The 230,686-nt window shown below is 45.2% G+C and carries 230 protein-coding genes, 3 pseudogenes and 3 riboswitches (1 of these 236 cut by a window edge); of the genes and pseudogenes, 158 read left to right on the top strand and 75 right to left on the bottom strand.

The genetic code is table 11. The features are described from left to right. Positions 1-271: pseudogene (locus KXD37_RS18425) on the bottom strand (IS3 family transposase); the annotation flags it as partial. Positions 272-558: 287 nt separating this feature from the next. Between KXD37_RS18425 and KXD37_RS18430 the strand changes: the two are divergent. Next, entirely contained in the window at positions 559-1,170 is a 612-nt protein-coding gene (locus tag KXD37_RS18430; protein ID WP_101859953.1) for a trimeric intracellular cation channel family protein, read from the top strand. Positions 1,171-1,270: 100 nt separating this feature from the next. On the opposite strand, the gene KXD37_RS18435 is transcribed toward KXD37_RS18430, so the two are convergent. Next, on the bottom strand, positions 1,271-1,705 hold the full coding sequence (locus KXD37_RS18435) for a hypothetical protein (protein ID WP_024122837.1): 435 nt from the start codon (positions 1,703-1,705) through the stop codon (positions 1,271-1,273). 581 nt (positions 1,706-2,286) lie between these two features. On the opposite strand from KXD37_RS18435, the gene helD reads away from it, so the two are divergent. From helD to KXD37_RS18455, 4 genes are all read left to right on the top strand, one after another. Continuing rightward, positions 2,287-4,611 carry an RNA polymerase recycling motor HelD gene (gene helD, locus KXD37_RS18440; RefSeq protein WP_106019554.1) on the top strand — a complete coding sequence of 775 codons (2,325 nt, stop codon included), beginning with the start codon at positions 2,287-2,289 and terminating at the stop codon, positions 4,609-4,611. 173 nt (positions 4,612-4,784) lie between these two features. Beyond that, complete coding sequence (locus tag KXD37_RS18445; protein ID WP_101859955.1) at positions 4,785-6,599, top strand: assimilatory sulfite reductase (NADPH) flavoprotein subunit; 1,815 nt, start codon at positions 4,785-4,787, stop codon at positions 6,597-6,599. A gap of 25 nt (positions 6,600-6,624) precedes the next feature. Then, complete coding sequence (gene cysI, locus KXD37_RS18450) at positions 6,625-8,343, top strand: assimilatory sulfite reductase (NADPH) hemoprotein subunit (RefSeq protein WP_254517877.1); 1,719 nt, start codon at positions 6,625-6,627, stop codon at positions 8,341-8,343. Between the two features lie 251 nt (positions 8,344-8,594). Continuing rightward, a complete protein-coding gene (locus tag KXD37_RS18455) occupies positions 8,595-10,607 on the top strand; it encodes a Na+/H+ antiporter (protein ID WP_024122834.1) in 2,013 nt (670 codons plus the stop codon). Positions 10,608-10,653: 46 nt separating this feature from the next. On the opposite strand, the gene yvgO is transcribed toward KXD37_RS18455, so the two are convergent. Further along, entirely contained in the window at positions 10,654-11,139 is a 486-nt protein-coding gene (yvgO, locus tag KXD37_RS18460) for a stress response protein YvgO (RefSeq protein WP_024122833.1), read from the bottom strand. Between the two features lie 244 nt (positions 11,140-11,383). On the opposite strand from yvgO, the gene pgoN reads away from it, so the two are divergent. Then, the gene (gene pgoN / locus KXD37_RS18465) at positions 11,384-12,214 is read left to right on the top strand and encodes a glyoxal/methylglyoxal reductase (protein ID WP_044159103.1); all 831 of its coding nucleotides are present in this window, start codon (positions 11,384-11,386) and stop codon (positions 12,212-12,214) included. A gap of 33 nt (positions 12,215-12,247) precedes the next feature. On the opposite strand, the gene modB is transcribed toward pgoN, so the two are convergent. Further along, entirely contained in the window at positions 12,248-12,940 is a 693-nt protein-coding gene (gene modB, locus KXD37_RS18470) for a molybdate ABC transporter permease subunit (protein WP_255001990.1), read from the bottom strand. Then, complete coding sequence (gene modA, locus KXD37_RS18475; protein ID WP_255001988.1) at positions 12,912-13,694, bottom strand: molybdate ABC transporter substrate-binding protein; 783 nt, start codon at positions 13,692-13,694, stop codon at positions 12,912-12,914. Before modA ends, modB begins: the two co-directional genes overlap by 29 nt. Before the next feature lie 110 nt (positions 13,695-13,804). Between modA and KXD37_RS18480 the strand changes: the two genes are divergently transcribed. Next, complete coding sequence (locus KXD37_RS18480) at positions 13,805-14,731, top strand: substrate-binding domain-containing protein (protein WP_255002630.1); 927 nt, start codon at positions 13,805-13,807, stop codon at positions 14,729-14,731. Between the two features lie 26 nt (positions 14,732-14,757). Here KXD37_RS18480 and KXD37_RS18485 read toward each other — a convergent pair whose 3' ends face one another. Together KXD37_RS18485 and KXD37_RS18490 are read right to left on the bottom strand one after the other, a co-directional pair. Then, positions 14,758-16,614, bottom strand: a complete 1,857-nt coding sequence (locus tag KXD37_RS18485) for an LTA synthase family protein (RefSeq protein ID WP_151174505.1) — start codon at positions 16,612-16,614, stop codon at positions 14,758-14,760. A gap of 103 nt (positions 16,615-16,717) precedes the next feature. After that, on the bottom strand, positions 16,718-17,200 hold the full coding sequence (locus KXD37_RS18490) for a metal-dependent hydrolase (RefSeq protein WP_024122827.1): 483 nt from the start codon (positions 17,198-17,200) through the stop codon (positions 16,718-16,720). 166 nt (positions 17,201-17,366) lie between these two features. On the opposite strand from KXD37_RS18490, the gene sspJ reads away from it, so the two are divergent. The 3 genes from sspJ to KXD37_RS18505 all read left to right on the top strand — a co-directional run bounded on the left by sspJ (position 17,367) and on the right by KXD37_RS18505 (position 19,573). Next, a complete protein-coding gene (sspJ, locus tag KXD37_RS18495) occupies positions 17,367-17,507 on the top strand; it encodes a small acid-soluble spore protein SspJ (RefSeq protein ID WP_010331863.1) in 141 nt (46 codons plus the stop codon). Positions 17,508-17,623: 116 nt separating this feature from the next. After that, positions 17,624-17,803, top strand: a riboswitch (Lysine riboswitch). A gap of 104 nt (positions 17,804-17,907) precedes the next feature. Next, positions 17,908-19,317, top strand: coding sequence for an amino acid permease (locus KXD37_RS18500; protein WP_024122826.1), 1,410 nt, complete (start codon positions 17,908-17,910; stop codon positions 19,315-19,317). A gap of 118 nt (positions 19,318-19,435) precedes the next feature. Next, positions 19,436-19,573 (top strand): hypothetical protein, encoded by a 138-nt coding sequence (locus KXD37_RS18505; protein WP_263463680.1) that lies wholly within the window; start codon positions 19,436-19,438, stop codon positions 19,571-19,573. A 106-nt stretch (positions 19,574-19,679) separates the two neighbouring features. Here the strand turns inward: KXD37_RS18505 and KXD37_RS18510 are convergent, their stop codons facing one another. Then, positions 19,680-20,627: an iron-hydroxamate ABC transporter substrate-binding protein gene (locus KXD37_RS18510; RefSeq protein ID WP_024122824.1), complete on the bottom strand. Its 948-nt coding sequence runs from the start codon at positions 20,625-20,627 to the stop codon at positions 19,680-19,682. Positions 20,628-20,840: 213 nt separating this feature from the next. Between KXD37_RS18510 and KXD37_RS18515 the strand changes: the two genes are divergently transcribed. The 6 genes from KXD37_RS18515 (at position 20,841) to KXD37_RS18540 (ending at position 26,966) form a co-directional block, all read left to right on the top strand. Beyond that, entirely contained in the window at positions 20,841-21,881 is a 1,041-nt protein-coding gene (locus KXD37_RS18515) for a FecCD family ABC transporter permease (RefSeq protein WP_395939722.1), read from the top strand. Next, entirely contained in the window at positions 21,881-22,885 is a 1,005-nt protein-coding gene (locus KXD37_RS18520; RefSeq protein WP_106019549.1) for a FecCD family ABC transporter permease, read from the top strand. The genes KXD37_RS18515 and KXD37_RS18520 overlap by 1 nt, the downstream gene beginning before the upstream one ends. A gap of 14 nt (positions 22,886-22,899) precedes the next feature. Further along, positions 22,900-23,709: an ABC transporter ATP-binding protein gene (locus tag KXD37_RS18525; RefSeq protein ID WP_024122821.1), complete on the top strand. Its 810-nt coding sequence runs from the start codon at positions 22,900-22,902 to the stop codon at positions 23,707-23,709. A gap of 171 nt (positions 23,710-23,880) precedes the next feature. After that, positions 23,881-25,074 (top strand): efflux RND transporter periplasmic adaptor subunit, encoded by a 1,194-nt coding sequence (locus KXD37_RS18530; protein ID WP_024122820.1) that lies wholly within the window; start codon positions 23,881-23,883, stop codon positions 25,072-25,074. Next, a complete protein-coding gene (locus tag KXD37_RS18535; RefSeq protein WP_024122819.1) occupies positions 25,058-25,744 on the top strand; it encodes an ABC transporter ATP-binding protein in 687 nt (228 codons plus the stop codon). The genes KXD37_RS18530 and KXD37_RS18535 overlap by 17 nt, the downstream gene beginning before the upstream one ends. Beyond that, the gene (locus KXD37_RS18540; protein WP_263463681.1) at positions 25,737-26,966 is read left to right on the top strand and encodes an ABC transporter permease; all 1,230 of its coding nucleotides are present in this window, start codon (positions 25,737-25,739) and stop codon (positions 26,964-26,966) included. The genes KXD37_RS18535 and KXD37_RS18540 overlap by 8 nt, the downstream gene beginning before the upstream one ends. 33 nt (positions 26,967-26,999) lie before the next feature. Here the strand turns inward: KXD37_RS18540 and KXD37_RS18545 are convergent, their stop codons facing one another. From KXD37_RS18545 to KXD37_RS18555, 3 genes are all read right to left on the bottom strand, one after another. After that, positions 27,000-27,401: a YrvL family regulatory protein gene (locus KXD37_RS18545; protein WP_024122817.1), complete on the bottom strand. Its 402-nt coding sequence runs from the start codon at positions 27,399-27,401 to the stop codon at positions 27,000-27,002. A 64-nt stretch (positions 27,402-27,465) separates the two neighbouring features. Then, positions 27,466-28,623 carry an oxalate decarboxylase gene (gene oxdC / locus KXD37_RS18550; RefSeq protein ID WP_010331853.1) on the bottom strand — a complete coding sequence of 386 codons (1,158 nt, stop codon included), beginning with the start codon at positions 28,621-28,623 and terminating at the stop codon, positions 27,466-27,468. A 119-nt stretch (positions 28,624-28,742) separates the two neighbouring features. Then, positions 28,743-28,898, bottom strand: coding sequence for a YvrJ family protein (locus KXD37_RS18555; RefSeq protein WP_010331852.1), 156 nt, complete (start codon positions 28,896-28,898; stop codon positions 28,743-28,745). A 205-nt stretch (positions 28,899-29,103) separates the two neighbouring features. Here KXD37_RS18555 and sigO point away from each other — a divergent pair, with 205 nt between their 5' ends. The 5 genes from sigO to KXD37_RS18580 all read left to right on the top strand — a co-directional run bounded on the left by sigO (position 29,104) and on the right by KXD37_RS18580 (position 33,433). Beyond that, the gene (sigO, locus tag KXD37_RS18560; protein WP_105954123.1) at positions 29,104-29,634 is read left to right on the top strand and encodes an RNA polymerase sigma factor SigO; all 531 of its coding nucleotides are present in this window, start codon (positions 29,104-29,106) and stop codon (positions 29,632-29,634) included. Positions 29,635-29,637: 3 nt separating this feature from the next. Further along, positions 29,638-29,874, top strand: a complete 237-nt coding sequence (gene rsoA / locus KXD37_RS18565; protein ID WP_024122813.1) for a sigma-O factor regulator RsoA — start codon at positions 29,638-29,640, stop codon at positions 29,872-29,874. 152 nt (positions 29,875-30,026) lie between these two features. After that, positions 30,027-30,746 carry a two-component system response regulator YvrH gene (yvrH, locus tag KXD37_RS18570; protein ID WP_106019546.1) on the top strand — a complete coding sequence of 240 codons (720 nt, stop codon included), beginning with the start codon at positions 30,027-30,029 and terminating at the stop codon, positions 30,744-30,746. Beyond that, entirely contained in the window at positions 30,743-32,485 is a 1,743-nt protein-coding gene (locus KXD37_RS18575; protein ID WP_106019545.1) for a sensor histidine kinase, read from the top strand. The genes yvrH and KXD37_RS18575 overlap by 4 nt, the downstream gene beginning before the upstream one ends. A 69-nt stretch (positions 32,486-32,554) precedes the next feature. After that, entirely contained in the window at positions 32,555-33,433 is an 879-nt protein-coding gene (locus tag KXD37_RS18580) for an SMP-30/gluconolactonase/LRE family protein (protein ID WP_106019544.1), read from the top strand. A 35-nt stretch (positions 33,434-33,468) separates the two neighbouring features. On the opposite strand, the gene KXD37_RS18585 is transcribed toward KXD37_RS18580, so the two are convergent. Further along, positions 33,469-34,260: an SDR family NAD(P)-dependent oxidoreductase gene (locus KXD37_RS18585; protein WP_024122809.1), complete on the bottom strand. Its 792-nt coding sequence runs from the start codon at positions 34,258-34,260 to the stop codon at positions 33,469-33,471. 154 nt (positions 34,261-34,414) lie between these two features. Then, a riboswitch (cobalamin riboswitch) is annotated at positions 34,415-34,554 on the top strand. Between the two features lie 101 nt (positions 34,555-34,655). On the opposite strand from KXD37_RS18585, the gene KXD37_RS18590 reads away from it, so the two are divergent. From KXD37_RS18590 to liaR, 11 genes are all read left to right on the top strand, one after another. Further along, positions 34,656-35,609 (top strand): ABC transporter substrate-binding protein, encoded by a 954-nt coding sequence (locus KXD37_RS18590; protein WP_024122808.1) that lies wholly within the window; start codon positions 34,656-34,658, stop codon positions 35,607-35,609. Further along, complete coding sequence (locus KXD37_RS18595) at positions 35,572-36,633, top strand: FecCD family ABC transporter permease (protein ID WP_106019542.1); 1,062 nt, start codon at positions 35,572-35,574, stop codon at positions 36,631-36,633. Before KXD37_RS18590 ends, KXD37_RS18595 begins: the two co-directional genes overlap by 38 nt. Beyond that, on the top strand, positions 36,630-37,970 hold the full coding sequence (locus KXD37_RS18600; protein WP_106019541.1) for an ATP-binding cassette domain-containing protein: 1,341 nt from the start codon (positions 36,630-36,632) through the stop codon (positions 37,968-37,970). The genes KXD37_RS18595 and KXD37_RS18600 overlap by 4 nt, the downstream gene beginning before the upstream one ends. A 22-nt stretch (positions 37,971-37,992) precedes the next feature. Next, a complete protein-coding gene (locus KXD37_RS18605; RefSeq protein WP_106019540.1) occupies positions 37,993-38,574 on the top strand; it encodes a cob(I)yrinic acid a,c-diamide adenosyltransferase in 582 nt (193 codons plus the stop codon). Positions 38,575-38,750: 176 nt separating this feature from the next. After that, positions 38,751-40,019 (top strand): MFS transporter, encoded by a 1,269-nt coding sequence (locus KXD37_RS18610; RefSeq protein ID WP_106019539.1) that lies wholly within the window; start codon positions 38,751-38,753, stop codon positions 40,017-40,019. A 161-nt stretch (positions 40,020-40,180) separates the two neighbouring features. Continuing rightward, entirely contained in the window at positions 40,181-40,561 is a 381-nt protein-coding gene (liaI, locus tag KXD37_RS18615; protein WP_024122803.1) for a cell envelope stress-induced membrane anchor protein LiaI, read from the top strand. 26 nt (positions 40,562-40,587) lie between these two features. Next, on the top strand, positions 40,588-41,268 hold the full coding sequence (gene liaH, locus KXD37_RS18620; protein WP_127696487.1) for a stress responsive protein LiaH: 681 nt from the start codon (positions 40,588-40,590) through the stop codon (positions 41,266-41,268). Positions 41,269-41,367: 99 nt separating this feature from the next. Beyond that, the gene (locus tag KXD37_RS18625) at positions 41,368-42,240 is read left to right on the top strand and encodes a DUF4097 domain-containing protein (protein ID WP_106021997.1); all 873 of its coding nucleotides are present in this window, start codon (positions 41,368-41,370) and stop codon (positions 42,238-42,240) included. A 34-nt stretch (positions 42,241-42,274) separates the two neighbouring features. Further along, complete coding sequence (liaF, locus tag KXD37_RS18630) at positions 42,275-43,003, top strand: cell wall-active antibiotics response protein LiaF (RefSeq protein WP_024122800.1); 729 nt, start codon at positions 42,275-42,277, stop codon at positions 43,001-43,003. Beyond that, positions 43,000-44,082, top strand: a complete 1,083-nt coding sequence (gene liaS, locus KXD37_RS18635; RefSeq protein WP_024122799.1) for a two-component system sensor histidine kinase LiaS — start codon at positions 43,000-43,002, stop codon at positions 44,080-44,082. The genes liaF and liaS overlap by 4 nt, the downstream gene beginning before the upstream one ends. After that, positions 44,060-44,695, top strand: coding sequence for a two-component system response regulator LiaR (gene liaR / locus KXD37_RS18640; protein ID WP_024122798.1), 636 nt, complete (start codon positions 44,060-44,062; stop codon positions 44,693-44,695). Before liaS ends, liaR begins: the two co-directional genes overlap by 23 nt. Before the next feature lie 7 nt (positions 44,696-44,702). Here liaR and KXD37_RS18645 read toward each other — a convergent pair whose 3' ends face one another. From KXD37_RS18645 to KXD37_RS18655, 3 genes are read right to left on the bottom strand one after another with little or no spacing between them, the layout of a single operon-like run. After that, positions 44,703-45,818, bottom strand: a complete 1,116-nt coding sequence (locus KXD37_RS18645) for a Ger(x)C family spore germination protein (RefSeq protein ID WP_024122797.1) — start codon at positions 45,816-45,818, stop codon at positions 44,703-44,705. Next, positions 45,815-46,912 carry a spore germination protein gene (locus KXD37_RS18650; protein WP_101859971.1) on the bottom strand — a complete coding sequence of 366 codons (1,098 nt, stop codon included), beginning with the start codon at positions 46,910-46,912 and terminating at the stop codon, positions 45,815-45,817. The genes KXD37_RS18645 and KXD37_RS18650 overlap by 4 nt, the downstream gene beginning before the upstream one ends. After that, positions 46,881-48,329, bottom strand: a complete 1,449-nt coding sequence (locus KXD37_RS18655; protein ID WP_101859972.1) for a spore germination protein — start codon at positions 48,327-48,329, stop codon at positions 46,881-46,883. The genes KXD37_RS18650 and KXD37_RS18655 overlap by 32 nt, the downstream gene beginning before the upstream one ends. 117 nt (positions 48,330-48,446) lie before the next feature. Between KXD37_RS18655 and KXD37_RS18660 the strand changes: the two genes are divergently transcribed. Then, a complete protein-coding gene (locus tag KXD37_RS18660; protein ID WP_010331829.1) occupies positions 48,447-48,632 on the top strand; it encodes a YvzF family protein in 186 nt (61 codons plus the stop codon). A gap of 66 nt (positions 48,633-48,698) precedes the next feature. Next, the gene (gene fumC, locus KXD37_RS18665; RefSeq protein WP_010331827.1) at positions 48,699-50,087 is read left to right on the top strand and encodes a class II fumarate hydratase; all 1,389 of its coding nucleotides are present in this window, start codon (positions 48,699-48,701) and stop codon (positions 50,085-50,087) included. Positions 50,088-50,124: 37 nt separating this feature from the next. Here fumC and KXD37_RS18670 read toward each other — a convergent pair whose 3' ends face one another. Further along, complete coding sequence (locus KXD37_RS18670; RefSeq protein WP_103671341.1) at positions 50,125-51,000, bottom strand: TetR/AcrR family transcriptional regulator; 876 nt, start codon at positions 50,998-51,000, stop codon at positions 50,125-50,127. Between the two features lie 168 nt (positions 51,001-51,168). Here KXD37_RS18670 and spxO point away from each other — a divergent pair, with 168 nt between their 5' ends. Then, positions 51,169-51,333: an anti-adapter protein SpxO gene (gene spxO / locus KXD37_RS18675; protein WP_003221681.1), complete on the top strand. Its 165-nt coding sequence runs from the start codon at positions 51,169-51,171 to the stop codon at positions 51,331-51,333. A gap of 27 nt (positions 51,334-51,360) precedes the next feature. Here spxO and cssS read toward each other — a convergent pair whose 3' ends face one another. Both cssS and cssR read right to left on the bottom strand, forming a co-directional pair. Next, positions 51,361-52,716 carry a secretion stress-responsive two-component system sensor histidine kinase CssS gene (gene cssS, locus KXD37_RS18680; RefSeq protein WP_105953859.1) on the bottom strand — a complete coding sequence of 452 codons (1,356 nt, stop codon included), beginning with the start codon at positions 52,714-52,716 and terminating at the stop codon, positions 51,361-51,363. After that, on the bottom strand, positions 52,713-53,390 hold the full coding sequence (gene cssR, locus KXD37_RS18685) for a secretion stress-responsive two-component system response regulator CssR (protein WP_024122792.1): 678 nt from the start codon (positions 53,388-53,390) through the stop codon (positions 52,713-52,715). The genes cssS and cssR overlap by 4 nt, the downstream gene beginning before the upstream one ends. A 275-nt stretch (positions 53,391-53,665) precedes the next feature. Here cssR and KXD37_RS18690 point away from each other — a divergent pair, with 275 nt between their 5' ends. Beyond that, positions 53,666-55,027, top strand: coding sequence for a S1C family serine protease (locus KXD37_RS18690; protein ID WP_263463682.1), 1,362 nt, complete (start codon positions 53,666-53,668; stop codon positions 55,025-55,027). Between the two features lie 40 nt (positions 55,028-55,067). Here KXD37_RS18690 and mrgA read toward each other — a convergent pair whose 3' ends face one another. Next, positions 55,068-55,529 carry a Dps family protein gene (mrgA, locus tag KXD37_RS18695; RefSeq protein WP_024122790.1) on the bottom strand — a complete coding sequence of 154 codons (462 nt, stop codon included), beginning with the start codon at positions 55,527-55,529 and terminating at the stop codon, positions 55,068-55,070. A gap of 77 nt (positions 55,530-55,606) precedes the next feature. Next, positions 55,607-56,461: an oxidoreductase gene (locus tag KXD37_RS18700; RefSeq protein ID WP_024122789.1), complete on the bottom strand. Its 855-nt coding sequence runs from the start codon at positions 56,459-56,461 to the stop codon at positions 55,607-55,609. Positions 56,462-56,596: 135 nt separating this feature from the next. On the opposite strand from KXD37_RS18700, the gene KXD37_RS18705 reads away from it, so the two are divergent. The 4 genes and pseudogenes from KXD37_RS18705 to KXD37_RS18720 all read left to right on the top strand — a co-directional run bounded on the left by KXD37_RS18705 (position 56,597) and on the right by KXD37_RS18720 (position 60,285). Then, a complete protein-coding gene (locus tag KXD37_RS18705; RefSeq protein ID WP_263463683.1) occupies positions 56,597-58,381 on the top strand; it encodes a M3 family oligoendopeptidase in 1,785 nt (594 codons plus the stop codon). A 108-nt stretch (positions 58,382-58,489) separates the two neighbouring features. After that, positions 58,490-58,927 carry a YusW family protein gene (locus tag KXD37_RS18710; protein ID WP_095714038.1) on the top strand — a complete coding sequence of 146 codons (438 nt, stop codon included), beginning with the start codon at positions 58,490-58,492 and terminating at the stop codon, positions 58,925-58,927. Between the two features lie 215 nt (positions 58,928-59,142). Then, positions 59,143-59,970, top strand: coding sequence for an ABC transporter ATP-binding protein (locus KXD37_RS18715; protein ID WP_081638363.1), 828 nt, complete (start codon positions 59,143-59,145; stop codon positions 59,968-59,970). Between the two features lie 27 nt (positions 59,971-59,997). After that, positions 59,998-60,285 (top strand): annotated as a pseudogene (locus tag KXD37_RS18720) (YusU family protein). A gap of 45 nt (positions 60,286-60,330) precedes the next feature. Here the strand turns inward: KXD37_RS18720 and KXD37_RS18725 are convergent. Beyond that, positions 60,331-61,197: a LysR family transcriptional regulator gene (locus tag KXD37_RS18725; RefSeq protein WP_106019531.1), complete on the bottom strand. Its 867-nt coding sequence runs from the start codon at positions 61,195-61,197 to the stop codon at positions 60,331-60,333. Positions 61,198-61,339: 142 nt separating this feature from the next. On the opposite strand from KXD37_RS18725, the gene KXD37_RS18730 reads away from it, so the two are divergent. Together KXD37_RS18730 and KXD37_RS18735 are read left to right on the top strand one after the other, a co-directional pair. After that, positions 61,340-62,080: an SDR family NAD(P)-dependent oxidoreductase gene (locus tag KXD37_RS18730; RefSeq protein WP_188323287.1), complete on the top strand. Its 741-nt coding sequence runs from the start codon at positions 61,340-61,342 to the stop codon at positions 62,078-62,080. Between the two features lie 20 nt (positions 62,081-62,100). Then, on the top strand, positions 62,101-62,484 hold the full coding sequence (locus tag KXD37_RS18735) for a tautomerase family protein (protein WP_188323286.1): 384 nt from the start codon (positions 62,101-62,103) through the stop codon (positions 62,482-62,484). A gap of 34 nt (positions 62,485-62,518) precedes the next feature. Here KXD37_RS18735 and mdtP read toward each other — a convergent pair whose 3' ends face one another. The 4 genes from mdtP to KXD37_RS18755 all read right to left on the bottom strand — a co-directional run bounded on the left by mdtP (position 62,519) and on the right by KXD37_RS18755 (position 65,368). Further along, on the bottom strand, positions 62,519-64,132 hold the full coding sequence (gene mdtP / locus KXD37_RS18740) for a multidrug efflux MFS transporter MdtP (protein ID WP_188323285.1): 1,614 nt from the start codon (positions 64,130-64,132) through the stop codon (positions 62,519-62,521). 25 nt (positions 64,133-64,157) lie between these two features. Next, positions 64,158-64,604: a MarR family transcriptional regulator gene (locus KXD37_RS18745; protein WP_024122780.1), complete on the bottom strand. Its 447-nt coding sequence runs from the start codon at positions 64,602-64,604 to the stop codon at positions 64,158-64,160. A 173-nt stretch (positions 64,605-64,777) separates the two neighbouring features. Further along, a complete protein-coding gene (locus KXD37_RS18750) occupies positions 64,778-65,110 on the bottom strand; it encodes a spore coat protein (RefSeq protein ID WP_151174500.1) in 333 nt (110 codons plus the stop codon). Between the two features lie 12 nt (positions 65,111-65,122). Next, positions 65,123-65,368 carry a hypothetical protein gene (locus KXD37_RS18755; protein ID WP_010331808.1) on the bottom strand — a complete coding sequence of 82 codons (246 nt, stop codon included), beginning with the start codon at positions 65,366-65,368 and terminating at the stop codon, positions 65,123-65,125. A 98-nt stretch (positions 65,369-65,466) separates the two neighbouring features. Here KXD37_RS18755 and KXD37_RS18760 point away from each other — a divergent pair, with 98 nt between their 5' ends. Further along, the gene (locus KXD37_RS18760; protein ID WP_188323283.1) at positions 65,467-66,375 is read left to right on the top strand and encodes a proline dehydrogenase family protein; all 909 of its coding nucleotides are present in this window, start codon (positions 65,467-65,469) and stop codon (positions 66,373-66,375) included. Between the two features lie 27 nt (positions 66,376-66,402). Here the strand turns inward: KXD37_RS18760 and KXD37_RS18765 are convergent, their stop codons facing one another. Next, positions 66,403-66,546, bottom strand: a complete 144-nt coding sequence (locus KXD37_RS18765) for a YuzL family protein (protein WP_010331806.1) — start codon at positions 66,544-66,546, stop codon at positions 66,403-66,405. A 175-nt stretch (positions 66,547-66,721) separates the two neighbouring features. Here KXD37_RS18765 and KXD37_RS18770 point away from each other — a divergent pair, with 175 nt between their 5' ends. From KXD37_RS18770 to sufB, 19 genes are all read left to right on the top strand, one after another. Beyond that, positions 66,722-69,091, top strand: a complete 2,370-nt coding sequence (locus KXD37_RS18770) for a 3-hydroxyacyl-CoA dehydrogenase/enoyl-CoA hydratase family protein (protein ID WP_263463684.1) — start codon at positions 66,722-66,724, stop codon at positions 69,089-69,091. 10 nt (positions 69,092-69,101) lie between these two features. Beyond that, on the top strand, positions 69,102-70,277 hold the full coding sequence (locus KXD37_RS18775) for an acetyl-CoA C-acetyltransferase (protein ID WP_127696494.1): 1,176 nt from the start codon (positions 69,102-69,104) through the stop codon (positions 70,275-70,277). Positions 70,278-70,291: 14 nt separating this feature from the next. After that, on the top strand, positions 70,292-72,076 hold the full coding sequence (fadE, locus tag KXD37_RS18780; RefSeq protein WP_127696495.1) for an acyl-CoA dehydrogenase FadE: 1,785 nt from the start codon (positions 70,292-70,294) through the stop codon (positions 72,074-72,076). A 111-nt stretch (positions 72,077-72,187) separates the two neighbouring features. Continuing rightward, positions 72,188-72,544, top strand: a complete 357-nt coding sequence (locus KXD37_RS18785; RefSeq protein ID WP_024122775.1) for an arsenate reductase family protein — start codon at positions 72,188-72,190, stop codon at positions 72,542-72,544. Positions 72,545-72,610: 66 nt separating this feature from the next. Beyond that, positions 72,611-72,994: a glycine cleavage system protein GcvH gene (gene gcvH / locus KXD37_RS18790; RefSeq protein WP_010331800.1), complete on the top strand. Its 384-nt coding sequence runs from the start codon at positions 72,611-72,613 to the stop codon at positions 72,992-72,994. A gap of 55 nt (positions 72,995-73,049) precedes the next feature. Continuing rightward, positions 73,050-73,286 carry a YusG family protein gene (locus KXD37_RS18795; protein WP_010331799.1) on the top strand — a complete coding sequence of 79 codons (237 nt, stop codon included), beginning with the start codon at positions 73,050-73,052 and terminating at the stop codon, positions 73,284-73,286. Positions 73,287-73,363: 77 nt separating this feature from the next. Then, positions 73,364-73,717, top strand: a complete 354-nt coding sequence (locus tag KXD37_RS18800) for a toprim domain-containing protein (protein ID WP_167492250.1) — start codon at positions 73,364-73,366, stop codon at positions 73,715-73,717. An 11-nt stretch (positions 73,718-73,728) separates the two neighbouring features. Next, on the top strand, positions 73,729-74,049 hold the full coding sequence (locus tag KXD37_RS18805; RefSeq protein WP_024122773.1) for a thioredoxin family protein: 321 nt from the start codon (positions 73,729-73,731) through the stop codon (positions 74,047-74,049). A gap of 107 nt (positions 74,050-74,156) precedes the next feature. Further along, complete coding sequence (locus KXD37_RS18810) at positions 74,157-74,501, top strand: SCP2 sterol-binding domain-containing protein (protein WP_024122772.1); 345 nt, start codon at positions 74,157-74,159, stop codon at positions 74,499-74,501. A 114-nt stretch (positions 74,502-74,615) separates the two neighbouring features. Beyond that, positions 74,616-74,722: riboswitch (SAM riboswitch) on the top strand. Between the two features lie 105 nt (positions 74,723-74,827). Next, entirely contained in the window at positions 74,828-75,853 is a 1,026-nt protein-coding gene (gene metN / locus KXD37_RS18815) for a methionine ABC transporter ATP-binding protein MetN (RefSeq protein ID WP_263463685.1), read from the top strand. After that, positions 75,846-76,514 carry a methionine ABC transporter permease MetP gene (metP, locus tag KXD37_RS18820; protein WP_010331792.1) on the top strand — a complete coding sequence of 223 codons (669 nt, stop codon included), beginning with the start codon at positions 75,846-75,848 and terminating at the stop codon, positions 76,512-76,514. The genes metN and metP overlap by 8 nt, the downstream gene beginning before the upstream one ends. Positions 76,515-76,527: 13 nt before the next feature. Then, complete coding sequence (gene metQ, locus KXD37_RS18825; RefSeq protein ID WP_024122769.1) at positions 76,528-77,349, top strand: methionine ABC transporter substrate-binding lipoprotein MetQ; 822 nt, start codon at positions 76,528-76,530, stop codon at positions 77,347-77,349. An 82-nt stretch (positions 77,350-77,431) separates the two neighbouring features. Further along, positions 77,432-77,809, top strand: a complete 378-nt coding sequence (locus tag KXD37_RS18830; protein ID WP_038954281.1) for a carboxymuconolactone decarboxylase family protein — start codon at positions 77,432-77,434, stop codon at positions 77,807-77,809. 192 nt (positions 77,810-78,001) lie between these two features. Further along, entirely contained in the window at positions 78,002-78,154 is a 153-nt protein-coding gene (locus tag KXD37_RS18835; RefSeq protein ID WP_010331789.1) for a hypothetical protein, read from the top strand. Positions 78,155-78,331: 177 nt separating this feature from the next. Then, positions 78,332-79,117: a Fe-S cluster assembly ATPase SufC gene (sufC, locus tag KXD37_RS18840; protein ID WP_010331788.1), complete on the top strand. Its 786-nt coding sequence runs from the start codon at positions 78,332-78,334 to the stop codon at positions 79,115-79,117. A gap of 17 nt (positions 79,118-79,134) precedes the next feature. Next, positions 79,135-80,448: a Fe-S cluster assembly protein SufD gene (gene sufD / locus KXD37_RS18845; protein WP_095714026.1), complete on the top strand. Its 1,314-nt coding sequence runs from the start codon at positions 79,135-79,137 to the stop codon at positions 80,446-80,448. Then, entirely contained in the window at positions 80,448-81,668 is a 1,221-nt protein-coding gene (gene sufS, locus KXD37_RS18850) for a cysteine desulfurase SufS (protein WP_263463686.1), read from the top strand. Before sufD ends, sufS begins: the two co-directional genes overlap by 1 nt. Then, positions 81,658-82,101 (top strand): Fe-S cluster assembly sulfur transfer protein SufU, encoded by a 444-nt coding sequence (gene sufU, locus KXD37_RS18855; RefSeq protein WP_003222809.1) that lies wholly within the window; start codon positions 81,658-81,660, stop codon positions 82,099-82,101. Before sufS ends, sufU begins: the two co-directional genes overlap by 11 nt. A 20-nt stretch (positions 82,102-82,121) precedes the next feature. Continuing rightward, entirely contained in the window at positions 82,122-83,519 is a 1,398-nt protein-coding gene (sufB, locus tag KXD37_RS18860; protein ID WP_024713611.1) for a Fe-S cluster assembly protein SufB, read from the top strand. Between the two features lie 43 nt (positions 83,520-83,562). Here the strand turns inward: sufB and KXD37_RS18865 are convergent, their stop codons facing one another. The 3 genes from KXD37_RS18865 to KXD37_RS18875 all read right to left on the bottom strand — a co-directional run bounded on the left by KXD37_RS18865 (position 83,563) and on the right by KXD37_RS18875 (position 84,510). Next, complete coding sequence (locus tag KXD37_RS18865; RefSeq protein WP_188323279.1) at positions 83,563-83,913, bottom strand: hypothetical protein; 351 nt, start codon at positions 83,911-83,913, stop codon at positions 83,563-83,565. A 169-nt stretch (positions 83,914-84,082) separates the two neighbouring features. Continuing rightward, positions 84,083-84,361, bottom strand: coding sequence for a hypothetical protein (locus KXD37_RS18870; protein WP_069486954.1), 279 nt, complete (start codon positions 84,359-84,361; stop codon positions 84,083-84,085). Beyond that, positions 84,361-84,510 (bottom strand): hypothetical protein, encoded by a 150-nt coding sequence (locus KXD37_RS18875; protein ID WP_003240873.1) that lies wholly within the window; start codon positions 84,508-84,510, stop codon positions 84,361-84,363. Before KXD37_RS18875 ends, KXD37_RS18870 begins: the two co-directional genes overlap by 1 nt. Positions 84,511-84,668: 158 nt before the next feature. Between KXD37_RS18875 and KXD37_RS18880 the strand changes: the two genes are divergently transcribed. The 7 genes from KXD37_RS18880 (at position 84,669) to KXD37_RS18910 (ending at position 91,525) form a co-directional block, all read left to right on the top strand. Beyond that, a complete protein-coding gene (locus KXD37_RS18880) occupies positions 84,669-85,787 on the top strand; it encodes an NAD(P)/FAD-dependent oxidoreductase (protein WP_106019521.1) in 1,119 nt (372 codons plus the stop codon). Between the two features lie 102 nt (positions 85,788-85,889). Then, positions 85,890-86,264 (top strand): nucleotide excision repair endonuclease, encoded by a 375-nt coding sequence (locus KXD37_RS18885; RefSeq protein WP_024122762.1) that lies wholly within the window; start codon positions 85,890-85,892, stop codon positions 86,262-86,264. A gap of 215 nt (positions 86,265-86,479) precedes the next feature. After that, the gene (frlB, locus tag KXD37_RS18890) at positions 86,480-87,466 is read left to right on the top strand and encodes a fructosamine deglycase FrlB (protein WP_263463687.1); all 987 of its coding nucleotides are present in this window, start codon (positions 86,480-86,482) and stop codon (positions 87,464-87,466) included. 80 nt (positions 87,467-87,546) lie between these two features. Then, positions 87,547-88,815 (top strand): ABC transporter substrate-binding protein, encoded by a 1,269-nt coding sequence (locus tag KXD37_RS18895; protein ID WP_024122760.1) that lies wholly within the window; start codon positions 87,547-87,549, stop codon positions 88,813-88,815. Positions 88,816-88,872: 57 nt separating this feature from the next. Beyond that, complete coding sequence (locus KXD37_RS18900; RefSeq protein ID WP_263463688.1) at positions 88,873-89,751, top strand: carbohydrate ABC transporter permease; 879 nt, start codon at positions 88,873-88,875, stop codon at positions 89,749-89,751. Between the two features lie 3 nt (positions 89,752-89,754). Beyond that, complete coding sequence (locus tag KXD37_RS18905) at positions 89,755-90,657, top strand: carbohydrate ABC transporter permease (protein ID WP_151174497.1); 903 nt, start codon at positions 89,755-89,757, stop codon at positions 90,655-90,657. Positions 90,658-90,670: 13 nt separating this feature from the next. Then, on the top strand, positions 90,671-91,525 hold the full coding sequence (locus KXD37_RS18910) for a fructoselysine 6-kinase (protein WP_263463689.1): 855 nt from the start codon (positions 90,671-90,673) through the stop codon (positions 91,523-91,525). Positions 91,526-91,549: 24 nt separating this feature from the next. On the opposite strand, the gene frlR is transcribed toward KXD37_RS18910, so the two are convergent. Next, positions 91,550-92,278: a transcriptional regulator FrlR gene (gene frlR, locus KXD37_RS18915; RefSeq protein ID WP_263463690.1), complete on the bottom strand. Its 729-nt coding sequence runs from the start codon at positions 92,276-92,278 to the stop codon at positions 91,550-91,552. Positions 92,279-92,461: 183 nt separating this feature from the next. Between frlR and KXD37_RS18920 the strand changes: the two genes are divergently transcribed. Further along, positions 92,462-93,565, top strand: a complete 1,104-nt coding sequence (locus KXD37_RS18920; protein WP_263463691.1) for an ABC transporter ATP-binding protein — start codon at positions 92,462-92,464, stop codon at positions 93,563-93,565. 33 nt (positions 93,566-93,598) lie between these two features. On the opposite strand, the gene KXD37_RS18925 is transcribed toward KXD37_RS18920, so the two are convergent. Further along, positions 93,599-94,465: an endonuclease I family protein gene (locus KXD37_RS18925; protein ID WP_024122754.1), complete on the bottom strand. Its 867-nt coding sequence runs from the start codon at positions 94,463-94,465 to the stop codon at positions 93,599-93,601. 456 nt (positions 94,466-94,921) lie between these two features. Between KXD37_RS18925 and allC the strand changes: the two genes are divergently transcribed. The 7 genes from allC to pucE all read left to right on the top strand — a co-directional run bounded on the left by allC (position 94,922) and on the right by pucE (position 102,869). Next, a complete protein-coding gene (gene allC / locus KXD37_RS18930; RefSeq protein ID WP_254517864.1) occupies positions 94,922-96,160 on the top strand; it encodes an allantoate deiminase in 1,239 nt (412 codons plus the stop codon). 16 nt (positions 96,161-96,176) lie between these two features. Further along, a complete protein-coding gene (locus tag KXD37_RS18935; RefSeq protein ID WP_127696506.1) occupies positions 96,177-97,427 on the top strand; it encodes a pyridoxal-phosphate-dependent aminotransferase family protein in 1,251 nt (416 codons plus the stop codon). Positions 97,428-97,644: 217 nt separating this feature from the next. Further along, on the top strand, positions 97,645-98,646 hold the full coding sequence (locus KXD37_RS18940) for an XdhC family protein (RefSeq protein ID WP_254517863.1): 1,002 nt from the start codon (positions 97,645-97,647) through the stop codon (positions 98,644-98,646). Next, complete coding sequence (gene pucB, locus KXD37_RS18945) at positions 98,643-99,308, top strand: xanthine dehydrogenase accessory protein PucB (protein ID WP_263463692.1); 666 nt, start codon at positions 98,643-98,645, stop codon at positions 99,306-99,308. Before KXD37_RS18940 ends, pucB begins: the two co-directional genes overlap by 4 nt. Continuing rightward, positions 99,247-100,080 carry a xanthine dehydrogenase subunit C gene (gene pucC / locus KXD37_RS18950; protein WP_151174492.1) on the top strand — a complete coding sequence of 278 codons (834 nt, stop codon included), beginning with the start codon at positions 99,247-99,249 and terminating at the stop codon, positions 100,078-100,080. Before pucB ends, pucC begins: the two co-directional genes overlap by 62 nt. Further along, complete coding sequence (pucD, locus tag KXD37_RS18955) at positions 100,081-102,318, top strand: xanthine dehydrogenase subunit D (protein ID WP_127696510.1); 2,238 nt, start codon at positions 100,081-100,083, stop codon at positions 102,316-102,318. Then, positions 102,309-102,869, top strand: a complete 561-nt coding sequence (pucE, locus tag KXD37_RS18960; RefSeq protein WP_127696511.1) for a xanthine dehydrogenase subunit E — start codon at positions 102,309-102,311, stop codon at positions 102,867-102,869. Before pucD ends, pucE begins: the two co-directional genes overlap by 10 nt. A 578-nt stretch (positions 102,870-103,447) precedes the next feature. On the opposite strand, the gene KXD37_RS18965 is transcribed toward pucE, so the two are convergent. The 6 genes from KXD37_RS18965 to pucR all read right to left on the bottom strand — a co-directional run bounded on the left by KXD37_RS18965 (position 103,448) and on the right by pucR (position 110,048). Further along, entirely contained in the window at positions 103,448-103,525 is a 78-nt protein-coding gene (locus KXD37_RS18965) for a YjcZ family sporulation protein (RefSeq protein ID WP_072175780.1), read from the bottom strand. Positions 103,526-103,806: 281 nt separating this feature from the next. Beyond that, entirely contained in the window at positions 103,807-104,160 is a 354-nt protein-coding gene (gene uraH, locus KXD37_RS18970; protein WP_127696512.1) for a hydroxyisourate hydrolase, read from the bottom strand. Next, positions 104,160-105,644, bottom strand: coding sequence for a factor-independent urate hydroxylase (gene pucL / locus KXD37_RS18975; RefSeq protein ID WP_127696513.1), 1,485 nt, complete (start codon positions 105,642-105,644; stop codon positions 104,160-104,162). The genes uraH and pucL overlap by 1 nt, the downstream gene beginning before the upstream one ends. A gap of 13 nt (positions 105,645-105,657) precedes the next feature. After that, positions 105,658-106,950, bottom strand: coding sequence for a nucleobase:cation symporter-2 family protein (locus KXD37_RS18980; protein ID WP_263463693.1), 1,293 nt, complete (start codon positions 106,948-106,950; stop codon positions 105,658-105,660). 6 nt (positions 106,951-106,956) lie between these two features. After that, positions 106,957-108,252, bottom strand: a complete 1,296-nt coding sequence (locus KXD37_RS18985; protein WP_404506194.1) for a nucleobase:cation symporter-2 family protein — start codon at positions 108,250-108,252, stop codon at positions 106,957-106,959. Positions 108,253-108,452: 200 nt separating this feature from the next. After that, complete coding sequence (gene pucR / locus KXD37_RS18990) at positions 108,453-110,048, bottom strand: purine catabolism transcriptional regulator PucR (protein ID WP_059292619.1); 1,596 nt, start codon at positions 110,046-110,048, stop codon at positions 108,453-108,455. Between the two features lie 180 nt (positions 110,049-110,228). Here pucR and KXD37_RS18995 point away from each other — a divergent pair, with 180 nt between their 5' ends. The 7 genes from KXD37_RS18995 (at position 110,229) to yunB (ending at position 116,361) form a co-directional block, all read left to right on the top strand. Next, positions 110,229-111,572, top strand: coding sequence for an allantoinase (locus tag KXD37_RS18995; RefSeq protein WP_127696516.1), 1,344 nt, complete (start codon positions 110,229-110,231; stop codon positions 111,570-111,572). A gap of 98 nt (positions 111,573-111,670) precedes the next feature. Next, complete coding sequence (locus KXD37_RS19000) at positions 111,671-112,018, top strand: hypothetical protein (protein WP_106022028.1); 348 nt, start codon at positions 111,671-111,673, stop codon at positions 112,016-112,018. A gap of 37 nt (positions 112,019-112,055) precedes the next feature. Then, positions 112,056-112,904: a DUF72 domain-containing protein gene (locus tag KXD37_RS19005; RefSeq protein WP_106019932.1), complete on the top strand. Its 849-nt coding sequence runs from the start codon at positions 112,056-112,058 to the stop codon at positions 112,902-112,904. 17 nt (positions 112,905-112,921) lie between these two features. Beyond that, positions 112,922-113,743: a sulfite exporter TauE/SafE family protein gene (locus KXD37_RS19010; protein WP_101860000.1), complete on the top strand. Its 822-nt coding sequence runs from the start codon at positions 112,922-112,924 to the stop codon at positions 113,741-113,743. A 20-nt stretch (positions 113,744-113,763) separates the two neighbouring features. After that, the gene (locus KXD37_RS19015) at positions 113,764-115,152 is read left to right on the top strand and encodes a bifunctional metallophosphatase/5'-nucleotidase (protein WP_106022005.1); all 1,389 of its coding nucleotides are present in this window, start codon (positions 113,764-113,766) and stop codon (positions 115,150-115,152) included. A gap of 64 nt (positions 115,153-115,216) precedes the next feature. After that, entirely contained in the window at positions 115,217-115,522 is a 306-nt protein-coding gene (locus KXD37_RS19020) for a YunC family protein (RefSeq protein ID WP_010331750.1), read from the top strand. A 71-nt stretch (positions 115,523-115,593) separates the two neighbouring features. Beyond that, positions 115,594-116,361, top strand: coding sequence for a sporulation protein YunB (gene yunB / locus KXD37_RS19025; RefSeq protein WP_106019503.1), 768 nt, complete (start codon positions 115,594-115,596; stop codon positions 116,359-116,361). A gap of 27 nt (positions 116,362-116,388) precedes the next feature. Here yunB and lytH read toward each other — a convergent pair whose 3' ends face one another. Beyond that, the gene (lytH, locus tag KXD37_RS19030) at positions 116,389-117,369 is read right to left on the bottom strand and encodes an L-Ala--D-Glu endopeptidase (protein ID WP_106019502.1); all 981 of its coding nucleotides are present in this window, start codon (positions 117,367-117,369) and stop codon (positions 116,389-116,391) included. A gap of 237 nt (positions 117,370-117,606) precedes the next feature. Here lytH and lipA point away from each other — a divergent pair, with 237 nt between their 5' ends. Beyond that, the gene (gene lipA, locus KXD37_RS19035; protein ID WP_010331747.1) at positions 117,607-118,503 is read left to right on the top strand and encodes a lipoyl synthase; all 897 of its coding nucleotides are present in this window, start codon (positions 117,607-117,609) and stop codon (positions 118,501-118,503) included. A 15-nt stretch (positions 118,504-118,518) separates the two neighbouring features. On the opposite strand, the gene KXD37_RS19040 is transcribed toward lipA, so the two are convergent. Then, the gene (locus KXD37_RS19040) at positions 118,519-119,148 is read right to left on the bottom strand and encodes a YhcN/YlaJ family sporulation lipoprotein (RefSeq protein ID WP_101864115.1); all 630 of its coding nucleotides are present in this window, start codon (positions 119,146-119,148) and stop codon (positions 118,519-118,521) included. Positions 119,149-119,260: 112 nt separating this feature from the next. Here KXD37_RS19040 and KXD37_RS19045 point away from each other — a divergent pair, with 112 nt between their 5' ends. Genes KXD37_RS19045 through nucF form a run of 3 tightly spaced genes read left to right on the top strand, consistent with a single transcriptional unit; the run spans position 119,261 to position 120,795 of the window. Then, a complete protein-coding gene (locus KXD37_RS19045; RefSeq protein WP_003228682.1) occupies positions 119,261-119,536 on the top strand; it encodes a YutD family protein in 276 nt (91 codons plus the stop codon). Positions 119,537-119,560: 24 nt separating this feature from the next. After that, the gene (locus KXD37_RS19050) at positions 119,561-119,995 is read left to right on the top strand and encodes a DUF86 domain-containing protein (protein ID WP_105953817.1); all 435 of its coding nucleotides are present in this window, start codon (positions 119,561-119,563) and stop codon (positions 119,993-119,995) included. 29 nt (positions 119,996-120,024) lie between these two features. Beyond that, positions 120,025-120,795, top strand: coding sequence for a 5' nucleotidase NucF (gene nucF, locus KXD37_RS19055; RefSeq protein WP_044158995.1), 771 nt, complete (start codon positions 120,025-120,027; stop codon positions 120,793-120,795). 26 nt (positions 120,796-120,821) lie between these two features. Here nucF and KXD37_RS19060 read toward each other — a convergent pair whose 3' ends face one another. Then, on the bottom strand, positions 120,822-121,322 hold the full coding sequence (locus tag KXD37_RS19060; RefSeq protein WP_024122730.1) for a phosphatidylglycerophosphatase A: 501 nt from the start codon (positions 121,320-121,322) through the stop codon (positions 120,822-120,824). Between the two features lie 153 nt (positions 121,323-121,475). Between KXD37_RS19060 and yutH the strand changes: the two genes are divergently transcribed. The 5 genes from yutH (at position 121,476) to KXD37_RS19085 (ending at position 128,064) form a co-directional block, all read left to right on the top strand. Beyond that, positions 121,476-122,489: a spore coat putative kinase YutH gene (gene yutH, locus KXD37_RS19065; RefSeq protein ID WP_106019931.1), complete on the top strand. Its 1,014-nt coding sequence runs from the start codon at positions 121,476-121,478 to the stop codon at positions 122,487-122,489. A gap of 204 nt (positions 122,490-122,693) precedes the next feature. Further along, the gene (locus KXD37_RS19070; protein WP_106019499.1) at positions 122,694-123,995 is read left to right on the top strand and encodes a homoserine dehydrogenase; all 1,302 of its coding nucleotides are present in this window, start codon (positions 122,694-122,696) and stop codon (positions 123,993-123,995) included. After that, a complete protein-coding gene (gene thrC / locus KXD37_RS19075) occupies positions 123,995-125,053 on the top strand; it encodes a threonine synthase (RefSeq protein WP_024122727.1) in 1,059 nt (352 codons plus the stop codon). Before KXD37_RS19070 ends, thrC begins: the two co-directional genes overlap by 1 nt. Next, on the top strand, positions 125,050-125,979 hold the full coding sequence (thrB, locus tag KXD37_RS19080; protein ID WP_101860004.1) for a homoserine kinase: 930 nt from the start codon (positions 125,050-125,052) through the stop codon (positions 125,977-125,979). Before thrC ends, thrB begins: the two co-directional genes overlap by 4 nt. Before the next feature lie 108 nt (positions 125,980-126,087). Beyond that, on the top strand, positions 126,088-128,064 hold the full coding sequence (locus tag KXD37_RS19085) for a S9 family peptidase (RefSeq protein ID WP_263463694.1): 1,977 nt from the start codon (positions 126,088-126,090) through the stop codon (positions 128,062-128,064). 39 nt (positions 128,065-128,103) lie between these two features. Here the strand turns inward: KXD37_RS19085 and KXD37_RS19090 are convergent, their stop codons facing one another. Continuing rightward, positions 128,104-128,439, bottom strand: coding sequence for a NifU family protein (locus KXD37_RS19090; protein ID WP_174754433.1), 336 nt, complete (start codon positions 128,437-128,439; stop codon positions 128,104-128,106). A 101-nt stretch (positions 128,440-128,540) separates the two neighbouring features. Here KXD37_RS19090 and KXD37_RS19095 point away from each other — a divergent pair, with 101 nt between their 5' ends. Further along, a complete protein-coding gene (locus tag KXD37_RS19095; protein WP_024122724.1) occupies positions 128,541-128,867 on the top strand; it encodes a YuzD family protein in 327 nt (108 codons plus the stop codon). Between the two features lie 20 nt (positions 128,868-128,887). On the opposite strand, the gene KXD37_RS19100 is transcribed toward KXD37_RS19095, so the two are convergent. Continuing rightward, the gene (locus tag KXD37_RS19100; RefSeq protein ID WP_024122723.1) at positions 128,888-129,955 is read right to left on the bottom strand and encodes an NAD(P)/FAD-dependent oxidoreductase; all 1,068 of its coding nucleotides are present in this window, start codon (positions 129,953-129,955) and stop codon (positions 128,888-128,890) included. A gap of 263 nt (positions 129,956-130,218) precedes the next feature. Here KXD37_RS19100 and KXD37_RS19105 point away from each other — a divergent pair, with 263 nt between their 5' ends. The 4 genes from KXD37_RS19105 (at position 130,219) to KXD37_RS19120 (ending at position 133,224) form a co-directional block, all read left to right on the top strand. Beyond that, positions 130,219-130,455, top strand: a complete 237-nt coding sequence (locus KXD37_RS19105) for a YuzB family protein (RefSeq protein WP_010331736.1) — start codon at positions 130,219-130,221, stop codon at positions 130,453-130,455. A 136-nt stretch (positions 130,456-130,591) separates the two neighbouring features. Next, positions 130,592-131,806 (top strand): NupC/NupG family nucleoside CNT transporter, encoded by a 1,215-nt coding sequence (locus KXD37_RS19110; protein WP_024122722.1) that lies wholly within the window; start codon positions 130,592-130,594, stop codon positions 131,804-131,806. 122 nt (positions 131,807-131,928) lie between these two features. Then, positions 131,929-132,783 carry a diaminopimelate epimerase gene (gene dapF / locus KXD37_RS19115; RefSeq protein WP_095713996.1) on the top strand — a complete coding sequence of 285 codons (855 nt, stop codon included), beginning with the start codon at positions 131,929-131,931 and terminating at the stop codon, positions 132,781-132,783. Positions 132,784-132,861: 78 nt separating this feature from the next. Continuing rightward, positions 132,862-133,224, top strand: coding sequence for a HesB/IscA family protein (locus KXD37_RS19120; protein WP_010331733.1), 363 nt, complete (start codon positions 132,862-132,864; stop codon positions 133,222-133,224). Positions 133,225-133,277: 53 nt separating this feature from the next. On the opposite strand, the gene guaC is transcribed toward KXD37_RS19120, so the two are convergent. Further along, positions 133,278-134,258, bottom strand: a complete 981-nt coding sequence (gene guaC, locus KXD37_RS19125; RefSeq protein WP_106019496.1) for a GMP reductase — start codon at positions 134,256-134,258, stop codon at positions 133,278-133,280. Positions 134,259-134,537: 279 nt separating this feature from the next. Between guaC and KXD37_RS19130 the strand changes: the two genes are divergently transcribed. Continuing rightward, a complete protein-coding gene (locus tag KXD37_RS19130; RefSeq protein ID WP_024122719.1) occupies positions 134,538-134,678 on the top strand; it encodes a hypothetical protein in 141 nt (46 codons plus the stop codon). Between the two features lie 40 nt (positions 134,679-134,718). Here the strand turns inward: KXD37_RS19130 and yumC are convergent, their stop codons facing one another. After that, on the bottom strand, positions 134,719-135,717 hold the full coding sequence (yumC, locus tag KXD37_RS19135; RefSeq protein ID WP_024122718.1) for a ferredoxin--NADP reductase 2: 999 nt from the start codon (positions 135,715-135,717) through the stop codon (positions 134,719-134,721). Between the two features lie 330 nt (positions 135,718-136,047). Between yumC and KXD37_RS19140 the strand changes: the two genes are divergently transcribed. The 4 genes from KXD37_RS19140 to KXD37_RS19155 all read left to right on the top strand — a co-directional run bounded on the left by KXD37_RS19140 (position 136,048) and on the right by KXD37_RS19155 (position 138,720). Then, positions 136,048-137,268: an NAD(P)/FAD-dependent oxidoreductase gene (locus KXD37_RS19140; protein WP_049809958.1), complete on the top strand. Its 1,221-nt coding sequence runs from the start codon at positions 136,048-136,050 to the stop codon at positions 137,266-137,268. A 174-nt stretch (positions 137,269-137,442) separates the two neighbouring features. After that, positions 137,443-137,586 (top strand): YuiA family protein, encoded by a 144-nt coding sequence (locus KXD37_RS19145; RefSeq protein WP_024122716.1) that lies wholly within the window; start codon positions 137,443-137,445, stop codon positions 137,584-137,586. A gap of 50 nt (positions 137,587-137,636) precedes the next feature. Next, positions 137,637-137,957, top strand: coding sequence for a YuiB family protein (locus KXD37_RS19150; protein ID WP_024122715.1), 321 nt, complete (start codon positions 137,637-137,639; stop codon positions 137,955-137,957). 103 nt (positions 137,958-138,060) lie between these two features. Further along, on the top strand, positions 138,061-138,720 hold the full coding sequence (locus KXD37_RS19155; RefSeq protein ID WP_095713993.1) for a 3D domain-containing protein: 660 nt from the start codon (positions 138,061-138,063) through the stop codon (positions 138,718-138,720). Positions 138,721-138,752: 32 nt separating this feature from the next. Here the strand turns inward: KXD37_RS19155 and KXD37_RS19160 are convergent, their stop codons facing one another. After that, positions 138,753-139,229 carry a divergent PAP2 family protein gene (locus KXD37_RS19160; protein WP_044158979.1) on the bottom strand — a complete coding sequence of 159 codons (477 nt, stop codon included), beginning with the start codon at positions 139,227-139,229 and terminating at the stop codon, positions 138,753-138,755. Positions 139,230-139,384: 155 nt separating this feature from the next. On the opposite strand from KXD37_RS19160, the gene KXD37_RS19165 reads away from it, so the two are divergent. Both KXD37_RS19165 and KXD37_RS19170 read left to right on the top strand, forming a co-directional pair. Further along, positions 139,385-140,887 carry a leucyl aminopeptidase gene (locus KXD37_RS19165; protein ID WP_095713992.1) on the top strand — a complete coding sequence of 501 codons (1,503 nt, stop codon included), beginning with the start codon at positions 139,385-139,387 and terminating at the stop codon, positions 140,885-140,887. A 144-nt stretch (positions 140,888-141,031) separates the two neighbouring features. Beyond that, positions 141,032-142,360 (top strand): Na+/H+ antiporter family protein, encoded by a 1,329-nt coding sequence (locus KXD37_RS19170; protein ID WP_127696521.1) that lies wholly within the window; start codon positions 141,032-141,034, stop codon positions 142,358-142,360. Positions 142,361-142,431: 71 nt separating this feature from the next. Here the strand turns inward: KXD37_RS19170 and KXD37_RS19175 are convergent, their stop codons facing one another. Beyond that, on the bottom strand, positions 142,432-143,034 hold the full coding sequence (locus KXD37_RS19175) for a biotin transporter BioY (protein ID WP_024122710.1): 603 nt from the start codon (positions 143,032-143,034) through the stop codon (positions 142,432-142,434). 100 nt (positions 143,035-143,134) lie between these two features. Here KXD37_RS19175 and KXD37_RS19180 point away from each other — a divergent pair, with 100 nt between their 5' ends. The 8 genes from KXD37_RS19180 to KXD37_RS19215 all read left to right on the top strand — a co-directional run bounded on the left by KXD37_RS19180 (position 143,135) and on the right by KXD37_RS19215 (position 156,998). Continuing rightward, entirely contained in the window at positions 143,135-143,731 is a 597-nt protein-coding gene (locus KXD37_RS19180) for a sulfite oxidase-like oxidoreductase (protein WP_263463695.1), read from the top strand. A gap of 212 nt (positions 143,732-143,943) precedes the next feature. After that, complete coding sequence (gene besA, locus KXD37_RS19185; protein ID WP_263463696.1) at positions 143,944-144,813, top strand: ferri-bacillibactin esterase BesA; 870 nt, start codon at positions 143,944-143,946, stop codon at positions 144,811-144,813. 187 nt (positions 144,814-145,000) lie between these two features. After that, positions 145,001-145,786 (top strand): 2,3-dihydro-2,3-dihydroxybenzoate dehydrogenase, encoded by a 786-nt coding sequence (locus KXD37_RS19190; protein WP_095714062.1) that lies wholly within the window; start codon positions 145,001-145,003, stop codon positions 145,784-145,786. Positions 145,787-145,811: 25 nt separating this feature from the next. Further along, entirely contained in the window at positions 145,812-147,008 is a 1,197-nt protein-coding gene (gene dhbC / locus KXD37_RS19195; RefSeq protein ID WP_106019491.1) for an isochorismate synthase DhbC, read from the top strand. 28 nt (positions 147,009-147,036) lie between these two features. Beyond that, positions 147,037-148,656, top strand: a complete 1,620-nt coding sequence (locus KXD37_RS19200; protein ID WP_106019490.1) for a (2,3-dihydroxybenzoyl)adenylate synthase — start codon at positions 147,037-147,039, stop codon at positions 148,654-148,656. A gap of 25 nt (positions 148,657-148,681) precedes the next feature. Further along, the gene (locus KXD37_RS19205; protein WP_106019489.1) at positions 148,682-149,617 is read left to right on the top strand and encodes an isochorismatase; all 936 of its coding nucleotides are present in this window, start codon (positions 148,682-148,684) and stop codon (positions 149,615-149,617) included. A gap of 18 nt (positions 149,618-149,635) precedes the next feature. Continuing rightward, positions 149,636-156,775: an amino acid adenylation domain-containing protein gene (locus KXD37_RS19210; protein WP_263463697.1), complete on the top strand. Its 7,140-nt coding sequence runs from the start codon at positions 149,636-149,638 to the stop codon at positions 156,773-156,775. Positions 156,776-156,788: 13 nt separating this feature from the next. Further along, a complete protein-coding gene (locus tag KXD37_RS19215) occupies positions 156,789-156,998 on the top strand; it encodes an MbtH family protein (RefSeq protein WP_044158967.1) in 210 nt (69 codons plus the stop codon). Positions 156,999-157,050: 52 nt separating this feature from the next. On the opposite strand, the gene KXD37_RS19220 is transcribed toward KXD37_RS19215, so the two are convergent. From KXD37_RS19220 to KXD37_RS19230, 3 genes are all read right to left on the bottom strand, one after another. Beyond that, positions 157,051-157,728 carry a YukJ family protein gene (locus KXD37_RS19220; RefSeq protein WP_106019487.1) on the bottom strand — a complete coding sequence of 226 codons (678 nt, stop codon included), beginning with the start codon at positions 157,726-157,728 and terminating at the stop codon, positions 157,051-157,053. Positions 157,729-157,841: 113 nt separating this feature from the next. Beyond that, positions 157,842-158,978 (bottom strand): alanine dehydrogenase, encoded by a 1,137-nt coding sequence (ald, locus tag KXD37_RS19225; RefSeq protein ID WP_106019486.1) that lies wholly within the window; start codon positions 158,976-158,978, stop codon positions 157,842-157,844. Positions 158,979-159,079: 101 nt separating this feature from the next. Beyond that, positions 159,080-160,303, bottom strand: coding sequence for a PucR family transcriptional regulator (locus KXD37_RS19230; protein ID WP_106019485.1), 1,224 nt, complete (start codon positions 160,301-160,303; stop codon positions 159,080-159,082). A 506-nt stretch (positions 160,304-160,809) separates the two neighbouring features. Between KXD37_RS19230 and KXD37_RS19235 the strand changes: the two genes are divergently transcribed. From KXD37_RS19235 to KXD37_RS19310, 16 genes are all read left to right on the top strand, one after another. Then, entirely contained in the window at positions 160,810-161,103 is a 294-nt protein-coding gene (locus KXD37_RS19235) for a WXG100 family type VII secretion target (protein WP_003220661.1), read from the top strand. Between the two features lie 69 nt (positions 161,104-161,172). Further along, positions 161,173-161,412, top strand: coding sequence for an ESX secretion system protein YukD (gene yukD, locus KXD37_RS19240; RefSeq protein ID WP_010331710.1), 240 nt, complete (start codon positions 161,173-161,175; stop codon positions 161,410-161,412). Between the two features lie 14 nt (positions 161,413-161,426). Beyond that, entirely contained in the window at positions 161,427-162,782 is a 1,356-nt protein-coding gene (essB, locus tag KXD37_RS19245; protein WP_101860017.1) for a type VII secretion protein EssB, read from the top strand. 60 nt (positions 162,783-162,842) lie between these two features. Then, positions 162,843-167,330 carry a type VII secretion protein EssC gene (gene essC / locus KXD37_RS19250; protein ID WP_106019484.1) on the top strand — a complete coding sequence of 1,496 codons (4,488 nt, stop codon included), beginning with the start codon at positions 162,843-162,845 and terminating at the stop codon, positions 167,328-167,330. Next, positions 167,327-170,524: a type VII secretion protein EsaA gene (gene esaA / locus KXD37_RS19255; protein ID WP_106022006.1), complete on the top strand. Its 3,198-nt coding sequence runs from the start codon at positions 167,327-167,329 to the stop codon at positions 170,522-170,524. The genes essC and esaA overlap by 4 nt, the downstream gene beginning before the upstream one ends. Positions 170,525-170,555: 31 nt before the next feature. Next, positions 170,556-171,008, top strand: a complete 453-nt coding sequence (gene essA, locus KXD37_RS19260; RefSeq protein WP_082687825.1) for a type VII secretion protein EssA — start codon at positions 170,556-170,558, stop codon at positions 171,006-171,008. Between the two features lie 63 nt (positions 171,009-171,071). Beyond that, on the top strand, positions 171,072-171,803 hold the full coding sequence (locus KXD37_RS19265; protein ID WP_106019482.1) for a (S)-benzoin forming benzil reductase: 732 nt from the start codon (positions 171,072-171,074) through the stop codon (positions 171,801-171,803). A 197-nt stretch (positions 171,804-172,000) separates the two neighbouring features. Then, entirely contained in the window at positions 172,001-172,531 is a 531-nt protein-coding gene (locus KXD37_RS19270) for an HD domain-containing protein (RefSeq protein ID WP_024122693.1), read from the top strand. A gap of 185 nt (positions 172,532-172,716) precedes the next feature. After that, entirely contained in the window at positions 172,717-172,953 is a 237-nt protein-coding gene (locus KXD37_RS19275; protein WP_024122692.1) for a YuzF family protein, read from the top strand. Between the two features lie 436 nt (positions 172,954-173,389). Further along, the gene (locus tag KXD37_RS19280; protein WP_059292639.1) at positions 173,390-174,499 is read left to right on the top strand and encodes an AI-2E family transporter; all 1,110 of its coding nucleotides are present in this window, start codon (positions 173,390-173,392) and stop codon (positions 174,497-174,499) included. Between the two features lie 59 nt (positions 174,500-174,558). After that, a complete protein-coding gene (locus KXD37_RS19285) occupies positions 174,559-174,780 on the top strand; it encodes a spore germination protein (RefSeq protein WP_044158952.1) in 222 nt (73 codons plus the stop codon). Between the two features lie 73 nt (positions 174,781-174,853). Beyond that, positions 174,854-175,102 (top strand): YueH family protein, encoded by a 249-nt coding sequence (locus KXD37_RS19290; RefSeq protein WP_024122689.1) that lies wholly within the window; start codon positions 174,854-174,856, stop codon positions 175,100-175,102. 70 nt (positions 175,103-175,172) lie between these two features. Further along, positions 175,173-175,571 carry a YueI family protein gene (locus KXD37_RS19295; protein WP_106019481.1) on the top strand — a complete coding sequence of 133 codons (399 nt, stop codon included), beginning with the start codon at positions 175,173-175,175 and terminating at the stop codon, positions 175,569-175,571. A gap of 96 nt (positions 175,572-175,667) precedes the next feature. After that, the gene (locus tag KXD37_RS19300; protein WP_106019480.1) at positions 175,668-176,219 is read left to right on the top strand and encodes a cysteine hydrolase family protein; all 552 of its coding nucleotides are present in this window, start codon (positions 175,668-175,670) and stop codon (positions 176,217-176,219) included. Between the two features lie 15 nt (positions 176,220-176,234). Further along, positions 176,235-177,704 (top strand): nicotinate phosphoribosyltransferase, encoded by a 1,470-nt coding sequence (locus KXD37_RS19305; protein ID WP_024122686.1) that lies wholly within the window; start codon positions 176,235-176,237, stop codon positions 177,702-177,704. A 135-nt stretch (positions 177,705-177,839) separates the two neighbouring features. Next, positions 177,840-179,069: an EAL and HDOD domain-containing protein gene (locus tag KXD37_RS19310; protein ID WP_127696527.1), complete on the top strand. Its 1,230-nt coding sequence runs from the start codon at positions 177,840-177,842 to the stop codon at positions 179,067-179,069. On the opposite strand, the gene KXD37_RS19315 is transcribed toward KXD37_RS19310, so the two are convergent. Beyond that, the gene (locus KXD37_RS19315; protein WP_106019478.1) at positions 179,045-179,413 is read right to left on the bottom strand and encodes a hypothetical protein; all 369 of its coding nucleotides are present in this window, start codon (positions 179,411-179,413) and stop codon (positions 179,045-179,047) included. The genes KXD37_RS19310 and KXD37_RS19315 overlap by 25 nt on opposite strands. 460 nt (positions 179,414-179,873) lie before the next feature. Here KXD37_RS19315 and degQ point away from each other — a divergent pair, with 460 nt between their 5' ends. The 6 genes from degQ (at position 179,874) to KXD37_RS19345 (ending at position 184,731) form a co-directional block, all read left to right on the top strand. Continuing rightward, positions 179,874-180,014 (top strand): degradation enzyme regulation protein DegQ, encoded by a 141-nt coding sequence (gene degQ, locus KXD37_RS19320; RefSeq protein WP_024122683.1) that lies wholly within the window; start codon positions 179,874-179,876, stop codon positions 180,012-180,014. A gap of 184 nt (positions 180,015-180,198) precedes the next feature. Further along, complete coding sequence (locus KXD37_RS19325) at positions 180,199-181,068, top strand: polyprenyl synthetase family protein (protein WP_101864136.1); 870 nt, start codon at positions 180,199-180,201, stop codon at positions 181,066-181,068. Further along, positions 181,065-181,286: a competence pheromone ComX gene (gene comX, locus KXD37_RS19330; RefSeq protein WP_059292642.1), complete on the top strand. Its 222-nt coding sequence runs from the start codon at positions 181,065-181,067 to the stop codon at positions 181,284-181,286. The genes KXD37_RS19325 and comX overlap by 4 nt, the downstream gene beginning before the upstream one ends. Positions 181,287-181,301: 15 nt before the next feature. Continuing rightward, a complete protein-coding gene (locus KXD37_RS19335) occupies positions 181,302-183,608 on the top strand; it encodes a histidine kinase (RefSeq protein ID WP_254517859.1) in 2,307 nt (768 codons plus the stop codon). Between the two features lie 80 nt (positions 183,609-183,688). After that, the gene (comA, locus tag KXD37_RS19340) at positions 183,689-184,333 is read left to right on the top strand and encodes a two-component system response regulator ComA (RefSeq protein WP_024122680.1); all 645 of its coding nucleotides are present in this window, start codon (positions 183,689-183,691) and stop codon (positions 184,331-184,333) included. Positions 184,334-184,350: 17 nt separating this feature from the next. Further along, the gene (locus KXD37_RS19345) at positions 184,351-184,731 is read left to right on the top strand and encodes a hotdog fold thioesterase (protein ID WP_044158943.1); all 381 of its coding nucleotides are present in this window, start codon (positions 184,351-184,353) and stop codon (positions 184,729-184,731) included. A gap of 38 nt (positions 184,732-184,769) precedes the next feature. Here KXD37_RS19345 and mnhG read toward each other — a convergent pair whose 3' ends face one another. From mnhG to KXD37_RS19380, 7 genes are read right to left on the bottom strand one after another with little or no spacing between them, the layout of a single operon-like run. After that, entirely contained in the window at positions 184,770-185,144 is a 375-nt protein-coding gene (gene mnhG / locus KXD37_RS19350) for a monovalent cation/H(+) antiporter subunit G (RefSeq protein WP_024122678.1), read from the bottom strand. After that, positions 185,128-185,412, bottom strand: a complete 285-nt coding sequence (locus tag KXD37_RS19355; RefSeq protein ID WP_106019477.1) for a Na(+)/H(+) antiporter subunit F1 — start codon at positions 185,410-185,412, stop codon at positions 185,128-185,130. Before KXD37_RS19355 ends, mnhG begins: the two co-directional genes overlap by 17 nt. Beyond that, positions 185,412-185,888 (bottom strand): Na+/H+ antiporter subunit E, encoded by a 477-nt coding sequence (locus tag KXD37_RS19360; protein WP_044158941.1) that lies wholly within the window; start codon positions 185,886-185,888, stop codon positions 185,412-185,414. Before KXD37_RS19360 ends, KXD37_RS19355 begins: the two co-directional genes overlap by 1 nt. A gap of 5 nt (positions 185,889-185,893) precedes the next feature. Beyond that, positions 185,894-187,375, bottom strand: coding sequence for a Na+/H+ antiporter subunit D (locus KXD37_RS19365; RefSeq protein ID WP_106019476.1), 1,482 nt, complete (start codon positions 187,373-187,375; stop codon positions 185,894-185,896). After that, positions 187,368-187,709 carry a Na(+)/H(+) antiporter subunit C gene (locus KXD37_RS19370; RefSeq protein ID WP_044158938.1) on the bottom strand — a complete coding sequence of 114 codons (342 nt, stop codon included), beginning with the start codon at positions 187,707-187,709 and terminating at the stop codon, positions 187,368-187,370. Before KXD37_RS19370 ends, KXD37_RS19365 begins: the two co-directional genes overlap by 8 nt. Further along, a complete protein-coding gene (locus KXD37_RS19375) occupies positions 187,709-188,140 on the bottom strand; it encodes a Na(+)/H(+) antiporter subunit B (RefSeq protein ID WP_024122673.1) in 432 nt (143 codons plus the stop codon). Before KXD37_RS19375 ends, KXD37_RS19370 begins: the two co-directional genes overlap by 1 nt. Continuing rightward, the gene (locus KXD37_RS19380; RefSeq protein ID WP_106019475.1) at positions 188,133-190,538 is read right to left on the bottom strand and encodes a Na+/H+ antiporter subunit A; all 2,406 of its coding nucleotides are present in this window, start codon (positions 190,536-190,538) and stop codon (positions 188,133-188,135) included. Before KXD37_RS19380 ends, KXD37_RS19375 begins: the two co-directional genes overlap by 8 nt. Positions 190,539-190,772: 234 nt before the next feature. Between KXD37_RS19380 and KXD37_RS19385 the strand changes: the two genes are divergently transcribed. Further along, positions 190,773-190,988, top strand: coding sequence for a hypothetical protein (locus KXD37_RS19385; protein WP_099043587.1), 216 nt, complete (start codon positions 190,773-190,775; stop codon positions 190,986-190,988). Between the two features lie 37 nt (positions 190,989-191,025). Here KXD37_RS19385 and maeN read toward each other — a convergent pair whose 3' ends face one another. From maeN to malK, 7 genes are all read right to left on the bottom strand, one after another. Further along, the gene (gene maeN / locus KXD37_RS19390) at positions 191,026-192,372 is read right to left on the bottom strand and encodes a sodium/malate symporter MaeN (protein ID WP_024122670.1); all 1,347 of its coding nucleotides are present in this window, start codon (positions 192,370-192,372) and stop codon (positions 191,026-191,028) included. Between the two features lie 153 nt (positions 192,373-192,525). Continuing rightward, on the bottom strand, positions 192,526-193,485 hold the full coding sequence (gene nupQ, locus KXD37_RS19395; protein ID WP_024122669.1) for a guanosine ABC transporter permease NupQ: 960 nt from the start codon (positions 193,483-193,485) through the stop codon (positions 192,526-192,528). After that, positions 193,486-194,532: an ABC transporter permease gene (locus KXD37_RS19400; protein WP_106019474.1), complete on the bottom strand. Its 1,047-nt coding sequence runs from the start codon at positions 194,530-194,532 to the stop codon at positions 193,486-193,488. Then, positions 194,525-196,057, bottom strand: a complete 1,533-nt coding sequence (locus KXD37_RS19405) for an ABC transporter ATP-binding protein (RefSeq protein WP_106019473.1) — start codon at positions 196,055-196,057, stop codon at positions 194,525-194,527. Before KXD37_RS19405 ends, KXD37_RS19400 begins: the two co-directional genes overlap by 8 nt. 132 nt (positions 196,058-196,189) lie before the next feature. Continuing rightward, positions 196,190-197,269, bottom strand: coding sequence for a guanosine ABC transporter substrate-binding protein NupN (gene nupN, locus KXD37_RS19410; RefSeq protein WP_188323255.1), 1,080 nt, complete (start codon positions 197,267-197,269; stop codon positions 196,190-196,192). Between the two features lie 471 nt (positions 197,270-197,740). After that, positions 197,741-198,448, bottom strand: a complete 708-nt coding sequence (gene maeM, locus KXD37_RS19415; protein WP_024122665.1) for a two-component system response regulator MaeM — start codon at positions 198,446-198,448, stop codon at positions 197,741-197,743. Next, complete coding sequence (gene malK, locus KXD37_RS19420; RefSeq protein ID WP_106019472.1) at positions 198,441-200,042, bottom strand: malate sensor histidine kinase MalK; 1,602 nt, start codon at positions 200,040-200,042, stop codon at positions 198,441-198,443. Before malK ends, maeM begins: the two co-directional genes overlap by 8 nt. Positions 200,043-200,219: 177 nt before the next feature. Between malK and KXD37_RS19425 the strand changes: the two genes are divergently transcribed. Continuing rightward, positions 200,220-200,777, top strand: coding sequence for a YufK family protein (locus KXD37_RS19425; protein ID WP_095713969.1), 558 nt, complete (start codon positions 200,220-200,222; stop codon positions 200,775-200,777). 17 nt (positions 200,778-200,794) lie between these two features. Here the strand turns inward: KXD37_RS19425 and KXD37_RS19430 are convergent, their stop codons facing one another. From KXD37_RS19430 to KXD37_RS19440, 3 genes are all read right to left on the bottom strand, one after another. Next, a complete protein-coding gene (locus tag KXD37_RS19430) occupies positions 200,795-201,208 on the bottom strand; it encodes a thiol-disulfide oxidoreductase DCC family protein (RefSeq protein WP_024122662.1) in 414 nt (137 codons plus the stop codon). Positions 201,209-201,228: 20 nt separating this feature from the next. Further along, positions 201,229-203,103, bottom strand: a complete 1,875-nt coding sequence (locus KXD37_RS19435; RefSeq protein ID WP_024122661.1) for a transglycosylase domain-containing protein — start codon at positions 203,101-203,103, stop codon at positions 201,229-201,231. 92 nt (positions 203,104-203,195) lie between these two features. Then, positions 203,196-204,404, bottom strand: a complete 1,209-nt coding sequence (locus KXD37_RS19440; RefSeq protein ID WP_373370492.1) for a multidrug efflux MFS transporter — start codon at positions 204,402-204,404, stop codon at positions 203,196-203,198. Here KXD37_RS19440 and KXD37_RS19445 point away from each other — a divergent pair. Continuing rightward, on the top strand, positions 204,307-204,510 hold the full coding sequence (locus KXD37_RS19445) for a hypothetical protein (RefSeq protein ID WP_044160312.1): 204 nt from the start codon (positions 204,307-204,309) through the stop codon (positions 204,508-204,510). The genes KXD37_RS19440 and KXD37_RS19445 overlap by 98 nt on opposite strands. Before the next feature lie 77 nt (positions 204,511-204,587). Beyond that, the gene (kapD, locus tag KXD37_RS19450; protein WP_024122659.1) at positions 204,588-205,205 is read left to right on the top strand and encodes a 3'-5' exonuclease KapD; all 618 of its coding nucleotides are present in this window, start codon (positions 204,588-204,590) and stop codon (positions 205,203-205,205) included. A gap of 26 nt (positions 205,206-205,231) precedes the next feature. Here kapD and KXD37_RS19455 read toward each other — a convergent pair whose 3' ends face one another. The 3 genes from KXD37_RS19455 to KXD37_RS19465 all read right to left on the bottom strand — a co-directional run bounded on the left by KXD37_RS19455 (position 205,232) and on the right by KXD37_RS19465 (position 208,239). Then, a complete protein-coding gene (locus tag KXD37_RS19455; protein ID WP_106019470.1) occupies positions 205,232-205,618 on the bottom strand; it encodes a kinase-associated lipoprotein B in 387 nt (128 codons plus the stop codon). 45 nt (positions 205,619-205,663) lie between these two features. Then, positions 205,664-206,950, bottom strand: a complete 1,287-nt coding sequence (locus tag KXD37_RS19460) for a sensor histidine kinase (RefSeq protein WP_024122657.1) — start codon at positions 206,948-206,950, stop codon at positions 205,664-205,666. A 125-nt stretch (positions 206,951-207,075) separates the two neighbouring features. Further along, positions 207,076-208,239, bottom strand: coding sequence for a MalY/PatB family protein (locus KXD37_RS19465; protein ID WP_106022015.1), 1,164 nt, complete (start codon positions 208,237-208,239; stop codon positions 207,076-207,078). A gap of 87 nt (positions 208,240-208,326) precedes the next feature. Here KXD37_RS19465 and KXD37_RS19470 point away from each other — a divergent pair, with 87 nt between their 5' ends. Further along, the gene (locus KXD37_RS19470) at positions 208,327-208,587 is read left to right on the top strand and encodes a YugE family protein (RefSeq protein ID WP_024122655.1); all 261 of its coding nucleotides are present in this window, start codon (positions 208,327-208,329) and stop codon (positions 208,585-208,587) included. Between the two features lie 26 nt (positions 208,588-208,613). Here the strand turns inward: KXD37_RS19470 and KXD37_RS19475 are convergent, their stop codons facing one another. Then, on the bottom strand, positions 208,614-209,438 hold the full coding sequence (locus KXD37_RS19475) for an alpha/beta fold hydrolase (protein WP_106022016.1): 825 nt from the start codon (positions 209,436-209,438) through the stop codon (positions 208,614-208,616). Between the two features lie 149 nt (positions 209,439-209,587). On the opposite strand from KXD37_RS19475, the gene KXD37_RS19480 reads away from it, so the two are divergent. From KXD37_RS19480 to yugI, 3 genes are all read left to right on the top strand, one after another. Then, entirely contained in the window at positions 209,588-210,088 is a 501-nt protein-coding gene (locus KXD37_RS19480; RefSeq protein WP_106019468.1) for an Lrp/AsnC family transcriptional regulator, read from the top strand. Further along, positions 210,089-211,249: an aminotransferase gene (locus tag KXD37_RS19485; protein WP_024122652.1), complete on the top strand. Its 1,161-nt coding sequence runs from the start codon at positions 210,089-210,091 to the stop codon at positions 211,247-211,249. A 202-nt stretch (positions 211,250-211,451) separates the two neighbouring features. Continuing rightward, on the top strand, positions 211,452-211,844 hold the full coding sequence (yugI, locus tag KXD37_RS19490; RefSeq protein WP_019259312.1) for a S1 domain-containing post-transcriptional regulator GSP13: 393 nt from the start codon (positions 211,452-211,454) through the stop codon (positions 211,842-211,844). Between the two features lie 46 nt (positions 211,845-211,890). Here yugI and KXD37_RS19495 read toward each other — a convergent pair whose 3' ends face one another. After that, positions 211,891-212,127: a DUF378 domain-containing protein gene (locus KXD37_RS19495; RefSeq protein WP_003220771.1), complete on the bottom strand. Its 237-nt coding sequence runs from the start codon at positions 212,125-212,127 to the stop codon at positions 211,891-211,893. Between the two features lie 241 nt (positions 212,128-212,368). Here KXD37_RS19495 and KXD37_RS19500 point away from each other — a divergent pair, with 241 nt between their 5' ends. The 5 genes from KXD37_RS19500 (at position 212,369) to KXD37_RS19520 (ending at position 217,166) form a co-directional block, all read left to right on the top strand. Next, complete coding sequence (locus tag KXD37_RS19500; protein WP_024122651.1) at positions 212,369-213,532, top strand: iron-containing alcohol dehydrogenase; 1,164 nt, start codon at positions 212,369-212,371, stop codon at positions 213,530-213,532. A 102-nt stretch (positions 213,533-213,634) separates the two neighbouring features. Further along, a complete protein-coding gene (locus tag KXD37_RS19505) occupies positions 213,635-214,807 on the top strand; it encodes an iron-containing alcohol dehydrogenase (protein WP_024122650.1) in 1,173 nt (390 codons plus the stop codon). 111 nt (positions 214,808-214,918) lie between these two features. Then, positions 214,919-216,271 carry a glucose-6-phosphate isomerase gene (locus KXD37_RS19510; protein WP_101864150.1) on the top strand — a complete coding sequence of 451 codons (1,353 nt, stop codon included), beginning with the start codon at positions 214,919-214,921 and terminating at the stop codon, positions 216,269-216,271. A 58-nt stretch (positions 216,272-216,329) separates the two neighbouring features. Further along, complete coding sequence (locus tag KXD37_RS19515; protein ID WP_106019929.1) at positions 216,330-216,701, top strand: hypothetical protein; 372 nt, start codon at positions 216,330-216,332, stop codon at positions 216,699-216,701. 60 nt (positions 216,702-216,761) lie between these two features. Next, positions 216,762-217,166 carry a YugN-like family protein gene (locus KXD37_RS19520; RefSeq protein WP_106019467.1) on the top strand — a complete coding sequence of 135 codons (405 nt, stop codon included), beginning with the start codon at positions 216,762-216,764 and terminating at the stop codon, positions 217,164-217,166. Here the strand turns inward: KXD37_RS19520 and KXD37_RS19525 are convergent. Together KXD37_RS19525 and KXD37_RS19530 are read right to left on the bottom strand one after the other, a co-directional pair. Then, positions 217,163-218,149, bottom strand: coding sequence for a potassium channel family protein (locus tag KXD37_RS19525; protein ID WP_024122646.1), 987 nt, complete (start codon positions 218,147-218,149; stop codon positions 217,163-217,165). The genes KXD37_RS19520 and KXD37_RS19525 overlap by 4 nt on opposite strands. Beyond that, positions 218,146-218,400, bottom strand: coding sequence for a protein mistic (locus KXD37_RS19530; protein ID WP_024122645.1), 255 nt, complete (start codon positions 218,398-218,400; stop codon positions 218,146-218,148). The genes KXD37_RS19525 and KXD37_RS19530 overlap by 4 nt, the downstream gene beginning before the upstream one ends. A 132-nt stretch (positions 218,401-218,532) precedes the next feature. Here KXD37_RS19530 and KXD37_RS19535 point away from each other — a divergent pair, with 132 nt between their 5' ends. The 7 genes from KXD37_RS19535 to KXD37_RS19565 all read left to right on the top strand — a co-directional run bounded on the left by KXD37_RS19535 (position 218,533) and on the right by KXD37_RS19565 (position 224,541). Beyond that, positions 218,533-218,796: a hypothetical protein gene (locus KXD37_RS19535; protein ID WP_106019928.1), complete on the top strand. Its 264-nt coding sequence runs from the start codon at positions 218,533-218,535 to the stop codon at positions 218,794-218,796. A 44-nt stretch (positions 218,797-218,840) separates the two neighbouring features. Continuing rightward, a complete protein-coding gene (locus tag KXD37_RS19540) occupies positions 218,841-219,518 on the top strand; it encodes a zinc metallopeptidase (RefSeq protein WP_024122643.1) in 678 nt (225 codons plus the stop codon). A gap of 43 nt (positions 219,519-219,561) precedes the next feature. Further along, complete coding sequence (locus KXD37_RS19545) at positions 219,562-220,851, top strand: hemolysin family protein (protein ID WP_024122642.1); 1,290 nt, start codon at positions 219,562-219,564, stop codon at positions 220,849-220,851. A gap of 185 nt (positions 220,852-221,036) precedes the next feature. Continuing rightward, a complete protein-coding gene (locus tag KXD37_RS19550; protein ID WP_106019466.1) occupies positions 221,037-222,701 on the top strand; it encodes a glycoside hydrolase family 13 protein in 1,665 nt (554 codons plus the stop codon). A gap of 116 nt (positions 222,702-222,817) precedes the next feature. Continuing rightward, a complete protein-coding gene (locus tag KXD37_RS19555; protein ID WP_103672547.1) occupies positions 222,818-223,216 on the top strand; it encodes a secondary thiamine-phosphate synthase enzyme YjbQ in 399 nt (132 codons plus the stop codon). 14 nt (positions 223,217-223,230) lie between these two features. Continuing rightward, complete coding sequence (locus tag KXD37_RS19560) at positions 223,231-224,262, top strand: nitronate monooxygenase (protein ID WP_106019464.1); 1,032 nt, start codon at positions 223,231-223,233, stop codon at positions 224,260-224,262. Positions 224,263-224,286: 24 nt separating this feature from the next. After that, positions 224,287-224,541: a hypothetical protein gene (locus KXD37_RS19565; protein ID WP_024122638.1), complete on the top strand. Its 255-nt coding sequence runs from the start codon at positions 224,287-224,289 to the stop codon at positions 224,539-224,541. Between the two features lie 12 nt (positions 224,542-224,553). On the opposite strand, the gene KXD37_RS19570 is transcribed toward KXD37_RS19565, so the two are convergent. Next, the gene (locus tag KXD37_RS19570) at positions 224,554-225,291 is read right to left on the bottom strand and encodes a protein-glutamine gamma-glutamyltransferase (RefSeq protein WP_106019463.1); all 738 of its coding nucleotides are present in this window, start codon (positions 225,289-225,291) and stop codon (positions 224,554-224,556) included. Between the two features lie 154 nt (positions 225,292-225,445). Here KXD37_RS19570 and KXD37_RS19575 point away from each other — a divergent pair, with 154 nt between their 5' ends. The 3 genes and pseudogenes from KXD37_RS19575 to KXD37_RS24160 form a co-directional block, all read left to right on the top strand. Further along, positions 225,446-227,434: a methyl-accepting chemotaxis protein gene (locus tag KXD37_RS19575; protein WP_106019462.1), complete on the top strand. Its 1,989-nt coding sequence runs from the start codon at positions 225,446-225,448 to the stop codon at positions 227,432-227,434. A 174-nt stretch (positions 227,435-227,608) separates the two neighbouring features. After that, on the top strand, positions 227,609-229,597 hold the full coding sequence (locus KXD37_RS19580) for a methyl-accepting chemotaxis protein (RefSeq protein ID WP_127696541.1): 1,989 nt from the start codon (positions 227,609-227,611) through the stop codon (positions 229,595-229,597). Positions 229,598-229,867: 270 nt separating this feature from the next. Further along, positions 229,868-230,686 (top strand): annotated as a pseudogene (locus tag KXD37_RS24160) (cache domain-containing protein) (its annotated part continues 78 nt past the right edge of the window); the annotation flags it as partial.

Here is a 230,686-nt window from a genome sequence, read left to right on the forward strand (position 1 = left end):
CTTCATTTTGTTGTCTCAGATAACGGTTCTCTGCCTGCAGTTTCTCTAATTCGGAAGAATACTCCGGACCTTTTCCGTAAGTGTATTGCTTACCAACAGGCTGTTCAAATCGATGTGTATCCCCAGCCTTATGCCATCTAGCCCATGTCTGAACCTGCGTCTTATTCTTGATATTCAATTCCTGCATGATCTCTTTCATAGGCACGCCTGCCAATCTCATTTCTACAGCCTTCTGTTTGACTTCAATTGGATAACTCATTCTTGTTCCCATACAAAAAACACCTCCAAGTCTTATTTCGGATAACAACTATCCGTTTTCAAACTTGAAGGTGTTTTTTATTTGTCTCATCTTATGGGGTCAGTCCCGAATGCAGGGCGCTTTTTTTACGGTACAAATGATAGGCACTGCCAGCGGCAGACTCATGCTGATCGGCGTTTACTGTTTTCCCTCTAAATTTATCTTTTTTTATCATAAAAATGTTATTGATTTTAACCTGAAGCGGTTATAAAATCTAGAGGTCGTCAGAAAATTTAACAAATATAAAGGGAGTCATCAGAATGGCTTGGGAGCTGCTCAGTGTGATCGGCATCATTGCGTTTGCGGTCAGCGGCGCAATTGTTGCAATGGAAGAAGAATATGATATTTTAGGTGTTTATATATTAGGGATTGTCACAGCTTTTGGAGGAGGAGCGATCCGCAATTTGCTCATCGGTGTTCCGGTGTCAGCATTGTGGGAGCAGGGTGCGTACTTTCAAATCGCTCTGATATCCATCACGATCGTTTTCTTGTTTCCGAAGCTGCTGCTGAAGCATTGGAACAAATGGGGAAATTTATCGGATGCGATCGGTCTTGCAGCTTTCGCTATTCAAGGCGCCCTGTACGCCGTCAAAATGGGGCATCCGCTTAGTGCCGTTATCGTGGCTGCGGTGCTGACGGGAAGCGGCGGAGGAATCATCCGAGACCTGCTTGCCGGGCGCAAGCCGCTCGTGCTGAAAACGGAAATCTATGCGGTATGGGCGGCGCTCGGCGGTTTAATCGTCGGCTTGGGCTGGACCGGAAACTCGATCGGTTTATACGCGCTGTTTTTTGTGCTTGTCGTATGCCGCGTTTGTTCTTATATGTTTAATTGGAAGCTGCCAAACCGTTATTTTCGCTTAGATAGCCAGTAAATAAAAGAAACCTCATCCATGTCGGAGAGGTTTTTTTATTGCAGCCAGCTGGATCAAAGTCTTTTCAAATGCTGACCGCGCAGAGCAAAGTTGTTTGAAATTAATAAGTAGCCCAAAATGTATAGCTGATGGTCTTTTTAGTTCCTGTGTTAGTGAATTTGAATCTGTAATTTGTTTTGTAGCTTTTAGAAGCTTGTTTGTAACTTAAATTTGTAGAGCCTTTTTTCTTTGCATAAAAAGTTTTCACATTTTTCCAGCCTTTATTTGTCTTTTGTTGCAGAGTTGCTGTAATTTTCCCGCTGCCTGATCCGTTTGCCGTAATGTTGGCCCAAGTTCCTTGTCCTGGATAATAAATATGAAAAGTTGGCGAGTAAGTATAGTTTTTAAATGAGCCCGAATGGTAATGAGTACTCCATATTTGACCTTTTTTAACCCAATCTTTAGCTTCTGCTTTGTTGTTTACTAGGTCAATAGCCGTAAAACTTGTTACGGCTACGACGAAAGCCAGCAACATCATATATAGCTTTTTCTTCACTGAGTATTTCCTCCTAGCTTATTCTGGTTCTTTCTTCATGTTCATATCATAAACCGTGAGAAATAATGTAACATCGTCCTAATCTCCCAAATTAGAAACTTCATTTTGTTGAAATATGTCGAAATTGGATAAAAAATGACTATTTTACTGCGTCTATAGGTATGATAGCAAGGATGGAAGGCTATTGATTTTAGTTGCTATATGGATGATAATACAGCCAGTTTAGTCACTCTTCACGTGAGATGAACTGATAAACACGGCAACGCTCTGTGTGTTTTTAAAATGAAAAAGATATATTTTCATATGGAAGATTGAATGTTATAAGGAATCGATACTGATGAAAGAGAAGATTCGCAACCTTAAAAAGCACGTACAACAGTGAAATCTTAAAATAAAAAAACCGATTTCCAGTTGAAATCGGTTTTTTTATGCATATAAATAACCCAAACCTTGAACGATATTGGGTGAATGTGCTATTATAAATTGTGTTTTCCTGTTTTTATCATATATTAAATATATATCCAATTCTATTTTACATTATTTCTTCTTCGTTTGTCAACTATTTTCTGGAGGTGCCGTTCATGAATCAGCATGATAAGGAATGGAAAGAAGAGCAGTCAAGAATAGATGATGTACTGCAGGAGCTCGAGAATAAAGAGCGGCTTCTCGAAACGTCCGCGGGCGGATTAAAGCATGATATTATCGGATTACGAAAAAACTTCTGGGAGGATGTCACGGTTAACTTTGATGACGTCCATGAAGCGGTTGAAACGATGGCAAGCATTAAGCAGCAGGCAGAGCTGCTGTCTGATCGGGAACGGAATCACCGGCATATGGATCAGCAGCTCAAACGAATTCATCAATTAAAAGCATCGCCTTATTTCGGCCGGATTGATTTTATTGAAAACGGCGAGAAACAGGCGGAGCAGATCTATATCGGTTTAGCATCCTGTATGGATGAGCAGGAGGAACACTTTCTGATTTATGATTGGAGAGCACCGATATCAAGCCTTTACTATAATTATTCCCCAGGAAAAGCTGAATACGAGGTTCCCGGCGAAACGATAGAAGGGGAAATGGTGCTGAAGCGCCAGTTTATTATTAAAAACGGCGCTCTCAAAGCGATGTTTAATACTGATATGACGATCGGCGATGAAATGCTGCAAGAGGTATTAAGCCATCACTCTGATACACAAATGAAAAACATCGTGTCTACGATTCAGAGAGAACAAAATCAGATTATCCGAAATGAAAAAAGCAAATTTCTGATTGTGCAGGGTGCGGCAGGCAGCGGAAAAACGTCAGCAGCGCTCCAGCGTGTCGCTTATTTGTTATACAGGCACCGCGGTGTAATTGATGCCGGACAAATCGTTTTATTTTCCCCAAACTTTTTGTTTAACAGCTATGTCTCCTCTGTTTTGCCTGAATTAGGCGAAGAAAATATGGAACAGGCGACGTTTCAGGAATATATCGAGCATCGGCTTGGCCGCAAGTTTCAATGTGAAAGCCCCTTTGATCAGCTGGAATATTGCCTGACCAAAACAAAAGATGACAGTTTTCAATCAAGGCTTGCCGGAATCACGTGGAAGGCAGGCTTATCTTTTCAGCAATTTATTGATGAATACGCCAGCAGGCTGTCTTCTGAAGGAATGATCTTTAAAAATATCGTTTTCCGCGGACAAAAACTGATCACAAAGGAACAAGTCCAAGCGTATTTTTACTCGCTTGATCAAAGCCTGTCCATTCCGAACCGGATGGAACAAACGGCAAATTGGCTGCTGAGTGAGCTTAACAAGCTGGAGAAAAAGGAACGGCGAAAGGATTGGGTCGTTCAGGAAGCCGAGCTTCTCGACAAAGAGGAATATTTGGAAGTGTACAAAAAGCTGCAGGCAAAGAAACGGTTTAGTGAGAGTACATTTAACGATCATCAGAGAGAACAGCAGCTGCTTGCCGCCATGATTGTAAAAAAGGCCTTCAGAGCAATTAAACAGGCGGTCAGGCAGCTGGCGTTTCTTGATGTCAAACAGCTGTATCTGCAATTGTTTTCTGACTGGGGAAGCAAAGCTCAAACAGAGGATACTGCGGCAATAGGGGAGCTGACAAGATCGGCATTTGGAGAAAATAAACTGCTCTATGAGGACGCGTCTCCATTTCTATATTTGCAGGATTTGCTAGAAGGCAGAAAGAAAAACACGCAGATCAAACATCTATTTATCGATGAAGCTCAAGATTATTCTCCATTCCAGATGGCGTATATAAGGAGTATTTTTCCGTCTGCCAGCATGACGGTGCTCGGTGATATCAATCAGTCTATTTACGCCCATGCGATAAACGGTGCAGCACGTATGGATGCCGGCTTTGAAAAAGAGCAGGCTGAGTGTGTCCGTTTAAAAAGAACGTACAGATCAACGAGACAAATTGTGGAATTGACAAAAGCGCTGCTGCAGGACGGAGCGGACATTGAGCCTTTTAACAGAGATGGGGAAATGCCCTGCGTGTTAAAAAGCGAGGGTCGCGAGGATCTTTGTCAAAAGCTTATGCGAGAAATTGGGCGACTTAGAAAGAAAGGGCATGAAACCATTGCTGTTATTTGCAAAACGGCGCAGCAGTCAAGACAGGCACACGCTCAAATAAGCGAATATACCGATATTCGGCTGATTCATAAAGAAAACCAAACGTTTCAAAAGGGAGTCTGTGTTATTCCGGTTTATTTAGCGAAGGGAATTGAGTTTGACGCAGTACTTGTCTATGATGCCTCAGAAGAACAATATAGAACAGAGCACGACCGGAGGCTGCTGTACACTGCCTGCACCCGGGCCATGCACGGGCTGACCGTTTCTTCTATCGGTGAACCAAGTCCGTTTGTGAGTGCTGTGCCCCCTCATTTATATAAGAGTGCTGATTGAAAGAGAAGGGTGCCTTCTCTTTTTTCTTCATTTAAATGAGACAAAGGAGTTTTATCATTAATAATCTTAATCGTTATCATCATGTAAATATATTTTACTTGCGGTGTGTCTTCCGGTAAAGTTCAATTAGATACTATTTCGATCAGTTTATACAATTTTGTGAGGTGGATACGTTGCAACTTCAGGTAATGAACAGTCCGTTTAATCAGGAGCAGGCAGAGCTCCTTAACCGCCTTCTGCCAACCTTGACAGAATCTCAGAAAATCTGGCTGAGCGGCTATTTATCAGCGCAATCTGTTTCCGTCCTGGAAACATCGGGGGCGCCGGCTGCTGTGTCTGCGGGTGTAACGGCACCGGCCATTTCAAAAGAAGTCACCGTCCTTTACGGTTCACAGACGGGAAACGCACAAGGGCTTGCAGAGAACGCCGGCAAGCAGCTTGAGGAGCGAGGCTTTCAAGTCACCGTTTCATCCATGAGCGACTTTAAGCCGAACCAGCTCAAGAAAATTAACAATCTTCTGATTGTCGTCAGTACGCATGGCGAAGGTGAGCCGCCTGATAACGCGCTGTCGTTTCACGAATTTTTGCACGGAAGACGGGCGCCTAAGCTTGATGATCTTCGCTTTTCTGTTTTGGCGCTTGGTGACAGTTCATACGAATTCTTCTGTCAGACAGGAAAAGAATTTGATCAGCGCTTAGAAGAGCTTGGCGGGAAACGAATTTCTCCGCGCGTTGACTGTGATTTGGATTATGATGAGCCGGCTGCTGAATGGCTGGAAAGCGTATTTGAGGGCTTAAGTGAAGCCGAGGGCGGAAGCGCCGCGCCTGCGCCGGCCGCAGCACCTCAAACTGGTGAATCTGCGTATTCAAGAACAAATCCTTTCCGGGCGGAAGTGTTAGAAAATTTAAATTTAAACGGCCGCGGATCAAATAAAGAAACACGCCATGTAGAGTTGTCTCTTGAAGGATCAGGCCTTACGTATGAACCTGGTGACAGCCTCGGCGTCTATCCGGAAAATGATCCGGTACTTGTCGATTTGCTGCTTCAGGAAATGAATTGGGACCCCGAAGAAATTGTGACGCTGAATAAGCAAGGCGATGTCCGCCCGCTGAAAGAAGCGCTGATTTCTCATTATGAAATTACTGTTCTCACAAAGCCGCTTCTTGAACAGGCTGCTCATTTGACGGGAAGCGAGGAGCTTAGAGAGCTTTTAGCACCGGGAAATGAGGGTAAAGTGAAAGCGTATATTGAAGGGCGCGATTTGCTTGATCTGATCCGGGATTATGGGCCGTTTAGTGTAACGGCGCAGGAGTTTGTATCCATTCTTCGAAAAATGCCGGCCCGCCTCTATTCAATTGCGAGCAGCTTATCCGCAAACCCGGATGAAGTGCATTTAACGATTGGTGCAGTTCGGTACGACGCGCATGGCCGCGAACGAAAAGGCGTCTGCTCAATTTTATGTGCGGAGCGTCTGCAGCCGGGAGACACACTGCCGGTTTATGTCCAGCATAATCAGAACTTCAAGCTTCCGAAGGATCCTGAAACACCGATTATCATGGTCGGCCCTGGGACAGGCGTTGCGCCGTTCCGTTCCTTTATGCAGGAGCGCGAGGAGACGGGAGCTGAAGGAAAAGCATGGATGTTCTTCGGTGATCAGCATTTTGTCACAGATTTCCTATATCAGACAGAGTGGCAGAATTGGCTGAAAGACGGCGTGCTGACAAAAATGGACGTAGCGTTCTCACGCGATACGGAAGAAAAAGTGTATGTGCAGCACCGCATGCTTGAACAGAGCGCAGAACTGTTTGAATGGCTTCAAGAAGGAGCGGCTGTTTACATTTGCGGAGATGAAAAGCACATGGCACACGATGTCCATAACACACTCTTAGAAATTATAGAAAAAGAAGGCAATATGACCCGTGAAGAAGCGGAAGTTTATCTTGCCGATATGCAGCAGCAAAAACGTTATCAGCGTGATGTATACTGATTTGACCTGAAAGGAGTTTTTCAACATGGTGACCAAAATCTTAAAAGCACCGGACGGCTCTCCAAGTGACGTCGAGCGCATTAAAGAAGAAAGCGATTATTTGCGCGGCACACTAAAAGAAGTGATGCTGGATCGGATCAGTGCGGGAATTCCGGATGATGACAACCGCCTGATGAAACACCACGGCAGTTATTTGCAGGATGACCGCGATCTCCGCAATGAACGCCAAAAACAAAAGCTTGAACCGGCTTATCAGTTCATGCTGCGCGTCCGTATGCCGGGCGGCGTATCGACGCCTGAGCAATGGCTCGTGATGGATGATCTTTCGCAGAAATACGGTAATGGCACCCTAAAGCTGACGACGCGTGAAACGTTCCAAATGCACGGGATTTTAAAATGGAACATGAAAAAAACCATTCAGACGATCCATTCGGCTCTTCTGGATACAATCGCGGCTTGCGGGGACGTAAACCGGAATGTGATGTGCGCATCGAATCCTTACCAGTCTGAAATCCATTCTGAAGTATACGAATGGTCCAAAAAATTAAGTGATGATCTCCTGCCTCGAACAAGAGCGTATCATGAAATTTGGCTTGATGAGGAAAGAGTGGCCGGCACGCCTGACGCAGAAGAAGTCGAGCCGATGTACGGGCCGCTTTACCTGCCGCGGAAATTCAAAATCGGTATTGCGGTTCCGCCGTCAAATGACATTGACGTCTTTTCGCAGGATCTCGGATTCATTGCGATTGTGGAAGATGGCAAGCTCATCGGTTTTAACGTGGCAATCGGCGGCGGTATGGGAATGACGCACGGCGACAAAGCGACATATCCGCAGTTAGCCAAGGTAATTGGATTCTGCCGCCCTGAACAAATGTATGACGTTGCTGAAAAAACAATTACGATTCAGCGTGACTACGGAAACCGTTCCGTCCGTAAAAATGCCCGTTTCAAATACACAGTTGACCGCCTCGGTTTGGAAACAGTGAAAGAGGAATTGGAAAACCGTCTCGGCTGGAGCCTGGAAGAAGCGAAGCCGTACCATTTTGATCATAACGGCGACCGCTACGGATGGGTGGAAGGCATTGAGGGTAAATGGCATTTTACGCTGTTTGTCGAAGGCGGCCGTGTGACGGATTACGAGGATTATAAGCTGATGACAGGCTTGCGTGAAATTGCTAAAGTTCATACAGGCGATTTCCGTCTGACAGCCAATCAGAACTTGATTATCGGTAATGTTCCAAGCGAGAAAAAGGATGAAATCAACGCATTAATCGATCAATACGGGTTAACTGACGGAAAGCATTATACAGCGCTGCGCCGCAGCTCTATGGCGTGTGTTGCTCTTCCGACCTGCGGATTGGCGATGGCTGAAGCAGAACGTTATTTGCCGTCCCTTTTAGATAAAGTGGATGAGATTATTGACGAAAACGGTCTTCGTGATGAGGAAATTACCATTCGCATGACAGGCTGCCCGAACGGCTGCGCCCGCCATGCGCTCGGAGAGATCGGATTTATCGGAAAGGCGCCTGGCAAATATAATATGTATCTAGGCGCTGCGTTTGCCGGCAGCCGCTTAAGCAAAATGTACCGCGAAAATATCGGAGAAGAAGACATTTTGAACGAGCTGCGCGTCCTGCTTTCCCGCTATGCGAAAGAACGCGAGGAAGGTGAGCACTTCGGTGATTTCGTCATTCGCGCCGGTATCATTAAAGCGACAACTGACGGGATGAATTTTCATAATTGAGATGAGAGACAGGGGGATTGCCCTGTCTCTTTTTGATTTTGCTTTGCGGCAAAAAAGTTCACCATGAGCATATCATGAGAAAAAATACCCTAAAAAGGGTACTATAAAAGAAGACTAGTGTGGAGGAGACTCCTGCGGAATCCAGTATTGGATGTAAGGCCATCCTTTATCTTTTGCAAGCCTCAGCCTCTTCGGACAAAAATTTATCAACTCATCATGCAGATACGCAGCAGATTAAGGAGGTTATGCATTTGGACATATTTTTAGTCGTCCTTGTTTTACTGGCTATTATTGCGATTTCTAACATTGTCAATCGGTTTATCCCGTTTATTCCAGTGCCTCTGATTCAGGTGGCGCTTGGGATTATTGCCGCCTCATTTCCACAGGGGCTTCATTTTGAATTAAACACGGAATTGTTTTTCGTCTTGTTTATTGCGCCTCTTCTATTTAATGATGGAAAGAGGACGCCTCGGGCTGAGCTTTGGAATTTAAGAGCTCCCATTTTATTGCTTGCACTTGGCCTTGTATTTGCGACTGTGATTGTAGGAGGATACACGATCCACTGGATGATTCCTGATATTCCGCTGGCAGCGGCCTTTGGGCTGGCAGCCATTCTTTCACCGACTGATGTTGTCGCTGTCAGCGCATTATCAGGAAGGGTGAAGATGCCGAAAGGAATTCTGCGCCTGCTTGAAGGGGAAGGGCTGATGAATGATGCATCAGGTCTGGTCGCCTTTAAATTTGCGATTGCCGCAGCGGTTACCGGGGCATTTTCACTGGCGCAAGCAGCTGTCAGCTTTGTGTTTATTTCTGTTGGCGGCCTTTTGTGCGGGGTTGTCATTTCGTTCTTGATTATCCGCTTTCGTCTATTCCTGCGCCGCCTTGGCATGCAGGATGTCACGATGCACATGCTGATTCAAATTCTGACGCCTTTTGTGATTTATTTGGCAGCGGAGGAAATCGGTGTTTCCGGCATTTTAGCCGTTGTGGCGGGCGGTATTACGCATGCGGTTGAACAGGACCGTCTCGAATCGACGATGGTGAAGCTGCAAATCGTCTCATCGAGTACGTGGAACATTATTTTATTTATTTTGAACGGTCTTGTCTTTGTCATCCTTGGCACACAGATTCCGGATGTCATTTCGGTGATTTTTAACGATACAGCGATCAGTAACATGAAAGTGATCGGCTATATTCTGGTCATTACATTTACGTTAATGCTCCTCAGGTTTCTGTGGGTGCTGTTCTTCTGGAACGGCAAGTGGTTCTTTAATAAAGATCAAACCATTTATAAGCCGGGACTTCGTTCTACATTGTTAATTTCCATTTCAGGTGTGCGGGGAGCGGTTACGCTTGCAGGTTCATTCTCCATCCCATATTTCCTGGAGGATGGCACACCGTTTCCGGAAAGAAATCTGATTCTCTTTTTAGCCGCAGGCGTCATTTTATGCACGCTTGTTATTGCCACCTTCGTGCTTCCGCTTCTGACTGAAAAAGAAGAAGAGGACGAAGAAAAAAATAAGAAGCTGCTGACGGCGAGACGCAAACTGATTAAAACGGCTCTCAAAACGATTAAAGAAGACATGAATGATACAAACAAAACGGCGTCTCTTGCGGTCATTGCCGAATACAATGAGAAAATGAAAAACCTTCGTTTTCAGCAATATACAACGTCAACCCGCATAAAAAAGTATGAACGGAAAGTCCGCGCTCAAGGGATTAAAGCCGAGCAAGAAGAACTGATGAAACTGCTGGAGCGGGGAGACATCCCGGAAGAAACGGCAAATGCTCTGCAAGAACGGTTTAATGAATTGGAAATTTTGTATGCCAACCCGTTTAAAGTCGGTTTATCAAAAACAAGGCTGAAACGTCTGATGTATTGGATTTTCTTCGGAGAACATAAAAAGCCGGAGATGTCGATTTTAAACGAAGAGGGATTAATGAGAGCAACTAGGGTTAAAACGGCTAAAGCTGCAATAGGACATTTGGAAAAGCATATACCGGAAGAACATAAGGAAGTATTTTTATCTGTCATCTCGTTTTATAAACAATTAATTTTCAGATTGGAGCACAGCCATCACGAACATAAATCGAACGCCCATTTTGAAAATCAGAAGCTGGAAGTGAAGCTGAAGGCTGTGCAGGCGATCAGAAATGAGATTCAGACGCTCTTTGAGGAGCGGGAAATTTCCCGGGACATCTCTCATGAGCTTCGCCAATATATTAATGATGTGGAAGCCGCAATGCTAGAAGGCGGCGAATAATTCCAAGAAAAAAAGCTGGCATCGGACGCCAGCTTTTTTCTATAGGTTAGGGGCGATGGAATTCGACAGTGTTGTCGTTTCGGTCGAACCAGCCTCTGAAGGCCCAGTTGATCCAGCCGCCGTCTCCTTTGTTTGTGAAGCTTCCGTCTTCAAATACCCAAATGCCGTACGTAATGCCGTCATAAACGGCCGAGCCGTAAAACTGCACACCATTTAAGTGATCTTCATACTCCTGGCTTAAGTTAAAAACCATGACGTTATATTTTTGGCCGGATGCGTAGAAGGAAGATTCCATGAGATTTTTCACAAAACCGTCCCGGTTCTGGGCTGATTTAATGGCATCTGAGATTTGGTTGGCAATCCCAAGCAAATCAAGGTTGACGTTTAAACCGACTTCTGCGGCAGCTGTTCCGGCTGTTGTTTTCTGTGAGATCTTCGGTGCGGGATTTTCCTCAGCAGAGGCAAGGGACAAAGGGGCAATTGTCAAAGCGGCGCCAAGTGCAAGAGTCATTGGGATACGAATACGTTTCAATTTGTTTCCTCCTCTATGTTTTTGTGGGCTACAGTATTCGCTTACCCTGCTCACTGTCTAAATAATCTTATAATTGATAAAATAGGAAAAAAATAGTGCAAATGCGTATTGTTTACTATGAAATAAAAAACGTCCGTATGAAAAAAGAAGCAAAAAGAGGCTCTTAAGCGTATTATTGGTATCTGCTGAGAGGAATGTGAGATAATATAGACGCTTACATTTCGATGAAAGGGTGGATGTTCAAGTGGCAACAAGTTTAAAAGATACTGTAAAGCTACATAACGGAGTTGAAATGCCTTGGTTCGGTCTTGGTGTTTTTAAAGTAGAAAACGGAAGTGAAGCGACTGAATCGGTTAAAGCTGCGATTAAAAATGGCTACCGCAGCATTGATACAGCGGCTGTCTATAAAAATGAAGAAGGTGTAGGCATCGGCATTAAAGAATCCGGTGTTGCAAGAGAAGAGCTCTTCATTACATCAAAAGTATGGAATGAAGATCAGGGCTACGACACAACGCTTGCTGCCTTTGAAAAAAGCCTGGAAAGACTTCAGCTTGATTATTTAGACTTATATTTAATCCACTGGCCTGGCAAGGATAAGTATAAAGATACATGGCGCGCGCTTGAAAAGCTGTACAAAGACGGCAAAATCCGCGCGATCGGCGTCAGCAACTTTCAAGTTCATCATTTAGAAGAGCTTTTGAAAGATGCTGAAATCAAACCAATGGTGAACCAAGTTGAATTTCACCCTCGTTTGACGCAAAAAGAATTAAGAGACTACTGCAAAAAACAAGGCATCCAGCTGGAAGCATGGTCTCCGCTTATGCAGGGCCAGCTGCTTGATAACGAAGTGCTGACACAGATCGCTGAAAAATATAATAAATCTGTAGCACAAGTGATTTTGCGCTGGGATCTTCAGCATGAAGTTGTAACGATTCCAAAATCGATTAAAGAACACCGTATTATCGAAAACGCTGATATTTTTGATTTCGAATTGTCTCAAGAAGACATGGACAAGATTGATGCGTTAAATCAAGATGAACGTGTCGGTCCAAACCCCGATGAGCTTCTGTTTTAATCAAAAACTCCCCGTCTAAGTACGGGGAGTTTTTTAATGTGTTTTTTTCAGTTGAATCAAAAACAGCATCAGAAAAGAAATGACGATGATACAGACGACCCACGCCCATGCAAGTGCGTTGTTGCCGGAATCCAAAGCGACATAAATGGCTGTCGGCAGCGTTTGGGTAACACCCGGGATATTCCCGGCAAACATTAAGGTGGCGCCGAATTCACCGAGCGCCCGCGCCAGACTGAGAATGCTTCCGGTCAGCAACGATGGATACGCCAGCGGAATGGAGATATGGATAAACACCTTCCATCTGCTTGCGCCGTCTACCATTGCCGCTCCCTCTATATCGGGGTCAATATCGGAAAATCCGGTTTTGGCCGATTGATACATAAGCGGAAAAGCCACGATAGCAGAAGCAATCACAGCAGCCCACCAGGTGAAGATCACGGGCTGATGAAAGATCCATTCGATCGCTTGTCCGATGAAGCTGTGCTTTCCAAACATGACGATCAAAATAAAACCGACAACGGTGGGCGGAAGAACGAGAGGAAGCATAAAAATCGTTTCGAGTGCGGTTTTTCCGAAAAATGATGCTTGTGACATCCATGCCCCTGCCAAAGTTCCGAGAATGATCACCGCGATTCCGGCGACCGCCGCCACTTGAAAAGAAAGCATAACCGGCGTGAAAAATTCTGAAGTGCTGATGTTATTCAGCAGTAAAACCATATTTCTCAAACACTTTCATCGCTTCGTCAGTTTGCAGGTAATCGTAAAATTGCTTCGCTTCCTTATGGTGTTTCGTATCTTTTACAATTCCTAACGGGTAAACGATCGGGCTGTGTGTATCAGCTTTTGTCTCATCGACGATTTTGACTTTCTTAGAGATCAGCGCGTCTGTTTTATAAACGACACCTGCGTCTACATTGCCTGTTTCTACATATGAAAGAACCTGGCGAACGTCTTTTCCGTACACGATCTTATCTTTTACTTTGTCCCATAGAGACAGGTTTGTCAGTGATTCTTTTCCATAAGCTCCTGCCGGTACAGATTCTGGAGTCCCGAGAGCAATTTTTTCTGAATCAGTCAGATTGTCAAAGCCTGTGACTGGTGAATCTCCATCCTTAGGCACAACGAGCACAATTTCATTTCCGACTAAATGAGTGCTGTCTTTTTTAGCGATATCCCCATCATCTACAAGCTTTTGGAATTTGTCCTCAGCGGCTGAGAAGAACAGATCGGCCCCGGCTCCTTGAGAAATTTGCTTTTGCAAGGCACCTGATGAGCCAAAGTTATCTTGGATCGTAATATTGTGATGGGTTTTCTCGTAGTTCTTTTGAATTTCCTCGAGTGCATCCTGGGCACTGGCAGCTGCTGAGACAGTTAAGGTCACTTTTTTCTCTTTGTCACTTGATGATTGGCTGGCAGAGCAGCCTGCTGCAAGCAGAAAAACAGTTAATGCTGCGGTCAGAATGGAATACTTCTTAAACATGATTGCACCCCTTATAATTAGTTATATCTAATTATAACTGATTATGTTTGGGTTATGTGGGTTTTTTTACATTCTCCGAAAAGGTATAATGAAATAGGAGAGTGATGATGATGAATGAAACCTCTTCCTATACGATAGAAGAAGTTGCTGGTCTGCTGAAGGTATCAAAGCTGACCGTTTATGATTTGATTAAAAAAGGCATGATCCCTGCTTACCGTGTCGGAAGGCAGATGCGTGTCGATGAAGCAGATTTAAAGCAATATAAGGCGAACATGAGAATGTCTCAGCCTGTGTCTTCACCCGAAGAGCCGAGAAAGGCACAGGAGCCGATGCCGGAGGGAAGGCGGAATGTCGTCATCAGCGGACAGGATATATCGATGGATCTGCTCAGCAAGCATTTGGAAAATGCCATTCAAGAGACGCCGCTCCGCCAATACAAAGGCAGCTTAAACAGCCTCATTGACATGTACCAAGGCAAATGCGACATTGTCAGCCTGCATCTGTACGATGCGGAAACCGCTCAATATAATACGCCTTATGTGAAACGCATTCTGTCAGGCGAACCGTTTTGTCAGATGAATGTTGTCCTTCGCAAAGCCGGCTTATACGTTCAAAAAGGAAATCCGAAAAACATACAAAGCTGGGATGACCTGAAACGAACCGACATCCGCATCATCAACAGAGAAAAAGGATCGGGCGCAAGAGTGCTGCTTGACGAACAGCTTGGTCTGCTTGGTGTGACACCTTCAGACGTCAAGGGCTACAGTGACATTGTGACTGATCATTATGCTGTTGCCTCCCAAGTCTCGAGCGGACAGGCAGACGCGGGAATCGGGGCGCAGCACGCGGCACATATGGGAAGCGTTGATTTTATCCCGCTCATCGAGGAACAATACGACATTGTCATTTTGAAAAAACACCAGCAGCTGCTTGAAGCTGTAAAGAGCATCTTGAAATCGGAAGAATATAAGGCCAACCTGTCTCATCTTAATGGCTATCAAACGAAGCTGACAGGTAAAGTGATATACGAAACATGAAAAAAATCCCTCGTAGAGGGATTTTTTTATTGACCATAAAAACGCAGAAGGTCTCCATTTAACATTTTATCAGAGAGAGACAGCTCTTCATTTGCTTTTTCTTTATAGGGAGCGCACGCATCTTGATTTTCTAACACTTCTCCTGTTTTTTGGCTATAGCATGTATTTTTCGTATATACATAGTCGTTCGTGATAAAGCTGCCGTTTCTCAGCACGGCAAATGGCGTTCGGTTGTTTGACAGCAAATCATTGCCAAACTGAATATCACCTTTTGTATCAATTCCGAGCAGGTGCATCAGAGTCGGCCTGACGTCAACCTGTCCTCCGGCATCGGAGATTGTTTCCGGGTTTTGATCAGTGATTCCAGGAATATGAATGATAAACGGCACCCGCTGAAGCTGGACGGTGTCATATGGCGTAATTTCACTTTTTCCTAAAAACTCAGCCAGGGCTTTATTATGGGCTTCTGATATGCCGTAATGATCTCCCATAAAGACAATCATCGAGTTTTCGTATAAGCCTTCATCCTTGAGCTTTTTGATAAAATGCTTCAGTGCTTCATCCTCATAGCGAACCGTCGTCACATAGCGGTTTAACAGGTCGCTGCTTGAATCATATTCATCAATCAGCTGATCCTTTTCATCAATTTCAAACGGAAAATGGTTCGTCAATGTGATGAAATTGCTGTAGAACGGCTTCGGCAGGCTTTTCAGTTTCGCAGCTGACTGTTCCAGAAATTCCTTATCCTTTAATCCCCAGCTTGTTGAGGTTTCAGGAGTCACATGGAACTCATCGACATCAAAAAAGCGGTCAATCCCAAACGTTTCATACATCACATCTCTGTTCCAAAATGTTTTATGATTGGCGTGAAAGACGGCTGAATAATAATCATTCTGCTTGAGTGATTTGTACATCGTATGAAATTGATGGTCACTTTTCGTAAAAAAGACGGCGCCGCTTAGGGAAGGGTATAGAGAGTTAGCGACGATAAATTCCGAATCAGACGTTTTGCCTTGCTCTGTTTGCTGATAAAAATGATCAAAGGCATAGCTCTTTTTCATCAGGTCATTCATAAACGGGGTAATTTCTTTTCCGTTTACCTTTTCATTCAGAACAAAGCTTTGAGTCGATTCAAGCGTCACAAAAATCACATTCCGTCCCTTTGCCAGTCCGAACTTGCTTGGATCAGGCTTGCTGTAGTCAGCCTCAGTGTAGTTTTTGATTGTAGAGAGGCTGTCTTCATCGGCAAATGCCTTCGCACTCATATTGACAGTCTGAGAAATGGTATCGTAGATGTGGAACTGAAACAGGCCAATACTTTTGACGAGCACTTCCCGGTCGAAGGAATGTGCCAATAGCTTCGGCTGTTCAATTTCTGCAAGCCCCAGCGTACATATAAGAATCCCGCAGGAAGCGGCATAGTACCGCTTGACCGTACGGGGGTTCGCTTTCGACTCGGGACTCTTCTCTTTTCTGGAGAGCAGCAGAAGAAAAGCCAAATCCGCAAACAGAGCGATGAACAAAGGATTGAACAGTTCTTTTACACTGCTGCCCATATCGCTCATGTTGCTGGCCTGAAACAAAACCGGGATGGTAATAAAATCGATATAAAAGCCGTAAAAAATCGTGTTGGAGATCAAAATGGCAGTCAGAACCAAATTGGCAATCAGCAAAAAGATGCGCTGCTTGCTGCCTTTTAAAAGCAGTCCAATCCCAAATAGAGGGAGTATGAAGCTAAGCGGATTGATCAGCAGAATCAGCTCCTGCAATAGAGAGTCGATCTGCAAATCAAAACCCAGTTTATAGATCACATAAGTTTTGATCCACATGAATAAGATGGATAAACTTAAAAAACGCTGATTGTGAAAAAAGGTTCCTTTCATCAATTTATAACTCCTCACGTTTTCTTGAACATCTGCCATGAAGATGCTTCTTATGTAAAACCTACTAAAAACAGTCTTCTTAGACAAGCTTCAGCACTCGTGTTTAAAACATACGCCCATGGAACAGCATATAAAAATAATAGCATGATGCTATTGTCAGACCGGCCAACACAAGCTGTTCGGAAAAACTGCCTGTCTTCATATACAACGGCAGCCGTATGCGAATGGTTGAAGGGAATAACAATTTGATGCCATTCACTGTCCAGGCATCCAGAACCAAGTGGCTTGCCATTCCGATCATCAGCCCTGCTGATATGTTTTTATCTGGAATATATGTGGCTGTGATAAAAAACATGATGAGCAGAAACAGCAGGCTGTGTGTAAAGGTGCGGTGGCCAAATACGGAACTGACAATTTTCGATAAGATAGGAAATCTTCTTCCGATTTTACTTTGCGTGTGGCAGATGTCGGGAATTAATGCGCCAACCGCGCCGGACGCCGCCATGAGTACTGGGTCAAATCCATAATAATAAGCCGCTGCGGTACAAGAAGCGATGCCTCCCATGATGTGTGTTTTTCCTGTCATTTCCCCGCTTCTCCTTTATCTTTTGCAAAAATCTCTGAATTACAAATATATCAAGAGAATGTATGTTTGAGCAACAGAACTTTGGCCGATAAAAAAATGAGCCGCATAATTTCCTGAGAAAAAGGCATCTTAAAGATGTACCTATTTTCTAAAAGAGGTGATACGAATGGCTTTCTTTAATAAAGATAAAGGTAAACGTTCTGAAAAAGAAAAAAACGTAATCCAAGGAGCTCTTGAGGATGCCGGTTCAGCTCTTAAAGATGATCCGCTTCAAGAAGCTGTGCAAAAAAAGAAAAATAATCGCTAACCGCATGCGGATAGGGCTTGGCTCTATCCGCATTTTCCATCTGTTCCCTTTGACAGATCATTCTTTCTTTGATAACCTTCTGGGAGTAACTGAATAAATAAATCCTCACTCTTTCTCAGTGAGGTAGAGGTTGCGCGGATGATGAGTCACACATGCCAGGCTGACAGGAGCTGTTAAACATGTGTAAAAGGCATCAGCGCCGAAGTGTGGAGAAAGCCGATCCTTCTCTATGCTGGGACTGTATCTGAATAAGTGCAGGACTGCCGCGTGCTTTTTCGCGGAGGGCTATCCGGAGATCAAGGGTGTGTGTTTCTTTAAGCATGGACTTTTGTTCAGGCTTTTTTTGTGTTTACATGATCTCGGGTTCTGGTCCGTACAAAGAATCATTGGAGGTACTGGAATGGAACAGACAAAAAAATGGGGTTTTTGGTTATTAACGGCGTTTGTCGTTGGAAATATGGTTGGATCGGGGATTTTCTCCCTGCCAAGTTCGCTTGCTTCGATTGCAAGTCCGCTTGGCGCTACGTCCGCCTGGCTTTTGACAGGTGCGGGCGTGTTGATGATTGCGCTTGTCTTCGGGCACTTGTCTATTCGCAAGCCTGAGCTGACAGCGGGGCCGCAAAGTTATGCGAGAGCGCTGTTTTCTGATCCAAAAAAAGGGAACGCTGCCGGATTCACAATGGTGTGGGGCTACTGGGTGGCCAGCTGGATCAGTAACGTGGCGATTATCACAAGTCTAGCCGGTTACTTGACTTCGTTTTTCCCAATTTTAGTTGATAAACGTGTACTGTTTGCTGTCGGCAGCCAAGAGGTAACACTCGGCCAATTGCTGACGTTTGCTGTATGTACGATTTTGCTCTGGGGAACGCACACGATTCTTGTTGCAAGCATTAACGGTGCTAGTAAATTAAACTTTATCACAACGTTTTCAAAAGTATTAGGTTTTGTTTTCTTTATCATTGCCGGATTGTTTGTGTTTCAAACGACATTATTCGATCATTTTTATTTTCCGATTCAAGGTGAGAACGGCACAAGCATTGGCATCGGCGGACAGGTTCACAACGCCGCCATTTCTACTCTATGGGCGTTTGTCGGAATTGAATCAGCAGTGATCTTGTCTGGACGCGCGCGTACTCAGCGTGATGTGAAACGTGCGACCATCACAGGTTTGTTGATCGCGTTAAGCATTTACATTATTGTCACATTGATCACAATGGGGGTTCTGCCGCACGATAAGCTTGTCGGATCTGAAAAACCGTTCGTTGATGTGCTGTATGCGATTGTCGGAAACGCAGGAAGCGTGATTATGGCGCTACTGGCGATTCTTTGCTTATTCGGAACGATGCTCGGCTGGATTTTGCTTGGCTCTGAGGTTCCGTACCAAGCTGCTAAAGCAGGAGATTTTCCGGCGGTCTTTGCGAAAACAAATAAAAAAGGAAGCCCGGTTATTTCTTTGATCATTACAAATGTGATGTCACAGGTCTTCATATTCTCTGTTATTTCCCGGACAATAAGTGACGCATTTACGTTTTTAACGACAGCGGCAACCCTTGCGTATTTAATTCCGTATTTAGTGTCTGCGATTTACAGCCTGAAGCTTGTTATAAAAGGCGAAACGTATGATCAGCTGAAAGGTTCCCGGGTAAAAGACGGATTGATCGCGATTTTAGCGTGTGTATACTCATTGTTTGTTATCGTAACAGGCACAGCGGATTTAACGACATTTATTCTCGGTATCGGTTTGTTCTTTGTCGGTCTGGCAATTTATCCGTTTGTGATAAAGAAATTCTCTAAAGAAAAACAAGCATAAAAAAAGACACCTGACAATGCAGTCAGGTGTCTTTTTTATAAAAACGTTATTTCTCCTGTTATAAGTCCCATACACAAAATAGCGGACAGGAACGCTGTCAGTGATAGGACATTCGAATATGCAAAAAACGCTTTTTCCGTTTCTTCAGAAAATGAAACAAAGCCAGCACTTAAATAAAAACGAGAAGCACATGAGAAAAAGGCTTTCCGATATAAAGACCGTTGAAAAAACTTACGGCGATGATGATGCAGCTTAATATGAATTGAGAAAGAAAATATGCGATGTGGTTCAATATGAGTTGCTCCGTCCTGTCGGATTCTTTGCAATATAGAAAAGAGCCGCAGATCAGTGCGGCTCTTTGTTTATTTTGTTAAGCTTTTCGTGATAAACTTCAGCTGTCCTTCTAGTGAAATCGGGTCTGAGAAATAGAAGCCGATCGGGTCAATTTTATAGACATGATCATTTTTGACAGCATCGAGGTTTTTCCAGATGGAACTGTCAAATACGCCGCCATCGTCTCCGCCTGATTGCCATGGACCCGCGAAAATGTAATCTCCGGCGAAGTCAGGGAGCTTTTCTAAAGAAATGCTGGTATACCCTGGGCCTTGGTCAATCGCTTTTTCCTTTGTCAGCTTTGTGGCCTGTAAACCAAGATCTTTGTAGACGATGCTTCCGCCTCTTCCGAAATCTTTACCGAATACATAAATGTCTTTGCCGTTTGTTTGCATAATAGAAACTGTTTTGTCACCAATGACTTTTTGAATTTTTGTTTTGGCTGCCGCGACTTTTTTGTCCCACTCGGCAAGCCACTTCTCCGCTTTATCTTCCGTTCCTGTCATTTTTGCGAATTCTTTAAACTGTTCGATGTTATCGAGTTTATCGTATTTCACCGCAACAGTCGGCGCGATTTTTTCGAGCTTTTTAATATCGGCGCCTTGTGTAGTCCAAACGATGATCAGGTCAGGCTTTAAATCAATCACTTTTTCAACAGAAGTGCCGTCTCCGATATTTGTGACACCGTCGGTTTTACCTTTGTAGTAAGGGTTTTTAAATACATTTTCAGGTGCACCGACGACGTTGATGCCCAGTGTTTTGAAGTCTCCGTAGTAGCCGTCAGCCATGACAACCACCCGTTTAGGATGTTTGGGAATTTTTACATTTCCGTTTTCAGCCTTGTATGTAACGGTTTCTTCGTCTTTTGAATCAGAGGAAGAGCCTTTGCTTTCTGAGTGATTTCCGCAGGCTGCCAGCGCTGCAATCAATAAAAGAGCAAAAAAAGCGGCACCAAGCTTCTTGTATGTATGGGTCATATCTCATACCTTCTTTCCAAATAAATAGATGATAAAGAGAATCATTATCACCTGTGATTATACCATCACAAGTGCCAGTTGACACGATATTTTTGCATTCATATTCTCATTTTTATCAAAACGCTCTATTAAATCAGCGGAAAAAAATGATATACTGAAACAGCAATTGATAATCATTATCATTATCGAAAGGAAGTACGGCTGTTGAGTCACATGAAAAATAAACAGATGATATCAGATGAAGAAATTCAATGGACATCCCGGTCGTTTGGTGCGGTCATTGTGCTTGTTGCGGGGGTATGTTTATTATGCTTCGGCGCGATGCTGTCCATTTCTCTCGGTGCTGCGGATATCCATTTACGGACTGTGTGGGACGCCATCTTTCATTTCCAGCCAAATGAAACCTCACACCAAATTATACACGATCTTCGGCTGCCAAGAACGGCTGCTGCCGCGCTTGTCGGCGCATTGTTAGCCGTGTCTGGGGCGATCATGCAGGGCATGACGAGAAACCCATTGGCGGAGCCTTCTATTATGGGGATAACATCGGGCTCTGCTTTTGCTATTTCGATTGCGTTTGCTTTTTTTCCAGGACTTTCTGCCTTCGGGCTTGTGCTGTGGTCCTTTGCGGGCGCCGGACTGGGGGCATCGACGGTATTGGGCATCGGCATGTTTTCCAGGGGCGGTCTCACGCCTGTAAAGCTTGCTCTTGCCGGAACGGCCGTCAGTTATTTCTTTACGGGCATTTCAACCGCAATTGCGCTCCGTTTTGATGTAGCACAGGATGTCAGCTTTTGGTACGCAGGCGGGGTAGCGGGTGTGAAATGGTCAGGCGTTCAGCTGCTGGTTATTGCAGGAGCTGTCGGTTTGACGTTTGCGTTTATCATTGCCCGGTCTGTGACGGTGTTAAGCCTCGGTGACGATCTGGCGAAGGGGCTTGGGCAGTATACATCAGCGGTGAAACTGGTTGGCATGCTTGTCGTTGTGGTGTTGACGGGAGCTGCTGTTTCCATTGCCGGCACCATCGCGTTTATCGGACTGATCATTCCTCATATCACAAGGTTTTTGGTAGGGATTGATTATCGGTGGATTATTCCTTGCTCGGCGGTGCTTGGCGCTGTTTTGCTTGTTTTTGCTGACATTGCGGCCAGACTCGTGAACGCGCCGTTTGAAACGCCTGTCGGCGCGCTGACCTCTCTCATCGGTGTTCCCTTTTTCTTTTATTTGGCACGTCGTGAAAGGAGAGGGCTGTAATGAAAACGAAAAAACCTCTTGTTGTGATAGCAGTAACTTTTCTGCTGATCATGTTTGTCTTTTTTATCAGTCTGAATCTGGGTGTCATTAAAATTGCCCCATTGCAAACGCTCAAGGTCTTTTTCGGCCAAGGAACGGCGCGGGATGAGCTTGTCTTATTTGAGTTCAGGCTGCCGCGAATAATTTTGTCGCTGCTTGTTGGGGCGGGTATTGCTGTTGCCGGAGCCATTTTGCAAAGCGTGTCTCAAAATGATTTGGCTGAACCGGGTATTCTCGGGATTAACGCCGGGGGTTCGCTTGCTGTTGTGCTCTTTATTTACTTTTTTCAAGGGTCAGCATCAGATCTCGGCTTTTTAGGGACGTTTATGCTGCCGTTCAGCGCTCTGGCAGGCGCGTTCCTCGCCGCGTTTCTCATTTATCTTCTGGCTTGGAAAAAAGGTGTGACTCCGATTCGGCTGATCCTAGTCGGAATCGGTGTAAATGCCGGATTTAATGCCCTTTTGCTTATTTTTCAGCTCAAAATGGACCCGCATGACTTTATGCAGGCTGCAGTTTGGATATCAGGCTCGATATGGGGGGCCAATTGGAACATGATCTGGGCGGTACTCCCCTGGATTGTGATTTTGCTTCCTTTTACTTTATATAAAGCACGCTATCTGAACATTTTACAGCTGGGAGACCAATTAGCGACCGGACTTGGCACTGCTGTTGAAAAGGAAAGACGGATTCTCCTTCTGGCAGCGGTCGCTCTTGCCGCATCCTGTGTGGCAGCTGCAGGAGGCATCGCGTTCCTCGGATTAATCGCACCGCATGTGGCAAGGAGGCTTACCGGTCCCCGCCACCAGACGCTTATACCGGTTTCCGCCTTTATCGGCGCGTTTCTGTTTCTTCTGGCTGATACGCTGGCGAGAAATGTATTGGCACCGTCAGAAATTCCGGTCGGACTTGTCATCTCCGTTTTAGGTGCGCCTTACTTTATTTATTTATTGATGAAATCGAATTGAGGAGGGGACCGAACTTGAATTCATTATCAACGGAACAGCTTGGGATCGGTTATGGCGACAGGCTGATTGTAGAAGATTTAAATATATCCATTCCTAAAGGAAAAATAACAACCTTAATTGGGCCGAATGGCTGCGGAAAGTCAACGATATTAAAAACGATGTCCAGAATTATGCGCTCACATCAAGGTGCCGTTTACTTAAACGGCAATGCGATTCATAAAATGTCTACTAAGGACATTGCGAAGGATATGGCCATTCTGCCGCAGACGCCTGAGGCTCCGAGCGGTTTAACGGTGTACGAATTGGTGTCGTACGGCAGATTTCCGCATCAATCAGGCTTCGGCAGATTAAATGATGAAGACCGCCGCATCATCAAATGGGCACTCGAAGAAACCGGCATGGCGGAATACCATGAGCGTCCGATTGAGGCATTGTCAGGCGGACAGCGTCAGCGCGTGTGGATTGCGATGGCGCTTGCACAAGGGACAGAGCTGCTTTTGCTTGACGAGCCTACAACATATCTCGATCTCGCACATCAGCTCGAAATCCTGCAGCTGCTTGACAGACTGAACAAGGAGCAAGGACGGACGATTTTAATGGTGATTCATGATCTGAATCACGCGGCCCGTTTTTCCCATTATATGATTGCACTCAAAAAAGGCACAGTCATCAAGGAAGGGACCGCACTGGAGGTCATGACGCCGGATATTTTGAAACGGGTATTCCAGATTGATGCCGAAATCGTCACTGATCCTCGTACAAATAAACCAGTATGCTTAACTTATGACCTGATTAAAACTGAAAAACAGCTTGTTTCTGTGTAAGAAAAATCCCGGCATGACGCCGGGATTTTTTATTTTTAACTGTAAAAATATAATTTTTCTTGCTAATTCCAGATTTTGAAGAAAAAGATTGAAAGTCTATTTGAATTAATAGATAATATTGGTTAGAATGTTTCGAAAATATTACGAAGATTACAGAAAGAGGAGATCATTGTGTCCAAGAAGAAAAAATGGCTTATTGCCGGTTCGATATGTGCCGGTGTGCTCGTACTGGCGGGGATCGGCGCCGGCGGTTTTTACTTTTTTACTCACATGAACCAAGTTGCCGTATCATCGGAGCCTTATGCTGAATCGGTCGCAGTGTATATGGGCGGTGAATCTGAATCTGCCCAATCGTTTTCGGGAAAAGTTGAGCCAGAGAAACAGCAAAAAGTATACATAGATTCAGAGAAAGGAAGCATTAAAAAAACGTACGTCAAAGAAGGCGATAAGGTTAAAAAAGGCGATAAGCTTTTCGAGTACGAGGGCGAGGATCATTCTGACGAAATTGAGCAAAGCAATTTACAAACCGAAATGACAAACCTTCAAATCAGCCGCTTGCAAAAATCAATAGCAGAAACTGAGAAGAAGCTAAAGACAGCCGGAAAAGACGAGAAAGCACAGCTTCAAGACGAGCTTGACCAGGCCAATTTTGATTTAAAGACAAGCCAGCTTGAACTGAAGCAGCACCAAAAAGAACTGGCTGCACTTACGAAAAACAAAGGTTCAAATGTGATCACAAGCAAGCATGACGGTATCGTTCAAAGCGTCAATCAGGATATTGCGGACGGCGCAACGGGTGATCAGGCAGCAGGCCCGTATATCCAAATCGTTTCAACGGGCAAATACCTTGTGAAAAGCCAAATCAACGAGCTGTTAATGGACACGATTAAAAAAGGCAGCAAAGTCAGAGTTACGCTGAAAACAGGCGGTGAAGGCGAGTGGAAAGGCAAGATTACTTCAATCGGCAAGCTTCCTGCTGGAACAGGCGAGGGGGAAGAGTCAGAAAGTTATGCTGAAGAGGAAATGAATCCCCAATCCTCTAACTATCCTTTCACTGTTTTATTGGACAGCCATAAGGGCCTTGAAGTCGGCTATCATGTCAATATTGAAGTCATGAGTGACGAAGCAGATGCGAATACCATTAAGCTGCCGTCCGACATGATTATCCAGGATGATGGCGAACCATACGTTTGGAAGACGGATGAGGAGCAGAAAGCGGTTAAACAGCCTGTTGAAATCGGGGAGACAGACGAAAGTGACATGGTCGAAATCAAAAGCGGCCTGACACCGGAAGATTATGTGATCTATCCTGATCCCGCGGTCAAGGAAGGAAAGCAGGTTACAGTCAATGCTGACACTGAATAATATTTCTAAATCGTACAAGCTGGGCAAAGAAGAGGTGCCGATCTTAAAGCATATTAATCTCACCGTCAAAGCTGGTGAATTTCTGGCCATTATGGGGCCGTCCGGTTCAGGGAAGTCTACGTTAATGAATATTATAGGCTGTTTGGACAGGCCGACCTCCGGAACCTATATGCTGGACCAAATGGATGTATTAAAAGGGAAAGACGGTGCTTTGGCTGACATTCGCAACGAATCGATCGGGTTTGTGTTTCAAACCTTTCATTTGCTGCCGCGCCTTACCGCACTGCAAAATGTCGAGCTGCCGATGATTTACAATAAGGTAAAGAAAAAAGAAAGAAGGCAAAGAGCCTATGAAGCTCTTGAAAAGGTTGGTTTGAAAGATAGGATCTCTTACAAGCCGCCAAAGCTGTCCGGCGGACAAAAGCAGCGGGTGGCGATTGCCAGAGCCCTTGTCAATCAGCCTCGGTTTATTCTGGCAGATGAACCGACCGGGGCGCTTGATACAAAATCAAGTGAACAAATTTTGTCGCTGTTTTCACAATTGCATCAGGAAGGCACAACGATCATTATGATTACCCATGACCCGGACGTCGCCAGAAAAGCCGACAGAACCGTGTTTATCAGAGACGGAGAATTAGTGTTAGACGAGAGAGGGATTAGCCATGCTTGAACATATTCGGATCTCCTTTCAATCTATTTTTTCACATAAGCTGAGGTCGATTCTTACGATGCTTGGTGTCATTATCGGTATAGCGGCGATCATTGCGATCGTCTCTATGCTGAAAGGCCAAAGCGAGCAATTAAAGCAAAGCATGATCGGCATGGGAAATAACGCGATTAATGTTGTGTACCAGCCAACAGGCGGGGAGGAGGAAGGCGGTTATCAGGAGGTTTCTTACACGTCCGCACCCCCTGTATCTGAAGAGACCATTAAGGCAATAAAATCAGACCCGGTTGTAAAAGGATTATCTTTATATTACTTGTCCGAAGGCGCCACCGTTTTTCACTTAACGAACGTTTCTTATCCTCAAGTGTACGGAGTGGATGCTGATTATTTCAATATGTTCCCGATCAGCATCACTGAGGGGAGAAAGCTGGCGGAAAAAGAATTAAACAGCACACACCAAGTGGTTATGATCAATGAGGCCGCAAGAGATGAGCTGTTTCCTGACGGTGACGCTCTGCACAAAAACATTGAGATGAATGGTGTGCCGTTCCGGGTTGCCGGTGTTTTTAATGAAAAGAAACAGGAAGAAAGCATGTTTGATGGCGAATATGCGAATCCGGTTTTATATGTGCCGAAAAAAGTGTGGCCGCTTATTGAAGGATTTGACGCGCCGACACAGATTGCGGTGCAGGCAGACTCTTCTGAGCATATCCAAGAAGCCGGTGTAATGGCCGCGGACCTTCTAAATCAAGGACTGTCAGATGCTGATTTGGAAAAAGCGGAGTACAGCGTGATGGATCTTCAGGAGGTCGCTCAGGAAGTGGAGTCATTTAACCAGTCATTTGCTCTGCTGCTTGGCGGAATTGCCAGCATCTCACTTTTGGTCGGAGGCATCGGTGTCATGAACATTATGCTTGTTTCAGTGACGGAGCGAACGCGGGAAATCGGAATTAAGAAGGCGCTCGGTGCCAAGCGGCGCGTGATTTTATTTCAATTTTTAACAGAGGCCGTCGTGCTGACAAGTATTGGCGGAATTCTCGGTGTGCTGGCGGGCTTTGGCATCGCTAAACTTATCACGGTGATCTTTCCGATGCCTTTTATCATCTCCGTTCCGGCAGTTATCGGAGCACTCATTTTCTCAATGGCAGTCGGCATTATTTTCGGCTTGCTGCCGTCCATTAAGGCATCGAAGCTTCAGCCTGTTGACGCACTTCGATATGAATAAAAAGAACGCATCCAATCGGATGGCGTTCTTTTTTTAGCTGGGCAGTGCTGAATTGCATTTATCCAAAATAAGAAAAACGGCTGCGAGGATCATTTCTTCTGTGGTTGACAGCCAAATGTTATGAATCATTTGATCTGCCGTATAAGCGGTCATCCATAAAAACAGCAGCTGGACGGTGCCGGCCATAAGGATAAAAGCTCGTTTTCCAGTCTTAAAAAACGTAAAACTATGTATCATCAGCCGTTCAAAAGGTTCAAAGCATAGTCCGAGCACAAGAAATAACACAGCAAAAAGCAGGACATGAGCAGCTGATCGGTAGCTCGTTCCCGCCAAAGAAAAGACACAGAGAATGATTGTAAAATAGCAAAATAACACAGCCGCCGCTGCCAGCACATACTGTACGGCCTGCCGTAATAAATACTTTTGATGTATCACTGGTTCAGCTCCTTATCAGCGCTTGCAGAGAGAGAACGAGCGCTCTCTGCAAGCTGCCAGTTTTTTATTTACTGCTTTTTTTTTTCACAACCGGATGCTTTTCTTTTGAAAGGACATCCGTAAACTCTTTGCCTAAGTCAAGGTGTTCTTGGACGAAGGTTTCAGGAAGCATTGCGAGCCATTGATTTAAAGACACATCGGCATAATGGTCATCTTTAAAGATTTCTAAAAAGACGAGCGGTTCATCGCCGAGGTTTTCTACGTAGTGGCCCATCGCAAATGGAACATAACCGACATCACCGGCTTGATAGTTAAAGGTTCTCGCATGGCCGTCAGCAGCAAAAACAGTCATTCTCGCTTTACCGGAGATGTAATATTGCCATTCATGCGTATTCGGATGCCAGTGAAGCTCTCTCATGGCGCCTGGTTCCACGGTTACAAGCGCAGATGCAATGGTTTTAGACACTGTAAAGTTTGTCGAATCCGCAATGTACACCTTTCCTCCTTCTGATGCAATCGGCTCCTGTTCAAGAAGGCGGTACGTAAACGGATAAGGCACTTCGCCGTACGGCCCTTCCACAATGTCATCTTTTAAACAGCCGGGCACAGGTTTTTCAAATATATATTTTTCTTTGCCTGGCAAATTGGCGATTTCTTCTTCTGTTACGCCAAAATTAGCGGCAATCACTTCTTTAGGGGTGTGGGCAAGCCAGTCTGTCAGCTGGAACGTGCTGTTTTCAGAGAATGACCCGTCGTCAAACACGAGCAGGAACTCTGCCCCTTCTTCAAGCGCTTGAATCGAGTGCGGCAGGCCTGACGGGAAGTACCATAAATCTCCTTCGCCTACATCATCAATAAAGCTGCGGCCCTTTTCATCCACAATCGTGACGCGTGCTTTCCCGTAGATCATATAAGCCCACTCTGCTTCCTTATGCCAATGAAGCTCTCGAATGGCGCCTGGCTTCAGCCGCATATTAACAGAAGCCAGGTTTTCTGAAATCGGCAGCTCACGTACGGTAACTTCACGGGCGTACCCGCCTTTTTCCAAACGGTTATGAGTATCTGAGAAAGAAAACTTCATATTTTCAACGGTGCCATGATCGGTTTCCGGCGGTACGAGCATATCGGGATTCTGCCGGTCCCTTTCAATATTACGCGGGATTTTCACTGTCGCTCCCTTATCTCCTCTGATTGGCTGTGGAATGTCGTTTTGTTTTTTCATTTTCCTGTCTCCTCCTTAAAAATAAATGTGACGCAGAAAGAGAATGTGAAAGGCCTTTCGTTTTCCCTTCTGTCTTGTTAAGTGAAAAAAAACGATGAAAAGTCAACTTCGATACAAAATTAATGTTTCGCTTTCTGATCTTTCACCTCTGTCATCAATTCAATGAGCTGATCGAACTTTTTCTCGAAACGGGTCAGCAGGTACATCGCAATCAGTGCCGGGAACCCCAGATTGCTGATCTGCTTGACGACCTCCTCTATAAAAACCTGATCCATGAAAAACACCTCCTTCCTTTTTGTGCAGTCATGTAAGTAAGTGAAGGGAACCCAAGAAATCGTAAACCATGACTGAAAGGTTTGCTTCAGCAAGCGCTAGTCTGAAAGTAGTAGTTTACTTTTTTTTGCTTTCCTTCATTTAATTTAGTAGGGAGGCGGTTTGATGGACTATCAGGGTCTGTTGCGATCGAAATGTAAGGAGATTATGAAGCATCCCATCGTGAAGCATTTTTTGAGCAATCCTCAGCATTACCGTTTGTTCAAAAATGTAATGGAAAACCCGAATGAAAAGGATGCAAAATCGTTGGACGAGCAATTCAAGCAATTTTATAAAGAGATTCGCATCGTCAAGTATATGAATTCAATGATTCGGATTTTTTCCATCGATTTTGATAAGCGGGTTCGCAAAAATCAAAAACGGTATCCGCTGACGGTTGATCATCCGGAAGCAGGAGAACGACTTCCTTCCGAAACGGGAAGTGACGCGTTTGAGGAATTTTTAGACCTGCAGGATGATTTGAGCCAGCATGTCCAGGATTATCAGCTTTATCAAGCGATCCAGAAGCTGACTGACAAACAAAAAAGCGTGCTGACAAAAGTCTATCTTCACGGTGCCACGATGCAGGAAATCGCTGATTCATTAGGTGAGTCACGGCAAAATATCTCTAATATTCATAAAAAGGGGTTAGAAAATATCAGAAAGCAGCTAGAGGCGCAAAAAAAGGGGGAAAAGTAAACTGTGAGCGGCCAGTTTGAACATAATAGGAATAAAGATGAAATGTACGACATTGAGCATCTGATTGCATGCTTTTCACCGATGATCAGAAAAAAACTCAGCAATACGTCCTATCAAGAAAGAGAAGATTTGGAGCAGGAGCTGAAAATCAAAATGTTTGAAAAGGCTGATATGCTTCTGTGTCAGGATGTTCCGGGATTTTGGGAGTTTATTCTTTATATGGTAGACGAGAACTCATAACGATACCTCATTCTAAGAAAAACGGGAACATTTTGCAGGTTCCCGTTTCCTGCTGTTCACCCCCGTCAAGAGCCCTCCTATTCAAAAATGCACCAAAAAGAAACGATATAATGATAAGATGAAAAAAAACAGTGACAGAAAGGAACATAAAAGTGGAAAATGCGTCAATTTTAATCGTAGACGATGAGAAAGCGATTGTGGATATGATCAAACGCGTTCTCGAAAAAGAAGGTTATCGACATATACTGGATGCGGCAAGTGCAGAGGAAGCCATTCCGGTCGTCAAGACAAATAAGGTTGATTTAATCGTATTGGATGTCATGATGGGCGGAATGAGCGGTTTTGAGGCGTGCACATTAATCAGGGAGTATTCAGACGCCCCGATTTTTTTCCTGACGGCGAGATCATCGGACGCTGACAAATTATCGGGTTTTGCGGTCGGAGCTGATGATTATATTACAAAACCATTTAATCCGCTGGAATTAGCCGCGCGGATCAGAGCGCATTTAAAGCGTACGTATCAGTCGAATGCAGCTGAATCAAACAAAACCTATACATATGATTACTTTACATTTTCTCCGCAAAATGCCGAGCTGATTGTGGGCGGGGAAACTGTAGCCTGTTCGGCTCAGCTTTTGCAGCTGCTTCAGTATTTTTGCGAACATCCCAATGTGGTGCTTTCTAAAGATCAAATTTATGAAAAAGTATGGGGCTATCCTTCGTACGGAGATAACAATACCGTCATGGTTCATATCCGTAAGCTCCGGGAAAAAATTGAGCGTGACCCGAGCAATCCGGAATATATCGTAACCGTTCGCGGTCTCGGATACCGTTTTATCCCGAGTCCAGAAGGAAACGGAAAGCGCCCATGAGGTTAAGGTGGAAGTTTCTGTTTCACTTTTTCGGGCAGATGCTGATTGTTATCCTTCTTCTTTCGATCATGCTTGTGGCTTCCTTTTTCTATTTAGACGCGCGATTCAGCGATGCGGAATCCAATTCAGGGCTGACAAAGGCAACGACTGACACGCTTGAGGCGTATCTCGATGTAAACGAAGACGGGTCATGGGAAGTGGACGATTTTCTGAAGAAATCTGTTGATAAACAGCACGGCTGGATGCAAATCATTGATTCTAATGGAAAAACGGATTATTCCTACAGCGTGCCGAAAGACGTGCCCGGCACCTACACCAAGAAGGAGCTTTTGTCTATTTATAAAAGCAAGAAGCTTGATAACTATAAGCTGAATTATTGGGCAATCAATATTGAAGACAAGTCGTACCTCCTCTTGTTCGGCTGGAAATCAAAGAGCGAACAGCTGCTGACTTCCATTGAAAGCCGTGAACCCTCCATCGACTCTTTGTCACAATATAAGTCCAGTACAATTGACTATATTAAGCGTGAAAAAGGAGCCGTGTATCTGTTAGACAGAAACGGGAACATACTCGACAGCATTAACAGCAAGAAAAGCGAAAGAAAAACGATGAACCAGCTGGAGCTTCTCAAATACAGCTCTAAACCATGGAACTATAAACGGGAGATTTCTGTTAAATTCCTCGATCAAAACAGGTGGATGGTCGCTTCGGTGCCAAACCCTGTCTATATTACTGACCAGGAGTTTAATAAATCGTTTCTGAGGGTTGTCCTGAAAGCGATGTTTCTGATTATGGGCGTTCTGATTCTTTATATATTCTGGATGACTGCCTGGTATATGTTCAGATTCGGTTTGCCGATTTTTCATACAATCAAATGGCTTGTCAATCTATCAAAAGGGAAGCTTGAAGAACCGAAAAACCGTAAAGGGCGCCCTGTCAGTAAAAACAAAAAGGGAAAAATCAAACAGCCGTACCGCTTCTTCGGTGAGATATTTGAATCTATGGATCAGCTGACTGAAACGCTGAGACGGGATAAGACAAACAGAGAAAAAATCCAGGCGACACGGGAAGAATGGATCGCCGGTTTGTCTCATGATTTAAAAACACCCCTCAGCAGCATTTACGGCTACAGCATGATGCTTGAATCGAAGCAATACGACTGGTCTCCTGATGAAGTGAAAGAAATGGGACAGGTTGTCAGAGAGAAATCGGAATACATGTCAAAGCTGATCGAGGACTTAAATTTAACGTATCGTCTGAAAAATGACGCTCTGCCGATGGAGAGAAAGCTCACGAACCTCATTCCGTTTTTTAAAAATGTCATTGAGGACTTCAAGAAAAATCCGTTTTCTGAAGGATATGATATTTCATTTGTATCAAGAGAAGAGCATATTGAATTTGCGCTGGATGAAGCCTGGTTCAGACGCATTCTGGAAAATCTGCTCGGAAATGCTGTGAAGCACAACGATAAAGGAACAGCGATCCAGGTGGTTCTTGAACAGACAAAAAATCATATTTCATTGAAGGTCAAAGACAATGGAAAAGGAATGGACGAGGAAACGATTACCCATTTATTTAACCGTTATTACAGAGGAACCAATACGAAAGATCCGGCTGCCGGGACGGGGCTTGGACTGGCGATTGCCAAAGAGCTGGTGCATTTGCATAACGGAACGATTCACGTCAACAGCAGGATCAATATTGGCTCCGTCATTACCATCCTTTTCAAAAAAGAATAAGGCGTGTGGTTTGGACACCTCTTTGCCGGGAATAACAATATATAGACTGAAGCTAAAGAGGTGTTACACATGGATGCAATATTAGAAGCAGACACTAGGGCAGTAATCGGTGAAGGTCCATTATGGGATGAAGAAAACGGCCGTCTATACTGGGTTGATATTTTAGGAAGCGAGCTCCATATTTTCGATCCTAAAGAAAAAATCAATCGTTCGGTCAAATTTACATCCTTTGTGACGGCGCTTGCGAAATATTCAAAGGATGAGCTGATCATGACGATGAAAGACGGTTTTTACCTGTATCATCTTCTTGATGATAGTCTTGAAAAAATCAAACAGCCGAAGGATATGCATGAGAGCCTTCGGTTTAACGACGCCAAATGTGATCCGTACGGAAGGCTTTGGGCAGGAACGACGAGCATGGAAGGCGAACAAAAACAAGCCTCGCTTTACCGTTTGGACACAGATGGCAGCCTTGTCAAAATGAAAGATCAAGTTTCAACCTCGAACGGTTTGGATTGGGATCGCGAACGCAGCCTGATGTACTACATTGACACGCCGACGCAGGAGATTGTGTGCTATCAATACGATCCCGAAAGCGGAAACGTCTCAAACCCAGAAACCGTCTACCGTTTTGAAAAATCGGATGGACTGCCGGATGGCATGACAATTGATCAAAACGGCATGCTGTGGGTGGCGCTGTTTGGCGGGAGCCGTGTGGTTCACATTGATCCTTTTCAGAAAAAAGAAATTGGTTCAATAAGTGTTCCGGCCAAATATGTCACGTGCTGTGCGTTCGGCGGCCAGGACATGAAAACCCTTTACATCACAACAGCTACTGAACAAATGACTGAAACAGAAAGATATGAACAGCCTCATGCGGGCGGATTGTTTTCAGCCAAACTTGAAACGGGCGGATACCAGCCGGTTCCATTCGCTGGGGAGTTATAAAAAAAACGCATCCGAAAACGGATGCGTTTTTGTATTTAAAGTGAACGGATAATGCCGCCTTCCACACGCTGTGCCGTGCCGTTAATGGCAGATGCGGCATCAGATGCGAGGAATACAATTGTGCTCGCGACTTCTTCGGCTGTTGCGTATCTTTGAATGAGTGAAGTCGGCTCATTCACTTTGAAATAGTCTTTCACAAATGTATCTGTATCCTGGCCGGCTGCCTTTGCGGCGCCCTCCATATAGGAAGCAACGCCTTCTGTCCAAGTAGGTCCCGGGAGCACTGAATTAACCGTAACCTTTGTGCCCTTCGTCATTTCAGCCATTCCTCTGGACAGGCTGATCAGCGCTGTTTTGGTCATTGAATAAGGAATCATAGTCGGAAGCGGTTTGACGCCTGCTTCACTTGCGATATTCAAGATGCGGCCGCTGTTTTTGGCAAGCATCTTTGGAAGGAAGTGACGGCTTGTCCGAACAGCGCTCATCACGTTTACTTCAAAATATTGATTCCATTCTTCATCCGTTACCTCGGCGAAATCCTTCACTTCAAAGAAACCGAGATTGTTGACAAGAACATCTATATCACCGATCTGCTTCACTTTTTCAAGAAAAGCTGCTGCTTCATCCGGTTTTGATAAGTCGGCGGCTGCTCCATGCACCGTTCCATATGAAGAAAGCTCTTCAACCGTGCGATCGACTGTCTCTTGTTTTCGGCCATTGACTATAACGGCTGCACCTTCTTGCAAAAAGCTTTTCGCTGCGGCTTTCCCGATGCCGGAAGTTGAGCCTGTGATTAAGACAAGCTTGTCTTTTAGCTGTAAGTCCATAAGAATCATTCCTTTTTTATTGATCATGCTACTTAGTATACAAGATGAAATTTAGTGTTTACGAGAATTTTGCTTCCATACATGCAGCGGCGGAAAAGTCATTCATACTGCATATACAAGCCTGTCAGCCATATAGTATAATAACTCCGAAAAAGGATACGAATGTCAAACAGGTGCCGGTACGTGAAAATAGCCGGCTTAATAGGGAAACCGGTAAAAGCCGGTGCGGTCCCGCCACTGTAATTGGCCTTTGCGCCAAAAGCCAGGATACCTGCCTGTTTGATAAACACGAAGTCTGCGAGGACAGATGATGTGTAAACAATAGGCTTTTTTGTTGTTTACAGCGTCTTTACCATCGTAGAGATGCTTTTTTAGTTCATTTAGGAGGAAAGGGTATGAAAAAATTAGCCGGAATATGGACGGCGCTACTGCTGACCGCCATTATGATTTCAGGCTGCGGCAATGCGGCAGGTGAGAAGGATTCCAATGCGAAGCAAAAGACAGCTGCGTCTGAAGCGTTCCCTGTCACAATTGATGATGCGTCAAACCAGGATGTTACCATCAAAAAGGAGCCGAAAAAAATTGTTTCGTTAATGCCGAGCAACACGGAAATTACATATGCTCTCGGACTCGGTGACAAAGTGGTCGGCGTCACCACAAACGATACATATCCAAAGGAAGTCAAACAGGTTGAGAAGGTTGGGGATATGAATGTAAACGTCGAGAAAGTCATTTCTCTTAAACCTGATCTCGTTCTCGCTCATGAATCTTCCATGTCAGCTTCAGCAGATGCTATCAAGCAGCTGAAGGACGCTGGCATTGCTGTGCTGACTGTCAATGATGCACAATCATTCGCAGAGGTATACAAATCAATCGAAATGATCGGTGAAGCTGCCGGAGCTGAGAAAAAAGCGGGCCAACTGGTCAACAGCATGAAATCAGACCTGCAGGAGATTAAAGAAAAAGCGAAATCCATTTCAAAAGACGAGGAAAAAAGCGTCTTTATTGAGGTTTCGCCTGATCCTGACATTTACACAACCGGAAAAGACACGTTTATGAATGAAATGCTGAATGTCATCCATGCTAAAAACGCTGCAGCGGATCAAAAAGGCTGGGTGCAAATGACAGACGAGGCCATCGTAAAGCTGAATCCAGACGCCATTGTCACAACGGACGGTGTAAAAGCGGATGCGGTGGAAAAACGCGATGGCTGGAGCGGAATCAATGCTGTGAAACATCATCGCGTTTATGATGTTGATCCTGATCTCGTCACACGTTCAGGTCCGCGTCTGATCGAAGGGGTCGAAGAACTTGCGGAAAGCATCTACCCGGATACGTTTAAAGAATAATCGTTTTGCTGCTTATAGCATCAGTTTCTTATTTTTAGCTGCCAGTATCATATTGGGCATTTCCTGCGGCAGTCTGCAAATTCCGATATCCGCCATCTTTCATATCTTTTGGCATGAAGGTTTTGGCGGCTCTGCCGGCACCTATGATCCAATGTATACAAATATTATGATGAATATCAGACTGCCGAGAGTCGTGCTGGCCGCCCTTGTGGGGGCGGCTCTTTCTATCGCAGGGGCTGCTTTTCAGGGGCTTTTGAAAAATCCGCTCGCTGATCCGTATACGCTCGGTGTTTCGTCCGGTGCTTCCGTCGGGGCGGTTTCAACCTTATTTTTTGGACTGCAATTCCCCGTCATCGGAGGCTTTACACTGCCGGTTGTAAGTGTAGCAGCAGCGCTTGTCACGATTGTGGCTGTTCTTTCGTTCAGCCGCCTCGTTCACGCTTCGATGTCTGTCTCTACGCTTATTCTGACCGGTGTCATCATCAATTCATTTTTGGGCGCATTTATTTCTCTCATCATTGCTCTGACAGGTGATAATTTGCTGCCGATTGTGCATTGGCTGCTTGGCAGCGTCTCGATGAGAGGCTGGAGCTACGTTGCCCTGTTTCTCCCGTTTTTTCTTTTAGGAACCGTGATCCTGATCATAAACGGAAGAGAACTCAACGTGATGACCTATGGAGAGGAGAAAGCAAGGCTTCTCGGGGTCAGCGTCCAGCACAGAAAAATGCTGATTTTAATTGCGGGGTCACTGCTGACAGGCAGCGCTGTGGCTGTATCCGGCACCATTGGCTTTGTCGGGCTTGTGATTCCGCATATCACAAGATTGCTGTGGGGAACGGATCACCGGCATTTATTGCCGCTTTCTGCCTTGCTTGGCGCGGGATTTCTCGTTTTGGCCGATCTGCTTTCGAGAACAATGATTGAACCGGTTGAACTGCCGATCGGCATTATTACAGCCTTAGCGGGAGCTCCTGTTTTCGCTCTGATTTTAATTCGGCAGCATCGCGGGGGGAGAAGCTTATGATCAAGGCAGAGGGGCTGTCGGGAGGTTACGGAGACAGCCGGCTGATTAAAAATATCAGTTTAACAGTGAAGAAGGGAGAATTTCTTGGCATTCTCGGACCGAACGGGAGCGGAAAAACAACACTGCTTCACTTGCTGACAGGAACACTTCCGGCAATAGAAGGCTCCGTTTGTCTGGCTGGCAAACCACTCACTGAATATAAACCGAAGAAACTGGCGCAAATGATGGCAGTTCTGCCGCAAAAAACAGAGCAAGCCTTTAGCTTCACTGTCAAAGAAACCGTATCCTTCGGCAGATATCCATTTCAAAAAGGGCTGTTCAGCCAGCAGACTGAAGAGGATGAAGCCATTATTCGGAATGCGATGGAACAAACAGGGGTACTCGCTTTCGCTGAGAAATCGATTCGTGATCTAAGCGGGGGCGAACAGCAGCGGGTTTATTTGGCTCAAGCACTGGCGCAGCAGCCGCGCATTTTATTTTTAGACGAACCGACTAATTTTCTGGATTTGGCCTATCAAAAAGAACTGCTCGATCTTATCAAGCGCCTGACGAGAGAAAATGGGCTGACTGCTGTCAGTGTTTTTCACGATCTGAACACCGCTAGCCTGTACTGTGATGAAATCGTCTTTATAAAAAACGGAACAGCCGGACCTAAGCAAAAACCGGAAACCGCCATCACAGAAGAGCACATTCAGGCGTTGTATAACACGAAAGTCAGCACTTTCATCCATCATCAATTGCCTAAACCGCTTATTGCAATTCAGCCTGAAAACAGCGACCTAAAGCAGCAGGCGATTCCGTTTGAAACTTTGCTGCAAGTGCGGCGCGACGAGATCCTCTTGCAAACGGAAATCCCGCTCCGCACGCTGGCTTCTGCTCCTGTCGGTTCAGGCTTTTCTTGGAACCGGACGTTTCTCCATAAACGGCTGCCTGTCCAGTCAGATCAAAAAGAGGAGCTTACAGCCTATTTATCTGAAAACGGCTTTTATCCGCAGGAAACCTGTGCGATGGCCTCCTCCGGCAGACTTGACCGGCTTGTGTGCCGTTCGTTTGAAGACGAAGAGCTGTCCGTTTGTATTTGTGTCATGTCCGGCTTTTCGATATGGATTTTGATCAACGGCTTTGCGACAGACCAATTCTTGGTCAGGGCTGTCATGGGGGCGGAAGCCGAGCGGATGAAAGTGCTGGGCGGTGAACAGGATGAACATGGAGAAATCCTCGTTGCAGCGACACAAACTGAAGAGACATCTTCAGAAACCATAGAAAAACGGCTGAATCAATTGATTCGGTTTGGGACAGCTGAATGTGTGCGAGAGGCTGCGGACCTGCTTGAATAAGTCTGTAAAGGAGACAGATATGATGAAACTATATACAAAAACAGGCGATAACGGGCAAACGAGTTTAATCGGAGGCAGAACAGACAAGGACAGCCTCCGAGTAGAAAGCTACGGCACGATTGATGAGCTGAACAGTTTTGTCGGGCTGGCCTTGGCTGAGCTCTCCGGAAAGCGTGGCTTTGAGGATCTAACGGCCGAGCTGCTCAACATCCAGCACGAGCTCTTTGACTGTGGGGGCGATCTGGCAATCATCACAGAAAAAAGAGACTATAAGTTGAAGGAAGAATCCGTCTCCTTTTTAGAAATGCGCATCGACGCCTATACAGAAGAGGCACCTGAACTAAAGAGATTTATTCTTCCGGGCGGATCAAAGGCCGCTTCGCTTCTCCATGTGGCGCGCACCATTACAAGGCGGGCAGAACGCCAAGTGGTGGCGCTGATGAAAACGGAAGAGAGCCATGAAATGGTGCTCCGTTATCTCAATCGATTGTCCGACTATTTCTTTGCCGCAGCACGGGCTGTCAACGTGAGAAGCGGTATTGACGATGTGGAGTATGAAAGAAGCGCTATTGTGTTTCGCGATCGAAACAGCAGCGGATCATAAAAACACATTAATGAAAGCTGGCATTTTCAGTACATGCCGGCTTTTTATTTTTTTCATTTTGTCAATTTCCCTTTTTACGACAAAAAATGAACCTTATGAATTATTGACTGAAAAATGGAAAAATGAGATATTGTAACAAATTGATGTAAAAAATAGGCAGTGGGGGGCTCTGATAGATGGTGAGACTCATTGAAAGTGATAGCGTCTGGAAGAGAAATTTTAACTTTCTTTTTTTCTCAAGAATAGTCAAGATTTCCGGCGATATGTTCGCATTTAATTCGATATTATGGTTTTTAATTTTTGACGGTGAAGGTGCGATCGGAACTGCTTTATTGATTGCTGTCACCTTTTTGCCGGAAGCCGTTTTAGCACCTGTGACGGGTCCTTTCATGAAGCAGAATACATTGAAATTCTGGATGTACTTTTCAGACCTGACAAGAGCCGCGGTTGTTTTAATCATTCCGATCTGCCATTTCGGCGGATTCTCTCCGCTGTGGTTTGTTATGACTCTTATGATTGTGCATTCAGCTACTGGCGCTGCCTACAATCCTGCTTCCATTGCTTTAATCCCTCAAATTGTAGATGAAAAGGGCATTCAAAAAGCAAATGCTGTGCTGCAGTCGTCCGCCCAAATTGTCCGGCTTGGAGCTGTGACACTATGCGGCGCTCTCCTTACGTTTATCAGTCCTTCATATACAATGCTTATGGCTCTCGTACTTTATCTTATTTCTGGTTTTCTTGTTCTCTTTATCAAATACACTGCTATTGAAACAAAATCGGAATCAGCGGCCGTTGCACAGAGAGGTACATATTTTGGCAGACTGAAACGCGGTTTTGTCCTTGTCAGAAAACACCAAATCTTATATCCGCTCGCTATCTATTGTATTTTTATGAATTTCGCGGCAGCCCCTTGGGAAGCGCTCTCCGCTGTGTATGTTGCGGAGGATTTAAACGGACAGCCGATTGTATATTCGCTATTAAAAGCCACCACCGCAATAGGCGCGTTTTTATTGGGATTTGTACTGACAAAAGTAAAAGTAAACAAGTACGGACTGCTTTTCGTAACGGCAGGCATTATTGAAGGGTTCGCATTCTTTATTACCGGAATGAATACCTTTTTGCCGCTCGTCTTTTTCGCCGCCTTTACTTTTGGCGCTGCAGTCAGTGCGATCAATGTTCCCGAGTATACGATTATACAGACATCTGTCGATAGCGAGGACCAGCCGCAAGTTTATGCCGTCATACATATGATCTCAAATATTTCGATTCCGGCCGGCGCTGTCATTTGCGGATATGCCGCAAATGCTTTTGGTTCAGGAAATGTGATCGCTGCCGGGGGAGTTGTGGAAATTATCGCGGGTATCGGAATCCTTCTGTTTACAAAGCTGGCCAAAGCAGAACAATCCGATTTGGTAAAAGAAAGGGAAGCAAGTGTTCATCTGTAAAGGTTTTTGAAGAAGCCATGCCTCGTGCATGGCTTTTTTTATGCCGCTGGGTCCGGTGCTGTCTACGACTCTGGTCTTATCCAAAAATCAATCTCTGATTCGTTTTGCTCATCTTCTGTTTTGTATAAGATGAAGACAAGGAAAACGAAAGGAGGATCTGCATGAAGATCAACAAGAAAACGATAGGCGGATTCTTATTAATTGTATTTGGAATCTCCGTCTTTTTTGGGGGAGGCAGCTTCGGATTTATGATTCCGCTTGCGATCGGAGGCTTGCTGACATACGCGGGAATCAAAAGATTCGCAGCGGGCAAAACCATCACAGGTATCATCCTGGGCGGAATCGGGGCGATGATGCTCATTTGCTCACTGCCGTTTCTCGTCGGAATTGCACTCGCAGCCGCTATGGTGTATTACGGCTGGAAACTGATGAAAAACGGATCCGCGGAAAGCGATGTGTCAGGCTTTGACCCTGAGCCAGCTTCTGCCGGCTACCAGTCTCATTTTGATGACGAATGGGAAAATTTCTTAAAGAAAAAATAACACATGATATGAGGAGGAATAACGGTATGGTATTAAAAAGAATGAGAGATATGTTTGTTGCGTCAGTTCATGAAGGCTTGGATAAACTGGAGAACCCTAAGGTGATGCTGAATCAATACGTTCGTGATATGGAAAGCGATATTGCAAAAGCAAAACAAACGATCGTCAAACAGCATACGATTGCCTTTCAATTTAAGAAAAAATATGAAGAAGCAAATGAAGTGGCTGGAAAGCGTAAGAATCAAGCTCAGCTCGCTTTTGATGCCGGTGAAGAAGAGCTTGCGAAAAAAGCGCTGACAGAAATGAAGTATTTAGAGGGAAAGGCAGCAGAGCACAAAGCTTCCTACGAACAGGCAAGCAACCAGCTGGCTGAGCTGAAAGAACAGCTGGCCACACTTGAAACAAGGCTTCAGGACGTAAAGGATAAAAAACAGGCGCTGATTGCCCGGGCAAACGCCGCAAAAGCAAAAGAGCATATGAACGCGACATTCGACAAAATTGACAGTGAAAGCGCGTATCGTGAATTTCTGCGGATTGAAAACCGAATTGAGGAAATGGAAATCCGTGCTGATTATTCGAAATCAGCGCAGGCCGGCACAGAATCGAGCCGAAGTGAATTTGCAGGTGAAGTAGAAGCTGAAATCGAAAAGATGCGGGAACTCTCATTGAAAAAATCAGATCAAACATCACATGCAGCAAATGAATAAGCGGGACAGGGAAGGGTTTTCGTCAAGTCCTTCCCTTCCGCACGTATCAATTCACAGGCTTTTCCTTTATAATAGAATGAATGAGAAGGATGAAAACAAATGAAAAAAATGCTTGGCAAACTGCTGATCATTGCCGGTATTCTTGTTTTTTCCGCAGTTGTTATCAAAGACGTGCTTGCTGAAGGTCTTTCATTCATAAACGGCACTGAAGCTGATTCAGCCAGTGCTTCACCGCATGAGATCGAAAGCGTAATCATTGAATCGGATCACAAGAATGTGAAGATCATAGCGGAAGAGCGTAATGACATATCAGCAAACATCTCAGGTGACTCTGGGAAATTGTTTGTGGCTGAAAAGAGAAGAAAGCTGGAGCTGACGGCAAAGGAAAAAGAATTTCAATTTTTGAATGGATTTCATCGCTCTTCCCTTGTCGTCCGCATTCCATATACGTACAAAGGCGGTTTGGTTGTGAGAACATCAAGCGGCGACGTGTCTGTAGCCGGTAACAAACACCTCACGCTTTCCGAGCTGAACGCAGCATCTGCAAGCGGAAATATGGACGTAACGGGTATCCGCCTCCAGGAGCTGAAGATGAAGGGTTCTTCCGGGGATGTGTCGATATCAAATACAGACGCTAAAACAGCCGGCATCCGCTTAACTTCAGGCGACGCAAACTTGGACGGTGTTTCAGGCTCACTTGATGTACGGATGACATCAGGAAACTTTCGTGCGGATTTAGAAAAGGTAGCAGGCTCTTCAGCTGTCACATTAACGAGCGGTGATGTGTATCTGGAGCTTCCCGAAAACGGCAGTTTCAAAGTTAATGCGGCTTCAGAGAGCGGAAGCGTCAGCTCGGCGTATCCATTTGCTGATACAGCACATAAAGATCATCATCAAATCACAGGCTCACATGGAAGCGGCCAGCATCTAGTCGATATTAAAACAGACAGCGGGGATGTAGCGATACAGTAGCATCTGGCAGAAGAAAGGAGGCGGAACAACCAGAATGACAAAAAAACAGCTTCTCGGACTTATGATTGCTTTATTTGGCATCAGTATGTTTTTGCAAATTATCGGAATAGGCGATCTGCTGTTTTGGCCGCTCTTTTTTCTGATTGCCGGCTATTTTTTAAAAAAGTACTCCCGTGACTGGCTTGGGTCCGTCATGTATATCTTTGCCGCTTTCTTATTTTTAAAAAATCTGTTCAGTATCACCTTTAACTTATTTGGCTACGCGTTTGCCGCATTTTTAATCTACGCCGGCTACCGGCTTGTGAAAGGAAAGCCAATTTTTGAACCGAGTGAGAAGCCTATCGACTTAACGAAAAAAGAAAAACAGTCCGAGCCTCCTAAAGATGTGAAACACCCTGACATGCGAAGCTTTTTTATCGGCGAGCTGCTGATGATGAAGCAGCCGTTTGATCTGAATGATTTAAATGTATCGGGTTTTATCGGCGATGTGAAAATCGACTTGTCAAAAGCGATGATTCCGGAGGGAGAGAGCACGATCGTCATCAGCGGAGTGATCGGAAACGTTGATATTTATGTTCCATCAGACCTTGAAGTGGCTGTCAGCTCGTCTGTTTTTATCGGCGACATTAATCTGATCGGATCGAAGAAAAGCGGATTAGGCACAAAGGTATACGCCGCGTCTTCTGATTTCAGCGAGTCCAAACGCCGGGTAAAGGTATCCGTCTCCCTATTTATCGGTGATGTGGATGTGAAATACGTATGAGAAAAAAACTGCTTGCCAGTCTCCAGTGGCGCGCCATTCGCATGACAACGGGAATCAGTCTGCTCCTTTTTGTCTGCTTGATTTCTTTTATGATGGTTTACTATCGGCTCGATCCGTTTGTGCTGCTGTCGTCAAGCTGGTTCGGGATTCCGTTTATCCTGATTTTGGTGCTGATCAGCCTTACGATCGGTTTTGCGTCAGGCTACATGTACGGCAACCGGCTGAAAACAAGGGTCGATACATTGATCGAATCGATTTTAACATTTGAAAACGGTAACTTCGCTTATCGTATACCGCCGCTCGGGGACGATGAAATCGGGCTTGCAGCCGATCAGCTGAATGAAATGGCGAAGCGGGTTGAACTTCAAGTCGCTTCCCTGCAAAAGCTTTCAAATGAACGGGCTGAATGGCAGGTGCAAATGAAGAAATCAGTCATTACAGAAGAACGCCAGCGATTGGCAAGAGACCTGCACGATGCTGTCAGCCAGCAGCTCTTTGCGATATCCATGATGACCTCCGCCGTATTAGAACACGTAAAAGATACGGATGATAAAACTGTGAAACGGATCAAGATGGTAGAGCACATGGCGGGAGAAGCCCAAAATGAAATGAGGGCGCTGCTGCTCCATTTAAGGCCAGTGACGCTCGAAGGGAAAGGGCTGAAGGAGGGTCTTACGGAGCTTTTGGACGAGTTCCGGAAAAAACAGCCGCTTGATATCGAGTGGGACATACAGGATACACCGATTTCCAAAGGAGTAGAGGATCATTTATTCAGGATCGTACAGGAGGCCCTTTCGAATGTATTCAGGCATTCAAAAGCCTCAAAAGTATCCGTAATCCTCGGTGCAAAGAACAATCAGCTGCGGCTGAAGGTCATTGATAACGGAAAAGGATTTAAGATGGACCAGGTAAAAGCGTCATCCTATGGCTTGAATTCGATGAAAGAACGTGCAAGCGAAATCGGCGGAGTTGCCGAGGTAATTTCGGTTGAAGGAAAAGGCACACAAATCGAAGTAAAGGTCCCGATTTTCCCGGAAGAAAAAGGAGAGAACGAACGTGATTCGAGTATTGTTGATTGATGATCATGAAATGGTCAGAATGGGGCTCGCCGCTTTTTTGGAAGCACAGCCCGATATTGATGTCATCGGCGAAGCATCTGATGGCAGCGAGGGTGTACAGCTTGCTGTTGAATTAAAGCCTGATGTGATTTTAATGGATCTTGTCATGGAAGGCATGGACGGCATTGAAGCGACAAAGCAAATTTGCCAGAAGCTTTCCGATCCGAAAATTATTGTGCTCACAAGCTTCATTGATGATGACAAAGTGTACCCGGTCATTGAAGCGGGAGCGCTCAGCTACTTATTAAAAACGTCAAAAGCGGCCGAAATCGCTGATGCGATCCGTGCCGCAAGCAAGGGAGAGCCAAAGCTTGAATCAAAAGTGGCGGGGAAAGTATTATCCCGGCTGCGCCACTCAGGCGAAAACGCGCTACCGCATGAATCCCTCACGAAACGGGAGCTTGAGATTCTCTGTCTGATTGCAGAAGGAAAAACAAATAAAGAAATTGGGGAGGAGCTGTTTATCACGATCAAAACAGTCAAAACCCACATCACCAATATTTTATCAAAGCTGGATGTCAGCGACCGGACACAGGCAGCCGTCTACGCACACCGCAATCACCTCGTAAAATAGGCGTCCGTTATTTGGACGCGCCCTTCGTTCCGAAGTCTCTGACGACCACATTGACATGATATTCTATTTCCGCATTGCTGAAATAATCATCCCATTTGTTTGAGATCTTTTTCCATTTCTGAGGATAATGGATTCTGACTTCGTTTCCCAGTCCGGTCACGTCTGTTTTGATCTCTTTCTGCAGCGTGCCCTTAATAAATGCTGTGACTGTGTCTTCTAATCGTTTTTCGACTGTTCTTTCAATATCTTTGATATATGAATCCTTAAACGAATCTTCATCAGGATTCCAGTCCTCGGATAAACGCCCTTCAATATTGCGTGTGACGGTGAATGTAAACTTTCCGTCCTTGTAGGATGTCTTGACCTTTCGATTGCTGGAATACACTTCGTAAGAAAAAAGATAGCCATTACGTCTCAAATCAATGACGCCGCCTTTGACCGCGCCGGTAAATAAGTTAATATTTTGAACTTCACCCGGTGTTAAATTTCTGCTCCATAACTTATCTTTTATGATAGCAGCTCCGTTTATTGCGAGTTTGCCGTTTTCCACACCGACATGGGGAATGAGGAACGAATCGTCAGAGGTCAAGTGTTCTGAAATCTCCCCCAATGTAACAGGCTCCATCATTCTGATGGTGACCTTGTCATTCTCTGTCAGATCATAAATCACATTGGATGCGGGCTCGCCTTGATCATTCATTTTAAATATGTCCTTCGGGCGTCCATCGGTGACAAACACATACGAACTCCGCCTTGTCCCGTTGTCTCTGACAAATTGATTAATGATCGAGTCCATTCCAATATCAGCAAGCACGTCCTTGGAAAATAAAATGAGACGTAAATGCTGGGAAAATGTAGGATTGTGCTTTAATGCCGACGTTCTCATCATTTGATGAACCGTTTCACCCTTTGTGACAGCAATCTGTGTCGGATCAGATGAAGAGCCTTCCTTTGAACTGATTTTTTTCGGCACAAGAATCTGCTGGGTCAGTTCTAAATTATGATCATCCGGCTTGTCTAAGCCTACTCCGATCACCAAGCTTAATTCTTCGATATTCTTGCTGTCCCAGCATCCGGACAGCAAAAGGGTGCATATGAAAATACATAAAATCCGGATTTTCATTTTGCTGTAATCCTCCTTTTGACAGCTACAATGAAAAAGAGAATGAAGGGAAGTAAAAACACGCAGACGAAAATGTATCCGAGATAATCGCTATACATCATGACCTGATTGGCGTCATCCGGCCACAAAGAAAAATAATAGACAGCCGCGCCAATGAGAACCATGCTTTTTTTAGTCGATAATCCAAACGTCTTCTTCAGCCCGTTAGCGGCAAAATACCCGTAAATGACAAACGTTGTGAAAAATTGAATAATCCAAACGACTAGCAAAAACGATTCAAACCGTTCAATGAATATGCCTTTCAGCTCAAAAGACTGAAAGAGAGAAATGGTCGGCCAGATCAGCGTTTTCACCTCAGGAGCTGTCAAAGCCCCGACAACGATTATATACGTCAGGATATATAAAATAATCGGAATCAGAAATCCGATAGCCGCGTATCTGAATGTGTATTTCTTTTTCTTCATATGTTCAGGAAGAAACAGCATCACTTCCATTCCTAAAAAAGAGATGGAAACGACAGTTAGGGAGTTCGCGATCGGTCCCAATCCTTCACCTAAAACAGGGCGCAAATTATTGATGTCAAAAATTTTAAAACTGATCCCAAACACTATCAGCAAAATAATAATCGTAATCGTTAAATAAAAGGGAAACAGCCGCGAAACATCACTTAGCCCCCCAATGATTAAATAGATGCCGCAGCAGATAAACGTTAAAATAATGACCTGAATCGGCGTTCTCTCCAGCAGGAAAAACTTCACCATTTCAGCCATCGCCCTGGTTTCAAAACTGGCCACTCCGATAAAATAGCAGGAGATCAAAAGCCCCATGATGCTGCCAATCCATTTCCCAAGCCCTTCCCGCAGATACTCAAACAGTGAGGGATATTGATGTTTTTTCTGAATGAGCGTGTTTAAATAAATGAAAAAAATAAAAATGACACCTTCTAATATCAGCGAGATCCAGCCGTCAGGAGTATTACCCTTAGTGGTCAGCGCTCGGGGCAATGTTAAAAGACCAGCACCGAGCATTGTATTTGCAACAACAGAAATACCTTGAAAGGTATTAAGTTTGAGTGGAGTCTGTTTTTGGCTCATTTGGATTATTCGCCTCTTTTGGTTTGTTTTTAATTGGGAGACGGATAATGGAATCCTCTGTATTTTTCAGGCTGAAAAATCCATTTGGCGAAAAATACGGAGATCCAAAGCTCGTTTGTCTCGTAAGGTGCGTATAAATGACCAGCATAAATAAAATAATCCCGTACAGCCCGAGTATTGCGGCGGAAAACATCGAAATAAAACGCAGCACCCGGAAAGACAGCCCCATTCCGTATTGGGGAACGGTAAAGGATGCAAGGGCAATGACACTGACGACAATCACCATAATCGAGCTGACGAGATTCGCTTCTACCGCCGCTTGTCCGATGACGACACCCCCGACGAGGCCGATCGTCTGGCCAAGTGGGTTGGGAAGACGCAGCCCGGCTTCTCTTAGCAGCTCGATCGTCACTTCCATCAGCAAGGCTTCAAATATCGGAGGAAACGGCACGTTTTCCCTGTTTGCTGAAATTGTGACGGCGAGCGCGGTGGGCAAGAGCCCTTGATGGAATGACACGAGTGCGATATAAATCGATGACAAAAACAAGGTGATGAATATAGAAGCAAAACGCAGCGACCGGATGAGGGATGCCGAGATCCAGCGTTCGTAGTAATCATCCGGAGATTGCATCAGTACACCGAGTGAAACCGGCACCAAAAGCACAAATGGGGAACTGTCCACCAAAATCGCAACCCGGCCGTTGAACAGGGCGGACGACACCTTATCGGGCCTTTCCGTATTTTGAATTTGCGGAAACGGCGAGTATTTATTATCTTCAATAAGTTCTTCAAGCGTTCCGCTGTCCTGGATATCCTCCAGTTTGATATTGTTAAGCCGCGCTTTTACTTCTTTCACAACGGACTTTTTTGCTTTGCCTTCAATGTACATCATCGCCGCCGGCTTCAGTTTGTTATCGCCAATCATGATTTTTTTGGTAATGAGTTTCGGATGAGAGGTCCTTTGCCTGATCAGAGCAAGATTTGTATCGATATCCTCCACAAACGCAACCTTTGGTCCGCGAACCACTTTTTCAGTTGTCGGCTCTGTCAGGCTTCTTGTTTGTTTCTTTCCTGTGGACAGGATATAGGCTTTGTTGAGTCCATTAACAAACACCGCGCAATTGCCGCTGAGAATTTCCTTAACCGTTTTTTCGGACGTTTCTACTGGCCTTGCGTCAATTTGGTCGAGGCGTTTTTTGACCTGGTCAATCGTGAGTGTCTCCTCATCCTTGATTAAGGTTTTGATCGATTCCAAAACCTTCTGCTGGTCATTCAATTCACTAAAGTAGAGATAATAAAAAACAAGTCCGTTCGCCAGCATTTTTTTATTTTTCACCAGATCATCGTTTTCTTTTAATTTTGGAAGCACCAATGCTAAATTATCGTGTATATATTCCTTAAATTCTGTTTGTTCCAACGAGGTCACCTCTTGTCCAAAACCTTAGTAGAGGTTATCTTTTCCTGTTAAAAAAATGATATACTGTGTTACAGTATTTTATGGCAGAAGTTTTTTTATGAAAGCGGAGGATATGAAGTGGCACAGGTAAGACTTGCAGGAAAACAAGAAGAAATAGAACAGCTCATTAAATCATTTGAAAAGCATTACGATGTCTCTTATACATCGAGGGAGTACGGACGAACGAATCCGAAGTACAAATATTCAAAGGACTCCCGCGTATATCTTGAATTAAAATTAAAATCTGCCAAGATCGAAAAATAAAAAGGATTTTTTATATCACTGGCGAATTTGATCTATTGAAGCAACCGTTATGGAGGGATACATAAAATGGACTACAGAATTGAAAGAGACACCATGGGAGAAGTAAAAGTTCCTGCTGATAAATTTTGGGGCGCCCAAACACAGCGAAGCAAGGAGAACTTCAAGATTGGTTCTGAAAAAATGCCGATGCGTGTTGTGAAGGCGTTTGCAATATTGAAACGCAGCACGGCGATCGCTAATAAACGCCTGGGCAATCTAGATGCGGAAAAAGCGGAAGCCATTGCAGCAGTTTGTGATGATGTGCTCAAAGGCAAATACGATGATAACTTCCCGCTTGTTGTATGGCAGACCGGAAGCGGCACACAAAGCAACATGAACATGAACGAAGTGGTGGCCAATCGTGCGACTGCATTATTAAAAGAAAAGAACTCTGATCAAACGATTCATCCAAACGATGACGTTAACCGCAGCCAAAGCTCAAACGATACGTTCCCGACAGCGATGCACGTTGCTGCCGTTTTATCTGTCTATGAACAGCTTGTGCCTGCGCTTGATCAGCTTCGCAATACGTTAGACGAAAAAGCGAAAGCATACAATGATATTGTGAAAATCGGACGTACGCATCTTCAGGATGCCACACCTCTGACTCTTGGACAGGAAATCAGCGGATGGGTGCACATGCTCGATCGTTCGAAGGAAATGATTTTAGAAGCGACAGACAAAATGCGCGCGCTTGCAATCGGAGGTACAGCTGTCGGAACAGGAATCAATGCTCACCCGGAATTTGGAGAGCTTGTTTCAGAGGAGATCACGAAACTGACAGGTCAAACGTTTAACAGCTCGTCGAATAAATTCCATGCGCTGACAAGCCATGACGAAATCACATATGCACACGGCGCTTTAAAAGCTCTTGCCGCTGATTTAATGAAAATCGCAAACGATGTCAGATGGCTTGCGAGCGGGCCTCGCTGCGGCATCGGGGAGATTGTCATTCCTGAAAATGAGCCTGGCAGCTCCATTATGCCTGGAAAAGTGAACCCGACACAAAGTGAAGCACTGACGATGATCGCAGCGCAAATTATGGGGAACGATGCGACAATCGGCTTTGCCGCAAGTCAGGGGAACTTTGAACTAAACGTATTTAAACCTGTGATCATTTACAACTTCCTGCAATCCGTGCAGCTGCTGAGTGACGGAATGAACTCCTTCCATGATAAGTGTGCTGTCGGTATCGAGCCAAATAAAGAAACGATTCAGGAAAACTTGTCGAATTCTTTAATGCTGGTTACGGCGCTGAATCCGCATATCGGATATGAAAATGCCGCAAAAATTGCCAAGCTTGCCCATAAAGAGGGATTGACGCTGAAAGAAGCGGCTTTGAAGCTTGAATTGCTGACAGAGGAACAATTTAACGAAATGGTGAAACCGGAAGATATGGTAAAACCAAAGGCGTAATAGAGAAAAAACGGCTGCTTGTCAAGCAGCCGTTCTTCTAAATATATTGCTGTTTCAAGAGATATGTAAGCTGCTCGGCATCCTCTGCGAGAGCTTCCGACTCCATCAGATTATGGATCATTCCTTTTATGATCACCAGCTTCGGTGTTTTTTTCTTCATTTCTGCTTCAAGTATGTCCAAGCTCTCCGATAATTCAAAAGAGGAGTTTGTGTTCAAGTTTTTTATTTTTTCACGAAGGCTTTTCACAATCGATTCAGTCAGCGGGTCAGGCCGTCCGTGAGACAGGGGCCCGAATAAAGAGCTTGCTTCTTCTAATGTAATGAAAGGCTCATCGTTTCGTTCAGACATGCCTTTGACCATATCATCAATTCGGTTAATAACGATATCTGCTAATTGATCCGGCTTCACAGTATACCCGAGCAAAATCATGCATTCCAGGTAAATCTGGCTGATTCCTTCTATTAGAAAACAAAGCTCCGCTGTATAAGGTTCAGCTTTCTCTCCATATATGTTTAACAGACTGTCAATGTGAAATTGAAGGGAAGTCTGGCGGATTTTTTTCGCGTATTGCTCTACTTCATCCGTATAAGGCAGAGAACCTTCCTTCATCTGCATTGTAATAAAGTCTTTGTGTTCAAGGATGTTTTCATAGAACACGGTAAGCTGCTTGCGGTAAGCTGTTCTGGGGCTGTCGCCTTTCGTTTTAATATTTAAAATACGGGTAAACGTTTTATCATAATAGTAATTCAGCATAGACAATAGCAGCGCTTCTTTAGAAGGAAAATAAATATAAAAAGCGCCTTTAGAAATTTTGCATGCTTTGGCAATTTCCTGAACCGATGTTGAGTTATATCCTTTTTGGGCAAACAGTTTAATGGCTGTTTCAATAATCAGCTTTTCTTTTTCCTTCAAATGGTTCCACCCTTTCGGAGCCTGAGGCCTACATAGGATATGACCATATAGTCATACCGTACGTTATAAATTTAACCTTATTGTAACTTGTTTTTTTATCATGTATTATTTATATTATAAATTGAGATGACCGAACGGTCAAAGCTCAAGCGAAAGGGTGAATCTGAAATGAGAGAATTGGACGAAATGATCAGCCGCTTGCGAAACAGAGGAATTAAAGTGGAAAAAGTCAAATATCCGAAGCAGACGTTGTCAGAGAAAAAATGGGTTCATCAATGCAAACAGCCGCTCAAAACAAATTACAGAGATTTTAACGGCTATTCTTTCACATAAAAAATAGACTGCAAAAACATCTACAGTCTATTTTGGCACTGCTATGCGGTATGTTACACCCGTTTTGTCATTTTCAATTGAGATAGACGCCTTATGAAGAGTTAAAATACGTTTTACGATGCTGAGCCCAATGCCGAATTCGCCTTTCTTCCCTTTATTAAAAGGCTCATAAAGGCTGGAAAGCATCTCATCTTCAATGTGCGGTCCGTCATTTTTGATGGTAATAAAGATATTCCGATCATCTTGTTTCATGATGATTTCAATCTTTGTTGCGGCATAGCGGATTTGATTTTCCAGTATGTTCTCCAGAAGCTTGTTCCATTGCTCGGGATCACCCGGCATGAGAATGTCTTCTTCTACATCAATTCCCCATGATAATTCTTTTCGCGCCCATTTCAGTCTTTCAATGACTTCTTCTGTCACTTCCATAATACTGAATGTTTCATGTTGTACTTTTTGCTTAGATAAGTAATCGAGCTTTGTTAAATATAATAAATCTTTTATTTTTTTCTCCAGCTTAAGGGCTTCGCCTTCAATGACATCTACTGTATTTTCAAGATCTCCTTTAGGAAAAATCCCATCTTTAATGGATTGGGTATATCCCCTGATCACCATAACCGGTGTTTTTAAATCATGAGAAATATTTTGTAAAAGGGTTCTTTCTGTTTCATCCTTTTGCACGAGCTTTTGGCGCATCTCTTCGATGGTATGGCCCAATTTGCCGATTTCATCTTTCCGATCCACTATGACAGGATCATCCCAATCCTGTTCTGAAATCCGTTTGACGTGCTTTTCAAACGAAACGAGAGGCCTTGATAAATATTTCGCAAGCCAAATCGCCGGAATCCAGCTTAATAAAATGACAACCGCTATAATAAACAGCAGCTGTTTGAACAGGGTGAAGGCCAGATCGTCCCGATAAGAATCGAGTGCATAGGACAGCATCATGGCGGATTGCCCGTTGACGGAAAGTCCCTTCTTAATGACAAAAAACACTTTTTCGCCATTAATTTCAGCGCTGTATCGTTTCTTTTTGGCTTCCTGTTTATCAGCCAGCTGGTATACCTTATGGATAAAATCAGACGACAGGATTCGTAAATCCTTGTCTGACGAAGCCGCTTCATTTTCGGGCAGAAGCACGTGCTGTACAGAGCGCACGGTCGTCGGCGCCGTGGCTTCCTCACTGTAATAGCGCCTTTCGATTGAACCAGGCAGGCGGTACTCAGTCAGAACATGCTGTTCATTTTCAATGGTGGTGTACGTTTCATTGGTGAAAAAATCACGCAGCGTGTTTGAAAATAAAACAAGCAATAAAATCGATATGGCTAACAGGATGCCGGAGATAACAACCCATATTTGAAACGAGAGCGGCTTGTTTTTCATGATGTCATCATCCTGTAGCCAAACCCGTAAATGGTCTCCACTTTGAGTTCAGGCATCTTTTTACGCAGCCTCCGGACAAGATCATCAACAACGCGGTCAGTTCCAAAGTAATCATGTCCCCATACCTTGACGAGAATATCCTCACGGGAATATGGATGTCCTTTATGATGGATAAATAAGAGGAGGAGATCAAATTCCTTCGACGTTAAATTAATCAAATTGCCGTTTTCATCATAGACCTCACGGGCGTCTTCCGCGACCCGATAGGAGGAGACGACGGTTTCGTTTTTTTGTGCGGCCGGCGCTTCCTTATAGACAAGCTGCAATAGTTTTTGCACACGTATAATCAGTTCCCGCGGGAGAAATGGTTTTGAAATATAGTCATTGCTTCCAAGCTCTAACCCAAGCACTCTGTCAATATCGGCGTCTCGTGCGGAAATAAAAATGACCGGCACGTCAGGGTCTTTCTCTTTGATTTCTTTTATTAATGTATAGCCGTCAGTATCCGGCAGCATGATATCGAGAATCCACAGGTGGGGAGACGGCGTCATTTTTTTTCTGGCGTCTTCGCCTTTCGTAAAAGATGTAATGTTCCAGCCCTCATTCTCTAAATACTTCGTCAGCAATTCATTCAGATTATCCTCATCCTCAACTAGATAAATGGTATATGACAAGGCTCTTCACATCCTTTCAACGTCATTATAAACTAGTTTTAACATACGGCAGGCAATTTTCATAATTTCACATATTCTTTTCATTTTTATCCCACAATGTTTGTTTATGATGTGTATAAGGGAAGAAAGGAAAAGAAAAGAGCGGGGAAGATGTAGGATGATCAAACATATTCTATTTTGGTGCTTTGCTTTTCTCCTCATTATTGGGACAATTGAACTTGTACATGCGATGAATATGTAACGATAAACGAAAACCGAATAAGGAGTGTATGCATATGGATTACAGACGTGATGACCAGAACGGGGAACAACACACAGAACCTTCACATACAGAAAACCGGAAGCTGATTGAGCATCCTGAACAAGAATTGCTTGATCCGCTTCATTCTGATGAAGCGGGACGAAAAGAAACGGCTTCCGCTTTAGAAATGGAGAAGAAAGAAACAGCTGTAAAAAAAGAGAAGAAGCGGAGAGCCGCATGGCTGAGCCCGATTTTAGGCGGGATCATCGGCGGCGGACTGATGCTCGGCATCGCGCCTTATTTGCCGTCTGACCATAATCAGACGACCGAGACGGCTTCCGCAAATAAACAGGTGCAATCAGACAACTTTACAACGACACCTGTGACAAACGCGACCAACGTGGCTGATATGGTAGAGGACTTAGAGCCGACAATTGTCGGAATCTCAAATATCCAAACCTCTCAAAATAACACATTCGGCACAGAAGGCAGCTCCGGCTCAGAAAGTGAAAGCGGAACGGGGTCAGGGGTCATTTTCAAAAAAGACAATAACAAAGCATATATCATTACAAACAACCACGTGGTGGAAGGAGCGAATAAGCTGACTGTTACTCTGTACAATGGTAAAACGGAGACAGCCAAGCTTGTGGGAAGCGATACAATTACAGATTTGGCTGTTTTGGAAATCAGCGGCAAGAACGTCAAAAAAGTGGCGAGCTTCGGTGACTCTTCGCATCTGCGCACAGGTGAAAAAGTCATCGCCATCGGTAACCCGCTCGGCCAGCAGTTCTCCGGAACAGTGACACAAGGGATCATCAGCGGACTTAATCGGACGATTGATGTCGATACGACTCAAGGTACGGTTGAGATGAATGTGCTGCAAACAGACGCGGCAATCAATCCGGGGAACAGCGGCGGCCCGTTAATCAATTCAAACGGCCAAGTGATCGGTATCAACAGTTTGAAAGTAAGTGAAAACGGGGTTGAGTCACTCGGTTTTGCGATTCCAAGCAACGATGTAGAGCCAATTGTTGACCAGCTTCTTGAAAACGGAAAAGTGGAACGTCCATTCTTAGGCGTGCAAATGATTGATATGTCACAAGTTCCTGAAACGTACCAGGAAAACACACTCGGCCTGTTTGACGATCAATTGAGCAAAGGTGTCTACGTCAAGGAAGTTCAATCCAATTCACCGGCGGCTAAAGCAGGAATGAAATCTGAGGATGTTATTGTCAAATTAAACGGCAAAGATATCCAAAGCAGTGCGGATATCCGTCAAATCCTATATAAAGATTTAAAAGTCGGAGATAAAACAACAATTCAAGTGATACGAAACGGAAAAACGAAAAACCTGAACGTGACACTGACCAAGCAGACAGAAAGCCTCAGCAGCTAAATAGCAAAAAAGCTGAACCCGAAGAGGGTTCAGCTTTTTTTTAGCCTAAATAAGAGGAAAGCATCCACACTTGTTTTTCGACTTCATCGATTAATCCGACAAACAAGTCTGCTGTCGCATTGTCTTGATTTTCTTCCGCAAGGCCGATGACGAATTTAGACTCGCTGCTGATTTGTTTGTAGTCGTTCACCAAAGCTTGGACCATTTCTGAAGCTGACGTTTCGTTTCCGCCGTCTGTGATAGATGCTTGCTCAGTGTATTCTTTCAAAGTGGCAACAGGCTGTCCTCCGATAGCCAGCAGGCGCTCAGCAATCGTATCCACAGTTTCCGCCGCGTGGTCATACAGTTCTTCAAATTTTTCATGCAATGTAAAGAAGTGAGGTCCTTTTACATACCAATGAAAACGGTGCAGCTTGGAGTATAGAAGAAACCAGTTTGATAATTGGGTGTTCATTGAATTCTCAACTAATGTCAGGTTTGTTTTTGCGTTTTCGGTTTTCATAATCTTACGTCCTCCTAGTGATCTGTTAATTTAATTATACCACGTATTAATTAAAAATCAATACTAAATTATAATAATTATAATTTAGATCGACTGAATAGTTTTTTCTTCAGGATAGACTCCCATGCGGACCAAGGAAAAAGCGCTCGGAATAACAGGGTGAGCTTGACGCCTTTTCCGATCGGATAACGCAATTTCTTTAAACGCTGTTTCATCGCTAATTGATAAATGAGGTCGGCAACCTCTTGGGGATCTCCGCTTTCATCGGCATTTTTTTCAACATAAGAAAGGATCTTTTTATAGTATTGATGATAAGCTGAATCGTCAGCCGGCACAGTCATGTGATTCGATAACGATGTTGACCAGATCGATGTTTTGTATGAGCCTGGCTCGATCAGAGCGGTTTCAATGCCGAAAGGAAGCAGCTCCAGACGCAGGCTTTCTGAAAACCCCTCCAATGCATACTTGGAAGAGGCGTAAGGCGACAATGCGGGAAATCCGGTTAAACCGCTGATACTGCTTACGTTTATAATCTTTGCCCCGCTATGCTTTCGTATGTAAGGAAGGACAGTTTTTGTGACATTGATTAATCCGAAAACGTTCGTTTCAAATTGCTTTCTGAAATGCTCCATCGGCACATCCTCGATAAATCCTCCGTAAGCTGTCCCCGCATTGTTGACGAGTAAATCAATTGGGGCATACGCACTTATGGTTTTTCCAAAGGCTTCGATCGAGTGTTCATCAGTGACATCGAGAGCGGTGATGTGAATGGAGTCAGCTACATGATGTTTTGCTGCTAAACCGCGCAGCTGTTCCGCTTTCTCGGGCTGCCTTGCTGTGGCAATGACGAAAAATGACTGAGCCAGTTTGACTGCTGCCAGCAGACCGAAACCGCTAGACGCTCCTGTAACGATAGCTATTTTTTTATTCATTTTCCATATCCTCCTGTTCGGCGCTACAGCTATTGTACAATGATGCACAGAGAATGACGCCTATAAAAGAAATTTTTATACTATAATTCAGAATTGTTCTATAATAAAATCAAATAAGGAAAGGGGTTTTGAGTCATGGGATTGCAAGGGGTAAACAAAACATGGGATCTGGACTCGTTTTTTAAAGGCGGGAGCCAGTCAGAAGAATTCAAGGGATATATTGAACAGCTGTCACAAAGCCTGCGTGCATTTCAAGACATGACAGATGCATTTGAGGCGCCAGAAACATCTAATGATGCTGGAAGGCTGACCGCATTGCTTGATGCATTTGAACAAAATTCGGTAAAGCTGCAGCAGGCCGGTGCTTTTGTCTCTTGTCTTCAGGCACAGAACATTAGCGATCAGAAAGCGAATGAACATAAATCATTCATGCATCAGCTAGTCGCAGATTTTCAGTCTTCCCTTGTCACATTGGATCATAAACTTGTGGAGATTGATCAAGGCGTGTGGGAAGAATTGCTCAAAACACCTGGACTGCGAGAGGTATCATACATATTAAATGAAAGAAGAGAACGGGTTGCGGAAAAGCTCAGCCCAGACAAAGAAAAACTGATTGGAAGCCTTGCGGTTGACGGTTATCATGCCTGGGATGATTTATATCATATCGTTGTCGGAAAAATGACCATTCCGTTTGAGGAAAAACAATTATCTGTCGGACAGGCGGAAAACATGATGTCTTCTCAGGACCGTGATGTAAGAAAAACCGTTTTTGAACGCACCAATCAAGCTTGGGAGCGGGAACAGGATATTTTCAGCAGCACGCTGAATCATTTGGCGGGGTTCCGGCTGGAAACCTACAAAGCGAGAGGATGGGAGGACGTTCTGAAGGAGCCGCTGCAAATCAACCGGATGAAAAAAGAAACGCTGGATACGATGTGGCAGGTCATTACTGAAAATAAGCAGCCTTTCGTTCAGTTTCTCAACCGGAAAGCATCCATGCTTGGTCTCGAAAAGCTCAATTGGTATGACGTTGAGGCACCGATTGGGTCTGCCGGGAAGGAATATTCATACGATGAAGCCGCAAACTTAATTGTCAGCCAATTTTCCACGTTCGGCCGAAAGTTGTCCGCTTTTACAGAAAAGGCGTTCCGTGACCGCTGGATTGAAGCCGAGGACAGAAGCGGAAAAAGAGTCGGCGGCTTTTGCACGAGCTTTCCGGACAGCGGGGAATCCCGTATCTTCATGACGTTTTCCGGCAGTGCCTCGAACGTTTCAACGCTTGCCCATGAACTCGGGCATGCCTTTCATCAGGAATCGATGCTCAATGTAAGGCCGTTAAATCGATCCTACGCCATGAACGTAGCGGAAACTGCCTCAACCTTTGCGGAAATGATTGTGGCAGACGCGACTGTCAATCAGGCGGAAACAAAGGAAGAAAAGCTTGTGCTTCTGGAGGATAAAGTGCAAAGAAGCGTTGCTTTCTTTATGAATATCCATGCGAGGTTTTTATTTGAAACGAGATTTTACGAGGAACGAAAGCGGGGAATTGTGCCGGCGGACCGTTTAAACGAGCTGATGGAAGAAGCGCAAAAAGAAGCGTTCTGCGGCGCTTTAGGCGAGTATCATCCGCTATTCTGGGCGTCGAAGCTCCACTTTCATATTACGAGAGTGCCGTTTTATAATTACCCTTATACGTTCGGCTATCTGTTTTCTCTCGGTATTTACGCTCTGGCGCTTGAAGAAAAAAACACGTTTGAAGAGAAATATATAGCGCTATTGCGTGATACGGCATCCATGACCGTAGAAGATTTAGCGATGAAGCATTTAGGCGCAGACATCACGAAGAGAGACTTTTGGGAAAATGCCATCAAGCTGGCAGTGCAGGACGCCGAAGCCTTTTTGCAAATGACTGAATCATAAAGGAAAGCCGGGCGCTGAAGCCCGGCTTTTTCTGCTCTTTTCTCTGAATGAGGATTCCATCCCTTGGACATACCTAAAAGAAATGGAATTCTACAGGGGGGAACCATTATGCATTTGATCAGAGCGGCGGGGGCCGTTTGTCTCGCAGTTGTTCTGATTGCGGGCTGCCGTCTCAATGAAGAACAGCAGCAAGCAGAAGGAGAAAATACGGCAGTTACTCATATGAAATCTGTTCCTTACAGCAATTTCTCGCTTCGCGTCAGCTATGGTGACGGTGAGCATAATCGCTATGAAGGGATATACGAAAAAAACGGAACTCATGAAACAGCAGAAATACAAGATAAGCTCTCAGGCATCAATCAAGAGGGAGAAGAAGCGCTGGATGAGATGAAAATGATTCTGAGCGAGCTATCCGTGACAGATCAAATGGCTGAAAAGGAAGTGATTCACAGTGTGCTGGCGGCTTTTAACCTTGACAGCCACTATGATCATATCGACTTAAAACTGAAGCTTAAGAACGGCGCTGTCAGAGAAATTAAAAAATAATCATGTGCTGAAAAACCCATAACCGCCATTTTTGACCAGAAAACTAATTGAAAATGATTTTCAAAGTCACTGTTTTCTGCTACAATGAGGGATATATGACCATATCAGAGACTGAATATTGTATCACTTGCATTGATGACAATTTACTTACATGCATGTCTATATAAAACGTGCGATACATAGAGCTGCTAAAAAGCCAGCAAAAAGGAGCGGTTATGGGTATGAGTGCAATTTCTACAGAAACGCTGAGCTTAGGGTACGGGGATGCCGTTATTATTGATGAACTGAATTTAACGATTCCAAAAGGTGAAATTACCGTATTTATCGGCAGCAACGGCTGCGGAAAATCGACACTTTTACGTTCGTTGGCGCGGCTGATGAAGCCGAGAGGCGGTTCTGTGCTATTGGAAGGAAGAGCGATCGCCAAGCTTCCGACAAAGGAAGTCGCAAAGGAGCTTGCCATCCTGCCGCAGGGGCCTTCTGCTCCGGAGGGACTGACGGTGCATCAGCTTGTAAAGCAGGGAAGATATCCTTATCAAAACTGGCTGAAACAGTGGTCAAAAGAGGATGAGGCAGCTGTTGAGAGAGCACTTAAAGCCACAAAGCTGGAAGATATGGCTGACCGCGCCGTCGATTCCTTATCAGGCGGACAGCGCCAGCGGGCTTGGATTGCGATGACGCTTGCCCAGGAAACGGATATTATACTTCTGGATGAACCGACAACGTATTTGGATATGACGCATCAAATAGAAATTCTTGATTTGCTGTTTGAGCTGAATGAGAAGGAACAGCGGACGATCGTCATGGTGCTCCATGATTTGAATTTAGCGTGCCGCTACGCACATCACCTTGTGGCTATTAAAGATAAACAGATTTACGCTGAAGGCCGTCCGGAAGAGGTCATTACTTGTGATCTGGTGCAAAATGTGTTTTCTATGAACTGTCAGGTCACACAGGACCCGCTGTTCGGAACGCCTCTTTGCATTCCTCATGGCCGGGGCAGATGCATTGTCCGGGAAGCGGCTTTCACATCACATGGGTAAATAACACGGCTAAAGGAGCTTTCATCAATGAGAAAGCTCCTTGCTGTTTTTTGAAAGGAAGATGTATAAATGGAACAAAAACTGCAAGAACAGCTGGATGGATTGCTTGAAAAATATACCGAGCTGCTCCTTGGGGAGTCAAATCATGAATTAAAAGAAGAAGTGAAGCAGTGGATCTTGTACACGCATATCGCCAAAAGCATGCCTCCGCTCGCTAAGCATTGGAATACTACATATCCTGACGCAAAGCAGGGCATGAAAGACATCATACAGCATATCAAACAGTTAAACGAAGAGCATCGAAACAAAGAATAGGCTAAAAAAGCAGTCTGCCGCTCATGAACGGCAGACTGCTTTTTGTTATGTGGCTGTTTCATTTGGTGCGAAGGAATCCATAAAGGTGCGCAGCGCGCTGCTGATAAACGAATCCTTCCGGAAAATAAACTCCGTTTTCATCTGTCTGAGAGGTTCAGGGAGCGTGTACAATCGGATCGAACCTTCAGACTCGTGTTTTTGTACAACAGTCCGCGGCAGCAATGAGATGCCAAGGCCCGCTGTTACCCCGCCTATAATCGCTTCAAGTGTGCCGAACTCCATAATCACCGGCTGTGTGACGCCGACGGAGTGCAGCCATTTTTCAAGGGTATCTCGGTACGAACAGCCTGTGCTGTAAACGAGAATCGGCTTTGTGATCGCTTCTTCTGCACAGGACACAGAAGAAGCGGACACGACTACGGGCTCCTCCTCAAATGCGGGGAAGGACTGAAGCTCAGGATGATTGCATTCACAGCCGATAAACGCTCCATCGAGTTCATACCGAAGAACTTTATCGATTAAAAATTGTGTATGCCCTGTTGTTAAAGACAGCTGTACGTTTGGATACTCTTCATAATACGAAGCAAGCAGTTTTGGTAGCCTGACTGCGGCGGCTGTCTGAGTGGAACCGATCATCAGCTGTCCGCTCGGCTCAGTTGAGGAAGAGAGCGCTTTGGACGCCTCATCCAGCAGCCCGATAATTTTATCCGTATAATCCAGCAGAAGCTTTCCGCTAGAAGAGAGTGTCATGCCTCGATTATGGCGCAAAAAAAGGGTGGTGCCGAGCTCAGCTTCCAATTGCTGAATTCTGGCCGTCACATTTGACTGCACGTAACCAAGCAGCAGTGCGGCTTTCGTAATTGTGCCTTCACGGGCTACCATTTGAAACACACGCAGATCTCCGCTTTCCATGTTGAATCCCCCGTTCTTTTGATATCAATCTAAATGATATCGAGCATCTTTAACAATCATTATACGTAACACCAAACCTCCATTACAATAAAATCAGCAGTTTAGATTTCAAAATATATACAAACAACTAGGAGTGGCGGCAATGGATCTTAAAAACAAAACAGCTCTCGTCACTGGGGGCGGCACGGGAATAGGAAGAGCAGCATGCATTGAATTAGCGAAACGCGGAGCGATTGTTGCGGTGAATTATTCACGCTCGCAAGCTCAGGCGGAGGAAACAGCAGAAATCATCAAAAGCGAGGGCGGGCAGGCCGTTGCTATCCAAGCCGATGTGTCCAAAAACAGTGAAGTGCAGGACATGGTTCAAGCGATAGTAAAGCAATACTGCACGATTGACGTTTTAATCAACAACGCAAGTATTACACGGCATATTCCAATGGATGATCTCGACGCTTCGACAGAGGACGTATGGGACGAGTTGTATGCAGTCAATGTCAAAGGAATGTTTTTTTGCGCGAGAGCAGCGGCTCCTTTCATGAAAAAAAGCAAGGCTGGGGCGATCGTTAATATCGGCAGTATCGCGGGGGCAACCGGGGCGGGCTCTTCTATGCCTTACGCTGTGTCAAAAGCAGCGGTGCACGGCCTGACAAAATCGTTGGCACACGCTTTGGCGCCAGAAATCAGAGTGTGCGGTGTCGCACCCGGAGCTGTCGCGACAAGATGGTGGGCGGGGCGTGAAGAAAAAATGAAAAATATGAGCGGCACTTTGCTGTTGCAGCGAATTGCTGAAGCGAGTGATGTGGCACGGCTGATTTGTTCCGTGCTTGAACAGGAATCCCTGACAGGACAAATTATCACGATTGACAGCGGCCAGACGATGTAAAGAAAGGAGCGGCGTGAGAGATGCCATTTGTACAGATTCATTTACGAGCGGGGAGAAGCAAAGAATGGCTTCAAAAACTGACCAGAGCCATTCACCAGTCTATGATCGAAGAAATCAATGTACCGGCTGATGATTACTTTCAAGTGATCCGGCAATACCAAAAAAGCGAATTTTTTTATGATCCGTCTTATTTACAGGTAGAGCGTACAGATGAACTGATTTACATCCATTTTACATTGAAAGATTCAAGAACAACAGAACAGAAGAAATCGTTTTACCATTCAGTGGCAAGCCGGATTCATTCGGAGCTCAGTGTAAGAAAAGATGATGTGTTTATCATACTGGCCGGAAATCAGGATGAGGATTGGTCCTTCGGAAACGGAAGGGCCCAGATGATCGAATAAAAAAGCCCCGCGGTTATGTCCGCGGGGCGCTCTATTAATGAGAAGGGGATTCAACGGCTTGTGCCGATTTTTCCTTTTGTTCATCCGTTTTCTTATTCGAAAGCTTAATAGGCTTTAAGAATAAGGTAAATACAGCTCCGACTGCGATAAAGATCAGGCCTGTATAAAATACGCTGTGGAGCGAATCCATCAACGATGTTTTTAATATCGGCATAATATGGGATGAGAAAGCCGCAGGGATTTGTTTAATTGCGTCCGGGCTGAACAGTGATTGCAGCAGCCCTTGCGGATTTGTGTCAATCATGCCCTTTAATTGAGATGCAAAGGCGTGTGCCTGTGCCGGGAGCGAGTCTAAATATGGAACCAGTTTATCAGTCAGCAAGCTTCCGGATCTGGCATTCATTACAGCGCCCAGCATGGTAATGCCGAATGTGCCCCCGATAGAACGGAAGAATTGGCTGGAAGAGGTGACGACCCCAAGCTCCTCTTTCGAAAAGCTTTCCTGTAAAGCCAGCGTCAGAATCGGCATAACAAGACCCATTCCAAGACCGATAATGGCCATATAGGATGTTGCGACAAGTTTGCTCGTGTCTAAATCCAAGGTGGTTAACAGAAGGAATCCGCCAGCCATAATCAGCATACCTGTTATGATTTGCGGTTTAATTCCTATTTTGTAAACAAGCTGGCCGCCGATAATGCTTGTGATGATCATTGAGATCATCATCGGTGTCATAATGGTGCCTGATTCAGATGCGCTTACACCGACAATTCCCTGCATAAAGAAAGGAACAAACGTAATCGCGCCAAACATTCCGATACTCATAAAAAAGCCGATCAGGTTCAAAAACGTAAATGTTCTATTTTTAAATAGATACATTGGAAGAATCGGTTCTTTCGCTTTCGATTCAACAATAATAAAGCTCACAATTCCGATCAGTGCGAGTGCGAACAAACCGAGAATCTGCCATGAACCCCATGCGTAATCTTTCCCGCCAAAGCTTAGGGCAAGAAGAAGGCTGACAACCCCGACAATCATTGTAAAAATACCGGCGATATCAAAGTTGATCGGACCGGTCTGCTTACGGCCCTGCAATCCTCTGGCAATAAAAATAACTGCGATAATTCCAACAGGAAGGTTAATGTAAAAAACCCATTTCCAGTTTAATGAATCAACGATCCAGCCGCCGATTTGCGGCCCGATAACAGAGGCAAGCCCGTAAATGGCTCCAAAGACCCCTTGGAATTTGGCACGCTGTTTCCCTGTAAATAAGTCACCAATGACAATCATGGCCATCGGCATCATAATACCTCCGCCAATTCCCTGCAAACCGCGGAAAATAATCAATTCTGTCATATTGTTGGCCATTCCGCACAGAGCTGAAGCAGCCATAAAAATAAGCAACCCTGATACATAGACGATCCGGCGCCCCAATAAGTCCGCTAATTTACCGGCAATCGGCACGACCGTTGTTGATGTTAACAAATACGCCGTAGTCAGCCAGGTCATCATGCTCAAACCGCCAAGATCTCCGACGATTTTCGGCATGGCAGTTCCGACAATGGTACCGTCAAGGGCTGAGAAAAACATGGCAATGATTAAGCCTGTTATTAATAAAGTCCGTTTTGATTGTTTTCCTTCATTACTCATTTCATCCGTTTCCTCTTTTCCTATTTTACTTTTCATTGGTTTCGGCAGCGGCTTGTGCCAGCTTTTTCGTCATATGCGCTGCCTGCAGCAGTTCCTCTTCGGTCAGGTAGGAAAGGTATCGTGCCATTATGGCTTTTCTGCCCGCCAAAACGTCCTCGAACTTTCTGTCTCCTTCATCGGTAAGGCTGATATTAATGACTCGCCTGTCTTGGGTATTGTGTTTTCTGACGATCAGATTTTTTTGTTCAAGGCGGTCTGCCATTAACGTTACCGCGCTTGGCTTGACCTCCATCCGTTCGGCAATTTCAGAAATTTTAAGGCTGCCATTCTTTTTTAAGCTTGCGAGCACAAACAGCTGCGCGGGGGTAATCCCCTGTTTCTCCATGCTATCCAGCATTTCAGGCTGTATCTTTTGAAAGAGCGCCTGAAGCGATAATTGAATATCAGACATTAACTGATCCGCACTCTTCATCTTCATTTCTCCTCTTTAATATAATCCGTGTTTATATTTAATGTATTGAAATAGTTAATGCTTATTAAATATAAATAAGCGTTAATAAAAAGTCAACTGATTTTACACACAAAAAAAGGATAGATGCCAGTAAAGCACATCATACCCTTTTTGCGGATCTGATTGATGGAACTTTATTGCTGATAAGGAGACTGCTGCTGAATGGTTTGCTGGAACTTTTGATAGGATTGCTGCAGCTTTTGGGCGTCTTCTGCTTCAACAGTATACCATCCGTATTGGAACATGAGATCATACAGTTTTCTTTGCGCTTTTTGTGACTCATCAAAAATGGATTGAATATCCTGATAGAGAGATTCATGGCTGAACTCATGCAGAGCAGTGCAATACGCAGTGGTCATGTATTTTTCCGTTGTCAAAAGTTCATTGACGAAATCTCTGTCATTCATTTCTGATGTAGTCGGCACAGGTGTTTGCGGGTTGCCGATTTTCTGATTTTGCTGATTCATTTTGGCGCCTCCTTATTGGATATAGCCGGACTGCTGCTGTCCTGGCTGCAGGTGCTTTAATATTCTTTGATAGTGATCGTGATGCATATGTCCGACGCGGTCTAGTTCTTGTTTTAATGTTTGATCCTGGCACTGCTGCGCCATAAAATGCGCTTTTTTCATCGCGAGCAGATTCCAGTTCAGCATGTCATTCAGATACAAATGATCCTTTGTTGAAATGACAGAGGGCGGCATTTGAGATTGCTGCTGATTGTTCATTGTAATCCTCCTTTGCGTTCTATTCGTTTTATGTTTCCTTCAGTATGGGAGTTATATACAGGTGTTTTGAAGAAGGCTGTATCGTCAGGAGGAATTGGATGTTGAGACATATATTTTTATTCTTATCACAAAATAAAACGCTCACTAAACTTGCCAAAGCATACGGATCACGGCTGGGGGCGCGGAGATTTGTCGCGGGGGACACGATTGAATCGGCTGTTCGGACCATTAAAAAGCTGAATCGATCCGGTTTGTGCACAACCATTGATTATTTAGGCGAGTATGCGGCTACACAAAAAGAAGCGAGTCGAGTCGCAGAGGAATGCAAGAAGGCGATTCAAGCGATTGCCGAACACCGGTTAGATTCCGAGCTTTCCCTTAAGCTGACGTCACTGGGGCTCGATATTTCAGAAGAGCTGACCGTTTCACATTTGCGTGACATTTTATCTGCTGCGAAGGAAAATGACGTGGCTGTGACGATTGATATGGAGGACTACTCACATTATGAACAGACGCTTGCCATCTACAGGCAGTGCAAGCAGGAATTTGACATGCTGGGTACGGTGATACAGGCGTATCTTTACCGGGCTGCAGAAGATATCCGAAAGCTGCACGATCTGAAGCCGAATCTCAGACTTGTCAAAGGCGCTTACAAGGAATCTGCGGCCGTTGCATTCCCTGATAAAAAAGGAACAGACCTTCACTTTCAGAGCTTGATTAAACTTCATCTGCTGAGCGGGAACTATACTGCCGTCGCTACACATGATGATGACATTATTGCGTTTACGAAGAAACTCGTTGCCGAGCATCAAATCCCGCTGTCACAATTCGAGTTTCAAATGCTTTACGGGATTAGGCCGGAGCGGCAGAAGGAACTCGTGAAGGAAGGGTACAAGATGCGTGTATATGTCCCGTATGGAACCGACTGGTTTAGCTACTTTATGAGAAGAATCGCCGAAAGACCCGCAAATGCGGCTTTTGTGTTAAAAGGGATTTTCAAAAAGTGAAAGCAGCCGCGAACCGCAGCTGCATTGTTATTGTTCCATGTTGTGTTTCTTATACTGCTGATTTTGGCTTGTCCGTTTTCCGCCGCCGTAATGCTGTGTCGGACCGGCATCTCCTTTCACGCTCGCCGCGCTTACTGCTGCTGAAGACGGGTTCTTTTTCTCTCGCACCATTCCCTTCACCTCCGGGTTTAAGTTTCCCGTCTTCTATCTGCTTCATACAAAAAAATAACAAATTAGCTATTGAAGTCGAAACAAAAATCTTTTATGATGAAAGAAGAAACGAGTTTCCATTTTTTTTGACCAAAAAATGAATGATTATTCATTCAACGTTCAAGGGGGATGTCTCATGCACAAACACATTCAAAAAGCAGCCGTTTTAGGATCGGGGGTTATGGGTTCCGGTATTGCTGCGCATTTGGCTAACAACGGAATTCCGGTCCTGCTGCTTGATATTGTGCCGAACGATTTAACAAAGGAAGAGGAGAAAAAGGGGCTGACCAAGGAAAGTCCGGAGGTGCGCAGCAGGCTGAGCAGATCTGCGGTGAAAAAGCTGCTGAAACAAAAGCCTGCCCCTCTTACGTCAGCACAAAATACCGCTTATATTACTCCCGGCAATCTAGAAGATGATGTTGAGAAGCTGAAGGAAGCTGATTGGATTATTGAAGTCGTTGTCGAAAATCTTGAGGTCAAAAAGAAGATTTTCTCTCTCGTGGATGAGCATCGGAAACCGGGCAGCATCGTCTCGAGCAACACGTCCGGCATTTCAGTGCAGGCAATGGCTGAAGGCAGGTCTGATGATTTTAAAGCTCATTTTCTTGGAACACACTTTTTTAACCCGGCGCGATATTTAAAGCTGCTGGAGATCATTCCGATTAAGGAAACGGATCCTGACATTCTGGCGTTTATGACATCCTTCGGTGAAAATGTCCTCGGCAAAGGTGTGGTCACAGCAAAGGACACACCAAATTTTATCGCAAACCGAATCGGGACGTACGGACTTCTCATTACGGTTCAAGAAATGCTGAAAGGCGGCTATCAGGTCGGAGAAGTCGACTCCATCACAGGCCCGCTGATCGGAAGACCGAAAAGCGCAACCTTCAGAACGCTGGATGTTGTCGGCCTTGATACGTTTGCCCACGTCGCCCGAAACGTATATGACAAAGCAGAGGGAGACGAAAAAGAAGTATTTCGCCTGCCTGACTTCATGAATGACATGCTGCAAAAAGGCTGGATCGGAAGCAAATCCGGTCAAGGCTTTTATAAAAAAGAAGGAAAAACGATTTATGAGCTAGACCCGATGACGCTTACTTACGGAGAACGGACAAAGATGAAAACGCCGGCTCTTGAAGCGGCAAAGCAAGCTAAAGGGACAAAAGCCAAAATGAAAGCGCTTATTTATTCGGAAGACAGGGCTGGCCAGCTGCTGTGGAATATCACGTCGCAAACGCTGCTTTACTCAGCCCAGCTTCTCGGAGAAATCGCCGACGATATTCATGCAATTGACCAAGCCATGAAATGGGGATTCGGCTGGGAACTGGGGCCATTCGAAATCTGGGACGCAATCGGTCTCAGACAGTCGGCGGAAAAGCTTGAACAGCTTGGAGCGGAGATTCCCGGCTGGATAAAAGATATGCTGGACAAAGGGAATGAGACCTTCTACATCAGAGAAAACGGAACAGTGCTTTATTACGAAAGCGGCGAATACAGAGCTGTAAAAGAAAACAAGAAACGAATCCATTTACAATCGGTCAAAGAAACAAACGGCGTCATTGCCAAAAACAGCGGAGCCAGCCTGATCGACCTTGGAGACGATGTGGCACTTCTCGAGTTTCACTCGAAAAGCAATGCCATCGGGTTCGACATCATTCAAATGATCAACAGAGCTTTGGAAGAAACAGAGCGGAATTACAAAGGGCTTGTCATCGGCAATCAAGGCAAAAATTTCTGTGTGGGCGCCAATCTCGCCATGATCTTAATGGAAGTACAGGATGACAACTTTATGGAAGTTGATTTGGTGATACGGCGTTTTCAAGAGACAATGATGAACATCAAATACAGCACGAAACCTGTTGTTGCAGCTCCATTTGGCATGACGCTCGGCGGAGGGACGGAAGTGTGTCTCCCTGCTGCACGAATACAAGCGGCAAGCGAAGCCTATATGGGACTTGTAGAATCAGGAGTCGGCCTTATCCCTGGCGGAGGGGGCAATAAAGAGCTGTACATCAATCATCTTCGCCGCGGTCTTGATCCGATGAATGCGGCCATGAAAACATTTGAAACGATCGCAATGGCTAAGGTGTCAACTTCCGCCCAAGAGGCTCGGGAACTGAACATTTTAAAAGAGGCTGACCGTATCAGCACTAACCAGGATCACCTCCTGTACGATGCAAAGCAGTTAGCCGCCTCTTTATACGATACCGGCTGGCGGCCGCCTGTAAAAGAAAAGGTCAAGGTGGCGGGGGAAACAGGTTATGCCGCGCTTCTGCTCGGTGCAGAGCAAATGAAGCTGTCCGGCTACCTATCTGAGCATGATATGAAAATCGCTAAAAAGCTCGCTTTTGTGATTGCCGGCGGAAAAGTGCCGTTCGGAACAGAGGTGGATGAAGAGTATTTATTGGAAATTGAGAGAGAAGCGTTTTTAAGTCTGGCAGGCGAGGCGAAATCTCAAGCGAGAATGCAGCATATGCTGGTGAAAGGCAAACCTTTACGGAACTAGGAGGGAGTTTATGAAAGAGGCAGTTATTGTGGCAGGAGCAAGAACACCGGTAGGGAAAGCGAAAAAAGGTTCATTGGCCACCGTTCGCCCGGATGATTTGGGAGCCCTTTGCGTGAAAGAAACGCTGAAACGAGCAGGCGGCTATGAGGGCAATATTGACGATTTAATTATTGGCTGTGCAACACCTGAAGCAGAACAGGGGCTCAATATGGCGAGAAATATCGGCGCGCTTGCGGGTCTGCCATATACGGTGCCGGCGATTACGGTCAACCGCTACTGTTCCTCAGGTCTTCAGTCCATCGCATATGCGGCAGAAAAAATTATGCTTGGCGCCTACGATACGGCCATTGCAGGCGGAGCGGAATCTATGTCACAGGTTCCGATGATGGGGCATGTGACCCGTCCGAACCTCGCATTAGCCGAGAAAGCGCCGGAGTATTACATGAGCATGGGACACACAGCAGAACAGGTTGCGAAAAAATACGGCGTTTCCCGTGAAGATCAGGATGCTTTTGCCGTGCGCAGTCACCAGAAAGCTGCCAAAGCTCTTGCAGAGGGGAAATTTAAAGATGAAATTGTCCCTGTCGAAGTCAAGGTGACAGAAATCGGCGAAAACCATAAGCCGCAGGTAAAACATACTGTTTTTTCTCAGGATGAAGGTGTCCGCCCGCAAACGACCACAGACATTTTAAGCACATTACGCCCGGCCTTTTCCGTTGACGGGACAGTCACTGCCGGAAATTCCTCGCAAACAAGTGACGGGGCGGCGGCTGTCATGCTGATGGATCGCGAAAAAGCGGATGCGCTTGGTTTGGCGCCGCTTGTCAAATTCCGTTCCTTTGCAGTTGGCGGGGTGCCGCCGGAAGTCATGGGCATCGGGCCCGTGGAAGCCATTCCGCGCGCACTGAAGCTTGCCGGGCTTCAATTGCAGGACATCGGGCTGTTCGAACTGAACGAAGCGTTTGCATCACAAGCCATCCAAGTCATCAGGGAGCTGGGGATTGATGAGGAGAAAGTGAATGTCAACGGGGGCGCTATCGCACTCGGGCACCCGCTTGGATGTACGGGCACAAAGCTGACACTCTCACTGATTCATGAAATGAAACGGAGAAACGAGCAATTTGGAGTCGTCACAATGTGTATCGGCGGCGGGATGGGAGCAGCCGGCGTATTTGAATTATGCTAAAGGGGGAAAAACAAATGACGAAAAAAACGGCTGAAGTACTAAAAGGCGGCGGCTTCTTAATCGAGGATGTCACATATGATCAGATGTATACACCGGAGGATTTCACCGACGAGCATAAAATGATTGCGAAAACAACGGAGGATTACATTGAGCAGGACGTTCTGCCGCATATAGATGAAATTGAGAACCATCAATTTGAACATTCCGTCCGGCTTTTGAAGAAAGCGGGAGAACTAGGGCTTCTCGGAGCCGATGTTCCCGAGGAATACGGCGGGCTGGGCCTTGATAAAATCAGCTCGGCGCTGATCACTGAAAAATTTTCGCGTGCGGGAAGCTTTTCACTTTCTTACGGTGCACATGTCGGCATCGGTTCCTTGCCGATCGTATTCTTCGGAACGGAAGAGCAAAAGAAAAAATATCTCCCTGATCTGGCTTCTGGGGAAAAGATCGCTGCGTACGCACTGACTGAGCCGGGTTCCGGATCTGATGCGTTAGGCGCAAAAACGACAGCGGTGCTGAATGAAGCTGGAACGCATTACGTATTAACCGGAGAAAAACAGTGGATTACCAACTCAGCTTTTGCCGATGTCTTTGTCGTTTACGCCAAAGTGGACGGCGAAAAGTTTTCCGCTTTTATTGTAGAAAAAGATTTTCGGGGCGTATCAACCGGACCTGAAGAAAAGAAAATGGGAATTAAAGGGTCATCGACGAGAACCCTTATTTTGGATCAGGCTGAGGTGCCGAAGGAAAACCTTCTTGGAGAAATCGGCAAAGGGCATGTCATCGCTTTTAATATTTTAAATATCGGCCGCTACAAGCTGGCAGTAGGAACGATCGGCGCGTCCAAACGGGTGATCGAGCTGTCTGCAGCTTACGCAAATCAGCGCCGCCAATTTAAAACGCCGATCGCAGGCTTTTCGCTGACCCAGGAAAAAATCGCGACGATGGCATCAAGACTGTATGCGATGGAAAGCTCTGTGTACAGAACTGTCGGACTGTTTGAAGACAATATGAGCCAGTTTACAGCTGAAGACCTAAAGGACGGAAGACAAATTGCGAAGTCCATTGCCGAATACGCCATTGAATGCTCTCTCAACAAGGTGTTTGGCTCTGAAACGCTTGATTATATTGTCGATGAAGGCGTGCAAATCCACGGCGGCTACGGATTTATGCAGGAGTATGAGGTGGAAAGAGCCTATCGGGATTCCAGGATCAACCGGATTTTCGAAGGAACAAATGAAATTAACCGGTTAATCGTGCCAAGCACGTTTCTGAAGAAAGCGATGAAAGGCGAGCTGCCTCTTTTTGAAAAGGCACAGGCGCTTCAAGAAGAACTCATGATGCTTATGCCTGAGGAGCCGGGCACCGGCGTATTAGAGCAAGAGAAATATATCGTCAAGCAAGCCAAAAAAATCGCCCTGTTCGCCGCGGGCCTTGCCGCGCAAAAATACGGAAAAGCGATCGACCGCGAACAAGAAATCCTCGTAAACATTGCTGATATTGTCAGCAATGTATATGCAATGGAATCAGCCGTGCTCAGAACGGAAAAGGCCATTGCCGCGCAAGGAAGCGATAAAGCAGCGCAAAAGCTGCTGTACACAGAAATTTTCGTTCAAGAAGCCTTTAACGAAATTGAAGCCCATGCGAAAGAATCTTTACTAGCAATGGAAGAAGGGGATTCTCTCCGTATGATGCTCTCGGCTCTCCGCAAGCTGACACGCGTGACGCCTAAAAATGTCATTCGGAAAAAACGTGAAGCGGCAGCGGGTGTGTTCGAGGCAGAAAAATATATTGTCTGAGTCCCAAGGAGCTCCGCTCATCCGGAGCTCTTTTTTTATGAAGCACTGTTTTAGGTTTTTAAAACAAACTGTGTTAAAATAACCTCGATTATTTTATTGAGGGGGAAGAAGATGTCGTTAACTTTTTACTGGTACCCTAAATGCGGAACGTGCCGCAAAGCGAAAAAATGGCTTGAAGAACACGGAAAAGAAATCAACGAAATACATATTGCAGAACAGCCTCCAAGCAAAGAGGAGCTAAAATCGCTTTATGAAAAAAGCGGGCTGGATTTAAAGAAATTCTTCAACACAAGCGGCATGAAATACCGTGAACTGAATCTGAAGGAAAAACTGTATCATATGTCAGAAGACGAACAGCTTGAACTGCTGGCTTCAGACGGAATGCTGATCAAGCGCCCGCTCACAACAGACGGCGAAAAAGTGACAGTCGGCTTTAAAGAAGATCAATTTGAAGAAAACTGGTCATGATGTAAATTTTTTTCGAAAAGTGTGGTATCTTCTTATTGTAGTGCTGTAAAAAATGGAGGGATTCAATTGAGCATACCTAAAGATTTGCGTTACTCAGAAGAACACGAGTGGGTAAAAGTTGAAGGAGAAAAAGCCAAAATCGGCATTACCCATTTTGCCCAATCCGAGCTCGGAGATATCGTGTTTGTTGAGCTTCCTGAAGTCGGCGCTGAAATTAAAGCGGACGAGCCTTTCGGAAGTGTAGAATCCGTAAAAACGGTATCTGAGCTTTACGCACCGATTAACGGAACTGTAGTGGAAGTAAACGAAGATCTTGATGACAGCCCGGAGTTCGTCAACGAATCTCCGTATGAAAAAGCATGGATGATCGTCGTTGAACCGTCTGATGCGTCTGAAATTGAAAAACTAATGACAGCAGAGCAATACGAAGAGATGACACAGCAAGACTAAAACCGGATAGCTGAGCAGGCAATTGGATACGCTAACGCTATGGGAGGTGTCCAATATGGCTTTCAGCAAACAAAAGCTCGATGTCACCAATGATGTGACAGGCCGCTTTCAAAATGGCCGGCTCTCGTTATATCATGAAGATGAGATGATCGGCCAAATGACAGGCATGAATGAATATGAGCTTAAGTCCGGTTTTACCTATGAAAATGAAAAGTTTTATAAGACAGCCGACGTGGTTTCAGGAGACGATCAGAAATATGTGGATTGTGACTACGAAAGCGGCTGGTGTTAATGTTGGCGGTGAATTTCACTGCCTTCTTTTACAATCTGAACGTTTCAAATTTGACGCGGCAGGTGAAGCAGATGAACATGGACGAGCTGGAAAAAGTCTTGATTGTTGAAGGGAAATCAGATAAAGAAAAGATTGAAAGCGTCCTGAATGAGCCAGTGCGCATTATCTGCACAAACGGAACAATCAGCCAGCTGAAGCTGGAGGAATTGGCTGACGAGCTTTACGAGAAGGACGTCTATATTTTGGTTGATGCCGATGAATCGGGCGAGAAATTGAGAAAACAGCTGAAAAGGGAATTTAATGAAGCCTTCCATATACATATCGACAAAGCCTATAAGGAAGTCGCGGCGGCGCCCAGACACCATATAGCATCTGTATTGCTGAGCGCAAATCTGAATGTCCATACGATTTTTCTTGAAAGAAAGACCTGAGGTGTTATAGCATGAAAGAACTCCAAGAACAAGAACTTGAACACATTACTGATGATGTGTATCTCCTATATTTATATACTCCGTTTTGCGGGACCTGCCAGCTGGCAAGCAAAATGCTGACAGTCGTCGAAGAAATGCTTCCGTCTGTCGCCTTCTATAAAAATAATCTCAACTATTCACCGGCGTTTGCTAAAGCATATCAAATTGAAAGCGTCCCTTGTTTTCTGCTGTTTAAGGGCGGGAAAGTAATTGAAAGAGGGTATGCGTTTCATTCCGTTTCTTACTTATATGAGCTGATCAAACAAAAATCATCTTCTGCATCTCATTTATGACATTTTTCTCGGCGCATTCCAATGAAATTGTCGTTCGTTTTATAAAGGGGTTCTTGCGCTGAGGAGAGAAATGTGTATGTATGACCAACAAATAGGAGGTTGTACAAATGGAGAAAGCGGAAGTTTTAGAAGATGATTACCAGCATCTGTTTTTAAAACCCCTTTTGAACACTTCAACATTGCTCATTACCTTCCAAGGAGAAACAGAAGCCTTAACCGTCTCAATAAACGAACAAGGGGAAATGAAAAAGATTTCTCCGCCCCACACGTCCAACCTGACCTTTTATGGAAACCAAACAGAAATCATTGATCTTTTGCATGGAGACATTTCCCTTCAGCACCTGATCCAGAGCGGAAGCCTAAAGGTAAAGGGTTCATTCAGAGCGCTGTTAAAGCTGGAAGCCATTCTGTGGCTGACTAATGGTTTTTTTCAGAGGATTCTAAAGAATTGAAAAATAGTAAATTATTATAATAGTAAAAGTTGACATCATTTATTTTATTGACATTTTATCATTCGCCATGCTATTCTACATTAAGAATTTCCGGACGAAAAAGACTATATATTTCTCTTATCAAGAGAGGTGGAGGGAAGTGCCCTATGAAGCCCGGCAACCATCAACACTGTTGAAATGGTGCCAATTCACACGAAGCGTTCAGCTTTGAAAGATGAGAGAAAGGCGTTTTATATAAGCCTTTCTGCTCAAGTATGCAGAAAGGCTTTTCTTTTGCAGAAAAAACCGGAAGATTTCTTAGAATAGTGTTAAGGCAGGTGATCGCTTTGATCAATCTTCAGGATGTTTCAAAAGTGTATAAGTCGAAACATGGAGATGTCAATGCTGTCCAAAATGTCTCGCTTTCCATAAAAAAAGGTGAGATTTTTGGAATTATAGGATATAGCGGAGCTGGTAAAAGTTCCTTAATCCGTCTGCTGAACGGACTTGAGAAACCGAGCTCAGGAATCGTGGAAGTGGCGGGAACAAAGATTAATGAAGTAAACGGACGCAATTTAAGAAAAGCACGCCATGAAATCAGTATGATTTTCCAGCATTTCAATTTGCTCTGGTCGCGAACTGTCAGAGATAACATCCTGTTTCCTTTAGAAATTGCCGGGGTGAAAAAAAGCGAGCGGATCAAGCGTGCCAATGAACTGATTAAACTGGTAGGTTTAGAAGGAAAAGAAAAATCTTACCCATCCCAGCTGAGCGGAGGACAAAAGCAGCGGGTCGGAATCGCCAGAGCGCTCGCAAACAATCCGAAGGTTCTCCTTTGTGATGAAGCGACATCAGCTTTAGATCCGCAAACAACTGATTCAATCTTGGATCTTTTGTCCGATATTAATGAAAGACTCGGTTTGACGATTTTGCTGATCACACACGAAATGCATGTCATCCGCAAAATCTGCAACAGAGTCGCTGTCATGGAAAACGGAAAGGTTGTTGAAGAAGGAGAAGTTCTCGATGTCTTCAAGAATCCGAAGGAAGAAATGACAAAACGATTTGTCCAGCAGGTGACTGAGCCTGAAGAAACAAAAGAAACGCTTCAGCATCTTCTTGACGAAAAAGCGTCAGGAACAACGGTTCAGCTCACATTTGTCGGCGAAGCGGCTGAACAGCCTCTGATTACAGAGATGATCAGAAACTTCAATGTCAGTGTCAATATTCTGCAAGGGAAAATCTCGCAGACGAAGGACGGAGCATACGGTTCATTGTTCATCCATATTGACGGTGACGAGGAAGAAGTGCAAAACGTGATCCGGTTTATTAATGACAAACAGGTGAAAGCAGAGGTGATCACGAATGTTTGAAAAATACTTCCCGAACGTTGATGTAACTGAATTATGGAACGCGACATACGAGACGCTTTATATGACGCTGATCTCTTTGGTTTTTGCCTTTGTCATCGGGGTGATCCTCGGTCTGCTGCTCTTTCTCACAAGCAAAGGGAGCCTCTGGCAGAACAAAGCGGTCAACACTGTGATTGCGGCCATTGTCAATGTATTCAGGTCTATTCCGTTCCTCATTTTAATTATTTTATTACTAGGTTTTACGAAGTTTTTAGTCGGCACCATCTTAGGGCCGAACGCGGCACTGCCGGCGTTAGTCATCGGCTCAGCCCCGTTTTACGCGCGGCTTGCTGAAATTGCGCTGCGCGAAGTGGATAAAGGCGTCATCGAAGCTGCGAAATCAATGGGAGCCAAAACATCAACGATTATTTTCAAAGTGCTGCTTCCGGAATCCATGCCGGCCCTTATTTCTGGGATCACGGTTACGGCCATCGCTTTGATCGGCTCAACGGCAATTGCAGGCGCCATCGGTTCAGGAGGCCTTGGAAACCTTGCATATGTAGAAGGATATCAGTCTAATAATACTGATGTGACCTTCGTTGCTACTGTATTTATTTTAATCATCGTTTTCATTATTCAAATGATCGGTGATGTCATAACAAATATAATAGACAAACGATAAGGGAGGATTTACATTGAAAAAGCTATTTTTGGGTGCATTACTGCTTGTATTTGCAGGAGTTATGGCTGCCTGCGGTTCTAATAACGCTGAATCCGGCAAGAAAGAAATTGTTGTTGCAGCTACAAAAACACCGCATGCAGAAATTTTAAAAGAAGCTGAACCATTGTTAAAAGAAAAAGGCTACACACTGAAAGTGAAAGTGCTTAGTGATTACAAAATGTACAACAAAGCCTTAGCTGATAAAGAAGTGGATGCGAACTTCTTCCAGCACATTCCTTACCTTGAGCAAGAAATGAAAGAAAACAAAGATTATAAACTTGCGAATGCCGGCGCGATTCACTTAGAGCCATTCGGTATTTATTCTAAAAAATATAAATCATTAAAAGATCTTCCCGACGGTGCGACAATTATCCTGACAAATAACGTCGCTGAACAAGGCCGTATGCTTGCAATGCTTGAGAATGCAGGATTAATTACACTTGATTCCAAAGTGGAGACAGTCGATGCAACACTGAAAGACATTAAGAAAAACCCGAAAAACCTTCAGTTCAAAAAAGTAGCGCCTGAATTAACGGCAAAAGCATATGAAAACAAAGAAGGAGACGCGGCCTTCATCAATGTGAACTACGCGATCCAAAATAAATTAAATCCTAAAAAAGACGCGATTGAAGTGGAATCAACAAAAGATAACCCTTACGCCAATATCATTGCAGTGAGAGATGGCGAAGAGGATTCTGCAAAAATCAAAGCGCTGATGGAAGTTCTTCACTCTAAAAAGATCAAAGACTTCATCGATAAAAAATATGACGGAGCTGTGCTTCCTGTATCTGAATAAGACTGAAACCCCGGATGAGAAATCCGGGGTTTTTTGGGTATTTTCCTTAAAGCTGTTCATAATAAAAAGGAATGTTAAACAGATGGAGGGATTTTCTTTGAATCAAGATAGAGGAAGCATGCAGGACGCGCTAAAACAATATAAACAAAGTTTAGGCACATTTGAACAGAAGATGCCGATGATGGGAAGAAAGTTTAACGAATTTACCGAACAATGCTTTGCAGCTAATTCACTAACAGAAAGAGAAAAACAGCTGATTGCACTGGGGATCGCCATCAATGCTCAGGACGAATATTGCATGATCTATCACACAAAAGGCTGTCTTGACCAAGGAGCGACGGAAGAAAACATTCTTGAAGCTGTCAGTGTGGCGGCGGCATTCGGAGGCGGAGCTGCCCTAAGCCAAGGTGTGACAGTTGTCCAGCAGTGCATAGAGGAATTTGGAAACACTACGCATTAGAAGAAGGAATATTCCGAAAATCGATTCTCATTTCAACTCAAAGGGTCCTTTCGTCTCATCCGTTGTTATATCAAGCCATATCCATTTTGCAGCGCCGGTCGCAGAGCTGATACAATAGTAGTAAATAAATGAAGGGATTGATTCATTATTTGCAGCAGCCAGGACAGACTGGACCTCGATTATACGTCAGAAATGGAAAAAGCGATGCAGCTGTCGCATGGAATCGGGTACGAGGAATACGGACGCCGGCTGGATACAAGAATGGAAGTTGAGCGGCAGAGAGAGCTTGAATATAAAAAATGCAAGCGGTATTCTGCGGAGCTTAATGAGAAAATCGGTCTTTAAAAAAAGGGTGGGAATCCACTCTTTTTCTTTTTCAATTGCTTTAATAAAGTGCTGAACTTTGTTAAACTTGAGAAATGTGCAAGGCACGATAAAAAGTTGTATTTACTTTTCATTTGTTATAAAATTAGAATGAGAATAAAATGAGAATAATGATTATATATTTTTGGAGGTATAGATATGGCTGCTTCAACATTAACGATCAAAGATCTTCACGTTGAAATCGAAGGGAAAGAGATCTTAAAAGGGGTAAACCTTGAAATAAAAGGCGGAGAGTTCCACGCCGTAATGGGACCGAACGGTACTGGTAAATCAACTCTGTCAGCTGCTATTATGGGGCATCCTAAATATGAAGTCACGAAGGGCAGCATCACGCTTGACGGCAAAGATGTACTGGAAATGGAAGTGGACGAGCGTGCGCAGGCAGGTTTGTTCCTTGCAATGCAGTACCCAAGTGAAATCAGCGGTGTGACAAATGCCGACTTCCTTCGTTCTGCGATCAACGCGCGCAGAGAAGAAGGCGATGAAATTTCTCTTATGAAATTCATCCGCAAAATGGACGAAAACATGGAGTTCTTAGAAATGGACCCTGAAATGGCTCAGCGCTACCTCAACGAAGGCTTCTCAGGCGGGGAGAAAAAACGCAACGAAATCCTTCAGCTGATGATGATTGAACCGAAAATCGCCATCCTTGATGAAATCGACTCAGGTCTTGATATTGACGCTCTGAAAGTTGTATCAAAAGGGATCAACAAAATGCGCAGCGAAAGCTTTGGCTGCCTGATGATCACTCACTATCAGCGTCTGTTAAACTACATCACTCCTGATGTGGTTCACGTTATGATGCAAGGCCGCGTTGTAAAATCCGGCGGTGCAGAGCTTGCACAGCGTCTTGAAGCAGAAGGTTATGACTGGATCAAAAAAGAACTTGGCATTGAAGACGAAACTGTAGGCCAAGAAGCGTAAGCGTTAGGGGGATTAATATGACACTAGATACAAAACTATCCGTAGATCAGGAGTATCTCAAAAGCTTTTCCGAAAAGCATCAAGAACCTGCCTGGCTGAAAAACCTGCGCTTACAGGCTCTTGAACAAGCTGAGGATCTGCCGATGCCGAAGCCTGACAAAACAAAAATCACAAACTGGAACTTCACGAACTTCGCGAAGCATACAGTTGATAATGAGCCGCTTTCTTCATTAGAAGATTTGACTGATGAAGCAAAAGCGCTGATCGATGTCGAAAACGAAGATAAAACGTTATATGTACAGCGTGATCAGACGCCTGCATACCTTTCTCTTTCTCAGGAATTGAAAGACAAAGGCGTCATCTTTACTGATATTTTGACTGCTGCCCGCGAGCACAGCGACTTAGTGGAGAAATACTTTATGAAAGACGGCGTGAAGGTTGATGAGCATAAATTAACTGCACTTCACGCAGCTCTTGTTAACGGAGGGGCATTCCTCTATGTTCCGAAAAATGTTCAGGTGGAGACGCCGGTTCAGGCTGTTTATGTCCACGAAAGCAACGATACAGCTCTATTCAACCACGTATTGATTGTGGCGGAAGACCATAGCTCAGTAACGTATGTAGAAAACTACATCAGCACGGTCAACCCGAAAGATGCTGTATTCAATATTATCAGTGAGGTTATCACAGGTGATAATGCCAGTGTGACATACGGTGCGGTGGATACTCTGTCTTCCGGCGTGACAACTTATGTCAACCGCCGCGGTGCTGCGCGCGGACGCGACAGCAAAATCGAGTGGGCTCTCGGCCTCATGAACGATGGCGACACCATTTCCGAAAACACAACAAACCTTTACGGTGACGGCACTTACGGCGACACGAAAACGGTTGTTGTCGGAAGAGGAGAGCAAACAGAAAACTTCACGACACAAATCATTCATTTCGGTAAAGCTTCTGAAGGATATATCTTGAAGCACGGTGTGATGAAGGATTCCGCTTCTTCTATCTTTAACGGAATCGGCAAAATCGAACATGGCGCTTCTAAAGCGAATGCGGAACAGGAATCCCGTGTGCTGATGCTCAGCGAAAAAGCGCGCGGAGACGCAAACCCTATTCTTTTAATTGACGAAGACGATGTAACTGCAGGACATGCGGCATCTGTCGGCCGTGTGGACCCTATTCAGCTTTACTACCTGATGAGCCGCGGGATTGCGAAAGAAGAAGCAGAACGCTTAGTCATCTATGGATTCCTTGCGCCGGTAGTTAACGAACTTCCGATTGAAGGCGTTAAGAAACAATTGGTTTCTGTTATCGAAAGGAAAGTGAAATAATGAATATCACAGATATTCGTGAACAGTTCCCGATCCTTCATCAGCAAGTGAACGGACATGATCTCGTTTATCTCGACAGCGCGGCGACTTCCCAGAAGCCGCGTGCTGTCATTGAAACACTGGATAAGTATTATAACCAATACAATTCCAATGTTCACCGGGGCGTCCATACGCTTGGAACCAGAGCGACAGACGGTTATGAAGGAGCGCGTGAAAAAGTCCGCAAGTTTATTAACGCGAAGTCAATGGCTGAGATTATTTTCACAAAAGGCACGACCACATCACTGAACATGGTGGCGCTAAGCTATGCGCGCGCCAACCTCAAACCGGGTGATGAAGTGGTCATCACCTATATGGAGCATCATGCGAATATCATTCCGTGGCAGCAGGCTGTCAAAGCGACTGGCGTCACATTAAAATATATTCCGCTGCAGGAAGACGGCACGATTTCATTAGATGACGTCAGAGCAACGGTCACAAGCAATACAAAGATTGTTGCGGTATCTCATGTGTCTAACGTTCTCGGCACGATCAACCCGATAAAAGAAATGGCGAAAATCGCTCATGACAATGGTGCTGTCATTGTGGTGGACGGTGCACAAAGCGCGCCCCACATGAAAATTGACGTGCAGGATCTCGATTGCGACTTCTTTGCGCTTTCTTCCCACAAAATGTGCGGCCCTACCGGAGTAGGTGTGCTGTACGGAAAGAAAGCCCTGCTGGAAAACATGGAGCCTGCCGAATTCGGCGGTGAAATGATCGACTTTGTCGGGCTTTATGAATCAACTTGGAAAGAGCTTCCGTGGAAATTCGAAGCGGGTACTCCGATTATTGCTGGAGCAATCGGTCTCGGTGCCGCAATTGATTTTCTCGAAGAAATCGGTCTTGATGAGATTTCCCGCCACGAGCACAAGCTTGCAGCTTATGCGCTTGAACGCTTCCGTCAGCTTGACGGCGTGACGGTTTACGGACCGGAAGAGCGTGCCGGGCTGATCACATTTAACCTTGATGATGTTCATCCGCACGATGTGGCAACCGTACTTGATGCGGAAGGGATTGCTGTCAGAGCGGGTCACCATTGCGCCCAGCCGCTGATGAAATGGCTGGATGTAACTGCTACTGCGAGAGCAAGCTTTTATCTGTATAATACAGAGGAAGAGATTGATAAGCTTGTGGAAGCTCTTCAAAAGACAAAGGAGTATTTTACAAATGTCTTTTAATGCAAACTTAGATACATTGTACAGACAAGTGATTATGGATCATTACAAAAACCCTCGCAACAAAGGGGTTTTGAATGACAGCATCGTCGTGGATATGAACAATCCGACATGCGGCGACCGTATCAGACTGACAATGAAGCTTGACGGAGACATCGTGGAGGATGCGAAATTTGAAGGGGAAGGCTGTTCCATTTCAATGGCATCCGCTTCGATGATGACTCAGGCGATTAAAGGGAAAGATATTGAAACAGCCCTTTCCATGTCTAAGATTTTCTCGGATATGATGCAAGGGAAAGAATATGATGATTCTATAGATCTGGGTGATATTGAAGCCCTTCAAGGCGTTTCAAAATTCCCGGCCCGTATTAAATGTGCAACCCTGTCATGGAAGGCACTTGAAAAAGGAGTCGCTAAAGAAGAGGGCGGCAATTAAAAGGATTGGAGTGAAAATGGATGGCTAAAAAAATGCCTGATATTGGTGAATACAAATATGGTTTTCACGACAAGGACGTTTCCATTTTCCGTTCAGAGCGCGGATTGACAAAAGAAATCGTAGAAGAAATTTCTCGCATGAAAGAAGAGCCTCAATGGATGCTTGATTTCCGCTTGAAATCACTTGAACATTTCTACAACATGCCAATGCCACAATGGGGCGGAGATCTAAACTCACTGAACTTTGACGAAATTACGTACTACGTAAAACCGTCTGAGCGTTCAGAGCGTTCTTGGGATGAAGTTCCTGAAGAAATTAAGCAAACATTCGACAAGCTCGGGATTCCTGAAGCTGAACAAAAATACCTTGCGGGTGTTTCTGCTCAGTACGAATCAGAGGTTGTATACCACAACATGAAAGAAGATCTTGAAGCGCAAGGCATCGTCTTTAAAGATACAGACAGCGCGCTGAAAGAAAATGAAGATATTTTCCGTGAGCACTGGGCAAAAGTGATTCCGCCGACTGATAACAAGTTTGCGGCGCTGAACTCAGCTGTTTGGTCCGGCGGATCTTTCATCTATGTGCCAAAAGGCGTGAAGGTTGAGACACCGCTTCAAGCTTACTTCCGTATCAACTCTGAAAACATGGGTCAGTTCGAACGTACACTGATCATCGTTGACGAAGAAGCAAGCGTGCATTACGTTGAGGGCTGTACGGCACCTGTTTACACAACAAACTCTCTTCACAGTGCGGTTGTTGAAATCATCGTGAAAAAAGGCGGCTACTGCCGTTATACAACGATCCAAAACTGGGCGAACAACGTTTACAACCTTGTAACGAAGCGTACGATCTGTGAAGAAAACGCAACGATGGAATGGATCGACGGCAACATCGGTTCTAAACTGACAATGAAATATCCTGCTTGTATCCTAAAAGGCGAAGGCGCGCGCGGTATGACGCTTTCTATCGCTCTTGCGGGTAAAGGCCAGCATCAGGATGCGGGTGCGAAAATGATTCACCTTGCACCAAACACATCATCCACAATCGTATCAAAATCGATCTCTAAACAAGGCGGGAAAGTAACCTACCGCGGAATTGTCCACTTCGGACGTAAAGCGGAAGGCGCCCGTTCCAACATCGAGTGTGATACGCTCATTATGGATAACAAATCAACATCAGATACAATTCCTTACAATGAAATCTTAAATGATAACATTTCATTGGAGCACGAAGCGAAAGTGTCTAAAGTATCTGAAGAACAGCTCTTCTACTTGATGAGCCGCGGTATTTCCGAAGAAGAAGCGACTGAAATGATCGTAATGGGCTTCATCGAGCCATTCACAAAAGAGCTTCCAATGGAATACGCAGTTGAAATGAACCGTTTGATTAAATTCGAAATGGAAGGTTCAATCGGTTAATGTAAAAATAAAACCCGGCGGAATACCGCCGGGTTTTGTTTGTTTACAGACGAACACTAATCGTGACAACTCCTAGTACGCTTGTTCCCTTATAGATAGTAACTTGAGCAGAACCAGGAATTGACTTGCTGTATACCACTCCGCTTTGACTTACAGAGATATAATCACGACCGGAAGTTACAACATAGCTAGTGGCCCCTTCTCTAGCAATATTTAAGTAACTGTTTACTTTCATTTGGTAAAAGGCATCCATGACTTTAATAGGGCTGTTTGATACATTTTGAATTGAAGGTGTTGGAGCAGCTGACATTTCTTCAGCAGAGGCCACACCGCCTAAGCTTAAAGCCAAAGCTGAAACTGATAGTGCAGAAATAATCGCTTTTTTACATTTCATTTGTAACACTCCTTTTTTATTTTTCCTTACACCTTACAATTTGGATAAAGAAAGGGGTTAGTTCCTGTTACTTAATATGTATAATTTATTAACATATGGTTATTAGCTAAATGAATGTATACTTTAAATGATGAGAACCGCAGGCATGTTTAAGCCTGCGGTTGCTATTTCAACTTTCGGATATATCATTAGGATGAATATTGATGGTGGATGCTGCTGAGGGAATATCAACTTTTTTCATCTCTAGCAATTGAGTATAAGCCGTGTCGAATTCATCTTTTGTCATCTGTTTTGCGGCTAATGCAGAGCATAAAATGGCAAAGGCAATCGGCATTGTGTCAATGTGAATATCAATATGGACTTCCGAATTGCCGCTGTTTTCAATAACAGATCCATTTTTGGGCATTTCCGCAGCATGTCTGTTGATAGGAATGATATTCTCGTTCATTACTCTTCTCCGTCTTGAGACTGTGCCTGTGCCTGATCCTGATCTGTATTCACGTTGACTACGACTTTTGCATTGCCGCTGTTTTCAACTTTAGCAACTGATACATTGCGCTTTTGGTTTTCTTCATTTTCATGACGATTTTCGCTCATGGTATCATCCTTTCTCTATTGATAGTGACAGGATATTCAATAGGAGAGTGAAGAGATTGGACGAACTTCGCGGTTTTTCCACATTGGGGCTAAAGGTCGAAGGAAAGCACTCTATTTGGTAAAATGAATAGATATTATAAAAGAAAAGGTGTTTGCATATGAAGTCTTACATCATCGTCGGCGCAGGCATACTAGGTGCGTCGACGGCTTATCATCTCGCAAAATCAGGAGCCCGGGTTACGGTGATTGACCGGAATGAACCGGGACAAGCGACTGACGCGGCGGCGGGAATCGTCTGTCCTTGGCTGTCGCAGCGCCGCAATCAGGATTGGTATCAGCTCGCTAAGGGCGGAGCGCGATATTATAATGGTTTAATCAAGCAACTGGAAGAGGACGGAGAAACAGACACCGGATACAAGCGTGTCGGTGCGATCAGCATTCACACTGATGCAGTGAAGCTCGATAAGATGGAGGAGCGGGCGTATAAGAGACGCGAGGATGCGCCGGAAATCGGTGACATCACTCGTTTGTCCGCAAGTGAAACGAAAAAGCTGTTTCCCATTTTAGCTGATGGCTATGAATCGGTTCATATCAGCGGCGCCGCTCGTGTGAACGGGAGGGCGCTATGCCGGTCGCTTTTAAACGCTGCCGAGAAACATGGTGCAGTCATTGTAAAAGGAAACGCGTCCTTGCTTTTTGGGAACGGAAGAGTCACCGGTGTCCAAACAGACAAGCAGCAGTTTGAGGCTGATAATGTGATCGTGACTGGAGGGGCATGGGCCAATGAATTGATGAAGCCTCTGGGCATTCATTTTCAAGTGTCCTTTCAGAAGGCGCAGATTATGCATTTTGAAATCTCTGGCGCAGATACCGGATCGTGGCCGGTGGTGATGCCGCCGAATGACCAGTATATTCTGTCCTTTGATGACGGCAGAATTGTAGCAGGCGCCACCCATGAAAATGAGGCCGATCTTAAAGACCTGCGTGTGACAGCAGGGGGACAGCATGAAGTCTTGAGCAAAGCACTTGCCGCAGCCCCGGGGCTTGCTGACAGCACAGTCATTGAAACAAGAGTGGGCTTCAGACCGTTTACACCGGGGTTTCTGCCAGTGGTGGGTGCCGTGCCGAATGTTCAAGGACTTTACGCCGCTAACGGTTTAGGCGCGTCGGGACTAACGATGGGACCGTTTCTCGGTTCAGAGCTCGCAAAGCTAGTTCTCGGAAAGCCGACAGAAATAGACCTTAGCCCTTATGATCTTGCCGGAGCGCTTGCATAATAATGAAAGGCATGACAAACAAATATAATAAAGCTGTTCTAGCTTTTCTTTCCTGTCTGTGTTAGCATTTATCTTTAATGAAAAAGAGGACGTGAACTGATTTTGATAAAAATTGATATACCAGCACCGAATGTGACGATCACCGAACGGCAGCAGTCAGCCAATCATAACGAACCGAAAATAAAGGCGATTCACGGGTTCATTGACTTTCACCAGATACCCAGGGATAAAGGCGGCATCTTCATGTTTTACAACATTCACGATGAGCTGCTGTTTGTCGGTAAAGCCAGAAAGTTAAGACAGAGAATTAAAAAGCATTTTGAAGACACTGTCTCACCGATCAAAAATCACAGAGACGAAGTTTATAAAATTGAAGTATGTGTAGTTGAAGATCCAATGGAAAGAGAAATTTACGAAACCTATATCATCAATACACAGCACTCGAAGTATAATATAGACAAGGTATTTTTTAAATAAGAAGTCAGTCTGCGGATTGAGCAGTGAAGCCAGAGCTTGTGTTAAGTTCTGGCTTTTTGATTTGGCATTTTTCTACACGCAGATCCTTTGTCTATCATCCGATTAAATTGTTGAGAAATTTCAGAAAATGATATTGACAATCCAAGCTGCGGACTTTAATATAACAATATATAATGTTATATAACGTTATATAATAAAAACGAGGAGTGAAGGATTTGAGTCAGGTCACAGCAAAAGTTAATCGTGAGGTTCAAGCTTTCTTGCAGGATTTGAAAGGAAAAACCATCGACCATGTATTCTTTGTCGCATGCGGAGGGTCTTCGGCCATTATGTATCCGAGTAAATATGTGTTTGACAGGGAGTCAAAATCAATCAGCTCTGACCTTTACAGCTCTAATGAATTTATTCAGCGAAACCCTGTGCAGCTTGGTGAAAAGTCTCTTGTCATTTTGTGCTCGCATTCGGGAAATACCCCGGAAACGGTAAAAGCCGCTGCATTTGCGAGAAGCAAAGGCGCGCTTACGATTGCAATGACGTATAAGCCGGAGTCTCCTTTAGCACAGGAAGCGCAATATGTCGCCCAATATGACTGGGGTGATGAGGCGCAGGCGATCAATACGAACTATGGCGTTCTATATCAAATCGTTTTCGGCGCTTTGCAGGTATTAGAAAACAATACGACATTTGAACAAGCAATAGAAGGTTTAGATCAATTGCAGGCTGTGTATGATGAAGCCCTTAAGCAAGAAGCAGACAACGCACAGCAATTTGCAAAAGCACATGAAAAAGAAAGCATCATTTATACTATGGCAAGCGGTGCAAACTACGGTGTCGCTTACTCCTACAGCATCTGCATTCTCATGGAAATGCAATGGATTCATTCCCACGCCATTCATGCCGGAGAATATTTTCACGGACCGTTTGAAATTATTGATGAATCCGTGCCGTTTATCATCCTGCTCGGTTTAGATGAAACAAGGCCTCTTGAAGAGCGGGCGCTTACCTTCTCGAAAAAATATGGCAAAAAGCTGACTGTGCTCGATGCCGCATCTTACGACTTCACTGCAATTGACGATTCAGTAAAAGGCTACCTTGCTCCGCTTGTTCTTAACCGTGTGCTGAGAAGCTATGCGGACGCTTTGGCAGAAGCAAGAAATCATCCTTTATCTCATAGAAGATACATGTGGAAAGTTGAGTATTGATCTGAAAAAGAGGAACCATTATGCATTAGACTATAATGTTATATAACATTATAGTCTAATGTCCAGAGGAGGCCAACCCTTTGAAGAAAATGTTTTTATTTTTGATCATTGCAGCTGTCAGTATGCTCACCATTGCGGGCTGTTCGAGCCAGAGCAGTTCAGCGGATGGAAAGGTGACATTGAAATTTTTCCACAGATGGCCGAAGGAGCCGGAAAAAAGGTATTTTGAAGAGGTTGTAAAGGAATTTGAAAAAGAGCATCCGGATATCGACATTCAAACTGAAGCGGTTTTGAATGACTCCTATAAAGATAAAATTAAAGTTATGCTGGGAACCAGCAGCCCTCCTGATATTTACTTCTCATGGAGTGACGAGTTTGCTTTTAAATTTATCAGAGGAAATAAAGCACTTGATCTCTCGTCCTACTACAAAGATGATACAGATTGGTCATCGCAGCTCGTTCAATCGCAAGTTACACCATTTACGTATGAAAACAAACAATATGGCGTGCCGTGGCAAATGGACGCTAAATCATTTTTCTATAATAAAGATATTTTTAAAAAGCTCAATTTAGAGCCCCCGGCGACTTGGGATGAGCTCATCGATGTCTCCAAGAAGCTGAAAGAAAATGGCTATACGCCGATCAGTTTCGGAACAAAAGCACCTTGGACAATCTCACATTATATCGGCACGCTGAATCAGCGGATGGTCGATGAAAAAACAAGAGAAAAGGATTATAACGCCAAAACGGGTGAATTTACCGATGAAGGCTATGTGAAAGCACTTGAAAAGCTGCAGGAACTGATGCCGTACTTCAATAAACATGTAAATTCCGTCGACCATGAATATGTGAGACAGCAATTTAAGAGCGGAAAGTCGGCGATGATATATGCGGAAACGGCTGAAATCAAACTGGTTGAGCCAGTGAATCTAGGGATGTTCTCATTCCCTGAAATCAGCGGGCAAAAAGGATCTTCAGAAGCGTTAACGGGGGCGCCTGAAGGATTTATGATTTCTTCGAAAACAAAACATCCGAAGGAAGCAGTGGAATTTTTGCAATTTCTGACGTCGAAAAAAATGGGTGAAAAGCTCGTTAAAGACGTTGGCAAATACAGTGCGGTGCAAGGAACGGCAACCGAAGAAAATTCTACAGCCATTCAGCGTGAAGCCGTTCAGCATATCGTAGATGCCAAATCAATGGTTCCGTGGTTCGATATGGATGTTGATGTTGAAATCGCAGATGTGTACTTAACAAGCGTCCAGCAAATGCTTGGCGGCGACATGACACCGGAGCAGGTCATGAAAGCTGTCCAAAAAGCAGCCAAGCAAGTGAAGGCGTCAGCTGAATAAATCAAAGAAAAGGTGAAGCGACGCACCTTTTCTTTTTATAAAGGAGATGAGTTATCCTTGGTCAACCAAAATAGAATAATCCCCTATTTGTTTTTACTGCCGGCTCTTGTTTTTCTACTTTTCGTTTATATCCCGATTTTTGAGAATGTCTTTCTCAGTCTGTTTCAATGGAGCTCTTTTTCTCCGGAAAAAACGTTTATCGGATTGAAGAACTATGTTGAATTATTTCGTGATCCTGTCTTTTATCAAGCCCTCACGAATAACGTGCTCTACGCAGTGATCTCAATTGTATGCCAGGTGTTTGGCGGTTTGATTTTGGCGGCGGTGCTTGAGGATAAGCTGGTCAGAAAATGGTCGCCTTTTTTTCGTACCGTTTTCTTTTTGCCGGTTGTCATCTCAATGACGGTTATCGCGCTTTTATTTGATTTTATTTACAACCCTGAGACGGGGCTTTTGAATCAGCTGCTTCAGGCAATCGGGCTGGATCAGCTGACGAGGGCATGGCTCGGGGAGGACAGCACGGCTATGCTTTCTGTCATCTTTGTATCGCAGTGGCAGTCTGTCGGTTATATTGCGATGCTGTATATTGTGTCGATTCAAAAAATATCGGATGAACTGTATGAAGCGGCGCGTCTTGACGGTGCGGGGAAAATTCAGCAGTTTTTTCACATTACCATTCCCCAGACGAAAGAGATGTCTTTTGTTGCGGTGGTGATGACGCTGACAGGCGCTTTTACAGTGTTTAACGAGCCGTACATTTTGACAGGCGGCGGACCGGGAAACGCTTCTGAGGTATTAAGTACATTCTTATATAAAAGTGCCTTTACAAAGGATATGATGGGCTATGCTTCAGCGATTGCCACTGTTGTGTTACTCATTACGCTTGCTTTGTCGCTCATGCAAATGAAGTTCTTTAAAACCGGAAAGGAGGATTAACAGATGCTGCCTCAAAAGAAGACAGATTCGTTTAGATTAGAGCCTGTGCCTGACCGGCACATCGAGGTGAAAAGAAAGCCGAGGCGAAAATGGTATATCGGAGAAACGTCTGTATGGGTTTTTCTGTTTCTTTATCTAATCGCGATTGCTTATCCGCTTTTATGGATGGTCATGAGCGCCTTTAAAAGCTCGGATGATATTTTTGAGAACAGCTGGTCGCTGCCGTCTTCGTGGCATCCGGAGAACTTTGTGTCCGCCTGGAATCAGGGGATTTCTTCTTATTTTATGAACAGTGTGATCGTGACGGCGCTGACATGTGTGATTACTGTTTTTATCAGCGCATGGGCGGCGTACGCGCTTTCGAGGTTCGAGTTTAAAGGAAGAGGGTTCTTTTTGGTGCTTTGTCTTGGCGGTTTGATGCTGACGCCTCAGGTCAGTCTTGTGCCGCTTTATTCCATTATTCAGTCGCTGGGGCTTTACAATACGTATTGGGCTTTGATTTTGCCTTATGCGGCTTATCGGATTCCATTCACCATCATTTTAATCCGCTCTTATTTTCTTTCTATTTCTAAAGAATTGGAAGAGGCGGCTTATTTAGATGGGTGTACGAGTTTCGGAGTATTTTTCAGAATTTTCTTACCAATGAGTGTACCGATTTTAGTGACGTCGGGTATTCTGACAGCTTACCATACGTGGAATGAGTTTATGTTTGCGATTATTTTCATAGATGACGAGAATTTGCGGACCATTCCGGCGGGACTGATGCAGTTCCGAGATGCACTGCAGACGGATTGGGGCGTCTTGCTGGCGGGATTAACGATTTCTGCCGCGCCGATTATTATTCTATTTTTATTTATGCAGAAATATTTTGTCCGCGGGATTGCAAGCGGAAGCGTAAAAGGATAAAGGAGGAAGCACAATGAAATTAATTGCTGTTGGAGACAACGTTGTAGACTACTATCAGGATCAAGAAACATTCTATCCGGGAGGAAATGCCTTAAATGTCTCAGTGCTTGCAAAACGGCTCGGGCATGAGGCTTCTTATATCGGAATTGTCGGCAATGACGAAGCCGCGGCTCATCTGCTGAATGTGCTGAAATTGGAGAAGATCAACACGGATTTTATTCGCCAGGCGCATGGTGAAAACGGAATGGCAATCGTTACCCTTGATGAACAGGGGGACCGGATCTTTGTCCGATCGAATAAGGGGGGCATCCAGTCGCGTCTCCGTCTTGTGTTTCAGGAAAAGGACTTATCTTTTATCAGCGGGCATGATCTGCTGCATACCAGTGTGTACAGCAGGCTTGAGAACGATTTGCCGCAGCTGTGCGGGCTGATCCCGGTCTCTTTTGATTTTTCAACAAATCGAGAGGATGAGTATTTGAAAAAGGTCTGTCCTTATGTGACGTATGCGTTCTTTTCAGGAAGCGATTTGAGTGAGACGGAGTGCGGCCAGCTTGCCAAAAAGGCACATGAGTACGGAGCAAAAATCGTTTGCATGACCCGCGGCGGGCAAGGAGCGATCCTGTCTGCGGGGGACCGAATCTACCATCAGCCGATTGTGGAAGCTGATATAATAGATACACTCGGAGCGGGAGATTCATTTATCGCGGGATTTTTGACTGCGTTTTGTGAGAAGCAGGATATGACGAACGCTTTGCGCCAAGGAGCGGAAACAGCTGCGAAAACATGCGGAGTGTACGGGGCATTTGGCTATGGCTATCCCTATCGCCTGGAGGAAGGGGGAAGCAGTGAAAAAACGAGAATACTATAAGCAGTGTCTCGTTTTTTATGCCTGTCATGTGTAGGGACTGTTGATTGTAAATGTGACACGGTTTGTGTGCATCAAAAACAGTGAGCAGTAGATCGGCTGATCGTTTGAGGTAAATGCGGTTTTATCGATTTCAAACAGCGCATCCCCGATATCGCAATCTAAGTATTTGCTTTCCTCCTGCTGGGCATAGACAACATTTAATAGTTTTGTATTGTGAGTGGGAACAACTTGGTATTGCTGCTTTAAAATATCATGCATAGATACACCGTCAGCAATAAACGTATTGATGGCAGGAAACATGTCCAGCGGGTAATGCGTGATCTCAAAGGTGAGCGGCTGATCATCGTTATATAAAATCCGTTTTAATTCAACGACAGGGCTCTCGGGATTGATCTGAAGCTTTTCGGCGATCGGTTTCGATGCTGGAATGATTTCATGGGACAGAACCTGATGCTTCGGTTTTTTCCCGGTTGATTCCATAAATTCCGAGTAGCCGTTTACTGCGATCAGCTCTCTCTTCAATTTAGGGCTTTTAACGAACGTTCCTTTTCCCTGCTGCCTGATCAGATAGCCTTCTTCGACCAGATCGAGAATGGCTTTTCTGACGGTAATGCGGCTGACATTATACTTGCTGCAAAGCTCGTTTTCTGTGGGCAGCTTGGCATCCGGGGAATACAAGCCCTTTTTAATGTCATCTGTTATGATTTGTTTTAGCTGAATGTATAAAGGTGTTGAACTTCCGTTGTTTAACAAGGGGTAGCCTCCTTTTAAGCTATTATTTATATTATAATGTATTATGACGTTATAATACAAATTTGCGTTTTTTGTTTTAGAAATATAGCAAATATGGGAATCGATTACTCTAAAAATAACAGAAAGACCGAGTTGTTTCCAGTGACGAAATAACGGAGAAAAAAAGACGGAGGGAGTTTTCTGATGGCTTCATTAACATTTGAACATGTCAAAAAATCATATCATTCACAATTAACGGTGAAGGACTTTGATTTAGATGTAAAAGATAAAGAGCTTTTGGTGCTGGTGGGGCCGTCAGGCTGCGGCAAATCGACAACCCTGCGGATGGTGGCTGGGCTGGAAAGCATTTCGGAAGGAAGCCTCTTCATCGATGGGGAACGGGTCAATGATCTTCCGCCGAAGGAGCGTGATATCGCGATGGTGTTCCAAAACTATGCGCTGTATCCGCATATGACTGTTTTCGATAACATGGCATTTGGACTGAAGCTCAGAAAAATGCCGAAACAAGAAATTGCCGAGCGGGTGCATGCAGCTGCAAACATTTTGGAGATTGAGCATTTGCTGAAGAGAAAACCGAAGGCACTTTCCGGCGGCCAGCGGCAAAGGGTGGCGCTTGGCAGATCAATTGTGCGGGAACCAAAGGTCTTTTTAATGGACGAACCGCTTTCTAATCTGGATGCGAAGCTGAGAGTGACGATGCGGACAGAAATCAGCAAGCTTCACCAGCGGCTGGAAGCAACCATTATCTATGTCACCCATGATCAGACTGAAGCGATGACGATGGGCGATCGGATTGTCGTCATGATTGAAGGTAAAATTCAGCAAGTGGCCAAGCCTCAAGATATCTATCATTATCCGGCAAACCTGTTCGTGGCCGGATTTATTGGCTCTCCCGGAATGAACTTTTTCAAAGGCATGATTGAAGAGCACCATGGCGAGCTGTTTTTTACAAATCCTTCGATCCGGCTTCATATTCCTGAAGAAAAGGCAAAACGGCTGAAGGAAAAAGGCTATGCCGGACAACCGATGACACTCGGTGTACGGCCGGAGCACATCGCACAAATGACTGGAAATGACCGGCTGTTTGATTCCGTGTTGAAAGCGACGGTGGAAGTGAATGAAAATTTGGGATCTGAGCTGATTGTGCATGCCAGCGCCGGGAACGAGCGGCTCACGGTTCGCCTGGATGGCGGCAATCGAATCTCCGCGGGCGATACAATTCAGCTGGCGGTGAAAATGGATCACGCCGTCTTTTTCGATGCGGAAACGGAACAGGCTGTGTATTAGAAAAGGTGCTCCCTTCGGGGGAGCACCTTTTTCTTACGGCCAAATGTCGTCTGCCCATTCAGGGTGATCGATAAATGGATTTCGGTTGTGCTGATATTTTTCATAAATGATTTCATTTCTTTTTCTTTCGCGGGCATCAACAGGGTCCTGCCTATTCCATTCAAGCAAGGCGGATTGTTTTCCATGATAAGGAGCAGAGCCGTTTCCTGTCCTATCATTGAGCTCAAGGTCAGGGTAGCCGTCATCTCCTTCGTAACGGACAGCCATGTAAAACAGCATGCGGGCGACATCGCCTTTCACATCATCGCGGGGCTCCCAAGAATCTCCGTCATAATAATTTCCGGGTGCTTTCGCATACTCGTTGCCGCCGTTGTCAAAGTCCATGTTGCCTCTGGCGCTGTTTACTTGGACGTCTGCTGGACGCAAGTGATGAATATCAGTGCCGGGCCCTTTGCTTGTACCAAAATCGCCATGGGATTTCGCCCAGACATGCTCCCGGTTCCAGTCCCCGACATTGCCGCCGTTCAGGTTTTTCGAACGGGATTCATTCGTATAGAGCAGGATGACGTTATTCGGATTGGCCGGATCTGCATCTGTTTCTTTCAGCGCGTTCCATACCTCGCTGTAAGACAGCATCGTATGTCCGCTAATGATGCGGTGCAGTGCGCTTTTTAACGCCTCTCCGCTTTTTCCTTCAGCACCTTCATAATAGGTGTCTGTGTCGGCGTATGGTGCAGCGGGAGAGACTAATGTGAGAATGCCTCCGGAGGCTGCGGAAGAAGTAGCTGCACGGCCATTCAGGTTCAATCCGGTTTGCGCGCTTGCTGAAGCAGAGGGCGCAAACCATCCGGAAATCAGTAATACACAGACGAGCGGCAGAAACCTTGCTTTTTTTGTCATCACTTGCCCTCCTTTAGATCAGATCATGTCTATTATCTAAAATTGAGATAAAGGTTAGAAGTGTCATTTTGTATATTTTTTATTAAATTTGTAAATTAGTAACTTTGGAGGAGGCGGAACTCTATTGTTCCGGGAGCTTTAGTCCGCGTTATTGCTCCCGCTGAGTTTTGGCAAGCGCTGTTCCTTGATCGAGTGCTGCTTCACTGAAAGCATTGCCTTCCCGTGTTTTTCGCTAGTTCATACAATAAATCTTTAGAACCACTTTTTCCTCTCGCTGTTTTTTTAATCCATCGCTGCCTATTGACTCTCTTCCTTACTGGCTGCTATTCCTAAAATGGAATGGCAGGCTGGTTATTATGACCAAAAAACAAATGTTTTTTTGGTTTATGTGCTGATGAACTATACGTCTTCCTCCCACTATAATGAAGTCACCATAACGGCCAGAGGAGGAAGCACATGGAAAAGCAGAGGCTTTCAGTAGAAAGCGGCATCGCTGATTACATCGATTGGCTTGCCCAATTCGGTGCGTCTGCTGATGGCGGAGTGACGAGACTTTTGTACACCAAGGAGTGGATGGACGCGCAGCTCGCCGTGAAAGAGGAGATGTCGGCATTTGGGCTTGACGCCAGATTTGACGACGTCGGCAATGTCTTTGGAAGGCTTCAGGGCACCCAGTCTCCGGATGAAGTGATTTTAGCCGGCTCACATATCGATACGGTGATCAATGGGGGAAAGTATGACGGCTCATATGGCGTGCTTGCGGCAATGCTTGCTTTAAAGCAGCTCAAAGAAACATACGGAGCGCCGAAAAAAACGCTTGAGGCCGTGTCTTTATGTGAGGAAGAGGGCAGCCGTTTTCCGATGACATACTGGGGATCAGGGAATATGATGGGTGCTTTGTCATTGAAGCATGCGGAAGTACCGAGAGACGGATCAGGTGTTTCATTACAAGAGGCGATGCATGACAACGGTTTTGGCAGAGGCGTGTATCCGTCAGCGCACAGGACAGATATCAACGCTTTTATTGAAATTCACATTGAACAAGGACAGACGCTTGAAATGTCAGGACGAGATCTCGGTGTGGTGACAAGTATAGTCGGGCAGAGGAGATATCTGATTACGCTTGAGGGAGAATGCAACCACGCAGGGACCACCTCCATGAAGTGGCGCAAGGACCCGCTCGCAGCCAGCAGCCGAGTGATTCATGAACTGCTGTTTCGCGCTGAAGAACAGCCGGATGAGCTTCGTCTGACATGTGGAAAAATGACGGTGCAGCCCAATGTGGCCAATGTCATACCTGGCCGGGTGCAGTTTTCAATCGATATTCGACATCAAAATCAGCATGTTCTGGAGCATTTTCATGAAGAAATGACTGCTGTCATCAACGGCATTTGTAACAAAAAAGGGATTCACGCCATGATTGATGAATATATGCGGATAGAGCCTGTGCCGATGGACGAAACGCTTTCTGCCAAGGCTCTTGAGACAGCGGCAGAAAACGGTATCAGCTGTGAAGAAATGGTGAGCGGGGCAGGGCATGATGCGCAAATGATCGGAAGGAGCTGCCCCGCTTGTATGCTGTTTGTGCCGAGCAGAGGCGGCATCAGCCATTCGCCGAAGGAGTTTACTTCTGCACGTCAGCTTGAGATCGGCGTCCGCACATTGACTAATTTATTATACAAACTGGCTTACTGATGAAGGAGGAATGGCTGTGTCAGGCAGAAAAGAATTATGTACACCATTAAGAACGATTATGACACCGGGGCCTGTAGAGGTCGATCCGCGTGTATTAAGAGTGATGAGCACGCCGGTTGTCGGCCAATTTGATCCGGCGTTTACCGATATCATGAATGAAACGATGGAGATGCTCCGAGAATTATTTCAAACGAAAAATCGCTGGGCGTATCCGATTGACGGCACCTCCCGGGCGGGAATCGAAGCGGTGTTAGCGAGTGTCATTGAACCGGGAGATGACGTGCTTATTCCGATATACGGACGCTTTGGCTTTTTGCTGACTGAAATCGCTGAGCGGTACGGGGCGAATGTTCATACGATTGAGTGTGAGTGGGGAACGGTTTTTGACCCTGACGCTATTATACGGGAAATGAAAAAAGTGAAGCCGAAAATTGTGGCGATGGTGCACGGGGAAACATCAACTGGCCGAATCCATCCGCTGAAAGCGATTGGAGAAGCGTGCCGTGCTTGGGATGCACTGTTTATTGTCGATGCGGTAGCGACAATTGGGGGCTGCGAGGTGAAAGTGGATGAATGGAACATTGACGCAGCTATCGGCGGCACGCAAAAGTGTTTGTCTGTTCCGTCGGGGATGGCGCCGATTACATATAATGAACGGGTGGCGGACATCATTGCGGCGCGCAAAAAGGTGGAACGCGGAATTGCGACTCAGGCAGACAAGGCGCCGATTACCGGGAATCGTCCGATCACCAGCAATTATTTTGATTTGAGCCAGCTTGAGGATTATTGGAGCGAACGGCGGCTCAATCATCATACAGAAGCGACGACGATGCTTTATGCCTTGCGTGAGGGCGTTAGACTGGTGCTTGATGAAGGTCTCGAAGCACGTTTCGAGCGGCATCAATACCATGAGGCCGCATTAATAGCCGGGATTAAGGCGATGGGGCTGAAGCTGTTTGGGGATGAGAGCTGCAAAATGCCTGTTGTCACCTGTGTGCAAATCCCGGACGGCATGGACGGAGAGTCGGTCCGCCATATGCTTTTGGCACAGTTCGGAATCGAAATCGCCAGCTCATTCGGCCCTTTAGCCGGGAAGATTTGGAGAATTGGTACGATGGGCTACAGCTGCAGAAGAGAAAACGTACTGTTTGTCCTTGCCGGATTAGAAGCTGTGCTCCTCAGACACGGCGCTGTGATCGAAGCGGGAAAAGCGCTTCAGGCCGCGCTTGATGTATATGAAAATGCTAAGAGCCAGGCAGCGATTTAAAGAAAAAGCTTGCGGAATTCCGCAGGCTTTTTTCATTTTCGCTCATTCTCCAATCTGATTTTCTCCGTTTGACTCTTTTTACAAATCCGTTTTCTCTGTGTTGCATTTTCTGACGGAGCATGAGTCATTTTTTCTTTTTTCATCTATTCTTTATACAAGGCACCTATAAAAATGACGTTTTATTTCTTACAGCAATTTTTGAAAGGGGGATGCGGCATTGGAGTATTTTTACACGATTTTAGATGCGCTTCTGGAAGATCAGGATGAAGCTGTGCTGGCGACCATTGTACAAGTCGAAGGCTCTGCATATCGAAAAGCGGGCGCCACCATGCTCTTTAAGAAAAACGGAGAAAGAATCGGCTTGCTGAGCGGCGGGTGTCTGGAAGAGGATATATCCGAAAGAATCGGTGAACTCGGCGATCAGCTGACGACAGCGCTTATATCCTATGACATGCGGGCTGAAGACGATCTTTCGTGGGGCATGGGAGTCGGCTGCAATGGCGTTATTCATATCTATGCGGAACGAATCTCTCAGGAAAAAAAGCGGCACTATGAAAGAGTAAGAGACTGCCTTCATTCAGGAAAAGCCGTAACAGCCGTTACACAGATTGAATCCCCACAGGCAGGGCGTTATTTGTTTTTGTCAGAGAACGGGTATTTTGGGCACTGGCCGGATGTGCCGCTTCGAGATATTCAACGCACCGCTTCAGCGCTTCATGTACCGCATTTTGATCCATCATCAAACATTTTTTTTCAGCGTATTGAGCCGAAGCCGCGTCTCATTCTGTTTGGGGCGGGACCAGATATGATACCGCTCGCCAAATTGGCGGCTGAGACCGGATTTTCTGTCATTGTGACAGATTGGCGGCCTGCGTATTGCACAGCCGCTCTTTTTCCAAAAGCAGATCAGCTGATCACTGCCTTTCCGGAGCAGATGCTCAGTGAATTTGGATTTTCGCCTCAGGATTCCGCTGTTGTGGCGACTCACCATTTTCAGCACGATCAAGTCATCGTTGAATCCTTATTTTCTCGGGACCTTCATTATATCGGGCTTTTGGGTTCCGAAAACCGCACGAAACGGCTGCTGAATGGAAAACAGCCGCCCGCGCATTTTTACAGTCCGGTCGGGTTGAAAATCGGCGCGGAAGGCCCAGAGGAAATTGCCGTCAGCATCGTTGCGGAAATCCTTCAAACGCGAAAACGGCTGGCGGTTACATGAGCATTATCGGTGTATTTTTGGCGGCCGGAAAAAGCGAGAGAATGGGCACAAACAAGCTGGCATTGCCGCTAAAAGGAGAAACGATCGGATCGGCTTCATTAAAAACAGCTCTATTATCCCGTCTTGACCATGTGCTGATTGTCGAGAGGACAGAAAATGCTTCACTTGAGTGGATCGGGGAGCAATATCAAGCACCGCCTTTTCTGGATCGCTGGAGTTTGCATGTCTGTAAAGAGGCGGAAAAGGGCCAAGGGCATTCCGTCAGCACCGGGGTGAGAATAGCGAAAAGCATGGGGGCAGACGGGGTCGTCATTCTGTTGGGTGACCAGCCGCAGCTTTCTGTCGATCATGTAAATGCCCTGATATCAAGGGCTCATGAAATGTTTGCCGTGTCAGCATCTTTGCGTACGCTCAGTCCGCCTATTTATTTCTTATCCGCCTGTTTTCCATATGTAAAGGAGTTAAAGGGAGATGAGGGTGCCCGCAGGCTGCTGAAAAACGGACAGCTTGGCACTGGAGCGGTGCTGGCAGTGAAAGCGTGCGAGGAACTGGAAGATATTGATACGCCGGAGGAATATGACACTGTCAGGAGGCGAATACATGAACGGACAAGTGACACAAGCGCGAATGAACATTCAATTATGGAAGCCGGCAGCGCTTGATGAGGCATTTTCTCTATTGGAGCAGCTTGCGCCAGATGTGTGTGCAGCATCGGGCAGCACGCTGCTCCAGCTCCAATGGGACAAAGGAATTCTTCCGAAAACGCATCTCATCAGCCTTGAAGGCATTGATGAGATGAAAGGCATTACCGCTGACGGCACCCATGTGTCGATCGGGGCGCTCACCACGCTGAATGAATGCAGAAAAAACAGCCTCATCAAGCGGGATCTGGCTTGCTTATGTGATGCAGTTTCTGCTGTTGCAGCGCCGGGAATCCGAAGCCGGGCCACAATTGGCGGCAACATATCGAGTAAAATAGGGGATTTGATTCCGCTTCTGCTTGTGCTTGATGCGGAGCTTATCGTTTATCAGAAGGAGCTTGTCAGGCTGCCGCTTGCTGAATGGATCTCCAGTGAAGCGTATTCACATGGAATCGTGACGCGTGTGATCATCCCGCGTCCAGAGGGAGATCGTGTGTTTTTCCGCAAGCTGGGAAGGCGGCAGGCATTTACCGGAGCGGTTGCTGTGGCGGCAGGACGTTTACTGAAAGACGGTGACATTCGCCTCGCAGCGGGTCATGCCGATATCAGGCCGAAAAGATTAATAGAAAGCGAGGCGAAATGGATGGATCCTGAATGGGAGGCGCACGAGCTGTACGAAACACTTATCAAGGAGCTGCCGTTTTCAGCCGATGCTTTCGTGTCAGCGGCATACAGAAAAAAAGCGGCTGCCAACGTCATCATGTCCGAGCTGATGTTTGAGGGAGGGGAATAAATGAGCATAAGCAAACCGCCAAGAATAAGACCAGATGGAAGGGAAAAGGTCACGGGTGAATTGAAGTATATGACTGATCTCACTTTTCCGGGGATGCTGTATGGCAAAATTCTGAGAAGCGCTTATCCTCATGCGGAAATCGTGTCGATTTGCACAAAAAAGGCTGAAGAAATGGAAGGTGTGCGAGCGGTTGTCACCCATAAGGACGTTCCAGGTTTCAACCGTTTTGGGATTGTCATTCCTGACCAGCCGGTTCTATGCGAGGATAGAGTACGTTATGTCGGAGATGCAGTGGCGGCCGTCGCAGCAGAAACGGAAGACATTGCTGAAGCCGCGCTGGAGCTGATTCACGTGGTGTACAGGAAGCTGACGGTCATTGATTCTCCGGAAAAAGCGCTCCGATCAGATGCGCATATGCTGCACCCGGACGGGAACATCCTTCATCGTGCGTTTTTCTCGCACGGCGATGTGGAAGCGGGGTTCCAATCGTGTCACACGATTCTTGAAGAAACCTACGAACTGCCGCGGCAGATGCATACGTATATGGAAACGGAAGGGGGCGTAGCTGTTCCAGAACGTGACGGGGGTTTTACAATGTACGCTGGCACTCAGCACGGCTACAAGGACCGTTTTCAGCTTGCCCGCATTTTTGGTATTCCTGAAGAGAAAATTCGGGTTGTGTCGAGTCCGATGGGCGGCTCATTTGGCGGAAAGGATGAGCTGAATATTCAGCCGTATGCCGCGCTTTTAGCCCGTAAAAGCGGGCGTCCGGTCAAAATTCATCAGACGAGAAAGGAATCTGTACGCTCAGGAATCAAGCGCCACCCGATGAAAATCACGATCAAAACAGGGGCTGATCAAACAGGGAAGCTTCTGGCTCATGATGTGAAAATCATTGCCGATACAGGCGCTTACGCCACGCTGGGACCGGCAGTCCTGGATTTTTCTGCCGAGCATGCCGCGGGTCCGTACCGCATTCCGAATACCCGCACTGAAGGGATCTCTGTGTTTACGAACAACGGGGTGGCGGGAGAATTCCGGGGCTTTGGCGGCAACCAAATCACCTTCGCGCTGGAAATCCACCTTGATCAAATCAGCAGCATGCTCGGCATCGACCCACTGGAACTGCGAAGAAAAAATATCAGAAAACCGCATGACCTGGGCCCGCTTGAGCATCGGATTGCGTCCACTGACGGAGCGGCGCAGGTGTTGAACGTCATTTCTGCATCTCCTATTCTCAAAAGAAAACATCAGACGTCTCGTTATAAACGAAGAGGTGTTGGAGCCGCGATTACCATGCACGGGGGCGGGCTTGGCTATGGCCGGATGGATGCCGCAGGAGGGCGCCTTTCCCTTTCAAGTGACGGCAAAATCACGGCTTCTTTTGGGTTTGAAGAGTGCGGGCAGGGCATCCTCGCCGCGATTGAACATATTGTCACCGAAGAGCTGGGCTGCGCGGCGGAGGATATTTCCATTATCATCGGGGATACCGCAAAAGTGCCAAAGTCAGGCTCCTCCACAGCATCCCGCGGCACGAGCATGGTGTGGCACGTGATCCAGCGTTTGAAGAAACCGTTTCTATATCAGCTGAAAAAACGTGCCGCACAATTGGTCTCATATTTGCCTGAACAACTTATTTTCAGCGCTGGGGGGCTGCGGATGCATAATACAAAGGATCTGGTGGTGACCTATAAGGAATTGGCAGAAAAAGGTCCTTTGACTGAGGAAACAGCATTCGATTTTCCGACAACGCCTGATCCTGTGGTCGGCGGCCATTTTCTCTACTCGTTTGGAGCGGCTGCAGTTGAGGTGGAGATTGATCTATTAACAGGCGATGTCAGAGTGATAGATTGTGAGCACGCCATTGCGGCAGGTCCAGTTGTCAGTCCGCAGGGCTATCGTGGACAAATCGAAGGCGGCGCTGCTATGGCGCTCGGCTATACGCTGATGGAGGAAGCAAAAATGACGGACGGCCGTTACACGGCGGTGAATTTGGATCAGTATGTAATTCCAGGAATCAAAGATGTTCCGGCAATGAAACTGACCGCGATAGAAGAGCTGATGGATGGTGACTCATATGGCCCGCGCGGTGTCGGAGAAATAGGAACGATCGCCATCACCCCGGCGATTGTAAAGGCGGTACATGATGCCGTCGGCTGCTGGGTGAACAAGCTGCCGATTTCGCGTGAAGAGCTGCTTGATGAAATAGACAGAAAGGGGATAAAGCAATGGACGTAAAAGAAGCAGGATCTTTCTCTGTAAAAAAGCATCGGTTCCGAATGACCGTGAATGGAATAGCGCGGGAGGTTGATGCGGTTCCTACAGCTTGCTTGAGTGACCTTCTGCGGACGGAATTCCAGCTGACCGGAACTAAAATTTCCTGCGGAATCGGCCGTTGCGGAGCATGTTCTGTCCTGCTCGACGGCAAGCTCGCCAATGCGTGTATGACCATGGCATACCAAGCGGACGGCCATTCGATCACAACCATTGAGGGGCTTCAAAAAGAAGAACTGGATATCTGCCAAACCGCTTTCCTGGAGGAAGGAGGCTTCCAATGCGGATATTGCACACCCGGGATGACGATTGCGCTTAAAGCTCTGTTTCAGGAAAAACCGCAACCTACTGACGAAGATATTGAGGAAGGGCTGGCGGGCAATTTGTGCCGGTGTACCGGTTATGGAGGGATTATGCGGTCAGCTTGCAGGATTAGAAAAGAGTTAGCAAGTGGGAAAAGGCAGTCATTGGACTTTTCCCGCAGCTACGGCAAAGCACCGGATATAAAAAATTAAGCGAATCGATAAAGGATAAACTTCAATTACAGATCGTGAAGATGAAATACCTCTTCTCCCTTTACTTTTTGCCTAGTTGTGTTTGATACTAGAAATGGGTAATGTTACAAATTAAGGAAAGAGGGAGAAGAGATGATGAATAACTTAAATTGGTGGAAAATACTTTTACTAACCTTTCTTTGTTCCCTGATTTTTTCTGTCGTCTTTGTCACTGTTCAACGGATTGACTTAATACTCAATCCACCGGAAGTACCTGTTAAATCGATTGAAAAAATAAAATAATTCATTTTGGAGAAAAGGGAATGAAAAAATTTTTTTGTAGGTGCGGAAGAAATCGATCCGATAGAAACTAACAAATCCGTTAACAAGCGTTTCTAAATGGTGGGATTAATTGAAGAGCGTGATCAAGACGCGGCCGCGTTGTGGGAAAACATCTCGCTCTCATCTCATATTGTAATGGAGGACGAGGATTTGTGAGCGAGTGTTATATTTCCCTGCTCAAAACCTTGTCGCTATAGCAAAACAAACGCCATAAAGAATTCTTATGGCGTCTGACGGATATGGGGTAAGGTGAGTTCTTAATAGCCACCGAAGAAAGAAGTGCCAACGATGATTAATAGGATGAATAGCACCACGATCAAAGGGAATGACCTCATAACTTCACCTCCCTTAAAAGAGGATAGTACATGATATGCTGATGGAGATAACTTGATAGTGATACTAGTTTAATTGATTTTAAATTTTTTTTAGTCTAAGTAGAAATAGAGAACGATAAATTTAATATTTAAAAACAAACTCGAACTCTCAAATACGAGGTCCGGATGTGGCATAATTCGCAGGAATCCTCTCACAATAGGGAGGGTCTTTTATTTATGCAGTGATCCAGCAACCCCTAAACATTTGCGGAGCCCGCCTCACCAGCGGGCGGGCTCTTTTCTTAACTCCCCCTATACACCTGATAACCAAACGGCGACAGCAAAAGCGGGATATGATAATCAGCTTCCGGATCAGAAAGATGGAAACGAACTGTTACAATCGTTAAGAACGGCTCAGCCGTGTTCGCTTTCTTTTCCGCAAAGTAATCCCCCGCATGGAACTCCATCACATACTCCCCGGACTTCAGCTCTTCTCCCGCAAGGAGCGGAGCGTCGACTCGGCCGTCTTCATTCGTAAAAGCCTCTTTGACAAGGGGAAGGCTTTCACCTTCGCACAGCCGCTTCAATTCGATTTTTACGTTTGCCGCGGGTTTGCCGCAGGTTAAATCCAAGATATGCGTTGTCAGCTTTCCCATCAGGCATTCAGGCTCCCTAATGCTTCCCCGGCATTCCGTTTTTCTTTCTCGGCGTCTTCTCTCGTCACGGTGAACCGCTGGAAACCGAATGGCGGGCGCGGTTCTGTGTAGACTTTTCCTTTTGTGCCCGGAATCTCTTCGACGACTGTATCCCATGTGTGATTTTGAGATTGGAAGCTGACATCCGCGAGCTGCGGGAATCTCGTTAATATTCTGCATCCGATATGATAGATTAAGTTTTGAATGGAGGGCGTTTCGAGCTCGTGAAATACAGTGCTCGCTAAGTCACGGATTTGTTCAGCCGCCACGTAACGGGCGGGATCGGCGGCGTACGCATCTTCCGCATGTTCATAACGCCAGCTGATGTTTAAATAGACAAAGAGCGGACGATTGCCATCTTCAGGAAGAGTCGTATATTCGTCTCTGATAAAGCCGACGAAGGAGTTTCCGCTCACTTTGACAAGCTGGAGATCCGTGATTTCGCTGTATTGCTCCTTCAGCGTTATCGTATCCCCCATTCGTTCTGCTTTCAGCACCGACCGAGCGCGTTCATTGCGCGATCTTCTGAAGACAAGCTGGCTTATACCGAGCTCTTCATCCTCGTATGCAGGCATCGCTACAAACGGAATGTCTTCACCTGTCAGAGTGATCGTATCCATATGAGAATAGGTGTCTAAAAATCTGTGAGCCACATAATGCAAGAAGCCCTCGGTGGTTGTTCCCTCATAGGAAGCGAGGTGGCGCTGAATAAAGTTTTTCATCGAATCCGTAGCCACGATAAGCGTATTATCTCCGTCTGTAAATGACGGCAAAAAGGCATCTCCGCCAATTTCGCATGTCACATCAATGCCGACAACTGTATTGGTTCTGCCCGTAAAAGAAGACTCTGGGATTTGATTTATGCCTGTGAGCGGTTTTAAAAACGTTCGGTATGCAAACACATTTCCTTTGCCGTAAGACATGGTTCTTTTCATTTGAATCGCTCCTTTTTCTGTAATGATGTCCTCTAAACGAAAGCGGGCGATGCGGTATATTTCCTCAAGAGCCTGCTGGAATTCTGTTTCCGGTTTGTTCTTCAGCCTTGTCAGCAGAGCTTGGCGGATCTCCTGTTTCGTTTTTTCCTTTACCGCTAAAATAAAAGGAAAACCGAAGTTATGATAGTAGTCTTCATTTCGTTTGAGAAATTCCTCGTATTCCTGCTGTTCAAGCTTACTGAGCCCTGCGTTTTGCTGCTCTTTTAAAGAGGAAGCGCTCATTGGTTTCTTGGTGCCGAGGCGAGGGTGCTTGCAGATGAGCTCAAGCTGTGTCTTGCGATCCGCAGCTTTGACCAAGCGGGACATTTTTTGATGCAAATCAGAAAGGGAGGAAAACGGGCGGAGTGCCGCGGCCTCCTCCGCAATCCATGCAGAGTGCTCGAAAATAGATCCAAGTGTGTCAGTCAGTGTTTGTCTATCCATTTGATTCAGGTCGTCAATCGTGAACATGAGCCATCACCCTTTACGTATTTATTTCCGCGCTATGGGGCCGTTTGAATTGATAAAAAGCGTTCAGTGCGATCGCGGTTAAGCTGCCAATGACAATGCCGCTTCCGGTCAACACGGAAGCTGCTCCCGGAAGAGATGAAAACAAAGCGGGCACCGTCGTGGCGCCAAGCCCTAAGCTGACAGAAGAAGCAATGATCAGCAGATTGCCTTGTGATTCAAAATCGACGCTGGAAAGCATTTTAATACCGTAAGAAATGACCATGCCGAACATGACAATCATCGCACCGCCGAGCACTGCATTCGGGATCACGGTCGTCAATGCCGCGGCTTTTGGAATCAGGCCGACTGCCATCAGCATAAACCCGGTGATGGCGATGACATTGACACTTTTCATTTTTGAAAGCTGAACGATACCGACATTTTGCGAGAAAGCTGTATACGGAAACGCGTTAAACATGCCGCCAAGCACAATCGCAAGCCCCTCCGCCCGGTAGCCTTTCTCAAGATCTTTTTCTGTTAGTTTCCGGTTTGTCATATCGGATAGAGCAAAGTAAACACCCGTTGATTCAACAAGGCTGACAATCGCAACCAATAGCATGGTGAGAATGGCAGGCAGCTCAAAGGTTGGCATGCCGAAATAAAATATAGAAGGAACATGAACCCAGGACGCCTCCGCGACCTCAGAAAAATCGACTTTTCCCATAAAGAAAGCGGCTGCCGTTCCAGCTGCAAGGCCGAGCAAAATCGCAATGGAGCGGATAAACCCTTTAAAGAAATAAAACAGCACTAAAATAAAGGCTGTAACAGCAAAGCCAAGCAGCACGTTGCCTAGTGAGCCGAAGTCTTTGCTGCCTTCACCGCCGGCCAGATTATTCATCGCCGTCGGAATCAGGCTGATGCCGATAATCATAACGACTGAGCCGGTTACGACCGGCGGGAAAAAACGTACAAGCTTTCCAAAGAAGCCCGCGGCTAAAACGACAATCAGCCCGGCTGCGATAATCGCACCGTAAATCGCTGAGACACCGTATATGCTGCCAATGGAAATCATCGGGCCGACTGCAGTAAACGTACAGCCGAGGACAACGGGGAGGCCGATGCCGAAATAGCGGTTTTTCCAGAGTTGTAAAAGAGTGGCTGCCCCGCACATAAACAAATCAATGGCAATTAAATATGTCAGCTGGCCCGCATTCAGCCCGATCGCAGCTCCGACGATCAGAGGGACGAGAATGGCTCCCGCATACATCGCCAGCATATGCTGAAGCCCAAGCATCAAAAGCTGAAAGGAATTTTGCTGTTCCTTCATCTCTATTTACACCTCTTTTTCTAAAACAAGTGTGTTTTCTAATACCGGCAGTTCTTCCTTCTGAACGGTTTTTTCCTTGCTGGCGCGCAAACTGAAGAATAGGTTTAAAAAGATCGCGGTCAGGCTTCCTGTGATGGTGCCGTCACTGACCAAAATACGGATCGGAGCGGGAAACTCTGCGAAAATCGCCGGTACTGTGCTGGCGCCGATGCCGAGTGCGATTGAGCAGGCGATGGTCAGCAGATGATATTGGTTTTTCAGATCCACTGTACTGAGCATTTTTACTCCGGAGGCGATAACCATGCCGAACATGACAACGGTTGCGCCGCCGAGCACAGCCGCGGGAACGGAGGAAGCAAGAGCGGCAACCTTAGGAATCAGCCCGAGGAAAAGAAGGATACAGCCCGCGGTGACGACGACATTTCTCGTTTTCACCTTTGTCAGCTGCAATAATCCGGCGTTTTGTGCAAATGTATTATAGGGAAAGGCGTTGAACAGCCCGCCTATCATAATGGCGATCCCCTCCGCCCGATAGCCTTTGACCAGATCTTTTTCGGTTAGGGGTCGGCCGCATATCTTTCCGATGGCGTAAAAAACGCCGGTTGATTCAACGATAATGACAATTCCGACGATCAGCATCGTGATGATCGGACCGATTTCAAAAGATGGAGCGCCGAAGTAAAACGGCTTCGGGATTTGAAAGAATGGGGCTTCAGATACAGATGAAAAGCTGACCTTGCCCATGACGGCAGCCGCCGCAGTACCCGCAGCAATCCCGATCAGAACGGAAAGCGTTCGGGCAAACCCTTTGAGAAAGCGGTTGAGGACTAAGATCAGGATAAGGACGCTGACAGAAAGAAGAAGATTTTCGAGCGAACCGTACTCGGGATTGGCGCTGCCGTTTGCTTTTTCTCCGCCAGCCATATTTTTCACACCTGTCGGAACAAGAGAAAGACCAATCAAGGTGACAACAGTTCCTGTTACGACAGGAGGGAATAACACGGTCAGCTTGCCGAAGAAACGGGCACACAAGAAGATCAAGACACCGGCTGCGATGATTGAACCGTAAATCGCTGAAATGCCGTAATTTGCACCAATTGCAATCATCGGGGTGACGGCCACGAACGAGCTGCCGAGCATGACGGGAAGCCCAATGCCGATGTGCGTTCCTCGCCAGGTTTGCAAAAGCGTCGCGGCTCCGCACGTTAACAGGTCAATCGCCAATAGGTAAGACAGCTGTTCCGACGTTACATTCAGCGCTCTGCCGACAAGCAGAGGCACCAAAATCGCACCTGCGTACATGGCCAGCACATGCTGCAGGCCAAGAGTGAACACTGCAAACGGTTTTTGTTTCACTACAGTCCCTCCTTTTACATGTGAACTTTAGTAACATGATAGCGTGCCGTTTGCGGGATGTCATTGGATACAGTAGCTGAAAAATAGGAGCGTTATTGCTGAAAGTAACGAAAAGCCATTTCTTTTGTAACACCATGTGACAAATGCTAGCTAATCAGCCGCTGCATCCGCAAGGCAAGCCGCAACCGCATTGTCGTTTCGGGATCTTTTAAGCTTTTGCCCAGTAATTCTTCACATTTTTCGAGGCGGTAGATGACCGTATTGCGATGCACGTACAAACGTTTTGCCGTCTCGGAAATCTGGCAGTGTGTCTCTAGATAGACAGACAGTGTATGAAGCAGGCTTTGATCCTCCTGCTGCTTTTCAGCCAGGCTTTGAAGAGTGGAATTGTAAAATTTCTTCAAATCCTCAACCGGAAGCAGGCGGAGCAACTCAGGTACATCTTTCGCGTGATACACTTGGATAAACTCCGTGCTTCTTGATAAATGCCCTGATTGGAGAGCGTCAGACGCTTCTGTGAAAGCGTCCGGGACATCGATCAGCTTTTGGCAAATGTTGCTGATGCCAAAGGACAATGTCCGTTTAAATTGGGTTTTGACCTGTGTCTGGAACTGCTCTAAAAAGCTGATCACTGAGGCGTGCATTTCACTCCAGCTGTCTGTCGCCTCGATCAGCAGAATGCCGACATTTCCTTTAATAAAGAGGTGAGGCGGAAACGGGAAGGCAGACAATTCGCCTTCAAGAAATTCAAATACGCTGTCAGAGGCCAGCTGATTTTCAGTAAAGCTGATCGATCTGTCATTCCGGTCGAGCTTTCCGGCGATGCACATATATTTTTGATCCCAGCGAAGCTTAAATTCTTTTGCCCGGTTTTTGATTTCGTCGTCTGAAGAGAACGACCGCTCGATAAAATTACTGAAAAACTCATTCCGCGCCCGCCGGCTGTATTGCTTCAGCGCGTTTTCCTTCAGCAGCTCAAAGGAAATCACGTTCGCAGCCTGTTCAATGGTGAGAATCAATCCTTTATCAGCGGCTTGGACCATTTCCGGTATAAGCAGGTAGCCGCAGCTTTTTTCATGATTATAGATAGGAAGGACAGAATATGTTTTCTGATTTGAGATCGAAGAGAAACAAGTGAAAAACGGCCCGGACACGGTGTGCAGCGTGCTTTTGAGCTTTTCGGTTTCAAATGAAATCTGATGAGATGCAGAAAGCATTTTGGCATGCTGGTCAAGGAGCAGCACGGGAAGATGAAGGAGGTCTGATACCTTTTTGAGCAGAGATTGCAATCCCTTGCCGCTCATAATGTGGTTTGTGAATTTCTTATGTGCGTAAATGGCTTGCTGAAGCTCGTTTGAACGCATATCAAGAATATGGCTCAGCGTGGCGTTGACAATGTCTCCGAGGCGTATATGCTCAGGGAGCTCGATGATCGGAAACGCGTGTGAATCGGCGAGGTCAATGATTTCTTTCGGGATATCCTCCAGGTACCGTTTTGTTTTAATGCCGAGACCGGCACAGCCGCGTTTTGCCATTTGCCGAATCAGCTCTGATAACTGGTGAGGATTGTCCTTCAGGTGATACGCGGTGGTGACGAGCAGCTCGTCTTTATGCAGAAAATCCGCGATATCAGGAGCATCCATCATGTTGACATGCTGAACCTCTCTTTCTCCCCCTGCTTTGCCCGCAATTAAAACTGCATTTTCGTAAGCCGGTATTTTCATCACATCAAAAATATTCATAGCTCATTCTCCTTTTCTCACAAAAAGTAACCATTGGTTAAGATGAATAAATTTCATTATTAATTCTAGCTGTTTTGCTGATGTAATACGATCATAGTAACAGTAAAATGTTGAAAATAGACTGATTGTGTTACATAAACTGACATAAAAATTCATCATCCTTACAGGGGAGGGTTCAGTATGGCTTACGATTTAGTAATAAAAGGCGCAAAGGCAGTCACGCCGGATGGTGTTAAAGAAGCTGATATTGCAATGAAAAACGGGACTATTGCCAAGATCGGTTCTGCAATTGAAGCAGAGGGGGCACCAGTTGTGGAGGCTAGCGGGCAATATATTTTTCCGGGTTCGGTCGATTGCCATGTTCATTTCAACGAACCGGGCAGAGAGGATTGGGAAGGGTTTGAAACGGGCTCACAGATGATGGCTGCAGGCGGCTGCACCACTTATTTTGATATGCCGCTGAACTGCATTCCATCCACGGTGACGGCTGAAAACCTTCTCGCAAAAGCTGAAATCGGCAGGCAAAAATCGGCGGTGGATTTTGCGTTATGGGGCGGCCTTGTGCCCGGTCATATTGATGACATACATCCGATGGCTGAAGCGGGTGCGATAGGATTTAAAGCATTTTTATCAAAATCAGGCACAGAGGAGTTTCGCTCTGTTGATGAACGGACCTTGCTCAAAGGCATGAAAGAAATTGCGGCCGCAGGAAAAATCCTTGCTCTTCACGCAGAAAGCGATGCGATCACAAGCTTTTTGCAGATGGAATGGGCGAATAAAGGGAAAGTGAATGCGGATGCGTACGCGGCCTCCCGCCCGGAGGAAGCCGAAGCTGAAGCGGTGTATCGCACGATTCAGTATGCGAAAGTGACGGGCTGTCCGGTGCATTTTGTCCACATCAGTACAGCAAAAGCGGTCCGCTTGATACGGGAGGCGAAACAGGAGGGATTGGATATAACGGTAGAAACATGCCCGCATTATGTTTTGTTCAGCCATGACGATTTACGGGAAAAGGGCTCTGTCGCAAAATGCGCCCCTCCGCTCAGATCGCAGCCATCAAAAGAGGCGTTAATTGATACGCTGATCGCGGGGGATATTGACATGGTGTCCTCGGACCACTCCCCCTGCCGTCCTTCTCTGAAGCGGGAGGATAATATGTTTTTGTCATGGGGCGGAATCAGCGGCGGTCAGTTTACTTTATTGGCCATGCTTGAACTGGCCCTTGAGCGGGACATTCCATTTGAAACCATTGCTGAATGGACAGCGGGGGCACCCGCGAAGCGATTCGGCCTTCAGCAAAAAGGGAGGCTTGAAGAGGGGCGGGACGCGGATCTCGTTCTCGTCAGCATGGAGCCGTACACAGTCACAACAGAAACGATGTTTGCAAAACATAAGCAGAGCATTTATGAAGGACATACTTTCCCCTGCCGCATCTCGGCCACCTACAGCAGAGGACGGAGCGTGTACAGTGATGGGGAGAAAGCAGACAGCGGAATTGAGGGAGCATTGGTCGTTCCTTCGTAAGCCCGGCAGATTGAATTCTGCCGGTTTTTTTATGTCAGTGACTTTGGTTTTTAAAAATCAATCATCGTGGTATCTTTTTAAAAAGGGGGCTTTCGATGATGGAACACATCAAACACATACTAAATCAATCATGGTCGCTGCATACGAGTTCCAAATGGACGAAAGAATGCCCGGCATGCGGGCAATGCGGCGTGACGGCATTGGTGATACAGGAGCAATTCGGGGGCGATATTTTCAAAACAAAGATCGGTGGGAGCTGGCATTTTTATAACAGCATAAATGGGGCTGTGTATGACTTTACGAGTGAACAGTTTCAGGAGCCTATTGAGTACCAAAATATCCCTTCCTCAAGAGAGGAGGCGTTTTTGGATACCAATGAGGAACAATATCAGCATCTGCGCTCAGCGTTTTTCCGCAATATGAACAGCATTTCCGAGGAAACCTGAAAACGCGTGTGATAAACTGGAAGAGAGGTGAATGATTGTGATTTATATCGGACTGACGGGATGGGGGGATCATGACAGCATTTATCCGCCGAAAACGGCCAGCCAGAAAAAATTGCAGGCCTATTCCTCCCATTTTCCGATCGTGGAATTAGACGCGAGCTTTTACGCGATTCAGCCGGCGCGCAACAATGAAAAGTGGGTGAAGGAAACACCGGAAACCTTCCAATTTATCATTAAAGCGTATCAGGGCATGACGGGGCATCAGCGCGGCGACATTCCGTTTGACTCCAAAGAGGAGATGTTTGATGCTTTTAAGCTGTCCTTAACGCCATATTTACATAGCAATAAGCTCGCCATGGTGCTGTTTCAATTTCCGCCGTGGTTTGACTGCAAGAAAGAAAATGTCGCTTATTTAAGATGGTGCAAAAATCAAATGGGCGATATTCCTTGCGCGCTTGAGTTCAGAAACCGCTCCTGGTTTTCGCCGCCATTTTATGAGCAGACGCTTTCCTTTATGAAAGCGGAAGGCTGGATTCACAGCGTATGTGATGAACCGCAAATCGGCGATGGAAGTGTCCCGACTGTGTTGCGGGCGACCGATGAAAACAAAACGCTCGTCAGGTTTCACGGACGCAATAAGCAGGGCTGGATGAAGCCTGATGGCGGGAAAAACTGGCGTGAGGTCAGATATTTATACCGCTATAACAAACAGGAGCTGGAAGACTGGAAAAAGCATCTGAACGCATTGCAGCAGCAGTGTAAAGATGTATTTGTCCTGTTCAACAACAATTCCGGCGGAGACGCCGCGGATAACGGCAAGCAGATGCTTGAACTGCTTGATATCGAGTACTCCGGACTTTCTCCAAGACAGCTCGATTTATTTTAGAAAAGAGGTTTTGATTGATGTCGTTTGTGATTTTGATCGTACTGGGATTTATTGCGGGTACGGTAGGAAGTTTGATTGGACTCGGCGGCGGGATTGTCATCGTTCCGGCCATGATGTTTTTAAGCGCGGTGACGCCGTATTTTCAGGATGTGACGCCGCAGGTCGCCATCGGGACTTCGCTTCTGGTCATTATTTTTACGGGTCTTTCCTCAACTTTGGCTTATATTAAATATAAAACGGTTGATTATAAAAGCGGGCTCATTTTCTTTATCGGTTCAGGTCCCGGCAGCATTATTGGGGCTTACGTGTCAAAGCTTTTTAATTCAAACTCGTTTTCCATTTGGTTTGGCATATTTATGATTCTTATTTCATTATCCTTAATGCTGAAAGCGAAGGCGCGGCCGGTAAACAAAGAGCACAGAGGAATAATACGGACTTTTCAGGATGATGCCGGAGAGCCCTATACTTACTCATATCAGGCGCCTGTCGGGATTGCCATCGCCTTTGTTGTCGGCTTTTTAGGCGGGCTCTTTGGAATAGGCGGCGGCTCGCTGATGGTTCCGGCCATGATGCTGCTATTTCTGTTCCCGCCAAAGGTTGCGGTGGCAACGTCCATGTTCATTATTTTCCTATCTTCTATGACAGGATCTGTTTCACATATCATGTCCGGGCATGTGAATTGGCTGTACGCCCTCGCGCTTGTGCCCGGCGCTTGGTTCGGCGGAAGGCTTGGCGCCGCCATCAACCGAAAAATGCAGACGAAAACGATCGTTATGATTATGCGGATCGTATTAATTTTGATCGGCTGCCAGCTCATTTATGAAGGCATTTTCAGCTGAACGATTAGGGAGAGAATGATATGAAAGAGAAGCTCCGCTTATATCACACAAATGATTTGCACAGCCATTTTGAAAATTGGCCAAAAATAACAGATTATATTGAGCAAAAAAGAAAAGAACATCAGTTGCACAGCGAAGAGACGCTCGTTTTTGATATTGGTGATCATATTGATCGTTTTCATTTTGTGACAGAGGCCACATTCGGAAAAGCCAATGTAGACCTCTTAAACCGTCTTCAAATTGATGGAGCGGCTATCGGCAATAACGAGGGGATTACCCTTCCTCATGAAGAACTTGCTTCTTTATATGATCATGCCGATTTTCCCGTTATCGTCTCTAATCTGTATGACAAAAACGGAAACCGCCCGTCCTGGGCGGTTCCTTACCATATCAAAACCTTGAGAAACGGCATGACCATTGCTTTGTTAGGTGTAACGGTGCCGTATTATCCCGTATATGACAAGCTGGAATGGACTGTTACTGATGCGCTCGAAAGTATAAAAGAAACCATACAGGAAGTGAAAGGACAAGCTGATATCATCGTTCTCCTGTCGCATTTGGGAATTCTTGACGATCAAGCGGTTGCTGAAGCGGTTCCGGAGATTGACGTTATCCTCGAGTCTCATACTCACCATCTGCTTGAAAATGGACAGATGGTCAACGGCGTATTGCTTGCCAGCGCTGAGAAATACGGAAACTATGTCGGCTGTGTAGACATCACGATGGACACTGAAAAGCGAAAAATCATCAGCAAAACAGCGTCTGTTCAAAACATGGCTGAATGGACAGGGGAATCGGCGGAAACCAAAGCATTTCTTGAGGAAAAAGAACGTGAAGCCGAGGAAAAGCTGTCCGTTGCCGTTGCGGAGCTTGCGCAAGATGCTGAAGTCAAGTGGTTTGAAGAATCCGATCTGCCTTTACTTTTGGCATATGCGTTAAAGGAATGGTGCGGAGCCGACATCAGCATGGTGAATTCCGGCGTCATCCTCGGACCGCTTAAAGCCGGCCCGGTGACCAAACTTGACCTGCACCGCATCTGCCCTCACCCCATCAACCCGGTTACTGTCCGCCTGACGGGAGAGGAACTGAAGGAAACGATTGTTCATGCCGCTTCGGAACAGATGGAGCAGCTTCGAATTAAAGGATTGGGCTTCCGGGGAGAAGTGATGGGGAAAATGGTGTACGCGGGTGTCGATGTCGAAACAAAACGGCTGGACGATGGGATGACGCACGTCACCCGGATTACGCTGAACGGAGATGACATAGATAAAAATAAACAATACGCTGTGGCCGTGCTTGACATGTTTACGCTCGGCAGGCTGTTTCCAATCATCCGCGACGCCGAGGTAAAAGAATATTTCATGCCGGAATTTTTGCGGGATCTGCTTGCCTGGAAGCTTGCACAATAAGGAGGTCAGCCCACAACAAGCCGTGCCCTTCATCATAAAGTGATGAAGGAAGGGAGTGGTTGACGTGGTAAATCTGACACCGATTATGATCGAAGGACAGCCTTTTACAGCTGTGACAGTAAAGCTTCCAAAAACAAATTTCATGGCAGTCTCCAATGATCACGGATACATTATGTGCGGCGCGCTTGATGTGGCGCTGCTGAATGAAAAATTAAAGGAGCGTGGAATTGTGGCGGGACGGGCGGTTGGTGTGCGAACCATTGACCAGCTGTTAGACGCCCCTTTAGAATCCGTCACATATGCCGCAGAAGATCTTGGCATTCATGCCGGCATGAGCGGCAGAGAAGCGCTTTTAAAAATGGTGAAATAAAATAAATTGGCCCGGCTATTACTATGTCCCCCCTTACAAGCATACATTGTGATATGTAAGGGGGGATTTTCTTGCTAAGATATCGCGGCCCTCTTCGCAAGAGAGGACCTTTGCCTTTCCGGTACGTGCTGCTGCTGTCACTCGTATTTTTTATCATATCAACAACAGTCAGCCTTTGGATTATCAACGGCTCTATTAAACCGGTATTAATGAGCATCGGTGAAATGGAAACGAAGCGTGTGGCAACAGAGGTGATTCAGGATTCGATTGAGGATTATATGTCTGACAGCGAAAATATGAAAGATATGTTTCAAATGAATTCTGATGAAAACGGAAATTTAACGACAATCGATTTTAATACACAGATTATAAACAGTGTGAAAACAAAGGTGACAAAGCAGCTTCAGTCTCATCTGAAAGAGATGGAAACCCACACTGGACACAGCGGTGCCAGTGAAAATATTATGATCAACATCCCATTGGGACAGGTGACAGGAAACAGCCTTCTTGGAAACCTCGGCCCGAAAATCCCGGTCCGGTTCAATTTAATCGGTGACGCCTTTACGGACGTCAAAACAAAAATAAAGCCATACGGCATTAATAACGCACTTATTGATATCAGCATCTTCGTAGAAATTAAAGTGAAGGTCATCATCCCGTTCGCAAGCAAAACGGCCGTGGTCACCAATAATGTTCCTGTATCAATTAAAGCAGTGCAGGGCGAAGTGCCGCAATTTTATAACGGAAGCGGCGGTTCAGGTGTTACGCCTTCTGTCCAGCTTCCAAGCAGCAAAGAAGAAGACAGCCATGATTCAAAAAATGAAAAAAACAGCAAATAAAGCCGCCTTTTCATGAGGCGGCTTTCGTCATTTCTTTTTCTTGTACTCATAGCGCTCCCACGCTCTCAAATGTGGATAAGGATCAAACGACCATTCAGTTTTTCCATTATCCTTATACATGCCATAGTGCAGGTGCGGCGGAAATTTTCCGGCTGTGCCAGGCGGGCCGTATCCTGAGCTGCCCACTGACCCGATCACTTGGCCGGGCTCGACGATCTGCCCTGTTTTAATGCCCTTTGCAAACCCATTGAGATGGGCGAAATAATGATACGTATTGTTAATATCTCTGATGCCGATTCTCCATCCTCCAAAGCGGTTCCAGCCTTTCATTTCAATGACGCCGTAACAGGTGGATTTAACAGGAAGGCCATAGTGGGCAAAGAGATCTGTTCCTTCATGAATCCGCCTTCCCCCAAAGCCGCGGGCGTCTCCCCACGTGCTGCGGTAGCTGTAATCCGTTCTGATCGGAAGCGGAAACGCATGCTCGCCCAAATCAATATGACCGTAAGCCTTAAACAGCTTCATGAACTCGGATATGATTCCCACCGTTTGATCACGGCGGTAATAATTCCAGAGCCCGATGCGGATATTCTCTTCATCTGTGCCGTACGACAGCAGATATTGTGCGAATGTATACAGAATGTCTTCATCATTGCTGACCTCGGCTTTCCCGTCGCCGTCACCGTCCATTCCGATTCCGTCAAACACTTTTATGCTTAACGGCGCATCGTCTTTCGGATTCGGATTTTCTGGTCCGCTCCAGATCTCGTCCGGTACATAGATGCTGATGATTCCCGTTTTGTCAGGCAGATCCTTTCTGTTGCTCCGCACATTCTCCTCGTATTGATCAACAGCGGCGAGCGCGTACCAAGGAATCTGCGTCACAGCCTCGACTTTATGATATAATCCCATCCGTTTAGAAAGCACCGGATCTGAAAGCTCTTTTCCAGACGCAAAAGGTTCAAATGCAAACAAAAGGAGAAGAAGGGCAGATAACACAACTTTCACAAAATAATCTCCTTTCAATATTGAATACACATAGTTTGCGGCAACCCGGCGAGAAAATGTCAGTAATCATCTTCCCTTGTCGAGAAATTTTTCCTATGTTAAAGTGTCTAAAGAAAAGACTTTCTTTAGTTAGAAAAACATTATTTTTGTTGCAGAAATGAAAAAACTGCACCTATCTCGTTTTCAGAATGTTTCGTGTCAGAAATTGAGTATATTGGATATTGGAGATGATGGGAATTGGCAAAGAAAGACGAACACCTCAGAAAGCCCGAATGGCTCAAAATCAAATTAAATACAAATGAAAATTATACAGGACTCAAAAAACTCATGCGGGAAAACAATCTGCACACCGTATGTGAAGAAGCAAAATGTCCGAATATTCATGAATGCTGGGCAGTAAGACGTACAGCGACATTTATGATCTTAGGATCTGTTTGTACGAGAGCGTGCCGTTTCTGCGCCGTCAAAACGGGCCTTCCGACTGAGCTTGACCTGCAAGAGCCGGAACGCGTAGCAGATTCCGTCGCTCTGATGAATCTGAAACACGCGGTTATCACAGCTGTTGCGCGTGATGACCAAAAAGACGGCGGTGCGGGTATTTTTGCGGAAACTGTCCGTGCAATCCGCAGAAAAAGCCCGTTCACAACAATTGAGGTGCTTCCGTCAGATATGGGCGGAAACTATGATAACTTAAAAACGTTAATGGATACGCGCCCTGATATCCTGAATCACAATATCGAAACGGTTCGCCGCCTGACGCCAAGAGTCCGTGCGCGTGCGACGTACGACCGTTCATTGGAATTTTTGCGCCGCGCGAAAGAAATGCAGCCTGACATCCCGACAAAATCAAGCATCATGATCGGACTCGGTGAAACGAAAGAAGAAATTATCGAAGTGATGGACGACCTCTTGGCAAACAATGTTGATATTATGGCAATCGGCCAATACCTGCAGCCGTCGAAGAAGCACTTAAAAGTCCAAAAATATTATCACCCTGATGAATTTGCAGAATTGAAGGAAATCGCGATGCAAAAAGGCTTCAGCCACTGTGAAGCCGGTCCGCTTGTCCGTTCCTCCTACCATGCGGATGAACAGGTTAACGAAGCATCTAAAAAACGCCAAGCGCAAGCATAATGCCAAAACGCCAGATCATCTGGCGTTTTTGTCATTCCTATTCGTTTCCTTGTCCTGGCGTGTTTCTCCATTGGCATTTTCGTTTTCCGAGACAGGGCTTCCTTGCGGGGAGGTTTTCATTTCTTGTATCGTCCCCGACATGATGTCTCTGACATCTCTTGAACCGGAACCGAGATTGCTGTAATTTTTGATGGCCTGCATGTGATTCGGATTGTCGGAAATGTACACATGATAGTAACGCGGAATCACCGAAACCGCCGTTTTTTTCACTTGATCAGCTGTCAGCTCACGGTTTTTCGAATCGGTTTTGTACACGACAAGCGCTTCTTGGTCAGTGACAAGCGCTGCGGCATCTTGAATATGAGGGAGCTGAACCGTTAAGCTTGATATAATGTGAGCGGTTTCTTCACGGTCTGGCGCCGGTGTCTCCTGCTGTTCGCCGTCAAATTGTTCTTTTTGATAGCGGACATAACCAAACTGTTCATTCTCATCATGCCTGTTAAAAGCTTCATTGCGGTCAGATACATGAATGGGCCTGGTTTCATTTTGATGCTGGGCATTCTGCTCAGCGTTATTGAATCCTGCGCCTCCGCATCCGGATAAAAGCCCGGTCATCAGGCAGAGGCTGACAGCAGTTCGTTTCATTTGTAATCCCTCCTTATGTGTAGGGTAGCCAAATCACACGAATTATTCTTTAGCAATTGATGGGGACGGGGCAATGAATTATGATAGGAATGAGTGAAAAAGAGGTGAGATCATGATTCTTATTCAAAATGCCGAATTTGAGCTGGTGCACAATTTCAAAGACGGCTTCAACGAAGAGGCTTTTAAAGCCCGTTATTCCGATATTTTAAATAAATACGATTACATTGTGGGAGACTGGGGATACGGCCAGCTCAGGCTCAAGGGCTTCTTTGACGACCAGAATCAAAAGGCGACCTTTGAAACGAAAATCAGCACATTGGACGAATACATTTACGAATACTGTAATTTCGGCTGTGCGTATTTTGTCTTAAAACGGATCAGAAAATAACCATTACACAAAGGGGATGCTGTCATGTATTTTGTTGACAGAAACAAGATAGAGCATACACTCGGGTTCTTCGAGCGTCAGCTGGCGCTGTTTCATTCGCAAACAGACTGGAAATCCGAAATCGAGGGGCTCGCGCTTGAACGCATCGGCCACCTGTTAATCGAATGCATTCTCGATACAGGAAATGACATGATTGACGGTTTTATTATGCGGGACCCGGGCAGCTATGATGATATCATGGACATACTGGTTGATGAAAAAGTCGTAACGGAAGAAGAGGGGGCAGAGCTGAAGCAATTGATTGCGTATCGAAAAACATTGGTTCAGCAATACCAGCTCGCTGACAGTGCAGAGCTTTACAAGCTGATCACCGCGCATCTAGCGGTCCTTCAAGTCTTTCCGAAACGAATCAGAAGCTACTTGGAAACAGAGCTGGGCCCTGTTTCCGCGTTTAAATAACGACAGGAAAGCCACAGGAGTGTTTAAAAATGAAAACATATAAAGGATATTTAATTGATTTAGACGGAACGATGTACAACGGCACAGAAAAAATCGAGGAAGCTTGTGAATTTGTCAGAACGCTGAAAGACCGCGGCATTCCTTATCTTTTTGTGACAAACAACTCTTCCCGCACACCGAAGCAGGTGGCGGACAAGCTGGTCTCTTTTGACATTCCGGCAACAGAGGAGCAGGTTTTTACGACAAGCATGGCGACTGCCCAGCATATCGCCCAGCAGAAAAAAGACGCGTCTGTGTATGTGATCGGGGAAGAAGGAATTCGCCAGGCGATTGAAGAAAATGGCCTGACCTTTGCAGAGGAAGATGCGGACTTTGTTGTTGTAGGGATTGACCGCGGGATTACATACGAAAAACTTGCCGTCGGCTGCCTCGCAATCAGAAATGGCGCCCGCTTTATTTCCACAAACGGTGACATTGCCATACCGACTGAAAGAGGCCTCCTGCCGGGCAACGGTTCACTGACCTCTGTGTTAACCGTATCCACAGGCGTGCAGCCGGTATTTATCGGCAAGCCGGAATCCATCATCATGGAGCAGGCGATGCGTGTTCTCGGCACTGATGTATCCGAAACACTTATGGTCGGCGACAACTACGCGACTGACATTATGGCAGGCATTAATGCAGGGATGGATACGCTGCTTGTCCACACAGGCGTAACGAAAAGAGAGCATATGACAGACGATATGGAAAAACCGACTCACGCTATTGATTCTCTGACTGAGTGGATTCAACATATATAAAAAAGGGCGCCCCAAAAGGGTGCCCTTTATTCTGTATGCCGCGCGCGGTGTGCAAGCCTGCTGGAGGCCGCAGCGGAAATGGCGCCGACAATGTCATCAAGAAATGTATGGCATTCGCCGGTTGATTTATCATTTAAACGGCCGAGGATACCGGGTTTTTCTTTGTCGATGTAGCCATAGTTTGTAAACCCGATGGACCCGTAAATATTCACGATGGAAAATGCCAGAACTTCATCTACTCCATATAGGCTTTCATCTATCTCCAGCATCGTTTGCAGCGGTTCAGACAGTTTTTTCTGCTCAGCAAGAACGTCCAATTCAATGCCCGTTAAAATCGCGTTTTGCACCTCACGCTTTGCGAGGACCCGATTCACATTCAACGTGCATTCATCCATGGTTAAATCCGGATGATATTTTTTCTGCAGAAAAAAGACAAGCTCGGCAATATCGGATACCTCAACGCCGCGCTCCTTCATCCGTTCTCTTGCTTTGGCTTCCATCTGACTGATTTGTTCTTTATCTGACATCAACTTCACCCAATCTTTTTTTACTAGTTTATACAAAACGTACGAGATGTTTACGACTTTTTCTTGCTCCTTTGTCGGATTAAAATATGTATTCATAATTCCGCCTGTGTATGACTACGATGTGATGAGCCCTAATTCAACAGGCAGGTGATCATTGTGAAAGGCACAATAAAAGAAAAATACGGCATTCATATCAGGCAGCTTTCAATGTATCAGCATACGTATCAATGCTTTCAAACACCGAATTCCTTCTTTTTGATTGTTCCCGTTTCCCATTTTTCAGATGAGGAGCTGGCGGAGCTTTATTACATGAGTCAGTATTTACAAGAACAAAGTGACCCATACGTTTCCGTTTTTATCTTTACAAAAGAAGGCGAGCTGACCTTTGAACATGAAGGAAAAACGTATGCCCTGCTGAAGGCGGCTCCTCCTTTTTCAAACCGGGCATTTTCCATAGGGACAGAACTGGCGGAGTTTCATCGAAAGGGCAGAGGATACCCGTACGAAGTGAAGGAGGCCGGAAGAATCGGGCAGTGGAAAGACCTGTGGGGAAAACGCATTGATCAGCTTGAAGCGTTTTGGCAGCGAAAGGTTCATACCCCTCCGCACGAGCCCTTTGATAAAAAAATGATTGAATCGTTTCCATATTTTTTAGGACTGTCAGAAAACGCGATTCAATATTTAGTCGATACTGAGCTCGATGACAAACCGCAAGCGGCTGATTCAGGAACAATATGCCATCAGAGGATGGAAAGAAATACGTGGTCTTCTGAATCCCTTATCAGGATTCCGGCTGACTGGGTATTTGACCACGCTGCACGCGATTTAGCCGAATATATGAGACACACATTTTTGCATCATCGTGATGATTTTAACCGGCAGGGCTTTCGCTTTTTGCAGGAATACGAGCAAATCACACCGCTGTCTTCATTTTCGAAACGTCTTTTGTACAGCCGTCTCCTTTTTCCGCTTCATTATTATGAAATCGTGGAAGGCTACTATATTTCTTCAGAATCGGAAAAGCACTATTATGAAGAGCAGCTCGACTACATTCTCAGCGATTCGGGCTATGAACAATTTCTGAATGCCGCCCAGGAGTTTATGAACATGAGAGCGCAGAACATTTTTGTCCCCCCTGTCAGCTGGCTCGGAAAGGGCGGCTTGTAAGGAAGGAGAAAATCCGACAAAAATAATTAGAAAATAAAGAATCTTGTCATATCAATTGGTTAAGCGTTTACATTCGCAAAATTCAGCTGATTGTTGTCTTGTCAAAACAGAAATGGGCTTATATAATATTTGTAACTTATATGTCTGTGTTGAGTTAACAATTGTCTCTCTTGGGAGGACAATCCGAAGAAGGGTGGAGTTTTTTTGAAAGCAATTCGTGTAGGGCTTTTAGGCTTAGGTACCGTCGGAAGCGGTGTCGTTAAAATTATTCAAGACCATCAGGATAAGCTGATGCATCAGGTGGGCTGTCCAATTACAATAAAAAAAGTGCTTGTGAAAGATTTAGAGAAAAAAAGAGAAGTAGATTTGCCGAAGGAAGTGCTCACGACAGAAGTATATGATGTGATCGACGATCCAGATGTTGATGTCATCATCGAGGTGATCGGCGGTGTTGAGCAGACAAAGCAATATTTGCTTGACGCTTTGAGATCGAAAAAACACGTTGTCACGGCAAACAAAGATTTAATGGCCGTGTACGGTTCTGAACTGCTAGCTGAAGCAAAGGAAAATGGCTGTGATATTTACTTCGAAGCCAGCGTTGCCGGCGGGATTCCAATTCTTCGCACATTAGAGGAAGGCCTCTCATCAGACAGGATTACTAAAATGATGGGAATCGTAAACGGAACAACGAACTTTATCTTAACCAAAATGATTAAAGAGAAAAGCCCTTACGAGGAAGTGCTTAAGGAAGCGCAGGATCTCGGGTTTGCCGAAGCTGACCCGACTTCAGATGTGGAAGGGCTCGACGCCGCACGGAAAATGGCAATATTGGCGCGTCTCGGCTTCTCAATGAACGTCGATCTGGAAGATGTCAAAGTGAAGGGGATCTCCCAGATTACAGACGAGGATATCAGCTTCAGCAAACGCCTCGGCTACACAATGAAGCTGATCGGAATTGCCCAGCGTGACGGCAGCAAAATTGAAGTCAGCGTTCAGCCGACGCTGCTTCCAGATCACCATCCGCTTTCTGCCGTGCATAATGAATATAACGCCGTCTACGTGTATGGCGAAGCTGTCGGAGAGACGATGTTCTATGGCCCGGGAGCGGGAAGCATGCCGACAGCCACATCAGTTGTGTCTGACCTGGTTGCTGTCATGAAAAACATGCGTCTCGGCGTAACCGGCAACAGCTTTGTTGCGCCGCAATATGAGAAAAACATGAAGTCGCCGTCCGATATTTATGCACAGCAATTCTTGAGAATTCACGTGAAGGATGAGGTAGGCTCATTCTCGAAAATCACGTCTGTGTTCTCAGAACGGGGCGTCAGCTTTGAGAAAATTCTTCAGCTGCCGATTAAGGGGCATGATGAGTTAGCAGAAATCGTCATCGTCACACACCACACATCAGAAGCTGATTTCAGTGATATCCTGCAAAACTTAAATGATTTGGAAGTCGTTCAAGAAGTCAAAAGCACATATCGTGTAGAAGGGAACGGTTGGAGCTAATGTGGAAAGGACTTATCCATCAATATAAAGAGTTTTTACCCGTAACGGATCAAACACCGGCGCTTACGTTACATGAAGGCAATACGCCGCTCATTCATTTGCCGAAGCTGTCTGAACAGCTCGGGATTGAGCTCCATGTCAAAACAGAAGGCGTAAACCCTACTGGATCTTTTAAAGACCGCGGGATGGTCATGGCGGTGGCAAAGGCGAAAGAAGAAGGCAACGACACGATTATGTGCGCGTCAACCGGAAATACATCAGCGGCTGCGGCTGCTTATGCAGCCCGCGCCGATATGAAATGTATTGTCATCATCCCGAACGGGAAAATCGCGTTTGGCAAGCTCGCTCAAGCAGTCATGTACGGAGCTGAAATCATTGCGATCGACGGCAACTTTGACGATGCCCTTAAAATTGTCCGTTCAATTTGTGAAAAATCACCGATCGCGCTTGTCAACTCGGTCAACCCTTACCGCATCGAAGGCCAAAAAACAGCTGCCTTTGAAGTATGCGAACAGCTGGGCGAAGCACCGGACGTTTTGGCGATTCCGGTCGGAAACGCGGGAAACATCACAGCGTACTGGAAGGGCTTCAAAGAATATCATGAGAAAAACGGCACTGGCCTTCCGAAAATGCGCGGTTTTGAAGCGGAAGGTGCAGCTGCGATCGTCCGCAACGAAGTCATTGAAAACCCGGAAACAGTGGCAACAGCGATTCGTATCGGAAACCCGGCAAGCTGGGATAAAGCTGTAAAAGCGGCTGAGGAGTCCAATGGGAAAATTGACGAAGTCACTGACGATGAAATTCTTCATGCGTATCAGCTGATTGCCCGTGAAGAAGGCGTGTTTGCAGAACCGGGCTCCTGCGCATCTATTGCAGGTGTGCTGAAACAAGTAAAATCCGGAGAAATTCCGAAAGGCAGCAAGGTTGTGGCTGTGTTAACAGGGAACGGGCTGAAAGACCCGAACACAGCGGTCGACATTTCTGAAATGAAGCCGGTCACCCTGCCGACTGATGAAGACAGCATCCTCGAATACTTAAAAGGAGCGGCCCGTGTATGAACGATGCCGACATGCTGTTCTCTGTCACTGTTCCAGGAAGCACGGCTAACCTAGGCCCCGGCTTTGATTCAGTCGGAATGGCGCTCAGCAGGTATTTAAAGCTGACCGTCTTTGAAAGCGATCAATGGTCTTTTGAAGCTGAAACAGAAACAGTCGCCGGAATCCCGGCGGGTACAGATAATATGATCTATCAAGTGGCGAAACGGACGGCAGATATGTACGGAAAAGCAATGCCTCCTGCACATGTGAAAGTGTGGAGCGATATCCCGCTTGCACGCGGTCTTGGCAGCAGTGCTGCGGCCATAGTGGCGGCTATAGAACTGGCAGACGAATTATGCGGTTTACAGCTCTCCGAAGCAGACAAGCTGCATTTAGCCAGCCTTGAAGAAGGACATCCGGACAATGCAGGCGCTTCTCTCGTCGGCGGGCTTGTGATCGGACTGCATGAAGACGACGAGACGCAAATGATCCGCGTGCCGGATGCCGACATTGATGTTGTGGTTGTCATTCCTTTTTACGAGGTGCTGACAAGAGACGCGCGGGACGTGCTCCCGGCAGAGTTTCCATATGCGGACGCTGTAAAAGCCAGCGCCGTCAGCAACATTCTCATCGCGGCGATCATGTCAAAGGATTGGCCGCTCGTCGGAAAAATCATGAAAAAGGATATGTTCCATCAGCCGTATCGGGCGATGCTTGTCCCGGAATTGTCTAAAGTGGAGCATGTTGCCGAGATGAAAGGCGCTTATGGAACTGCCCTCAGCGGAGCGGGCCCGACGATTCTCGTCATGACCGAAAAAGGAAAAGGAGAAGCGCTGAAAGAGCAGCTCGCACTTCATTTCCCGCATTGTGAAGTCGACGCTTTGACCGTTCCGAAAGAGGGAAGTATAATAGAGCGAAATCCTTTCTATCAAGTGAAAAGTGTATAGTTCATTCCAAGCGTTCCTCAGTGTCAGCGGAGGACGCTTTTTTTCTTCCTGATATAAAGGGATTTTTATTTAGAAAAACGAAATACATGTAAAAAGGAGGAGATTGATATGAAAAAGCTGATGACCGCCGAAGATATGACAGCCATTGTCTCGGTGACAGACCCTCAATACGCCCCGGACGGCAAGCGTGCGGCTTATGTGAAGTCACAAGCAAACAAAGAGAAAGATTCATATACATCAAATATATGGGTATATGATACGGATAGCGGGACGTCCGCTTCTTGGACATACGGAGAAAAGCGAAGCACTGATCCTAGATGGTCTCCGGACGGACGCCAGATTGCGTTTGTTTCTGACCGTGATGGCGATGTGTCTCAGCTTTATATAATGAGCGCTGAAGGCGGTGAGGCAAAAAAACTGACTGATATTCCGTATGGCGTGTCTCAGCCGGTATGGTCTCCGGATGGAGAGTCAGTGCTTGTCACGGTCAGCCTGGGAGATGAAGAAAGTGTTTATGATCAAGAGAAAACGGAACCCGACAGCTTTGAACCGGTTGAAGTGCATGGTTTAGCCTATAAACGGGATGGAAAAGGGCTGACGAGAGGCGCGTATGCGCAGCTTGTGCTTGTCAGCGTGAAGTCTGGTGAGGTAAAACAGCTGACTAATGAAAAAGCTGACCACTTCGATCCGGCTTTTTCTCCTGACGGCAAATCTCTCGTTTTTTCGGCTAATTTGACTGAAACGGATGATGCCAGCAAGCCGCACGATGTCTGCATGGTATCGCTGGAGACTGAAGATCTCAAGCTGATTACCTCTCATCGCGGCTCATTCGGACCCAGCTCTTTTTCGCCGGACGGAAGGTACCTTGCTTTGCTTGGGCATGAACAGGAATATCGGAATGCAACGCTAGAAAAAGCGTGGCTTTATGATATAGAGCTAGACCGCCTTACGTGTCTCACTGATATGCTGGACGTTCACTTAGCGGATGCGTTGATTGGAGACTCACTGATAGGAGGAGCTGAACAGCGCCCGGTTTGGACAAAAGACAGTCAAGGGTTTTATGTCATCGGCACAGAACAAGGCAGCACGGGAATCTATTATGTTTCTATAGAAGGACTCGTATATCCGATTCGGTTAGAAAAAGAATATATCAACAGCTTTTCCATTCATCCTGACGAACAAAGCTTTATTGCCAGTGTGACAAAGCCTGGCAGACCTAGTGAGCTATACAGCATTCCGCTTGGACAGGAAGAAAAACGGCTGACTGATGCGAATGACAAATTTGTTGACGAGCACCTCATTTCGTTACCTGAAGACATTCAATATGTGACAGAAGACGGAATGACGGTGAACGGCTGGCTGATGAAACCTGCTCAGGCTGCAGAGGGCAAAAACTATCCGCTTATTCTCAATATACACGGCGGTCCGCATATGATGTACGGGCATACATATTTTCACGAATTTCAGGTGCTGGCGGCGAAAGGATATGCAGTGGTTTATGTAAATCCAAGAGGAAGCCATGGCTACGGACAGGAATTTGTGAACGCAGTCAGAGGGGATTACGGCGGAAAAGACTATCAGGACGTGATGCAGGCAGTGGATGAGGCGATCAAAAGAGACCCGCAGATAGATGCCGAGCGGATAGGGGTCACAGGCGGAAGCTACGGAGGCTTTATGACCAACTGGATCGTGGGGCAGACAAATCGTTTTAAAGCAGCTGTCACTCAGCGTTCGATTTCAAACTGGCTCAGCTTTCACGGCGTTAGTGATATCGGCTATTTTTTCACGGACTGGCAGCTTGAGCATGACATGTTTACCGATACAGAAAAACTGTGGGACCGTTCCCCTTTAAAATATGCGGCAGACGTGGAGACGCCCCTTTTAATTCTTCATGGCGAACGTGATGACCGGTGCCCGATTGAACAGGCTGAACAGCTTTTTATTGCCTTGAAAAAAATGGACAAGGAAACCGTGCTGGTCCGTTTTCCGAAAGCGTCGCATAATTTGTCACGCAGCGGACACCCGGGACAGCGGATCAAGCGCCTGGCCTATATAAGCTCATGGTTTGACCAATATCTCTCATAAAAAAAGCCAGGCTGATCAAATATCAGCCTGGCTGCTTTATTAAAAGACTTGTTCTACTTCAATTACACCAGGCACTTCTTCAAGAAGAGCGCGTTCAATTCCGGCTTTCAGCGTAATTGTTGAACTTGGGCAGCTGCCGCACGCGCCTAGAAGACGAAGCTTAACAATACCTTCATCAACGTCTACAAGCTCACAGTCACCGCCGTCACGAAGTAAAAACGGACGAAGTTTGTCCAGTACTTCCTGCACCTGTTCTTTCATTTCAACTTCAGTCATGACATTCGCTCCTTTCGTCGTCATAAAACCATTATATTCAGTGTAACAATAAAAATCTATTGTTTGGTTTGCAGAATTGCTCCCATTATTATAGCACATTCAGACTTGAACACAAAAACGGTTTTTTTCTATAAAAACGTCTTTTGTCTCTGTATACTTAATAGAAAGAATGTAATGCAGAGAAATGGGGGCACTTATCAATGACCAAAACAGTCATGCTCAGCGTATATGGGGCAGAAACCGTTTGTGCAAGCTGTGTCAATATGCCGACGGCTAAAGATACATATGAATGGCTTGAGGCTGCGCTGAAAAGAAAATATCCGAATCAGCCTTTTGAAATCCAATACATCGACATTTACGAGCCGCCTGACGTCGAAAACGTAAAACAGCTTGCGGAAAAAATCAGAAATGACGAATATTTTTATCCGCTCGTCCTCGTAGAAAATAAAATTGTCGGAGAAGGCAATCCGAAATTGAAGGATGTATATGAGGAAATGGAGAGATACGGTTATACAGAAAACCGCTGACTTCATCAGCGGTTCTGCTATTATCCGTTATGGTGTTTGTACATCCACAGCAAGCCGGATTTCAGCAAACGCGGAACACGGCCGATCAGCGGCCGGTCAGCAACAAGTCCGAAGCCGGCTTTTTTTCCGAGTGAACCTAAAACGCCTTTCAGCTTAAACTGAGGCATTGATTCAGGAAGGGCTTCACCATTCCAGCGTTTTTGCAATATTTGGACAATCTGTTCAGCTTGAGCTTCTGCCAGCTGGGCACTCGGTGCGTGAGGAAGGCTGGCACAATCTCCGACAACGTACAGATGTTCATCACCCGGGACATTGTGATGAGGGGTTAACACGACACGGCCTTGTGCGTCCTTTTCCACATCCAAGTCTCTGACGACTTTATTCGGCTGTATGCCGGCTGTCCATACGATGGCGTCTGCGGAAATTGCGTCATCGTGGTTATACACAACGCCTTCTTCTACTCTTGTGATATTTGCCCTGTTAATAATGCGGACACCGTGCTCTTCGAACCATTTTTGCACATATTTGCTCAAACGCTCGGGAAAGCTTGATAAAATGAGATCTCCGCGGTCAAACAAAATAATGTTCAGATCGTCACGGCTTTCTCTTAATTCACTTGCAAGTTCAACGCCGCTAAGGCCTGCTCCGACAATGGCAACAGTCGCTTCGGCGCATAAGTTGTTCAGCTTTTGATAGGTTTCGCGGGACTGATCGATGGTTTGAATGCTGTAGGTGAATTCGGGCGCTCCCGGCACGTTATGATATTTATCCTCGCAGCCGAGCCCGATCACTGCGTCATCGTAAGAAATCGGTTCGCGGTCATGGAACAGCACTTGTTTTTGTGCAATATCAATTGATGAAATATCGCCGTACTCGACATCCAGGCGAGGGTGCTCTGGGAACGTCACTCTGATATGGTGGTCAGAAATTGTGCCTGCGGCAAGGGCATAATATTCTGTTTTTAAGCAGTGATAAGGATTTCTGTCAATTAACGTGATTGAAACATCATGAGGCAGCTGGTTGGGCAATAAGCGATGAAGAACACGCATGTTTCCGTAACCTCCGCCGATCAAGACCAATTTTTTCATTTGAATTCCCCTTTAACCCGAAGAGTATGATAGACACATTGATGAAAAATACGAACTTTGTAAAATAACATCTAGAATTATATCGAATTTGATCTAAAATCACAATATTAGTTTCAAAATAACCTACAAATTAGCCTTAAAACACAAATTAGTAAAACGTTATTGCAGGAATGATATGTTACGATAATAAATTTTAATGCGTTCGTTGTCTTTGACGAATAGTGAAAAATTCGCGATAATGTTCATATGTGAGGTGAAACCGCATGAATCCAATGATTGAATTTTGTGTCAGCAATCTGGCTCACGGCTCTCAGGAAGCCCGAGCGATTTTAGAGAAAGATCCGAATCTGGATGTTCTTGAATACGGCTGTTTAAGCTATTGCGGGAAATGTATGGAATCACTATTCGCTCTAGTAAACGGAGAAGTCGTTACGGGTGAAACACCTGCTGAGCTTGTTGAGAATATATATACATTTATTGAAGAAAACCCAATGTTTTGAAGAAAAGGGCCTGTCTCAGGCCCTTTTTTATTTTGCGGTACAAAAGTACTGAAAAAATGTGTAGACATCAAAAAATATTATTGTTATCGTATAAAAGATTTGTTTTAAATAAATTTTAAGAGGTGTAGGTGTATTCATGAATGTTCTTTGGGGACTGCTCGGCGCAGTTGGGATAATCGCCATCGCGTTTTTATTTTCAGAAAAGAAAAGCAATATTAGAATAAGAACCGTCATCGTTGGTTTATGTATACAGGTGGCGTTTGGATACATCGTGTTGAAATGGGAAGCGGGACGCGCTGTTTTTTTATGGTTTTCAAGCCGTGTACAGCTTCTGATTGATTATGCGAATGAAGGCATCAGTTTCATATTTGGGCCGCTTTTAAAAGTCGGCGACAGCCCGGCGTTTGCATTAAGTGTACTGCCTGTTATCATTTTCTTCTCAGCACTGATCGCAGTTTTATATCATTTGAAAATCATGCAGCTCATTTTCCGTGTGATTGGCGGCGGATTGTCGAAACTTCTTGGGACAAGCAAAACGGAATCTCTTGCGGCTGCTGCTAATATTTTTGTAGGGCAATCGGAATCTCCGTTAGTGATCAGGCCCCTCATTGCAGGACTGACGCGCTCTGAACTGTTTACAATTATGACGAGCGGTCTATCGGCTGTTGCGGGTTCAACTTTGTTTGGCTACGCCCTTCTCGGTATTCCGATTGAATACTTGCTCGCGGCGAGCTTCATGGCCGCTCCTGCGGGTCTGGTTTTCGGAAAATTAATCATTCCTGAAACGGAAACGCCGCAAACAGTAAAAGGCGATTTCAAAATGGATGAAGGCGAAGGAGCGGCCAATGTGATTGACGCAGCTGCAAAGGGTGCGTCAACAGGTCTGCAAATTGCGCTGAACGTTGGGGCGATGCTGCTTGCATTTGTCGCATTAATCGCCGTGGTCAACGGTATTCTCGGCGGTGTTTTCGGTTTGTTCGGTTTAAAAGATGTCACATTAGAATCTATCCTCGGCTATGTGTTTTCTCCAATCGCCTTTATGATTGGTGTGCCATGGCATGAAGCCTTGCATGCCGGAAGCTTTATCGGCCAGAAATTGGTGCTGAATGAGTTTGTCGCTTATTCTAACTTCGGTCCGCACATCGGCGAGTTTTCTAAAAAAACCGCTACGATTATCAGTTTTGCGTTATGCGGGTTCGCAAATTTCTCTTCGATTGCGATTATGCTCGGTACGCTTGGCGGTTTAGCGCCAAGCCGCCGCTCAGATATCGCACGCCTCGGGTTAAAGGCTGTTCTGGCGGGAACATTAGCCAATCTGCTGAGCGCGGCTATTGCCGGCATGTTCATATAAAAGATAAAAGCTCCTTGCGTCATTGCAAGGAGCTTTTATGTATGAAAAACGGGGGATAATTGTATTGTGTCCGTTTATAATAGCTTTTATACTAAGAAAAAGAGAAAAAGTTGGAGGCATCTATGAACTCATTTCGATTTACCAAAATGCACGGACTTGGAAACAGCTATATATACGTGAATCAATTTGAAGAACAACTGCCGGAAGAACAACTGTCTGAAATAGCGGTTCAAGTGTCTTCCGTTTATACAGGGATCGGCTCCGACGGAATGATCCTCATATGTCCTTCAGATCAAGCACCTGTCAAAATGCGGATTTTTAATAATGACGGGTCTGAAGGGAAAAACTGCGGCAACGGTTTGCGCTGCGTTGCAAAATACGCGTATGAGCATAAGCTGGTTGAGGAAACATCTTTTCTGATTGAAACCCTCTCCGGGCTTGTGAAAGCAGAGGTTCAAGCTGAAAACGGAAAAGTGAATGTTGTCACTGTCGATATGGGTGAACCGCGTCTGACAAAAGCCGAGCTTCCGATGCTTGGCGGCGGTGAGGAGCAAACCATTAATGAAACAATGACATTTGGCGAAGCTGAACTAAAAGGCACCGCGGTTTCCATGGGCAATCCGCATATCGTTTTTCCGATTGCCGATATTGAACAGGCACCGCTGACGACACTGGGACCGGTGATTGAAAAAGATCCAAGATTTCCGGAAGGTGTGAATGTCGAGTTTGTGGAAACCGTGAATGAGCATGAACTGCACTTCCGCGTGTGGGAACGGGGATCAGGCATCACACAGGCTTGCGGAACAGGCGCTTGTGCAGCGGCTGTCGCATCTGTTTTAAACGGCGTATCAAGACGAAATGAAGACATTACGGTTCATTTAGCGGGCGGAGATTTGGTCATTAATTGGAAAGAGAACGGCCATGTGATGATGACAGGTCCGGCAGAGACTGTTTGTGAGGGCGTCTATTTTTTATAAAACAGCTAGTTTGAGAAATGAGCCGATCAAGTTTATAATAAAAGACAACATCCGGTTTCTAAAAGGAGGTTCACATTAATGAGCAACCCTGTAACAATTACAGAAGCAGCAGCTTTGCATATAAAAGATATGATGAAAGAGCATGAAGAAGAAAACGCGTTTCTGCGTGTCGGCGTTAAAGGCGGCGGCTGCAGCGGTCTTTCATACGGAATGGGCTTTGAGCATGAAAAAAGCGAAGCAGACAGTATGTTTGAGGAGCACGGCATTACTGTTCTCGTTGACAAAGAAAGCCTTGATATCATGAACGGCACTATTATAGACTTTAAGCAATCCATGCTTGGCGGCGGTTTTACCATCGATAATCCAAACGCCATCGCCTCATGCGGCTGCGGTTCTTCTTTCAGGACAGCGACGAATGCAGGTAAACCAGAAGAGTGCTAATAATAGAAAAAGCCAAGTCAAGCGGCGAGCCGCTGACTTGGCTTTTTTTATTTTTAATACTTATCTCCATTAAAAATCGAATTCTTCACGATGACATAATCCACATTGCGGATAGCCTCCAGCTTAGTTCCGCCAGCATAAGAAATAGAAGATTGAAGATCCTGTTCCATTTCAATCAGCGTATCCATGATTGCGCCTTTATGCTCTACGTGCATTTTTTTGCCTTCGACATTTTTCTTTTCGCCTTTTTGATATTCAGAGGCTGAGCCAAAGTATTCTTTGTAGAGCTTTCCGTCTTTTTCAATGGTTTGTCCCGGTGATTCCTCGTGTCCGGCAAATAGTGAACCGATCATGACCATGGTAGCGCCGAATCGAATTGATTTTGCGATGTCGCCATGGGTGCGGATTCCGCCATCCGCGATAATCGGTTTGCTGGCGGCTTTTGCGCACCAGCGCAGCGCGGCTAATTGCCATCCGCCTGTGCCGAAACCGGTTTTAATTTTCGTTATACATACTTTTCCCGGTCCGATGCCGACTTTTGTGGCATCCGCTCCGGCATTTTCGAGCTCTCTGACCGCTTCCGGTGTTCCGACATTTCCCGCGATGACAAAGCTGTCCGGAAGATGTTTTTTGAGGTGTTGAATCATCTCAATGACGGCATTGGAATGTCCGTGAGCGATGTCGATGGTCACGTATTCAGGGATCAGATTTTCTTCTGCCAAGTGACGGACAAATGCATACTCCTCATCTTTGACCCCAACGCTGATAGAAGAGAATAGGCCGCGTGCGTTCATGTCCTTTATAAAGTCAATCCGTTTTTCAGGTTCAAAGCGGTGCATCACATAAAAATAGCCGTTTTCGGCTAATGAAACCGCAAGTTTCTCATCTATAATCGTCTGCATATTGGCAGGAACGACGGGCAATTTAAATGTACGTCCGCCTAAACGTACGGATGTATCACATTCAGAACGGCTGTTCACAATGCATTTTGCAGGAATTAGTTGAATATCTTCGTAATCAAACACATTTTCCATAGAATCCACTCCTAAATACGAATATTTATAATGAATATATACCAAATGTTCGCCTTGTATAATGTACTCTGTTTTAGGGAGGATGTCAAACGATTTATCTGATGATGGATGTGATTCAGGTGCGGAAGCTTGTCATTCAGGATGAGTTTGGGTATCATAGTCTTAACGAATGATCTCATAGAGCGGATGATAAAACGCTAATATATAAGTTCAGCACAGCTTGGTCCTACAGCACCAGGCTTTCTTTATGACATGGATATGTGAAAGGAGCGAGTGGAGATGACTCAAAACGAAGAACAAACACCGAAGTCCCAAAAGATCCAAGACCGCATTATCATGGCCACGATCTGGGTTGTAGCAGCCCTTGTGATTGCGCTGGTTATCGGAACTGCGATGAATTATATAAATATCTTTAAATAAAAAAGGAGCTGTGTCATCTTGACACAAACTCCTTTTTTTATTATTTATTTTCAAAAAGACTTGTAGAGTGCAGAGGCTGTACGCGAGCTTTCGGGTCCATGTAAGCTTTCGCGTTGTTAACAGCTGTCGGTGCTTCGCCGAAGCCGCTTGCGATCAGGTTGACTTTTCCTTCGTATGTGCAAATGTCACCTGCTGCGAAGAAGCCTTCGATATTTGTTTCCATCGTTGATTTGACGACAATGGAATTTTTCTCAATTTCAAGTCCCCAGTTTTTAATCGGTCCAAGAGATGAGACGAAGCCGTAGTTGACAATTAAGTCATCGATTTCTAAAATCTCTTTGCGCTCGCCTTTCACTTCCTCAAGCACAAGCTGCTCGATTTTGTCTTCTCCGATGAGCTCTGTCGGAACAAATGGAGTCAGGACATTCACTTTAGATGCGTGAAGGTTTTCCACACTGTGCTCATGCGCGCGGAATTTATCGCGGCGGTGAACGATGGAAACTTCTTTTGCGATTGGCTCAAGCATAAGCGCCCAGTCAACCGCTGAATCTCCTCCGCCCAGAATCGCAACGCGTCTGCCGGCGAATTTTTGTAAATCATCAACGAAGTAGTGAAGGTTTTTGCCTTCGTATTGTTCGGCTGTTTCAAGCTCGAGCTTTCTTGGTTTGAATGCGCCGTTTCCTGCAGTGATGATGACCGTTTTAGAGTAATGGGTTTCTTCGTTTGTCACAAGCTTAAACACGCCGTCTGCTTGTTTTTCAACAGATTCAACCGCTTGCTCTAAACAAATGGTTTGGTCGAATTTCGCCATTTGCTCTTTTAAGTTGTTCACTAGCTCTTGGGCGCGGATTTTCGGGAATCCTGCTACGTCATATATATATTTCTCAGGGTACAGGGCACTAAGCTGTCCGCCAAGCTGAGGCAGGCTTTCGATAATTTTGACGCTTGCCTGTCTCATGCCTCCGTAAAAAGCGGTGAATAAGCCGACCGGTCCCCCGCCTATAATTGTAATATCATAAACCTTTGTATCCTCTCGCATACGAAAATTGCCTCCTAAATGAAAATTGTTATTAATTATACCATATTGCTCTTAAAATTGACGAGTCAGCAGAAAAATTTGCGAGTGCATTGTATGCGCATTCATTCTTGATCATATGCCCGCGGGCCGATACGATAAGAAAAAAATGAATTCATCTTTTTTCTGAATGTTTCATGAACCAGCCGGATACACATGATAGTAGTGCTATGGGTGTGGACTTCACAAAAAACTTTTCAATATATTTCATAAAATCCTGCCAATAAGCTGAAGATAACACAAATGATGATTTTTATATGCGTCTAACAGCAAAAAAAAGAGAAGGTGGATGTGATGGCATTGAATAAGCCCAAAATCGTGATTTTAGGTGCAGGTTATGGCGGATTGATGACAGTGACAAGGCTGACGAAGCATGTCGGTCCGAATGATGCTGATATTACGCTTGTGAATAAACACAATTATCATTACGAAACGACATGGATGCACGAAGCGAGCGCCGGTACGCTCCATCATGACCGCTGCCGTTATCAGATAAAAGATGTAATCAACCAGTCACGTGTCAATTTTGTACAGGATACCGTGAAGGCAATCAAAATAGACGAGAAGAAAGTTGTGCTTGCCAATGGAGAGCTGCAGTACGATTATTTAGTTATCGGCCTCGGAGCGGTACCTGAAACGTTCGGCATTAAAGGCTTAAAAGAATTTGCGTTTCCGATCGCCAATATCAATACATCTCGAGTGCTTCGGGAACATATTGAGCTGCAATTTGCGACTTACAACATCGAAGCTGAAAAAAGGCCGGACAGGTTAACAATCGTTGTCGGGGGAGCCGGGTTTACGGGTATTGAATTTCTTGGCGAACTGGCTGCCCGCGTGCCGGAGCTCTGCAAGGAGTATGACGTTGACAGAAGCCTTGTACGCATTATCTGCGTAGAAGCAGCGCCGACCGTATTGCCGGGCTTTGATCCCGAGCTTGTCGATTATGCTGTTCACTATCTTGAGGAGAATGGCGTTGAGTTTAAAATCGGCACGGCGGTTCAAGAGTGTACCTCAGAAGGAGTCACAGTCGGCAAAAAAGATGAGGAGCCCGAGCAAATCAAATCGCAAACGGTGGTGTGGGCGGCAGGTGTCCGCGGACATCCGATTGTGGAAGAAGCCGGCTTTGAAAATATGCGCGGCCGGGTGAAAGTCAATCCTGATCTTCGCGCGCCCGGACATGACAACGTGTTTATTCTCGGCGACAGCTCGCTGTTTATCAATGAAGACACTGACCGTCCTTATCCGCCGACCGCCCAAATCGCGATGCAGCAAGGGACTACGGTCGCTAAAAACATTGCAAAACTCATTAAGGGCGGCGAGCTTGAAGAATTCAAACCTGACATAAAAGGAACGGTGGCTTCTCTCGGCGAGCATAATGCGGTCGGAGTCGTGTACGGAAGAAAACTGAAAGGCACCCCGGCTTCTTTTATGAAAAAAGTCATCGATAACCGTTCGCTGTTTTTAATCGGCGGACTCGGACTCACACTGAAAAAAGGCAAATTTAAGTTTTTCTAAAAACCCGCTCTCCGCGGGTTTTGTTTTATTAAAAAACGTCAAAATAAAAAGAGAACAAGAGCAAAATAAAAATGTTTCCGCTTACATCAAAAGATTTGTCACATGATCTGACTTTATCATTGACAGCTTGGTATGGTATTATTATCTGAAAATTAAGAAAAAGGTGATGCTAAGATGAAAACCGCAACGACAACCGCTTCACAGGCATGCCCGTTTTGCTCAGGGAAAGGGTATTTTCAATTAATCCTCGGCGGTTCAGAAACTTGTCCGTCATGTCAGGGGACAGGTAAAGACAGTCATTCATTTTCCAGCCGTTGACTTTTTAAAAGCCCCCGCGGTACACTAAAAGTAACGCAGGGGGTGGGGTTTTGATTAGTCTGCCAGTCGTTATCATCTCAATTGTTTTATTTTTTGTTTTGTTTTTTGGAATCGGTTTCTTATTAAACATGCTGCTGAGAATGTCCTGGATTATGGCTGTGATTTATCCGATTGTATGCCTATTTATAATCAGCAAGGAAAAGCTGATCAGCTATATCCAATCGCCAGGCGAATCCTTTGCCAGCCTGTTTCAGAGAATCGTATCGTTAGCTGCTGCAGATGTATTGATTTTAGCCAGCGGTCTGGCCGGCGCCATTGTCTCAGGCATAGCGATCAACATGCTCAGAAAAAGAGGATATCAGATGTTTTAATGCCGCTTTCTTTCTAAAGAAAGCTTTTTTTGTGCCTTCAGCGCATTCACCGTTTTGAATATTGCTCCCGCTATTTGGGAACAATGATTCGGAGGAGAGGTGAATAATGTTGAAAATGATCAGACGTTTGCTGATGGCCTGTTTATTTCTGCTCGCGTTTGCCACGACATATTTAGCCATATCAGGAGTAGAGGCGAAGGACTTATCAAAATGGGTGCAAGAAAATAATGAGAAGCACTCGAAGAACACAGGACTGACATTAAAAGCATTGCAGCAGAAAAACGAAAAAACGATGTCCGCTGCAGCCAAAGCAAAAGACAAACCATTGGAAGAAGCCTTTGACTGGAACCAGTATCCAGCGCGAAAAGTAACGGCTACAGGCTATACAGCGGGAGTCGAATCGACGGGTAAAAAGCCTGGTGATCCATTATACGGGCTTACATATTCAGGTGTTAAAGTGAAAAGAGATTTATACTCTACGGTTGCCGCCGATCCATCCGTTTTTCCGATCGGCACCATTTTATTCATCCCGAACTATGGTTTGGGCGTTGTTGCGGACACAGGATCTGCCATCAAGGGAAACCGCATTGATCTGTACTTTGAAACCGTTCATGATGTCTACAATGAATGGGGCAAAAAAACCCTGGACGTGTATGTGATTAAGAAGGGGACCGGAAAAGTCACTGAGGATGAACTGGTAAAGCTTAATGAAACAAAATCATTGCAGGTGTTCAGAAATCAATACAAAACCGTGAAAGAATAAAACGCTCCAGCTGCGGCTGAAGCGTTATTTTTTTACAGAAAAAAGTATGCCAGTGCCAGTGTTAATAAAATTCCTGTCAATCCGCCAAAAAAGACCTCGATTGGCTGATGGCCGAGAAGCTCTTTCAGCTTTTTTTGTTTTTCTTTCTCTTCGGCTTTCGGGAAATCTTTTGCTTCATTCACAAAACGGTTAAAATCAATCACAAGTTTATTAATGACTGTTGCCTGCTCGCCGGCATGACGTCTGACGCCGGTTGCGTCAAACATGGTAATGACGGCGAAAATGGCTGAAACCGCAAAGAGAGAGGAACCTAATCCATGCTCTAAAGCTACGCCGGTAGAGAGCGCCGTAACAGCTGCGGAGTGGGAACTCGGCATGCCGCCTGTGCTTGTCACCAGCGACCAGTCCAGTTTTCTGGATACGATAAATTGTATCGGCACTTTAATGACTTGTGCAAAGATGATGGCAGCAAGGCTTGATAATAAAGGAAAATTCATAAAAAGTTCCATAGGCGACATCCTTTCTATATGAAAATCTTTCGTGTTACAAAAGAAAAAAGCAGGTCTTTGTCTGTTGTTTGATAAAATAAATGTAAGGAAAGAATGTTTTTCCTATTATACCATTGTTCATTACAAATACCCATTACGTTAGGAGTGTAAGCCTTATGTTTTATGCGGTTCAACAATTAGAGCATACTGAAACCCTAGTGGTCGGACTTTTTCAAAAAAGCCAGCTGACAGGCAAAGCAAAGGAAATTGATGAAAAACTGGAAGGCCATCTGACTCAGCTTCTGAAAGACGGTGATGTCTCTGCCAAACGGAATCAAGTATCAAAAGTATTCCCTCCGTCCTCCGCTGGTATGAAACGTATTTATTTCGTCGGTTTGGGAAGAGAGGCGAATTATTCATTTGAAGAGGCGAAGGAAAGCTTTGCCCATGTTTTTCAAGCCATTCATAAAGACAGAAAACAAGAGGCTGCCGTACTGCTTGACACATTTATTTGTGAAGAAGTTCCCGCAGCGGATGCCGCTCACGCATTAGCTGAGAGCTGCCTGCTTGCTTCTTATGAGGTGCAGGATTATAAGCACAAATCAAATGAGCCGGATAAACAGCTTGAATCCATCTATGCCGTCACAGATGAAGATACACAAGAAGTGCAGGCCGGTCTTCTTGTCGGCCGGGCATACGGGCAGGGCACAAATTCGGCGAGAACGCTTGTTAATATGCCGGGAAATATGCTGACAGCAACTGACTTGGCTTCTTATGCGTCCGAGCTTGCGGCGAAGTATGATTTTGAGTGTGAAATATTGGAGAAATCGGATATGGAAGAGCTCGGTATGGGCGCAATCCTTGCGGTAAACCAAGGCTCTGCCGAACCGCCCAAAATGATTGTCTTGAAGTATCAGGGCAAAAAGGAATGGGAAAACGTTATCGGGCTTGTCGGAAAAGGAATTACCTTTGACACAGGCGGTTACTCTATTAAAACGAAAACAGGAATTGTCGGCATGAAATCCGATATGGGAGGAGCGGCAGCGGTCCTTGGCGCAATGGAAACGATCGGCGAGCTTCGTCCGGAGCAAAATGTGCTGGCTGTCATTCCGTCAACCGACAACATGGTTTCAGGCGGAGCGATGAAGCCTGACGATGTCATCGTGTCATTAAGCGGAAAAACAATTGAAATCCTTAACACGGATGCAGAAGGAAGGCTTGTGCTTGCAGACGGCCTTACATATGCGAAACAGCATGGCGCGTCTGTACTTGTTGATGTGGCAACGCTCACCGGCGGCGTTGTTGTGGCATTGGGCACAGAAACAACCGGCGCCATGACAAATAACGAGAGCTTTTATCAGCGGGTGGCTGAAGCTGCGGAAGAGTGCGGTGAGGCCATCTGGCAGCTGCCGATTACAGAAAAGGATAAAAAACGTGTGAAAAACAGCCAAATGGCGGATTTAAACAATTCACCGGGACGGGAAGGCCATGCCATTATGGCAGGAACGTTTCTAGGTGAGTTTGCTGAAACGACTCCTTGGGTCCATCTTGATATTGCAGGCACAGCAACTTCAAGTAAAGCAAGCTGCTTCGGTCCGTCCGGTGCAACCGGCGTCATGGCAAGAACACTGGCTACGCTGGCAGAAAGATTCACAGCGGAAGAAGACGCAAAAGCATAATAAATATAGCCCTGCTGCGATTTCGCGGCAGGGTTTTTTTCTCCAAAATCTTTAGTTGACTAAAGTATCATGAATATGATACGATACGTTCGTACTTTATTTATCTACTACATTAGCAAACTAAAGGATTTTTGGAGGGGTATCATGAATGCAGTCGTTATCGCAGTGCTGCTTATGCTTGTCTTAAGTCTTCTGCGTGTCAATATAGTTATTGCTTTAATCATAGGTGCTTTGGCCGGCGGCTTAACAGGAGGACTCGGCCTGGGTGAAACGGTTAAAGCCTTTACAGAAGGGCTCGGCGGAAATGCCACCGTTGCAGTCAGCTACGCTATGCTTGGTGCGTTTGCTGCGGCTTTAACGAAAACAGGTCTTCCGGATGCTATGGTGGAAGCTTCTGTGAAATTAATTGGAAACAAAGAAGATACTCGAAAAAAGGCACTGTCTAAAGTGCTTATCGTACTGATTATTTTAATCGTAGCTTGTTTTTCACAAAACGTGGTACCGGTTCACATCGCATTTATTCCTGTGCTGATACCGCCGCTTTTGAAAATCTTTAATGAGCTTGAAATGGACCGCAGGCTGATTGCGTGTGTGATTACGTTCGGCTTAACGGCTCCTTATATTGTACTGCCTGTTGGCTTCGGCCAGATATTCCAAGGCATGCTGAAGGACAACATGGCCGATGCGGGTTTAAACGTTCCGCTTGGCGATATCCCGTACGCGCTGATTATACCGGTTGCAGGCATGGTTGTCGGTTTGATTTTATCGGTAATCGTTTATCGAAAACCAAAAGTGTATGAAACAAAAGAAATCTCAGGTGTAAAAGCATCTCCATATACGAAAAAAAGCCTGGGAATCGCGGTTCTCGCCATTTTAGTGTCACTCGGCGTCCAGCTTTATTTATCGCAGACATTGGGAGTAGAAGGGATGATTATGGGGGCGCTGGCCGGCCTGATTATCCTGTTTGTCAGCGGTGTAATGAAACGTGACGAAGCGGATTCATTGATTACTGACGGTATGGTATTAATGGCCTTTATCGGATTTGTTATGCTTGTTGCAGCCGGTTTCTCAAATGTATTGACAAAAACCGGAGATGTCGAGTCATTGGTCAAAACATCAGCTGGTATTATCGGGCACAGTCAGTCGCTGGGTGCATTGCTGATGCTGCTGGTCGGCCTGTTGATTACAATGGGAATCGGCTCATCTTTTGCAACGATTCCGGTGATCACAACGATCTTTGTGCCTCTATGTATGCAGCTCGGATTCAGCCCGATGGCAACGATTGCGATTATCGGAGCGGCAGCCGCGCTTGGCGACGCCGGTTCACCTGCCAGCGACAGTACACTTGGCCCGACTTCGGGTCTGAGTGCGGACGGACAGCATCACCACATTTGGGACACTTGTGTGCCGACATTTATCTTTTATAACATTCCGCTTGTTATTTTTGGCTGGATTGCGGCCCTTGTCTTATAGAAAAAAGGCTCTCCTTAACGGGAGAGCCTTTTTTGTTTATCATTTCAAAAAACCGTCCATCGGAACGGTTTTTAAGTGGACGATATTTGATGTCTGTTAAAGCCGGTTGCTTTATGAATAGAGCGGTAGATCGCAGGTGCGATAAACGTCAGCAGCACAGCCAGTGCCGTGTCTTTTACCATAAACCAAGTCATAAAGCCCCAAGCCGTGCCGTAGCTCACCGGTGTATGAATCCACAGCTTCAGCGCAAGATACATATAGGTGGTGCCGATGATATACATAATGGCCGTTCCGATAAGAGAAGCAATCAGAAAACGGATTTTACTTGGCTGAATTTTGCGTTCTAATAACCATCCAGCTGCGAATGCTGCAGGAATATATGAGATAATGAAGCCGCCGCTTTTACCTGCAAATGGTGCGAAGCCCGCGGAAAACTGAGCGAACACTGGTGCCCCGGCCAATCCGACAAGCGCATATACAAGCATCGCGATAGCAGCGCGTTTGCTGCCGAGAAGCAAAGCCGCCAAGAGGCAGAAAAACGGCTGCATCGACAGCGGAATGCCGGCAACTTGCAAAAAGGGCGCGACTGATGTAATGTTGGCGCCGACAGCCATAAGTGCGGCGAACATGCCGATCAGCGCCATATCACCCGCACGAAGTTTAGGTTGTTTCATCGTTGTTCCCCCTTAGGTTTACATACACAATCATAGAGTAATAAAGATCTGAATGATTGTCAACATAAATATAATTTAGGTTAACAAAAGGAGGATTTGCATGTATTTCGGAAAAATAAAACAGGCAGATCAGTCAGGAAGAGTGCCGCCCAATCAAAATGTGACGACTTCGTTTCCTGTGCTTCATACGGGGAACGTTCCGTATTATGAGGATATGACAAAGTGGAATCTGCAAGTATACGGATTGGTTGATCACCCGATGCTTTTAAGCTTTGAAGATATAAAAGCCTTTCCTCAGTGCGAATCAGAAAATGACATTCATTGCGTGACAGGCTGGTCGCGGCTTGATAACGTTTGGCAGGGGGTAAGGACAAGGGATATTGCGGAGAAAGCCGGGGTAAAAGAAGAGGCGGGCTATGTCATTTTACACGCGGAAGTGGGCTGGACGACAAATCTGCCGCTCGATGACTTTTTGGCTGAAACATCACTGCTCGCTTATGCGCATAACGGCGAACCTTTAACGCCTGAACACGGCTTCCCGCTGCGAGGGGTGTTTCCTCATTTGTATTTTTGGAAAAGCGCTAAGTGGCTGCGCGGCATCCAATTTACGAAAGAAAATCATCCTGGTTTTTGGGAGCAGAACGGCTATCATATGAGAGGCGACCCTTGGCAGAATCAGAGATTTACATGGGATTAAGGTTCTAGTAAACGTAGGATAATCAGCATCTTTTTCAGGATTTTATTTCCATATTGCTAGTCGTAAGGTACCTTATTTAGATAAGGTGCCTTTTTTATTAAGGAAAAAGTTGACTTTGTTTGCCAGAAAACCTATTATTTGAGTTGTCTAGTTGATAGTGAAAATCATTATCATAAATGCAGCCAGTTTTAAGGAGAGGAATGTCGTACTGCATGATTGAGAAAAAAACAGATGAGGCTAAAGGCGGGACCTACAACGCATTTACCATTCCGGGAACGGAAGTGCGTAAAATGTCTTCACGCAATGACAGCCGCGGCTATCAAATCTTTATCTCAAAACCGAGCACGGAGCCGCCGCCTTCTGGTTATCCGGTTATTTATCTGCTCGATGCCAATTCTATCTTCGGTACAATGTCGGAAGCTGTTCGAGTGCAGGGGCGCCGTCCTGAGAAAACAGGGGTAATTCCCGCTTTAATTGTCGGTATTGGCTATGACACAACAGAACCGTTTTCTTCTGCGCGACACCGGGATTTTACAATGCCTACGTCTTACTCGGAGCTGCCGGTAAGGCCTGACGGCAAAGAATGGCCGGAGCATGGAGGAGCGGGGGACTTTTTAAGGTTTATTGAGGAGGACCTCAAACCGGAGATTGAACAAGATTATGAGATTGACAGAAACAGACAAACGATCTTTGGTCACTCTCTTGGCGGGCTCTTCGTTTTGCAGGTGCTCTTAACGAAACCGGATGCATTCCAAACGTATATCGCGGGCAGTCCGTCCATTCATTGGAATAAACCATTTATTGAAAAGGAAACTGAGCGTTTCGTTTCCTGTTTAAAGAAAAACGATCAGCCTGTCAATCTTCTGCTTGCGGCAGGAGAATTGGAAAAGCATCATAAATGCCGAATGAACGATAACGCGAAGGAGCTTTACGAGCGGCTGTCTACTTTGGCTGACCAAGGCGTACGGACAGAATTTTGCGAGTTTTCAGGAGAAGGACATATTTCGGTTCTTCCTGTTTTGGTCAGCAGGGCATTGCGTTTCGCGCTTCACCCTGACGGCCCGCACATTTCAATGAGCTGAGAATTGTCTCAGCTCCCATATTTGTCACAAAAATTATATTTGACTGTCGGATGACATAAGGATATGATTATTTTTATAATTGATAATGATAATCATTATCAATAGATTACGATTAATGGTAAGGTGAAGCAGTCTTTTTCGCAAAATGTCATTTTTGGCGTTACAAGCGAAGAAAGGAAATGATGAAATGAATGTAAGAGGTATAGAAGGCAAGATCGCTTTGATTACAGGGGCCGCACAAGGAATAGGTGAAGCTGTTGCACGGACGCTTGCCGGTCAGGGGGCGCACATTGCTGCGGTTGATTACAATCCAGAAAAACTCGAAAAAGTCGTGAACAGCCTCAAAGCTGAGGGGTGTCATGCCGAAGCCTTTCCGGCGGATGTGAGAGACAGTGCGGCGATTGACGATATCACGGCTCGAATCGAACGTGACATGGGCCCGATTGACATATTGGTGAACGTAGCGGGTGTGCTTCGGCCAGGGCTGATTCATTCTCTCAGTGATGAGGAATGGGAGGCCACTTTCTCAGTGAATTCGACTGGTGTTTTTAACGCGTCGCGCTCAGTCAGCAAATATATGATGAACCGCAGATCCGGTTCGATTGTAACAGTAGGATCAAATGCAGCCGGTGTGCCAAGGACATCTATGGCGGCATACGCCTCATCAAAGGCAGCAGCCGTGATGTTTACAAAGTGCCTTGGCCTTGAGCTTGCAGAATACAACATTCGCTGCAATATTGTTTCTCCCGGATCAACGGAAACAGACATGCAGTGGTCCTTATGGGCTGATGAAAATGGAGCAGAGCAAGTCATCAAAGGATCGCTTGATACATTTAAAACGGGAATTCCGCTCAAAAAACTGGCCCAGCCTTCGGATATTGCGGATGCCGTGCTCTTTTTGGTTTCTGAGCAGGCAGGCCATATTACGATGCACAATTTATGTGTAGATGGCGGCGCGACCTTAGGCGTATAACTTAACTCAAAGGAGGTTTATGAAGATGTTGGAACAAAACGTTATATCTGAAACAAAGGCGGAGCATTTGCTTCGTGATTATCAGCCGGGCACTTTTTTCCTGGCTTCCCCTCACCGTGTGCTGCTTGGAAAAGGAATAAGTGAAACCGTGCCGGATGCAGACGGCCAAAACCAATTAGAAACCTTACCCAGCCGCATTGCTGAGGCGCTTAACAAAGCAAAGCAATCGGGGCAAAGCCGTCCGGTTGTTGTGGGAGCTGTTCCATTTGATCATTTGAAATCGCCCCGGCTCGTCGTTCCGGAGGAGGTACGGTGGTCGGGACCGCTTCAATTCGATCATGCCAACATCGAACAGCAGCGGAAACATACATATCAAATACAGCCTGTTCCTGCACCGGAGGACTATAAAAAAGGTGTAGAACAAGGATTGGCAAGCATTGCTGACGGCACACTCAGCAAAATTGTCCTGTCCAGATCGCTGCATCTGACATCATCTGAAGCGATACAAACGGGAGAACTGCTTCACCATCTGGCGCGGCATAATACACATGGTTATACTTTTGCAGCCGATGTATCCGGCCAAGATGATTCATCTTCCCATCGGACACTACTCGGTGCAAGTCCGGAGCTTCTCGTTTCGAGAATGGGAACTCAGGTGGTATCCAATCCGTTAGCGGGCTCTAGACCTCGCAGTGATGATCCTGTTGAGGACCAGCGCCGGGCCGATGAATTGCTTTCCTCCGCAAAGGATCTTCATGAGCATGCTGTTGTGGCTGATGCGGTTGCCGCCGGGCTGCGGCCTTTTTGCCGGACGCTGGACGTTCCGGAAAAGCCTTCGCTGATCCAAACTGAGACGATGTGGCATTTGTCCAGTGTCATTAAAGGAGAGCTTTCTGATCCGACTGTAACCGCGCTGGAACTAGCCGCCGCGCTTCATCCTACGCCGGCAGTCTGCGGAACACCGACTGGCCTTGCAAGAGAAGCCATCCGGGAAATTGAACCTTTTGACCGCGGTTTCTTCACCGGCATGGTAGGCTGGTGTGACGATGCAGGCGATGGCGAATGGATCGTTACGATTCGCTGTGCAGAGGCTGAAGAACGTTCACTTCGTCTTTTTGCCGGGGCCGGTGTTGTAGCCGGATCAAAAGCAGAGGACGAGCTCCAGGAGACATCCGCAAAGTTCCGGACAATGCTTCGGGCAATGGGTGTCAATCACATATGATCAGAAATAAATGCAGGAGGGAAACAGCATGCTGAATGGATTTACGCCGTGGCCCAAGGAGTTTGCGGAAAAGTACCGGGAGAACGGGTGCTGGGCCGGTGAGACTTTTGGAGACATGTTAAGAGACCGGGCTGCCAAACATGGCGATCGTATCGCGATTACATGCGGGGACACCCATTGGAGCTATCAAGAGCTTGACACAAGGGCTGACCGTCTGGCAGCCGGATTGCAGAAGCTCGGTATTAAACAAATGGATCGTGTAGTGGTGCAGCTGCCGAATATCGCGGAGTTTTTTGAAGTCATCTTTGCGCTTTTTCGGCTGGGAGCGCTCCCGGTTTTTGCATTGCCCTCGCATCGAAGCAGTGAGATTACATATTTTTGCGAGTTTGCTGAAGCGGAGGCTTATATCATCCCCGATTCTCATTCGGGATTTGACTACCGCACACTTGCCAGACAGGTTCAAAGCAAGCTGCCGTCCTTGAAACACGTCATTGTCTCAGGTGAGGCGGAGGAATTCCAGCCGCTTGAGGCATTGCATACAGAACCTGGCGAGCTGCCTGAAGTAAAATCTTCGGATGTGGCGTTTCTCCAGCTTTCTGGCGGAAGCACCGGCTTATCGAAACTGATACCGCGAACCCACGATGACTATATATACAGCCTGCGGATGAGTGCGGAGGTTTGCTGGCTTGATCACAGCACTGTGTACTTGGCCGCATTGCCGATGGCGCACAATTATCCGCTGAGCTCACCCGGGGTGCTAGGCGTATTATACGCTGGAGGAAAAGTGGTTTTATCTCCTTCTCCGAGTCCGGACGACTCGTTCCCTTTGATTGAACGGGAACAGGTGACAATAACAGCTCTTGTCCCGCCGCTTGCAATGGTATGGATGGACGCTGCTTCCTCACGAGATGACGATTTATCAAGCCTTCAAGTGCTGCAGGTAGGCGGCGCGAAATTCAGCGCTGAAGCCGCGCGCAAAGTGAAATCTGTATTCGGCTGCACCTTGCAGCAGGTCTTCGGAATGGCAGAAGGGCTCGTTAATTATACAAGGCTTGATGACCTGGAGGAAATTATTGTTAATACCCAAGGTAAGCCGATGTCTTCTTACGATGAAATACGTGTGTGGGATGACCAGGACCGTGACGTGAAACCTGGTGAAACGGGGCACCTGCTGACACGGGGACCGTATACGATCCGGGGATACTATAAGGCTGATGAGCACAATTCGGCTTCGTTTACCGAGGACGGCTTTTACCGCACTGGCGATCTAGTGAGACTGACACCCGACGGTTATGTTGTCGTGGAAGGACGGGCAAAGGATCAAATCAACCGCGGCGGGGAAAAAGTGGCGGCTGAAGAGGTTGAAAATCATCTTCTGGCGCATCCGGCTGTGCATGATGCGGCAATGGTCTCAATGCCTGACCAATTTCTTGGTGAAAGATCATGTGTTTTCATTATTCCCCGGGATCAAGCGCCGAAAGCCGCAGAACTCAAAGCTTTTCTAAGAGAGCGCGGGCTTGCAGCATATAAAATTCCAGACCGGATCGAATTTGTTGAGTCCTTCCCGCAGACAGGGGTAGGAAAGGTAAGCAAAAAGGCGCTTCGCGAAGCGATCGCCGAAAAACTTCTTGCAGGTTCAAAAAAATAGAAACGATTTGAAAGGGAGTGTTCAAATGGCTATTCCTGCCATTCAGCCGTATCAAATGCCGACAGCGTCTGATATGCCAACAAACAAAGTATCATGGGTGCCTGATCCAAATCGGGCAGTCTTCTTAATACACGATATGCAGAACTATTTTGTCGACGCGTTTACAGCAGGAGCGTCTCCGGTAACAGAGCTTTCAGCAAATATACGCAAGCTGAAGGATCAATGTGTTCAGCTCGGGATACCTGTTGTCTACACAGCGCAGCCCGGCAGTCAAAATCCGGAGGACCGGGCATTGCTGACTGATTTTTGGGGCCCTGGATTAAGCAGCGGTCCTTACGAGGAAAAAATTGTGGCCGAGCTTGCACCGGAAGACGATGATCTCGTATTGACAAAATGGAGATACAGCGCATTTAAGAGAACGAATCTGCTTGAGATCATGCGTGAACAGGGGCGCGATCAGCTGATCATCTCCGGGATTTATGCTCATATTGGCTGTCTCGTTACAGCATGTGAAGCGTTTATGGAGGATATCGAAGCATTTTTTGTTGCTGATGCAGTTGCGGACTTTTCTCGGGACAAGCATAAAATGGCCCTTGACTATGCGGCTGGGCGCTGTGCGTTTACGCTGATGACCGACAGCTTGCTTGATCAGCTGAAACATACGCCTTCTGCGGCTCAAAAGCCATCAGAAAAAGCTGAAAAACATGTATTTACCTGCGAGAGTATCCGAACACAAATTGCTGAGCTTCTTCAAGAATCGCCTGATGACATTGCAGAAAATGAAGACTTACTGAATAGGGGACTTGATTCTGTAAGGATCATGACATTAGTTGAACAATGGCGCCGTGAAGGAGCCGAGGTGACATTCGTCGAACTGGCTGAACGGCCGACAATAGAAGAATGGCAGAAATTGCTTTCAATCCGCATTGAGAGAGTGCTGCCAAACGCGGACTATTTATAAAAGGAGGTAAAAAAACGGATGCCTGATACAAAAGAGCTTCAATATTCTTTAACCGGAGCGCAAACCGGTATTTGGTTTGCTCAGCAGCTTGATCCGGATAATCCAATCTACAATACAGCCGAATATATAGAAATCAACGGCCCAATCGACATTTCTCTTTTTGAAGAAGCTTTACGGCACGTGATAAAAGAAGCGGAATCACTTCATGTCCGCTTTGGTGAAGATATGGACGGGCCTTGGCAGATGATGAATCCATCACCGGATGTACAGCTCCAAGTCATTGACATTAGTTCTGAGCCTGATCCGGAAAAGACAGCTTTACACTGGATGAAAGCTGATTTGGCAAAGCCGGTCGATTTACAGCATGACCCATTGTTCCGCGAAGCTTTGTTTAAAGCCGGGCCTCAGCGTTTCTTTTGGTATCAGCGCATTCACCATATTGCGATCGACGGCTTTGGGTTTTCTCTGATCGCCCAGCGGGTTGCACATGCTTATACTGCACTTGCAGGAGGGCGGTCCGCTGATGATCGTTCCTTCGGCTCTTTGCAGGATATTTTGGAGGAGGACGCAGCGTACCGCTCGTCTGAAACATATGAAGAGGATCGGCAATTCTGGCTGAATCGTTTTGCGGACAAGCCGGAAGTTGTCAGTTTAGCAGAACGGGCGCCGAGAACCTCAAAAAGCTTTCTGCGCCAGACTGCTTATTTGCCGCCATCAGATGTAAACGCGCTGAAAGAGGCGGCGCGCTATTACGCCGGAAGCTGGCATGAAGTCGTGATTGCGGTATCAGCTGCTTATGTGCACCGTATGACCGGCTCTGAGGATGTTGTGCTCGGACTGCCTATGATGGGACGGATGGGATCGGCATCCCTGAATGTTCCGGCTATGGTGATGAATCTTCTCCCGCTGAGGCTGTCTGTGAGTCCTTCGATGAGCTTTTCTGAGCTTGTGCTGCAAATTTCCCGGGAAATCCGCAGTATCCGGCAGCATCATAAATACCGCCATGAGGAACTGCGGCGGGATCTGAAACTAATAGGAGAAAATCATAGATTATTTGGCCCGCAAATAAATCTTATGCCTTTTGATTACGGTCTCGACTTTGCCGGAGCCCGGGGGACGACGCACAATCTGTCAGCCGGTCCTGTTGACGATTTGTCGATAAATGTCTATGACAGAACAGACGGAAGCGGGCTGCGAATTGATGTGGATGCCAATCCTGAAGTATACAATGAGTCAGAAATAAAGGTCCATCAGCAGCGGATCTTACAGCTTTTACAAACGGCATCAGCCGGTGAGGACATGCTGATTGGGCAAATGGAATTTCTTTTGCCTGCAGAAAAAGCACGGGTCATAAGCGAATGGAATGAGACAGCAAAATCCGAGCAGCTGCTCAGCCTTCCGGATATGTTTCAGGAGCAGGCTGACCGTTCCCCTGAACGTATCGCCCTGATTTGCGATCACATTCAATTAAGCTATCAAGAGCTGAATGAACAAGCAAACCGCCTCGCGCATCTTTTGATAGAAAAAGGGCTTGGGCCGGAGCAGTTTGTCGCCTTGGCCCTGCCGCGGTCTTCCGAAATGGTAGCTGCAATGCTGGCCGTACTAAAGACTGGTGCTGCTTATCTTCCGCTTGATCCGGAGTTTCCTGCTGACAGAATTTCATACATGCTGAAGGATGCAAAGCCATCATGCATTATAACGACTGAGGAAATTGCAGACACTCTGCCTGACGATCTAACGGCACCGCAGCTTGTGCTGGATCTGCCTGTGACAAAAGAGATTGTGAAGCGTTATTCTGCTGACAATCCAAATGTACATGTATCTCTTGCTCATCCGGCGTATATTATTTATACATCGGGATCAACAGGAAGGCCAAAGGGTGTTGTTGTCACGCTGAAAAGTTTAAGTAATTTTCTGCTGTCTATGCAGGAGACATTTTCTCTCAATGAACAAGACAGGCTGCTGGCTGTGACGACTGTCGCTTTTGATATTTCTGCTTTAGAATTATTCCTCCCGCTTATCAGCGGAGCGAGTATTGTTGTTGCTCAAAAAGAAACAACCCGTGAGCCGCAGGCATTAGCTAAAATGATTGAATATTTTGATATAACAATTATGCAGGCAACGCCGACCCTGTGGCATGCGTTGGTCACAAACGAACCTGAGAAACTTCGGGAGCTCAGGGTGCTTGTCGGGGGAGAGGCGCTTCCAAGCGGGCTTTTGGAGGCCTTGCACGCGCTTGATTGTCCAGTGACTAATTTATACGGTCCTACTGAAACAACCATTTGGTCTGCGGCAGCTTTTCTCGAAAAAGGAGTACAGGGTGTGCCTCCGATCGGAAAGCCGATTTGGAATACGCAGGTATATGTGCTCGATAATAGTTTGCAGCCCGTTCCGCCAGGCATTGTTGGAGAGCTCTATATTGCGGGAACCGGATTGGCCCGCGGATATTTAGGGCGCCCTGATTTAACGGCGGAGCGCTTTGTTGCTGATCCGTACGGACCGCCGGGCACACGAATGTACCGAACCGGAGATCAGGCCCGCTGGCGTGCGGATGGGTCTCTGGATTACATCGGGCGTGCCGATCATCAAATCAAGATTCGCGGTTTCCGCATTGAGCTTGGAGAAATTGATGCCGTGCTTGCTAAACATCCGCAAATGAAACAGGCTGCGGTTGTCGTTCGAGAGGACCAGCCGGGAGATAAACGATTGGTGGCGTATCTGGTCGTTTCTTCAGCTCTAGATATTGCTGAGCTTCGCCGTTATGTCGGTGCCAGTCTGCCTGATTATATGGTGCCTGCGGCATTTGTGGAGATCGATGAACTGCCATTAACACCTAACGGCAAGCTTGACCGGAAAGCATTGCCGGCACCTGATTTTGGGGCGTCTGTCACTGATCGGGGACCGCGAACGCCTCAAGAAGAGATACTGTGTGATCTGTTTGCGGAGGTTCTAGGTCTTGCACGCGTAGGCATCGATGACAGTTTCTTCGAGCTGGGCGGCCATTCTCTCCTTGCTGCCCGTTTGATGAGCCGTATTCGTGAGACGATGGGAGCTGAGCTGGGCATCGCCAAGCTCTTTGACGAACCGACAGTTGCCGGACTTGCTGCACATCTTGATCAGGCGCAGAGTGTCCGTCCCGCTTTGCAAAGAGCTGAACGTCCTGAGAACATTCCGCTTTCTTTTGCACAGCGCCGGCTATGGTTCCTCCATTGTCTGGAAGGGCCAAGTCCTACATATAATATCCCGGTTGCCGTCCGTCTTTCAGGTGAACTGAACCAAGAAGCACTGCAAGCGGCCCTATATGATCTCATCAGCCGCCATGAAAGCCTTCGGACCATTTTCCCTGAATCACAGGGGACATCTTATCAGCGCATTTTGGACGCCGATCAAGCCCGTCCTGATTTATATGTTACAGAAATGAAGAAAGAGGAGCTTTCTGAGAGGCTTGCCGATGCTGCTCGCTACAGCTTTGACCTTGCAGCTGAGCCTGCTTTCCGGGCCGAGCTTTTTGTTATCGGTCCCGACGAGTACGTGCTGCTGCTCCTCGTGCACCATATTGTCGGAGACGGATGGTCATTGACTCCTCTGACTCGTGATCTGGCTGCTGCTTATACCGCCCGCTGTCACGGGAGAGCTCCCGAATGGACACCGCTTGCTGTGCAGTATGCGGATTATGCGCTCTGGCAGCAAAGTCTGCTCGGAAGCGAGCATGATCCAGACAGTTTGATTGCCGGTCAGCTTGCTTTCTGGAAAGATAGACTGAAAGATTTGCCCGATCAGCTCGAACTGCCAACCGATTATTCACGACCTGCTGAGCCGAGTCATCAAGGAGATACAATCCATTTCCATATAGACTCAGAGCTTCACAGCCGATTGCTGGAGCTGGCCCGTGCCAATAGAGTAAGTCTGTTTATGGTGCTTCAATCAGGACTTGCCGCCTTGCTGACAAGGCTCGGAGCTGGAACTGATATTCCGATTGGAAGCCCGATTGCGGGGCGGAATGACGATGCGCTTAGTGATCTTGTGGGACTGTTTATCAATACATTGGTGCTCAGAACAGACACCTCTGGTGATCCGAGTTTCCGTGAGCTTCTTGACAGAGTGCGGGAAGTGAATCTGGCAGCCTATGAAAATCAGGATTTGCCGTTTGAGAGACTTGTAGAGGTGCTCAATCCTGCTCGCTCCCGGGCCACGCATCCATTATTCCAAGTCATGCTCGCGTTCCAGAACACACCTGACGCAGAGCTGAGCCTGCCTGGTACAGAAAGCAGCCTGCGCATTCACAGCGTAGGATCTGCCAAATTTGATTTAACATTAGAAATCAGTGAAAGCCGTCTTGATGACGGGACACCAAATGGACTGGAAGGACTGCTTGAGTACAGCACCGATCTATTTAAACGGGAAACTGTTCAAGCCCTTGCTGATCGCCTTCTGCGGCTGCTTGAGGCTGCCGAGGCTGATCCTGATCAGGAAATCGGAAGACTGGATATTCTTGCACCAGAGGAACGCAGTATCACGGTAACGGATTGGCAAAGTGTTTCTGAAAAGATTCCGCAAGCGTGTCTTCCGGAGCTGTTTGAGAAGCAAGCTGCGCTGAGCCCTGATTCCATTGCAGTCGTTTATGAAGATAAAGCGATGAGCTATATGGAGCTGAATAAAAGGGCGAACCGGCTTGCCAGGCTGCTGATCAGCAAAGGCGTCGGACCGGAGCAATTTGTGGCATTAGCTTTGCCTCGCTCATTGGATATGACTGTTAGCCTGTTAGCGGTACTAAAAGCGGGAGCTGCATACCTGCCGCTTGATCCGGACTATCCGGCTGACCGAATCGCTTTTATGCTGAGCGATGCGCGGCCTGCGTTTATCATCACGAGCTCACAGGCGGAAAATCAAATCCCGCCTGCAGAAAATGTGCAGAACATTGTGCTGGATGATCCGGAATTACGCGAGAAACTAAAAACATACAGCCCTTTGAATCCGGATAATACGGACAGGATTCGCCCGCTGTCACCTTACAGCACGGCTTATGTTATTTATACATCCGGATCAACAGGCGTTCCAAAAGGCGTCATGATTCCTCACCAAAATGTGACGAGGTTATTTGGAGCGACCGATCACTGGTTCCATTTCGGTTCAGACGACGTATGGACAATGTTCCATTCCTACGCGTTTGACTTTTCTGTTTGGGAGATTTGGGGACCTTTGCTGCACGGCGGCCGCCTTGTTATCGTGCCTCATGACATCAGCAGATCTCCGGAAGCGTTTCTGCGTCTGCTGGTAAAAGAGAGTGTGACTGTTTTGAACCAGACACCATCAGCGTTCTATCAGTTTATGCAGGCGGAAAGGGAGCAGCCTGATCTCGGACAGGCGCTCAGCCTTCGATATGTTGTTTTTGGCGGAGAAGCGCTTGAACTCAGCCGTTTAGAGGATTGGTATCATCGCCACCCTGAACAGGCGCCGAAACTGATCAATATGTATGGTATTACTGAAACAACCGTGCACGTCAGCTATATCGAATTGGACCGGAATATTGCAGGTTTACGAGCAAACAGCCTGATCGGCTGCGGAATCCCCGATCTTGGGGTGTATGTGCTGGACGAGCGTTTACAGCCGGTTCCGCCGGGTGTGGCTGGAGAACTGTATGTGTCAGGAGCCGGATTGGCCCGAGGCTATTTAGGACGGCCCGGTTTAACGGCGGAACGCTTCATCGCTGACCCGTTCGGGCCTCCGGGCACACGGATGTACCGCACGGGAGATGTAGCCCGCAGGCGTGCTGACGGTTCTCTCGATTATGTCGGCCGTGCCGATCATCAAGTGAAAATTCGGGGCTTCCGGATTGAACTGGGAGAAATTGAAGCTGCGCTTGTTCAGCATTCACAGCTGGAAGATGCGGCAGTGATCGTTCGTGAGGACCAGCCGGGAGATAAACGTTTGGCAGCTTATGTCATACCTTTCTCGGAAGAAACGTTTGATACGGCGGAACTGCGCAGGTATGCTGCTGAGAGACTGCCAGATTACATGGTGCCTTCAGCCTTTGTGGCGATGAAAGAATTGCCGCTGACGCCGAATGGAAAGCTTGACCGTAAAGCGCTGCCTGCTCCAGATTTTGCCGCTGCGGTGACAGATCGCGGGCCGAGAACCCCGCAAGAAGAAATCCTTTGTGACTTGTTTATGGAAGTGCTTCATTTGCCGCGTGTCGGTATTGATGACCGTTTCTTCGATTTGGGCGGACATTCCCTGCTCGCAGTTCAGCTGATGAGCCGCATACGTGAAGCGCTCGGGGTTGAACTCAGCATTGGCAATCTATTTGAAGCGCCGACTGTGGCAGGGCTTGCCGAAAGACTTGAGATGGGATCAAGCCAAAGCGCACTTGATGTTTTGCTGCCGCTCCGAACAAGCGGAGACCGGCTTCCGTTGTTTTGCGTACATCCGGCGGGCGGACTTAGCTGGTGTTATGCAGGGCTGATGACATCTTTAGGAACGGATTATCCCATCTATGGACTGCAAGCACGGGGAATTGGACAGCAGGAGGCGCTTCCGAAAACACTCGATGACATGGCTGCCGACTATATAGAACAGATTCGGACGATCCAGCCGAAAGGGCCGTACCATTTGCTTGGCTGGTCCTTAGGCGGAAATGTCGTTCAAGCAATGGCAACACAGCTGCAAAAGCAAGGGGAAGACGTTTCTCTATTGGTTATGCTGGACGCCTACCCAAACCACTTCCTTCCTATAAAAGAGGCACCGGATGATGAGGAAGCGCTTATTGCCCTCCTCGCGTTAGGCGGGTACGACCCAGACAGCTTAGGAGATAAACCGCTTGATTTTGAAACAGCTATTGAGATTCTGCGGCGAGACGGAAGCGCACTTGCCAGTCTGGACGAATCGGTCATTTTGAATCTAAAGAATACGTACGTCAATTCTGTCGGCATTTTAGGTTCATATGCACCGAAAACCTTCCGTGGAAATGTTCTGTTTTTCAGATCAACTATCATTCCTGAATGGTTTGACCCGATTGAACCTGATTCGTGGAAGCCTTATATTAACGGACAAATTGAACAAATCGACATTGACTGCCGCCATAAAGATCTCTGTCAGCCGGAACCGCTCGCAGTCATCGGCCGGGTTCTGGCGGCTAAATTGGAAGAAATGAATCAATAAAGGAGGAAAAGCAATGGCAAATCCTTTTGAAAATGCGGATGGCATATACCTTGTTCTCATCAATGAAGAGGGCCAATATTCCTTGTGGCCCGGCTTTATCGATGTGCCGAGCGGCTGGACAGTCGTTCATGAACAAAAAGGGCGTGAGGCTTGTCTGGACTACATCCAATCACATTGGAGCGATATGAGGCCGAACAGCCTAAAGCCTGTCGAAAATGTCTAAATGCATTGACGGTAAAAAAAAGAGACTGCAGCAGGCAGTCTCTTTTTCTATCTTACGCAGACGTTTGGGTATGATCGCAATCTCTGACCGGGTTCCCGTTTTCATCCGTACACCATGACTGGGATAAGAACGCCAAAAACACAGCCGCCCACTGATCGGCAAATTGAATCAGAATACCTCCGTCATGCCAAGAGCCGTTGTCTTTTTTCCAGCGGGTATCCAGCGCATTGCCTTGATTCATGTGGATATTGTGCATACCGTTTGTCGGGGTAAAGCCGAATATTTTATCTGCCGCCTGTTCAGGTCCAAATTTTGATCCAAATATATAAACCGGCGCTTTTTCTTCTTTCGCTTTCTTCATATACGTTTCAATAAAGTCATTTAAATCATTATCAGGCCCCGTGATTTCATGAGGCAAAGGCTTCATTTCCCGCGGATCAAAAAGATTGCCCCGCACATAATCAAGGGCTACTTCACGGTTTTCGTCATTGATCTTCGTATATCCATACGGCATGTTCGGAAGAATGGTAATTGAGCTTGAATCAAACTGATCATCAGCTAAATACAATACTTCTGATTCCTCAGAACTGGACATGACATTGATGGCGCACCTGTAATACGTATTCTCTTCACCGAGCATCTTCACTTGGAAATGAGGACTGTCATCATCTGTTTCCCGCTTCATATCTAAGACAAGGCCTTTTAACACGCCATATTGCTGAACAGCCATATGAATCCTCCTTTATGATCAAGTTCTTCGTTTTAATTCGAGAAATCATTTCCATTTTCCTTTTTAAAAGATAAAAAAAGCCTGCAGAAATTTTTCTGCAAGCTCAATATGAATTAAGCGCCCGCCACAGATGATTCATCGTGTAAGGCTTTCTCGGCAGGGACATATTCGTATCCTAAATCTTTGGCAACCGCCTCATAGGTCACGTGGCCGTTTGCTGTGTTTAATCCCGCTCTTAGTGCCGCATTGTCCGCGAGAGCTTGTGCTGCCCCTTTGTTTGCGATTTGCAGCGCATATGGAACCGTGACGTTCGTTAAAGCAATTGTTGAAGTGCGAGGCACCGCGCCCGGCATGTTCGCCACAGCATAGTGAACGACGCCGTGTTTTTCATATGTCGGCTGATCGTGTGTCGTAATGTGGTCGACAGTTTCGACGATGCCGCCTTGGTCAATTGCAACGTCCACAATCACTGAACCAAGCTTCATTTGTTTCACCATTTCCTCTGTGACAAGCGTCGGAGCTTTAGCACCAGGGATTAATACGGCGCAAATGAGAAGATCCGCTTCGGCTACCGAGTCGGCGATATTGACCGGGTTAGAAATTAACGTTTTAATTTGATGGCCGAATATATCATCAAGCTGACGCAGGCGATCCGCGTTTAAGTCGATGATTGTCACATCCGCACCCAGGCCGACAGCCATTTTCGCCGCGTTGGTTCCGACTACACCCCCACCGATAATGGTTACCTTTCCGCGGGCAACGCCAGGCACTCCGGCAAGGAGGATTCCTTTTCCGCCTTTAGGTTTCTCCAGGAACTGCGCGCCGATTTGCGCTGCCATTCTGCCTGCCACCTCGGACATCGGTGTAAGCAGAGGCAATGTCCGTCCCTCACTTACCGTTTCATACGCGATCGCTGTGACGCCTTTATCCTTCAGTGCCTGTGCAAGCTCCGGTTCAGCCGCTAAGTGGAGGTAAGTAAACAGTACAAGCCCTTTCCGGAAGTATGCATATTCTTCCGGAAGCGGTTCTTTGACCTTCATGACCATTTCAGCGTCCCAGACCTGTTTCGGATCAGCAATGATTTCCGCTCCTGCTGACTCATAAGCTTCATTTTCAAAGCCGCTTCCAAGGCCTGCGCCTGATTCAACCAGCACGCGGTGACCGTTTGAAACGAGCTGTGAAACGCCCCCAGGCGTCAATGCGACACGGTTTTCATTGTTTTTTATCTCTTTAGGAACCCCAATGATCATATCTATTTCCTCCCGTATATGTGATATGTTCAGTGTAGCTTGATTTTTTGGAAAATTCTTTGTTTGAAAAAGAAAATAAAAAAACAAGGGTTTGTGAAATTTCACAAACCCTTGTTTCGAAGTTTGATATCCAAATATATAGTAAACTTTTGATTCACATTTTTTAAATCGATCTCAGCGATCTGGCTGATTCGCTTCAGCCGGTAATTCAATGTATTAACGTGAATATTCAAGACCTTAGAGGCGGTATTCACATTGCTGTCGGCTTCAATAAAACGTTCGAGCGTTTCGACCATATTGGACTGGTGATCCCGGTCGTACTGCTCGAGTTTTGAAAGGGAGTAGTTGAAATATCCCGTTTGCTTCCGTTTCTCATCTAACACGTCCAAGTATTGATAGATGCCTAATTCTGAAAAACTGAAAAGATGCTTGGTTTCTTCAGCAAACCGTTCCTTTGCTTTTAATACGGACAATGCTTCCTGGTATGAACGGCAGACAAACGAAATGGAGTTGTATATTCCGCCAATTGCAATAGAAGCATCCTCTATTTTATAACGTTCCCTCAGCTGCCTTTGCGTGCTGAAAGCGAACTGTTTTAAATCTTGAAAAGGACGATCCGTTTTTGGCGCGGTTAAAATGATAAGTTCATTGGAATCAACGGTTGTCAGCAGAGCATGAACCTGCTGGGTCGTTTCCTGCAGATAATGAAGCTGCTGTTCTGTTTTTTCGGTCAGCTCGCCGTTTACCCGGATGATCATCACGGAAAATTCAGAGGGAACGACCATTCCAAGCTTGTTAAACCCATCCGTCATGTCCTGTTCTTGATAGATGTGTCCGGTCAGCATTTTCCAGAAAAATTCTTGGCTGCGCTCCTCATTTTTCGTTTTTCGGATTTGGAGCTTAAGCAGCTTGTTTCTGACTGCATTAGCCGCCATTTTTAATGTCAGCAGATCATCATCCGACAGTGTTTTTTGAATTTCAAGCGCCCAAATAAAACCCAGCACTTGGTTGTTCTTCCAAATCGAAATCGCGACGCGGTTGCTTAGTCCGACTTCGTCAATTTCCTTCACTCTGATCGGCTGGTCCGTTTTTAGCAGTGAGGGAATCGTCCCGTCTTTCCACAATTTATTAATAACCTTCTCCGGCACTCTTCTGCCAATGATCGTAGACGTCCGTGCAGGATCAGTACAATCGCTGTGGGTGCTGTAGGCTAGCAGTTTGTGGTTCACATCTTCAATGGTGATCGGACATTGCAGCACTTCACTGATATGATCAGCCACATCTTCCAGTCTGTCAAAACTGTATTTAAACGGATCCTTTGGCATGGTCATCATTATCCCTACTTTTCCATCCTTTTATTCTTTGCTCTCTTTGACATCAAATCGTCTTGCTTTTATTATGATTGTTCTTGTTTGTGAAAATCAACAACAAAGAATGACAGTATAATAGAAGTGAAAAACACTTTTTAAATATAATGAGATACATGTTCTGCTTGGGCCAGGAACTGACTGATGAATATTTCTGAAAAACTGAACCTTTCAGAGATGGTACTGTAGCATCAAATTTTCTGAAAGGTTTTTTTTGGGAGTTAGAGAATCATTTGGGCCTTTTGGATTATTTGAAGAAGGCGGAGCGGATTGAGAAAATAAACCTATTTGTTTAACAAAATATGTAATTTTTAAGAGGTGAGAGGTAAACCATTGGACTCATTTTGTAAAATTAAAACATATTTGTTTGACTGTGCCGAAAAACTGTTTTTATAATAATTACGTTCTAAAAATAAGTGAATTAGCCCATATTTAGGCTGATGGCACAGGAGGTAATGAGGAATATGGCAGGATTAATTCGTGTCACACCCGAAGAGCTAAGAGCGATGGCGAAGCAATATGGCGTTGAAAGCCAAGAAGTATTAAATCAGGTTGATCGTTTAAACCGAATGATCTCTGATTTAAAAAGCATGTGGGAAGGTGCTTCTAGCGAAGCGTTCGCAGATCAATACGAGCAGCTCAAACCTTCATTTATCAAAATGTCAGATTTGCTTCAAGATGTAAACCAGCAGCTTGATCAAACAGCAAATACTCTTGAGTCTACTGACCAAGACATCGCAAATCAAATCCGCGGATAACAGTATGAAAGGGAAGGAGCGCCTGATTCACCAGAAGACGGCGCTCTTTCTATGTAAGGGTGAATGAACATGTATATTGATATTACGATAGATTTGAAACATTATAACGGAAGTGTCTTTGATCTCAGATTGTCAGATTACCACCCGGTGAAAAAAGTCATTGACATCGCTTGGCAGGCCCAAAGCGTTTCCATACCTCCGCGCGAAGGGCACTGGATCAGAGTGGTCAATAAGGATACGGTGTTTTCCGGAGAATGCAAGCTATCTGATTGCGGCATTACAAGCGGAGACCGGCTTGAAATATTATGAAAGGATCTGGTTGAATGTCAGGTGAACAAACATCATATTTAGAAAACCAATTAGAAGCTGCTTCTCAGAAAACGGAAGACGGCTATACATTTACCTTTCAACGGGAAAAAATAAAGCTTCTGGACGGTCTCGAAGCGAACGTGATCAAGGATGTAAATCCATCTTTTCATAAAGAGATCGATGTGACGGAAGACGAAGTGATCATCACAATCCAACCTCCTCCCTCCTATAAAGAATTTCGCTTGATAAAAGCTAAAGATAAAAAAAGCAAATGGCAGTTTGCCTATCAGCTTGTTCAGTCTGTACAGCAGCACAAGTTATCAAGGCTGCATTTGATTGTGGCCCCGGAAAACATTGTATTCGATAAAGGGCTGACCCCATATTTTCTTCATTACGGCGTAAAAGAAAGCATTCCGCCTTACGAGCATGATGAGGAAAGAGTCTGGCAGGAGCTGAAAGCCGCAGCGGCTTTGGCAGTCGACGGCGCTTTTGCATTTGAGGACTATTTGAAATTCAATGAAACGCTGACATTCTCTCCGGAGGCAAAAGCGATATTGGACGCGAAGTCCTATGATGAACTGCTCGAGCTGATTCAGACACATATCGATGAGCTCGAAGCCAAAGCAAAAACATACATACATATCCCGAAAAAGAAATGGAACATTCAAAGATATATCGGCCTGGGACTCATTGTGTTGCTTGTGCCGGCTCTGATTTATTCGATGTATGCCTTATTTTTCGCGCAGCCGAAGCATCAGGCGATTGTGGAAAGCAACCGCGCTTTCTTGAACAAGCAGTACAGCGGGGTCATCAACACGCTGGCTAAATATGATGCGGAAAGCCTGCCTGAATCAGTGCAGTATCAGCTTGCAATGTCTTATGTTGAGGTTGAAAAATTAGGCGACACTCAAAAGAAACAAATTGAAAATAATCTGGTCACGCTGCAATCAGATCCACAGCACTTTCTTTATTGGATAGACATAGGGAGAGGCGAGAATAAAGAAGCCATTAGTATCGGAAGAAAGCTGGAGTATAACCCGTATATAGGGCTGGGCCTGATCCGATATAAGGCTGAGATATTAGCAGATGACAGTATGAAAGATGATGAAAAGCAAAAAGAATTGGATACGGTACAAAGCGAGATCGACCAAATTACCAAACAAATGAAAGAACAAAAAGAAGAAGCGATAACAGACACGGCAGAAACTGATACAGCCAGCCAAGCCGCTGAAGAACAATCAGATAAAGAAAAGCAGCAAGCTGAAGAGAAAGCGGCAGAAGAAAAGGCCGCAGCCGAGGAAAAAGCGAAAAAAGAAGAACAAGAGAAAAAAGAGAAAGAAAAGAAAGATGAGAAAAAAGATGACAAATAAAGTGAAACATGAAGTTCAGGTCATCGCACGCCGTATTTCGGCCGTTAGGGGGTTCGCCATTTGAGTCTATTATGGGTTTTCTATCAGCAAAACGTCCAAAAACTAAAACTGTCTGATCTCCCGGCGTCCCAGCCGGTGACCATAGGGCCTGATGTGAAGGATTCCATTACGATCGGCACCATTCCGTTTGAGAACGGAGTAATTTCTCTTCAAAGGAAGGAACCCAGCGGACAGTACGATGTTTTCCTGGGAAATGATTGCCTGGGCAGTCTTGAAACTGATACATCATTTTCTCTTCAAACGGATCAGCAGGATATACGTCTGTTTTTAATTGCCGGCAAACCTGAAAAATCCGTTTATTTTACAGGAAACAGAGACGAAATGACATGTTCCTCAGAAAAGACAGATGCAGATATCTATCTGAACCCGAATGATTTTGCTTTTGCGGAGCAAAGCACATTTTCATTACTGCATATCGGCGAGAAATGGTCGATTATCCCAAAAAGCGGAAATGTGTTCTTGAACGGAGAGAAGGTAATAGGTGCTGCACCGCTCAAGCCGGGGGATGAAATATTCTGGAACTTTACGCAAATGAGAGTAACTGAACAAGACCTCTTAGAAATCGTTCATTACACACCGCTTGAAACAGTGTTAACCAAAACGGTCAAACCAAGCACAGAAATGCAGAAGAAATATCCCCAGTACAGAAGAACGCCGCGGATGGTGTACGATTTGCCAGATGACCGTGTGTCCTTCAGTTTTCCCTCTCAGGAGAGCGATCAAACCAATAGAGGGCTGTGGCTCGTCATTCTGCCTCCGCTTGTGATGCTGATCGTGATGGGGGTTGTCGCGATCATCCAGCCGCGAGGCATATTTATACTCGTATCACTGGCAATGTTTATGATGACCCTTATTACCTCGACCGTTCAATATTTCCGGGATAAAAACCAGCGGAAAAAACGCGAGGAAAAGCGGGAGCGCGTGTATAAGCTTTACTTAGATAATAAGAGAAAAGAGCTTCAGGCGCTTGCTGAAAAGCAAAAGCAGGTTCTTGACTTTCATTTTCCTTCTTTTGAACAAATGAAATACTTAACAAGTGAAATCAGTGACCGAATTTGGGAAAAATCGCTCGAAAGCAAGGATTATCTCCAGGTTCGGCTCGGGACCGGAACAGTTCCTGCAAGCTATGAAATCAATATGAGCGGCGGAGACTTGGCGAACCGTGATATTGATGACCTTATGGAGAAATCGCAGCACATGCAGCGTGTCTATAAGGACATTCGCAATGCGCCGGTTACGGTCGATTTGGCGGAGGGGCCGATGGGTCTTGTCGGGAAATCGCAGATTGTTAAGAATGAGATTCACCAGCTGATCGGCCAGCTTTCGTTTTTCAACAGCTATCACGATTTGCGCTTCGTCTTTATTTTTCATGAAGAGGAGTATAAAGACTGGGAGTGGATGAAGTGGCTTCCGCAATTTCAAATGCCCCATATTTATGCGAAAGGCTTTATTTATAATGAACAAACGCGTGACCAGCTCCTGTCCTCACTTTATGAATTGATCAGAGAGCGCGATCTCGAAGATGACAAAGAAAAACTGCAGTTTAAACCGCATTTTGTATTTGTCATTACGAATCAGCAGCTGATTTCAGAGCACGTCATTCTTGAATATTTAGAAGGGCAGCATGAGCAGCTGGGCATCTCTACAATTGTCGCCGCGGAAACAAAGGAAAGTTTATCAGAAAACATTACGACCCTTGTCCGCTATATCAACGAAAATGAAGGCGACATTTTAATACAAAAGAAAAAAGCAGTAAGAATTCCGTTCCGGCTCGATCATCATCAGCGCGAGGACAACGAACGGTTTTCACGCACGCTTCGCACGCTGAATCACCAGGTGGGCATTACGAACTCCATTCCGGAAATGGTCTCGTTCTTGGAGCTTTTCCATGCGAAGGAAGTAAAAGAAATCGGAATCCAGCAAAGGTGGCTGACGAGTGAATCGTCGAAGTCGCTGTCGGTGCCGATCGGCTATAAAGGGAAGGATGACATTGTGCATTTGAACCTTCACGAAAAAGCCCACGGTCCGCACGGTTTGCTTGCGGGGACGACAGGTTCGGGGAAAAGTGAATTTCTCCAGACCTACATCTTGTCACTTGCGGTGCATTTTCACCCGCATGAAGCGGCTTTCTTATTAATTGACTATAAAGGCGGAGGAATGGCGCAGCCGTTCCGCAATATTCCCCACCTGCTTGGCACGATCACCAATATTGAAGGCAGTCAAAACTTCAGTATGCGTGCGCTCGCTTCGATTAAAAGCGAGCTGAAAAAAAGGCAACGTCTGTTTGATCAATATCAAGTCAATCACATCAATGACTATACAAAGCTGTACAAGCAGGGGAAAGCAGAAGTAGCAATGCCGCACTTATTCTTAATTTCTGATGAGTTTGCAGAGCTGAAAAGCGAAGAGCCTGATTTTATCAGAGAGCTTGTCAGTGCTGCACGTATCGGCCGAAGCCTTGGCGTACATTTGATTTTGGCGACACAGAAGCCGGGCGGTATCATCGACGACCAAATCTGGAGTAACTCGCGCTTTAAAGTAGCGCTTAAAGTTCAGGATGCCACCGATAGTAAAGAGATTTTGAAAAACAGCGATGCCGCGAACATCACGGTTACCGGACGCGGTTATTTGCAGGTCGGAAACAATGAAGTGTACGAGCTGTTCCAATCCGCCTGGAGCGGGGCCCCTTACTTAGAGGAAGTTTACGGAACAGAGGATGAAATCGCGATTGTCACGGATACCGGCCTGATACCGCTTTCTGAGGTCGACACGGAAGAAATGGCGAAAAAAGAGGTTCAGTCAGAAATCGAAGCAGTGGTTGACGAAATCGAACGCATTCAAGAGGAAATGGGAATCGAGAAGCTGCCGAGCCCTTGGCTGCCGCCGCTTGCGGAACGTATCCCGCGCACCCTTTTCCCATCAGAAGAAAAGGACCATTTCCACTTTGCTTATGTTGATGAACCTGATCTGCAAAGACAGGCGCCGATTGCTTATAAAATGATGGAAGACGGAAATATCGGCATTTTCGGCTCCTCAGGCTATGGGAAATCGATTGCAGCGGCAACATTCCTGATGAGTTTTGCAGACGTCTACACGCCTGAAGAGCTTCATGTCTATATCTTTGATTTCGGGAACGGAACGCTCCTGCCATTAGCGAAGCTGCCGCACACGGCGGATTACTTCCTGATGGATCAGTCGAGAAAAATTGAAAAGTTCATGATCCGGATCAAAGAGGAAATCGACCGCCGAAAACGTCTGTTCCGTGAAAAAGAAATCAGCCATATCAAAATGTACAATGCGCTGAGCGAAGAAGAGCTTCCATTCATTTTCATCACAATCGACAACTTTGATATCGTCAAGGATGAGATGCATGAGCTTGAATCGGAATTTGTCCAGCTTTCCAGAGACGGACAAAGCTTGGGGATTTACTTTATGCTGACGGCAACGCGCGTAAATGCCGTCCGCCAGTCGCTCTTGAACAACCTGAAAACAAAGGTTGTCCATTATCTGATGGATCAATCTGAGGGATATTCCATTTACGGACGGCCGAAGTTCAGCCTTGAGCCGATCCCGGGGCGCGTGATCATTCAAAAAGAAGAGCTTTATTTCGCCCAAATGTTCCTGCCTGTTGAAGCAGAGGATGATATCGGCATGTTCAACGAGCTGAAAGCAGAAGTGCAGGTTCTTCAGGATCGCTATGCTTCACTTCAGCAGCCGGCTCCGATTCCGATGCTGCCGGAAAGCCTGTCGACGAGAGAGTTTTCTCTCCGCTTCAAGCTGGAACGCAAGCCTTTATCTGTCCCGATCGGGCTTCATGAAGAAACCGTCAGCCCGGTGTACTTTGACTTGGCTAAGCACAAGCATTGCCTGATATTAGGGCAGACACAGCGAGGAAAAACAAACGTCTTAAAAGTGATGCTTGAGCATCTGCTTGATGATGAAACGGAAATGATCGGTTTGTTTGACTCGATCGACCGCGGTTTATCCAAATATGCAAAAGAAACAGATGTCGCATACATGGAAACAAAAGATGATATTGAGCAGTGGATTGAAACAGCAGAAGACATTTTTAAAACAAGAGAAGCAATGTATGTAGAAGCCGTTCGCCAGGGAGACGCACAAAGCCTGCGATTCTCTCAAGTGGTTCTGATGATTGACGGAATTACGAGATTCCAGCAGACGATCGATACGAGAATTCAAGACCGCTTGGCGAACTTTATGAAATCTTACGCGCATCTTGGCTTCAGCTTTATTCCGGCAGGCAATCACAGTGAGTTCTCCAAAGGCTATGATTCCCTGACGACTGAGATGAAGCAAATCAGACACGCTATCCTGCTGATGAAAAAATCTGAACAAAATGTCATTCCTCTTCCGTACCAAAGACAGGAGCCGGAGATTCAGCCGGGCTTCGGATATGTTGTGGAAAACGGGAAGGAGCAAAAAGTTCAAATTCCTTTATGTTCTGCTGAAAGGGAGAGTGCTAGATGACAGAACAACGAAAAAACTTAATCAAGTTAATATCCGCCGTCATCATTATTTTGCTGCTGCCGGTTTTGTTTTTCCGGTTCATCGGGGAAGATCCGGCGAAAAAAGCAGCCAATTCCACGCGGCAAATCGCAGTGGTGAATGAAGACACAGGCGTATTGAGTGATGAGGTGAAAGCGGACGATGAAGATGATCAATCCGCCCAGTTCGGTAAGGAAGTAGCTGCCGTTCTGGGGGAACGTCCTGATTATTCTTGGACGGTCGTGAACCGAAGTGCAGCGGAAACAGGCCTGAAATCGAAAAAATACGATGCGATCGTCTACATTCCCTCAGATTTCTCAAAAAATATTTTGAGCTACGACAAAGAGCGTCCTCAAAAAGCCACGCTTGAGTTCAGCATTCAAGATAACCTGAATGCGGTCAACAAAGAAAAAGTGCAGCGTGAGCTTGAAGATGCCCAAAAAACAATGAACAAAAAAATGTCGGCCTTATATTGGAACTTTGTCTCACAAAAAGTGGACAATATCAGAGGAGAGTTTGACAAAATCGTCAATAAAGAATCTGAATTCCAAAATGTCATGTACAATTTCTACAAACCAAGCTCTAACGATTTAGCAGGTGAAATCAAACGCCAGAAAGACCTAATCGATGAGCTGAAGAAATCAATGAATGAAGCCCAAGGCACGACAAAAGAAAAAGCTTCGACAGCGGAGGAAGCAAAAAACACCCTGAAAGACTTCGTTGATACTGTGGAACGATACAAAGAATATCAAGAAAATCAAAAGAAGCTGCTATTGGCAGCCCAGGATTCAACTCAGCAGCAAATCCAGACAGGATTGGATGCCATTTCAGCACAGCAAAAGGCCAATCAGTTCAGCGAGCAGATGAGCGGACTGACAACTGGGATCAGCCAAGTGAAAACACAGCTTGGACAAACCAGCACAGTTCTGGCAGCCGCCCAGCAAATCAGGGAAGGCCAAGTGCCTCAGCAGGAACTTGGTATGGCGAAGATACAAAGCGATTTAATTAATCAATACCAGGCCGCATCAAGACAGACAGCATTAAACCAGGTTTATAAACTTTTAATTGAAACACGTGAATATCTCACTGATGAGCCACCCCCAGATAATTCATCTGATGGGGATAACCAAGATAATCAAGACAACTCAAACGATAAAGACCCAAAAGAAGACCCTGAAGAACTGAAAATTGATCTGGAAAAACAGCGTGAAGAATTAAAAACCATCGCTGCTGACATTCAGGATATTTCAAACAATCTGAAGGAGCCTGAAAAAGAGGACGCGAAGCCAGAGGATCCGGGAACAGACAAACCATCGACTGAAAACCCAAACAATCCCGATGACGGAAGTAACACAAATCCTGATGATACAAAGGGAGACACCGGGACTGACGGACAAACGGACGGCAATAATCAGGATCAAGACCAGCAGCAGGGAACAGACGGTCAGGAGCAGAACGGAAATGCCTCCAATGGTGAGTCAGACAGCGGACAAACCGAAACGGGCACATCTGCCGAACAGACTGCTTCATCTGACTCAGCCCTTCAATTTATCCAGCTGGCAAACGAAGACGAAGACACGACTCAGCCTGGAAATGAAGATCAACCAGGAAACGACGACATTTCTGATATCGCAAAAGCGAAAGAACAGCTCAGCAAAGCGTCAGAACGAATTAAGCAAATCGAAGAAGAGCTCAAAGAAAAAGAAACTGCTTATAATGAAGAGCTGAAAAAGAAATTAGAAGAACTAGAAGAGCAAATGGATGGTCTTAATGATGAAATTGAAGACCTGAAAGGCAAAGTGAAAGAGCTAGAAGGTAAACTTGAAAATCTTGAAGCGAAACGGAAGCGAGAACTTGAAGGTATTTATAGAGATATGTATAATGCCATTCGAGAACTTGAAAATAAAGATCAGCTCACATTTACAAATGCAATCTATATAAATAAAGAAAATATAGATACAGCAATGAGATACTATAAATTTCTATCAGTATATGATTCAGTATTATCCGGAACCATAGATAGCACTGCAAAAACTGATGCGATTAACGGCCAGCAGGGCAACGTCAAATCAGTCCTAGCCATCAAACCGGAAGAATCAGCAAGCTGGGAAGATCTCAAAAACAACACGATGCAAACCGATGAAGACATCGACAATTTCATCAATGGCATGACCGAGTTTGCAGACAACTACGGCAGCTATATCCGTGATTCTCAAGCCGGTGTTCTCGATGAACTGACGAAAATCTCTGAGAGTGCGTCTAAAGCGTCAGAACAGCTTGTAACCGGCGCGGCGCAGGAATCTGCAACGTTCAATAATGATGGCCTGTCAGGCACAATGGCACTGAGCGTGCAAGATACGGTCGGCCAGGAAGTGCTGCAAATGTCAGACATGATGGGTTCATTATCGGAACGCCAGTCAGGCATTATTGATTACACAACCAACATGCAGCAAAGCGTAAATGATGTACAGACGAAAGCTGACACATTAAACAACAACTGGGGTAAAAATGTTGCTTCCACGAAGCTTGTACGCAGTGACGTATACGGCATTCTGGGCAATACATTAGTAGATGGCCAAAACAACGGCTATGTATATGATTATTTGGCAAATCCGCTTAAAATCAGCGGTCAGGTTCCGGAAGAAAAAATTCAGACGGTGCCGCCGGTTGTCATCCTGGTTATTATTTTGATCAGCAGTCTGTTAATCGGATATTTCAGCTCGTATTATCAAAATGCGCCGCTGCTCGTCAAAGGAGCGCTTTTCGGAATTCTGAATATCCTTGTCGGCTTGATGATCAGCTTGTTCGGTTTGAATATTTATTCACTGCCGGACGATCAGACGATTAAGTGGTCTGTGTTTACGATTTTATTGCTGGTCGCAAGCTCTGCCTTTATCCGGGCGGCATTCCGGTTCGGGTCAATTCCTGGATGGGTTGCTTCAGCGGCAATGATTTTATTCTATGTTGCGCCGCTTATTGATTTAATTATGCCAAACTTCACATTTGAAGATCCGGTGTCGAAGGTATATATCGACATCCAGTACGGAACAGGGCATTTGTTTACAATGGGAATATCGGTTCTGCTGATCATTACGTTGATTGCAGCGGCTCTGCCGCTTGTCATTCGCTTGATAGCAGAAAAAACAGCGGAAAGCGATGAAACGTATGAAGCGTAATCGCAGCTTGGAAAAGGGGATCATGATGTGTATGCTCTCCTTTTCCCTTTTCATACCCTCTGCCGCTGCTGCCGAAACCGAAGAAAATACGGATGTCGCGCCAAACCAATATGAAAAGAAAGATATTGAAATCGATACGAATTATTTGCATGAAGATTCTTCCTATGAGGAGAAAACAGAACTGCCTGAGGAGCAAAAGGATATTACCTTTGATAAGCCGAAGGATCGGGACGCCGAGCTGATAAAGGATTTGTTTACATCAACAGATGCCGAGGGCTCCAACACCATCGCGGCTCAATCTAAACAGCTTGGGATTACATTTGCCGAGAAACCGATCACAAAAGCGTCATCAACGGAAATGAAAGAAAAAGGTTCATCTTCACTCCTGCTTCCGATCATCTATATCGTGCTGATTCTGCTCGGGATCGCAGGCATTGTTTTTCTCATACCAAAGGTTATCGTGCAGGAAAATAAAAAGGCGTAAGCGCCCGCGCTTGTTTTGCATAAAAGCGGTTCGTACAATAAGAACGGAAGGAGGAGGTTTCCAATGGAACTTTATATCATCACCGGAGCGTCAAAAGGACTGGGGAAAGCCATTGCATTACAGGCTCTGGAAAAAGGCCATGAAGTCCATGCTCTGTCCAGAACAACAACAGATGTTTCTCATGAGAAACTGACACAGCACCAGATCGACCTGATCAATCTCACAGAGGCTGAGCAGCAATTCAAAACATTGCTTTCATCCATCAATCCGGCTGATTATTCAGCCATCACACTGATCAATAATGCCGGAATGGTGACGCCGATCAAACGCGCCGGAGAAGCGTCTCTTGAAGAGCTGCAGCACCATTATCAGCTTAATCTGACAGCGCCCGTGCTCTTGAGCCAGCTGTTTACAAAACAGTTTGCTGCTTTCAGCGGAAGAAAAACAATCGTAAATATTACCTCTGGCGCGGCCAAAAACCCATACAAGGGGTGGAGCGCGTATTGCAGCTCAAAAGCCGGACTTGATATGTTTACGAGAACGTTCGGATTTGAACAGGAGGATGAAGAACTGCCGGTGAACATGATTTCTTTCTCACCGGGTGTCATGGACACTGACATGCAGGCCGTCATCCGTTCATCATCGAAAAAGGATTTCCACGATATCGAGCGGTTTCGGAAATTGAATGAAACAGGAAGCCTTCGCAGTCCGGCCTTTATTGCCGGCACGCTGCTTTCTTTATTAGAGACAGGCGCGGAAAACGGGCGCATATATGATATTAAAGAGTTTTTGTAGAGCAGAGTGAATCTGCTCTTTTTTTATATAAAAAGGCGATAACTTAAGCATGCCGGAGTCCGGCTGCATATACTGACTGAAACTCTGCTTTTAGGGTATAACAAACATGAAAAGTAAACAAAAATGATATGACATAAGAATTGAGTTTCTCTGCAAATTATGTTAGGATTCTAAAAATATCTAAAGGAGGGGTTTCCATGAGAAAGGTTACATTAATGGATGTCTTCGCCCATCCAATTGCACAAAAATATTTACAGCGTTCCGGCGTGGCTCATGCGATTGCCTGCGCCTATCATGCATACAGGCTGTCTGTAAAGGCTGATATCAGCCCTGATTTAGCCGCAAAAGCGGCATTGCTGCATGACATCGGACATTATGAATGGTATACAGACGGAAAATGGGATTATGAGAAATACAGAAGGAATGACATCCATGCCATTAAAGGGGCGGAACGGGCGCATAAGCTCTTGATTCGTCTTGGTGAAGAACCGAAAGCGGCAAAAGAGATTGCTCTTGCCATATTGCTTCATACCGATTCCTATCTGCCTGAAGGTGAACTCGATAAAAATACGCTGCAGCAGATTGTCAAAAAAGCGGACGAACTTGATGAAGAACCTGGCGGCCACCATCATTACCGACAAATTGACGAAGCAACCGCACTGAAAAAAATAGAAAAACTGGACCGATTAATCGACCAAGCCCAGTCTTCTATAAAAAAGCCTGTATAGGTCCCGCCTGTATTCGGAACAGCGTCCGCTTTCTTCGCTGTCTCCGTTTCATCACCATTTCCTTACACCCGCGTGAATCACACTCCCCAATCGTCTCCGCATCCCCTGGTGTTATCCTGTAAGCCTGTGTCATTATCCTTAACCGTGGCATAAGCTGAGATAAAACATATAAAGGGGATTGAAGTATGGCCAACCAAGGTAGTCCGCAACTGGTCTCATTAGTCGATCCTTATGTCTATCAGACCATCAAAAAGCTCATCGGCTCAAAATTCATTATCCAGACAGTACGAGATACGGTCAGAGGCAGACTGATTGATGTAAAACCGGACCATATCATCATTGAAGCAGCCCGAAATTCTGTTTTTTTTATCAGTATCCAGCACATGGTTTCCGTCACGCCAGATTACAGTGAACGGGTGTAACAGTGCTTGCGCTTGAAAAATAGGCGTACACAGGGACGTCCTATTTTTCAGTTAAGCGCTATAAAAACGCTCCGTCATAAATTGTGCCGCCAAGATCAAAGCCGGAGCGGTCATCTGAAATAAAGCGTAAACAACAACCGAAGTGATACCCGCCCGCATCCTTTACATATAAACGGGGCTTCCCGGCAAACGGAGCACAGCGCCGCTGCCTCTCAGTCATTCTATCGTTTTGATTCACATCAAGCAGGATAAAATCTAAACGTTAAGCTAGTCCACAAGTACATAAATCAGTGCGGCGTCCCTGCCGTATGTCACAGCCTGCATAATCAACAGCCCATTCACTGATTAAGAGTTCTGATATCAGTTCATTTTTGTTACAATGATGGGGTGCAAGTTCTTTTATCTGATAGACAAAGAAAAACTAGGAGGAACAAGCTTGTTGAAATCAAAAGTCCATTTTTGGACATTGCAAATTTTATTTGTTTTGCTGATTATTTTCGTAGCAACAAAAGTTTCATTTGTGTTTCAGCCGTTTATCGTGTTTATCTCGACATTGTTTTTCCCGATGCTGATTGCCGGAATTCTGTATTTTATTTTTAATCCGGTCGTCCGACTGCTTGAGAAAAAAATGCCGCGGACATTATCGATTCTGCTCATCTATTTAGCATTTATCGGCTTGCTAGCCTTTGTTTCTGCGGCAGTCGGGCCTGTCATTACATCGCAGGTGACCGGGCTGTTTAACAATCTTCCTGAATATATAAAACAGATTCAGGCATTGACAAAGGATTTATCTCACTCTCAGTGGTTTACCTGGATGATGACACAGGATTATGTATCCATATCAAAAATTGAGCAGTCTCTGACAAGCTTTCTCCAAAACCTGCCGCAAAATATTACATCCAGTTTATCGGCGGTGTTTGGTGTCGTGACAAATATCACACTTGTCATTATCACTGTTCCGTTTATCCTCTTTTATATGCTGAAGGATGGACACCGCTTTCCGCACCTGGCAGTCAAAATTCTTCCGGCTTCTTACCGGACAGAAGGTCTAAAGATCTTTAAGGATTTATCCGACACACTCGCTGCGTATTTTCAGGGACAGCTGTTAATCTGTCTTTTTGTAGGGACAGCGTGCTTTATCGGATACTTGATTACCGGGCTGCCATATGCGCTGATTCTTGGAATTGTCATGGCCATTACAAATATCATTCCTTATGTCGGGCCTTTTCTCGGCGCTGCGCCGGCTGTTATTATCGGCTTTATGGATTCACCAGCCAAAGCGCTTTTTGCGATCATTGTGGTTGTGATCGTTCAGCAGCTCGACGGAAATCTGCTTTCTCCGCTCGTTATCGGAAAACGTTTGAATACGCACCCGCTTACCATCATTTTGCTGTTGATTGGAGCAGGAAGCTTCGGCGGCATTCTCGGCATGATTTTAGCTGTGCCGGTGTATGCGGTAGTCAAGGCATTTTTCTTGAATATCGTGCGGCTGATCAAGCTGCGCCAGCGGTCACGCCTTGAAGAAAACGAACGTCCCGCTGAATAGGCGGGCACCATTGGCTCCTTTCCGCATATGATGCTGTAAATCAGTGCGGAGGTGGGGAAATGCCTGCGATTGTAGGGCCGATATATATTATGTCTATATCAGGTGATGCTGCGGCCAGCTTTGGAGATGTGTTTGCGATTGCGCCGAAAAGCGTCGATCACACAGGTGCTGGGTCTGGCACATTTCAGCTGGGGGATTTTGTGAAGATCAATAACGAATATAGTAAAACAATTTTAAACGATGCCGATATCATTGATGATACCGTTTCGTTTAACGGGTAACAGCCTTTTCTAGAGAGGCTGTTGCTTTTTTATTGTATAATATGGATAGTCTTTTAGTTAGCGAGGTCATGTTATGAAAATCAGAAAAGCAAATATCAGCACACAAACAGGAATGATCACTGATGTATATCTGCATGAAAACAGAAAAGAGCTGCATACGCTAGTAGCCGTTCCGCAGCTGGAGTGGAGCACGATTATTTCATACGAGGAAGAAAAATCATCGCTGCCTGAACGGCTGGAGGCTTCTTTACGCCGGCATACAGAGGACGAGCCTGCTGGTGAGCTGGCAAAAAAAATCATTCACTGGGTAACGGAAATGTAACAGCCCTTGAAAGTTTAGCTCCCGCAGGATCAGGCGATAATGAAGACAAACAAGACGGGAGGACGAGCTTTTGAGTGATGAAACGCTGGATCTCTATTTACAGCAAGGAATGTACGGGCCGCTGGAAACAAAACCAGATGAGCGCCATTTGTTTTTAGGCTCATTGCGGGAAAGAGTGCTTTTGGCACTGACGAAAGGGCAGGTGCTCAGAAGCAAACCGTATCACGAAGCGGAGCAAGCGTTTAAACGCAATAAAAATATATCTCTTCTTATCAATGGAGAGCTTCAATATCAGTCTTATTCACCTTATGTAAAAATGGCGAACCGAAACGGAGTGCCTTTTAAAGTCGTATCTGATCTTCAGTTTCATACGCCTTTAGGCCTTATCATTGCGGCGGACAGTGCGGTAAATCATGAATCTATATATATTCAGGACGACATTTTTAACCGGTCGGTGCTGAAATCTTAAGAGACAAACGGACCGTTTGTCTTTTTATTCATGGCAATTCCCTTACAACGGGAGATAAGATATAATGTTCTCATACTGATGGCGGGGAGGCCGGCTATGAAAAAAGCACTTATTTGTATTGATTATACGAATGATTTTGTGGCGAGTGATGGAAAATTGACCTGCGGGGAGCCCGGCAGAATGATTGAAGAGGCGATCGTCAATTTGACAGAAAACTTTATCACAAACGGTGATTACGTCGTATTTGCAGTAGATTCTCACAATGAAGGGGATCAATATCACCCTGAAACCCGTCTGTTCCCACCGCATAATATTAAGGGTACGGAAGGAAAAGACCTGTACGGAAAGCTTTTGCCTCTATATCAGAAACATGCACATGATCATAATGTATATTACATGGAAAAAACGAGATATTCTGCTTTTGCGGGTACTGATTTAGAACTGAAACTCAGAGAGCGGCAGATTGACGAGCTGCATTTAGCCGGCGTCTGCACAGATATCTGTGTCTTGCATACAGCGGTTGATGCATACAACAAAGGTTTCCGGATTGTTGTGCATAAACAGGCTGTTGCCAGCTTTAATCAGGAGGGGCATACGTGGGCTCTTTCCCATTTTGCAAACAGCATCGGAGCGCAAGTGGCAGAGTAAGGAAGGGGAAAAACAGTGTTAGAGTACGGTTTTAAAGATGACAGCCTGTCATTACATACAGACCTTTATCAAATCAATATGGCGGAAACTTACTGGAGAGACGGCATTCATGAAAAGAAAGCGATTTTTGAGCTTTTTTTCAGAAAGCTTCCGTTTGAGAATGGCTATGCGGTTTTTGCGGGCTTGGAAAAAGCCATTGAATATCTGGAAAACTTCAAGTTTACCGATAGTGACCTGACTTATTTACGAGATGAACTTGGCTACCATGAAGATTTTATTGATTATTTGAGCGGTTTATCTTTTACAGGTTCTCTTTATTCCATGAAAGAAGGAGAGCTGGTTTTTAACAATGAGCCGATTATGAGGGTGGAAGCTCCCCTTGTAGAAGCGCAGCTTATTGAAACAGCTTTGCTTAACATTGTGAATTACCAAACATTAATCGCGACAAAAGCAGCGCGCATCAAAGGCGTCATTGGCGATGAAATTGCACTTGAATTCGGAACAAGACGGGCGCATGAAATGGATGCGGCTATGTGGGGAGCGAGAGCAGCGTTAATCGGCGGCTTCAGCGCGACAAGCAATGTAAGAGCCGGAAAGCGCTTTAATATCCCGGTATCAGGCACACATGCCCATGCGCTAGTGCAGGCCTACCGCGATGAATATACAGCGTTCAAAAAATACGCGGAAACGCATAAGGATTGCGTCTTCTTAGTCGACACGTATGATACGCTTCGTTCAGGCATGCCGAATGCGATTAAAGTTGCCAAGGAATTCGGAGACCGCATCAACTTCATTGGCATCCGCCTGGATAGCGGCGATTTGGCTTACCTGTCAAAAAAAGCCCGGAAAATGCTTGATGAAGCAGGTTTTACAGACGCGAAAGTCATTGCGTCAAGCGACCTGGATGAGCATACAATTATGAATTTAAAGGCTCAGGGAGCGCGCATAGATGTCTGGGGTGTCGGCACGAAGTTGATTACAGCTTATGACCAGCCGGCTCTCGGCGCGGTTTATAAGCTCGTCTCCATCGAAGAAAACGGAGAAATGGTCGACACGATCAAAATTTCATCCAACCCTGACAAAGTGACGACACCTGGCAGAAAGAAAGTGTACCGGATTATTAATCAGTTAAATCATCATTCTGAAGGAGATTACATTGCGCTTTATGACGAGCAGGTGAATGACCAGAAGCGGCTGAGAATGTTCCACCCGGTTCATACCTTCATCAGCAAATTCGTCACGAATTTCTATGCGAAGGATCTTCACGAGCTGATTTTTGAAAAAGGCATTTTATGCTACCAGAACCCTGAGATTTCTGACATTCAGCAATATGTACAAGACAACCTCAGCCTTCTGTGGGAGGAATATAAGAGAATCAGCAAACCTGAAGAATACCCGGTTGATTTAAGCGAGGACTGCTGGAGCAACAAAATGCAGCGGATCCATGAAGTGAAAAGCAGACTGGAAGAAGAGCTCGAAGAATAAAGCAAACTGGCCTTTCGTTCGCGAAGAGGCCAGTTTTTTTGTGGGAATAATATTTTTCATGTTTAGACAAATTTCGTCAAATTATTTGATATACTTAGGGTGGAAAGCCGCGTGTTTTGTAAGGAGGATAAATCAATGAGGGTGTTTGTTGCAAGACAGCCTATATTTAATAGAAAAGAACAGGTTGTCGCTTATGAACTTTTATATAGAGAGAGCGAAGAGAATGTGTATTCCGCTGCAGACGGCGATCAGGCTACAACAGATTTGGTGATTAACAGCTTTTTAAACATCGGAATCGAGAAGCTGACGGAAGGAAAACGCTGTTTTGTCAATTTCACTGAAAGCCTGATGTTTTCGGATCTCCCCACCTCCTTCAATCCAAAACAGCTTGTGATTGAAATCCTTGAAGATATACCGATCACTCCGGCTCTCGTCTCAAGGTGCAGAGAGCTGAAAAAAATGGGGTATACGCTGGCACTCGATGATTTTTACGCGATAAACCCGAAAAATGAAAAATTATTGGAAAAGCTCATGAGCTATATTGATATATTGAAAGTTGATTTTCTTAAAACCACCCGATTGGAACGCCGAAACATTTTGCAAACCTACAGCTATTGCGGCCTGATTTTTTTAGCTGAGAAAGTAGAAACACGCAAAGAATATGAACAAGCGGCGCAAGATGGCTTTCAGTTATTTCAAGGCTACTTTTTCAGCGAACCGCGTATCATCAGCGGCCATGATCTGTCGACCCATTTTTATTCTTACTATGAATTGCTCAACGAATTAAGCAAAGAGCAGCCTAACATCCAGCGTGTAACTGAGTACATAGAACGGGATTTATCGCTGTCATATCAAATTTTAAAATTCTTAAACTCTTCCCATAGCCGCTTAACCCAAAAGATCGACAGCATTAAGCAGGCTATCATGCTTCTTGGGTTTAACGAAATCAAACGGTGGATATACATCCTTTCCTTTAAGGATTTAAGCAGAAAAGGGAATTCGAGCAAACACGAAATTATAAAAATTTCTTTAATGAGAGCAAAGCTATGTGAACTGTTGGCAAGAAAAACAGCGCGCCCGCAGCCGGCCTCGTATATGCTGATCGGGATGTTTTCTCTCATAGACACCCTTTTGCACAGAGAAATAGAAGAGATTATTCAAGAATTGCCTTTAATAGATGAAGTCGGTCAAGCGTTATTAGGTCATCAAAATGACTATTACCAAATGCTTGAGCTTGTGAAGTTAATCGAAACCAACAATTGGGACTCTTGCGGAGAATTAGCAAAAGAATTGGACAAGGAAGAAGCGTACGACTGTTATTTGGAAGCCTTGGAGTGGTGTCATAAGCTCATGGGCGAAAAGTAATTGCGGTCTTCTGACCACCGCAACGCCAAGGTGATTCGGCTTTGCATGCTGATCAGGCTGATGTATATGCCATCGGGATTAAAGACCGAATCAACATCATGCCGGACGCCTGTCTGTTTGATCAGACGTTTTACTGTCTGTTTATCTGACTGCTCCGCTGCGGTCATGATGCGGCGCGAAAGCTCCTGTGACCCCGCAATGCGCCTAAGTACAAGCTGAGCATCAGCGAGCAGCCCGGCGGCATCCTGTGCGGAACGGATAAAGGTTTCTGTATTGGCGGCAGGAGCGGGCGGGCGGCGTATGTCGTACGGATAGACGTAGAACCAAGGATAAGGATATCTCATGCAAGCACCTCGCAAAAAGGGGATATGTCTATATGTATAGGTCACTCAGGTGCTGGATATGACAAAGCGAAAAGGCCACAACTTTGCGTTGCGGTCTTTTCGGTGTTTGTCGGTCACGATACGCCAAGAATCGCGTATTAAACTTTGAAAAAGCAGCAAGGGGGACTATAGTCTTACTTGGTGAAACAGTTAAATACAATAAAATCAAAGGAATTAAGAATCTTTCTCAATTCCATCCGAAATCACCGTTTTCACACGTAGAAAAATAGTCCTGTTCTCATTATGATTCCTTTGAGCACAAAGACCTATTGATATTTGCGGTGTCACGCAGGATCTTTTTGTATACTTTTCGGTGAAAAATAACTCGAAACCAGATACACTATTAGTAACAGATCAAATACCTAGGACTCGTTCACCATACACAATTCATTGATCTTTCAAAAAAAGGAGTGTGGAAACGATGGAAAAGAAACTTGAAGAAGTAAAACAATTGTTATTCCGACTCGAACTTGATATTAAAGAAACGACAGATTCATTACGAAACATTAACAAAAGCATTGATCAGCTCGATAAATACACATACGCAATGAAAATTTCGTAAAAAAGACTTGGAAACAAGTCTTTTTTTTCGTTCTACCCATACAATAAATGGATAAAGTATTATATGATTGTTAAAAAACGAAAAACCTGCTGTCCTTTAAATGTCCCATTTAGTAAAATGGAATGGGAAGGGGGAAGTTGTTATTGAGCAGATATGTTTAGATTCTGTCCGGATCAAGGAGAAAATGAAGGAGATTGTACATGAAAATATTTCAAATGAAGACTTAAAAACAAAACTTATTTCTTTTATTGAAGAAAAAAAACAATTTTCATTCGCAGAATTAGCTTATCATCATTACATAGCATTTGACGGAAAAGATGTTACAGCAATTGAGTTGTTGGCTTCTGGTATAGAACTTTTAATTTTATCTGCTGACATTTTTGACGATATAGAGGATAAGGATAATCTTCAGGCTTCTTGGATGAAAATAGATCCTTCGATAGTGATTAACGCAGCTACCGCACTTTATACATTAAGTTTGCAAGTGATAAGTTTAGTTTCTAACAATCCACAACATTTAAGTCTGACTTTACAATATTCACTTCAATCTTTACAAGGGCAACATGCAGATTTAAATGTAACAAGCTCTTCAGAATCAGAGTTTATTGAAATGATTAAACTTAAGTCAGGTTCTCTTGTAACATTGCCTAATGTTCTTGGTGTATATTTGGCAACTGGTGAATTTAATGAAACAGTCGATGAGTATTCACATTATTTGGGCATAGTCGAGCAAATTGCAAATGATCACCATGGGTTATATTATCCTGACAATAATGATTTAAAAACTAGACACAATCTTGCCTTCTACTATCTTAAAAATAAATATAACCAATCATCGATTGACTTATTAAATTTTTATGCGCAAGAAAATAATCAGATAAATAATATGGACGAATTGAAAAAGAAGCTACGAGAATCAGGTGTAATACAATATTTGAATGTTATTAAAAATATAGCATTGGAAAACTTTAAAGAATCATTCAAAAAACTGAAATTAGATGAACAAAGAAAGAATAAACTATTTGTACAATTATTAAGGGGGAATTTAAATTGAAACATATTGATAAAATTATAAGCCATCTAGCAAACAACCCGGAAGCTTTTGATCAATTTAAGAATGGGAACTTAACCTTACTAAATATAAATGAAAAAGAAAAGAAAGCAATATTATATGCGTTTGAAGAAGGAGAGGCACCGAGAACAAGCAACTGGCCCCCAATAGAAGCTATCAGTAATTTTTTTGAGGATGATAAAAGAAAAAGTTTTATTTAATTATGGGATGATGAGATGCACATAAATAATAACGTCTATAAATATTTGTCTCTAGCTTTTATCATTTTAAGTTTTGTTTATGTGATCTACCTCTCTTATATTTCTGTTTTTAATATCTTTGTAGGTGCAGATGTGAAGATTAATGAACAGGGTAAGTTAGAGGTTACCAAAGTTGTGGATTATGAATATTATTCAGGTGTAAAAAAAGGTGACATCATTCTTGAAGTGAATGGGCAAAAAGGAAGCGAAATCCAGTTAGAGAGCGGAAGATTGGTCAACGTAGAAAGCTTAACTGTTGAGAGAGATAATAAATCATTTCATTTACAAAATGTAAGCCTAATAAGTGAAGAAAATTTATTTATGTATCTCATTCCACTCATATCTTATTCAATCTGTTTATTTTGTATATTTTTTGTTTACAGAATAAATAAAGTAAGAAAATCATCTTCTGCTTTTGTTTTAATCTTATTTTTGTTATTTGTATCAGTAGCATATGTAAGTGCCTGCGGGGCAAGAAGAGGTGAAGAGGTTAGCACTTACCTGCTTGTCCTTACTTTAGTAAGTTGTCCAATTTTATATATACATTTCATATATAAATACTTTGCGGAATTGGGCACTAAGTTATTCAAAAAGAAGATTTTAATCATAATGTATATACTTCCACTCGTAAACCTGTTACTAGAAGCTGTTTTGAGTAATAGATTAAATTCTTCGGCTTTTTTGTCTAACTTGAACTTGATTTCCTTTTTTGTCCTAGTCCTTACTGTATCTATCCTTATCCATCAAGGGATTAGAAAAATCAAACAAAATGAGCAAAAGTCAATTTTAAAAATCCTTGCTTATATAAATATCCTGTCTTTTAGTCCCTTTATTATCTTTTTTGTTATTCCCTATGTGTTGTTTGATAAGTATCTTTCACCCTTTAGTTTGGCAGCTTTTACACTTGTTATACCTTTTTCTTTAGTGTATCAATTTATGACAAATAGACTTTATAATATTGACTTTGTTGTAGGACGGCTTAAATACTATGGATTTTTAGCCATTACACCTACTGTTATTGTGGTCACCATATTTAATTACATTCAAAAACCAGAAGATAACTTTTACTACGTTAAACTAACATTTGTAATATATTTGCTTATGTTTGCTGTCTTTTACTTTAAAGAGATCATTGATTTTCGTTTCAAGTTGAAAAGATTTACAGAGAAATTTAATTATCAAGATGGAATTTTTAAATTTACTCAGTTAATTAAGCAAGCATCATCGGTAGATCAAGTACTTAATCACTTTAAAAATACAATCCTAGAAGTATTAAACATAGATAATGCTTGTGTGTATGATAATTCTAAAGGGGAAATTAACCTCCTTAGTAAGAATAACTTTAAAGATCTGACTTATAAAAATCATGAGCAATATGTGAAAAACTTTTCTGGTGATATCGGTAAAATTAAAGAGTTTAAACAAGGTTTTATTATTAAAATAGGTGAACGAGGAGACAGATCATTTTTAGTACTCTGTTTCTCAAGTTATAATACTTTTAAATTAACAAGAGATGAAATTGCATGGCTTCAAACATTAGCGTTCTATACAAATGTCTCATTGGAAAACGTTATGAAAATTGAAGAATTGATGGTGCATCTTAAGGATTTAAAACAACAGGAATCCAACCCGGTATGGCTCAAAAAACTCATGTACACGATCGAAGAAAAACAACGCTCTGATCTCGCCCGCGATCTCCACGATTCAGTTCTTCAGGATTTGATTTCATTAAAACGGCAGTGTGAGCTGTTTTTGGCTGATTTTAAGAAGGATGATGATCCATGCCGTGAAGAGGTGCAGGACAAGCTCGTGCAGATGAATGAGCAGATGTCTGATGTGATTTCGATGACGAGAGAGACGTGTCATGAATTGCGGCCGCAGCTTTTGTATGATTTGGGACTGGTGAAGGCGTTGTCCAAGCTGGTGGCGCAGCAGCAGGAGCGGGTTCCGTTTCATATCCGCTTAAATACCGGCAGATTTACGGCGTCGCTTGATTTGGATTCGCAGCTGAATTTGTACCGGATCATTCAAGAGTTTTTATCAAATGCAGTGAAACACTCTCAGGCGACGGAAGTGCTTATCATGCTGATCAGTATTCAGAACAAAATTGTTCTTCATTATGAGGACGATGGTGTCGGATTTGATCTGGAGAAAAATAACGAACATTCCATGAGTATGGGTCTTTCTGGCATTAAGGAGCGAGTCAGGGCTTTAGATGGACGCCTCCGAATCGAAACAAGTGAAGGAAAGGGCTTTAAGGCCGATATTGAAATGGAATTGTAATGGTTTTATAACGTAAACGACTTGGCAGAAGCCAAGTCTTTTTTATAAAATGGAAATGAGTGAGTAAAAGGGAGGAAAACATGAAAAAGATACTAGTGATTGATGACCATCCGGCTGTCATGGAAGGCACCAAGACAATTTTGGAAACGGATTCGAATTTGTCTGTTGATTGTCTCAGTCCTGAACCCAGCGAACAGTTCATACACCAGCATGATTTCTCATCATATGATCTCATCTTAATGGATTTGAACTTAGGCGGCGATGTCAATGGGATGGAGCTTTCTAAACAGATTTTACAAGAGAATCCTCATTGTAAAATTATCGTATATACCGGTTATGAGGTCGAGGATTATTTTGAGGAAGCGATTCGTGCGGGTCTGCACGGCGCCATCAGCAAAACCGAATCAAAGGAAAAGATCACCCAATACATATATCACGTGCTCAACGGAGACATTTTAGTCGATTTCGCTTACTTTAAACAGCTGATGACTCAGCAAAAAACAAAGCCGGCCCCTTCCTCTCAAAAAGAACAAGATGTGCTCACACCAAGAGAATGCCTGATTCTTCAAGAAGTTGAAAAAGGTTTTACCAACCAAGAAATTGCAGATGCGCTTCATTTAAGCAAGCGGTCCATCGAATACAGCCTGACGTCGATTTTCAACAAGCTTAATGTCGGTTCCAGGACGGAAGCGGTGTTGATTGCAAAATCGGACGGTGTGCTTTAAATAAGGGAGTTAAAACTATGGATATGAAACATACATTGCTTGGCGCGCTGGGAATTGAAATTGTAGAAAGCACAGCGGAACGCTGCGTGGCAGTGATGCCGGTGGATCACCGGACCGTTCAGCCCTTTGGTTATTTGCATGGAGGCGCTTCAGTGGCTCTTGCGGAAACTGCGGCGAGCGTGGGTGCCCAGCATCTAATCGATTCTCGTACACAAGCTTGTGTCGGTTTGGAGATTAACGCCAATCATCTGAAATCTGTCAAGGAAGGAACGGTAAAGGCGGTAGCCGAGCCCGTTCATAAAGGCAGAACGACCATTGTGTATCAGATTCACATTTATGACGAGCAAGAGAGGCTGATCTGTATATCCAGATGCACGCTGGCTGTCATCACAAAATAAAAAAACAGCCGGAACTCTGCCTGTCCGGCTGCTCATTTTTATAGGTAAGAATCCTCTTTTCGTTTAATCACAAAGTTTCTGATTCCGTTATAGTCATCCTGTACACTTCTTTCATCCAGCTTGACACCAGAGTTGTACGCAGCTCGGCAGATCAAGTGTCCCCCGACCGGCGTCGTAATAAAGATAAAGAAAATCCCGAGCAGAATTTTTGCTGATATCTCTCCTGTTATAAACCACAAAAAGAAGAAGACACCGAGCAAAATCATATTTACCCCTAACGTTGAGCCTTTAGAAGCAGCGTGAGAGCGTGTGTACATATCGGGAAGGCGAAGCGTCCCGAAGGAAGCCGCAAGACAGATTAGCGCCCCCATTAGGATCAATATCGCTACTGCTATTTTAGCGATCACGATCATTTTCGATAATCTCTCCTTTCTCTAAGAACTTAGAAAACGCAATGGTTCCGATAAAAGACAAAATACCCAGTAATAATATGATATCAAGAAAAATACTCGTATTCAGCAGGATGGAGACAAGCGCTGTCATCGCTATCAGATTAATGCCGATTGCATCCAGAGCCACAACCCGGTCAGGAATAGTCGGCCCTTTGATGACGCGAACGACATACAACAGGGTGGACACCGCCATAATGCCGAGCGCGATTTGAAGGATTAACGTAAACATCAGCGGCTCACCTCCTGTATGGCTTTTTCAAATGACTCACGAATATCAAAAATCGCTTTTTCCGCATCCTCAATATCCATCGCGTGAATATAGAGAATGGTCCGGTCATCGGAAATATCCATGACCAATGTTCCCGGCGTTAATGTAATAAGCAGTGAAAGCAGGGTAATTTCCCAATCCTTTGTCAGCTCTGTTTTAAATGCGAATATACCTGGTTTGATATCCAGTTTTGGCGACAGGACTGTTTTCAGCACACTGACGTTGGCAAGGTATAATTCCCTTATAAATATCAAAAAAAGTTTGATAATCGAAAACATTTTCCATAGATAAAACGGATGAGCAAGGAAGCGCCGGAAGAAGAAGAGAGAGATCATTCCCAGGATAAAGCCTGTGATGAATCCGGCGGCGCTTGCGTCATTGCTCAGGAACATCCAGCAAAAAGCGAGAAACACATTTAATAAAATTTGAAATGCCATGCGATCTACTCCTTCAAAACAGCTTCAATATATTTTTCCGGATTCAGCAAAGTCTCGGCCGCTTGATCAACGTACGGCGACACCCATTCTGTACCCAATCCGAAGAGAAGAGACAGCAAGAGAAAAATAGCTGCCGGATATAGAAGCCCTTTAGCTGTTCTAAGATTTTGCTTCGGTGTTTCTTTTTCTTCGCCCCAAAACGCATGGATAAAGATTCTTAACACGGAATACAGGACGAGCAGGCTTGAAAGCAGGATCAGCATGGAAATCGTAAATTCACCTTCAGCGAAGCCGCCTTCTGCAATTTTAAATTTGCCTACAAATCCGCTGAGAGGCGGGATGCCGGCAAGAGATACAGCCGACATGAAGAACATCCATCCAAGAACGGGGTATCGTTTGATCAGCCCGCCCATTCGTTGCAGGCTTGCTGTTCCTGTCAAAGCAATCAGCGTGCCTGCCAGCATAAATAATGCGCCTTTAATCAGCATGTCGTGAATCAGGTAGTAAATCGCACCTTGAATGGATGCGGGCGTTTGAACTGCAACACCGAACAAAATAACGCCGACAGCGGTAATAATATTATAGATCACGATTTTCATGACATTCTGATAGGCAAGTGAACCGATGACACCGAAGATGACAGTGAGAGCCGCGAGCCATATCATCAGCTGGTGGGTAAACGCTGTATCATGAATGAAAATCAGTGTGAACACTCTTGTGATCGCATATAATCCGACCTTGGTCAGCAATGCGCCGAACAATGCGGAGATGGCTGCCGGCGGCGCGTAATAAGAGCCGGGAAGCCAAAAGTAGAGAGGGAAGATCCCGCCCTTCATACCAAACACGATGAGTAACAGGACACCGATTACAGTAATCAGCCCAGTTTGTCCGGATTCGCTGATTCTCACACTTAAATCCGCCATGTTTAATGTGCCGGTCACCGCGTATAAAAAGCCGACGCCGATGACAAACAATGCTGATGACACGATATTAAACACAATGTATTTAAGCGATTCCCGCAGCTGAATTTTTGTGCCGCCTAATACAATCAGCATATAAGAAGCAATAAGCAGAAGCTCGAAAAATACGTACATATTAAATAAATCGCCTGTTAAAAACGCTCCGCTTACACCAGCCAGCAAAAACTGCACGCCGGAGTAATAAAAGGCACGTTCCCGTTTTTCACCGATAGAACGGAAGGAATAAAGCACAACCAATAAGCCTATGACAGCTGTGGTGAGAACAAGCAGGCTGGCAAATTGATCTGCAACAAGCACAATTCCGTAGGGGGCTTTCCAGCCGCCCAAACTCAGTGTCTGAATGCCGTTTGTAAAAACAGTCTGTACGAGTAAAACGCTGATCACAATCCCGAGTGCGGATGCCGCAGTGCTGAAGATCCGCATGAGTATGATGTGTTTGTTCATGAAAATCAGCAGAATGGCGGACAGGAGCGGGATCAGAATTGGCAATATAACAAAATTATTCATGTTGATCATTTCCCCTCATTTGATCCATATCGTCCGATTTCAATTCCTGATAGGCCCGAAACGCCATGACGAGGATGAAGGATGTAACTCCAAATGAAATGACAATAGCCGTCAAAATCAGGGCTTGCGGAAGCGGATCGACAAATGACTTGGCATGCTCGCTCAAAATCGGAGCGGCGCCTTCTTTTAATCCTCCCATAGTTAAAAGCATTAAATGAACGCCGTGGCTCAAAAGCGCTGTTCCGATAATGACCCGAAGCAGGCTTTTAGACAGCAGCAAATACGTAGCAGCCATAAAAATAATACCGGCTGTAACAGCCATTAAGATTTCCATTATTCTTCCTCTCCAATCGTTTGAATAATGGTCATCGTAATGCCTACGACAACAAGATAAACGCCTAAATCAAAAAGCGTCGCCGTGGCGAGCTCCGTTTTCCCTAAAATCGGCAGATGAAAGTAACCGAATGTGTGGGTTAAGAAGGGCGCCCCGAAGACAAAAGAGCCAACTCCTGTTAAGACAGCGAGCAGAAGACCGGCTCCTGCGACGTAAATGAAATTAACCGGCAAAATGGAACGCACGGTTTTTAAATCATAAGCCAGCAGCAGCAAAACGATGGAAGAGGACGTGATCAGTCCGCCGACAAAGCCTCCTCCAGGGGCGTTATGCCCCGATAAAAATAAATAGAAAGAGAAAAGCAAAATGATAAAGGATACAAGCTTTGTCACGGTTTGAAGAATCAAGTCATTTGTTTTTTGTTCATTCACCGCTTTTCCCCTCCTCTTTTACTTTTGTTTTAATCATGCTGTAAATGCCGAGAGCGGCAATCGTTAATACCGTAATTTCAAACATTGTATCAAAGCCCCTGAAGTCAACGAGGATGACATTGACGACATTATCCCCTCCGCCAAGATCGTGGCTGTGCTTTGTAAAGAAGGAGGCGATACTGTCTTTTGTCCGCTGGCTTGAGGATGCAATACCGAGCAGGGTGACAATAATGCCGACTCCTAAAGCAATGATAAAGTTTGTCATTCGGAACGTTCTCGTTTTCTTTTTCAGCCGCAGTTTCGGCAAATGATAAAAACAAAGCAGAAACAGGGCGACGGAAATCGTCTCAATGACCAGCTGGGTCAAAGCCAAATCGGGCGCTCTGAAAATAACAAAAAACAATGCAAGCGTATAACCGACAACACCAAGTGAAATAATCGCCGTCAGTCTGGATCGGGCGAATACAGTCGCCGCTGTCGCGCTGATCATGACAAGTGTCAGAATCATTTCGTATATGCCGATTTTCGCCATACCCTCAGTTGTAAAGGAAAATCCGCCTTTCAAAACCAGAGCCCCGCTCATCAGAATGATAAATCCAGCGAAGATATACAGAAGATAATCCCGCAAAAATCCGGTCATATATTGTTTTGTCACTCGATAAGAGCCTTTTTCCATGATGATCAGGAGCTTCTCGTATAACCGATTGAGCGTGAGTTTCGATGGAAACAGCTTATAGATCCCTTTCCACTTGTTTATCGTCAAGTATCCGATCGTACCGACAGCGATAATGCCCAGTGTCATCAGAACTTCAGCTGTAAACCCGTGCCACTGCGAAATATGAACATGAAACTTCTCATGGCTGTCCAGCAGTGTCGGATAGATTGAATTCATCGCAGGCTCTATCAAGCTGTAGGACAATATATTCGGGAAAAAGAAGAGACTGACAGCGAGCGCAACAAGAATGACAGGTGATACGAGCATTCCAATCGGCGCTTCATGAGCCTGTTTTTCGAGTTTTTCAGGCTGATAATTGCCTTTAAATGTTTTAAACAGCAGTTTCATGCTGTAGATAAATGTAAACACACTTCCTGCCCAAGCGAGGACAGGGAACAGCGCTCCCCACGTCTGGACGTTGAACAAATCGACATGTGTCACACGAAGCATGCTGGTGAAAAACATTTCTTTACTCAAAAATCCGTTAAACGGCGGGAGACCAGCCATTGAAAATGTGCCAATCAAGGAAATCGTAAATGTAATCGGCATGATCGCCATCAGTCCGCCGAGCTTTCTGACGTCCCGCGTGCCTGTTTCATGATCAATGATGCCGACTGCCATAAACAAGCTTCCTTTAAAGGTAGCATGATTGATGAGATGGAAAATGGCAGCCATGGCGGCAACTGTGTAATATTCTGTATGGCCGTAATGCAGGGCTGCAGCACTGACACCAAGCATCGAGATGATCATGCCGAGCTGGCTGACGGTTGAAAACGCCAAAATGGATTTTAAGTCGGTTTGTTTGACGGCATGGAATGAACCCCAAACCATGGTGAAAATCCCGACGAGAGAAACAATCCAAAACCACTGAGCTGAAAAGGCGAAAATAGGGCTGAATCTTGCAATCACATAAATTCCCGCTTTGACCATCGTGGCTGAATGGAGATACGCGCTGACGGGTGTCGGCGCTTCCATGGCGTCAGGCAGCCAAATGTAAAAAGGAAACTGGGCGGACTTTGTAAATGCGCCTAGTAAAATCAAAATCATCGCCGGAATAAATAGATCATGGCCGGCAATCAACTGAACCTGATTGATCATTTCTCTGATACTGAATGAATCTGTGATCAGATAAAGAAGAATGAATCCTCCCAGCATACACAGTCCGCCGCTTACCGTAATCAAGAGCGATTTTGCGGCGCCGTAGCGAGATTTTTCACGCTTGTACCAATATCCAATCAGCAAAAAGGACGAAAGGCTGGTAAGCTCCCAAAACATGTAGAGAACCATGACGTTGTCAACAAGAACAACACCGAGCATAGCGCCCATGAACATTAATAAATAGACATAAAAAGGCCCAAGCTGTTCTTTTTCTTTCGATAAATAAAAAATACTGTAAAGAGTGACCAACGAGCCGATCCCTGTTATCAGTAAGGCGAATAGCAGTCCGAGACCGTCTACATAAACGGTAAAGTTAATGCCTAATGAAGGAATCCACTCCAATACCGATCGTAATGTTTCTCCCGACTGAGTCATTCTGATCATTGGAAGAAAGTATATAAACAGCAAGACGGGCAGGATCAGAACAAACCAGCCCGTATGCACTCTTTTTGCGTATTTTGCCAGAAAGGGAATGATAAAAGCAAATACAAAAGGCGATAAAATAGCAAAATGTAAGAGCTGCAAAGACAAGACCTCCTTTTCTTTAATTGAAACCGGTTCTATGTATAAATAATTAGAATATACGGTCAAACGACCCAGTCCAAATTATATCGCACTTTTTTGGAAGCCGCCATGCTTCAACCTGCCGCGAATGAATTTTACAAGTTCTTTTGACCTTAAAATAAGTTTAACAAAAATCAGGTCATTTGTATATTTAAAATCGCTCCTGATCAAGCTGTATGTAAGGAGCTGATCATGGTGAAGAGAAAGGTCCTTATGTGCTCAGGTTTATTCTGCTCGATATGTGCAGGGGCATTCATGCTGAATCAATATGACGGCCGTGCCCGTGTGGCAGACAATGATGATTGGGAACTGTATTTATTGGAGCACCACCTGTCAACTAAAATGAGTGAGGCGGAATCTAAGGATAGGCCGTTTGGGCCCAGGGAGTATATGCGGATTGTGAACAAATAAAAAAAGAGTTCCGTCTAAGACGGAACTCTTTTTCTGATTATGAAGTGAAAAAGCGAAGTAAAATCGTCGCGCAAATGACAGTTCCAGCTCCGCCGAGGCGTGTAGAAATTTGGGCGAATGGCATAAGGCCCATTCTTCCTGAAGCGGACAAAATGGCGACATCTCCCGTTCCGCCGAGACCGCTGTGACAGCAGGTAACGATTGCGGATTCAACAGGGTACATGTTCATCAGCTTGCCTACAAAATATCCGGAAGAAATCATGGCAACGACAACTGAAATACAAATGATGACAAACGGAATAGAAATCACAGACGCCACGTCATCTAAAGGGATAAAGAGAATCCCGAGGCCTACCATAAGCGGCCATGTAAAGCTTGATGAAATAAACTTATAAAGCTGGTACGCGCCATCCTCCATTTTTTTCGGAAGGATATTTGCATATTTGATTGCAGCTGCTGAAATAATCATTAAAATAGCGCCCGGGATGAAGATGAATTTCTCCAGTAAACCGCCGAAAATAAAAAACGTACAAGCGAGCAGGACTCCGGCTCCCATCAGTTTAAAGTCAATTTTAGCTTCAGCCTCTTTTTGATTGAAAATATCGTTCGCTTTCTTAGATTTAACGAGACGCCCATTGCCGTTTAGGTCAGGACGTTTTTCGCCCAGTTTTTTCATTAAAGCAGCACAGATAATAGCAAAAACGTTTCCAATGATAGCGGCAGGAACCAGCTGCGACACATACACATCAGCGGAAGACCCCAATATTTGCGAATAAGCAATCGAGAGCGGCAAAATTCCTTCACCTATTCCCCCGGCAATAATCGGCACAACGACAAAGAAAAAGGAATCATAGGCACTGTAGCCGAAGATGAATCCGACGAGCACGCCGGCCGCAACCGCCGCAATTGTGCCCGCTACTAAAGGAACGAACATTCTGATGAATCCCTGTATTAAAACAGTTCTGTTCATTCCAAGAATGCTTCCTACAACAAGACAAGCGATATAGAAATAAAGAAAGTTAGACGTTTTCATTAAATTGGTTACAGCATCTAATGATGATGGATTCAACACATTATAAAAAACTAAAAAAGATGGCACAAACAAAGATAAAATAGCAGGACCGCCAATATCCTTTAAAATCGGAATCCGCTGGCCGATATCGCCAAGAAAGACACCTAAAATCATAATGATGGCAAAACCGCCCAGCATGTTTGCAGGCAGCTCGTTGTAATAGGCCGCAAGAATAATAATGACAGCTAATGCTGTATATAATGGGAGAGGAATCACGCCGATTTCCCAAGTCCATATTTTCTTAAACAGGCTTTTCTCCTGTGTGTCTTTGTGCTCAGGTAAAACTTCCTCTGTTTTGTGAATTGCTCCCATTGTCATACACCCCCATGTATTGTTTGTTACAGTCTACAAGAAAGCGCTAACAAAGGATATTTTTTTAAGTTAAATAATTAATAAACAACTAAATTAATTAGGTATTTTGGAGCAGAAAAAATCCCTGAGAAGCCGCTTCCCAGGGAGATGTGGTTACCGTTTTCCTTTGATATAAGGCACACCATTTGCTTTTGGCGCATCTGCGCGTCCGATAAAGCCGGTTAAGGCGAGAATGGTTAATACGTAAGGGGCAATCAGCATATATACATTCGGTATGTCCTTAAAAAGAGGGAGCAGTGAGCCGATAATGCTTAAGCTTTGCGCGAATCCGAAAAACAGGGCAGCGCCGAGTGCGCCGATCGGATGCCATTTTCCGAATACAAGGGCGGCGAGTGCGATAAAGCCTTGCCCGGAAATGGTAGAGTGCGTAAAGTCGAGGGCAATCGTTGACGCATATACGCCGCCCCCGAGGCCGCCGAACAATCCGCTGATCATCACGCCGATATAGCGCATTTTGTAAACATTGATCCCCATAGTATCGGCCGCCATCGGATGTTCTCCGACGGAGCGAATACGGAGGCCGAACGGGGTTTTAAACAAGATAAACCACGAAATAAAGGCCAGGACAATTGCGAGAATAGACGTATAATAGACATCTGAAAAGAAGATTTTTCCCAATACGGGGATGTCGCTCAAGCCGGGAATACTTGTTTTATAAAAAGGCTCGGGAATTTTGTCAGTTTGCGCTTTTCCGTAAATCAGCTTTACGATAAATAAAGTAGCCCCAAGCGCCAGCATATTAATGGCGACGCCGCTGACTGTCTGATCAGCGCGAAACGATATCGCCGCTGCCGCATGAATCAGTGAAAACAGCGCGCCGGCTGCCATAGCGGCAATGAGCGAAAGCCAAGGTGCTGCGGCTCCCAATTCAGGGCCTAAAAATAAATTGAATAAAACACTGGTGAATGCTCCGATAATCATAAGGCCTTCAAGGCCGATATTGACGACGCCTGATCTCTCGGAAAATACGCCGCCGAGAGCGGTTAAAATAAGCGGGGCTGCGTATACGAGTGTGGCAGGGACAATGATTGATACAATCTGCAGAAAGTCCACTTATTTCGCCCCCTTTTTCTTCAATTTATCCGCGACAAAACGAATGGCATAGCTTGAAGCAACAAACAGAATGATAATGGCAATCACAATATCGACAACCTCAGAAGGTACGCCTGATTCAATCGGCATATTTAATGCCCCGATTTTGAGGCCGCCAAGCAATGCTGCCGCAAGCACAACACCGACCGCAGTGTTCCCGCCCAGAAGAGCGACGGCAATACCGTCAAAGCCGACGCCGGTAAATGCGCCTTTGACAGCTGCATATTCAAATGTTCCCAGACCTTCCATGGCACCTGCAAGGCCTGCAAAAGCTCCTGAAATGAGCATGGAGGTCATAATATTCTTCCGCACGCTCATACCGGCGTACTGGGACGCGTGCTGATTGAATCCGACTGCCCGAAGCTCAAAGCCTTTCGTTGTTTTGTTAATCATAAACCACATAACAACAGCTGCGAGAAGGGCGATGACGATCCCCCAGTGAAGCCTTGAATAATCCGTAATCTGCTCAAGAAACGGCGAGCGCAGTGAGGCCGATTCGTGAATTTTTTCCGTCTTATCCTGATTGTCTGTCAGGACTTTTGAAATCAAATAATTGGTCGTATGCAGCGCGATATAATTCATCATAATGGTGACAATGACCTCATGAACATAGAACCGTGCTTTTAAAAAGCCGGGAATAAATCCCCATAAACCGCCTGCTGCAGCCGCTGTGATCAGTGCAAGCGGCATATGAATATATGCCGGTCCGTCAAACGCCGTTCCGACCCAAACGGCAGCTGTCCAGCCCACTAGCAGCTGTCCCTCTACCCCGATATTGAAAAGCCCGGTTCGGAACGCGAAAGCAACAGCTAATCCAGATAAAATATAAGGTGTAATCTGCCGGACGGTTTCCCCGATGTAATAGATTTCTCCAAATATCCCATTCCATAAAGCGGAATAGCCGCTGATCACACTGTATCCGCTCGCAAGCATAATTAGTGCGCCAGCCAGCAAGCCGAGCATGATTGCAATGAGCGGCACGAGTAAATGAGAGAGTCGTTTAACCATTTGCTTTCCCCGCTTCCTTTTGCGTGCTTCCCGCCATCAAGAGGCCGAGCTCTTGCTCAGTCGTATCCAGCGGATTGACGCTGGATATGATGCTGCCTTCAAAAATGACGGCGATTCTGTCACTGAGATTCATGATTTCATCCAGCTCAAACGATAGAAGAAGAACGGCTTTTCCGGCATCACGCTGTTCAATGAGTTTTTTATGGACAAATTCAATCGCTCCCACATCAAGGCCGCGAGTCGGCTGGGCGGCGATTAACAAGTCAGGATTTCGGTCAATTTCCCTTCCGATAATTGCTTTTTGCTGGTTTCCGCCTGACAATGCCCGCGCGTGTGTATATTCATCGGGGGTTCTGACATCGTACTCGCTGATCAGGCTGCGTGCTTTCTTATACATTTCGCCTTTATGTAAAACACCGAATGCTGAATAAGGCTTTTTGTAATAGCTTTGGAGCACGATATTCTCACCGATCGGAAAATCCAAAACGAGGCCGTGTTTATGGCGGTCCTGTGGAATATGCCCGATTCCGGATTCCGTTACTTTTCTCGGCGTCAGGTTTTGTATCTGTTTTCCGTTTAAGGAAATGGTTCCAGACTCCGTTTTTCGGAGTCCTGTAATCGCTTCAATCAGCTCTGACTGTCCGTTTCCGTCAACGCCGGCTATGCCGACAATTTCTCCGGCATTGACAGAAAGCGATAAATTCCTTACAGCTTCTACTCCGCGAGTATCTTTTACAGTGATTCTGTCAATCGCCAGCACTTCAGATCCCGGCTGAGCCGCTTTTTTTTCTGTTTTGAACGATACCTCGCGGCCGACCATCAGACTGGCGAGCTCGTCTTGATTTGTATCCCGGACATCCAGTGATTTGATGCCTTTTCCTTTGCGGATAATGGTAACGCGGTCACAAACCTCCATGATTTCTTTCAGTTTATGGGTAATTAAAATAATTGATTTTCCCTCATTGACGAGGTTCTTCATGATTTGAATGAGCTCTTTGATTTCATGAGGCGTCAGCACAGCTGTCGGTTCATCAAAAATCAGAATGTCAGCCCCGCGGTAGAGGGTTTTTAAAATTTCTGCACGCTGCTGCATGCCGACGGATATGTCAGCTACTTTTGCCTCAGGATTAATTTGAAGTCCGTATCGGTCGGAAATGTCCTGAACCTCTCGGACAGCCCGTTTTCGGTCAATCCGCCCGAGCTTTTTCGGCTCCTTCCCGAGAATAATGTTTTCAGCAACTGTAAATGTATCGACAAGCATAAAATGCTGATGCACCATGCCGATTCCGAGATCATTCGCTTTGTTCGGGCTGTTGATGTGCACCTTCTCACCGCGGACCCGAATTTCCCCCTTTTCTGGCTGATACAGCCCGAAAAGGACGTTCATCAAAGTTGATTTGCCCGCTCCGTTTTCACCGAGCAGCGCGTGGATTTCGCCTTTTTTGACCTGAAGATTAATGTTGTCATTTGCGACGATACCGGGAAACTCCTTGCGTATATTGAGCATTTCAATGACATATTCCACAGAATTGACCGCTCCTTTTTTCAAGATGCTTTTAAATAAGAGGCTGGCAATAGAAAAGCCGCAAGGACATGTGCAGCTTTGCTCTGAAAGAAAAACAAGGGATAAGGGCTCTTCTCCTTATCCCCGCGATTCTTATTCAGCTTTGAAATTTTTCAGCTCTTTCTCTGTTCCCGGCACTTCTAATCCGTCGATGATTTTTTTCTTCCAATCATCAACTGCTTTGATTACATCATCCGATAGGTTTTGTTTAGAGGAAGAAATGCCGACTCCGTCTTGATCAAGTCCGTATGTAAGCGTTTCTCCGCCGGGGAATTTGCCTTCGCTTGCTTTCTTTGTTAAATCTTCAACTGCTGTATCAACCTTTTTGACCATGGAAGTAAGGGTGACGTTATCGTCTGTTCCTTCTACTTGGCCTTCTGCGTATTGATCTTTATCGACTCCGATCACCCAAACATCACGCTTCGGGTCTTCTTTTTTCAGGTTCTTGGCTTCTGTAAAGACACCTGTGCCGGTGGCGCCTGCGGAGTGGTAAATCACATCAACGCCTGACTTATACATGCTCTCGGCGGTTGCTTTTCCAACGTCCGCTTTATCGAATCCGCCCGCATACTTCACCTGGACAGTTGCGTCAGGTTTTACGGCCTGAACCCCTGCACGGAAGCCGACTTCGAATTTTTTGATTAATTCGGATTCCATGCCGCCCACAAATCCGATTTTTCCTGATTTGCTTGTTAAAGCTGCGGCCACTCCGACGAGAAATGAGCCTTCCTGCTCTTTAAACGTAATGCTTGCGACGTTGTCTTTATCGACGACTGCGTCAATAATCGCAAAGTTTGTATTTTTGCGCTGATCGGCGATTTCACTGATTGAATCTTCCATCAAATAACCAACGCCATAGATCAAGTCGAAATTCTCACGCGCTAATTTATTTAAGTTTGTTGTATAATCTGCATCTGATTTAGATTGCAGGTAGTCGTATCCGTTTTTTCCTTTTTTCAGGCCATTATCTTTACCGAAGGCTTGGATGCCTTCCCATGCTGATTGGTTAAAGGATTTGTCATCAACCCCGCCAATGTCGGTGACCATCGCCACACTGAATTTGTTTTTGCCCTCACTGTTTCCGCTGCTTTTTTCGCTGTTTCCGCATGCTCCTAAAATGGTGCCCGCTGCGATTACAAGTGACATCGCCAATCCGATTTTGCGTTTATTCAAGATATAACCCCCCAGAAAAATTTGGCCTAAGCTGATCCGGTCAGTCATGAGATGGGATGCCTCACTCAATTCTTAGAATCGATAAAATTTTCAGATAATAACAATTAGAATGAGCTGAGACAGTTCTGATCTTCCCTTAGTAAGTGTGGTGTGAGTGTTTCCTTCGAAAGGCGGGGAAGAGAAGGATGTTGAAGGTGTTCCGGACGGAAAACCGTGACATCTCTTTCTGAAGTGTGACTTATGACTTAGTCTAGGGATCAACTAACCACTCATAATTTATCATTTTACTTACAAGAAATAAATAGAATTACGCATTATTTTTTAAAAAATAAGTATTTTTAGAATTATATACTCAAATATACAAAAAAGTCCTTTATTATTCTTGTATAGCTTATTGGCGAAAGGTTCAAGCACCTTGGCAAGAGATGTGACAGAAAAAAACGCACTGCTCGACATGAACAGTGCGTTTTTTTATAAATATTGCTTAATTCCGTTAAGGTTGCCTGTATTGACATTGTACTGAAACACTGGTCTTCCGATCGTTCCGTACGCCATTTCGACATTCAGAACCTGTATATCTTCAAGAAATTTTAAGTATTTTCGGATGGATACTTGAGATATTTCAGTATGATTTGCCAGGTCTTCTGTCGTAAAGGACTCGTTTTCAAAGGATTGAATGCTGGACCAAATCAGCTTCAGCGTGCTTTTTGTCAGCCCTTTTGGCAGGTGCACTTTTTCTGTCGCTTCCTTCTTATGAAACAGTTCCGCGTCCAATTCTTTTTGGCTCATGTTTCGATGGGTGGAATACACTTTTTGTTTTCGTCTGTAATCAGAAAGGGCAGTCTGAAAACGTTCAAATTCAAACGGTTTGATTAAGTAATCCACAGCTCCGTAACGAAGTGTTTTTTTGATGACGTCCAGCTCGCTTGCCGCAGAGATGACAATCACGTCAACCGCTTCATTTTGGGCTCTCAATTCCGTCAGCAGCTCAAGCCCGTTTTTGCCCGGCATATAAATATCAAGCAAAATGAGATCGATGTGATGCTCTCCTAAAATATGCAGAGCGCTTTGAAAGGAAGAGGCGATTCCTTTCAGCTGAAAGCCTTCTATTTGGCTTAAATATCGTTTATTTAATTCACCCACCATGGGGTCATCTTCAACTATTAGTACATTAATCATGGTTTTCCTCCTTCGGTTCGTACGGGATGCGAAGACTGAATGTGGTTCCTTCATTTTTTTCGCTGGTGATAATCATTTGGCCCTTTAAATTCTCCATGCTTTGCTGGGTGAAATAAAGGCCGAATCCCCGGTTTTTGCCCTTTGTTGAATAGCCTTGTTCGAATACCTTGACTTGGTCTTCTTCGGACATGCCGGCTCCTGTATCGGTAATTTCGATGTCCAATATCTTGTCATGAAAACGCATGGACATCGTGATTTGTTTTTTCGGCATATTGGCAACAGCGTCCAAGGCGTTGTTGATGAGATTTCCGATAATCGTAATCAGTTCATGAATGACTGAAGGATCTGCTGCGTTTGGAATAACCCCGCTGCATTCAATATCGAGATTTGCGCCCTGCTCTCGTATGTAGCTCTGTTTTCCCAACAGAAATCCGGCCAGCACGGAGCTTTTGACATCATTTATGATTTCACTCGTTTCTGATTTTTGCTGAATGGCAATATCTTTAATATAATCTCCAAGATCGTCATACTCTTTCAGCTGGACGAGACCTAGTATCACATGCAGTTTGTTCATAAATTCATGAGACTGCGCTCTCAGTGCGTTTGCATACATTTTAACACCGGAAAGCTGTTCAGCTAAATGTTTTACCTCGGTTTTGTCCCGGAATGTCGCAATCGCTCCGACGGTTTGTCCTTTCAGCTGGATGGGCACTTCATTAAATACAAGCTCTAATCCGTTAATGCGCGCATCTCTGTCTTGAAGAGGTTTTCGGGTCTCAATGACATTTTTCAGACGGCTCTTCGGCAGGATGTCATTGACATCCTGATCGACGGGATTTGTTTCTATGCCCATTTTAATGAAAAGGCGCTTTGCTTCGGCATTGGCAAGCTTGATTTTACCGTGTTCATCGACAGCGAGTATGCCTTCTTTCGTTGATTCAAGCATGGCGCTCCGTTCTTGAAGAAGTGTCGCGATTTCATACGGTTCAAGTCCGTACATGATATTTTTCACCGTGCGTGCGACGATAACAGCTCCGATGACGCCGACGAATATACTGACGCAAATAATAAAATAGAGCGGCCGTAAGCTGTGGCTGATGACTTCGTCAATTTCATTCACTGTGATGCCGACCGCAACGGCTCCGACTTGTTTTCCATTCTTAGCGTAGACAGGCACGAACGCTCTCTGCGATTTCCCAAGCGTGCCTGAGGCAGTGCTGATATGGACATGTCCTTTTAATACTTCGGCTTCATCCCCGCCCCTGAATTTTTTTCCGATTTTGCTGTGGTCCGGATGGGTTCTGCGAATGCCGTTCATATCCATGACAACGACAAATTCTGTGCCGGTAATTTTCTGGACGTCCAGCGTGTAGCTGAGCAGTTCCTTCTGGTTTTTTCCGCTCTCCAAAGCGGAGGCAGTAATCGGTGCGTCGGCAACCATTTCAGCCGTTTGCAGCGCTGTGTCTCTTTCCTGATCACGTATCCTTTTAGAGGTTTGGGCACCGACGGTAAAAAAGGTGATGAGCAGTGCGATTAACACGACGATACAGACAAATATGGTGAGTCTGGTTTGCAGTTTTAATGTTTTTTTCATATAAAACTTCCTTACGTTTTATGATTCCTGCGTACTACTTTACTCTCAAAATGCCGCTTTGTGAAGATTTGGGACCGTAATTCGTAAAAAGGAGAAAAAATGGAATAATTTATCTTGTCAATGTGTTTTAAGTCCTCCATAATAAATGAGGTAGATTACAGAAAGGGACTTTTTTATATGAAAAATACTTATTTGACAGGATACTTTCCGCTGATTGCGATCCTGCTTTTTAGTTCGTCTTTATCCATTTCAACTTCACTCTATGCATTGAAGATGCTGTCTTCATTTGGAATGTACGATGGGATGCTCGATTACTTCTCTGAGAAAGGAATCAGACTTGCGTTATTTGCGGCCTTTGCACTTTTATATTTTATGGTTCTGTCCGCTCTGAAATTAATTGCAAATACCGTGACTGAGCTGTCACTGCTGTTTTTCGCAAATGATCCGGAAGGAAAAAACCTGAAAACAGTCAGAATGGGCTCTATCATATATTTAGGCGGCGGGATCTTATCCTTTGTGCTATTGCAAAATGTCATCTGGATTGTGATCTGGTTTGCAGTTGTTACACTTGCTTACTTTGTGTTCGTTGTTTACCGGATTTATTCAACACTTTCTATCATGTCATTGGTCGGATTCATTCTGTTGGAACTGCTGTTTTGGTTTACATTTGTTATCGGTATTCTGTTCATATTTATCAAGCTTTATAATAGCATAATGGCTAGCTTACCTGTGTAAGCTAGCCATTTTTTCGTTTATGGTAAAAATCTATTTTTTATAGAAGGGGAGGGGAGCATACATTCATTTTTTTTGCCGAACCACTTATAGCGGTTTTTGGCAATAAAAGAATAGAGTATATCTCTGACAGGTTTCGGCACTGCAAAAAACAGGACGAAGAGCCGCCATGGGCCCCGCAGATGCCTGAAAACCTTTATGGCTGCAGTTGACTTAGTGTAAACCTGGCCGTCTTCAATAAAGACAAAGCTGTCAAAATGCTCAGTCGGAAGCCCGCTTTTTTTCAGCAGGCTCTGTCCTGTTTCCGATTGAAGCGATGCAAATGAAATCAAACCGTTTGGATCACGCTTTATGATAAATTGAACGGCACCGTTGCATAAGTTGCACACACCGTCAAACAGCAATACGCGATTTGGAATTTGTTTTGATGTCACTGCAGATCTCCTCCGATTCTTTAATAAGCTGCCTGCAGCGTTCCTTTCCAGATGGAAAGCTGAGGGCTGATACTGTGAAGGTATTCAACGCTGCTCGGTGTATCTTTTCCAACCCAGACACCCATTGTGTAAGTATCAGTCAGGCCGACGAACCACATATCATGATAATCATTTGAGGTTCCCGTTTTACCGCCGATATAAGGCGCTTTGAAATATGCTTTTTTCCCTGTCCCGCTTTTGACAACGGAAGACATCAGTTTTTTCAGCTGCATGTTTGTGCGGACGCTGAATATCTGTGTCGCTTTGTCATTCCATTTATAAATCGTTTTTCCTTTTAAATCCGTCACTTTTGTAATCGCGTGGCTCGGCGAGTAGCTTCCGCTGTTGCCGAATGTTGTATACGCCTTTGTCATCTCAAGAGGCGTCATGCCGTGTGTAAATCCGCCAAGCGCCGCCGGCAGAAGATAGTCGCTGTTGACAAGCTTTGAAAAATGATACGGCTCAATATAGCTGAATGCTTTTTGGATGCCAACACGGTCCAGCATTCTGATGGCCGGTGTATTATACGAGTTTTTAAACGCTGTATCGAGCGTTACTGTGCCGTATGTGCGGTTATTGTAGTTTTGCGGACAGTAGTCCCTGCTGCAAAATTTGCCTGCATCAATTGTGCTGCTTGCCGTCGCACCTGTCTGTTCAATATAAGGTCCGTAATCGAGAAGCGGCTTAATGGATGATCCTGGCTGTCTGTATGCTTGGTAGGCACGGTTAAAATCATACTTATGATAGTTTTTGCCGCCGGATAGAGCGACAACTTGATGCGTCTGGTGATTAATCACAGCCGCTCCGCCCTGTACGCCCGCATACGGAAGCTTCGAATTCATTTGTGCCACGACTTGATTTTGCATGTACGGATCAAGTGCGGTATAAATTTTTACGCCGTCTTTCAGAAGTGTGCTGACTCTGGCGGACAGCTCGTTTTCTATCTTGTCTTTTTGTTTTCCTGACGCTTTTTGAAGACGCTTATCAAAGCCTTCAGATTCAGACACTAGTTGAGTGAATTCATCATTTACGTAGGAAACGTAGTCCGGATATTTGTCTTCTTTCTCTTCGACATCCAGTTTGATTTTTTGTTTTACGGCTTTTTTCAGCTCTTTGTCCGTAATGACTCCGGCATTTTTTAACCCTTTAAGCAAGCGTTCTTGACGGCTTTTCGTGTAGTCAAAATGCTTGAGAGGATCATATAATGTAGGGTTATTAGGTATAGCGCAAATAAAAGCCATTTCTCCCAGTGTGAGAGATTTCAGCGGTTTGCTGAAATAGAATTCAGCAGCTGATCCGACGCCATAAACGCCGTTATTAAAATAAATCGTATTTAGGTAGGCTTCAAGAATCTCATTTTTCGTATACTTTTTCTCAAGCTGATAGGAGTACGCGAGCTCAGTCAGTTTGCGGCTGAAGGAGCGCTCGTGGCTCAAATACAAGTTTCTTGTAAGCTGCTGTGTGATGGTGCTGGCCCCCTGGTCAATCTTTTTGTCCTTCACGTTGGAAGCGGCCGCCCGCACCATCCCCATAAAGTCAAAGCCTTTATGTTCGTAAAAATGGCGGTCCTCGGAAGTTAAAAATATCTGTTTGACTTCTTCGGGAATCTTCTTGAAGGGAACCAGCACACGGTTCTCATCATCGCTGACGATTTCCGAGACCAGAGATCCGTCCCTGTCGTACATGTAGCTGTTCTGAACTAGGCTGATCTCTTTCAAATCAATATTCTTATCAAGCACCTGATCCAGGGACTTCATTTGTTTTACTTCTTTTCCGGAAGCGATAACTGTAAATGCAAACAATGGGATTATGCAAAGGAGCAAAATCCATCCGATAATTTTTCGTAACATGGTCACTCTCTTTTCTCCTAAATTCTAGCCATATCGTACCATTCTTTTGAGTTTACGAGAAGGTTAAATTTAGAAGACTCCTCAATTTTTGCTGAGAATCAGCTTGCTTTGGCATACGATTCTTTTTGGAATTTCTTCATGATCCAAAGCAGGCAGGCACCTGCGAAAAAGAGAAATGCTGTGACATAAAAGGCTGCAGAGATATTGAAGTGACTCGATATAATACCGCCGAGAAGAGGTCCGAGAACGTTTCCTAAAAAGCGAAAGCTGACATTGTAGCCGAGGACCTCTCCCTGGATGGAGCCGGGAGCCTGAACGCGGATTGCCGCTGTGATGCATGGCAGAAGGCCGCCCATTGCCATCCCGAATAAAAACCTGAAAACTAGCAGCACACTGAATGAAGAAGCGAGTGCCTGCGGAATAAAAAATAAAGAGGCGGCGATTAAAAGCCCGATTAAGATGCGGCGGTGGCCGTAGCGGTCTCCTAAATCTCCCCATTTTCTTGCCAGAAGCAAACTGCCGAGTCCGGTTGCCGAAAATGCCATGCCGGAGAAAAAGGCCAGATTGTCAGATCCATGCAGCTCGTTTACATATAAAGCGAGCAACGGCTGGATACTGAAATTTCCTGTTTGAATCAGCATGGTTAACAGCATCATGACCCAAAGCGCGGGCTGGTGAAAAATATAGGAGAGCACTTCTTTTCTCGTATAAGACTGACGTTTATTTATCTTCTCTGTGAGCGGCTGTTCTTTGACCCCGAATAACACGAGAAGAACGGCTGAGAAAATCACAAAGGATGTGATAAAAAAGGTATACGTAAAGCCGAAGTGGTCAGCAAGAACGCCTCCCAAAAGCGGGCCGAACAAGCTTCCGGACACTTGCCCCATTTGGAGCGTGCCAAGCGTTTTGCCGGCTGAGCTTTTAGGCGTCTGCGCGGAAATCATTGCAAGGGATGTCGGGATAAATCCGGTTACAAGCCCCATTGCCATACGCAGAAAAAACAATTGATAAACCGACGTGACAAAGCCCATTAATAAAATGCTGACGGCAATGCCGGTTCCGGTTGTCAAAAGGATTTTCTTGTAACCGCGTTTGTCTCCGAACCGCCCCCAGAATGGGGATACCAAAAAAGCCATTAAAAATGTAATGCCGAACACATAACCGCTCCACCTTTGCACAAAGCTGTTGGAAAAGGTGCTGAGCGTCTCAATATACAAGGAGAGAAAAGGGACGATCATCGTTGTGCTGGCTGATACAAAGAAATTCGCCAGCCACACAATGACAAAGTTTTTCTTGCGGATAGAAATAACATCACCTTCTTATTATTTCGGGTTCCTTACTAATTATAAAGAAACAGTGCACCATTTAAAAGAAACAATGCGGCTGGGAAAATTCATTATTTTTAGAAAATGAAGAAATGAAGAGAAGGAGAATTGATATACTATAAAGATAGCATTCTTCTGATCGGAGGAAAGGCAGGTGTAAAAATAGTGGAGGCAGGCAACTTACTCATTATTGATTTCGAATTTACGATGCCCGAAGGAAAATACAGTCCGCAAAATTTTTTTCCGGAAATCATTGAAGCAGGAATTGTAAAGTCGGTTAATGGTGAAGTAGTTGAGACGTTTTCGAGTTATATCAGGCCGAAAAAATTCCCCAAGCTGACGAAACGCTGCAGATCATTTTTAAACATTACGCAAAACCAGGTAGATGAGGGGATGAGGTTCGAGGACTTTATCCGTAAATTAAATGAGCTTGATCCTGAAAAAAATTGCACGATCATCACATGGGGAAACATGGATATGAAAGTGCTGAAGCAAAATTGTATGTTTAACCATATTCCTTTCCCTTTTAAAGGGGAGATGAGAGATTTATCGCTTGAATATAAAAACTTTTTTGGAGACCGGACACTGACCGGCTTGTGGAAGGCCGCGGAAGAGTACGGAGATAAAGGAACCGGCACCCATCATAAGGCGCTTGACGATGCTCTTACAGCCTATAAGCTTTTTAAGCTTGTCGAGCAGGATAAGCAGTATCTTGAAAAACCAAAACCGCCGACAATCGGCGAGAGGATTGATTTATCTGAACTGTTCCGGCGCGCCACATAAAAAACCCAATCTTTTGTCAGACTGGGTTATGGCCGAGTGAAGTATTCTTTTTCTAAAACGTCCAGATTATTCAGGGAGCGCTTTGCCCATTCTGAATCATCTCCGGCCAGTTTGGCTCTCAGCTGTGCAACCGCTTCCCGCAAAGACTCGTTATAATCCGGCACTTCACTGTCATAGGGCTTCACCATATGATGAGGGATATTGGTCTGTTCGCCGAAAGCGAGCGCTCTTCTCTCATGGAAAAACGGCACATCTGCCTGTTTTGGATTGTGAAGGTCTCCTTGAGCGGGATGGGTAAGAACCGCCTTGATTTTGACTAAATAATGCTGCGGTCTGCAATCTGTTATTTCTCCTATGTATACACCTGTTTTGTAAAACCCTTTTACGATAGAGCCTTTCTCAAATGTACTCATCTGTTATCACCTCGCATTCATTCTATAAAAGTTCCAATTGATTTGCTAGTGAGGAAGGTCGGCAGGAAGCTTGATCGTCACAATGGTTCCTCTTTGAAAGCTGCTGCTGAACGAAATGGTTCCGTGATGATGTTCAATGATGGAAAACGTCACAGTCAGTCCAAGTCCCGTTCCGTTCGTTTTTAAAGAGTAATAAGGTTCACCCAGCTTCTGCATTTGGTGATCCGTCATGCCGACACCGTTATCTGAGATTTTGATTACGATCATATGGCCGCTTCTTTTGGCTGAAACTTGGATGACCCCTTTACCCGGGGGAACGGCTTCAATGCTGTTTTTCATGAGGTTGATCACAGCCTGCTTCAGCTTTGTTGCATCCCCGTATACCAAAAGGTCCGGCTCGGCGTCCGCCTCTACTGTCACAGATTTGTAATTGGCATACGAAATCATGAGGGAGCTCGTCTCTCTGATAAGAGAAGATAAATCAAAAATCTCTTTTTCATATAATTGCTGTTTGGCGATATCAAGATAATTTGTAATAATGCCCTGAGCCCGGTCAAGCTCTGACAGCACAAGCTTTTTATAATCCGCACTGGATTTGTTTTGAAAGGATTCATCATTAAAAAGCAGCTGGACAAATCCCCGGACAACTGTCAGCGGATTTCTAACTTCATGAGCCACACTTGCCGCAAGTTCACTCACAATCTCCATTTTTTCCGAATGAATAAGCTGGGAACGCAGGGCGATATTTTCTGCGATGCTTTCTATAATATAAATGCTTAAAAGAAGAACGATGCAGCGGAACAAACCCGATACAGCTGCCTCATAATATAAGGATTCTGAATTTTGAAAATTTAAAATATTCACGGCGGAAAAAACCAAGATGGAGGCGAAAAATAAGAAGATCTCCAAGCAACCGATGAATAAAGACAGCAGCAGTTTTCTCGCTTTGGACATGAATGGCCACTTTTTTTGAAGCAAAATTGGGATGATGATATGAAAAGGCAGCAAAGTGAAAACAAAAATGGCGGAAGGCTCAAAAAACAGCAGTTCAAAACATAAGACGGATGCGGCGACTGTTAGCCCGGAAGCAGTGTTTATGTAAAATAAACAAATGATGACAGGAATGATTTGAAGACCGTATTGGATGTAGTCCATTTCCTGTATAGGGAAGATAATGCATAAAACGGAGGCGCCGCATGCAAATAACGTGACCAATCCGTTGTTGATTTTTGGTACAAGGATTGACGGTTTTCCAAGCCAAAACACTTGGTAAAGAAGAATGGGAAACAAAATAAAGCAAATATGCAGGAGATAGTCTTTTAGAATTTCCATTCGAGTGAAATCCTTTCGTATAAAATATGAATCTATTATAACACTTATCATTAGAAGTAAAATACAAAATTTCTTTATAAAGAACGCCTTTACGATTGATGCGTAAAGGCGTTTGTGACGAATATTTACTCCAACGCTGTTTTTATCCGGCGCAGTCCGTCCTGCAAGGTTGCCAGAGGGCACCCTGCATTCAAACGCATAAATCCTTCTCCGCCAGGGCCGTATTTCTTGCCGGGCTCCAAAATAATTTTCCCTTTGTGCAGCATCTTTTGCTGCAGCTCTGCATCAGACAGGCCGTATGCGCGGAAATCGAGCCAGATCAGGTAAGACGCATCAGGCTTCATCATCTTGACATTCGGGAGCTCGCTGGTCAAAAAGGCTGCCGCCTCATCCATATTTTTCTCAAGATAAGATATCAGTTCATCAAGCCACGGCCCGCCATTTGAGTAAGCGGCTTCGATTGCGCTCACGGCAAACGCGTTTAATCCGCCTAAACCGTTTCGCTGCAGGCTTGCTGAAAATTTGGCGCGCTTCAGCCGGTCTGGAATAATAATTGCTGACGCCTGCAAACCCGCGATGTTAAACGTTTTGCTCGGTGCTGCGCAAGTCACAGAAATCTCAGCGAAATCGTCAGAAAGAGAGGCGAACGGTGTATGGGTATTTCCGTAGAGCATCAAATCGGAATGAATTTCATCTGAAACGACTGTAACGCCGTGTTCAAGGCATAATTCGCCGAGCTTCAGCAAATCTTCCGGGCCCCAGGCACGCCCTGAAGGGTTATGCGGATTGCATAAAATAAACATTTTGACGCTCGGATCACTGATTTTTGTCTCCAAATCTTCAAAATCCATTACATATGTTCCGTCTTTTTCTTTAAGCGGATTATGTAAAATACGCCGGCCGTTTTTCTCAATCATATGGTAAAAAGGCGTGTAGACAGGGGATTGGACAATCACTTGATCCTTTGGTTCTGTAAAAGCCTGAACCGCCATGCCCAAAGCTGTGACCACACCGGGACTGAATGTAATGCTTTCCGGGTTCACCTTCCAGCTGTGCCGGTTATGCATCCATGCACACACTGCATCTTTTGTTTTCTGATCTGGAGCTGTATATCCGAAAATCCCTTGTTCTAGGCGCTGTTTTAATGCTTCTGTTATGGCTTCCGGCGCACGAAAATCCATATCCGCCACCCACATCGGTAGTGCGTCTGTCACGCCGAACAATTCGCCTGTCTTGTCCCATTTGACGGATTGGGTGCCGAGGCGCTGTTCTTGTTTATCAAAATTCATTCTGTTCCACCTCTTATGTATGTTTATTTTTCTTAGCGTAACTATGATAAAATAGATCTGCAAATTTTATTATAAGCGGTGATGAAAATGGAAGAAAGTCAAGCGGTCAGGGAAATGATCAATGTCATTGCCAAATGGGACCCGTTTAAATATGGTGAAGATTTTTATGAAACGGAGGCTGTTGATGTCGTACAGGCCGTCTATGATGAAGACGATCCTGAAGTGTTAGCGAAAAGCATACAGCATATTTTCGAAGCTTCTTTTGAACAAACACTTCCGATCGACAGCTGCCGGAATGTGGCTGGCCAGCTTCTGTTCATTAAAGACAGCAGCTCTTGCACGCCTTGAAAAAACCGGTATACAAACCGGTTTTTTTATTCTGTGATAAACTCTGCAATTCGTTCGGAAACGAATTCAGGGCGTTCCTCCGGCACCAAATGCCCTGTTTCCCGCAATGAATACAGTTTGGAATCCGGCAGGTCACGGTGCAGGCGTTCGCCGATTTTCAACGGAACCACCTTGTCCTCCTCGCCCCAAATCAATAAAGCGGGTTTGTTCATTTTTTTCAATTCCTCACACTGTAAATCTCCTTCTCTGTGCCGGATGAACCTCGTCATTGCTTTGAAAATCTGTTCATCTTGAAAAGGTTTGCCGTAGCCGTCAATCATCGCCTCGTCTATCAGCGATTTGTTGTGAACGACATTTAATAAGTTTTTCATCACGCCTTCTTTGGAAAGCCAGCGTTTGATATAAAGATGAAAATATGGGAGGTGAGTCCCGAAGATAATCGTCGGGTGCGAGCGTTTTAAATAACCTGAACTGCAAAGAAGCACAATCTTCGAGAAGAGCTCAGGCTTTAATAGAGCAGCCGACAGCGATATCTGTCCTCCCATCGAATGCCCGACAAGCGCCGCCTGTTTGACTTGCAAGTGCTCCAGGAGTCCGATGATAAGCATGGCGAGGTTTTGATAGGTATATATAAATGTCCTTGATTTTTCTGATTGGCCGAAAGGAGGCAAATCGAGCGCGATGATGTCATACTGGTCCCGAAGCAAGGGGATTAATTTTCTGAAGCTGAAAGCAGAAGATAAAAAACCGTGTACGCAGACAATTGTTTGTTTGCCTGGATTTTGATAGTGCTCATAATATACATGTACTCCTCCGACTTTAACACGCCTTATTGGTGTAACCGCCTCCATTTTGCCGTCACTCCCTTCATAGGATGTCCTGTATTATGCCCTGAAATTGTAAGTTCTAGCGGAAGTTTCTCCTCATTTTTTCTTAGCATTCGTCAAAAAACGTGATATAATGTCATGAGATTTCTTGACATTGCAAAGGTGTGAATTGAATGAAATTGACCGAGAAAGAAACAGAAATATTAGAAATTTTAGACGAAAACAGCCGCGCTGATCTAGAAACAATCGCAAAGATGGCCGGTATCCCTGTAAATGAAGTAAAAGCGATCATTGACAAATTGGAAAAAGAAAAGGTTATTATCGATTATTCCGCTATGATCGACTGGCGGAAGGTGGACGGCCATGAAGGCGTGACAGCCATGATTGATGTTAAAGTCACTCCGAAGCGCGGAGTCGGTTTTGACGAAGTGGCGGAGCGGATTTACCGATTCCAGGAGGTAGAATCAGTCTACCTGATGTCAGGCGCATACGACCTGTCTGTCGTGATCCGCGGCAATTCAATGTCTGACGTTGCGCGTTTCGTATCTGATAAACTGTCAACTCTTGATTCAGTTGTGTCTACGACAACACATTTTATCCTGAAAAAATACAAGCATGACGGCAAAGTATTTGAAACGGGAGACGACGACAAAAGAATCGTGGTGTCACCGTAAATGACTTCTTATTTATCCGATTATGTACAACAAATAAAACCATCCGGCATCCGCAGATTCTTTGATTTGGCGGCAACGATGGAAGGGGTTATTTCTTTAGGAGTCGGAGAACCTGACTTTGTAACGGCTTGGAATGTCCGTGAAGCAAGCATTCTTTCCCTTGAACAAGGGTATACGTCATATACCGCTAATGCAGGTTTATACTCATTGCGGGAGGAAATCAGCCGTTATGTCAGCAGCCGGTTTGGTCTTACATACTCTCCTGACGATGAACTGATAGTGACGGTAGGGGCGAGTCAGGCTTTGGATATTGCGATCCGCGCCATTGTAAATCCCGGTGAGGAAGTGATTATTCCTGAGCCGTGTTTTGTGGCGTATGAATCGCTTGTGTCTTTGACAGGCGGCGTCCCTGTTCATGTCCATACGACGGCTGATAAAGGTTTTAAAGCAACTGCTGAGGATTTTGAAGCGGCAGTGACCGAAAAAACAAAGGCTATTCTCATTTGTTCGCCTTCGAATCCGACCGGCTCGGTTTACTCAAAGAAGGAGTTACATGAAATTGCTGAGTTTGCCAAAACACATGATTTGATCGTACTGAGCGACGAGATTTACGCGGAACTGACATACGATGAGGAATTTACAAGTATAGCAGCATTCCCGGGGATGAAAGAGCGGACGGTTGTCATTTCGGGATTTTCAAAGGCGTTTGCCATGACAGGCTGGAGACTCGGTTTTGCCGCGGCGCCTTCAGAAATTCGCAACGCGATGCTTAAAATCCACCAGTATGCGATGATGTGCGCGCCTGCAATGGCGCAATATGCAGCGCTTGAAGGATTAAAAAACGGAATAGAAGACGTAGAAAAGATGAAAAAGAGCTACCGAAGAAGACGTAATTTGTTTGTCGAAACGCTAAATGAAATCGGTCTCAGCTGCCACCATCCGAGCGGTGCTTTCTATGCTTTCCCATCCATCAAAAGCACTGGGATGAGCTCAGAACAGTTTGCCGAGGAGCTCCTGATGCAGGAAAAAGTAGCCGTTGTTCCCGGTAATGTGTTTGGGCCGAGCGGAGAAGGATATATCCGCTGTTCGTATGCGACATCAATTGAACAGCTGCAAGAAGCATTGGTCAGAATGAAGCGCTTCTTACACAAAACAACATAAAAAAAGATACGAACCTTTTGTTCGCATCCAATAAAAGGGGGAATACTAGAAAGCCTTTGGTATTTGCAGTATGCCCTCTTTTTGATATGCTTAAACCTGATATCATATTAAAAAAAGTTTCCTTTGCGGAAATGAGACATGTATGATATAATTTTAAATTGCGTATAAACAGATATTTAATTTAACTTAGGAGTTGTTATGAATGGCAGCAAAATTTGAAGTGGGCAGTGTTTACACTGGTAAAGTTACAGGATTACAAGCGTATGGTGCGTTTGTTGCATTAGATGAAGAAACTCAAGGTTTAGTACACATTTCTGAAGTGACTCACGGTTTCGTAAAAGACATCAACGAGCACCTTTCAGTTGGCGACGAAGTACAAGTAAAAGTACTTGCTGTTGATGAAGAAAAAGGAAAAATCAGCCTTTCTATTCGTGCGACACAAGCTGCGCCTGAGAAAAAAGAAAGCAAACCAAGAAAACCTAAAGCTGCGCAAGTAAGCGAAGAAGCTTCTGCACCACAAGGTTTCAACACATTAAAAGATAAGCTTGAAGAGTGGATTGAAATGTCCAACCGTAAAGACCTTATCAAAAAATAAGCATGAAAAAAGCACCGGACAGGAATGTTCGGTGCTTTTTTTTATCCTATCGCATTTCAGGATTTGCTGCCTCTTCACGTGATCTTTCCTCGTTTGGTTTAAACAGCAGACCGAGGTTGATTAAGCCGGCGATTCCGACAAGACCGTAAATAATACGGGAAAGAGCTGACCCTTGGCCGCCGAAGATGGCCGCTACTAAATCAAATTGGAAAAATCCGATCAGTCCCCAGTTAATAGCGCCAATGATTGTTAATACAAGGCAAATTCTCTGAATTGTACTCATGTTTTGCAACCTCCTCCATGAATTATTAAAACAGTTATAGATTGTGACAAAATGGAGAATCTATACATGCATTCTCCATATTGAGAGTAGCCGGACGAAACGGCCCAAACTCAGCTTGTATCTGTTTCTTTCCCAGCATCTTGCAAATGAAAACTGCCCGATACGCTGAAAACGGAAAGAGCTGATTGCTTTACATGGAGCGCAGGCATTCTGCATAATGAAAATCTAAGGAGGAGATGTCATGCAAAACTTTACATATTGGAATCCGACGAAATTAATTTTCGGCCGCGGAGAAGTTGAAAAACTCCCGGAGGAACTGAAACCTTACGGAAAAAATGTATTGTTAGTCTACGGAGGCGGAAGCATTAAACGCAGCGGCCTTTATGATCAAGTGATGGAACAGCTGAATAAAGCCGGTGTCACGGTGCATGAATTAGCAGGCGTAGAGCCGAACCCGCGTGTGTCGACTGTTAATAAAGGTGTTGCGATCTGCAAAGAAAACAACATTGATTTCTTATTGGCTGTCGGCGGCGGAAGTGTCATCGACTGTACAAAGGCGATTGCTGCGGGGGCAAAGTATGATGGTGATGCGTGGGATATCGTAACGAAAAAACACCAGCCGAAGGAAGCTTTACCGTTCGGAACTGTATTGACTCTCGCCGCAACTGGCTCTGAAATGAACGCAGGTTCAGTTATTACCAACTGGGAAACAAAAGAGAAATATGGCTGGGGCAGCCCGCTCGTGTTCCCTAAATTCTCTATTTTGGACCCAGTGAACACATTTACTGTTCCTAAAAACCACACGATCTACGGAATGGTTGATATGATGAGCCACGTGTTTGAACAATACTTCCACCATGTATCAAACACACCTTACCAGGATCGCATGTGCGAATCTCTTTTACGCACAGTCATCGAAACAGCGCCTAAGCTGATCAATGATCTTGAAAATTACGAACTGCGTGAAACGATTCTTTATACAGGGACAATCGCTTTAAACGGTATGCTGTCAATGGGCGCAAGAGGGGATTGGGCAACTCATAATATCGAACATGCCGTTTCAGCCGTTTACGATATTCCGCATGCCGGCGGACTTGCGATTCTCTTCCCGAACTGGATGAGACATACATTATCAGAAAACCCGGCCCGCATGAAGCAGCTTGCGGTGCGTGTGTTTGATGTAGAAGAAGCTGGAAAATCAGATGAGGAAATCGCGCTGGAAGGCATCGACAAGCTGTCTGCTTTCTGGACAAGCCTAGGCGCTCCAAACCGTCTGGCTGACTACGATATAAATGACGAACAGCTCGGCACAATTGCCGACAAGGCAATGGCCAACGGTACGTTCGGCCAGTTTAAATCACTTAACAAAGAAGATGTACTCGCTATTTTAAAAGCATCTCTATAACAAAAGGGGGAAATAGCCGATCCGGCTGCTTCCCTTTTTCTTTGGACTTATGTTACAATTGTTAATCTGTTTTTTGATACAGCAATATTTGGAGGTTTTACAATGGAAAATTTTACTTATTATAACCCGACGAAGCTGATCTTCGGAAAAGGCCAGCTTGAACAATTAAGAAAAGAATTAAAGCAATACGGTAAAAATGTTCTGCTTGTCTACGGAGGCGGAAGCATTAAACGTAATGGCCTTTATGACCAAGTAACAGGCATATTAAAAGAAGAAGGCGCCGCTGTCTATGAACTGCCAGGGGTAGAGCCGAACCCGCGTCTTGCAACTGTGGAAAAAGGCATTGACCTATGCAGACAGCATGATATTGATTTTCTGCTTGCTGTGGGCGGCGGAAGTGTCATTGACTGCACAAAAGCGATCGCTGCGGGAGTAAAATACGACGGAGACGCTTGGGACATTTTCAGCAAAAAAGTAACAGCCGAAGATGCACTGCCGTTCGGTACCGTTCTAACCCTTGCTGCTACAGGTTCTGAAATGAACCCTGACTCTGTGATTACAAACTGGGAAACAAACGAGAAATTTGTATGGGGAAGCAATGTAACTCATCCGCGGTTCTCGATTTTAGACCCTGAAAATACGTTTACAGTGCCTGAAAATCAAACGGTTTACGGTATGGTTGACATGATGAGCCACGTGTTTGAACAATACTTCCATAATGTCGAAAACACACCGCTGCAAGACAGAATGTGCTTTGCCGTTCTGCAGACGGTAATCGAAACAGCTCCAAAACTATTGGAGGATCTGGAAAATTACAAACATCGTGAAACGATTTTATATGCTGGCACAATCGCTCTGAATGGCACGCTTCAAATGGGCTACTTCGGCGACTGGGCTTCTCACACTATGGAGCATGCCGTATCAGCTGTTTACGATATTCCGCATGCCGGCGGACTCGCGATCCTGTTCCCGAACTGGATGAGATACACGCTTGATACAAATGTCGGCCGCTTTAAAAACCTTATGCTCAATATGTTTGACATTGATACAGAAGGCAAAACGGATAAAGAAATCGTGCTTGAAGGAATCGACAAGCTGTCTGCGTTCTGGACAAGTCTGGGTGCGCCTTCCCGCTTATCCGACTATGATATCGGAGAGGAAAAACTGGAACTGATTGCTGATATCGCAGCCAAAGAAATGGAGCATGGCGGCTTCGGAAACTTCCAAAAACTGAACAAAGATGACGTGCTTGCCATCCTTCGCGCGTCACTCTGATTTCTTTGGACGGAATGCAGTCATTCCGTCCTTTCTTCTTGACTTGATTTCACAGATAAGTTCATATAAAGTGAAAGATGAAAACATTATACCGTTATGGAGGGACAAGCAATGACGCATGTACGCTTTGACTACTCAAAAGCGTTGACTTTCTTCAACGAACATGAACTTACATATTTGCGCGACTTTGTAAAAACAGCACACCATAATATTCATGAAAAAACAGGCGCGGGCAGCGATTTTCTAGGCTGGGTGGACCTCCCTGAACATTATGATAAAGAAGAATTTGCGCGCATTAAAAAAAGCGCGGAAAAAATCAAATCTGACTCTGATGTATTGCTTGTTGTCGGTATCGGCGGTTCTTACCTTGGCGCGCGGGCAGCGATTGAAGCGCTTAATCACGCGTTTTACAATACACTGCCAAAAGCAAAACGAGGCAATCCGCAAGTCATTTTCATCGGAAACAACATCAGTTCATCTTATATGAGAGATGTCATGGATCTTCTCGAAGATGTTGACTTCTCCATTAACGTCATCTCTAAATCAGGTACAACAACTGAACCTGCAATCGCTTTCCGTATTTTCCGCAAGCTTCTTGAAGAGAAATACGGCAAGGAAGAAGCGAAAGCGCGGATTTACGCGACAACTGATAAAGAGCGCGGCGCGTTAAAAACACTTTCTAACGAAGAAGGCTTCGAATCATTTGTCATTCCTGATGATGTCGGCGGCCGTTATTCTGTCTTAACAGCCGTTGGTCTCCTGCCGATTGCTGTCAGCGGCGTCAACATTGACGACATGATGAAAGGCGCATTTGATGCGAGCAAGGATTTTGCCACATCAGAATTGGAAGAAAACCCTGCATACCAGTATGCGGTCGTTCGCAATGTGCTTTACAATAAAGGCAAAACGATTGAAATGCTAATCAACTATGAGCCGGCGCTTCAATATTTTGCGGAGTGGTGGAAGCAGCTGTTCGGCGAAAGTGAAGGCAAAGACGAGAAGGGCATTTATCCTTCTTCTGCCAACTATTCAACAGACCTTCACTCATTAGGACAGTACGTACAGGAAGGCCGCAGAGACTTGTTCGAAACGGTGCTGAATGTCGAAAAACCTAAACACGAGCTGACGATCGAAGAAGCCGATAACGATCTTGACGGCTTAAACTATTTAGCCGGAAAAACTGTAGACTTCGTTAACAAAAAAGCATTCCAAGGTACAATGCTGGCTCATACAGACGGAAATGTTCCGAACTTAATCGTCAACATTCCAGAGCTGAATGCATATACTTTTGGATATCTTGTTTATTTCTTTGAAAAAGCCTGCGCGATGAGCGGTTATCTCCTCGGCGTCAATCCTTTTGACCAGCCTGGAGTAGAAGCATATAAAGTCAATATGTTTGCATTGCTTGGCAAACCTGGCTTTGAAGAGAAAAAAGCTGAGCTTGAAAAACGTCTCGAAGATTAATGTACGAAAGCTGACTGGCATTTGCCGGTCGGCTTTTTATAAAATCAGAAAGGTGCTGATGTTCATGAAACAAGTGGTCAAACATCTCATCATTGCGGGTTTTTCTGCAGCTGTTTTAGTTATTCTCATATCCTTTGATGCCGTGAATATAGAGTTTTCTTCCAACCTTGGCGGCACACTCTCACACTTTTTTATCCACACCTTTCTTCTGATCGGGCTGCCGCTTGCCATTTTTACCGATGCGGTGCACCATTTTCTGAAATTGAAGCGATCTCACACCCTTTTAACAAAGTTAGGACTCTATACAGCTGTTGTATATGTTTCATGGGAATCTGCGGCGGGGATTGCTGCAGCGATGACTGTTTACTTCTTAATTGAATGCGCTTTCTTTTCGGTTGGCCGTGCAAAGGAAAAAACGGTTTCCATGTAATAAGCCTCTGAATGAAGTCTTGTTCTGCGGGACAGGATAAACGAAAAAAGGGGCAGTTTGATGATTACGATACCTTCCGCGATAGATGGACAGCCTTTCTTGCTTCAAGAGCTGGAACAAGTCATGAAGCCGCTCGGTTATGTGATAAACGGCGGCTGGGAGTACGACCACGGCTATTTTGATTATAAAATTGATGATAGAGACGGATATTTATTTTTAAGAATTCCCGTCAATGCCATACAAGGCAGTCTGGATGAACGCGGGGCAGCTGTCCGTATCGGAACTCCGTTTATGCTGAGGCAGGTGTTCCAGCCAGGCCTTGATGATCATGCTGAAGGAGGGCCGTTTCAATCGCTGTTTAATCAATTTTCTGAGCCCGAGAGACGGGACGCAGAGATTGATCCGGCGTATTTGGATATCGGCGCCTCCCTTGTCAAAGAGCTGGAGGATGTTTTGTTGGGTTAAAGCGCAAGGAATTGATCCGTTTCAAGCACTTTATATGAAAGAGGAGGGGTAATCATAGGCCCTTCCTCTTTTTGTATGCCGATAATAGTGGTGTTGTGATCAAGAAAATAGAGGACGCATGTTTTATAAGCGGCACCATGCAGTTCAGAAGGAACCGAAATCAGCCTCACTTTTTTATCGAGTGTCAGCTCGATTAAGCTTTGCGGTTTAGACAGCTGCAATTTGACCCGGTAATGTTCCAGCATCACGCGGCTTAAGAGCTGAGACGTCCCGATAATTTTATTAGCGCCCGCCCGTTCTGCATTGGTGACAAAGCGGTCTGTCAGAATTTCGACAATACAGTATGCCAGCGGATTCAATCCTTTGACTGATAACAGAATCAGCACCGACAGCATATCCGCTTCCGCTTCACTTTTATATTGGTCGGCAGTGACCATAACTGTGTCCGCCTCAGTAATATTGGCTCGTTTCAGCGTTTCATCATCAGCGGCGTGTCCGCGTATGAAATGGACATTTTCAATGAGCGGCCCTTCTTTTAACGATTCATCAATCAGAACGACTGTCTTGGAGGGCGCCGCCAGCTGAAGCTCTCTCAAAAGGCGATTTGATTTTTCATTCCAGCCGATAATAATCACATGGCCCCGTCCTTTGTAAGCGACCTTTCCCTCTATGTAGCGGTGCTGTTTACTGAAAGCGGCAGCGGATAAGGTGGCAAAGTAAGCAGTGACAAAGCTTGCGCCGATGAATATCAGCAGCATTCCGGCTGCTTGACCAAGCGGCGTGTGCGGCACATAGTCTCCGTAGCCCACTGTTGAGATGGTAACCACGGCCCACCAAATACCTTCGAAGACGGAAGTAAACTGCTCGGGCTCAAGTAAATAAATGATTTGTCCGAACAAAAGAATCAGAAAAAGAATGATCAGCCCGATTCGGATAAATAACGGCCATCTCAGCCAAGAAATAAAGATCCGGTTTGACTTCATTCTTTTTCCCCTTCTTCAGATAATGAAATAGATAAAATCTGTTTAATAATCGTATTCAGCTTCTCATTTAGCTTTTCCTGACCGTACAGGTCGCGGGCCTGCTTCATGAGATCAGCTGTATCGTCTTCAAGCTGAATGAGCGGTTCGTCGATTTCGGATTCATTATAAAACTGGATAAATACGTCCAGCCCTTCATTCATTCGGTCAATCGCTGTACTCAGCTGTTCCTTTTCCTCGCTCGTCACTTTCATGTTCATCACACCCGTGCTCTTTTTATAACAGTATGTCCCACTTCCGGCATTGTTTTTCAAAAAATGAACAAAACATATAAAACCGGATTTCTCCATAAACTAAAATAAATAGGCGAAAAAAGGATGGAACAGATGACGATCATTCAAAGAACCGTCGTGGTTTTGATCGGTACCCAGCTTGCGGCATCCGCAGTGATTTTGTTTATTTTCGACTTGAATTCGTATAATCACTTCTCCGATAGCTTCTCATGGCAACATTTTTTGAAAGAGCTGATTGGAGGCTTTTCTTTTTATTTGTTTTCGGCCGGCTTGTTCCTTTTGCTTATCGGAATATGTGCGCCTAGACGGAAGAAGAAGCGCTTTTCTGTACACGAGAAAGAAAACTCATTAAAATAATCGTAATAAAGAAACATACGATCTTTAAAAAAGGATGATGAAACATGCTGTTTATATTTTTAACAATAGCCGCATTGGGATTGTCGTTTTGGGCACAATTTAAAGTAAAGAGCAACTTTGAAAAATATTCAAAAGTGGAAGCCTCAAGCGGTCGAACAGGGGCAGAAACGGCAAGACGGATTCTAGATATCAACGGTCTTTACGACGTGCCGGTCGAACCGGTAAGAGGCGCTTTAACAGACCATTACGACCCGACAAGACGGGTGGTGCGTTTATCTGAGCCGGTCTATTATGGCCGCTCAATTTCCGCCATCTCCGTAGCTTCCCATGAAGTCGGACATGCCTTGCAGCATCAGGAGTCATATGGTGCGCTTGTGCTGAGACATAAAATTTTCCCAGTCGTGAATTTTGCATCCGGTGTAGCTCCTTTGCTTTTCTTAGGAGGCATGCTTCTCGGCAGCCTGAATTTGATCGGGCTTGGCATCATTCTGTTTTCAGCCGCTGTCTTTTTCCAGCTGATCACACTGCCTGTCGAATTCAATGCAAGTTCACGCGCGAAGCAAATTATTGTGTCAGAAGGATTCATCCGGAACAATGAAGAGAATGGGGTAAATAAAGTGCTGAGCGCCGCCGCCTTAACGTATGTGGCCGCCGCCCTGGTTTCCCTGTTTGAACTTCTTCGCTTTGTGATGATCTTCTTAAACGGTCGTAATGAGAATTAACGTTAAGGAGGTGGCCCCTTACCATTTATGGTAAGGGCTTTTTTTGCTTATATTACAATTGATCGCCATTTTTGTTTTGATTGGCATTACGGCTGTTTTCGTTGCAGCCGAATTTGCAATCGTCAAAATCAGAGGTTCAAAAATCAATCAGCTCATCGAAAGCGGAGACAGCCGGGCGCTTGCCGCACATAAAATCATCTCCAATCTTGACGAGTATTTATCAGCCTGCCAGCTCGGGATTACAATTACAGCCCTCGGCCTTGGATGGCTTGGTGAACCGACATTTGAACGCATTCTTCATCCCTTATTTACAGCGGCAGGCATACCGGAACCGTTTAACCACATTGTCACATTTGTAATTGCATTTATCATCGTCACTTTTTTGCATGTGGTAATGGGTGAGCTTGCGCCGAAAACGGTTTCCATTCAAAAGGCTGAAGCTGTCAGTTTATGGATTGCAAAGCCGCTGATCTGGTTTTATAAAATCACATATCCGTTTATCAAAGCATTGAACGGCTCTGCAAGTTTTCTTGTGAAATTGTTTGGCTTTCATTCAGTCAAGGAGCATGAGGTTGTCATCAGCGAGGAGGAACTGAGGCTGATCCTGTCAGAAAGCTATGAAAAAGGGGAAATCAACCAGTCTGAATTTCGCTATGTGAATAAGATTTTTGAATTCGACAACCGCGTGGCAAGAGAAATTATGATTCCGCGAACAGAAATCGCTGTCATCTCTCTGGAGCAGTCGCTTGAAGAAGCGATTCATCTCATCATTAACGAACGGTATACACGGTATCCTGTCATCAAAGAAGATAAGGATCATATTTTAGGGATTATCAACAGCAAAGATATGTTTAAAGCGTATTTTCTCGGCCAGCCGATTAAGCTGAAGCAAATTATGAGACCTGTCATCAGGGTCATTGAAAGCATTCCTGTCCAGCAGCTTTTAATCCGCATGCAGAAGGAACGGATTCATATGGCGATTCTCGTAGATGAATACGGGGGAACGGCGGGGCTTGTCACTGTCGAGGATATTATCGAAGAAATTGTCGGGGAAATCCGTGATGAATATGATCAGGATGAAACGCCGCATATTTTGAAAAAAGGCGAGCACCATTATGTGATGGATGGCAAAGCGCTAATAGATGAAGTGAACGACCTGCTCGACATTGCCATTGAGAATGAAGAAATTGATACGATTGCAGGCTGGCTTCTGACGCAAAAAATGGAGCTGGAAGCAGGAGATGTGATACAGGCGGAGGGCTGCGAGTTTAAAATCCTCGACGCTGAAGACCATCACATTCGATTTGTCGAAATCAAAAAAACAGAGTTTTAATCAAAAACAGCCGGGCTGGATCGCGGCTGTTTTTTGAGCTCAAAGAAAATCAGGACCAGAGGCTTCTGAAAAATTGATCAGTCTCTTGTCATCGGCAAGAGGCTTTTTTTCTGAAAAAATGAATGCTTCAAAGGCTTTTTTCTACATAAGATATAAAAACCGCACACGCAGGAAGGAGTGGCTGTATGAAAAAGGCTTGGTGGAAGGAAGCGGTGGTCTACCAAATTTATCCCCGCAGCTTCAAGGATTCAAACAGCGATGGAATCGGGGATATTCAAGGAATCAGGTCCAAGCTTCCGTACATAAAAGAACTTGGTGCCGATGTGATTTGGATTTGTCCTTTGTACGACTCACCTAATGCGGATAACGGCTATGATATAAGAGATTACAAAAACATATTGAGCGATTTCGGCACAATGGCAGATTTCGATCAGCTGCTTCATGATATTCATGAGCTTGGCATGAAGCTCATTATGGATCTTGTCGTGAATCATACAAGTGATGAACATCCATGGTTCATTGAATCACGTGCATCTTTACAATCCCAAAAACGCGACTGGTATATTTGGAAGGACGGGAAAGACGGAAAAGAGCCAAACAATTGGGAAAGCATTTTCGGAGGATCGGCTTGGCAGTATGATCAGCAGACAAGCCAGTATTATCTCCACCTTTTTGATAAAAAGCAGCCAGACCTGAACTGGGAAAATCAAGAGGTAAGAAACGCCGTTTATGACATGGTCAATTGGTGGCTCGATAAAGGCATAGACGGATTTCGGGTGGATGCCATTTCTCATATTAAGAAAAAAGAAGGGCTGCCTGATCTGCCGAATCCGAAAGGGCTGTCCTATGTTCCTTCTTTTCCTTATCATATGAATGCTGAGGGCATATTGGATTTTTTAACAGAGCTGAAGGAAAACACATTTTCCCGCTACCCGATCATGACGGTCGGAGAGGCAAACGGTGTCGCGGCAAAGGAGGCGGCTGAGTGGGCGGGGGAGGAATCCGGCATTTTCAGCATGATTTTTCAATTTGAACATCTCGGCCTGTGGGATATAGAGATCAATGAAAGCATCGATATCGCTGCATTCAAACGGATTTTAACAGAGTGGCAGAACAGTTTGGAAGGAATCGGCTGGAACGCTTTGTTTATGGAAAACCATGATCAGCCCCGTTCTGTTTCTGTATGGGGAAACGACGGGAATTCCTTAAAGGAAAGTGCAAAAGCACTCGCCGTTGTTTATTTTCTGATGAAAGGCACGCCGTTTATTTATCAGGGACAGGAAATCGGCATGACCAATGTGGCGTTTCCTTCGATTGAGGATTATGATGATGTCGCGATGAAGCGGCTGTATGACATAGAGACCGCAAAAGGCGCTTCTCACGAGGAAGTGATGAAGATTGTCTGGAAACAGGGAAGAGACAATTCGCGAACACCAATGCAATGGAATGCATCTCCTCACGCTGGGTTTTCCGATGCCAAGCCATGGATTGGGGTAAATGACAATTACACATGGCTGAACGCCGAGGCGCAAATAAACGATAACACATCTGTCTATCACTTTTACAAAAACTTGATCAAACTCCGCCAAACATATGATGTATTTATTTATGGCCAATACGAGCTGATTTTGCCGGAAGATCAGCAAATCTTTGCATACCTTCGCAAAAATGAGAGCCAAACTGCGCTCATTGCGGCAAATCTGACGGGTGCGCCGGCGTTCTGCAGATATCCCGCATTGCCGTTATCTTCTGACAAACTCCTATTGTCGAATATGGAAACAGAACCGCACAAGCATACGACATCACTGCTGTTAAAACCTTATGAAGCCAGAGTATATCTATGGCAATAAAACTCCAGAAACAAGCTGGAGTTTTTGTTTTCTTCAGGTTTATGAGCCTGATTTAACAGGAAAAAAAGAACACAGAACGAATATGCAAAGAGAAGGGGAAGTGAAAGGAGAAACAAATGCTGAAAACTCTGCAAATCAAAACAAACAATAGAGATGAAATGGTTGAAATCACTCACGAGGTGGAAGCGTTTCTTCAAGAAACAGGAGTGGCAAGAGGGGCAGCGGTGATTTACTGTCCGCATACGACGGCGGGCATTACAATTAATGAAAATGCCGATCCCGATGTGAAAAGAGATATGCTCCGAAGATTTGATGAGATGTATCCATGGGACCATGAGCTGGACCGCCATATGGAAGGCAATACAGCTGCACATATGAAGTCCAGTACGGTAGGCGCTTCACAGCATGTCATCATTGAAAACGGGCGTCTCATTCTCGGGACGTGGCAAGGTATTTATTTCTGCGAATTTGATGGTCCGCGTCATCGAACTTGCCATATCAAAATCATGGAATAACAGGAGGTGCTTCTATGACTCAATGGATGAAAGCACTATCATTATCAAAGCCTGTCATTCAGGCGCCGATGGCAGGCGGCCTGGTCACACCCCGACTGGCAGCCGCTGTGTCGAATGAAGGCGCGCTCGGAAGTCTCGCTTCCGGATATCTCAGTCCAGCTACGCTTGAAAAACAAATCATCGAGATGCAGGAATTGACCAGCAGCGCTTTTCAGGTAAATGTGTTTGTGCCGGAAAAAAGGAAGGCACCGGACGATAAAAGGGTTCACACATGGAAACAAAACATTCCGTTTGCGGAACAGGCGGCTGCTTTTCCTTTAGAGGAGGAAGAGTGGGAGGATTTTCATAAAAAAATAAATCTGATTCTTACATACAATGTAAGAGCCTGTTCATTTACGTTCGGCATTCCGCCTGATGAAAGCATTCATTTATTAAAGAAAAATGGCTGCTGTCTTATCGGAACGGCTACTTCGCCGCAAGAAGCCGTCCTGCTGGAAGAGCGCGGAATGGATATCATCGTGCTGCAAGGCAGTGAAGCAGGCGGCCACCGCGGTTCTTTTCTGCCGGTCAGCGGAGAGTCTTCTATTGGCTTAATGTCACTGGTCCCCCAAGCTGCAGACGCTGTTTCAGTACCCGTGATTGCGGCAGGCGGAATTGCAGACCGCCGCGGCGTCCAAGCGGCTCACTGTCTCGGAGCGCAAGGTGTACAGGTCGGGACCCCATTTCTTATGTGTGAGGAAAGCAAAGCCTCTGAAACGTACAGACAGGAATTAAAAGAAGCGCATGGAACAGACACGCGCCTTACCGCATTGTTTTCGGGGAAGCCTGCAAGGGGTATAGTCAACCAATGGATGAAAGAGCAACAAGCTGAAGAGGCAAATACACTTCCTTATCCATTGCAAAACACGTTAACAAAACCAATGAGAAAACATGCCGCCGCAGCCAAAGATTCCGGTCACATGTCTCTGTGGGCGGGGCAATCAGTCGGATTGCTCAATGGGCCCTCTGACGTGAAAACGCTGATAGCTGAGCTTTGCCAATCGTAACGTAACTAACAGAGGTGACAGACGATGAACATTCTTCAATATTCTTATAAAAAGAAAGGGAAAATTGAGTTTGTATTTGAAGACTGGCCTCATTCAAAAGTTACAATGGCTCCCATCAAAGGGTATTATTTTGTCCGGTTTATCAAGTGGAGCAGCCAAGATCCCATCGTGACGAGAAATGACCTTGAAAAAATGGAATGGGCTGCGAACCAGTATGTCGGCACAGCCCCTTTCTATCGAAAACGAAAAGCATTTGAAACCCCATCGTCCCCAAAATAGATGGTGGGGTTTTTAGCGGGTGATCGGATAGAGTGACGGAATATCAAGTCTGGTCGCTTGTGAAAGGAGATAAGCTGACTGTACGGCTCCTTTTCGTCTGAAAGAATTCAGCTTATCAATAATTTGCTGAGCGTTTAAAATTCCCAGGCCGTGAGCAAAATATTTGTCCTTTTCTAATAAAATCACATTTTCGCCTCTCCACTGCGCTTTCTGCGGATCAAATTCAGGATTTTTAAAATACAAACAGTCTCCAAGGAAAAAGTGATGTCCCGTTTCCGTATATATCGGCAATTTCTCATAATGCCAGTCATATAAAATAATTCTGTCAAAGGCTGCGTCGAATTTTTCTTCTCCGATGGTTTTAAGCAATGCTAAGTAATAAATCACAACGATTGCCGTCGCGCATTCAAACGCATAAAACGGGCCGTTTTCTGCAATATCCCGAATCGCCTTTGAAGGCGGCATTTTATACTTAAGCTCCAGAGCCCCTTCCGGTGAAACCCGCCAATACGCTGTATTCCCGTATGTTTTTACAAAGGTGGCGAACTTCGCCCCGCTTTTATGCAGCGCTTTTGCCGATTCAACAATGTTCATGCGCAAATGAAGCTCAAACATCAGTTCAGCGATCGAATGATAATCAAACTGAACGGGTGTAGCAATCATTTCTTTTAGCAGCGGATTCAGGTTTTTGTCTATTTGCCAGTTTTCAATGTCTTGGGGACGGAGCCATTGCCCGGATACAATAATCATCTGAAGCCCCCCTTGTTTTTTATAAACTATGCACAAGGCTTGTGCAATGAAAGCTAAAAAGACAGAGAAATGTTGAAAAGGAAACTTCTTCTATTTTAAAAACTTTTTAAAGCAGCCGATATATACTGTATCAAACCTGAAGGAGAAGCTGGATATGAAGACTTTTATCAATTGGCTGACAAAACCGTCTATTTCTAGAAAACTAATTATTTCATTTGTTGTGATTTTAATTATTCCGATTCTTATATTGGAATTCAGTTCTTATCGCTCAGCAAGCGGAAAACTGGATCAGGAGATCATGGGAAATGCGAAAAATAGTGTCGATTCATTTAATACAACCGTTACAAATGATATAGGAGCAAAAGCGAAAGGCATCAGCTTTTTCAGTAAATCACTGAAAAGCTCCGCGTTTAAAGGAAAATCCAAACAGGAAGAGCTTAAGGCCAAGTTTTCGCAATATGTTTCCATTAACCAAGACGTAGCCAGAATTTACGGAGGGGCAGAAAACGGCACATATGTACAGGCACCGAAAGAAAAATTGCCGGATGGCTACGATCCGAGAAAACGTTCTTGGTACCAGGATGCAATGAAGGCCGGCGGTGAAATCGTAGTGACCGATCCTTATGTGGCAGCCAGCGACGGAAGCATGGTCATTACCATTGCTCAGGAATTGAAGGATGGTTCAGGCGTCGTCGCCATGGATATCACAATTGATAAACTGTTAGAACAGTTGAAACAAATTAAAGTCGGAAAAGAGGGCTATGCTTTCATCGCGACGAAAAACAAAACATATGTTGCCCATCAAAACCATAAGGCTGGTGAAAAGCTGTCTGGCGACTGGGTTGCCAAAATGTATGACAAGGACAGCGGCGAGCTGCAGTACACCCTGAATCATGAAGATAAAAAGATGACATATACGACAAATCAACTGACTGGCTGGAAAATTGCCGGCACCATGTATATGAGTGAAATCAAGGAATCCTCAAAATCTGTCCTGACAACAGGCATGATCGTGCTGATTGCTTCAATACTGGCAGGCGGGATGTTAATCCTGTTTATCGTTGGTTCGATCACAAAACCGTTAAAACGTCTGGTTCAATCATCAAAAATGATCAGCAGCGGAGATCTGACAGAAACCATCGAGATCCGTTCGAAAGATGAACTGGGCGAGCTTGGCGAAAGCTTCAATGAAATGGGACAATCCTTGCGTTCGCTTATCAGCGCCATTCAAGACTCGGTTAATAATGTTGCCGCATCATCCGAACAGCTGACTGCATCCGCCGGGCAAACGAGCAAGGCGACGGAGCATATTACAATGGCAATTGAGCAGTTCTCAAACGGAAACGAAGAGCAGAGCGAAAAAGTGGAGTCCAGCTCTCATCAGCTGAACATGATGAATGAAGGGCTCCAGCAAGTCTCACAAACATCATCAGACATTACGAAAGCGTCTATCCAATCAACGGAAATCGCGGGTACAGGCGAGAAGTTTGTCCAGCAGACAGTCGGGCAGATGAATTCAATTAATGAGTCGGTTCAGCAGGCTGAAGCAGTGGTGAAAGGGTTAGAAGAAAAATCAAAAGATATCACGAGTATTTTACGAGTCATCAATGGGATTGCTGATCAAACAAACCTGCTGGCATTAAATGCAGCCATTGAAGCGGCGCGGGCCGGGGAATCTGGACGAGGCTTCTCTGTTGTAGCGGAGGAAGTGCGTAAACTGGCCGTTCAATCTGCAGATTCATCTAAAGAAATCGAAAATCTGATCCAGGAAATCGTTGCAGAAATCGAAACTTCTCTTCACATGTTTAAAGCCGTTAATCAAGAAGTGCAATCAGGGCTAGTTGTCACAGACAATACAAAGGAAAGCTTTCAAAGTATTTTCAGCATGACAAATGAGATTGCAGACAAATTGCAGACGATGAATACAACCGTAGAACAGCTGTCAGGCCGTTCAGAGCATGTATCGGCAGCGGTGAGCGGAATTGCCGATGTTTCAAGAGAAAGCTCGGCAAGCATTCAAGACATTGCTGCATCGGCCGAGGAGCAGCTTGCTTCTATGGAAGAAATCAGTTCATCAGCCACGACCCTGGCGCAGATGGCAGAAGAGCTCCGTGATCTGACAAAGAAATTTAAAATTGAATAAGAGCAAAAAACAGCGCTTATGAAGCGCTGTTTTTCTGTATAAGAAATAATAAAAAAGACCTGTCTAAATCGGTGAGTTTTGAACTATTTTTCATTTTTTCCTTCATTTTCAATGTAAGATAAAGGAATATCAGCCGATATAATTTGTAAATTATTGAAAGAAGGTTCAAGAGGAATGAAAAAAACACTCACCACCATTCGCAGATCATCAATTGCCAGGAGACTCATTATTTCTTTCCTGCTGATCTTAATTGTCCCGATTACGGCACTATCGGTAAGCGCTTATCAATCAGCTGTTGCATCTCTTGACATACAGATGACACAAAGCGCAAAGGAAAACGTTCAAATATTAGATAACATTATTGATGGCAAAATCAAAACGACTGAAAAAAGCCTCGCGTTTTTCAGCGATTGGGCGACAGCAGACAAGTTGAAAGACAAGAAAAAAACGGAGATCAAACAAGAATTTAAACAATTTATTCAAATGAATGACAATGTCGCTGCGGTGTTTTCAAGCAGCAAAGACGGGACATTCACACGCTATCCGCACGCAGACATGCCGAGTGACTTTAATGCTTTAGAACGTGACTGGTACACAGAAGCCATGGATAATAAAGGAAAGACAATTGTGACCGAACCTTACGAATCCATTTCATCAGGAAAAATGGTTGTCACCATTGCGCGCCAGACAAAGGATGGATCAGGCGTTGTCGCCATGGATATGAAAATCGATGACCTTGTGGCAACAGCAAAAGAAATCAGTATTGGCAAAGAAGGCTATGCCTTTATCCTCAGCCAAAATAAAGAAGTCATTGCCTACTCCGGTGAAAAAGCGGGTACGCAGTTAGAAGGGGAGTGGATAGACAAACTTTACAAAGACAAAAGCGGCGACTTTGAATATACGCACAAAGGAAAGAAGAAGAAAATGGCGTTCGCCACAAGCGAAACAACAGGCTGGAAAATCAGCGGCACGATGTATGCCGACGAGATCCATGATGCCGCAAGCAGGGTTCTTGTTATGGCATCAGTTGTTCTTGCCATTGCCATTGCAGCCGGAATAACGGCGATTTATTTTGTCATCCGGTCGATTACAAGGCCTTTGAAACGCATCGTTGCGTCAGCTGAAAAAATCAGCAAAGGCGATTTAACAGAAACGATAGAAATCAAATCAAAAGACGAACTCGGGGTTCTGAGCCAAAGCTTCAACAATATGGCGCACTCTCTCCGCTCGCTGATCTACGGCATTAAAGAATCTGTAGAACATGTCGCCTCATCGTCAGAAGAGCTGACAGCTTCCGCAGATCAGACAAGCAAGGCCACTGAACACATTACAATGGCGATCGAACAATTTTCAAACGGAAGCGAAAACCAGAGCGACCGAATCGAGACGACAACAGAACAAATTAACGAAATGAACGACGGACTTGCTGAGCTGGCCCGGGCGGCGGCAGTCATTACAGAAACCTCTGCAGACTCCACCGAAGTGTCAAGCGCAGGGGAAACACTCGTTCAGAGAACAGCCGGCCAAATGAATACGATTGATCATTCTGTGAAAGAAGCGGAGCAAGTGGTCAAAGGCCTGGAAATCAAATCAAAGGATATCACAAATATTTTACGTGTTATCAACGGCATCGCAGATCAAACCAATCTTTTAGCATTAAATGCCGCCATTGAAGCGGCCAGAGCAGGCGAGTACGGACGAGGCTTTTCTGTGGTCGCTGAAGAAGTGAGAAAACTTGCGGTACAGTCGGCAGATTCAGCAAAGGAAATTGAATCGCTGATCAGTGAAATCGTAAAAGAAATTCATACATCATTAAACGTGCTTCAATCCGTAAATAAAGAAGTGGAAACAGGTCTGGTCATGACAGACGAAACAAAACAAAGCTTTAAACATATATCAAAAATGACGAATCAAATTGCCGCAGAATTGCAAAACATGAATGCAACGGTTGAACAGCTGTCGGCAGGGTCTCAGGAAATTTCCGCTGCTTCTATAGATATCGCCGCTATTTCTAAAGAAAGTTCAGACGGCATTCAAGATATCGCCGCTTCAGCCGAGGAACAGCTTGCCTCCATGGAAGAAATCAGCTCATCGGCGCAGACGCTTGAAAAAATGTCCGAAGAGCTGCGAGATTTGACAAAACGATTTAAATTGGATGATTAATAGGTCTAAATAACTAATTTTAAATAGGGATTTAGTTATTTTTCTTGAATTTCTTCTTTTTTAATGTATATATTTACCCATTTTCAGCCGATATGAAGGGTAGCATAAAAAAGGAGAAATGAACTGATGAAAAAAATACTCCAACTAATTAAACAGAGATCAATTACACGGAAGCTTCTGGTTTCCTTTCTATCGATTCTCATCATACCGGTTGCCATAGTAGCGGCGATTGCTTATGGATCTGCCAGCAGCTCGCTCGACAGACAGATGATGGGAAGCGCCTTAGAAAATGTACAGCAACTAAACGAAATCATTAACACCAGCATCGGAGAAAAAGAAAACAGCGCCGAATACTTCAGCGAATGGCTGACACAAAAGAAATATAAAGCAAAGAGCAATGCCAGCATTGAAGAGAAATTCTCACAATATATTAAAATCAATAAAGATGTGGAATCTATTTATACAAGTGACAAAGACGGGCGCTTTACCCGTTACCCGGATCTGCCGATGCCAAGCGATTATAATCCCGTTGAACGGGACTGGTACAAAAAAGCGGTTGCCAATAATGGCAAAGCCGTCATAACAGATCCATACAAAACAGCATCTACGAACACAATGGTTGTGACAATTGCCCAGCAGACAAAAGACGGATCAGGCGTTATCGCAATCAACATGACGATCGATAACCTGCTGAAAACGACCAAACAAGTGAACATCGGCAAAGAAGGCTATGCTTTTATTATGACGAAAGACAAAAAGGTCGTTGCGCATCCTGATGAGGCTTCAGGAACCGAATTGAAAGGCGACTGGCTTGAACAGATGCTGTCTGCCGATAAAGGCGATTTTCAATACAGCATGAACGGCGATAAGAAAAAAATGGCCTTTGATACGAACAAGCTAACGGGATGGAAGATAGGCGGAACGATGTATCTGGACGAGATTCATGATGCGGCTAAGCCTGTGCTTCACCTCGCATTAATTGTCCTGATTGCAGCCATTCTCGTTGGTATCATCGTGATGACATTGGTTATTCGATCAATCACGACACCGCTGAAACAGCTTGTCAGTTCATCTAAGCGGATCAGTGAG

This window comes from Bacillus sp. XT-2, assembly GCF_025696525.1.
Lineage (GTDB): Bacteria > Bacillota > Bacilli > Bacillales > Bacillaceae > Bacillus > Bacillus halotolerans.

What these genes read in the sequence shown, in the direction of transcription:
- KXD37_RS18430 (WP_101859953.1), top strand. Translation starts at nt 559, where the DNA reads ATGGCTTGGGAGCTGCTCAGTGTGATCGGCATCATTGCGTTTGCGGTC.
- helD (WP_106019554.1), top strand. Translation starts at nt 2,287, where the DNA reads ATGAATCAGCATGATAAGGAATGGAAAGAAGAGCAGTCAAGAATAGAT.
- cysI (WP_254517877.1), top strand. Translation starts at nt 6,625, where the DNA reads ATGGTGACCAAAATCTTAAAAGCACCGGACGGCTCTCCAAGTGACGTC.
- modA (WP_255001988.1), bottom strand. Translation starts at nt 13,694, where the DNA reads ATGTTTAAGAAGTATTCCATTCTGACCGCAGCATTAACTGTTTTTCTG.
- KXD37_RS18480 (WP_255002630.1), top strand. Translation starts at nt 13,805, where the DNA reads ATGAATGAAACCTCTTCCTATACGATAGAAGAAGTTGCTGGTCTGCTG.
- KXD37_RS18485 (WP_151174505.1), bottom strand. Translation starts at nt 16,614, where the DNA reads ATGAAAGGAACCTTTTTTCACAATCAGCGTTTTTTAAGTTTATCCATC.
- KXD37_RS18490 (WP_024122827.1), bottom strand. Translation starts at nt 17,200, where the DNA reads ATGACAGGAAAAACACACATCATGGGAGGCATCGCTTCTTGTACCGCA.
- sspJ (WP_010331863.1), top strand. Translation starts at nt 17,367, where the DNA reads ATGGCTTTCTTTAATAAAGATAAAGGTAAACGTTCTGAAAAAGAAAAA.
- KXD37_RS18500 (WP_024122826.1), top strand. Translation starts at nt 17,908, where the DNA reads ATGGAACAGACAAAAAAATGGGGTTTTTGGTTATTAACGGCGTTTGTC.
- KXD37_RS18505 (WP_263463680.1), top strand. Translation starts at nt 19,436, where the DNA reads ATGCAAAAAACGCTTTTTCCGTTTCTTCAGAAAATGAAACAAAGCCAG.
- KXD37_RS18510 (WP_024122824.1), bottom strand. Translation starts at nt 20,627, where the DNA reads ATGACCCATACATACAAGAAGCTTGGTGCCGCTTTTTTTGCTCTTTTA.
- KXD37_RS18515 (WP_395939722.1), top strand. Translation starts at nt 20,841, where the DNA reads ATGAAAAATAAACAGATGATATCAGATGAAGAAATTCAATGGACATCC.
- KXD37_RS18520 (WP_106019549.1), top strand. Translation starts at nt 21,881, where the DNA reads ATGAAAACGAAAAAACCTCTTGTTGTGATAGCAGTAACTTTTCTGCTG.
- KXD37_RS18535 (WP_024122819.1), top strand. Translation starts at nt 25,058, where the DNA reads ATGCTGACACTGAATAATATTTCTAAATCGTACAAGCTGGGCAAAGAA.
- KXD37_RS18540 (WP_263463681.1), top strand. Translation starts at nt 25,737, where the DNA reads ATGCTTGAACATATTCGGATCTCCTTTCAATCTATTTTTTCACATAAG.
- oxdC (WP_010331853.1), bottom strand. Translation starts at nt 28,623, where the DNA reads ATGAAAAAACAAAACGACATTCCACAGCCAATCAGAGGAGATAAGGGA.
- KXD37_RS18555 (WP_010331852.1), bottom strand. Translation starts at nt 28,898, where the DNA reads ATGGATCAGGTTTTTATAGAGGAGGTCGTCAAGCAGATCAGCAATCTG.
- sigO (WP_105954123.1), top strand. Translation starts at nt 29,104, where the DNA reads ATGAAGCATCCCATCGTGAAGCATTTTTTGAGCAATCCTCAGCATTAC.
- KXD37_RS18575 (WP_106019545.1), top strand. Translation starts at nt 30,743, where the DNA reads ATGAGGTTAAGGTGGAAGTTTCTGTTTCACTTTTTCGGGCAGATGCTG.
- KXD37_RS18580 (WP_106019544.1), top strand. Translation starts at nt 32,555, where the DNA reads ATGGATGCAATATTAGAAGCAGACACTAGGGCAGTAATCGGTGAAGGT.
- KXD37_RS18585 (WP_024122809.1), bottom strand. Translation starts at nt 34,260, where the DNA reads ATGGACTTACAGCTAAAAGACAAGCTTGTCTTAATCACAGGCTCAACT.
- KXD37_RS18590 (WP_024122808.1), top strand. Translation starts at nt 34,656, where the DNA reads ATGAAAAAATTAGCCGGAATATGGACGGCGCTACTGCTGACCGCCATT.
- KXD37_RS18600 (WP_106019541.1), top strand. Translation starts at nt 36,630, where the DNA reads ATGATCAAGGCAGAGGGGCTGTCGGGAGGTTACGGAGACAGCCGGCTG.
- KXD37_RS18605 (WP_106019540.1), top strand. Translation starts at nt 37,993, where the DNA reads ATGAAACTATATACAAAAACAGGCGATAACGGGCAAACGAGTTTAATC.
- KXD37_RS18610 (WP_106019539.1), top strand. Translation starts at nt 38,751, where the DNA reads ATGGTGAGACTCATTGAAAGTGATAGCGTCTGGAAGAGAAATTTTAAC.
- liaI (WP_024122803.1), top strand. Translation starts at nt 40,181, where the DNA reads ATGAAGATCAACAAGAAAACGATAGGCGGATTCTTATTAATTGTATTT.
- liaH (WP_127696487.1), top strand. Translation starts at nt 40,588, where the DNA reads ATGGTATTAAAAAGAATGAGAGATATGTTTGTTGCGTCAGTTCATGAA.
- KXD37_RS18625 (WP_106021997.1), top strand. Translation starts at nt 41,368, where the DNA reads ATGAAAAAAATGCTTGGCAAACTGCTGATCATTGCCGGTATTCTTGTT.
- liaF (WP_024122800.1), top strand. Translation starts at nt 42,275, where the DNA reads ATGACAAAAAAACAGCTTCTCGGACTTATGATTGCTTTATTTGGCATC.
- liaS (WP_024122799.1), top strand. Translation starts at nt 43,000, where the DNA reads ATGAGAAAAAAACTGCTTGCCAGTCTCCAGTGGCGCGCCATTCGCATG.
- KXD37_RS18645 (WP_024122797.1), bottom strand. Translation starts at nt 45,818, where the DNA reads ATGAAAATCCGGATTTTATGTATTTTCATATGCACCCTTTTGCTGTCC.
- KXD37_RS18650 (WP_101859971.1), bottom strand. Translation starts at nt 46,912, where the DNA reads ATGAGCCAAAAACAGACTCCACTCAAACTTAATACCTTTCAAGGTATT.
- fumC (WP_010331827.1), top strand. Translation starts at nt 48,699, where the DNA reads ATGGACTACAGAATTGAAAGAGACACCATGGGAGAAGTAAAAGTTCCT.
- spxO (WP_003221681.1), top strand. Translation starts at nt 51,169, where the DNA reads ATGAGAGAATTGGACGAAATGATCAGCCGCTTGCGAAACAGAGGAATT.
- cssS (WP_105953859.1), bottom strand. Translation starts at nt 52,716, where the DNA reads ATGAAAAACAAGCCGCTCTCGTTTCAAATATGGGTTGTTATCTCCGGC.
- KXD37_RS18690 (WP_263463682.1), top strand. Translation starts at nt 53,666, where the DNA reads ATGGATTACAGACGTGATGACCAGAACGGGGAACAACACACAGAACCT.
- mrgA (WP_024122790.1), bottom strand. Translation starts at nt 55,529, where the DNA reads ATGAAAACCGAAAACGCAAAAACAAACCTGACATTAGTTGAGAATTCA.
- KXD37_RS18700 (WP_024122789.1), bottom strand. Translation starts at nt 56,461, where the DNA reads ATGAATAAAAAAATAGCTATCGTTACAGGAGCGTCTAGCGGTTTCGGT.
- KXD37_RS18705 (WP_263463683.1), top strand. Translation starts at nt 56,597, where the DNA reads ATGGGATTGCAAGGGGTAAACAAAACATGGGATCTGGACTCGTTTTTT.
- KXD37_RS18710 (WP_095714038.1), top strand. Translation starts at nt 58,490, where the DNA reads ATGCATTTGATCAGAGCGGCGGGGGCCGTTTGTCTCGCAGTTGTTCTG.
- KXD37_RS18715 (WP_081638363.1), top strand. Translation starts at nt 59,143, where the DNA reads ATGGGTATGAGTGCAATTTCTACAGAAACGCTGAGCTTAGGGTACGGG.
- KXD37_RS18725 (WP_106019531.1), bottom strand. Translation starts at nt 61,197, where the DNA reads ATGGAAAGCGGAGATCTGCGTGTGTTTCAAATGGTAGCCCGTGAAGGC.
- KXD37_RS18730 (WP_188323287.1), top strand. Translation starts at nt 61,340, where the DNA reads ATGGATCTTAAAAACAAAACAGCTCTCGTCACTGGGGGCGGCACGGGA.
- KXD37_RS18735 (WP_188323286.1), top strand. Translation starts at nt 62,101, where the DNA reads ATGCCATTTGTACAGATTCATTTACGAGCGGGGAGAAGCAAAGAATGG.
- mdtP (WP_188323285.1), bottom strand. Translation starts at nt 64,132, where the DNA reads ATGAGTAATGAAGGAAAACAATCAAAACGGACTTTATTAATAACAGGC.
- KXD37_RS18745 (WP_024122780.1), bottom strand. Translation starts at nt 64,604, where the DNA reads ATGAAGAGTGCGGATCAGTTAATGTCTGATATTCAATTATCGCTTCAG.
- KXD37_RS18750 (WP_151174500.1), bottom strand. Translation starts at nt 65,110, where the DNA reads ATGAATCAGCAAAATCAGAAAATCGGCAACCCGCAAACACCTGTGCCG.
- KXD37_RS18755 (WP_010331808.1), bottom strand. Translation starts at nt 65,368, where the DNA reads ATGAACAATCAGCAGCAATCTCAAATGCCGCCCTCTGTCATTTCAACA.
- KXD37_RS18760 (WP_188323283.1), top strand. Translation starts at nt 65,467, where the DNA reads ATGTTGAGACATATATTTTTATTCTTATCACAAAATAAAACGCTCACT.
- KXD37_RS18765 (WP_010331806.1), bottom strand. Translation starts at nt 66,546, where the DNA reads ATGGTGCGAGAGAAAAAGAACCCGTCTTCAGCAGCAGTAAGCGCGGCG.
- KXD37_RS18770 (WP_263463684.1), top strand. Translation starts at nt 66,722, where the DNA reads ATGCACAAACACATTCAAAAAGCAGCCGTTTTAGGATCGGGGGTTATG.
- KXD37_RS18775 (WP_127696494.1), top strand. Translation starts at nt 69,102, where the DNA reads ATGAAAGAGGCAGTTATTGTGGCAGGAGCAAGAACACCGGTAGGGAAA.
- fadE (WP_127696495.1), top strand. Translation starts at nt 70,292, where the DNA reads ATGACGAAAAAAACGGCTGAAGTACTAAAAGGCGGCGGCTTCTTAATC.
- KXD37_RS18785 (WP_024122775.1), top strand. Translation starts at nt 72,188, where the DNA reads ATGTCGTTAACTTTTTACTGGTACCCTAAATGCGGAACGTGCCGCAAA.
- KXD37_RS18795 (WP_010331799.1), top strand. Translation starts at nt 73,050, where the DNA reads ATGGCTTTCAGCAAACAAAAGCTCGATGTCACCAATGATGTGACAGGC.
- KXD37_RS18800 (WP_167492250.1), top strand. Translation starts at nt 73,364, where the DNA reads ATGGACGAGCTGGAAAAAGTCTTGATTGTTGAAGGGAAATCAGATAAA.
- KXD37_RS18805 (WP_024122773.1), top strand. Translation starts at nt 73,729, where the DNA reads ATGAAAGAACTCCAAGAACAAGAACTTGAACACATTACTGATGATGTG.
- KXD37_RS18810 (WP_024122772.1), top strand. Translation starts at nt 74,157, where the DNA reads ATGGAGAAAGCGGAAGTTTTAGAAGATGATTACCAGCATCTGTTTTTA.
- metP (WP_010331792.1), top strand. Translation starts at nt 75,846, where the DNA reads ATGTTTGAAAAATACTTCCCGAACGTTGATGTAACTGAATTATGGAAC.
- KXD37_RS18830 (WP_038954281.1), top strand. Translation starts at nt 77,432, where the DNA reads ATGGAGGGATTTTCTTTGAATCAAGATAGAGGAAGCATGCAGGACGCG.
- KXD37_RS18835 (WP_010331789.1), top strand. Translation starts at nt 78,002, where the DNA reads ATGGAAAAAGCGATGCAGCTGTCGCATGGAATCGGGTACGAGGAATAC.
- sufC (WP_010331788.1), top strand. Translation starts at nt 78,332, where the DNA reads ATGGCTGCTTCAACATTAACGATCAAAGATCTTCACGTTGAAATCGAA.
- sufD (WP_095714026.1), top strand. Translation starts at nt 79,135, where the DNA reads ATGACACTAGATACAAAACTATCCGTAGATCAGGAGTATCTCAAAAGC.
- sufS (WP_263463686.1), top strand. Translation starts at nt 80,448, where the DNA reads ATGAATATCACAGATATTCGTGAACAGTTCCCGATCCTTCATCAGCAA.
- sufU (WP_003222809.1), top strand. Translation starts at nt 81,658, where the DNA reads ATGTCTTTTAATGCAAACTTAGATACATTGTACAGACAAGTGATTATG.
- sufB (WP_024713611.1), top strand. Translation starts at nt 82,122, where the DNA reads ATGGCTAAAAAAATGCCTGATATTGGTGAATACAAATATGGTTTTCAC.
- KXD37_RS18865 (WP_188323279.1), bottom strand. Translation starts at nt 83,913, where the DNA reads ATGAAATGTAAAAAAGCGATTATTTCTGCACTATCAGTTTCAGCTTTG.
- KXD37_RS18870 (WP_069486954.1), bottom strand. Translation starts at nt 84,361, where the DNA reads ATGAACGAGAATATCATTCCTATCAACAGACATGCTGCGGAAATGCCC.
- KXD37_RS18875 (WP_003240873.1), bottom strand. Translation starts at nt 84,510, where the DNA reads ATGAGCGAAAATCGTCATGAAAATGAAGAAAACCAAAAGCGCAATGTA.
- KXD37_RS18880 (WP_106019521.1), top strand. Translation starts at nt 84,669, where the DNA reads ATGAAGTCTTACATCATCGTCGGCGCAGGCATACTAGGTGCGTCGACG.
- KXD37_RS18905 (WP_151174497.1), top strand. Translation starts at nt 89,755, where the DNA reads ATGCTGCCTCAAAAGAAGACAGATTCGTTTAGATTAGAGCCTGTGCCT.
- KXD37_RS18910 (WP_263463689.1), top strand. Translation starts at nt 90,671, where the DNA reads ATGAAATTAATTGCTGTTGGAGACAACGTTGTAGACTACTATCAGGAT.
- KXD37_RS18920 (WP_263463691.1), top strand. Translation starts at nt 92,462, where the DNA reads ATGGCTTCATTAACATTTGAACATGTCAAAAAATCATATCATTCACAA.
- KXD37_RS18925 (WP_024122754.1), bottom strand. Translation starts at nt 94,465, where the DNA reads ATGACAAAAAAAGCAAGGTTTCTGCCGCTCGTCTGTGTATTACTGATT.
- allC (WP_254517864.1), top strand. Translation starts at nt 94,922, where the DNA reads ATGGAAAAGCAGAGGCTTTCAGTAGAAAGCGGCATCGCTGATTACATC.
- pucB (WP_263463692.1), top strand. Translation starts at nt 98,643, where the DNA reads ATGAGCATTATCGGTGTATTTTTGGCGGCCGGAAAAAGCGAGAGAATG.
- pucC (WP_151174492.1), top strand. Translation starts at nt 99,247, where the DNA reads ATGAACGGACAAGTGACACAAGCGCGAATGAACATTCAATTATGGAAG.
- pucD (WP_127696510.1), top strand. Translation starts at nt 100,081, where the DNA reads ATGAGCATAAGCAAACCGCCAAGAATAAGACCAGATGGAAGGGAAAAG.
- pucE (WP_127696511.1), top strand. Translation starts at nt 102,309, where the DNA reads ATGGACGTAAAAGAAGCAGGATCTTTCTCTGTAAAAAAGCATCGGTTC.
- KXD37_RS18965 (WP_072175780.1), bottom strand. Translation starts at nt 103,525, where the DNA reads ATGAGGTCATTCCCTTTGATCGTGGTGCTATTCATCCTATTAATCATC.
- uraH (WP_127696512.1), bottom strand. Translation starts at nt 104,160, where the DNA reads ATGGGAAAGCTGACAACGCATATCTTGGATTTAACCTGCGGCAAACCC.
- pucL (WP_127696513.1), bottom strand. Translation starts at nt 105,644, where the DNA reads ATGTTCACGATTGACGACCTGAATCAAATGGATAGACAAACACTGACT.
- KXD37_RS18980 (WP_263463693.1), bottom strand. Translation starts at nt 106,950, where the DNA reads ATGAAGGAACAGCAAAATTCCTTTCAGCTTTTGATGCTTGGGCTTCAG.
- KXD37_RS18985 (WP_404506194.1), bottom strand. Translation starts at nt 108,252, where the DNA reads ATGTACGCAGGTGCGATTTTGGTGCCTCTGCTTGTCGGCAGAGCGCTG.
- pucR (WP_059292619.1), bottom strand. Translation starts at nt 110,048, where the DNA reads ATGAATATTTTTGATGTGATGAAAATACCGGCTTACGAAAATGCAGTT.
- KXD37_RS18995 (WP_127696516.1), top strand. Translation starts at nt 110,229, where the DNA reads ATGGCTTACGATTTAGTAATAAAAGGCGCAAAGGCAGTCACGCCGGAT.
- KXD37_RS19000 (WP_106022028.1), top strand. Translation starts at nt 111,671, where the DNA reads ATGGAACACATCAAACACATACTAAATCAATCATGGTCGCTGCATACG.
- KXD37_RS19010 (WP_101860000.1), top strand. Translation starts at nt 112,922, where the DNA reads ATGTCGTTTGTGATTTTGATCGTACTGGGATTTATTGCGGGTACGGTA.
- KXD37_RS19015 (WP_106022005.1), top strand. Translation starts at nt 113,764, where the DNA reads ATGAAAGAGAAGCTCCGCTTATATCACACAAATGATTTGCACAGCCAT.
- KXD37_RS19040 (WP_101864115.1), bottom strand. Translation starts at nt 119,148, where the DNA reads ATGAAACGAACTGCTGTCAGCCTCTGCCTGATGACCGGGCTTTTATCC.
- KXD37_RS19045 (WP_003228682.1), top strand. Translation starts at nt 119,261, where the DNA reads ATGATTCTTATTCAAAATGCCGAATTTGAGCTGGTGCACAATTTCAAA.
- KXD37_RS19050 (WP_105953817.1), top strand. Translation starts at nt 119,561, where the DNA reads ATGTATTTTGTTGACAGAAACAAGATAGAGCATACACTCGGGTTCTTC.
- nucF (WP_044158995.1), top strand. Translation starts at nt 120,025, where the DNA reads ATGAAAACATATAAAGGATATTTAATTGATTTAGACGGAACGATGTAC.
- KXD37_RS19060 (WP_024122730.1), bottom strand. Translation starts at nt 121,322, where the DNA reads ATGTCAGATAAAGAACAAATCAGTCAGATGGAAGCCAAAGCAAGAGAA.
- thrC (WP_024122727.1), top strand. Translation starts at nt 123,995, where the DNA reads ATGTGGAAAGGACTTATCCATCAATATAAAGAGTTTTTACCCGTAACG.
- thrB (WP_101860004.1), top strand. Translation starts at nt 125,050, where the DNA reads ATGAACGATGCCGACATGCTGTTCTCTGTCACTGTTCCAGGAAGCACG.
- KXD37_RS19085 (WP_263463694.1), top strand. Translation starts at nt 126,088, where the DNA reads ATGAAAAAGCTGATGACCGCCGAAGATATGACAGCCATTGTCTCGGTG.
- KXD37_RS19090 (WP_174754433.1), bottom strand. Translation starts at nt 128,439, where the DNA reads ATGTGCTATAATAATGGGAGCAATTCTGCAAACCAAACAATAGATTTT.
- KXD37_RS19095 (WP_024122724.1), top strand. Translation starts at nt 128,541, where the DNA reads ATGACCAAAACAGTCATGCTCAGCGTATATGGGGCAGAAACCGTTTGT.
- KXD37_RS19100 (WP_024122723.1), bottom strand. Translation starts at nt 129,955, where the DNA reads ATGAAAAAATTGGTCTTGATCGGCGGAGGTTACGGAAACATGCGTGTT.
- KXD37_RS19105 (WP_010331736.1), top strand. Translation starts at nt 130,219, where the DNA reads ATGAATCCAATGATTGAATTTTGTGTCAGCAATCTGGCTCACGGCTCT.
- KXD37_RS19110 (WP_024122722.1), top strand. Translation starts at nt 130,592, where the DNA reads ATGAATGTTCTTTGGGGACTGCTCGGCGCAGTTGGGATAATCGCCATC.
- dapF (WP_095713996.1), top strand. Translation starts at nt 131,929, where the DNA reads ATGAACTCATTTCGATTTACCAAAATGCACGGACTTGGAAACAGCTAT.
- KXD37_RS19120 (WP_010331733.1), top strand. Translation starts at nt 132,862, where the DNA reads ATGAGCAACCCTGTAACAATTACAGAAGCAGCAGCTTTGCATATAAAA.
- guaC (WP_106019496.1), bottom strand. Translation starts at nt 134,258, where the DNA reads ATGGAAAATGTGTTTGATTACGAAGATATTCAACTAATTCCTGCAAAA.
- KXD37_RS19130 (WP_024122719.1), top strand. Translation starts at nt 134,538, where the DNA reads ATGACTCAAAACGAAGAACAAACACCGAAGTCCCAAAAGATCCAAGAC.
- yumC (WP_024122718.1), bottom strand. Translation starts at nt 135,717, where the DNA reads ATGCGAGAGGATACAAAGGTTTATGATATTACAATTATAGGCGGGGGA.
- KXD37_RS19140 (WP_049809958.1), top strand. Translation starts at nt 136,048, where the DNA reads ATGGCATTGAATAAGCCCAAAATCGTGATTTTAGGTGCAGGTTATGGC.
- KXD37_RS19145 (WP_024122716.1), top strand. Translation starts at nt 137,443, where the DNA reads ATGAAAACCGCAACGACAACCGCTTCACAGGCATGCCCGTTTTGCTCA.
- KXD37_RS19160 (WP_044158979.1), bottom strand. Translation starts at nt 139,229, where the DNA reads ATGGAACTTTTTATGAATTTTCCTTTATTATCAAGCCTTGCTGCCATC.
- KXD37_RS19165 (WP_095713992.1), top strand. Translation starts at nt 139,385, where the DNA reads ATGTTTTATGCGGTTCAACAATTAGAGCATACTGAAACCCTAGTGGTC.
- KXD37_RS19170 (WP_127696521.1), top strand. Translation starts at nt 141,032, where the DNA reads ATGAATGCAGTCGTTATCGCAGTGCTGCTTATGCTTGTCTTAAGTCTT.
- KXD37_RS19175 (WP_024122710.1), bottom strand. Translation starts at nt 143,034, where the DNA reads ATGAAACAACCTAAACTTCGTGCGGGTGATATGGCGCTGATCGGCATG.
- KXD37_RS19180 (WP_263463695.1), top strand. Translation starts at nt 143,135, where the DNA reads ATGTATTTCGGAAAAATAAAACAGGCAGATCAGTCAGGAAGAGTGCCG.
- besA (WP_263463696.1), top strand. Translation starts at nt 143,944, where the DNA reads ATGATTGAGAAAAAAACAGATGAGGCTAAAGGCGGGACCTACAACGCA.
- KXD37_RS19190 (WP_095714062.1), top strand. Translation starts at nt 145,001, where the DNA reads ATGAATGTAAGAGGTATAGAAGGCAAGATCGCTTTGATTACAGGGGCC.
- dhbC (WP_106019491.1), top strand. Translation starts at nt 145,812, where the DNA reads ATGTTGGAACAAAACGTTATATCTGAAACAAAGGCGGAGCATTTGCTT.
- KXD37_RS19200 (WP_106019490.1), top strand. Translation starts at nt 147,037, where the DNA reads ATGCTGAATGGATTTACGCCGTGGCCCAAGGAGTTTGCGGAAAAGTAC.
- KXD37_RS19205 (WP_106019489.1), top strand. Translation starts at nt 148,682, where the DNA reads ATGGCTATTCCTGCCATTCAGCCGTATCAAATGCCGACAGCGTCTGAT.
- KXD37_RS19210 (WP_263463697.1), top strand. Translation starts at nt 149,636, where the DNA reads ATGCCTGATACAAAAGAGCTTCAATATTCTTTAACCGGAGCGCAAACC.
- KXD37_RS19215 (WP_044158967.1), top strand. Translation starts at nt 156,789, where the DNA reads ATGGCAAATCCTTTTGAAAATGCGGATGGCATATACCTTGTTCTCATC.
- KXD37_RS19220 (WP_106019487.1), bottom strand. Translation starts at nt 157,728, where the DNA reads ATGGCTGTTCAGCAATATGGCGTGTTAAAAGGCCTTGTCTTAGATATG.
- ald (WP_106019486.1), bottom strand. Translation starts at nt 158,978, where the DNA reads ATGATCATTGGGGTTCCTAAAGAGATAAAAAACAATGAAAACCGTGTC.
- KXD37_RS19230 (WP_106019485.1), bottom strand. Translation starts at nt 160,303, where the DNA reads ATGCCAAAGGATCCGTTTAAATACAGTTTTGACAGACTGGAAGATGTG.
- KXD37_RS19235 (WP_003220661.1), top strand. Translation starts at nt 160,810, where the DNA reads ATGGCAGGATTAATTCGTGTCACACCCGAAGAGCTAAGAGCGATGGCG.
- yukD (WP_010331710.1), top strand. Translation starts at nt 161,173, where the DNA reads ATGTATATTGATATTACGATAGATTTGAAACATTATAACGGAAGTGTC.
- essB (WP_101860017.1), top strand. Translation starts at nt 161,427, where the DNA reads ATGTCAGGTGAACAAACATCATATTTAGAAAACCAATTAGAAGCTGCT.
- esaA (WP_106022006.1), top strand. Translation starts at nt 167,327, where the DNA reads ATGACAGAACAACGAAAAAACTTAATCAAGTTAATATCCGCCGTCATC.
- essA (WP_082687825.1), top strand. Translation starts at nt 170,556, where the DNA reads ATGCTCTCCTTTTCCCTTTTCATACCCTCTGCCGCTGCTGCCGAAACC.
- KXD37_RS19265 (WP_106019482.1), top strand. Translation starts at nt 171,072, where the DNA reads ATGGAACTTTATATCATCACCGGAGCGTCAAAAGGACTGGGGAAAGCC.
- KXD37_RS19270 (WP_024122693.1), top strand. Translation starts at nt 172,001, where the DNA reads ATGAGAAAGGTTACATTAATGGATGTCTTCGCCCATCCAATTGCACAA.
- KXD37_RS19275 (WP_024122692.1), top strand. Translation starts at nt 172,717, where the DNA reads ATGGCCAACCAAGGTAGTCCGCAACTGGTCTCATTAGTCGATCCTTAT.
- KXD37_RS19285 (WP_044158952.1), top strand. Translation starts at nt 174,559, where the DNA reads ATGCCTGCGATTGTAGGGCCGATATATATTATGTCTATATCAGGTGAT.
- KXD37_RS19290 (WP_024122689.1), top strand. Translation starts at nt 174,854, where the DNA reads ATGAAAATCAGAAAAGCAAATATCAGCACACAAACAGGAATGATCACT.
- KXD37_RS19300 (WP_106019480.1), top strand. Translation starts at nt 175,668, where the DNA reads ATGAAAAAAGCACTTATTTGTATTGATTATACGAATGATTTTGTGGCG.
- KXD37_RS19310 (WP_127696527.1), top strand. Translation starts at nt 177,840, where the DNA reads ATGAGGGTGTTTGTTGCAAGACAGCCTATATTTAATAGAAAAGAACAG.
- KXD37_RS19315 (WP_106019478.1), bottom strand. Translation starts at nt 179,413, where the DNA reads ATGAGATATCCTTATCCTTGGTTCTACGTCTATCCGTACGACATACGC.
- degQ (WP_024122683.1), top strand. Translation starts at nt 179,874, where the DNA reads ATGGAAAAGAAACTTGAAGAAGTAAAACAATTGTTATTCCGACTCGAA.
- KXD37_RS19325 (WP_101864136.1), top strand. Translation starts at nt 180,199, where the DNA reads ATGAAGGAGATTGTACATGAAAATATTTCAAATGAAGACTTAAAAACA.
- KXD37_RS19335 (WP_254517859.1), top strand. Translation starts at nt 181,302, where the DNA reads ATGCACATAAATAATAACGTCTATAAATATTTGTCTCTAGCTTTTATC.
- comA (WP_024122680.1), top strand. Translation starts at nt 183,689, where the DNA reads ATGAAAAAGATACTAGTGATTGATGACCATCCGGCTGTCATGGAAGGC.
- KXD37_RS19345 (WP_044158943.1), top strand. Translation starts at nt 184,351, where the DNA reads ATGGATATGAAACATACATTGCTTGGCGCGCTGGGAATTGAAATTGTA.
- mnhG (WP_024122678.1), bottom strand. Translation starts at nt 185,144, where the DNA reads ATGATCGTGATCGCTAAAATAGCAGTAGCGATATTGATCCTAATGGGG.
- KXD37_RS19355 (WP_106019477.1), bottom strand. Translation starts at nt 185,412, where the DNA reads ATGTTTACGTTAATCCTTCAAATCGCGCTCGGCATTATGGCGGTGTCC.
- KXD37_RS19360 (WP_044158941.1), bottom strand. Translation starts at nt 185,888, where the DNA reads ATGGCATTTCAAATTTTATTAAATGTGTTTCTCGCTTTTTGCTGGATG.
- KXD37_RS19365 (WP_106019476.1), bottom strand. Translation starts at nt 187,375, where the DNA reads ATGAATAATTTTGTTATATTGCCAATTCTGATCCCGCTCCTGTCCGCC.
- KXD37_RS19370 (WP_044158938.1), bottom strand. Translation starts at nt 187,709, where the DNA reads ATGGAAATCTTAATGGCTGTTACAGCCGGTATTATTTTTATGGCTGCT.
- maeN (WP_024122670.1), bottom strand. Translation starts at nt 192,372, where the DNA reads ATGGGAGCAATTCACAAAACAGAGGAAGTTTTACCTGAGCACAAAGAC.
- KXD37_RS19400 (WP_106019474.1), bottom strand. Translation starts at nt 194,532, where the DNA reads ATGGTTAAACGACTCTCTCATTTACTCGTGCCGCTCATTGCAATCATG.
- maeM (WP_024122665.1), bottom strand. Translation starts at nt 198,448, where the DNA reads ATGATTAATGTACTAATAGTTGAAGATGACCCCATGGTGGGTGAATTA.
- malK (WP_106019472.1), bottom strand. Translation starts at nt 200,042, where the DNA reads ATGAAAAAAACATTAAAACTGCAAACCAGACTCACCATATTTGTCTGT.
- KXD37_RS19425 (WP_095713969.1), top strand. Translation starts at nt 200,220, where the DNA reads ATGAAAAATACTTATTTGACAGGATACTTTCCGCTGATTGCGATCCTG.
- KXD37_RS19455 (WP_106019470.1), bottom strand. Translation starts at nt 205,618, where the DNA reads ATGAGTACATTTGAGAAAGGCTCTATCGTAAAAGGGTTTTACAAAACA.
- KXD37_RS19460 (WP_024122657.1), bottom strand. Translation starts at nt 206,950, where the DNA reads ATGGAAATTCTAAAAGACTATCTCCTGCATATTTGCTTTATTTTGTTT.
- KXD37_RS19465 (WP_106022015.1), bottom strand. Translation starts at nt 208,239, where the DNA reads ATGAATTTTGATAAACAAGAACAGCGCCTCGGCACCCAATCCGTCAAA.
- KXD37_RS19470 (WP_024122655.1), top strand. Translation starts at nt 208,327, where the DNA reads ATGGAAGAAAGTCAAGCGGTCAGGGAAATGATCAATGTCATTGCCAAA.
- KXD37_RS19475 (WP_106022016.1), bottom strand. Translation starts at nt 209,438, where the DNA reads ATGGAGGCGGTTACACCAATAAGGCGTGTTAAAGTCGGAGGAGTACAT.
- KXD37_RS19480 (WP_106019468.1), top strand. Translation starts at nt 209,588, where the DNA reads ATGAAATTGACCGAGAAAGAAACAGAAATATTAGAAATTTTAGACGAA.
- KXD37_RS19485 (WP_024122652.1), top strand. Translation starts at nt 210,089, where the DNA reads ATGACTTCTTATTTATCCGATTATGTACAACAAATAAAACCATCCGGC.
- yugI (WP_019259312.1), top strand. Translation starts at nt 211,452, where the DNA reads ATGGCAGCAAAATTTGAAGTGGGCAGTGTTTACACTGGTAAAGTTACA.
- KXD37_RS19495 (WP_003220771.1), bottom strand. Translation starts at nt 212,127, where the DNA reads ATGAGTACAATTCAGAGAATTTGCCTTGTATTAACAATCATTGGCGCT.
- KXD37_RS19500 (WP_024122651.1), top strand. Translation starts at nt 212,369, where the DNA reads ATGCAAAACTTTACATATTGGAATCCGACGAAATTAATTTTCGGCCGC.
- KXD37_RS19505 (WP_024122650.1), top strand. Translation starts at nt 213,635, where the DNA reads ATGGAAAATTTTACTTATTATAACCCGACGAAGCTGATCTTCGGAAAA.
- KXD37_RS19510 (WP_101864150.1), top strand. Translation starts at nt 214,919, where the DNA reads ATGACGCATGTACGCTTTGACTACTCAAAAGCGTTGACTTTCTTCAAC.
- KXD37_RS19515 (WP_106019929.1), top strand. Translation starts at nt 216,330, where the DNA reads ATGTTCATGAAACAAGTGGTCAAACATCTCATCATTGCGGGTTTTTCT.
- KXD37_RS19520 (WP_106019467.1), top strand. Translation starts at nt 216,762, where the DNA reads ATGATTACGATACCTTCCGCGATAGATGGACAGCCTTTCTTGCTTCAA.
- KXD37_RS19525 (WP_024122646.1), bottom strand. Translation starts at nt 218,149, where the DNA reads ATGAAGTCAAACCGGATCTTTATTTCTTGGCTGAGATGGCCGTTATTT.
- KXD37_RS19530 (WP_024122645.1), bottom strand. Translation starts at nt 218,400, where the DNA reads ATGAAAGTGACGAGCGAGGAAAAGGAACAGCTGAGTACAGCGATTGAC.
- KXD37_RS19535 (WP_106019928.1), top strand. Translation starts at nt 218,533, where the DNA reads ATGACGATCATTCAAAGAACCGTCGTGGTTTTGATCGGTACCCAGCTT.
- KXD37_RS19540 (WP_024122643.1), top strand. Translation starts at nt 218,841, where the DNA reads ATGCTGTTTATATTTTTAACAATAGCCGCATTGGGATTGTCGTTTTGG.
- KXD37_RS19550 (WP_106019466.1), top strand. Translation starts at nt 221,037, where the DNA reads ATGAAAAAGGCTTGGTGGAAGGAAGCGGTGGTCTACCAAATTTATCCC.
- KXD37_RS19555 (WP_103672547.1), top strand. Translation starts at nt 222,818, where the DNA reads ATGCTGAAAACTCTGCAAATCAAAACAAACAATAGAGATGAAATGGTT.
- KXD37_RS19560 (WP_106019464.1), top strand. Translation starts at nt 223,231, where the DNA reads ATGACTCAATGGATGAAAGCACTATCATTATCAAAGCCTGTCATTCAG.
- KXD37_RS19565 (WP_024122638.1), top strand. Translation starts at nt 224,287, where the DNA reads ATGAACATTCTTCAATATTCTTATAAAAAGAAAGGGAAAATTGAGTTT.
- KXD37_RS19570 (WP_106019463.1), bottom strand. Translation starts at nt 225,291, where the DNA reads ATGATTATTGTATCCGGGCAATGGCTCCGTCCCCAAGACATTGAAAAC.
- KXD37_RS19575 (WP_106019462.1), top strand. Translation starts at nt 225,446, where the DNA reads ATGAAGACTTTTATCAATTGGCTGACAAAACCGTCTATTTCTAGAAAA.
- KXD37_RS19580 (WP_127696541.1), top strand. Translation starts at nt 227,609, where the DNA reads ATGAAAAAAACACTCACCACCATTCGCAGATCATCAATTGCCAGGAGA.